The sequence below is a fragment of the Algiphilus sp. genome (assembly GCF_965216485.1).
Taxonomy (GTDB): Bacteria; Pseudomonadota; Gammaproteobacteria; order Nevskiales; family Nevskiaceae; genus Algiphilus.
This window is the reverse complement of the sequence record NZ_OZ244162.1, coordinates 305,001-528,233: the sequence shown is the minus strand read 5'-3', so window position 1 is coordinate 528,233 and position 223,233 is coordinate 305,001. Positions and strand designations below refer to the sequence as shown.

Below are 223,233 nucleotides of genomic sequence, written 5' to 3'. Positions count from 1 at the left end.
GGGTGCCTTCAGTGGTGGTCATCGGCACATAGAACTCGCCGCTGGCGGCCTCGCCGTTGACCAGCACCGGGCCTGCCAGGCCGAGGGGGATCTGGCAGACGCCGGTGAAGTGCTCGATGTTGCCACGCGTGGTGGCGGCATCGAAGCTATAGCTGCCGGTATGCGGCATGGCCACGCCGGTCTGCTCCTCGACAAAGTCGCGTCGGGCGCGGGCCATGTCGTCGGTGTAATCGTCTTCCTTGCTGCGCGGGATGCGGGCCATGCTGTCTCCGGTGTGATGTTGTGCCCCGGATTGTGACCGATCAGGCGGCAGCAGCCCTCAACGCAGCTCGCGGCCTCCGGCTTCGGCTTCTGCCGCGCGAGCAGCGTGTTCGGCCAGCAGGCGCTCCAGCCGTGCATCCTTGGCATGCCAGAAATCGGCCACCCAGCGCTGGAAGCGCGCGCGAAAGGCGCTGTCACCCTGGTAGTCGCCGGCCAGGATGTCTTCCGGAATGGCATGCACCTGCGCCTCGACGATGAGCGTGGCCTGTTCGCCGGTGACGAAGCTCCATACCAGTCGGTGCTTGGTCGGGCGATAGGCGATGGTGACATCCAGCAGACCCGCCACTTCCCGGCCCATGGCGTTGATGGCAAAGGCCAGCCCACCCGATTTCGGCGGCAGCAGGTGCTTGTAGCTGGATTGCCTGGCCATGTGCTTGGCCGGCGTGAAGCGCGTGCCTTCGAGGAAATTGACCACCGTGACCGGCACATTCCGGAAGCGTTCGCAGGCGCGGCGGGTTCGCTCCAGATCTTCCTTGGCGAGTTCGGGATTGCGCCGAATGGCCTCGCGTGAATGGCGCGCCATGAACGGGAAATCCAGCGCCCAGCAGACGAAGCCGATGACCGGCACCCAGATCAGCTGCTTCTTGAGGAAGAAGCGCAACCAGGGCACGCGGTCACGAAAGACATCGAACAGCAGCACGATGTCCGCCCAGCTCTGGTGGTTCGAGATCAGCAGGTAGTTGCGCGTGGGGTCGAGCGTGCCGTTGATGCGCACCTCCCAGCGCACCGGCATCAGCGCGCGCATCAGCAGGGCGTTGTTGCGGATGAACTGCTCGGCGATGGCCACCATGACCCGCGTCCAGAACACGCGCGCGGCATGCCACGGCATGCATAGCTTGCACACCGCAAAGGGCAGAAACACCAGAAAGTGCAGCAGCAGGGAGGTACACAGCGCCAGCAGCGTGAGCACCCCGATCAACGCCCGCGGCAGGAACAACGACAGCATCGCTCGGCCATCCTTCGGTCTATGCCGCGCATGATAGGCCTCGCGCCGGGGGCGCGGAAGTCAGCCGCCGTGCGCGCCGCTCAGGTACCGCAGAAGGTCTGGGTGACGCGTTCGTGATCGGCGGGCGGCGTGGCGCAATATTCCGCCTCGCGGCGCTCGGTATAGGGGTCGCAGACCACATCCACCAGCCGATGGAAGGGCGCCAGATCGCCGTCGTCCACCGCAGCGGCAAGGGCCTGCTCCACCCGGTGATTGCGCGGGATATAGCGCGGATTCCGCGCGCGCATGGCGGCCTGCACGCTGGCCTGTGGCTGCGCCTCGGCGTGCAGTCGCCGCTGCCAAGCCTGCAGCCAATCCGTCAACGCCTGCGGATCGGGAAAGCCTTCGAGCAGGGCGGGTACCTGTTCCGGCCCGGCCGCGCCCACGGCATCCGCAAGCCCGCGGAAGGCCAGCGTGTAATCCGCCGCCTGATCCCGCATCAGGGCGAGCAGATCCTGGACGAGGGTCTTGTCGCCTTCCTCCGCCTGCTGCAAGCCGAGCTTGGCGCGCATCACGCCCATCCACGCCGCATCGAGGATATCGGTATTGGCTTCAAGCACTTCGGTGGCGCGTGTAACGGCCTGCTCTTCGTCGCTGTCGATCAGCGGCAGCAGACACTCGGCGAAGCGCGCCATATTCCATTGCGCGATGCGGGGCTGGTTGCCGAAGGCGTAACGGCCGTGCTGGTCGATGGAACTGAAGACCGTGTCGGGGTGGTAGCTGTCCATGAAGGCGCAGGGACCATAGTCGATGGTTTCCCCCGCCAGCGAGACGTTGTCGGTATTCATCACGCCGTGGATGAAGCCCACGCCCAGCCATTGCGCGACGAGCTCCGCCTGCGCCCGCGCCGCGGCGCGCAGCAGTTCCAGATAGGGGTTTTCGCTCTCGGCGACGCCGGGATAGTGGCGCTGGATCACATGGTCTGCAAGCAGACGCACGCTGTCCTGATCCCGTCGGGCCGCAAAGTACTCGAAGGTACCCACGCGGATATGCGAGCGCGCAACGCGGGTGACGATACCGCCCGGCAGGATGCGGTCCCGCATGACGGACTCGCCGGTGCGCACGGCCGCCAATGCGCGTGTGGTGGGCACACCCAGCGCGTGCATGGCCTCGCTGACGATGTACTCGCGCAGCACCGGCCCGAGCGCGGCGCGGCCGTCTCCACCGCGTGAGAAGGGGGTACGGCCGGAGCCCTTGAGCTGGATGTCGCGGCGCTGGCCGTCACGCCCGATCACCTCGCCCATGAGCAATGCACGGCCGTCTCCAAGCTGCGGCACGAAATTGCCGAACTGGTGACCGGCATAGGCCATCGCCAGCGGCTCCATGCCCGGGAGCAGGCGATTGCCGGCGAAGATCTCGGCCCACTCGGCGTCGCTGTGGGCTTCCGGATCGAGGCCCAGGGTCTGTGCCAGCGGCCGGTTCAGCCGCAGCAGCTCGGGGGCACGGACCGCCTGCGGCGACTGGCGATGGAACAGGGCCTCGGACAGCCGCGCATAGCTGTTGTCGAAGCGAAGCGCCTCGCTGTGCAGAAGCTCGTCTTCCATGCCGCCGATCGTCGCGCGCTACCCGTGAGCGCTCAGCTCTGCGCGCTGCCTTCCTTCTGGGCGAGCAGGGTCTGCAGCTCGCCGGACTCGTACATTTCGCGCACGATGTCGCAGCCACCGACGAACTCGCCGCGGACATAGAGCTGCGGAATGGTCTGCCAGTTGGCATAGGCCTTGACGCCCTCGCGGATGTCCGGGTCTTCCAGCACGTTGATTTCGGTGAAGGGCTGGTCGAGCAGCTTGAGGGCCTTCACGACCACTGCGGAAAAGCCGCATTGCGGGAAATCGCGCGTGCCTTTCATGAAGAGGACGACGTCGTCGGAACGCACCAGGGCGTCGATACGGTCGTGGGTGGATGCATCACTCATGGATCAGGCTCCGAATTCGGTGTACAGGGTCGTGTCCGGACTGGGCCGGACTAATAGCGAAACGACACTATGGGCCGGGGATCGCCTTGTCAATACGGATTCGAGACGCGATCATCCGGGTATGAACGAGACGACCTCCGCCGCAGACGCGCAACGCACCGCCGAAATGCTGGTGCATGTCGGGCGCATTGCCCGCTGCGAAGCGCAGACGCCAAGTCTGACCCCTGCACAATGGTCGGCGCTGCGCTTCTTCGCCCATGCCAATCGGATGTCACGCACCCCTTCCGCCTTCGCGCGCTTTCACGCCACTACCCGGGGCACGGCCTCCCAGACGGTGAAGTCGCTGGAAACGGCGGGCTATCTCGAGCGTCGCCGCGCCGACGTGGACGGCCGTAGCGTGGTCTTCGATCTGACGCCTTCCGGCTGGGCGCAGCTGGCCGCGGATCCGCTCAACACACTGAGTGCAGCCATCGAGGCGCTGCCACCGGAGCAGCAGCACACCCTGTCCGAAGCCCTGCAGCAGCTCGCCGGCGCCTTGGCGCAGGACCGCGACGGCCAGGCCTTTGGCAGCTGCGGTGAATGCGGCTTCCTCGGCGCGGCCGAGCAGGCGGGCTGCCCCTTTCAGTGCCGCTGCACCGGGACGCTGCTCAGCGACGAGGATTTCCAGCGCCTGTGTGCGAACTTCACGCCGCGCGCGACGGTCGAGACTCCAGCCGCGACACGCCCCGGCACCAAGGACGCCTGACGCCCCCGCTGGCCCCGGCTCGGCCGCAGCAGGCGGCCTATGATGCAGACACGCGCGATGGACGCAGGGGGACAACGCCATGCCGGTACCAAAGCAGAACGATGAGGGCCTGCCTTTCTGTGCGGAGCACCGAGCGCTGCCCTGGCACGCGCCACTGCAGTGGCTGCGCCTGGGCTGGCAGGACCTCTGGAGCGCACCGGGCACCAGCATCAGCTTCGGCCTGATCATGGTGCTGCTGAGCTACGCCATCACGGCGGCGGCCTGGTATCTGGGCAATCTGGGGCTGTACCTCGGAGTGCTCAGCGGCTTCGTCTTCCTCGGCCCCATTCTGGCAATGACCCTCTACGCCACCAGTGCGCGGCTGGCGGCGGGCGCGCCGGTCTCGATCCGGCGCAGTCTCAACGACGCCGGCCGCACGCTGGGCGATGCCGCCGTCTTCGCGCTGATTCTGCTGGTGGTCTTTCTGGTCTGGGCGCGGGCCGCGACCATGATCCATGTCTTCTTCCCGGTCGGCGGTGAACCCGACTGGCGCGACTGGCTGACCTTCTTCGGCATCGGCACGAGCGTTGGCGCGCTGTTCTGCGCCTTTGTCTTCATGGCCAGCGCCTTTTCGCTACCGATGATGTTGGACCGCAAGGCCGACACCGTGACCGCGGTGATCACAAGCGTTAACGCCACGCTGCGCAACAAGCCGGCCATGGCGGTCTGGGCGATTTGCATCGGTGTCTTCGTGGTGGTCGGCACGCTCACCGCCTACCTCGGCTTCGCGCTACTGCTGCCCTGGATCGGCCACGCCACCTGGCACGGCTACCGGCAGACCATTGACGCCAGCCCCTGGCCGAGCCGGCGGCCTAGCGGTTGAACAGATTGAGGATCAGCGTCAGCGCCAGACTGATGAGGATCATCGAGGTGATCGGGATGAAGACGCGGCCGTTCTCGCTTTCGATGCGGATATCGCCCGGCAGCCGACCGAACCAGCTCAGCAGCCCCGGCGCGAAGTGCAGCAGCAGGCCAACACCAACCAGCAACAGACCGGCGATGATCAGCCCGCGCCCCATCGCTCAGTCGTCCTGGTGATAGGCCGGTGACAGCGCGTGTACGGCTTCGACCAAGGCCTGCGCGTGCTCCGGGTCCACGCCCGGCGTGATGCCATGCCCCAGATTGAAGATATGTCCGGGGCCCTGCCCGTAGCTGGCCAGCACCTCGGCCACGCCTTCGCGAATGCGCTGCGGGCTGGCGTGCAGCATGGCGGGGTCCAGATTGCCTTGCAGCGCAACGCGGTCGCCGACGCGGCGGCGGGCATCACCCAGTTCGGTGGTCCAGTCCAGTCCGAGGGCGTCGCAGCCGGTGTCCGCCATGATCTCCAGGTGCTGGCCACCGTTCTTGGTGAACAGCGTCACCGGAACGCCCGGATGATCGCGGCGGATGCGCTGCACGATGTGCGCCATCGGTTGCAGCGAGAAGCGGCGGTAGGCCCCCGGCGGCAGGGCGCCGCCCCAGGTATCGAACACCATCACGGCCTGGGCGCCGGCCGCCACCTGCGCGCTCAGATACTGCGCGCTGGCCTCGGCGAGGGTGGATAGCAATTCATCCGCCAGCTCCGGTCGGTCATAGATCAGCGTCTTGATGCGCGCGAAGTCCTTGCTGGAGCCTCCCTCGACCATGTAGGTCGCCAGCGTCCATGGACTACCGCCGAAACCGATCAGCGGCACGCTGCCGGCGAGGGCCTCGCGAATGGTGCGCACCGCCTCCATGACGTAGCCGAGCGTGTCGTTCGGGTCGGGCACGCCCAGAGCGCGGATGGCCTTTTCGTCCTGCACCGGGCGCTCGAAGCGCGGCCCTTCGCCTTCCGAGAAGTACAGGCCCAGACCCATCGCATCCGGCACTGTGAGGATGTCGGAGAACAGGATGGCGGCATCCAGTGCAAAGCGACGCAGCGGCTGCAGGGTGACTTCGCAGGCTAGCTCGGGATTGCGGCACAGGCTCATGAAATCCCCGGCCTGAGCGCGGGTGGCGCGGTACTCGGGGAGATAGCGACCTGCCTGGCGCATGATCCAGACCGGCGTACGGTCCACGGGCTGCCGCGCCAGGGCGCGGAGGAAGCGGTCGTTCTGCAGGGGCGCGCTCAATTCAAACTCCTGGTGGCAATCGGCAGTGCATCGCTGGCTGCGGCGAAGCATGCCTAAGGGTTGGGGCTAGCGTCAGGTATCGCTGGTCGGTTGCAGCGGGCACCAACGCCCATGCCGACATCCTAGTGCGGTGCGACCACCCTGCGCAGGACGGGTGTGCCATCTGTGACGCAGCGTCCCGGAAGATAATGCCCGTGCCGGATGCATGCCGGTGCCTTTTGCGGCGCCCACGGCAGCGCGGCCGCGGCGGGTGGCTGTCAGGAAGCGGCGGCGGCAATGTCGGCGACCATGGCATCGGCGGTGGCGCGGGGATCGTCGGCATCGCGCACCGGACGGCCAACCACGAGATAGTCCGCGCCGGCGCGAATCGCGTCGGCTGGCGTCATGATGCGCTTCTGGTCAGCCTCCAGGCGGTTCTCCACCGGACGGATGCCGGGCGTTACGCAGACCAGCTTGTCGCCGGCCTCGGCCTTCAGCCGGGCGACTTCCAGCCCGGAGGAGACGACGCCGTCGCAGCCCGCTTCCAGGGCGCGGCGCGCGCGTGACAGCACCAGATCCGCAATCGATACCTGGAAGCCGAGATCGTCGATATCGCCCTGGTCCAGGCTGGTCAGCGCGGTCACGGCGAGGACGCGGGTGCCGCCTGTCTTGGCCGCGGCGGCTGCCTCCATGATCGACTGATTGCCGTGCACGGTACACAGGTCGGCGCCGCGCTCGGACAGATTGCGCACCGCGCGCCCCACGGTTTCCGGGATGTCGAAAAACTTCAGGTCGACGAAGACCTGCTTGCCCTCGGCCTTGAGCCAATCCAGGAGATCAAAGAAACCCGGCGCCATCGCCAATTCCATGCCGATCTTGTAGAAGCGCACGCTGTCGCCAAGCTGATGCACCAGCGTGCGCGCCTGCTGCGCGCTGGGGAGATCGAGGGCGACGATGAGTCGGTCGCGGGGGTCGATGCGGGACACGTGCCGCTCCGGAGAAAAGGTCAGAGCGCGGATTATCGCCGGGCTCCACCAATGGCGCTTGCAGCGGCCCAGCTAACTGGTATGATCAGTTGACCACTTAGGGCTCCTGATCATGACATTTTCTCCGCTCGCCCGCGGCTCCCTGTCCGAAGGGGTCTTTGCGCAGCTACGCGACCGCATCCTTGCCGACGAGATGCGACAGGGCGACAGCCTGCCCTCCGAACGCGTGCTGGCCGAGCAACTGGGCGTCAACCGCGGCGCCGTCCGCGAGGGCCTGAAGCGGCTGCAGCAGGCGCAGCTGGTGCGGGTCCGCCACGGTGGCGCCACCGAGGTGCTGGACTGGCGGCGCAGCGCGGGACTGGACCTGCTGCCACACCTGCTGGTGCGCGCCGACGGTCAACTGCGCACGTCGGCCGCGCGCGGCATCATCGCGCTGCGCCAGTCCCTGGCGCCCAGCGTGGCGGCAGCCGCGGCCCGGCGCGCGGACACGGATACCGCCGACCGACTGGATGAAGCATTGCGCGCGCTGCAGGCAGCACCGGATGCCGAACAGCGGCAGGCACAGGCGCTGCGCTACTGGTCCATGCTGGTGGACGGCAGCGACAACCTCGGCTTTCGACTTGCCTTCAACGCCATGGAGCAGACCTACCGCCCGATCTGGGCTCTGCTGCGCCCGGTGCTGGATGCCGAGTTTCGCGATACCGCCACGCTGCAGGCACTGAACGCAGCGGTGCGCGAGGGTCGCAGCGCGGACGCCGAAGGCCTGGCACGCGCCCATATCGAGATCGGCAGCAAGGCCATGGACGCCTTGCTCGACGCACACGACGCGGCCCAAGAAGGGGGGCATTAGACATGCTGGGCATACCCGTGGGACTGGTCACGGCCAACGCGGTGGAATGGGTCGTGCACAAGCACATGCTGCACGGTTGGGGCCGCAAACGAGGCACTTTCTGGGCCTTCCACTTTCATGAGCATCACCGCGCCGTACGCGAGCACGACTTTCACGACCCCAACTACCAGCGCTTTCCGCTGGGCCTGCACGCGCAGGGGAAGGAGGCCTGGGCCCTGATGGCCGGCGCTGCGGCGGTGGCGCCGCTGTTCCCGGTCGCGCCCTTCTTCGTCGGCACCCTGTGGTATTCGGCTGCCAACTACTATCGCGTGCACAAGCGCGCGCATCAGGACCCGCAATGGGGGCGGCAGCATCTGCGCTGGCATTACGACCACCACATGGGCCGCAATCCCAACGCCAACTGGTGCGTGACCCGGCCCTGGTTCGACTACGTGATGGGCACGCGCGAATTCATGACGGCGGATGCCCATGAAGACAACGTGCTCGGGCTGCAGCGGTTGCCGCACTGGCTGGCGCGGCGTCTGCCCTCGCCGACGCGGCGCGGCCGGCTGATGCCGGCTCCCGCGCCGCGCCCGCGACACGCAAAGGCCGCCTGAGCGCCCGCGTCAGCTCTCGGCAGCCGGACGCGCCAGCGCGCGCTGCTGACCCGCGAAATGCAATGCCACAAGCTCCTCATGCGCCTTGCGGCCGCGCCGCGCCAGCCGCGCGCGCCCGCCGGGCAGCAAGCGGTGGCCGAGGTGCCAGCCAAAGGTGACCGGGGCTGACAGCAGCGGATACCAGGGCGGCATCCATGCCGGCAGGCCGAGATGCCGCATGCCTTCCCGCCCCACGAAAAAGCGGGTGACGCTGAGATGGCGCGCCTGCTCGAAGCGCGCGCGCAGACGACGCGGGAAGGGATAGGGCACGCCCAGCGTCTCCTCCATCAAGGAGCGCCCCAGCTTGCGCGAGCTCTCGTCAGGGGGCTTCTGCGACAGCGTGATCTGGTAGAGCAACCGGCGCCCTTCCTGCTCATCGTCGGTGAGCCAGCACTCGTCGGTGCCGATCAGCCAGGCGATGGCCTTCCAGAGGTGCATGACGGCGCGGGCGTCGCGCCGCTGCAGCGGAACACCCATGAATCGCACCGCGAACAGCTGAACCACGCTGAAACCGAGAAAGGTCGCGGCCATATCCGTCTGATTGATGGGCAGCCCCAACTCGGCCATGTCCCAGTCCGCCCGTTGGCTGAGGCGCTGGCGAATGAGGGCGTGCAGCACGCGCACGTGCAGCGTGCTCTTGAAGCCCGGCGCAAAGCGTTCCAGGCCGCCACTGGCGGTGGCATCCACCACCCACTGCATGGTCTCGGCGATGCGCCGTGCGGTGCCGCCATCGAGGGCACCGGTGAGAATCAAGGGCGGATTAATGGCCGCCGCCTGATAGCCGCCCATCAGGGCCACGTCGCGCAGCACGTAGTGCGAGGTCATCCCCAGTTCGTGCACCACCTGCGCGCCCCGCGCCATGGTCTGCGGCTCCACCCAGGCCGGCCATTGCTCGCAGTGACGCAGCAGGGCCGTAAGTGCTTCGGGTGGATCCTCGATGGCATCGAGGCCGTCGTCGAGCGCGCGTTGAAAGACGCGCCAGCCTTCGCGCATGCCCACCGCATGCATCCAGTCGACCACCGCATCAGCCAGCGGGTCGCCGTGCATCAAGGCTTCGCCCAGTGCACGCCAGCGGGCGGGGTCGGGCTCGGGGTTGCCGCGAATCAGCCATCCGATGGGCGCGGCAAGTCGACGCTGCGCGGCCACATCGGCGCCGTGCCGGGCAGGAATGGAGCCTGCCGTGCGGCCATCGGGTCCTGGGGTTGCGCGCGCGGTGCGCGGGGATGCAGGCATGGCGTCTCCTCCAAGCCGGAACCGGAACCCCGATAGTGGCGCGGCTCAGGGGCCACGGCAAGCGCCCTAGGTGCTGCGCGGCGTCGCGTCGATTGCGCGCCGCAAAGCCTCTGCGCTAGGCGCGTTCTGGGCCTTGAGTTCCTGCGCGAACAGGGCGACGCGCCATTCCTCCTCGATCCAGCGCGCGGCGGTGGTCAGCGGCAGGGCCTCCTTGCCGCGCACGGCGTGGATCTGCTGCTGGCACTGCGCGTCGCGCTGCGGCTTGTTGGCCAGTCGCTCCAGCCGGCGCTCCAGCGCCTGCAGATAGACCGTGACCCGCGCCCAGTGCGCGCTCGGAATGCGCTCCACGCAATCCTCGGCGAGCAGGCTGTCGAGCTGCGCGCGCGCATCGGCGATGGCCTCGGGAAAGGCGCGCTGCAGGTCCTTGAGCCGTCCGCGCAACCTCACCGCACGGCCGAACCAGTCGGCCAGATCGTCCATCACCTGCTGCGCGCGCAGACTGAAGTCGGTACGTCTTGCCACGGCTGCCTCGAAGGCCGCGCGGCTGCGGATCGCGGGCGGTTCGAAGATCTCGTCGGCACAGCGCCGCACGACGGCCTGCGCCAGCGTCTCCGGGCGGTGCGCGGTGGTGGCCAGTTGCAGGCCGAAGCGCTTGCTCACCGTCTTGGCGACATTGCGCGCGCGGCTGCCGACGGCGTTGAGCAGCAACTGGCGGCAGCCCGCCGCGTGCGCCTGGTCGGCAGCCTGGCGTGACTCGAAGGGTCGAAGGTGCACGTGGTTGCCCTCCGCCACCAGCGCCGGATAGGCGGGGAGGCCGTTGGGCAGCGTGACCTGTTCGGGCAGTGCGTCGAAATCCCAGTCGCGCAAGTGATCGCGCACCCATTCCGATCCAGAGGCGGCCTCGGCCACCGCCGATCGCGCCAAGGCACCAAAGCGGGCGCGCAAGGCCTCCAGGCTGTCGGCCTCCCCCAGCTGGGCGCCCTGGGCGTCGAGCAGCCGGAGGCGCGGGCACAGATGCGGCGGCAGGCGCTCGCGGTCGAAGTCCTCCGGCGTCACTTGCACGCCGCACATCGCCTGCAAGGCATGGCCGATGGCGGGCAGCAGAGGGCCATCGCCCGGCCCGAGGCGTTCGGTCAGCGCGTCCGCGTAATGCGCCGCCGGCGTGACCCGGCCGCGTAGCTTCTTGGGCAGGCTGCGCAGCAGTGCCTCGAACAGCGCCGGGCGCAGCCCGCGCACCAGCCAGTCGAAACGCGAGGCCGGCAGCGCGAACAGTGCCGGCAGATCGAGGATGAAGGTGACGCCGTCCGCCTCGGCACCGGGGTCGTGGCGATACTCCAGCGCGATGGTGTGGCCATCGACGTCGATCACTTCGGGAAAGAGTGCCTCGACATCGGCATCGGCGCCGGGCCGCAGCACGTCCGGCTCGCGCATATGCAGCGGACCGCGCGTGGACAGCTGCTGCTTGAGCGCCGCCAACGGCGAGTCGCCGCCCGCGCGCCGCTCGCTCTGGCCGGTGCGCTTCAGCCAGCGCTCAAGCGCGGCCTGCGTGCAGACATCGGCCGGCAGACGGGCGTCATAGAAGGCGAACAGCTGATCCTCGTCGGCGAGCAGGTCCGGACGGCGCATGCGCGCCTCCTTCTCGCGCACGGCCTCCACCAGCGCGAGGTTGTCGCGCAGGAAGGCCGGCGGATTGCGCAGCGCACCGCGCACCAGTGCTTCCCGGATGAAAAGGGCGCGCGCCTCCTCCGGATGCTGACTGCCATAGTGGCGGGCGCGGCTGGACAGCGTCAGACCGTGGAAGCGCACCACCTCGGTGGCCGAGACCTCCCCCCGTTTCGGATTGAATTCCGGGTGCTCCAGACTGCGCCGCACCAGATGCGGGGCCACCTCTTCCAGCCAGGCCGGTTCGATGCCCGCCACGGTGCGCGCAAACAGCTTGCGGGTCTGCGCCAGTTCGGCGCACATCACCCAGGGCGGTGCCTTGCGTGCCACGCCGGAGCCGGGAAAGATCTCGAATTGCCGGCCTCTGGGACCCTGATAGCCGTTCTTTTCCGGCTGGCGCATGCCGATGTGATCCACCAGCCCGGCAAGCAGCGCCTGATGCAGCGGCGCGTAGAGCTGCTTGAGCGCCTGGGCGCGGCCGGCATCGTCCAGCGGCCGGTCCGCCGCCGCCCGCACGCCGAGGGCCTGGCGCAACTGCGTGACCACCAGGCCCCATTCGCGCAGACGATTGAAGCTGACGAAATGCTTTTCGCACCAGCGCCGCAGCGCCGCCGTACCCTCGTCGCGCCGGAGCGCGCGGGTGCGATCCCAGAGATTGAGCAGGGTGAGGAAATCGGAGCGGGGGTGGCGCCACTGGCCGTGGGCGGATTTGGCGACGTCGCGCTGATCGGGCGGCTGCTCGTGCGGGTCGGCCACCGCCAGCGCGGCCGCCAGAATGAGGGCGGCGTCCTCCGCGACATGGCCCTTGGCTGCCAGCGCGATGCGCGCCATGCGCGGGTCCAGCGGCAGGCGCGCAAGCTGCTGCCCGGTGCGGGTCAGGCCCCCGCTCTCGTCGAGGGCGCCCAGTTCGCGCAACAGGCGCTCGCCTTCGCGCAGATGGCGCTGCTCGGGGGCGTCCAGCCAGGGAAAATCGACCACAGCGCCCAGCTTCAGCGCCGCCATCTGCAGGATCACGCCGGCAAGATTGGCGCGCCGGATTTCCGGATCGGTGAAGGCGGGACGCCGCTGAAAGTCGTCCTCGCTATACAGGCGGATGCAGATGCCGGGGCCGACCCGGCCGCAGCGGCCGGCGCGCTGCGCGGCGGCGGCCTGGCTGATGGGTTCGATCTTGAGCGACTGCACGCCCGAACGCGGCTGGAAGCGGGCCACGCGCGCGGTGCCGGTATCCACCACATAGCGGATGCCCGGCACGGTGAGCGAGGTCTCCGCGACATTGGTGGCGAGCACCACGCGCTGTCGGGGCGCCTTGCGGAAGACTGCGTCCTGTGCGCGGCTGCCGAGGCGCGCATAGAGCGGCAGCACTTCCGCGTCCTTGCGCCGGCCGCGCAGCACGCGGGCGGCATCGCGGATCTCGCGCTCGCCGGGCAGGAAGACCAATGCATCGCCATCCGGGCGCGCACCCCAGGCTGCGTCGATGGCGTCGGCGACCGCCTCGGCGGGGTCGGCATTCTCGGCCGGGGGCCGGTAGTGCACGCTGACCGGATAGCTGCGGCCTTCGACGTGGTGCACCGGCGCGCCGTCGAAATGCCGGCTCAGGCTTTCGGGATCGAGGGTGGCCGAGGTGATGATCAGCTTCAGCTCGGGGCGGCGCGGCAGCAGGCGCTTGAGGTAGCCGAGCAGGAAGTCGATGTTGAGACTGCGCTCGTGCGCCTCGTCGATGATGATGGTGTCGTAGGCGGCCAGATCGCGGTCACGCGACAGTTCATTCAGCAAAATGCCGTCCGTCATCAGCTTGATCAGCCCGCCGTCCTCGGCCAGCTGCTTCTCGAAGCGCGTCTCGAAACCGACCAGATCGCCCAGCGGCGTCTGCATTTCGTCGGCGATGCGTCCGGCCAGGGCGCGCGCGGCAACGCGACGGGGCTGGGTGTGCGCAATCATGCCGCGTCGGCCCCGGCCCGCCTCCAGGCACAGCTTGGGCAACTGGGTGGATTTGCCCGAGCCGGTATCGCCGCAGACCACCAGGACCTGATGGCTGCGGATCGCGTCGAGCAGTTCGGTGCGTGCCGCGCTGACCGGCAGCTCGGGCGGGTAGTCGATGCGCAGCGGAATCCGCTGCTGGCGCTGCACCGCGCGCTGCCGGGCCGCGTGCAGCTCCTGCATCAGCGGCCGCGTATCACCGCGCACACGCCGCGCCTTGCCGCGCAGGCGCCGCACATCACGCACCAGCAGTTCTGGCTCCGCCTCGCGGAGCAGTTGCTGGAGATGGCTGCGATGGGAACGCGTCATTGAGCAGGTGCAGGTGGGACAGGAGGTCGGCGCGGACGCAACGTCAGGCCATGCGCGCCGGGCTCGTGATGCCGGGTCGGGGCAGCGCGCCGCCCACCGAATTGTCGCACCAATGGCGCTTGCTTCCCGCCCTTGTTGCCGCCCGACGGCGAGAGCGGGCGTCGGCCCCGCCTCTCAGCGCAGCAGGGCGCCCTGCTGTTCGAGCAGTGCGCGCAGGATGGAGCGGTGGCAGAGCGCTTCCTCGGCGCAGTAGCAGCCGACGGAGAAGTGCGTCTGGTGCGAGAGCGCTGCCAGCAAGGCGATGGCGTGGCGCGCCTCCGGCGTCTTCATTTCCTGGCGATAGCGCCGCTCGAAGCCTTTCCACTCGGCAGGGTCGAGGGGCGCGAAGGCCTTGAGCAAGGCTTCGCTGGGTGCGAGATTGGGGAACCAGCAGTCGTAGAGGTCGCGGCTGGCGACTTCCGCCTTGGGCACGCCGCGCGGCGGGCGGCGCACGGCGCCGATACGCAGACCCTCATCGGCCAGTCGCGGGCTGCCGAGACGGACGATGCGGATGGCCACGGCGGCGCGCCCCTCAGATACCGAGGGCGGCCTTGAGCGCTGCCACTTCTTCCTCCAGCGTGGCGACGCGCGCCTGCAGGGCCTCGATCAGTTCCTGCTGATGGCCGCGGGCGCTGCCGGCGCTGGGGGCCGCGCTGGGCTCCGGAATGACCGGCTCGCCGCAGAGCAGATGCGCCCAGCGGGTGGCCGACTGGCCGGGCGCGCGCGGCAATTCGCGGACCAAGGGATCGGCGCGATCCGCCATGCGATCCAGCGCGGCACGCACGCCGTCGGCGTCATCGGGGCCGCCCAGTGGAGCACCGTGGCTCTTGAGTTCGGCGATTGTCTGCGGACCGCGCAGCATCAAGGCGACCAAGACCGCCAGCACGGGCTTGGGCAGCAAGGTCTCATGCTCGAAGCGGTGGCGCCATTTGGTGGCGCGGCTGCTGGATTCGTCCCGGGCGACCAGTTTCATGGTTTCAAGATCGGTCAGTGCACCGCCCACATCTGTTTCCCGCAGCTGCATCACGGGCGCCCGGTTGCTCTTCTGATTGGCCGCGGTCATGACGCCGTTCACGGTCATCGGGTAATAAGCCGGCGTGGTCACCCCCTTCTCGACAAGGCAGGCAAGGACGCGGGCTTGGGTTTCAGTGAGCAACAGGCTGGAAGACATGAGAGACCGAAAAGGCTGGCCGACAGTGGCGCCGCCGATTGTGCCCTGTTGCGGACCCGACCTGCGTCGCTGTCCTTACCGGGCCTGCGCACGCGCGGCCAGGATGGCGCCGGTGCTGGCCAGTACTACGCCACTGGCAGCCAGCCAGGTCAGCGGTTCGCCCAAAATCGGCACGGCAAGCAGGGAAGCCGCCACCGGCACCAGCGCCATGAGAACGCCCATGCGGGTCGGTCCGATGCCGCTCACCGCGCGGGCGAAAAGCACCATGGCGACGATGACGGCGAGAAAGCCCTGATAAACCCCCTGCAGGGCGATTTCCGACAGCGGGGCCGCAAGCAGCTGGCGCGGCAGCAGCGTCAGGTAGAGCGGCAGATAGAGCACCGCCGATACGCTCGCGGTGATGGCCACCGCATCCCAGGGCTGCACCTGCCAGCGCCGTAGCAGCACGGTGAAGGTGGACCAGCTCAACGAGGCGGCAACGAAGAGGGCGTCGCCGCGCCAGGTCTGTCCCAGGCCAAGACCGGGCGCGACACCCTCGATGGCCACGCAGAGCATGCCGGCGCCAATGACGGCCAGGCCGATGCTGCGCTGGCGCGAAGGCTGCTCGCCAAGCAGTGCCATGGCGACCAGCGCCACCAGGAAGGGCATCATGCCGGGCAGCAGCACGGCCGCATGCGCGGCAGGCGCGTAGGCGAATCCGTGGTAGGCAAAGCCGGCATAGCCCAGGCCGCCGCACAGGGCCAGCACGACCATGCGCGGCAGGCTCGGCATGCGCCATCGATAAGCCCACAGCCAGGGCAGCATGATGAGCCCGGCGGCAAAGAAGCGCAGTGCGGCCAGGTCCGTCGGCAGCAGGGTGCCGCGCTCGGAATAGCGCGTCACCAGAATGAAGCCGGTCCAGATCCCGACCGCGGTGAAGGCGGCCAGCCAGCCGCGAAGGTCGCTGTCTCGCTGGGTATCCAGGCTAGGGCCTGCTCATATTCAGTCGGTCGTGGCGTTGGCCCTCGATCACACGCCGAGGGTTTCGAGAATGCCCTCGGCCGCGCCCCGGCCTTCGTAGACGGCGGTCACCACCAGGTCGGAGCCACGCACCATGTCGCCGCCGGCGAAGATCTTCGGGTTGGTGGTCTGGTAGGCGATGCTGCCGTTCTTGCCGTTGCCGACGAAGATGCGGCCGTCCTCGTGCTGCGCGACGTTGTACTGCGCCAGCCAGTCGCCCGGGCTTGGCCGGAAGCCAAAGGCGATGATGACGTTGTCGCACTCGATCACCGATTCGGAACCCGGCACGGGCTCGGGGCGGCGACGGCCCCGGTTGTCCGGTGCGCCGAGGCGGGTTTCGACCACGCGCACACCCTCGACCCGGCCATCACCGACGATCTCGATGGGCTGGCGGTTGAACAGGAACTGCACGCCCTCTTCCTTGGCGTTGGCCACCTCGCGGCGCGAGCCGGGCATGTTGGCCTCGTCGCGGCGATAGACGCAGTAGACCTCTTCCGCGCCCTGACGGATGGAGCTGCGCGTGCAGTCCATGGCGGTGTCGCCGCCACCGAGCACGGCCACGCGCCGGCCCTCGAGGTTGATCCAGTCCGACGGGCTCTTCTCGTAGCCCATGATGCGGTTGATGTTCGACACCAGGAAGGGCAGCGCGTCGTACACACCCGGCAGATCCTCGCCCGGGAAGCCGCCCTTCATATAGGTGTAGGTGCCGGTGCCCAGAAAGACCGCGTCGTATTCCTTCATCAGGTCTTCGAAGGCCACATCCTTGCCGACATCCACGCCCAGGCGGAACTGCACGCCCATGTACTCGAGGATCTCGCGACGGGTCAGCACGACCTCCTTCTCCAGCTTGAAGGGCGGAATCCCGAAGGTTAGCAGCCCTCCGATCTCGGGATAGCGATCGTAGACCACGGCCTGCACGCCGTTGCGCGCCAGCACGTCGGCACAGCCCAGGCCCGCGGGCCCGGCACCGACCACGGCCACGCGCTTGCCGGTGGCCTTGACCTTGGACATATCCGGCCGCCAGCCCTGCTTGAAGGCCTCGTCGGAGATGTACTTCTCGACCGAACCGATGGTCACCGCGCCGAAGCCGTCATTGAGGGTGCAGGCGCCTTCGCACAGGCGATCCTGCGGGCAGACGCGACCGCAGATTTCGGGCAGCGAGTTGGTGGCATGCGACAGCTCGGCGGCGGCAAAGAGATTGCCCTGCTCGACCAGCTCCAGCCACTGCGGAATGTAGTTGTGCACCGGGCACTTCCATTCGCAGTAGGGGTTGCCGCAATCCAGGCAGCGCGCCGACTGGGACTTGGCGGTTTCCTCGTCGAAGCCGCCGTAGATCTCGTCGTAGTTGTTCGAGCGTACCTCGACCGACAGCTTCTCCGGGTCGGTGCGGGGGACATCGAGGAAATGAAGATTGTTCTTGCTCATGAATTCCTTTGCCTCAGGCGGCGGCCTTCACCGCGCTGAACAGTTCCGCCAACTCGAGCGCCTTGGGCTTGACCAGCCAGAAGCGGCCGAGGTAGTCCCGCCACTCGTCGAGCAGGGTCTGCCCCCAGCTTGAACCGGTGGCCGCGACAAAGTCCTCGATCAGCCCCTTCAGATAGTGCTGATGCGCCTCCATGTGCTCGGCGACGATGCGGTGAATATCGATCAGTTCGTGGTTATAGCGATCCACGAAGGTGCGTTCCTCGTCGAGGATGTAGGCGAAACCGCCGGTCATGCCCGCACCGAAGTTGACGCCCACGTTGCCGAGTACGGCGACGACGCCGCCGGTCATGTACTCGCAGCCGTGATCCCCGAGGGACTCCACCACGGCCGTGGCGCCGGAGTTGCGCACCGCGAAGCGTTCGCCCGCCATGCCCGCGGCATACAGCGTGCCGCCGGTGGCGCCATAGAGGCAGGTGTTGCCGACGATGGCGGTCTTGCGGGTATCAAAGGTCGAGCCCTGCGGCGGCCGGATGACGATACGGCCACCGGTCATGCCCTTGCCAACATAGTCGTTGGCGTCGCCGTCGAGCTCCAGATGCAGGCCACCGGCGTTCCACACGCCGAAGCTCTGGCCGGCGGTGCCGGTCAGACGCAGCGTGATGGGATTCTCGGCCATACCCTGGTTGCCCCAGCGGCGGGCGATCTCACCGGAGATCCGAGCGCCAATGGAACGATTGTTGTTCTTGATGGCGAACTCGAAGGTACCGCCACTCTGCTTCTCGATGGCTGGCAGGGTGGCGCGCACCATCTCCTCGGCCAGTTCGCCGCGGTCAAAGGGCGGGTTCGGGCCGGTGCAGTAGTGCCCGCTGTCCGCCACCATGCCGGCAGCCTCGAGGATGGGCTGCAGCTTGAGGTGCTTCTGCTTCTCGGTTTCGCCGGGCAGGATGTCGAGCAGGTCGGTGCGCCCGATCAGCTCTTCGATGGTGCGCACACCGAGCTTGGCCATCCACTCGCGGGTTTCTTCACCGACGAAGCGGAAGTAGTTCTCGACCATCTCGGGCAGACCGATGAAGTGCTGCAGACGCAGCACCTTGTTCTGCGTGGCCACGCCAGTGGCGCAGTTGTTGAGATGGCAGATGCGCAGGTACTTGCAGCCCAGCGCCACCATCGGTGCGGTCCCGAAGCCGAAGCTCTCGGCACCGAGGATGGCTGCCTTGACCACATCCAGGCCGGTCTTGAGGCCGCCGTCGGTCTGCACGCGCACCTTCTCGCGCAGATTGTTCATGCGCAGGGTCTGGTGCGTTTCGGCCAGGCCCAGTTCCCACGGCGTGCCGGCATACTTGACCGAGGTCAGCGGACTGGCGCCGGTGCCGCCGTCATAGCCGGAAATGGTGATGAAGTCGGCATAGGCCTTGGCCACGCCGGCCGCGATCGTGCCCACGCCGGGGCCCGACACCAGCTTCACCGACACCATGGCCTCTGGATTGACCTGCTTGAGGTCGAAGATCAGCTGGGCGAGGTCTTCGATGGAGTAGATGTCGTGGTGCGGCGGCGGGCTGATCAGCGCCACGCCGGGCATGGAAAAGCGCAGCTTGGCGATGCGCGCGTCCACCTTGTCGCCGGGCAGCTGGCCGCCTTCGCCGGGCTTGGCGCCCTGCGCGATCTTGATCTGGATGACTTCGGCATTGACCAGGTAGTGCGGCGTGACGCCGAAGCGGCCCGAGGCCACCTGCTTGATCTTGGAGGTGCGCTCGGTGCCGTAGCGCTCCGGATCCTCGCCGCCTTCGCCCGAGTTGCTGCGGCCGCCGATGCGGTTCATGGCAATGGCCAGTGCCTCGTGCGCCTCGGGCGACAGCGCGCCCAGGCTCATGCCCGCGGAATCGAAACGCGTGAAGATGCGCTCGAGTGGCTCGACCTCGTCCAACGGCAGTGGCTTGTCGGCCAGCTTGAGCGTAAACAGGTCGCGCACCGTGGCGACCGGGCGGTTGTTCACGAGATCGGCGAATTCGCGGTATTTCTCGACGTCACTGTGCTGCACCGCCTGATGCAGCACGCCGATGACGTCCGGGTTGTAGGCGTGGTACTCGGAATCATGGACGTACTTGTACTGCCCGCCCTGATCGATGCGCTTGCGCGGATTCCAGGCACGCCAGGCCAGTGCCGCCGTGTCGTTCTGGATGTCGACGAAGCGGCTGCCGCCGATGCGGGAAATCGAGCCGGTAAAGCACTGCTCGACCACTTCATCCGACAGGCCCACGATCTCGAACAGCTGGGCACCGCGATAGCTGGCGACCGTCGAGATGCCCATCTTCGACATGATCTTGTACAGACCCTTGTTGATGCCCTTGCGGTAGGCACGTGCCAGATCGACGTCCTCCCGTCCCTGGATCTCGCCGCGCGCGCGCAGGTCGTAAAGCGAGGCGTAGGCCAGATACGGGTAGATGCAGGAGGCGCCGTAGCCGAGCAGGCAGGCGAAGTGATGCGGATCGCGCGCAGTGGCCGTCTCCACGATCAGATTGCAGTCGGTACGCAGCCCTTCCTGGATGAGCCGGTTATGTACCGCACCGGTGGCCAGCAGGGCATGGATCGGCAGCTTTTCGCGACCGACGCCGCGATCGGACAGCACCAGGATCACCTTGCCCTTGCGCACCGCTTCCACCGCGCGCTCGCAGACATCGGCGATGGCGCTGGACAGCTCCGTGGTCTTCGGATCGAAGTTCAGATCGATGATCTGATGGGCGTAATCCGTGTTGTCCGCACCCAGCGCGAGCAGCTGCTTGAACTTGCCTTCGGACAGCACCGGCGAGTCCACCAGCAGGCGCGAGGCGCCTTCGGCAGTCTCGTCGAAGACGCCGCTCTCGACGCCCAGCTGGCACTCGAGCGACATCACGATCTGCTCGCGCAGCGGGTCGATGGGCGGATTGGTGACCTGCGCGAAGACCTGACGGAAGTAGTCGTACAGCGAGCGCTGGCGCTCGGACAACACCGCCATCGGCGTATCGTCGCCCATGGAACCGATCGCCTCGGCGCCGGCTTCGGCCAGCACGCGCACGACCTGCTCGCGCTCCTCGTAGGTCAGGTTGAACAGCTTCTGGTAGATCGCCACCGACTCGGAACTGATGCGATCAAGCAGCTCGGGGCTGTCGGCCAGACGCGCGTGCAGGCGCTGCACGTTGTTGCGCAGCCAATCCTTGTAGGGCGCGCGCTGCGCCAGCTTGGCGTCGATGTCCTCGGGCTGCAGGATGTCGCCGTTGGTGGTGTCGACGGCAATCATCTGACCCGGGCGCAGACGGCCCTTCTCGACCACGTCCTCGGGCTGGTAATCCCAGACGCCGACTTCCGAGGCCAGCGTGATGTGGCGATCACGGGTGATGACGTAGCGCGCCGGGCGCAGACCGTTGCGATCCAGACAGCAGGCCGCATAACGACCATCGGTGAGCACCACGCCGGCAGGGCCGTCCCAGGGCTCGAGATTCATCGAGCTGTACTCGAAGAAGGCGCGGACATTCGGGTCGAGGTGCTCGACGTTCTGCCATGCCGGCGGAATGAGCGCGCGCATGGCGGCGAAGACATCCTTGCCACCGGCCAGCAGCACTTCCAGCATGTTGTCCAGCGATTCGGAGTCCGAACCGGTCTGGCCCACCAGCGGGGTAATGTCGTCAACTTCGCCCAGTGCCTCGCAGGCGAACTTCTTGGCGCGCGCCACCGCCCACTTGCGGTTGCCTTGAATGGTGTTGATCTCGCCGTTGTGGGCGAGGAACCGGAAGGGCTGCGCCAGCTTCCAGCGCGGCATGGTGTTGGTCGAGAAGCGCTGATGGAAGACGCAGATCGCGGTTTCCAGCTTCGGATTCGACAGGTCCTGGTAGAAGGCGGGCAGATGCTCCGGCATGACCAGGCCCTTGTAGACCAGTGCGTGGGCCGACAGATGCGTGATGTAGAAGTCTTCGTCACCGAGCGAGGCCATGTGACGCTCGGCGCTGCGCCGCGCCTTGAACAGGCGCACTTCGAAGCTGCGATCTTCCATCGCCTCGGCGGGCACGACGAACACCTGCTCGATGGCGGGGAGGGTATTCAGCGCCTCTTCACCGCACACACTGGGGTCGGTGGGGACCTCGCGCCAACCCGCGACCTGCAGGCCATAGCGCACGGCCGCCTCCTCGATGACTTGGCGCTGAGTCGCGCGCGTGGTCTCGTCGGTGGCGAGGAAGACGTTGCCGGCGGCGTATTGCGCACCCAGGGTGATGCCGAGCCGCTCGGCTTCGGCGCGCAGGAAGGTGTCCGGTTTACGCATGAGCAGGCCACAGCCGTCGCCGGTCTTGCCGTCGGCGGCAATAGCGCCACGATGGGTCATTCGCGCCAGCGCGGTGATGGCGGTCTCGACCAGCCAATGGCTGGCCTGCCCGTCCATGTTCGCGATCAGGCCGAAACCGCAATTGTCGTGCTCGAAGGCGGGGTTGTAGAGGCCGCGAGCGGGGGTCTGCATCGACATAAGCCAATCCATGTAAAAGACGCATGGAAGCCGCGGCGGCGACACTCACCCGTGACGCGCCATCGGCTCAAGATGGGCGCCCAAATCGGGATCAGACGTCGGTACTCGCCGCAGCGCGACCGGCGACTATCAACCAGTGCGCGGGGCCTGTCAAGGCTTGTGCCACTGTCGACGGTGCACCGGATGTGCCGTTTCAGCCGGCACACAAACCGTATTATCGCTCTTTCTCAGTCCACCTGCCGGAGATTGAACAAAGATCCATGGGCGTGCAGGGCGTAGCGGTCGGTCATGCCGGCAATGTAGTCAGCCACGGCACGGGCACTACCGGCATCGCCCTCGGCCTCGCGCCCCGCCGCCGCCCGCGCCTGGTGCTCGGGTGGTAGCAGCAGAGGATCATCGAGCAGGACCTCGAATAGATCGCGCACGACGCGCTGCGCCTTGCGCGTCATGCGATAGACGCGGTGGTGGCGATAGACGCGTCGGTACAGGAAGCGCTTGAGCTCGGTGGCCTGTGCCCGCATCTCATCGGAGAAGGCCACGATGGGCCTGGATTGGGCGCGCACGGCGTCGGCATCGGTGGGCGTTACCTCAGCCAGACGCGCTTCGGTGGCCGCGCGCAGATCGTCCACCAGCAGCGTGATCAAGCGCCGGATGACTTCATGCTGACGCTGACGGGGCGTGGCGTCGGGGTGGCGGCTGCGTACGGCGTCCAGCGGCTTGGCCACCAGCGGAAGTGCTTCGAGTTCGTCCAGCGTGATCAGGCCGGCGCGGATACCGTCATCGATGTCGTGATTGTTGTAGGCGATCTCGTCGGCGAGGTTGGCCAGCTGCGCCTCCAGGCTGGGCTGGGTGCCGTCGAGAAAACGGCGGCCGAGATCGCCAAGCCCGCGTGCCCGCGCCTTCGAGCAGTGCTTGAGGATGCCTTCGCGGGTCTCGAAGGTGAGATTGAGGCCGCGGAAATCGGCGTACTTGTCCTCCAATTCGTCGACCACGCGCAGCGACTGCAGGTTGTGCTCGAAGCCGCCGTAGTCGCGCATGCACTGGTTGAGGGCATCCTGCCCGGCATGACCGAAGGGCGTATGGCCGAGGTCGTGGGCGAGACAGATGGCCTCCACCAGGTCCTCGTTGAGCGACAGCGATCGGGCCAGACTGCGCGCGATCTGCGCCACTTCCAGGGAGTGCGTCAGTCGGGTACGGAACCAGTCACCCTCATGATTGAGGAAGACCTGCGTCTTGTACTCCAGGCGCCGGAAGGCACCGCTGTGCACAATGCGGTCTCGGTCCCGCTGGTAGTCGCTGCGCCCACTCGGGGCGTCCTCGGGATAGCGACGGCCGCGCGTGTGGGCGGCATCGGAAGCCCAGGGCGCGAGCTGCATCAGGCCGTGTGCGTGGCGCAGTGGGCCTGCAGCAATTCGTCGAGCTGCTCCGGCGCCACTTCGGCGGTGACCAGCGCCTCCCCCAACCGCCGCAGCAGCACGAAACGAATCCGTCCGGCGGCCACTTTCTTGTCGTGCGCCATGTGGCGCAGGAAATCCTCCGGCGTCATGCCCTCGGGCACGTCGGTGGGCAGCTCGGCGGCGCGGATGAGCGCCTGCACGCGCTGCAGGTCCTGCTGTGCCAGCCAACCCAGCCGCTGCGAGAGGTCCGCCGCCATGTACAGGCCGATGGCGACCGCCTCGCCGTGCAGGTAACGCGCGTAGTCGGTGTGCGTCTCGATGGCGTGGGCAAACGTGTGCCCCAGATTGAGTAGCGCGCGGCGACCGGATTCGCGCTCGTCGGCGGCCACGATCTGTGCCTTCATGCCACAGCAGCGCTCCACCACGTCGGTGATGCGCTGGGCATCGAGTGCGAGCAACCGCGCCATGTTGTCCTCGAGCCAGGCAAAGAACTCGGCATCGCCGAGCATGCCGTACTTGATGACCTCGGCGATGCCGGCACGGAATTCACGCGCCGGCAGCGTGGAGAGCGTATCGCTGTCGGCGATCACCAGACGCGGCTGATGGAAGGCGCCGATGAGATTCTTGCCGCGGGCGTGGTTGACCCCAGTCTTGCCGCCCACGCTGGAGTCCACCTGCGCGAGCAACGTGGTGGGTACCTGCACGAAGTCGATACCGCGCAGATAAATGGCCGCCACGAAGCCCGCCAGATCACCGACGACCCCACCGCCGAGGGCGACCAGCGCGCCATCGCGCGGGGTATGCGTCTCCAGCAGCCAGTCCAGACAGGCGCTCACCTGGGCCATTGATTTGCTCGCCTCGCCCGGCGCCACAATGCGCACATGCTCGGGCGCAATCCCGAGCCGCGCCACCAGCGGCTTGAGCCAGTCACGCGCCACGTTCTCGTCGCACAGCAGACGCAGCGGCCGGTCGCGCACTTCGCGCCAGACGGCGGCATCTGCGAACAGATCGTTGCCGATGCGGATCGGATAGGAACGGGCACCCAGCTCGACCTGCAGCTGGCGCGTGCCGTGACGACGCGTGGAAGCAGTCACGATTCAGCAGTCTCCTTGCGCAAATTCCGGAAGATTTCCTGCGCCAGGGCGCGGGTGTTGCGCCCATCGGTCTCCACGATCCGATGCGCGATCTCACGATACAGCGGATCACGTTCCGCCAACAGTCGCTCCAGCGTGGCCCTTCGGTCACCGGAGCGCAGCAGAGGGCGATGGCTGCTGCGCGCAGTGCGGCGCAGTTGCTGATCGACCGACGCGTGCAGATAGATCACCAAGCCCTTTTCGTGCAAGCGTTGACGGGTATCGGCATTGAGCACGGCACCGCCCCCGGTCGCCACCACCACACCCTCGCGCTCGGCAAGCTCCGCCAGGATGTCGTGCTCTCGCTTGCGGAAGCCGGCCTCGCCCTCCTTCTCGAAAATGAAGGGAATATCGACGCCGGTGCGCCGCTCGATCTCATGATCGCTATCGACGAACTCCATGCGCCCCAGGGCGGCAAGTCGACGGCCGAGGGTGGTCTTGCCCGCGCCCATCGGGCCGACGAGGAAGATGCGCCGGTGGAGCGCGGCGCGCGGTGGCCGCTCCTCTCGCGGCTTGCGGCGCTGCAGGAGGCGGAAGGGGGGTCGGACAGACACAATCATGGCGCGGACCAGTCAGGCCCGCAGTATATCGGCTGCCCGCTTTGCGCCGGGTTCGCCTGCGGCTACGGGTTGTCGTCGCCGATGCTGAGGCCCTCGGCCAGGATCTTGGGCGTGACGAAGACGAGCAGTTCGCGCTGACTGCGCATATTCGCTTCGCGGCGGAACAGGCGACCGATGATCGGGATATCGCCGAGCAGTGGCACCTTGAACACGTTTTCCGTCTTTTCCGACTGGTATGCGCCGCCCAGCACCAAGGTCTCGCCGGTACGCACCAGCACCCGGGTCGAGACCTCGCGGGTGGCGATGGCGGGGTTGCCGTCGACGTTGACCTGCGTGAAGTCCGGTTCGTTGCGGGTCACGAAGAGGTTCAGGAAGACGCCATCGTCGGGCGTGATCTCGGGGGTGACGCGCAATTCGAGCAGGGCATCCACGAATTCGGTGGTCGTGGAGTTCGCATCCTGCTGGCTGCGAGTGGTGATTGGCACCTGCAGACCCTGCTTGATGGTGGCCTCGCTGCGATCGGCGGTCACCACGCGCGGTGTCGACACAAGCTCGCCTCGCCCTTCGCTCTGCATGGCGGAGAGTTCGAGGTCGACCAGAAAATCGTTACCCAGCACGGCCAGGCCAAAGCTGCCGGTGGGGCTGGCGACCGGCAGCCGCACGCCCAGGCGGTTGGTCAGCGCCGGAATGCCGCCGTTGATCACGGTATCGGCACCGACATTGGTGCCACTGGCGCCGATGGTGACGTCACCGCTGGTGCCGATACTGGTAAAGCCCGCCTGCACGCCCAGCTCCTTCTGGAAGTCGTCGTTGACGATGGCGATGCGGGATTCGATCAGCACCTGTCGCACCGGCACGTCGAGCCGACTCACCAGCCGGCGGATAGCGTCGAGGTTGGTGCGGGCCTCCTGCACGATCAGGGTATTGGTGCGCTCGTCCACGGTGATCTTGCCGCGTCGGCTGAGCAGCTCGGATTCGGTGCCGACGTTGCCGCCGCTGTTGTTGCCGCCGCCCGACTGTTGGGAGGCCTCGCGAATGATGGCAGCCAGCTCGGTCGCGCGGGAATAATTGACCTGGATGACTTCGGTGCGCAGCGGGGCCAGCTCAGCGCGCGCCTGGCGAGCCTCGCGCGCTTCTTCGGCGCGGTCGGAAATCTCCTCGTTGGGCGCCACCAGCATGACATTGCCCTGCTGCTCCATGCCCAGCCCCTGCTGACGCAGCACGATGTCCAGCGCCTGGTCCCAGGGCACATTGTCGAGCCGCAGCGTCATGCTGCCGTCGACCGAGTCGGACACCACCAGATTCACTTCGGCCACGTCGGCGATGATCTGCAGCAGCGCCCGTACTTCCACGTCCTGGAAGGACAGCGAAACGCGTTCGCCGGTGTAGTTCGGCTGCGTGGCGTCGCGCTCGTCCTCGGTCTCAACCGTAAGCGGCTTCAACTCGATGGTGTACTGCGTGCCAGCCTGGTAGGCGACCTGCTCGAAGCGGGCATCGTCGACCGGAATGACGACCAGTTCGCTGTCGTCGCCCTTGGGCCGAAGGTCGATGAACTTGACCGGCGTGGCGAAATCGAGCACGTCCAGTCGCTGATAGAGGCTTTCCTTGGCGGTGACGTCGCTGAAGCGGGCAACGACCCGTCCGCCCGACTCGCGCGTGGAAATGCGTGCATCGGCCCGGTTGAGATCGATAATGACGCGACCACTGCCGTCCTCGCCGCGACGGAAATCGACGGCACGGATGCGAGTCTGCGCTACCGCCGGCGCGGCGGTCGGCGCCGCGGTAGCCGGGGTCGCGGCGTCGGCCTCGGGGGCACCGCCCGCCGCTTCGGCGTTGATCAGGATGACAAGGTCGTTGCCTTCGCGCTGCAGGCTGTAGGGCAGGGCCTCGGTCAGTTCGACCACCGCGCGGGTACGGCCCTGCGCTTCCGCAAGGGCCAGCGAACGGGTCGCACCGATGTTGATGGGATGCACCCGCTTCGTCGCCGGGGCGATGCCGGTCTGGGGCAGATCGATGGACAGACGCGCCGGCTGCTCGACGAAGAAGCTGCGCGGCTCCGGTACCGGTCCGTCGAGGGCCACCGTGATGCGCACGGCATTGGTGCCGAGCGCGACATGCTCGACCGACTGCACGCTGGGCGTGGTCTGCGCCTGGACGGCGCCTGCCAGCGAGACCATCAGCAGGCCGATGGCCCACTGGGTCCTGTGCTGTGCGAGAGGGCGTCGATACATGGCTACGGTCTCCTGCAAATTCCGTTCACTCGGCCAGCGGAATGGTCGCGGGCCGTTCGGTCCAGCCACCGAAACCGTCAGGGACGATCTCGACCAGCTGCACTTCGGTGGATGTAATGGCCGTGACACGGCCGTAGTTCTGACCGGCGTAGGCGCCAGCGGGAACGCGATGGATGACCCCTTCCGGATCGCGGATCAGTGCATAGCGTACGCCGCCCTTGGTGACCACCCCGACCATGCGCAAGGCATCGAGGGGGAAGGCTTCCAGTGGCTCACGCGGCCGGCTCTGATCCGGGCGCAGGTCGTCGTTGCGGTTCCCCGCACCGAGTTCGGGTTCGATCGGGATGAAGGGATTGCGCCGTCCTGCCTCCCGATAGGTGTAGGGCTGGTAGGTCTTCGGCTCGGGCAGCGGCTCCAGCGGCTGCGCCGGGCGCGCCTTGATGCGCTCGATATAGCTGCGCAGATCGTCGCGTCCGTCGTCGCAGGCACTAAGGCTCAGCGCGAACAGGACGCCCACGGTCAGGCGCAGTGCAGCGGTGACGGAACTGTGCATCATCGCCGCCTCCGATTGCCGCGCGACACTTCCTCGTCGTCGAGGTAACGATAGGTCTTGGCGGTGGCCGACATGCGCAGTTCGCGCCCCTCCGCCTCGCCCACCTTCTTGCCGTCCACCGGCGCCAGCGTGATGTCCTCGACGGTGACAATGCGCGACAGCGAGGCGATGTCGGAGACAAAGCGCGCGATATCGTGGAACGCCCCGACCACGACGATGCGATTGGGCAGTTCGGCGTAGAAGTCGCGGATGATCTCGTTTTGCGGCTCGAAGATTTCTTCTTCGAGGTTGTTGGCGCTGCGCGTCTGCGAGATGTCATTGAGCAGATTGGCCACTTCGGCGCGGCCAGGCAGCTGGCGCAGCATCTGGCCGAACTCGCGTTCCATGGCCTCGAGCCGCGCACGATAGTCGTCGAGAGCAGCAGCGCGGCGCTGCTTCGTCTCGAAGCTGGAACGCAATTCCTGCTCCGTCTGTGCCGCGCGTGCCGCCTGCTCGTACTGCTCCTTGATCAGGAACCAGTAGCTGCCGCCGACGAGGGCGATGACCAGCAGCAGGGCGGTGAAACCGCGCACCCAGTCCGGCCAGGCGCCGGGGTTCTGCACATCGAGCGTCTGCAGTTCCTGAAAGCGCGCACGCAGATCAATTGCCATTGCCGCCTCCCTTGCCGTCTTCTTCCGGCGGCTTGCGCAGGGCGCGCACCTGCAGCGTGAACTCGGACAGCCGCAGGCGACCCTGGTCGCGACTGCGGATCACGATCAGGCGCGGGTTCTCGAACCACTGGGAGGCCTCGAGATTCTTCATGTATTGCGAGACGCGCGCATTGGATTCGGCGACGCCCTCAAGCTGCACCTGCTCCCCGTTCTGATTGGCGCGATTCAGGTGCACGCCCTCTGGGAGCGTTGCCACCAGCTCATCGAAGAGATGCACGCTGGCTGAACGGGAGGCCTGCAGCGATTCGATGACCTCCATGCGCGCGAGCAGATTGTCCTGCACCTTCTCGAGATCCGCGATCTCCTTGATCTTCTGATCCAGCGCCTTGATCTCGGAACGCAGAAGATCGTTGCGCGCCTCCTGGTCCTCGCGCACGCCGCTGGCCTGCATGTACCACAGCAGCGCGATGGCAACGCCGATGGCGGCGGCAGCCACCATCTGGCGTTTGAAGTCCTGGAGCCGGCGTTCACGGCGTGCCGCGCGCCAGTCCAGAAGGTTGATATGCGTTCCCACGGCGAATCCTTAGCGCGGCGCGTCGAAAGTGCGAGAGGCCAGACCCAGTGCCAGCAACAGTGCGCACTCGTTCTGCTCGAGGGTCGTCTTCTTCAGCTGACGCGCCATCTTCATGGTGCTCAGCGGCAGGGCGCGCTCGACGGGAATCTGCAGCCGCAGCGCAAAGCGCTCGATCATGCCATTGAGGTAGGCACTGCCTCCAGCAACCAGCAACTGATCGATCTGGTGGGTGACCTGACCGCCCGAGAAGAACATCTGGAAGCTGCGGTCGATCTGCACCGCGAGCTCATCCAGAAAGGGCTGCAGGATGGTGGTTTCATAATCCTCGGGCAGGCCGCCTTCCTTCTTGGCGCGGGCCGCCTCAGGGATGTCCATTTCGTAGGCGCGCGCGATCTCCTCGGTGAGCATGCGTCCGCCGATGTTGTGCTCTCTCGAAAAAATGCTGTCGCCGTTGTGCAGGACATTGATCTGCATCGTGGTGTTGCCGATATCGGCCACCGCCACCGTGCAGTCCTTGCCGTGATTCGGCATCTGGCCACGCAGGAAGGTGCAGGCGTTTTCCAGCGCAAAAGGCTCGGCGTCGACCACGGCCGGCACCAGTTCCGCCAGTTCGAGTACTCGCGTCAGGTTGTCGACCTGATCACGGCGACAGGCGGCGAGCAGCACGTCCATGGCATCCGGGTCCGACGCGCTGGGGCCGATGACTTCGAAGTCTAGGCTGACCTCCGAGATCGGATAGGGGATGTATTGATCGGCTTCGACGGCGATCTGCTCCTCCATGTCCGACTCATTCATCACCGCAGGCATCGGGATGACCTTGGATATCACCGAGGCGCCGGGGACTGCCATGGCAACGCGCCGCGTCTTCGTGTGCGCGCGCTGGAAGGTACGGCGAAGGGCTGCGGCCAGGGCTTCCGGCTCGTTGATCTGACGATCCACGATCGCGCCCTCGGGCACGGGTTCCACCGCGAAGGCAACAACTTCCGGATTGTCGAAGTCGCCGGACAGCTCGACCAGCTTGATCGCCGACGCACTGACATCCACGCCAACGAGCGGCTGGCTCCTACGCTTGAACAGCGACGATAAAACGCCCATGGTGGCCCCAGATTGCTCCCGCTGCACATGACGGCGTACGCCCTGGACAGCCTGTGTTCGTTAATATAACGCGGGCAAAGCTGGATGCAACACTAGATGTTCATCCCAAATCACTGATATGTAAGCCCGATAACCGGCTCATTCGGCTAGGTCCACCGGTCGGAAGCCGCCAGCGAAGCCCTGACTCCCATGTCTTTTTCTGCCCGCATCGCCCTGCGTCTGGCCATGGTACTGGCCTTTGTACTGATCGCGGGCGTGCTGTTCACGGTCGCGGCGTTCTTCACGGCGCGCGCGGTCTACGAACCGCAATTGCCGCCGGTGGAAGCGGTGCGCGAGTTGCCACTGCAGGTCCCGCTGCGCATCTACTCCCGGGACGGCAAGCTCATCGGCGAATTCGGCACGCAGCGACGTATCCCGCTGGCCTACGACGAGATGCCGGAACAGCTCATCAATGCCTTCATCGCCGCCGAGGATGCGCGCTATTTCTCGCACCCGGGCGTGGACTGGCGCGGCATTCTGCGCGCGGCCGTGAATCTGGCGGTGACCGGTGAACGCTCCCAGGGCGGCAGCACCATCACCATGCAGTTGGCGCGCAACTATTTTCTGACGCGCGAGCGCACCTACGACCGCAAGATCCGCGAGATTTTCCTCGCGCTGCGCATGGAAGAGGTGCTCACCAAGCAGCAGATCATGGAGAGCTATCTCAACAAGATCTATCTCGGTGAGCGCGCCTATGGCGTGGGCGCAGCCGCGCGTGTGTATTTCGGCGTACCGGTGGAGGAACTGAGCCTGTCGCAGATGGCGGTGCTGGCCGGACTGCCCAAGGCCCCATCGCGCGACAACCCGGCGAACAACCCGGATCGCGCCCGCGAGCGGCGCGACTATGTGCTGGGCCGGATGCTCGCCCTCGACTTCATCGATCAGGGGCGCTACGAGGCCGCGCGCGAGGAGGCGATTCTCGTCACGCCTGAGGAATACACCGTCGAGCTCGACGCGCACTATGTCGCCGAAATGGTGCGTCAGGAAATGGTGGCGCGCTACGGCGAAGCGGTCTACGAGGACGGTTATGAAGTCGTCACCACCATCGACAGCAACGAGCAGATTGCGGCGGTGAAGGCCGTGCGCAGCAACCTGCGCCAGCACAGCGCGCGTACCGGCTACAGCGTCGATCGCCCACGATTGCCCGAGGATGTGCGCGCCGAGATGAACGGCGATGCGCTGCCGCAGGCGGCGGTGGCTGCTATCCGAGAGTTCGCGCCGCTCGCCGGCCTGGTCCGCGCCGTCGTGCGTCGCCATGACGGCGAGGGCATGGCGCTGTTTCTCGAAGACGGCCAAAGCGTGCGCCTGACGGCGGACAGCTACAGCTGGGCAGAATTCGGCAGCCAGCGGCTGCAGCCCGGCGCGCTGGTCTATCTGCGTGACGCCGCCGGCAACGAGGGTGCCGCGCCGCTACCCGAGGACCACCGACCCGACTGGCAGCTCGCGGCGGAGCCCAAGGCCGAATCCGCGCTCGTTGCCCTGTCGCCGCAGAGTGGGGCCATCCGCGCGCTGGTCGGCGGCTATGACTTCTTCAACGGGCGCTTCAATCGCGTCACCCAGGCCGAGCGCCAGCCGGGCAGCGCCATGAAGCCCATCATCTATGCAGCAGCCCTCGATCAGGGCTATACCCCGGCGTCCGTCATCATCGATGCGCCCATCGTGATGGAGGACTACGCCCTTGAGGACAAGTGGCGGCCGCGCAACTACTCGGGCAAGTTCTACGGACCGACCCGCCTGCGCGAAGCGCTGGTGCATTCGCGCAACATCGTGTCGATCAAGCTGCTGCGCGCCATCGGCGTGGACACCGGACGCGACTACGCGACCCGTTTCGGCCTGCCCGAGGCACGCATGCCGAACAATCTCTCCCTTGCCCTCGGCAGCCCGGTCTTCACACCGCTGGAAATGGCACGCGCCTTTGCCGTCTTCGCCAATGGCGGGCATCTGGTGACGCCGTACTTCATCGCCGAGATTCGTGAGGCCGCCGGAGAGACGCTGGAGACTGCCGAAGCGCCGCCGCTCTGCGAGAACCCGCAGCCCGCCCATTTCGAGACCCTGGTCGAGGCGCCGCTCCCGGAGATGGGGGCCGATGACGTGCCCGAAACCCCACGTTCGGAAGCCCCGCTGGAGCCTGCCCCCATGCCAGAGCCGATTGCGGCGGAAGGCGATGCGGACGCCGCGTGCAGTCCGCGCACGGTCAATGCTCGCGTCGCCTGGATGCTGTCGGACATGATGCGGGACGTGGCGCGACGCGGCACCGGCGCCCGCGCCGGCAGCGAACTCGGCCGTCGCGACATCGCCGGCAAGACCGGCACCACGAACGAAGAAGCCGATGCCTGGTTTGTCGGCTATCAGCGCGAGGTGGCCACTGCGGTGTGGATGGGCTACGACCAACCCCAGCGGCTGGGTTATGGCGAAGGCGGTTCGCGAGCCGCGCTGCCGGTCTGGATCGACTTCATGCGCACCGCGCTGGCCGGCGTGGAAGAAAGCATTCCCGCGCGGCCACCGGGGCTGACCGATGTGCGTGTCGACCCCGAAAGCGGGCTCCTTGCCCACCCCGAATCCACCGAGGTCGTGTTCGAAACCCTGCCCGAGGAATTGATCCCGCGCATGGAAGCGCAACGCCAGGAAAAACGGGACGACAGTTCGGCACTGGATGCGCTGTACTGAGTCGATACAACACGATTGACGTCAGTGGTGGCAGCTACGTAACTTGCAGTTCTTCACATTGATGGAGCGCGCCGAGCCATGGGGAAGCGATCAGCCGCCCTTGAAGGTCACGACCTGGTACGAGAAGCCGCGCGCATCCTGTGCGAGGAGCGGCTGACCGACTATCGCCTCGCCAAGCAGAAGGCCACGAAGCGGCTGGGGCTGAGTCTGCACACGGCGATGCCCTCCAATGCCGACATCCAGGCGGCGGTGCTGGAATACCAGCAACTGTTCGGTGGCCACGCCTACGCCAAGCACCTGGAACGCCTGCGTCGCACGGCCTTGCAGGCCATGGAGATGCTGGCGCCCTTCACGCCGCGCATGGTGGGTGCGGCCGCCACCGGCGCCGCCCATCCCGGGCATCGCCTGCAGCTGCACTGTTTTACCGACGCCCCCGAGGACCTGGATATCTTCTGCATGGAGCGCGGCATCGATTTCGATACGGGCGAACGTCGCTACCGCTTCGCCGACGGGCGCACGCGCGACATCCCCATGCTCAGCTTCCAGGCCGGCGACGTCGGCGTGGACGTCGCCATCTTTTCGGAACTGGGCCGCCGACAGGTGCCGCTGTCACCCACCGACGGCCAGCCGGTGAAACGGCTGGATCGCGGCGACGTGCAGGCGCTGCTGGCGGCGAACCACGACACCGACGACGAGCCCTCCCCGCCATCGCGTCGCGTCGCCTGAGCGACCTGCCCTAGGTGGCAGGACGCGTCAAAGTGAGCTGCATCAGATCGATGGAGCCGGTTTCGAAGCCGCACTCGCAATAGGACAGGTAGTACCGCCACATGCGCAGGAAGCGCTGGTCAAAGGTCTTGACGATGTCATTGGCGCAGGCCACGACATTGCGGTGCCAGATGGCCAGCGTGCGCGCGTAGTCGGCACCGTAGAAGCGGGCGTCCGAAGTCTGCAGGCCGGCGGATTCGGCGATGGCACGGAAGCGCTCGGGTGGGCACAGCATGCCGCCGGGGAAGATGTACTTCTGGATGAAGTCCCGCTTGCGCCGGTAGCTGTCGAAGATGTCCGGATGAATGGTGATGCCCTGGATAGCCGCGCGCCCGCCAGGCACCAGCAGGTTGTGGATGGCGTCGAGATAGCCCTTCCAGTGATTCTCGCCCACGGCCTCGTACATCTCGATGGAGACCAGACGGTCATAGTGCCCGGTGTGGTCGCGATAGTCCTGCAGCAGGAACTGGACGCGATCTTCCACGCCGGCGTCGCGGGCGCGGGCGCGGGCTTCCTCGAGCTGCTCGGTGGAGAGGGTCAAGCCGGTGACACGGCAGCCATATTGCTGCGCACACCAGATCGCGAAGCCGCCCCAGCCCGAGCCGATCTCGAGCATGTGGTGCTCGGGTTGCAGCTCGAGTCGCTCGGCCAGGTGGCGGAACTTGTTGATCTGCGCATCGCGCAGCGTCTGGTTCTCATCGGCGAAGACGGCGCTGGAGTAGGCCATCGTGTTGTCCAGCCAGAGCCGATAGAAGGCATTGCCGAGGTCGTAGTGGTGCGCAATGTTATCGCGCGCCTTGGACTGCCGCAGGCGCAGACGATGCTGGATGAAGCCCGCCAGCTGCCCGAGCGGGTTCTTGCTGTACGGCCCCTTGTAATGCGGCTCGTTGACGTAGAGCACGCGCAGCAGTGACGTGAGATCCGGCGAATCCCAGCAGCCGGCCATGTAGGCCTCACCGAAGCCCACTTCGCCGCCGCGCAGTACGTGGCGGATGATGTCCGCACGCTTGACGTGCAACACGCCATGGGGGCCGTCCTCGCTACCGGCGAAATGGCGACTTGAGCCGTCGGGTAGCGTCAGGTCCAGACTGCCCACGCGCAGGCCGCCCAGCATGTACACCAGCAGGCGTAGCCCTGGCGTAAGCCGGGTCAGCGGCTGGGTAGCGCTCTGCATGGGTTCGGTGAGGACGCGCATCAGCGGCTCTTCGTGGCGGTCTTGCGATCGCGACTCATGACGGGGCATTAGTGAGACTCCTGTATCGGCGGTTCAGGTTTAGGGTGATAACGGGCGCCGCGCAACCAGATCTTCAAGGCCTGCCAATGGATCGCGGCAACAACCTTCAGGGTGGCCCAAGGCATGCGCGCCGTCGCCAGCGCGATGCTGCGGCTCGTGAAGGGACGACGCTGACCGCTCAGGACCGCGTCGAGTAAGGGGCCATCGGCGTTGTAAACGCCGATGGCAACGCGCACACCCTCGCCGGGCGCCCGCAGTTGAAATCGATAGCCGCCTTCCACCGCAAAAAAGGGTGACACGTGGAAGGTTTTAGCGACGTGCTGCGGTGTCTCCCAGGGCAACGCCTGCCCCTGGGCATCCAGCACATAGCAGTGCCGCTCGCCAAAGGTGTTGCGCACTTCGGCGATGACCGCGCGCAGCACACCGTCGTTGTCTTCGCAATAGAACAGGCTCAGCGGGTTGAAGACATAGCCGAGGATGCGCGGCATGCACAGCACGCGCACCCGGCCGCCGTGCAGGCGCACGCCCCGCTGAGCCAGGGTGGCGTCCACCCAGGCGCGCAGTTCACCCGGGGCAACACCATGATCGCGGTCGTGAAAGCTGAACAGATTGAAGCGGTTGTAGGAGAACAGGCGGTGGCGGCGCGCGGTGTCCGCCAGCCGATCGATGTCCAGCAGCACATAGAAAATGGCGTAGACAAAACGGTAGAAGGGCTCCACGCGCCGGCGATGGATCACGCGCGCGCGGTACAGCACCGCCTCCTCGCGCTGTGTGCGCTGCGCGTTCACAGCCCCTCCGCCCAGTGCGGTGCACACTGGGGATCGATGCCGGCCGCTGCGCGCAGCCCAGCCTTGAGACCATCCTCATGGAAGCCGTAACCCGTCCAGGCACCCGCCCACCAGATGCCGCCACGTCCCTGAATCGTGGGCAGTCGCTGCTGGGCTGCCACCGTTTCCGGACGATACTGAGGGTGGGTGTACTCGGTCTGATAGACCACCGTGGCCGGGTCGGGCTCGCGCGGTGGATTCAGCGTCATGATGTAGGGCTGGTCGCCGCGCAGGTTCTGCAGGCGATTCATCCAGTAGCTGACCGCAATGGGCTGATCGTTGAGTGCGTCTGCATCGAGCAGTGCGTTCCAGCTCGACCAGGCGCGACGTCGGCGCGGCATCAGGCTGGTATCGCTGTGCAGTACAGCGCGATTGCGTGCGAAGGGCACGGCACCCAGGACCTCCCTTTCTTCAGCCGAGGGCTGATCGAGCATGGCCAGCGCCTGATCACTATGGGTGGCGCAGACCACCGCATCGAAGCGCCGCTCACCCTCGGGTGTGCGCACGTGGACGCCATCATCGGCGCGGCGCAGGCGCTGTACCGGTGCATCTGCGTGGAAGCGGGCGGCTGTGCGCTGGCGCAGGCGTTCGACATAGCGCTGCGACCCGCCCGCCACGGTCATCCATTGCGGCCGATCGACCACATTGAGCAGGCCGTGGCTCTGGAAGAAGCGCGCGAAGGTCGGGAAGGGAAAATCCATCACTCCGGCCGTGGACATGCTCCAGATTGGACCGGCCATGGCTGCGACGTAGCGCACACGCAGGGCCATCGGATAACGATGCTGTTCCAGGAAATCACCCAGCGTGATCTCCGGCAGGGCGTTTTCCGCCAGCAGCCGCTTGACGTGGCGATTGAAGCGAATCACCGACAGCAGCATGCCGATATGGGTGGGGGACACGGTCAAGCTCGGCTGGGCGAAGACGCTCAGCAGGCTGTCCGAGCCGGACCATTCCACACGCCCCTGCTCCACCGATACGCCCAGCGACATGTCGCTGTCCTGCAGCGGCACGCGCAGCTCGCCCATCAGATTGTAGAAGTTCGGGTAGTTGACCGGATTACAGACAATGAAGCCGGTATCAACGGCCTGCTCGCCGACGGCGGTATCCACCGTCACCGTGTTGCTGTGACCACCAAAGCGATGACTCGCCTCGAAGACGGTGACTTGATGTTGCTTGCCGAGGCAGTAGGCGGCCGAGAGGCCTGTGATGCCCGAACCTATAACCGCGATGTCCATAAGTGTCCTGTTGCTTTCCGGTCCTAATTACGGACGGCTGCGCGTTTGGATGCGTGCAGCAGCGGCTCGATATAGGGCCAGACAAAGTCGAGGATGCGCGGTTGCGCCTCGGCAGAAGGGTGGATGCCATCGTCCAGGAAGGCGGAGCGGTCTTCGGCGATGGGGGTCAGCAGAAAAGGCACCAACGGAACGTCATGGCTTTCGGCGACGGTTTCGAAGCTCTGGCGAAAGCGCTCGGTATAGGCAGGCCCATAGTTGGATGGAATGCGCATTGCGAACAGCACCGGCTGCGCGTCGCTTTGCTGCACCATGCGCACCATGGCGGACAAATGCTCGCGAAGCGTGCCCGGCGCCAGCCCGCGCAAGCCGTCATTGCCGCCAAGCTCGATCAGGACCAGGCTCGGCTCGTGACGCGCCAGCAGCTCGGGCAACCGCTCGCGTCCGCCGCGCGCGGTCTCGCCACTGACACTGGCGTTGATGACGGTGTGCGGCAGATCATGACTGCGTATACGCTCCTGCAACAGATGCACCCACCCCGACTCCAGCGGGATACCGTACGCCGCCGACAGCGAATCACCGAGCACAAGGAGTTTTGGGGCCGCTGCGCTCACGAGCGGCAACCACAGAACGAAAACGCCGAGCACCCAGAAAGTCTTTGCCATGACGCCAATGATTGTCGCCGAATCCCTTTGCAAGCGCGTAACCAGCGGCAACGCGCCTCTTGACATTCTGCGCGGGGTGAACCTTCGTGTAGATCGTGGCGAATCCTTGTCCATCGTTGGTGCCAGCGGATCGGGCAAAACGACCCTCCTCGCGCTGCTCGCCGGCCTCGACACGCCCACCAGCGGCCGCGTGCTGCTCGATGGGCGCGACATTACCCAGATGGACGAGGAGGCTCGCGCCATGGCGCGCGCGCGCAAGGTCGGTTTCGTCTTCCAGTCCTTTCATCTGCTTCCCGGCTTCACCGCACTGGAGAACGTCATGCTGCCGGCAGAGCTGGCCGGCCAGCAGGACGCGCGCGAACGCGCCCGCCAGAGCCTGGAGCGCGTGGGTCTGGCAGCGCGCTGCAGCCATTACCCGCATCAACTCAGTGGCGGCGAGCAGCAGCGGGTGGCGCTGGCCCGCGCCTGGGTCACCCAGCCAGCGGTGCTCTTCGCCGATGAGCCCACCGGCAGTCTGGACGCCGACACCGGGGCCCGCGTAATCGAACTGCTGTTCGCACTCAACCAGGAGCACGGCACCACGCTGGTGCTGGTGACGCACGATCATCAGCTGGCGGGCCGCTGTCACCGCCGCATGCACCTCGCCGACGGACAGATCAGCGACGCCACGCCCCAGCGCGCGCGCTCATGAGTGCTTTCGCCGCACCGATGCGCTATGCGTTGCGCCGAGTCCGCCACGGCTGGCGCAGCCGAGGTGCCTGGCTGCTGGTAGCTGCGCTGGCGGTGGCCGTGGCCGCCGCTGGCGCAGTTGGCTTGTTCTCGGACCGCGTGCGCGCCGCCTTGGTAGCCGAGAGCGGTGAGGCACTAGGGGCCGATGCCGTGTTGCGTGCGCCGCGCCCCATTCCCGATGCGCTGCGCGAGGCAGCCCAGTCGGCAGGTCTGCGCACTGCCGCCTTCGTGACCATGCCCACAGTCGCCTTCGGGCCTGACGATCGCAGCGCACTGGTCTCGCTCAAGGCAGTGGATGACCACTACCCGCTGCGCAGCGCGCTGCAGACAGCGGATCGTCCCTTCGGCGCGGCCGGTCCCGCCACACCTCCCGAGGCTGGCACAGCCTATGTCGACAATCGGCTGTGGGCGGAACTGGGCCTGTCTCCCGGAGCGCGTATCGAGGTCGGTCGTATCGAGTTGCGCGTGGCCGGGGTACTCGCCTTCGAGCCGGATCGCGGCAGTGGCTTTCGCGATCTCGGGCCCCGCTTGATGATGCATCGCGACGATCTTGCCGCTTCCGGTCTGACTGGCCCCGGCGCGCGCCTGCGCTACAGCCTGCAGCTGGCAGGCCCCCAACCGGCGCTGCAGGCACTGGCCGAGCGCGCGCGGGCAGAGGGCGTCGACATGCAGACGCCCGCCGAGGCACGACGCGAGCTGGCGGCGGCGCTGGACCGCGCTGATGTCTTTCTCGACCTGGCGGTGGTCGCCGCCCTGCTGCTGGCCGCCGCGGCGGCCATGATCGCCGCCGACAACTTCGGGCGCAGCCTGCGCGACGAAGCGGCACTGCTGCGCGTGATGGGCGCCTCGCGCGCCTTCATCGGGCGCGCGCTGTTCAGTCTGCTGCTGTTGCTCGGCGGTATCGGTATCGTCACCGGGCTGGTGCTGGCCTGGCTCGGTCAGGCAGCCATCGCCGCCATTGCCGGCAGCCTGTTCGGTGCCGCGCTCCCTGCCGCGGGTGTGCTACCCGCACTGACCGCTGCCGGTCTGGGCGCGCTGCTGCTGGTCGGCTTTGCGATGCCCTCGGTCCTGGCTGTACGCGATGTCTCGCCAATGCGCGTCTTCCAGCGCGCCGTCGACGACCGGCGCGCAGCGGTCTGGCTGGTACGCGGCCTGGCGGTGGCGGCGCTGGTGGCGCTGATCGCCGTACAGGCCAAGAGCGTCACGCTGACCGCGGTGGTTATCGGTGGTGGAGCGGTAGGGGCCGTGTCCCTGTTCGTGATCGCCCGCCTGATGCTGCGTGCACTGGGCGGACTGCGCCGCAGTGGCGCCGCGGGTGCCGCCTGGCGGCTTGGGCTGGCCAATCTGGCCCGCCGCGGGCGCAGCGCCGGCGGCCTTGCCGCCTCCCTTGGCCTGGTTCTGCTCGCGCTGCTGCTCATGGCCATCGTGCGCCTGGAGCTGCTCGATCAGTGGCGCACCAGCCTGCCAGCGGGCACACCCAATGTATTCCTCATCAACGTGCAGAGCGACCAGCGCGCCGCGCTGACGGACTTTCTCGCGCAACGCGGTTACCCGGACATTCAACTCTGGCCCATGGCGCGTGGGCGCCTGGTGGGCCTCAACGGAGAAGCCGTCAGCGCAGCCGATTTTGATGATCCGGAGACGCGACGCTGGATCAACCGCGACTTCAATCTCTCCTGGAGTGCACAACTGCCCAGCGATAACCGCTTGATCGAGGGGCAGTGGTGGAACGAGGAGCAGTACGACCAGGCGCTGCTATCCGCGGACGACTACGCCGTCGAGCGCCTGGCGCTGGAGATTGGGGACACGCTGACGCTGCGCTTCGCCGACCGCGATGTGACCTTCACCGTACACAACCTGCGCGAAGTGGAGTGGGGCAGCTTCCGCCCCAACTTCTTTCTGCTGGCGCCACCCGAAGTGCTGGCGGGCGACCGTGTCGCCACCAACTGGCTGACCAGCCTGTTCGTGCCGGAGCAGGACAGCGGTCTTCTGCGGGCGTTGGTGGAGCGCTTCCCCAACATCACCGCCATCGATATCGACGCACTGCTGGCACAGGTGCGTCAGGTCATCGATCGCGTGGTCGAAGCGATTGCCTTCCTGCTCGCCTTTGCCCTGGCAGCGGGCCTGCTGGTACTGCTGGCTGCGATCGAGACCTCACGCAGTGAACGCGAACACGAGGTCGCACTGCTGCGCACCCTGGGGGCCCGCCGGCGCTTCATCGCACGTGCCCTGCTGATGGAATACGGCACCCTTGGCGCCACTGCCGGCCTGCTTGCAAGCGGGATTGCCCAGCTGGTGTCGTGGCAGCTGGCGCAGCGCGTCTTCGAGATGCCCTACACCCCCTCGCTGTGGCCGTGGCTTGCCGGACCGCTGTTGGGTGCCTCGCTGGTCGGCGCGCTTGGCTGGCTGGCCCTGCGTGGGGTGACGCAGGTGCCTCCCGATCGCATGCTGCGCCTGCACACGGAGGGCTGATGCCGCTGACACCGCGCAAAATGGGCCATCGGGCACCTTCGGGCATAATTGGCCCGCCAAAACGGCGCACAAAGCCATTCAACGGATCTTGGGAGCATGACAACCATGGCTGACCCCGTACGTGTCGCAATCACCGGCGCCGCCGGCCAGATCGCTTATTCGCTTATCTTCCGCATTGCTGCCGGCGACATGCTCGGCAAGGACCAGCCGGTCATTCTTCAGCTGCTCGACATTCCCGATGCGTTGGAGAAGCTGCAGGGCACGGTCATGGAGATCGATGACTGCGCCTTCCCGCTGGTGCATGGCATTACCGCCTCCGCCGACCCGAACGAAGCCTTCGCCGACATCGATTACGCGCTGCTGGTGGGTGCACGTCCGCGTGGCCCCGGCATGGAGCGCAAGGACCTGCTGCAGGCCAATGCCAAGATCTTCTCGGTGCAGGGCAAGGCGCTCTCCGATGTCGCCAAGCCCAGCGTCAAGGTACTGGTGGTCGGCAACCCGGCCAATACCAATGCGCTGATCACGGCCTCGAATGCGCCCAAGATCGACCCGCGCCAGATCACGGCCATGACCCGGCTGGACCACAACCGTGCCGAGGCGCAGCTGGCCAACAAGACCAGCAGCCATGTCAATCAGGTCAACAACCTGATCGTCTGGGGCAACCACAGCGCCACCCAGTATCCGGACCTGTCGCACTGCACCGTCGACGGCAAGGCTGCCAAGAATCTGGTCGACCAGGCCTGGATCGAGAACGATTTCATTCCCACCGTGCAGCAGCGCGGTGCCGCCATCATCAAGGCGCGCGGCGCGAGTTCGGCCGCTTCCGCCGCGTCCTCGGCCATTGACCACATGCGCGACTGGGCGCTGGGTTCGAAGGGCAAGTGGGTCAGCATGGCGGTGCCTTCCGATGGCTCCTACGGCATTGCCCCGGGCATCGTCTACTCCTATCCGGTGGTCTGCGAGAACGGTGATTACCGCATCGTGCAGGACCTGCCGATCGACGACTTCTCGCGCGGCCGCATGACCGAGACGGAAAACGAGCTTCGTGAAGAACGCGCAGCCATCGAGGATCTGCTCGGTTGATTCTGGTAACGGCGGCGGTGCGCATCCTCCTGCAGTGATGCGTACCGCCGCCGTATCTATTTGATGGACAGACCCTACCGTCTGCTGACGGCAGCACCCGCCGACGCCGATGCGCAGGCACACCTATTGCTGCACGTCGTGCACGACGGAACGATCGACGACCGCCCGCAAGGCGCAATCGTGCGCTCAGGTCTTCCGGTGCTCGATGGCCCCGCAGAGGAGTGGTGGCTGTCACCCGATCCGGTACGGCGCTTCGAGCACGCCGGTGCGGCACTGCGCGGCAACCGCGATATTGCGATGGGCTGCGTCTACCTGGACGAGGACAGGCTGCGGGCCGACCCGGCGGCGGCCGCGCAGGGGGCTTTCGCCGCCCTGCTGGAGGCCATCAAGGCGAACGGCTACCCCTGGCTGTTGCGAACCTGGATCTACCTCGCCGACATTCACCGTGGCGCTGACGATGCCGAGCGCTACCGGCAGTTCTGCGTAGGCCGGGCCCGCGTCCTGGCGGAACATACCAGCGGGCCGATGGAGTTTCCGGCCGCCACTGCCATTGGCCGGCCCAGCGGCGGCGGCGGTTCCATTCATTTTCTTGCCGCGACCACGGCCGGCGAGGCCATCGAGAATCCGCGCCAGACCAGCGCCTTCGACTACCCACGGCGCTACGGGCCGCAGCCGCCCAGCTTCGTGCGCGCCATGCGCACCCCCTGGCGCGATCTGCTGGTATCGGGGACCGCCTCGGTGGTGGGGCACGACAGCCGCTTCCCGGGCGACGCGCAGGCACAGGCGGCCACCACGCGGGATAACGTGCAGGCATTGCTGGCGCAGTCGCCCGCCGACTGGCAGGCCGAGCGCACCATCATCTATGTGCGCGAGCCGAAGGATCTGGCGGCGGTGAAGGCGCTGCGCCCGGCGAGCGGGGCCTGCACGGTGCTGCAGGGCGACATCTGCCGCCCGGACCTGATGCTCGAGTGCGAGGTGCTGCTGCGCGGCTAGTGCCGCGCCATCGCCACTAGGGCCTGTTCACACGCAGTCGGTCGTGGCGTTGGCCCCGGAAATCAGTAGGACGCGGCCCGTATGCGGGCCGCGACCGACTGAGGGTTAGCAGGCCCTAGCCGCTGCGTACGCGTTCGACCGCGCGCTGCCAGCCCTCATAGAGACGATCCGCGTCGGCCTTCGGACGCTCCGGGCTGACCCGCTTGTCCGACTCCCAGAGCTGGGCAATGGTGTCGAGGGAGTCGTACACCCCCGTCTGCAAACCGGCGAGGAAGGCAGCACCCAGGGCGGTGGTTTCGATGACCGAGGGCCGCACCACCGGGATGCCAAGGATATCGGCCAGGAACTGCACCACCCAATCGTTTACCACCATGCCGCCGTCGACACGGAGCTCACTCGGCGCATAGGCATCCTCACGCATGGCGCCGATGAGGTCGCGCGTCTGATAGCAGACCGATTCCAGCGCCGCGCGCACGATATGCGCCATACCCGTATCGCGGGTCAGGCCCAGCACGGCGCCGCGCGCCTCCGGATCCCAGTAGGGCGCGCCCAAGCCGGTGAAGGCGGGTACGAGGTAGACACCGCCCGTGTCCGGAATCGAGCGCGCGATGTCTTCGGTATCCGCGGCGTGACGGATCAGCCGGGCGGCATCGCGCAGCCACTGCACCGCGGCCCCGGCAATGAAGATGCTGCCCTCCAAGCCGTAGGTCACCTCCCCGTTAAGACGATAGGCCGTCGTGGTCAGCAGGCGATTCTTGGAGCGCACGAACTCGCTGCCAAGATTCAGCACCATGAAGCAGCCGGTCCCGTAGGTGGACTTGATCATGCCCGGCTCGAAGCAGGCCTGGCCGACCGTCGCTGCCTGCTGATCGCCGGCCACGCCGGCCACCGGGATAGGGCCGCCGAAGAGGGCGCTGTCGGTACTGCCGAAAGCATGGGCGCTGTCGTGCACGTCGGGCAGCATCGCGCGCGGCACGCGGAAGAATTCCAGCAATTCGTCGTCCCAGCGCTGCAGCCGGATATTGAACAGCAGCGTGCGCGAGGCGTTGGTCGCGTCGGTGGCGTGCACGCGGCCGCCGGTGAGCTTGTAGATCAGCCAGCTGTCGACCGTGCCGAAGGCCAGTTCGCCGGCCTCGGCGCGGGCGCGCGCGCCCTCGACGTGATCGAGAATCCACGCCGCCTTGGTCGCGGAAAAATAGGGGTCCAGAAGCAGGCCCGTCTTCTGCTGCAACCAGCCATCGCGGGCGGCGCTGTGGTGCTGCTTGCAGAAATCGGTGGTGCGGCGATCCTGCCAGACGATGGCGGGGTGGATGGCCTCGCCAGTGGCGCGATCCCAGACGATGACCGTCTCGCGCTGGTTGGTGATACCAAGGCCGGCCACCTGCTTGGCCTCGACGCCCGCCTTGGCCATCGCCTCGCGTACGCAGTCGCGACTGTCACGCCAGAGCTGACCGGGGTCGTGCTCGACCCAGCCGGCACCGGGATAGAACTGCTGCAGCTCGCGGGACGCACTGGCCACGGCTTGGGCCCGCGTGTCATAGAGAATGGCGCGCGTACTGGTCGTGCCCTGATCGACCGCGAGTAGATAGGTCATCGGCTTCCTGAATCCCCTTTTGGCCCCATGCTAGCGCAGTCGACGGCGCTGTCCAGCCAATGGATCAGGATTCCAGCGGGAAGACCTCGACCACCTCGCCCGGCGTGCCCTCCGGCGCGCCACCCTCGGGTTCACGGCTGATCGCGAGTGCGCCCGTATCGAGGCCGGCGGCTTCCGCCGGAACCGTGACGGGACGCGCACCGCTGCGCGGCAGCACGCCGAGGGAGACCGGCGCACCATCGCCGATCCACCACAGTTCGTAGTCGGTATTCGGCGGCGGCGGCTGCAGTCCTTCGGCAGCCGCCACCACCGGCTGTCCGTCGCGCAGACCCACCGTCCAGCGACGGGCGCCGTCGGCGATGGCCAGCTCCTTGAGCGGCTGGATCGGTGAGGGCGTCGGTTCGGCAATGACCGGCGGCTCCGGTTGATGGACGCGCTCCGGCAAAAAGAACGCGATGACAGCAAGCATCACCGCGGCGGCAGCCGCCAGCCCGCCCATGCGGCGCTGTCGGCGACGGCGTCCACCAGCCGACGGTGCGGCGGTGCCTGCGCGTGGCGTGGACATACTGCCACCGCTGGACAAGGCGCCCTGGGCGCCGATACGCGCCATGATGCGTTGGCGTACTGCGTCCGGTGGGGTCACCGGCTGAAGCGACCGCGTCATCACCTGATGCAGATGGGCCTCCCACTGCGCCACGTCGCGCTGCAGCGTCTCCGACGCCTGCAGCCAGCGTTCGAAACGGCGGCGGGCACGGCCCTGCAGGGTACCGAGCACGTACTCGGCCGCGAGCAGGGAACGCGTTTGCGGATCGAGTGATCTCATCGTTCCAGGCACTCACGAAGCCGCTGCAGACCGCGACGCACCCAGCTCTTGACGGTGCCCAGAGGCGCCGCGAAGCGCTCCGACAGCTCGGGGTGGGTGTAGCCCTCGTAATAAGCCAGCATCAGCGCATCCCGCTGGTCGTCAGCGAGTTCGTCCAGACAATCATGCAGCCGTTCCAGGTCGCTCTGGTCCTCGGCCTGCTGTTCGATATTGACCGTTTCGTCGACATGGCTGGGCAACGGCTCGCCTGACTCGCTGCTGTATTCCGAGACTTCCGGACGCCGCGCGCGCAGCATGTCGAGCGCACGGTAGCGTGCAATGCTGGCCAGCCAGACATTGGGCGAACCGCGCTCGGCGTTGTAACTCTTCGCTTTGTTCCAGATACGTACATAGCAATCCTGCAGGGCCTCCTCAGCGAGATCCCTCCTGCGCAAAATACGCAGCAGAAGTGCAAAAAGATGCGCACTGGTTTCCGAATACAACTCGGCGAAGGCGGTACTGCTGCCCTCGGCAGTCGCGAGCAGCAGCGATTCCAGGCGCTGAACGTCGTCTTGGGACAAGGCGGTCGAACTCAACCGGTTACGGGGGTTACATCCTAGCGTTCCGCCGCCAGGGCTGCATCAGAAGAGCGCGCAGTCGCTGCGATTCCGGATCGCGGTCCGCGTCCTGACCGATGCGCATGCCCAGTTGGCCGTCCTTGGGTGCAGCGCGATAACTCCCGAAAAGATGGTCCCAGATCGACAGCACATTGCCAAAGTTGCTGTCGGTCTCGTCGCGCACGGTGCTGTGGTGGACGCGGTGCATGTCGGGTGTCACCAGCCACCGACGGAGCCAGCGATCGACGCCCGGGCGCAAGGCCCAGTTGGCGTGATTGAACAGGGCGGCGAAAGCCAGCAGCGCCTCGAACAGCAACACCGCCAGTGGTGGCGCGCCGAGCAGCACGACCACTGCCATCTTGTAGCCCGCCGACAGCAGCAATTCCCCGGGATGAAAGCGCAGCGCGCTACTGGCGTCGAGTTCGGTGTCGGTGTGGTGCACACGGTGCCAGCGCCAGAGCCAGCCAAAGCGATGCATCAAGCGGTGCTGCCAGTAGATCGCAGCGTCCAGCAACAGCCAGGCCAACGCGACGGCCAGCCACCACGGCAGCGGAAACTGCTGCAGCAGGCCAATGCCCTCCGCCTGGGCCCACAGGGCGGCGCCGGCCACGCCGAGCGGCACCAGGGCGGTGGCGGCGGCACCCACCAGGGCCATGCCCGCGTGCACGGGCCAGCGATGGGCCGTCGCCGTACGCGGCCGGCGGGGATAGGCCCGCTCCAGCCAGCCGAAGGCAGCGATGCCACCCACGAAAAGGGCTAGGCGGATGGTGGTCTCAAACTCCATGGCAGGGTCGCTTCAAGCTCTGTGCATGGGACCGCATTGCGCGCATTCGGTTGCCTTGCGCACAACGGGGAACAGGCCCCGACCCCCCTATAATGACGGCATGGTCGAAGAACGCTTTCCCGCCACACGCATGCGTCGAAGCCGCATGCAGGAATTTGCCCGCCAGCTCACCTGCGAGCATCGTCTGTCACCCGCGGATCTGATCCAGCCGCTGTTCGTGGCAGAAGGCGCCCAGGTGGGGCCGGTGGCCAGCATGCCCGGTATTCAACGGCATGCGCTGGATCAGTTGGGCGCAGAGTGTCGCCGGGTGCAGGCCCTCGGCATTCCCGCAGTGGCGCTGTTCCCGGTGCTGCCGCCGGAAGCCAAGGATGACACCGGCAGTGCGGCGCTGGACCCGAATGGTCTGGTGCCGCGTGCCATTGCAGCCGCCAGGGAGGCGGCTCCCGGCCTGGGCATCATCGTCGACATCGCCCTCGATCCCTTCACCGACCACGGTCACGATGGCGTGCTGCGTACCGACGGCTCGGTCGACAACGACGCGACGGTGGAGTTGCTGACCAAACAGGCCATCGTCTATGCCCGCGCGGGGGCCGACGTGCTGGCACCCTCCGACATGATGGACGGCCGCGTGGGCGCCCTGCGCACCGCGCTCGAACGCGACCGGCGCTTCGATGTGCTGATCCTGTCCTACGCAGCTAAGTACGCCTCCGCCTTCTATGGCCCCTTTCGCGATGCGGTGGGTAGTCGCACGGCACTCATCGGCGACAAGCGCAGCTATCAGATGGATCCGGCGGGAAGCGACGAGGCCATGCGAGAAATCGCCCTGGACCTGCGCGAGGGCGCGGACTGGGTCATGGTCAAGCCAGGCATGCCCTACCTGGATATCGTACGCCGGGCGAAGGCCGAATTTGGTGTACCGGTAGCGGCCTATCAGGTCTCCGGCGAGTACGCCATGCTGGAAGCGGCCGCAGCGCAGGGGGCTTTCGACCGGCGCCGCATCATTCTCGAGACACTGACCTGCTTCCGCAGGGCCGGCGCGGACATGATCCTCAGTTATCACGCCGCCGAGGCCGCCGCCTGGCTGCGCGAGGAGCGCGGGGCATGAAGCGCTTCGCCGTCATTGGACAGCCTGTGGCCCACTCGCTGTCGCCCCGTATCCATCGTCACTTTGCCGAGCAGTGCGACATCGCGCTGTCCTACGAGGCCATTGAAGTGACACCAGACGCCCTCGTCGAGCAGCTGGCCGCGTGGCATCGTGACCAATGGTCCGGCTTCAACGTGACGCTGCCGCACAAGACCGAGGTGCCATCCGCCTGCGTCGCCCGCAGCCCACGCGCGGAGGTCGCCCAGGCGGTCAACACCCTGTGCTGGCGAGAGGACGGCTGGTATGGCGAAAACACCGACGGCGAAGGCCTGCTACGCGATCTGGTCGACAACCTCGACGTGGCCATCGCCGATCAGCGCATCCTGGTGCTGGGCGCCGGTGGGGCAGCGCGCGGCATCCTGCTGCCACTGCTGCAGCGCCGCCCGGCCGAACTGGTGCTGTCCAGCCGCACTCCCTGGAAACCGGAAGCCATTGCCGAGGCCATGGCAGAACACGGGCGAATCCGGCCAAGCACCCATCTTGCGCTCAAGGGCGACTGTTTCGATCTGGTCATCAATGCCATGTCGGTGGGCCACAGCGGCAGCTTCCCGCGCTTGCCGGAAGGACTGTTCGACGCGGCGGCCGTGGCCTACGACCTCAGCTATGGCGCTGCTCACGCCCCCTTTGCCGCCTGGGCGCAAGCGCAGGACGCAGCTGTGGTCCACGACGGGCTCGGCATGCTGGTCGAGCAGGCGGCGGTCAGCTTCCAGTGCTGGAACGACCTGCTGCCGCGCACCGACGCCCTGATTGCGACCCTGCGCGCGGAATCCCGCCAGGCATCCGCCTAGGCAGGCACGCGCTCAGCGGGCCTGGGCGGCCTCAACCGTGCCCGCCTGCTGCAGGCGCCAGGCAAGCGGATTTCCGGCGTGGAAGGGGCGGATGCGCACCGATCCCGCCTCCATGGTCTCGGGTACCGTCCAGGACGTGCGCTGCAGCGTGACCGTGCCCGCGTTCAGCGGCAGGCCATAGAAGCGCGGTCCGTATTCGGAGGCGAATCCCTCCAGCTTTTCCAGCGCGCCTTCCTCCTCGAAGGTCTTGGCATAGCTTTCCAGCGCCACAGGCGCACTGAAAATGCCCGCGCAACCACAGGCGCTTTCCTTTTCGGCGATGCCGTGCGGCGCAGTGTCGGTACCGAGAAAGAACTTGGGATTGCCGGAGGTGGCCGCTGCGCGCAGCGCCTGTCGATGATGCTCGCGCTTGGCCACCGGCAGGCAGTAGTGGTGCGGGCGGATGCCGCCGACCAGCAGCGCGTTGCGGTTGAACTCGAGGTGGTGGGCGGTGATGGTTGCCGCTACCCGCTCGTTGGAGGCACGCACGAAGTCCACGGCCTCGCGCGTGGTGATGTGCTCGAACACAACCTTCAGGGCCGGAAAGCGCTCCAGCGTCGGAGCCAGGATGCGCTCGATGAAGACGGCTTCCCGGTCGAAGATGTCGATGTCGTGGTCGACCACTTCACCGTGCACCAGCAGTGGCATGCCGATGCATTGCATGCGCTCAAGGACGCGGTCCAGACGCCGGATATCGGTCACCCCGGAGGCAGAATTGGTGGTTGCGCCGGCCGGGTACAGCTTGCAGGCGGTGAACACGCCTTCGGCATGGCCGCGTGCGATCTCGTCCGGATCGATTTCATCGGTGAGATAGGCCGTCATCAACGGCTCGAAATCGCAATCACCGGGGAGCGCAGCCAGGATGCGCTCGCGGTAGCGCCGCGCGGCCTCGACCGTGGTGATCGGCGGCACCAGATTGGGCATGACGATGGCGCGGGCGAAGGGCCAGGCGGTATGCCGTGCCACGGCCGCCAGCATGTCGCCGTCGCGCAGATGCACGTGCCAGTCGTCGGGTCGGCGCAGGACGAGACGGTCGGTCGACGCTTCGGCGGACATGGCGGCTGCTCAGGGCGGGTTGGTCGGGGATTCTAGCAGGGGGGCATTGCGTGCCGATCGCCAAGGCAATCCGCCCGCGTGGGTGGAGCGATCCACGATGTCCTCCACGGTCATGCGATAGCCACTCGCGCCCCAACGCAGACCACCGCGGCGCTTGCCGGCCACCGGTCCCTGATACACATAGAGCCACGCCCAGCCTGGACCCGCCCGACAGGGCCAGGGCCGGCGCACATACTCCGACCGCAGCGGGCGGGCCGGATCAAAGCCTTCGTAGGCGTCCAGCGCTGCCAACAGCCCTGGCCGAGTCAGCGCGTAGAGCTCTGCGCAGACCCATCCCCAGCCGGGGCGGAAGCCTGGATAGGCTCCCAGGTCGTAGAGCCATCCACGCAGACAGACCTGGCCGATCCAGCGCGCGTGACGGTGCAGGCCGAAGTGCCGATGCGCGGGCTGGTCGTGCATCAGGCTGCCGTACACCAGGACGTGATCGCGAATCATGGCGGGCGAGCCAGCCACCCTGAGCGGTCTGGCTCGCTCAGGGCTCGTCGGACTGACGCTGCGCGTCGACGTCGGCGCTGCCCGGCACGAACCAACGCGCGGCCAGGATGCCCAGTTCGAACAGGGCATAGGCCGGCAGCGCGAGCATGGTCTGCGACACGATATCGGGCGGCGTCAGGAAGGCGCCGAGCACGAACAGTCCGACCAGCACATACGGCCGCTTCGCGGCCAGCTGCCCCGGCGTGGTGAAGCCGCTCCACACCATGAGCACGATGGCGATCGGCATTTCAAAGGCAATGCCAAAGGCCAGGAACATGCCGAGGGCGAAATTCAGATAGCGCGAGATGTCGGTCATCACCGCCACGCCTTCGGGGGCGACAGAGATGAAGAAGCCGAAGACCACCGGGAATACGACGAAATAGGCGAACAGCATGCCGGCGTAGAACAGCAGGGTGCTGCTCGCCAGCAGCGGCAGCACCAGACGCTGCTCCTGCAGGTAGAGGCCGGGCGCGACGAAGGCCCAGATCTGATAGAGCACCCAGGGCAGTGCGACCACCAGCGCGGCCAGTGCAGCCAGCTTGAAGGGGGCGAAGAAGGGCGATGCCACGTCGGTGGCAATCATGCTGGCACCTTCCGGCAGCAGGGCCATCAGCGGTGCGGCCGCAAAGCTGTATAGCTCCTGCGCGAAGAAGGCGAGGGGAACGAAGGCGATCAGGATCCCAATGAGTGCGCGCAGTACACGATCGCGCAGCTCGATCAGATGCGCGATCAGCGGCTGTTCGCTATCGGGTTGCGAGGCGTCCTTGCGCCCAGTGCCACTGCCTTTCTGGCTCATCGGTGTCAGTGGCGATCCGCCGGTGGCTCGGCCTTGGGCGGTGTGTCATCCGCGGCCTCCGGCGTCCGGTCCTCTACTGCGGGTGCGGCTTCCGCAGCGGGGCTTGCAGTACCGGTAGCGGGTGGGGTCTCATCGCTCTGCGCCAGTGCGCGCACTTCCCGGTCAGCAGACTGGAACCCGGATCGGATTTCGCTCTCGGTGCTGCGCACCTGCTGGCGGATTTCCTTGATGTGCACCTCGCGGTCCAGTTCGTTGGACAGGCTGCGGGCGTAGGAGCGCGCCTGACCGACCCAGCGTCCCACCGTGCGCGCTGCCACCGGCAGGCGCTCCGGGCCGAGCACGACCAGCGCGATGACACCGACGAAGAGCAGTTCCCAGAAGCCGAGATCGAACATGGACGGTGTCCGTGCAGGGGGTTAGCTACGCGTCCGGTCTTCCGACTTGTGCGTCTCGCTGCTGGTGCTGCTGTCCTGGTTCTCGCTGTCTTCGGTGGTGAGATGCTGGACATGATCCTGGGCATCCTTCTCACCGGTCTTCATCGAATCCTTGAAGCCGCGAATGGCGGAACCGAGATCACTGCCCATGCCACGCAGCCGCTTGGTGCCGAAAACCACGATGACGATGCCCAATACGATCAACAACTGCCACAAACTCGGTGCCATAGCTACGCTCCATTAGAAGATTGCCCCCGGGCCGCTTTCTCGGCCAAACCGGAGGTGCCTGCACGCCGTGCGAGTTCGCCGTAGAGCTGTTCGGGCTCGATGCCGGCATGCGCCATCAGAACTGCACAATGAAACCACAGGTCGGCCAATTCGTGAACGAGATTCACTGAATCTTCATTCTTCGCCGCGAGCAGCACTTCGGCTGCTTCCTCGCCGACCTTCTTGAGAATGGCATCCATGCCCTTGTGATGCAGCCGCGCCACATAGGACTGCTCCGGGTCCGCGTCCAGGCGGGCGCGGATGGTGGCCTGCAGCGCCTCAAGGGCGGTCACGTCGGCGGGGGGATGCATCGCGATGGCCGGTGATGGCGCCTAGGCGGCGCGCGGTGGCAGACGGACGTTGATGCCGCGACCGGCAAGAAATTCCTTGGCCTCGCCTACGGTGTGCGTGCCCTGGTGGAAGATGCTCGCTGCCAATACCGCGTCCGCCTCGCCTTCGGCCAGGCCCTCGTAGAGATGGTCGAGGGAGCCGACACCGCCCGAGGCAATGAGCGGAACCGGGATATTGGCCGAGATCGCGCGCAGCAATTCGGTGTCGTAACCGGACTTGGTGCCATCGCGGTCCATGCTGGTAAGCAGCAGCTCGCCAGCGCCCTTCTCCACCATGGTCGCACACCACTCGACCGCATCCAGACCGGTGCTCTTGCGGCCGCCGTGGGTGAAGACTTCCCAGCGCGGCGGTTCCTTGCGCTTGTTGACGCGCTTGGCGTCGACGGCAACGACGATGCATTGCACACCGTAGCGACCCGCGGCCTCGGTGACGAAATCGGGATCGATCACTGCCGCGGTGTTGATTGACACCTTGTCGGCACCCGCCGAAAGCAAGGCGCGCACGTCGGCGCAGGTGCGAACGCCGCCGCCGACCGTAAACGGGATATAGATCTGGCGCGCCACCTGCTCGACGGTGGCAAACAGGGTGGGGCGGTCCTCGTGGCTGGCGGTGATGTCGAGAAAGACGAGTTCGTCCGCGCCCTGCGCGTCATAGCGACCCGCGACCTCGACCGGATCGCCGGCGTCGATGATGTCGCGGAACTTCACTCCCTTGACGACGCGACCGCGATCGATGTCGAGACAGGGAATGATGCGTTTGGCCAACATGGCTCAGGTCCCGGCCACTTCCAGGGTGGCCTGCTTGAAATCAATGCCGCCCTCGTAGAGGGCACGCCCGATGATGGCACCGATGACCCCGTCACTTTCAATCTCGTGCAGGGCGCGAATATCGTCCATGGAAGACACGCCACCGGAGGCAATCACCGGGGTACGGATCTGCGAGGCGAGTTCGCGGGTTGCTTCGGTGTTGACGCCCTTCATCATGCCGTCGCGACCGATATCGGTGTAGACGATGGCTTCCACGCCGTCTTCCTCGAACTGCTGTGCCAGCTCGAGCACGGTGTGCTGCGACAGCTTGCTCCAGCCATCGACGGCGACGCGGCCATCGCGCGCGTCCAGACCGACGACGATGCGACGCGGGTATTCGACGCAGAGATCGCGCAGGAAGTGCGGTGCGGTAACGGCGCGCGTGCCGATGATGATCCACTCGGCGCCGGCATCCAGATAGCGCTGCACCGTGTCCTCGTCGCGAATGCCACCGCCGACCTGGACCGTGAGATCCGGGCAGCTCTCGCAGATGCGATGAATGATGTCGGCATGCGCGGGACGACCCGTGGCAGCACCGTCGAGATCGACGATGTGCAGGCGCTTCGCGCCGGCTTCGCTCCAGCGACGGGCGACGGCGACGGGGTCATCCGAAAACACCGTCACATCGTCCATCTTGCCCTGACGGAGGCGGACACACTGCCCGTTCTTGAGATCGATTGCGGGAATAAGAAACATGATGACGTGACGGGGATTGGCGAGGCGTGGGAAATGCTCGAGGGGCGCGAGAGCGGGGCGCGGGCGAGAAAGGGTAGCGCGGCGCCATTAGGCGCTCATGGCTCCCACTGGATGAAGTTGTTGAGCAGCATCATACCGGCTTGCTGCGATTTTTCGGGATGGAACTGGAAGGCTGCCACATTGTCGCGTCCGATGGCAGCGGCAAAGCGATGCGTGTAGGTGGCCTCGCCCAGGACATGCTCCGGCGAAACCGGCTCGGCGTAGTAGCTGTGCACGAAGTAGAACCAGGACGCGTCAGGGATGCCCTGCCACAAGGCGTGCGGCTGACGCTGATGCACCTTGTTCCAGCCCATGTGCGGCACCTTGAGCCGCTGTTCGCCCGGCTTGGGCGCGGGCGGATCCGGGAAGCGCACCACCCGACCGGGGATCAGGCCGAGGGCATCGACGCCGTCGTTCTCCTCGGAGTGGTCGAGCAGTACCTGCATACCCAGGCAGATGCCGAGCAGCGGTTTCGTCTTGGACTGCTCGCGTACGAAGGCGTCCAATTCCAGCCGCTGCAGCTCCGCCATGCAGGCGCGCACGCCGCCCACACCGGGCAGCACCAGACGCTCGCACTTGGCGAGCTTGTCGGGGTCGTAGGTAACTTCCACCCGCTGCGAACCGGCCGAACGCTCGAGCGCCTTGGCCAGCGAATGCAGGTTCCCCATTCCGTAATCAATGACACCAATGGCCGACATCGAGGGCTCCGGCTAGAGCGTTCCCTTGGTGGATGGAATGGCGTCCGAGCGCGGATCGCGTTCCACCGCCGCGCGCAACGCCCGGCCGAAGGCCTTGAAGATGGTCTCGGCAATGTGATGGGCGTTGCGGCCACGCAGCGCATCCACGTGCAGGGTCAGCAGGCTGTGATTGACCATGCCCTGGAAGAACTCACGCAGCAGGTCGACATCGAAATCGCCGATGCGCGCCCGTGGGAAGTCGACAAACCACTCCAGGCCCGGTCGGCCGGAAAGATCCAGCACCACGCGGGACAGCGCTTCGTCGAGCGGAACGTAGGCGTGGCCATAGCGGCGGATACCCTTCTTGTCGCCCACGGCCTTCATCAAGGCCTGACCCAGCGTGATGCCGATGTCCTCCACGGTGTGGTGAAGGTCGATGTCGGTATCGCCCACGGCGGTGATGCTCAGATCGATCAGTCCATGGCGGGCAATCTGATCGATCATGTGGTTGAGGAAGGGGGCCGGGGTTTCAAGCCGGGCCTGCCCACTACCGTCCAGGTTGATGTCGACGGTGATCTGGGTCTCTTGTGTGTCCCGCTGCACGCGGGCAGTGCGCGCGTTCATGGCGGCCAGCCGGTTAGTAAGGCCGCGTAGGATACTCCGCTTGGTGCACGACGCAACTCCCCGGCGGATCAGCGGCGAGAGCGCATGGTTGCGCGCTCTGCCTGCTGTGTGACGGCAAGCCGTGCAGAAACATGCCGACGCAGGCGACCGGGAGGCGCGTCAAAGGATCCCGATCAGACCTCGATCCAGAAGCTGACCGGTCCATCGTTGGTTAGCGTCACTTGCATATTGGCACCAAAGCGGCCACTCGCCACTGCACCGGTGTGCACCGCATGGGCGTGGGCGCAGGCGGCATCGAACAGCGGTTGCGCCTGCGCCGGCTTGGCCGCGCCTTCAAATCCGGGGCGCAGACCGCGGCGTGTATCGGCGCACAGGGTGAACTGCGGTACCAGCAGCAGACCGCCGGCGATGTCGCGCAGGCTGCGATTCATGCGTCCCTGGGCATCCGGGAAGACGCGGTAGGCAAGCAGGCGCTCGATCAGGGCCTTGGCCTGGCTCACCCCATCCTCGGGCCGGATGCCCACCAACACCATGAGCCCGGTATCAATCCGCCCAACGCAGTCGCCATCGATGATCACCTCGGCCCGCGTCACCCGTTGCAGAAATCCGATCATGTCTGCCCTGTCCACATTTTCCTACAAGCCGCGCCGACATCCGACCGATACCCCCCGCCCGCCGTCTTGCGCACTCTAACGTCAGTGACCGCCACGGAAGCCCCCACGCACGGACGCGCAGGCAGGTAGTCACGCCATGGACGGCACGGCGCCCATGCGGATCGTATGATGCGGCCCCATGAAAGCGTCGCTGTCGCATGCCGCGCTGCAGTGCGTCGGCTCTCTTCCTCAACCGTTGATACGGCTGCTCGGTACGGTAGCAGGCTGGTTTCTGTGGTGGAGCGGCGGCCGACCTCGACGTGATGCGCTGACGCATATCGCGCGTTGTTTTCCCGACCTTCCTGAAGCGAGCCGCCGGCGCCTCGTGCGGCAGTCCCTGCGCGCCTTCTGCACGGCCGTGATCGAATCCCCCGCCATCTGGTTCGGCCCGGAGCGGCGACTTCGGCGCTGGTTGCATGCGCCGGCAGCCGCGGCACGACTGCGCGCGCTGGCCGATCAGCATCCCGGCGGCGCCATTGTGCTGTGTCCGCACATCGGCTCCTGGGAGCTGGCCGGCATGTTCTGTGCGCTGCATGGCGGCATCACGTCGCTGTACAAGCCGCAGCCCGGCGCGGTGGATGCCCTGATCCTGCGCGGTCGCCAGCGACTGGGGGCGCGGCTGGTATCCAGCGACGGCGGCGCTGGCGTACGCGCACTGCTGATGGCACTGCGTCGCGGTGAACGCGTTGGCATCCTGCCGGATCAAGACCCGCCGGAAGGTGCGGGCGCCTTCGCACCGTTGTTCGGCATCCCGGCCCATACCCCGACACTGGTGCACGGCCTGGCCCGACGCACGCAGGCACGGGTGCTGTTCTGCTATGCCGAACGCGTCGGCTGGCGGCGCTTCCGCTTTCACATTGTGCCGGCGCCCTCGGCCGGAAACAGTGTCGAAGCGCTGAACCGTGCGGTGGAGAAGGTGGTGTTGCACTTGCCCGGACAGTACTGGTGGTCGTACCGTCGCTTCCGCCGTCGGCCCGAGGGCCAGCCGCGTTTCTACCCGCGCTAGCACCCGAATCAGGAGACCCAAGCATGCAAAGACGCGACCTCATCGTCGCCGGCCTCGCCGCAGGAGCCGGCCTCGCCGGCTGCAGCCCCGCCTCGCAGGAGGGCGCAACCGCTACCAGCAAGCAGCGTGCCTCCTTCCGCTGGACCATGTACACCACCTGGCCGCGCAATTTCCCCGGCCTGGGCAGCGGCGCGGCACGTCTGGCGGAAACCATCAACACCATGTCCGAGGGCCGCCTGCAGGTGGAAGTCTTCGGCGCTGGCGAGCGCGTGCCGGCCATGGAGGTCTTCGATGCCGTGTCGCGCGGCAGCGCGCAAATGGGCCATGGCGCCGCCTACTACTGGAAAGGCAAATCGCCAGCCATGCCCTTCTTCACGGCCCTGCCCTTCGGCATGACGGCCGACGAAATGACCGCCTGGCTGCACTGGGGCGGGGGCATGGAGCTGTGGCGAGAGCTGTACAGCGACTTCAATCTGGTGCCTTTCGATGCCGGCAACACCAGTGCGCAGATGGGAGGCTGGTTCAACAAGCGCATCAACTCGGTCGAGGACCTCGACGGTCTGCGCATGCGCATTCCCGGACTGGGCGGTGATGTCATGGCGCGGCTGGGCGTCGCCACGGTGAACATCCCGGGCGGAGAGCTTTATCAGGCGCTATCCACCGGTGCCATCGACGCGGCTGAATGGGTCGGCCCCTACAACGATCTCGCCTTCGGCTTCCAGAAGATCGCGCAGTACTACTACTACCCCGGCTGGCAGGAACCCGGCGCAACGCTGGAAGCCATCGTCAACAAGGACGCCTGGGATGCGCTGCCCAAGGACCTGCAGGCGATCGTCGACACCGCCTGCAAGGCCGCCTCGCACACGATGCGGGCGGAGATCAATGCGCGCAACGCCGAGGCCCTGCGTGAGCTGCGCGAGGAACACGATGTAGAGATCCTGCGCTTCCCGGATACGGTGCTCGACGCCCTCCACGCCAAGGCAGGCGAGGTGGTCGAGGCCCTGGCCGAGCGCGATCCCTTTGCACGCAAGGTCTGGGATGCGTACCGTCCCTTCCTGCAATCGATTGCCGAAAGCACGAGGCTCAATGACAGCGCGCAGCTGGGCCGACGCCGACTGGGCACTTGAGGGCCGATGCGCGCGACCCCATAAGCCTTTTTGCCTCCGACCGCCGACGCGGCGGTCGATCGAAGCGGATCACAAGAGCGACGCATGGACCAACAGAACCTCATACAGGCGGAGGGGCTGAGCCGACGCTATGGCCCGACCCTGGCGGTGGACGGCATTGACCTTCGCCTGCGCAAGGGAGAAATCCTAGGCCTGCTCGGCCCGAATGGCGCCGGCAAGTCCACCACCATGAAGATGCTGACCGGTTGCCTGGCGCCGAGCACGGGCCGGGTGCGCATCTGTGGCTACGACATGCAGACGCAACCGGAGGCCGCCAAGCGCCATCTCGGCTACATGCCCGAGATTCCGCCGCTCTACCCCGAGCTCAGCGTCGAGGAAATGCTGGGCTTTGCTGCCCGCCTGCACGGCGTAACCAGAGCGCAGCGTCGCGCCGCGGTGGAACGCGCCATCGCCAGCTGCGGCCTGCAGGACATGCGTCGCCGCCTGGTCAGCAATCTCTCCAAGGGCTATCAGCAGCGCGTCGGCCTGGCCCAGGCCATCATTCACAACCCGGACGTCATCGTGCTCGACGAGCCAACCATCGGCCTCGATCCGATCCAGATCCGCGAGATCCGCGCCCTGATCGCCGAGCTCGGGCGAGATCACTCGGTGTTGCTGTCGAGCCACATTCTTCCCGAAATCCAGGCGGTCTGTGACCGCGTCATGATTGTGGCGGGCGGGCGCGTGGTCTATGCCGACACCGTGGCCGAAGCGGCCCGCGCCCGTTTCGACAGCGTGGTGATCGGACTGCAGCGCCCGCCTTCGCTGGACATGCTGGCAGCGCTGGCCGACGTGCGGCAGGTCGAGCCGCTCGATGCGCATCGCTTCCGATTGCACTGTCGCACCGACAGCAGCGCGCGCGAAGCCTGGGCCGCCGCCGCGGTCCGGCACGACTGGGGCCTGTTCGAACTGCATCCGGAGCGCAGGACGCTGGAGGATGTCTTTGTCGAACTCACCGCCGGCGACCGCCCAGCCGCGAGCGAAACCAACACGACGGAGCAGACCGCATGATCTCGGGCACGATGAGTATCGCGGGCAACGAAGCCCGCCGCATCTTCACCTCGCCGCTGGCCTGGACCGTGCTGGCCATCGTCGGCGGCATCAGCGGCTTCATTTTCATCACCCTGCTGGTGAGCCTGCAGCAGGACCCGCGCGCACTCTCCGATTACATGGGCGTATCGGATTACGTCAGCGCCGGCGTCTTCGGCTTTGCCACGCTGCTGTTCCTTCTGGTGATGCCCTTGATGACCATGCGCCTGTTCGCCGAAGAGCGCAAAAGCGGGGCCATCACGCTGCTCTTTTCGGCGCCGGTATCGCTGACTCAGATCGTCCTGGGCAAATTCTTCGGGCTGATGAGCTTCATGCTGGCCATGCTGGTACTGCTGGCATTGATGCCGGTTTCGCTCGCCTTCAGTACCGATCTGGACTACGGCCGCCTGGCCGCGGGCTTGCTCGGTCTGCTCCTCATGCTGATGGCCTTCGGCGCGGCCGGCCTGTTCGTTTCCACCTTGACGCGCGAGCCCACCATTGCGGCGGTCGGTGGCTTCGGGCTGCTGCTGCTGCTCTGGCTGGTGGATGTCCTGGCCTATCAGGACATGCCCTTCGCCGATCTGTTCCGGCAGCTGTCGCTGATCGGCCACTACCAGAACCTGCGGCGGGGTGTCTTCGATACCGCCGATCTCGCCTACTACCTGCTGTTCACCGGCACCTTCCTGTGGGCCGCGGTGCAGCGCCTGGAAATGGAACGGAACTAGGACGCGCCTCATGACGACTGCTCGCCTTTTCGCGCGTTGGCAGCATCTGCTGCGCATTGTGCTGGTGCTGGCGCTGGTCGCCCTGATCGGGACCGCCAGCCAGCTCTACAAGCACACCTTCGACTGGACCTACGGCAACCGCAACAGCCTGTCCGAGGCCAGCGTAGCCTTGCTGCAACGCATGCCGGGGCCGATCACCTTCACCGCCTTTACTTCCAGCGATGCCGAGGTCAAACGCAGCGTCATGGCCGACCTCGCGCGCTATCGTCGGGTGAAGGACGATATCGAGATCCGCTTCGTCGACCCGTCCCGCCAGCCCCAGGTGGCGCGCAGCGCCGGCATCCGCCGCTTCAACGAAGTGCAGGTGCAGTACCAGGGCAACGCCGAGGTGATCAGCGATCTGGGAGAGCCTTCGGTGACCAGTGCGCTGCAGCGACTGGCGGAGCCCGAGAAGAAGGTGCTCTATGTCCTGCAGGGGCACGGCGAGCGGCGGCTGGATGACGGCGGCGACCTCGGTATCCAGCGCCTCGTCGGGGCGCTACGCGACACCGGTCTGCGCGTGCAGGCATTGAACCTGGCCGAGGCGGGCGCCATCCCCGAGAACGCCACCGCCCTCGTTCTGCTCAGCCCGCAGCGCGCCCTGCTGCAGGGCGAACAACAGCAGGTGGCCCAATGGATCGACGATGGCGGCAATCTACTCTGGTTCGCTGACCCGGACAGCGCCGCCGACCTGGGACCTGTCAACGACGCCCTCGGTGTGCAGTGGCAACCCGGCGTGGCGGTGTTTCCGGACTACGAGGCCACCTCGGGGCATCCCGGTATCCTGCTGGTGACCGACTACCCACCCAACCCGATCACCCAGCGGCTGGAAGACATCACCGTGTTCCCGCTGGTGCGTGGCCTGGATTGGGACATGGACAGCGAGTGGCGCGGCATGCCGCTGGTCGTCACGCGCGACAGCGCCTGGCTGGAAACGGGTCCGATCGAGGGAGACCTGGCCTTCGAGCAGGCGGCGGGGGATATTCGCGGCCCGATCACCGTCGGTGCCACGCTAACGCGGGAACACGCCCATCCCTCGGGCGAGGGCAGCATCCAGCAACGCGTGGTGCTGTTCGGCGATGCTGATTTTCTTGCCGATGTCTATTTCGAGGAAGTCGGCAACCGCCAGCTGGCGCAAAATATTTTTCAATGGGCAGCGACGCGGGACCGTCAGCTCAGCATCGATGTACCTACCGTGCCGGATGCCTCGCTGCATATGTCCGGCTTCTGGCTGACCGTCATCGCCGCGACCTTCGTCATCGGCCTTCCACTGCTGCTCTTGCTCTTCGGCGTTGCCCGCTGGGTTGTGCGTCGCCGTCGCTGATCTCGGGGAACCTCATGCGCCGTCACATCATCAATCTTGTTCTGCTCTTTCTGATTGGCGCCGTGGCCGCGCTGGTGTGGATGCGCCAGGAGCCGCCGGCACCACCGCCCGAGCCGCTGCTGGCCGAGAGCACCGAAAGCATCCAGCGCGTCGGCTTCCGCATTCCCGGCGGTGAGACCGTCATGGCCGCGCGCAGCGGGGACGGCTGGCGGCTGACCGAGCCGGTGTCCGCGCCGGCGGACAACGGTGTCATCAACAGTTTGCTGGCGGCGGTGCGTGCACCGATCGCCGACCGCATTCCGGCGCAGGAAGTCGATCTGACGCAGATGGGTTTTGATCAACCCGAACGCTACATGCAGTTCGATGACGTCGAGATCGCCTTCGGCGCCATCAATCCGGTGACCAAGAAGCGCTATGTTTTGATGGATGACAGCGTGCTGCTGATCCGCGATCCGGCCGGTGCGTCGAGTTATCACAGCCACGTCAAGCTGGTGCACAAGGCGATCGTGCCGCCGGGCCGGCGGCTGGTGCGCGTCGAGCGCCCCGGATGGACGCTGCACCGCGATGAGGAAGGCTGGCGCGTGGAGCGTCGCGATGGCGTTGCAGAGCCTGTGTCCACCGAACGTGCGGAAGCGGCGGGCGAGGCCTGGACGGAAGCGCGCGCCATGTGGACCGCCGAACCCAGCCGCGATCCCGAAGTGGGAGAGGAAAAGGTGGTGCTGCACTTTGCGGATGGAGAGGCCGTGGAACTGGTGGCACTGCGCGGCCAGCAGTTGCTGCTGCAGCGTACTGACTTTGCGGTCCAGTACCACGTTGCGCGCAACCTGACGGGGCTGCTGCTTGATCTGGAGGCCCCACCCGAAGCCGGCGCCGAAGGCGCCCAGGCGACACCACCGGGCGAGGGGATCATGGCCCCGGCAGGCAACTGATGCCGGAGTTGCCAGAGGTCGAGACCATACGACGCGGCGTGAGTCCGCACGTCATCGGACAGCGGGTAAGCCACTGCGTGGTGCGCGAGCCCCGTCTGCGTTTCCCGGTCGAGGCCGAAGGCATGGCGTCCCTCCATGGGCAGCGCATTGAGGCCGTGCGTCGGCGCAGCAAGTACCTGCTGCTCGATGGCGAGCGCGACACGCTGCTGGTGCACCTCGGCATGTCGGGTCGACTGCACGTGTTGCCGGAAGCGGTAGCGCTGCGCAAGCACGATCATGTCGACATCGTGCTCGACAGCGGCGTCATCCTGCGCTACCACGATCCGCGCCGCTTTGGGTTCATGCAGGTGCACGGCCGCGATGCGGGCGACATCCCACTGCTGACGCATCTGGGACCCGAGCCGCTGGAGGCCGCCTTCGACGGCGATTATCTGTATGGGCGGCTGCGCGGCCGCAGCGCCTGCATCAAGAGCCTGCTGATGGATGCCCGCCTGGTTGTGGGCGTGGGCAATATCTACGCACAGGAAGCCCTGTTCACCGCGGGCATAAGACCAGGCCGTGCTGCCGGCCGGCTGAGCCGGCCTGATTGCCATCGGCTGGTGGCTTCAGTCAAGGCAGTGCTCGAACAGGCGGTGGAGGCGGGAGGTACCACCCTGCGCGACTTCACCGGTGCCGATGGCGCGCCGGGCTATTTTCAGCAGGATCTGCACGTCTACGGCCGCGCCGGTCGGCCCTGCCGTCGCTGCGGGGCAGCGCTGCGTCTGACCCGGATCACTGGTCGCAGCACCACCTGGTGCGCGCACTGTCAGCCGCGCTGAGGCTGTCACGCGACAGCCGCTACCGGCTGCGGTAGCCTACCGAGCGTTTAATGTGCCAATGAGGAGCATCCCATGAGAATGGCCGAGCCGCTCACCCTGCCGTGCGGACAACAATTACCCAACCGCCTGTGCAAGGCCGCAATGACCGAGGGCGTAGCCGATGATCGGCTGAACGCCACGCCGCGGCACGCCGAGCTTTACGGGCAGTGGTCCGACGGTGGCGCCGGCTTGCTGCTGACCGGCAACGTGATGATCGACCGCCGTGTGCTGGAACGCCCGGGCAATGTCGCCATCGACCGGAGCGCACCGCCCGATGCGGAAGGCATGGCCGCGCTTCGGCGCTGGGCCGAAGCCGGCACGAGAGGCGGCAATCACCTGTGGATGCAGATCAGCCATGCGGGACGCCAGTCGCCGCGCTACGTGACCAGCGAACCGCTGGCGCCGAGCGAGGTTGGCCTGCAGATTCTGGGCAACTATGCGCGGCCGCGCGCCTTGCGCGACGACGAGATCCGCGATTTCATCGAGCGTTTCGGCTATGTCGCGGGCATCGCCAAGGAAACCGGCTTCACCGGGGTGCAGATTCACGCGGCACACGGCTATCTGCTTTCAAGCTTTCTGTCGCCGGCCACCAATCAGCGCACCGACCAGTGGGGTGGGTCACTGGAAAACCGGGCGCGCATGCTGATCGAAAGCATCCGCGCGGTGCGCCGGACGGTGGGTCCGGGCTTTCCGGTATCGGTCAAGCTGAACTCCGATGATTTCCGCAAGGGCGGCTTCTCGCACGAGGACTGCCTGCAGGTGGTGCAGATGCTCAACGATGAGGGCATTGATCTGCTGGAGGTGTCCGGAGGCACCTATGAGCAACCGCGCCTGCTCGGTTTCGACGGCCGCGAGGATAGTCGGGACGAGACACCGATGCGCGAGAGTACGCGCAAGCGCGAGGCCTATTTCATCGACTACGCCCAGTCGATCCGCAAGGTCGCCACCATGCCGATGATGGTCACCGGCGGTTTCCGCTCCCCCGATTTCGTCGAGGAAGTGCTGGCCGCTGGTCATTGCGACGTGATTGGCATCGGGCGGCCGATGACCACGGATATGCAGTTGCCGGCGCGGTGGCTGGCCGGCGACACGGCCGAAGCCATCCGTCACGAGGGCCGACTCAAGCTGTCCGACAAGCGCTGGCTATCCGGCGCCAGCCCGATCTATTTCATCAAGATCGTCAACGTCTTCGGCGCGCAGGCCTGGTACTACCAGCAGCTGCAGCGCATCGCCGGCGGCCGTGGCGTGAATATGCGGCTGGGCCTGCTCGGCGCCTTCATGCGCTATTTCGTTGACGAGATCAGTACCGCGTGGCGTGTCCATCGCAGCCGCCGCAAGGCCGAGAAAGTGGCCTAGCAAAGCGGAGCTGCAACGCCGTCGGTCTCGTCTAGAACAGGCCGACGGCGAGCTGCGCGGTCTCGGACATCATGTCCTGGCGCCAGGGCGGGTCGAAGACGAGGTTGACGTTGACCGCTTCGACCACGGGCAGGTTGGCCACCTTGCTGCGCACGTCGTTGACCAGAAAGTCGCCCATGCCGCAGCCGGGCGCCGTCAGCGTCATGTCGATGTCGACACGGAAACCGCCCTGTTCGCTTGGCTCGATATCGCAGCGGTAGATCAGACCCAGTTCGACGATGTCGACCGGAATTTCCGGGTCATAGACCGTCGACAGCTGTTCGTAGACGGCCTTCTCGACATCCTCGGCGCTGGCGTTGTCCGGCACGCTTGGCAGCGCGGGCGGTTCCTTGCCCAGACAATCGGCATCGCTGCCTTCGATGCGAAACATGTGGCCCTGCACGATCACCGTAAAGCTGCCGCCCAACGCCTGCGTGATGCGGGCCTCGGTCCCTTCGGGCAGTTCCACGCGTTGCCCAGAGGGCACCAGCGCGGCAATCACGTCGCGTTGCAGGGAGACAACTTCCTCTTCGGCGGGCATTCAGTATCGGTCCATCAGGATCAGGGCTGGCAGTGTAATAAGACTGCGCGCTGCGGTGCAGTGTTCCCGTCGCGCGCGGACCCCTCAAAGGTCGAAAGGAGCGAGATGATGCATCGATTCGTTTGGCAGGCGGTATGGGCAGCCTGTGTCATGACCCTGGGCGCTGGGATGGCGCACGCCGCTTCCGCGGAAGCCGCAAGCGGCATCGCCGTGCAGGGTGAGGCGGAGGTCCGGGTGCTGCCGGACCGGGCAGAGTTGTCGGTGGCCGTAGAGGCACAGAAGGCGGAAGCGGATGCTGCCAGCAAGGCCGCCGAAGCCGCCGCCGCCCGCTTTCTTGCGGCCGCGCGCGCGCTGGGTGCCGAGGATCGCGCCATCCAGAGCACTTCGCTGCGCTTGTCGCCCGAGTACCGCTGGGATGAAGAGCGCCGGCAGCAGGTGCAGATCGGCTACCGCGCGCGGCGCGACATCAGTGTGCAGATCGAACAGCTCGAGCGCTTGCCCGAATTTCTCAAGGCAGCCACGGAAGCAGGGATGACGCATATTGCGCCACCGCGCTTGTATGCGCATGAGGCCAAGCTGCATCAGCGCGAAGCCTTGCGCCTCGCCATGGGCGATGCGCGGGCCAATGCGGAAGCCATTGCGGCGGCATCGGGCAAGGAGTTGGGAGGCGTGATCAGCGTCGATGCGCGCGACGAGCAGCATTACCCCGTCGAGCCGCGCGCGATGATGCGTGCCTCTGCCGATCAGATGGAATCGCAGGAGGCTTCGGCTTTCTCGGCGGGTGAAATCGTCTACCGCGCACGCCTGCGCGCGCGCTTCGCCTTCATGCCTTGAGCCCGAGGCATTGCCAAGCGCGCTGCGCGCCGGAATAATGCGCGATTTTTCCGCGGCGATGCGCGGCGCAAAGCAGGCAAAATCATGGCAGAGACAGCACCGGTCGTAGGCGTAGTGATGGGCTCCGTGTCCGACTGGGAAACGATGCAGCATGCGGCGCAGCAGCTGGAGACGCTGCACATCCCCTACGAAGCGCGGGTGGTATCGGCGCATCGCACACCGGATCGGCTCTTCGCCTACGCCGAATCCGCCGTCGATCGCGGTCTGCAGGCGATCATTGCCGGCGCGGGCGGGGCCGCCCATCTGCCCGGCATGCTGGCGGCGAAGACACGCGTTCCCATCCTCGGCGTACCGGTGCAATCCAAGGCCCTGTCGGGGATGGATTCGCTGCTCTCCATCGTGCAGATGCCCGCGGGCATCCCGGTGGGCACACTGGCCATCGGCAAGGCAGGCGCCATCAACGCCGCCCTGTTGGCGGCCGCTATCGTAGGGCTCCGCGATGCTGAAGTGGCCGCGGCGCTTGATCGCTATCGCCAGTCGCTGCGCGAGGCGGTGGAAGCCAACGACCAGCTGCCCCCAGCACAATGACCGCATCCTCGATCTTTGGCGGCAGTGAGGCAGCGCGCCTGGGCGTGCTGGGCGCAGGCCAGCTCGGCCGCATGCTGGCCTTGGCCGCCCATCCGCTGGACATCGAGTGCATCTTTCTGGACCCGGCGGAATCGGCCTGTGCAGTGGACGTCGGCAAGCGCCTGCGCGCCGAGTTCGACGACACCAAGGTGCTTCAGAGTCTGGCGGCGGCCTGCCCGGTCGTCACCCTGGAATTCGAGAATGTACCCGCGGCTACCCTGGATGCGCTGAGTGCCCACACCACGGTGTGGCCACCTCAGCAGGCTCTGGCCGTGGCACAGGATCGCTTGCTGGAGAAGCAACTGTTCCAGCGCCTGGGCATTCCGGTCGGCCCCTTTGCCACCATTGACGGTCCGCAGGACTTTAGTGCTGCGGTGGACGCTGTGGGCCTGCCTGCCATCCTGAAATCACGACGCATGGGCTACGACGGCAAAGGGCAGGCAATGGTGGAGCGCGCCGAGGAACTGCCGCAGGCCTGGCAGACCATTGGAGAGGCGCCTGCCGTGTTGGAGGGTCGAATCTCACTGCAGCGGGAGATCTCCATGATTGCGGTGCGCGCCCAGGACGGCGAGATGCGTTTCTACGATGCCAGCGAGAACCTGCATCGCAACGGGATGCTGGTCCGCGCTCAGCCTCGGCCCGACGAAGCCCTTGCCGCTGCCGCGCGGTCGCACACCGGCGCGGTCATGGAGGCACTGGGCTATGTCGGCGTCATGGCCTTTGAGTTCTTCGTCGGACCCGATGAGCAGCTTTTGGCAAACGAGATTGCGCCGAGGGTACACAACAGTGGCCACTGGACCATCGAAGGGGCGCATTGCTCGCAGTTCGAAAACCATATCCGTGCCGTGACTGGCCTCCCCCTTGGCGACACCGGCACGCGCGGAGCCTGCGTGATGATCAATCTGATTGGTCGCGTCCCGGAGCGTCGCGCGGTGATGGGCGTGCCGGGCGCCCATCTTCACCACTACGGCAAGGCACCTCGGCCGGGGCGGAAAGTGGGCCACATCACGCTGACAGCTGCCGACATGGCTGCCCTCAAGGAGAACGAGGCGGCAGTGCTGGCGCTGCTGCGAGGTTCCACGGGGAACCACGCAGACTGAATCCGGATCAGGCCTTGCCCTTGCGGGCCGGTTTTTCCAGAACCTTGCGGGTATCCTGCCAAAGCGCTTCAAAAGCCTGAACGGCGGGATGGTTCGCGCCGGCATAGGCGTACAGCGGCGCACATTCCAGCCCCATGCGTTCCACCACAGCCGAAGCGGGCACCGTCACCGGGCTGGCAAAGGGAAGAAACTGGGAGGGATTCTCCGCGATCTCTCGGTGCAGGCGGCGTCGCCGGTCCACCTGGTTGAAAAAGGTGCGTAACGGCGGCTTCTTGACACCCAGTTCCTCCAGATGCTCGCGCACTTGATCCACCGCACGTCGCGCCAGGGGTCCCGGCTCGGTTGGAAGCAACAGCAAATCGGCGGTACGCAGAATGCTTTCGGCAAGGCCCCCGAGGGCAGGCGGGCAATCGATCACCACCAGCCGGTAGTTTTCCGAAAATCGCTTCAGCCAGGTCTGCACCCAGCGTCCATCCGTGTGGCCACTGCCGAGGTGGGCATCCACGTTGCGCAGCTTGCGATTGGAGGGGAGTACATCAAGATGGCGCCAGGGTGTGGACTCGACCAGGCGCCCCGCGGCTTGCTCTCCGCGCAGCAGTTTCTTGACCTTGATACCGGCCGGATCGGCGCCGAGTACATGGCCGGCGGCACCCTGTGGATCGAGATCCCAGATGAGCGTGGGCCATCCGTCGCGGGCGGCGAGGGCAGCAAGATTCACCGCCGTCGTGGTCTTTCCGACGCCACCCTTCAGCTGATAGACGGCCAGACAATGCATGCGCGCAGCCTAGCCGCTCTGTACCTAGACGTCGAGATTGCCGACCTGGAGGGCATGCTGCTCGATGAACTCGCGTCGTGGCTCGACGTGTTCGCCCATCAGCGTGGTGAAGATCTGATCAGATGCCACGGCATCGTCGATCTTGACCTGGACCAGGCGCCGCTTGCTGGGGTCCAGCGTGGTTTCCCAGAGCTGGGAGGGATTCATTTCTCCAAGACCCTTGTAGCGCTGGATATTGAGGCCGCGCTTGGCCTCCTGGACCAGCCACTCATACGCCGTTTCGAAGCGATCCGTCTGCTGACTACGCTCTCCGCGGGTGACGGTACCCGGCATGGAGAGTTCCGCGACCTTGGCGTGCAGTCGGGCAAGGCGCGAATAGTCGGGTCCATCAAAAAAGCCGGGGGCAATGGTATGGGTGTGTACCAGCCCATGGGCGCGCCGATGCACCAGCATGCCACCATCGGCCGTCTCTTCGATGCGGTACTGCCCCTTGTAGGCACCACGTTCGTTGACGCGAGCGCTCAATTGCTCGATCCACTGCGCGCGCTCTCCGGCCGGCGGCGGCACTGGCATGTCGCGCAGACCGCGCAGCAGCTCGTTGTCATAGCGCCGCGCCAGGCGATCGATATGAACATCGCTGGCATGCCATTCGCGCACGATCTCGGCAAAGGCCTCCGGGCTTATCGGATCGGCGCTGCTGGCTTCCGACTGCCAATGGGCATCCTGCAAGGCGTGGCGCAGCAGGTACTCCTGCATTTCCGCCTCATCCTTGACGTAGGTCTCTGATTTTCCTGCTTTTACCTTGTATAGCGGCGGCTGCGCGATGTAGATGTAACCGTTCTCGATCAGGCTGAGCATGTGCCGATAGAAGAAGGTCAGCAGCAAGGTGCGGATGTGTGAACCGTCGACGTCGGCATCGGTCATGATGATGATGCGGTGGTAGCGCAGCTTCTCCGGCCGCATTTCTTCGCTGCCGATGCCGCAGCCCAGTGCCGTGATGAGGGTGGCGACTTCGGTCGAAGACAGCATCTTCTCGACGCGCGCGCGCTCGACATTCAGGATCTTACCCTTGAGCGGGAGAATCGCCTGGAAGTGTCGATCGCGTCCCTGCTTGGCGGATCCACCGGCGGAATCACCCTCGACCAGGAACAACTCGGATTTCTGCGGATCCTTTTCCTGACAGTCGGCCAGCTTGCCCGGCAAGCCAGCGACATCGAGCACGCTCTTGCGGCGATTCAGCTCCTTGGCCTTGCGCGCGGCATCACGGGCACGAGCGGCCTCCACGATCTTGGCGGCAATCAGCTTGCCTTCGCGCGGGTTCTCGAGCAGGAAGTCGCGCAGACGCTCGGTCACAATGGACTGCACCACCGGCGTCACTTCGCTGGATACGAGCTTTTCCTTGGTCTGCGAGGAGAAGCGGGGCTCGCGCAGCTTGACCGAAAGAATCGCCGTCAGCCCCTCGCGGATATCCTCGCCCTGGACCGTGACCTTCTCCTTCTTGGCCACACCTTCGCTTTCCAGATACTCGCTCAACGTACGCGTCAGCGCGTTGCGCAAGCCCGTCATGTGCGTGCCGCCATCCTTCTGCGGGATGGTGTTGGTGAAGCAGAAGACGTTTTCCTGGTAGGTATCGCTCCATTGCAGCGAGCAATCCACAGCCGTATCGCCATCTTCGCCGGACATCTGGATGACGGTGGGGTGCAGTGCGTCGCGGCTGCGATTCAGATAGCTGACGAAGGCAGCGGTACCACCTTCGTACTCGAATACATCTTCGCGCTCGTCGCGTTCATCGCGCAGTACGATGCGGACGCCCGCGTTGAGAAAGGACAGTTCGCGCAGCTTCTTTGCGAGTACGTCGTAATGGAATTCGCAGCTCGAGAAGACGTCGCTGCTCGGCCAGAAACGGACCAAGGTGCCGCGCAGATCTGTCGGGCCCACCTCGTACAACGGCGCTTCGGGGATGCCATCGTGGAAGCGAATGCAGTACTGCTTGTTATCGCGGTAGATATCCAGTTTCAGCGTGCGCGACAGGGCATTGACCACCGATACACCCACGCCATGCAGTCCGCCCGAAACCTTGTATCCGTCGCCGCCAAATTTTCCGCCTGCGTGCAGGACGGTCATGATGACTTCAGCAGCCGAGCAACCCTCTTCCGGATGCTCGTCCACGGGAATGCCGCGGCCGTTGTCGCTCACAGAGACGCTATCGTCTGCGTGCAGTGTCACCACGATTTCGGTGCAGTAGCCGGCAAGGGCTTCGTCGATGGCATTGTCGACCACTTCGAAGACCATGTGATGCAGACCGGTGCCATCGTCGGTGTCGCCGATGTACATACCCGGACGCTCGCGTACGGCTTCTAGTCCCCGGAGGACGCGGATGCTGCTGGCGTTGTAGGCGGTTTCGGTCAAGGCAAATCATCCCTAGGCGATCGCATAGTATAGCCCGCCCAGCCGCGGTACCGCCGCAGCATTTGGTACCGCCGCATGGCAGGAAAGAACCAGCACCCTCGATAACTTGGCGCAGGATTGCTTTAGTCGCTGCGCCGAATCCGGCCCTGTTCCACGTGGAACCATCGCGCGCCGCCGGGCCCGAGCATGGCGGGGCTATGCTCCAGACTGGTCACGATGCTCTGACCAGGATATTCATGCAGTGCCCACGCCACACGCGACTGGAAGTCGGCACCCAGTTCGGCTGTGAAATCATCCATGAGCAGAACCGGTACGATTCCTGCCGCCTCGCGCAGCACATCGGCCTGCGCCAGGCTGAGGGCAACCAGGAGTACTTTTTGCTGTCCACGGCTAATGCGATCGCGTGCCGACTCCCCGGCGACACTGATGCGCAGTTCGCTGCGGTGCGGCCCCACGGTCGTGATGCGCTGGCGCTGGTCCTGCTCCGCCCGCGCAGCAAGAGCCTCCGCAAGCGATTGCTCTGCATCCCAACCTGGCAGCAAGCTCAGTGTTGCGGCCTCCAGACCGAGAGCGGCACAGCGTTGCTGGAAAGGTTCCTGCAAGGCGTCTACACCTCGCCGTCGAAGCTGCGCCAGCCGACTCCCGCTTTGCGCAAGTTCATTGGTCCACGCCTGAAGGTGTGCCGAGGCCTGCCCTGATCGCAGCGCGGCATTGCGCTGCTTGAGGGCGCGCGCATAGGCGCGCCAGGCGTCGAGGTAGGAATGTTCCACGTGAAACATTCCCCAATCCAAAAAACGGCGACGGTAGGCAGGTCCATCTTCGACCACCCGGTGCAGCCCTGGCTCGATCATTTGCAGCGGGAGTTGTCGTGCCTGCTCAACAAGCGTCGTCACCCCGTCGTTGCACCGTGCCTGTAGCCCTCCCTGCTCAAATTGCAAGGACAGCCGATCGGCAGGCGCTTCTCCGTGCCGTACGCGAGCGGTCACATTCCATGCCGAGGTCCCGGATCGCGCGCAGCGCCCGGCGGGCGCACCGCGAAAGGATTTTCCCCGCGCCAGCCAATACAGCGATTCCAGTACGCTGGTCTTTCCGGCACCGTTGTCACCAACGAACCAGTTCAGCGATGGATCGAGGTCAATGCGGCTATCCGACAGGCATCGGAACTGGCGGATCGTGCAATCCGCGAGATAGGTCACGACGAATCACCTGGCAAGAAAGCAGCACACAACGCCTGATGACCGTGCACGACGGTTGCGCTGCTGCTGTGCGGCCTGATGACGAGCTAGAGCCGCATCGGCATGACCACGTAGCGTGTGTGGTCATCGCTCGGGTCGGTCAGCAATCCGCTGGCATCGGCTGCCTTCAGATTCAGGCGGAAAGCGTCGCCATCCATCGCCCCAAGGGCATCCAGTAGGTAGGTGACATTGAAGCCAATTTCCAGGGGCGTGCCGTTGTAGTACACTTCAACGACTTCTTCAGCCTCTTCGTGTTCCGGATTATGCGTCTGCAGGCGCAGTTCATTCTCTGCGAGTTGCAGTCGAACGCCGCGAAACTTTTCATTGGCCAGGATGGCCGCACGCGCCAAGGCCTGGCGAACGCGCTCCCGGTCACCGCTGAGCTGCATGCCATCCGCATCGGGGATCACCCGCTGATACTCCGGGAAACGTCCATCGATGAGCTTGCACACAAAGGCAATGGACCCTACTTCGAGCGCGACCTGGTGGGCCGATAACCTCAGCTCTACCGTCGCTTCGCTGTCATCCAACAGCCGCTGCAGTTCCTGCACACCCTTGCGTGGTACCAGCACCTGCCGGTCTTCGAAGCGTTCACTGAGCTCGCATTCGCTCAAAGCAAGCCGGTGTCCATCGGTGGCGACAGCGCGCAACATCCGGTCCGAAAGATGGAGGCAGAGGCCATTGAGGTAGTAACGCACATCCTGCGCCGCCATCGCGAAATGGGTCTTGTCGAGGAGACGCAGCAAATCCTGTTGCTTCAGCGTTAAGGGGTCACCGTCACTCTCGACATCCAGACGAGGAAATTCCTCCGCCGGCAGTGTCGACAGGGTAAAGCGTGAACCCGAGGAACTGAGAACCGCCCGACCTTCGGCAATTTCCAGCGTGATCTGGGCGCCCTCGGGAAGGCCGCGGCAAATATCGAAGATCTTGCGGGCGGGCAAGGTAATGCTGCCGGGTTGCAGCACCGTCACCGGAACGGCACTGGATAGCTGCAGTTCCAGATCGGTTGCCAACAGCGACAGCGTGTTTTCGTCGGCCGTCACCAGCACATTGCCAAGAATCGGCAGCGTCTGTCGCCGTTCCACGACGCCGATGATGGCGCTGAGTGCTTCGAAGAGCGTATCGCGGGGAATCTCGATCTTCATGCCGACCTATCTCACTCTTTACTTATCTATTGATTTACAGCGATGGTAGCTGGGTCGGACAAAAACTGCGCATAAGTCCGCATGCCTTTTTCAAATCAGGGTCTTAGCTGACGTCAAAGCCTGCTGATAATGGACGCATCATCCGTGGGATGAGATGTGCATAACTTCGGACCCTGAAAATGTCACCACTTTATCCACAGGATGGTACGCCCTGTTGTGCAGAGATTTATGCGCAGATCATCCGCCCAGCTGGCGGAGGAGGTTTTCCCAGTCTTCGCGCACCCGCGTATCGTTCGCGCGCAGGTCACGGACCTTGCGACAGGCATGCATGACGGTGGTGTGGTCCTTCCCGAAAGCGGCGCCAATCTCGGGCAGGCTGTGCTGGGTGAGTTCCTTGCACAGGGCCATGGCGATCTGGCGGGGGCGTGCCACAGTCCGGGTACGGCGGACCGAGTTGAGATCGCTGACGCGAATCTTGAAGTAGGTCGCCACCACGCGCTTGATATTGTCGATCGTTACCAGCCGCTCATAGCTGGAAAAGATGTCGTAGAGCGTTTCCCGGGCGAAATCCTCGGTGATCTCCCTTCCCAGAAAGCGAGAACTGGCGACGAGGCGGTTGAGCGTGCCCTCCAGCTCGCGGACATTGGATCGCACGCGTTGCGCAACGAAGAAGGCGACCTTTTCCTGCAGCACAATGCCGCGTTCCTCGGCCTTGTTGAGCAGGATGGCTACGCGGGTTTCGAGCTCCGGCGCTTCGACCGGCACGGTCAGACCCCACGTAAAGCGCGACTTGAGACGGGAGTCGAGGCCATCGAGCTCGGCCGGGTACCGGTCGCAGGTCATCACCATCTGTTGTCGCCCGTCGAGCAACTCGTTGAAGGTATGGAAGAACTCTTCCTGGGAGCCTGATTTGCCCACGAAGAAATGGATATCGTCAATCAGCAGAGCGTCGACCGAGCGGTAGTGCGCCTTGAACTGCTCCGTGGTGTTGCCGCGGATGGACGTGATCAAATCGCGCACGAACTTCTCGGCGCCCACATAGAGCACGTGGGCGCGTTCCTTGTTGCTGGCAATGTGATTGCCGATGGCATGCATCAGATGGGTCTTGCCGAGGCCCGATTCGCCGTAGATCAATAGCGGGTTGAAGCGCTCACCCGGCGCTTCGGCAACCTGCAGAGCCGCCGCACGTGCCTGTGCATTGGATTTGCCTTCGATGAAGTTCTCGAAGGTGTAGCGATCATCGACCCGGCGGCTCTTGATGTCCCCGCTGGAGATGACGATTTCACCGCTGTCCTCGCTCTGGGGCTCGAAGTGGGAGGTACCGCCTCCCACGGAGATCTCGAAGGACCAGGTCTGGGCGCTATCGCTGGCAGCGAGTGCGCGTTCGATGAGCGCTGAGAAATCGCGTTGTACGCGTGCCTGTACGGCGGCGTTGGGCGCATCCAGCCTGAGATGCTGACCGTCCGCAACTGGCCGCAGCGGCTGCAGCCATGCCATGACGTCACGCTCGTCGAGCTCGCGTTCCATGAATCGAAGACAACGGTTCCAGAGCTCGTTGGTCACGGCGTCTCGGCGGCAAAAGGGGGACGGGAGTCTAGCGATCTATCCTGAGCTTATCCACAGCCATCTTCAACTTGCCCCCAGGCTAGGGCCGCGAGTACACTTGCGCGCCTTTTTTCCATGTATTCCGGAATAGACCCATGAAACGCACCTATCAGCCGAAGCGCCTTCGCCGGAGCCGCACCCACGGTTTTCGCGCTCGCATGGCGACCACCGGTGGTCGTCGCGTGATCGCCCGTCGCCGCGCCAAGGGCCGCAAGCGCCTGGCGCCGTAATTGTCGAATCCGCCGCGCACGATGCGCCTGCGTCTTCCTAGGGAATTCGCGCAGGTCCTCGGGCGCGGCCGCCGGCATCGCGGCCGCATCTGTACTATCGTTGCGTTGCCGCGCGCCGATGTACCACCGCGGCTTGGTCTTGCCATCAGCAAAAAAGCCGCTCCCAATGCCGTTCGACGCAATCGCATCAAGCGTCTCACCCGCGCCAGCTTTCTGCGCGCCCTGCCCGCTTCGGGCTGGTACGTCGTCATGGCGAGACCGGGCGCTGGCCTGCGCGACGACGGAGACATCGTTGCCGATCTCGATCAGCTATGGCGTACGTTGAGTTCGTCCTAAGCCGACTGATCCTGGGTGTCATCGCTGCCTATCGGCGGCTCATCAGCCCTCTGATTCCGCCGCGCTGTCGCTTCCACCCAAGCTGTTCCCAATATGCGGACACGGCGATTCGCCGATTCGGCCTGCGTCGCGGCGGCTGGCTCGCCATGCGCCGCATCCTGCGCTGCCATCCTCTGCACCCGGGTGGGCATGATCCGGTCCCGGATCGCGAATTACACGCTCCCGCTCACCGTTCCTCTTCTCACTGATCGCTCATGGAAAACCGGCGTTTCATCCTGATTTGCGCCTTTGGCGTGCTCCTCTTCCTCATTTTTCAGGCGTGGCAGAGTGATCAAGCACGACAGGCGGCTGCGCCGGTTGCCCAGACGGACCGTATCCCGCCTGATGCCGACATGCCCGAGGCAGCCCAGCCAGCGCCGGACGACGCGGTAGCAATGGACGATACGCCGCAGCCGGCGCGGCCTGCCCAAACGGGGCCGAGTGAAGCTCCAGATGCCGAGAATGCGTCCGGCTTCGTGCGGGTTGAGACGGATGTCGTGCGCGCCAAGATCGCCCTCAAAGGCGGTGACCTCCGCCAATTGTTGCTGCTCGACTATCCGGAATCCGAAGCCAACCCGCGTCCGCTGCCCATTCTCGATGACCGTCGTGACACCTGGTCCATCGTGCAGAGCGGCGTTCTGGCGCCGCAGGGCAACCCGGCGACGCAACGCAGCGTGTACACCAGTGACATCGAGAAGGGGGTGCTGGCCGACGGCGAGGACAGCCTGACCGTCCAACTGCGCACCATTTCCGAGACCGGCATCACTGTCATCAAGCGCTATACCTTCCATCGTGGGCGCTATGTGGTTGATCTGTCGCATGAAGTCATCAACGACAGCGATAGTGCCATCGACGCTTCGGCCTTCACGCAGCTCTGGCGGAACGACCATACACTCGGCGATCAGCCCCCCTTTGCACCTACCTTCACCGGCTACGGCTTCTACGAGGCGCGCGAAGGTGGGGAGAAGTACGGCTTCGAGAAGATTGACTTCAAGGATGTCCGCGACAGCCCGGTGCGCGTCGATCAGCGCGGAGGCTGGCTGGCAATGATGCAGCACTATTTCATCGTTGCCGCCCTCCCGCCACAGGAGAGCCAGCTCAACTTCACCGCCAAGCCGAGCAGCCGCTTTGGCTACCTTGGCCAAGTGGTGGGTGACGCCCGCACCATTGCCCCCGGCAGCAGCGAAGTGTTCCACATGGAACTTTTTGCCGGTCCGAAGCTGCAGAAGCGGCTGGACGATGTTGCCCCCGGTTTCGATCTGACGATTGACTACGGCATCCTCACCCCGCTGTCTGCGCCCCTTTTCTGGGTCCTCGACCTGCTGCACAGCCTGCTTGGCAACTGGGGCTGGGCGATCGTCGTGCTCACCCTCCTGGTCAAGACGGCCATGTACAAGCTGTCCGAGGCGCAGTTCCGCTCCTTCGGCAAGATGCGTCATTTCGGCCCGCGCATCCAGGAACTGCGCGAACGCTACGGAGACGATCGCCAGAAGCTGAACCAGGCGATGATGGATCTCTACAAGAAGGAAGGGTTCAATCCACTCGGCGGCTGTTTGCCCATGCTGGTCCAGTTTCCGGTTTTCATTGCGCTGTACTGGGTCTTGCTCGAGTCGGTGGAGCTGCGGCAGGCGCCCTTCATCGGGTGGATCACCAACCTATCCACCCCCGATCCGTACTACGTGCTGCCGATCCTGTTCGGCATCAGCATGTTCCTGCAGCAGAAGCTCTCCGGCCAGATGGCGACCATGGAGCCGATGCAGCAGCGCATCATGATGGCCATGCCCATCATGCTGACCGCCTTCTTCACGCTCTTCCCGGCCGGTCTGGTGCTGTACTGGTTCGTGAGCAACCTGGTCAGCATTGCCCAGCAGTGGTACATCAATCGCAAGCTCGACCGGGAAGGCATCGGCCGCGCCGTCAAGCGCTGATGGCGCCATGATCCGCGCCGACACCATTGCCGCCGTCGCCACCGCCGGCGGTCGCGGTGCGGTGGGCATTGTTCGTCTATCCGGCGGTGAGGCTGCCGCCATTGCCGCGCGCCTGTGCGGTGGCCTCCCACCTCCACGTACGGCGGGACTTCGTCGCATCGTGGATGCCCAGGGACGTGACCTTGACGAAGCGGTGGTCCTGCTTTTTCCCGCACCGCACTCCTTCACCGGCGAAGAGGTGGTCGAGATCCAGGGTCACGGCGCACCGGTGGTGCTCGAAGCCATCGTGGACGCCGCCTGTTGCCTGGGCGCACGTCGCGCGCGCCCCGGCGAATTCAGCGAGCGGGCCTTTCTCAATGACCGCATCGATCTGGCCCAGGCCGAGGCCATCGCCGATTTGGTCGATGCCGCCAGCCTTTCAGCCGCGCGTGCCGCGCGGGCAAGTCTCAGTGGCCGCTTTTCGCAGCAGGTGGTGGCCTTCAGCGATACCTTGATGGATCTCCGCGTCCAGGTCGAAGGTGCACTCGACTTCAGCGACGAAGACATTGACTGGATGGCGAGAGGCCGGGTGCACGAGCGCCTGCAGGAGGTCCGGCAGGCGCTCCAGCAGGTGCGCGCGCAGGCGGTCAATGGCGCCCGTCTCGCCCAGGGGCTGGAGGTGGTCTTGGCGGGCGCACCCAATAGCGGGAAATCCACGCTTCTGAATGCAATGTGCGGTGATGATGTCGCGATTGTTACCGAAGTTGCCGGTACGACCCGCGATATGCTGCAGTTCGATCTGGTGATCGATGGCTTGCCGATCCGCCTCGTCGATACAGCGGGTCTGCGTCTGACGGAGGATGTGGTCGAACGTGAAGGCGTCCGGCGCAGTCGTGCCCGCATGGCCTCTGCCGATCTGGTCCTTCTGCTGGGTGATGACTGTTGGGAGGCTCCCTTCGCCGCCGCCGAATCCGCGTCCGAATTGGAAGCACCCTACCTCCACGTGTACACCAAGTGCGATCTCAGCGGGCGTGCACCGGGTCGCATGGACAGCGATGCCGTACGCATCAGTGCCGCCACAGGAGCCGGGATGGACGCCTTGCGCGCGATGATTCTCGAACGGGCCGGGTTCAGCGCTGAGGAGGCGCCGTTCAGCGCGCGCGCGCGCCACGTTGAAGCGATCGATCGCGCGTTGAGCGCGCTGCAACGCGCCGATGGCGCCCTCGACGGCGATCTTGCCCTCGATATGGTTGCAGCGGAACTGGCCGAAGCGCAGCAGGCCCTTGCTGGCATTACGGGCGCCGTCGACAGCGAAGACCTGCTGGGCGCCATCTTTAGTCGCTTCTGTATCGGCAAATGACCGCCGGCGGTGGAGCCCGCCGCCGCGGTGCGCTAGCGTGTTGACCATGCAGCTCGAAGCCGCCACGCAATTGCTCTACCGCCAGGTGCCGCTGCTACGGCATACGGACGTCCGGGTGACGGCCCTCCAACGGGATGCGGTGCAGCTCAGTGCGCCGCTGGCGGCCAATGGCAATCATCACGGGACGGCTTTCGGTGGCAGTCTTTCGATGCTCGGCATCGTCGCCGGCTGGTTGCTCGCCTATGTCGGTCAGGACGTTGACGAGCCGACCACCAACATCGTGATCGCCGATTCGCACACCCGTTATCTGCGACCACTGCGTGGCGACCTGTTGATCGAGGCGCACTGGCGCGCCGACGACGGCAAACGCTATCGAGCGCAGTTGGCGGCGGGCCGCAAGGCCGACATCACCATCCAATGCCGCGCGGGTGACGCCGACGCCGCAGCCATCCGCCAAGACAGCCGCTTTGTCGCGATTCCCCTATGAAGACACAATTTCGATTCTGTCCCCGCTGTGCCCAACCGCTGGTCGACGAGCACCGAGGCGACGCGTGGCGCCGGGTCTGCACGCAAGACGCCTGTGGCTACATCCACTGGAACAACCCGACGCCGGTGGTGGCGGCGATTGTCGAACACGAAGGGGAAGTCATCCTCGCCCACAACCGCAGTTGGCCGGCGCACTGGTATGGCCTGATCACGGGTTTCCTCGAACGCGACGAATCCCCTGAGAGTGGTGTGCTGCGCGAGGTGGAGGAAGAACTCGCCCTGCGCGGCGAGATCCGTGATTTTGTCGGGCATTACACCTTCCCGGCGATGAACCAGCTGATCATCGCGTATCACGTGATCGCCGAAGGCGTGATTCATCTTAATGAGGAGTTGGACGACTACAAACGCATCCCGCCGGCCAGGCTAAAACCGTGGCCTGCGGCCACTGGTGAGGCGGTGGCTGACTGGCTGCGTCGACAGGGCATCACTCCTGCCGGCTGGAGCTCGACCGGCCGGGCGGCCTTGTAGACAGGTTGTTGCGTCCCGACACTGGGCGCGGCCCCTTGTTAGCTATTCGCTTATCCGGATAACAGGATATATAATCAACGGTTCACTCTGTACCGACCGAATTCATGGACGACCCACGCCAGACCCAGCGCACCCGCCATTCCGAAGAGACCATTCGCAAGGCGATTGAGGAGCGCATCCTCATCCTCGATGGGGGCATGGGTACGCGCATCCAGTCCTACAAGCTGAGCGAAGCCGACTATCGCGGCGAGCGCTTCAAGGACTGGGAATCCGACCTGTCCGGCAATAACGATCTGCTGGTCCTGACCCAACCCGAGCTGATCAAGGAAGTGCACTGCGCCTATCTGGATGCCGGTGCCGACATCATCGGGACCAACACCTTCAACTGTCAGGTCATCTCGATGGCCGACTACCACATGGAATCGCTGGCCTACGAGTTGAACGTGGCCGCAGCACGACTGGCCTGCGAAGCCGCCGATTCGCGCGCGACCGCTGATCGGCCGCGCTTTGTGTCGGGCAACATCGGGCCGACCAACCGCACGGCTTCCATCAGCCCCGACGTCAACGACCCCGGCAAGCGCAACACCAGCTTCATGGAGCTGGTGGAGGCCTATGCCGAGCAGACCCGTGGGCTTATCGACGGCGGCGTGGACCTGCTGCTGATCGAAACCATCTTCGACACCCTCAATGCCAAGGCGGCCATCTTCGCTGCCTACCGCGTCTTCCAGGAATACGGCTTCAAGCTGCCCATCATCATTTCGGGCACGATCACCGACGCCTCGGGTCGCACCCTGTCCGGCCAGGTGGCCGAGGCCTTCTGGAACTCGATCCGGCACGCCGAACCGCTGGCGGTGGGTCTGAACTGCGCCCTCGGCGGCAAGGATATGCGCCCGTATATCGAGGAGCTGTCCAGCCTGGCGGATTGCTACATCTCCTGCTATCCCAACGCTGGACTGCCGAATGCCTTCGGCGAATACGACGAGCAGCCGGATGAAACCGCTGAGATCGTCGCCGAGTTCGCCGAGGCTGGATTCATCAATCTGGTGGGTGGCTGCTGCGGTACCCAGCCCGAACACATTGCCGCCATCGCCGAGAAGGCCGGCAAGCATTCGCCGCGCACCCCCCCGAAGCACGTGCCGATCACCCGCCTGTCGGGCCTTGAGCCGCTGAACATCACCCCGGAGAAGGGCTTCATCAACGTCGGCGAGCGCACCAACGTGACCGGCAGTGCGAAGTTCCGCAATCTCATCAAGGACGGCGACTACACCACCGCCCTCGATGTCGCACGCTCGCAGGTCGAAAACGGCGCCGCGATCATGGACATCAACATGGACGAGGGCATGCTCGACGGGGTCGAGGCCATGCGCACCTTCTGCAACCTCGTCGCCTCCGAGCCGGACATCTCGCGCGTGCCGATGATGGTCGACTCCTCCAAGTGGGAGGTGATCGAAACCGGACTGCAGTGTCTGCAGGGCAAGTGCATCGTCAACTCCATCTCGCTGAAGGAAGGTGAAGAGAAGTTCCTGCACGAAGCCAATATGTGCCGGCACTATGGTGCGGCTGTCGTGGTCATGGCCTTCGATGAGGACGGCCAGGCCGACAATCTGGAGCGCCGCAAGGAAATCTGCGGCCGTGCCTACAAGCTGCTCACCGAGAAGCTGAACTTCCCGCCGGAAGACATCATCTTCGACCCGAACATCTTCGCGGTCGCCACCGGTATCGAAGAGCACGCCCGCTACGGTCTGGATTTCATCGAGGCCTGTGCGTGGATCAAGGAAAACTGCCCGCACGCCCACATCTCGGGCGGCGTGTCGAATATCTCCTTCTCCTTCCGTGGCAATAACAAGGTGCGCGAAGCCATCCACTCGGTGTTCCTCTACCACGCCACCAAGGCGGGCATGGACATGGGCATCGTCAATGCCGGTCAGCTCACGGTCTACGAGGACATCGAGGAAGAGCTGCGCGACGCCATCGAGGACGTCATCCTCAACCGCAAGGAGGATCCGCAGGAGTCCACTGAAAAGCTGCTCGAGCTCGCCGAGAAGTACAAGGGCGACGCCTCCGAGGCCGACCAGGGCGACCGTCTCGCCTGGCGCGACAACGATGCGCGCGAGCGCATCAAGCACGCCCTCATCAAGGGCATCGATCAATTCGTCGAGGAAGATACCGAAGAGCTGCGTAAGGAGATTTCCGACCGTGGCGGCAAACCGCTTGAGGTGATCGAAGGCCCGCTGATGGACGGCATGAACGTCGTCGGCGATCTCTTCGGTGCCGGCAAGATGTTCCTGCCGCAGGTGGTGAAATCCGCGCGCGTCATGAAGAAGGCGGTGGCCTATCTCATCCCGTATATCGAGGCCGAAAAGGAGGAAGGGGAGGATCCTTCCGACAACGGCACGGTGATCATGGCCACCGTCAAGGGTGACGTCCACGATATCGGAAAGAACATCGTCGGCGTCGTGCTCCAGTGCAACAATTTCGAGGTCATCGACCTCGGCGTGATGTGCCCGGCGCAGAAAATCCTCGATGCGGCCAAGGAACACGACGCCGACATCATCGGCCTCTCGGGCCTGATTACCCCCAGCCTCGACGAGATGGTGCACTTCGCCAAGGAGATGGAACGTCAGGGCCTCGACATCCCGCTGCTTGTCGGTGGCGCGACTACTTCGCGTGCGCACACCGCGGTCAAGATCGAACCGAACTACCACGGACCCGTTGTCTGGGTGAAGGACGCGTCGCGTTCCGTGCCAACGGTCGCCAAGCTGCTGGACAAGGACGCGCGCAAGACGCTGATGGAGGAGCTGAAGGACGAGTACGCCAAGCTGCGCGAGCGCCACGCTGGGCAGGGCAAGCAGGAAAAACTGCTGCCCATCGACAAGGCACGCGCCAATCGCAGTGTTCCGGACTGGAGCGACTACGAGCCGCCGCAGCCGAAGCTTCTTGCAGAGCAGTCCAAGAGCGAAGGCAAGGCGAAGTTCGTGAAGGTCTTCGAGGACTACCCTCTTGAGGAACTCCGTGACTGCATCGACTGGGGTCCCTTCTTCTCGGCCTGGGAGATCAAGGGCCGCTTCCCGGACGTGCTCAACAATCCCTCCACTGGCGAGACGGCGCGCAAGCTCTACGAAGAAGCCAACGAGATGCTCGACAAGATGATCGAGGAGAAGTGGATTCAGGCCAACGGCGTCATTGGCCTGTTTCCTGCCAATCAGGTCGATGAAGACGATATTGCCGTCTATGCCGACGAGTCGCGCGAGACGGAACTGGCACGCCTGCATTGTCTGCGGCAGCAGTCACAGCATCGCGAGGGTGTGCCCAATCGCTCGCTGGCTGATTACGTCGCCCCTGTGGACACTGGCCTTAAGGACTACGTGGGCGCCTTTGCTGTCACCGCCGGTCTGGGCAGTGCCGAGAAGGCTGAGGAATTCAAGAAGGCCAACGACGACTACAGCGCGATCCTGCTGGAGTCGCTGGCGGACCGACTGGCCGAAGCCTTTGCCGAACGCATGCACGAGCGCGTGCGCAAGGAGTTCTGGGGCTACGCACCGGAGGAAGCACTCGACAACGATGCGCTCATCAAGGAGAAATATCAGGGCATCCGTCCTGCCCCCGGCTACCCGGCCTGCCCGGAGCACACCGAAAAGCAGGGCATCTGGGAGCTGCTCGATGTGGAGAACAACACGGGCATGAAGCTGACCGAGTCCATGGCCATGTGGCCGGGTGCGGCGGTGTCCGGCCTGTACTTTGCCCACCCCGAGTCGCGCTACTTCGTCGTGGGTCGCATCAACCGCGACCAGGTGGCGGACTACGCTAAGCGCAAGGGCTGGGAGCAGAGTGAGGCCGAGCGCTGGTTGGCCCCGAATCTGGCCTACGAGCCGGAAGACTGAGCCACCCGTCTCTCATCAAGCCGAACGGCATCGGGCCGGCATGTCATACATGCCGGCCTTTTTTTTGTCTAGCTTTGACCTGATCGGCCCGCCACTGCAGGGACGAGCGGTGGCTCCAGACCGACCGGTGGAACCTCGGACGCGAGCGATACCAGTGTTCTTGGCGGAGGCAGACGAACGGCATAGACAACCCGTACCAGTGGTACCCCCTTGCGAACAAGACGGGCGCAGTCTTGATCGCGAGCCCGTCAGGGATTCGTCGTTTGCTGGTGTTTCGCGCTAAGCGCGTTGCCAAGGCTGGCATGGCAATCAAGGCGTGAGACCCCGGCAGAAGGGGAAGGCACCGAAGGGTGCTGACACTACCACCGATCCGGAGCAACGCCGCCATGTTCAATTTCGCATCCAACCGTGCGCTTCGTCAGCAGCAGCAAGCTGCCGCGCAGTGGCTGCAACACGCACTCGACCCTACTCTCGAAGATCAGGAAGCCCCCAAGATGGACCTGATTCCCGAGGCCATGCGTACTGCCATGCAGAGTGCGGTCGCGCGCATCCGCTCGCTCGAGCACGAGAAGCACGCCATGAAGGAGAAGGCCTCCCAGACCGAGCGCATCGAGCAGGCGGTGAATGCAATGTCGGTCAACGTCATGGTGGCCGACAAAGATCGTCAGATCGTGTACACGAATCCCGCGGTCGTGAAGATGCTCACCGACGCCGAGAGCGAGCTGCAGAAGTCGCTCCCCGGCTTCAAGGCGGCCGACCTGCTTCAGGGCAGCATCGACCGCTATCACCGCGATCCTGAACATCAGCGCGGCATCCTCGACAATCTGGACGGCACCCACGAGGCCAATCTGAAGCTGGGCGACCGCCACTTCCTCCTGCGCGTCAACCCGGTCAAAAGCCCAAGCGGCGAACGGCTTGGCTCGGTGGTGGAGTGGGTGGATCGCACGGTGGAGGAAAAGGCCATCAACGAAGTCGATTCCATCGTGCAGTCGGTGAAGGATGGCGATCTGACGCGGCGCGTCGACACCAGCGCGACCGACGGTCTGATTCAGGCCTTGGGCATGCAGGTCAACCAGATTCTCGATCTGATCCTGGCACCGCTGACGGTGGCTTCCACCTATGTGAAGCGTATCGCCGCGGGCGACATTCCAGAGAAGATCACCGACGACTATCGCGGTGACTTCAACGAGATCAAGAACAACCTCAACACCTGCATCGACGCCGTCAACAAGATGATCGACGACGCCAACATGCTGTCCAAGGCGGCGGTGGAGGGTGCCCTCGATACCCGCGCGGATGCCAGCAAGCACGAGGGCAAGTTCAGGACGATTGTCCAGGGCGTCAATGACACGCTGGATGCCGTCATCGGCCCGCTCAATGTGGCGGCAAACTACGTCGACCGCATCTCGCGCGGCGATATTCCGGAGAAGATCACCGATACCTACAACGGTGACTTCAACACCATCAAGAACAACCTCAACACCTGTATTGACGCCGTCAACAAGATGATCGACGACGCCAATATGCTGTCCAAGGCGGCGGTGGAGGGTGCACTCGATACCCGCGCCGACGCCAGCAAGCACGAGGGCAAGTTCAAGACCATCGTGCAGGGCGTCAACGACACGCTGGATGCGGTCATCGGGCCGTTGAACGTGGCAGCGCGTTACGTCGACCAGATCTCGCGCGGCGACATTCCGGAGAAGATCACCGATACCTACAACGGTGACTTCAACACCATCAAGAACAACCTCAACACCTGTATTGACGCCGTCAACAAGATGATCGACGACGCCAACATGCTGTCCAAAGCGGCGGTGGAGGGTGCACTCGATACCCGCGCGGATGCGAGCAAGCACGAGGGCAAATTCCAGGCCATTGTGCAGGGCGTCAACGACACGCTGGATGCCGTCATCGGACCGCTGAACGTTGCGGCCAACTACGTCGACCGCATCTCCCGCGGGGATATCCCCGAGCCGATCACCGACGACTACAACGGCGATTTCAACACCATCAAGAACAACCTCAACCGGGCCATTGCCGCCGTCAACAAAATGATTGACGACGCCAACATGCTGTCCAATGCCGCGGTCGAGGGTGCGCTCAGCACCCGCGCCGATGCCAGCAAGCACGAGGGCAAGTTCCAGGCCATTGTGCAGGGCGTCAATGACACCCTGGACGCGGTCATCGGCCCGCTGAATGTGGCCGCCGAATACGTGGATCGCATCTCCAATGGCGATATTCCGGAGCCGATCACCGATCAGTACAACGGCGACTTCAATACCATCAAGAACAACCTCAACACCTGCATCGACGCCGTCAACAAGATGATCGACGACGCCAACATGCTGGCCAAGGCCGCCGTCGAAGGTGCCCTCGACACCCGCGCCGACGCCAGCAAGCACGAAGGCCAGTTCCGCGCCATTGTGCAGGGCGTCAACGATACGCTGGACGCGGTCATCGGGCCGTTGAACGTGGCAGCGCGTTACGTCGATCAGATCTCGCGCGGCGACATTCCGGAGAAGATCACCGATACCTACAACGGTGACTTCAACACCATCAAGAACAACCTCAACACCTGTATTGACGCCGTCAACAAGATGATCGACGACGCCAACATGCTGTCGAAGGCAGCCGTCGAGGGTGCGCTTGATACCCGAGCGGATGCGACCAAGCACGAGGGCAAGTTCCGCGCCATTGTGCAGGGCGTCAACGACACGCTGGACGCGGTCATCGGCCCGCTGAATGTGGCGGCCGACTACGTCGACCGGATTTCGCGCGGCGATATCCCCGAACCGATCACCGACACCTACAACGGGGATTTCAACACCATCAAGAACAACCTCAACCGGGCCATCGACAACGTCAACAAGATGATCGATGACGCCAACATGCTGTCTCAGGCCGCGGTGGAGGGCCAGCTCGACACCCGCGCCGACGCTGACAAGCACGAAGGCAAGTTCCAGGCCATCGTGCAGGGCGTCAACGACACCCTGGACGCGGTTATCGGGCCGCTGAACGTGGCAGCGCGTTACGTCGATCAGATCTCGCGCGGCGATATTCCGGAGAAGATCACCGATACCTACAACGGTGACTTCAACACCATCAAGAACAACCTCAACACCTGTATTGACGCCGTCAACAAGATGATCGACGACGCCAACATGCTGTCGAAGGCAGCCGTCGAGGGTGCGCTTGATACCCGAGCGGATGCGACCAAGCACGAGGGCAAGTTCCGCGCCATTGTGCAGGGCGTCAACGACACGCTGGACGCGGTCATCGGCCCGCTGAATGTGGCGGCCGACTACGTCGACAGGATCTCGAAGGGTGATATCCCCGAGCCGATCACCGACACCTACAACGGGGATTTCAACACCATCAAGAACAACCTCAACCGCGCCATCGACAACGTCAACAAGATGATTGACGACGCCAACATGCTGTCCAAGGCCGCGGTGGAGGGCGCGCTTGATACCCGTGCCAATGCTGACCGCCACGAGGGCAAGTTCCGCGCCATTGTGCAGGGTGTCAACGACACGCTGGATGCGGTCATCGGGCCATTGAACGTGGCCGCCAACTACGTCGACCGCATCTCGCGCGGCGATATCCCCGAACCAATCACCGACACCTACAACGGCGACTTCAACACCATCAAGAACAACCTCAACCGAGCCATCGACAACGTCAACAAGATGATTGCCGATGCCAACAAGCTGTCGCAGGCAGCCGTCGAGGGTGCACTTGATACCCGTGCCGACGCCACCAAGCATGAAGGCAAGTTCCGCGCCATTGTGCAGGGCGTCAACGACACCCTGGATGCGGTCATCGAGCCGATCAACGAGATCATGAGCGTCATGACCGTGATCGAGACCGGTGATCTCAGCCGGCGTATTACTGCGGAATTCCAGGGCGACCTGCAGACACTGCGCAACGCCATCAACAACACGCTCGACGCGGTGGTGCAGCCCATCAACGACGTCATGCGGGTGATGAGTGCGGTGGAAAGCGGTGACCTGACACAGGAAGTCACCGCCGAGTGCCGTGGCGACATGGTGCAGCTGCGCGATGCGGTGATGAATACGGTGGGACGACTGGCGCATACGGTGGCAGAGATTCGCGACACCGCGAGCGCGCTGGCCGCGGCCACCGAGCAGGTCAACCAGACCGCACAGGGGCTGTCGCAGGCGGCCAACGAGCAGTCCACCAGTGTGGATCACACCAGGACCTCGGTCGAGCAGATGTCGGCGTCGATCAATCAGAACGCCGAGAATGCGAAGGTCACGGACGAGATCGCCCGCAAGGCGGCCAACGAGGCGGTCGAGGGTGGCGAGGCCGTGGGTCAGACGGTGTCCGCGATGAAGGAGATCGCCAGCAAGATCTCGATCATCGACGACATCGCCTATCAGACCAACCTTCTCGCTCTGAACGCCGCGATCGAAGCGGCCCGTGCCGGTGAACACGGCAAGGGCTTCGCGGTGGTGGCTGCCGAGGTCCGCAAGCTCGCCGAGCGTAGCCAAGTCGCCGCGCAGGAGATCGGCCAGCTCGCCGGTTCCAGCGTGAATCTGGCCGAAAAGGCGGGCACGCTGCTCGACGAGATCGTGCCATCCATCAAGCGCACCTCCGACCTGGTGCAGGACATCACCCGCGCTTCGGAAGAACAGGCATCCGGTGTGGCTCAGGCCAGCGAGGCGATGACCCACCTCAACACCCTCACCCAGAAGAACTCGCATGCCGCGGTCGGCCTGGCCGAAACCTCGAACTCCATGAGTGCGCATGCCAGTCAGCTGCAGACCTTGATGGCCTTCTTCAAGAGTGGCGACGGTGCCGGTGGCGACGTCATCCGCTTCGACAAGAAGGCACAGGAAAAGGCGGCCGCTGCGAAAGCCGACCTCAGCAAGGCCAACTTCTCGCAATCCGGCGCAGCCGCCTCTGGCAAGAGCAAAGGAAAGGGGAACGGGGCCGCAGCCCAGTACCCGGTCGCCAATGGAGAAAACCACCCCGACGACGTGTGGGCCAGCTTCTAAGGAGGTGCTGTCATGACCGATTCCACCAGAGAGGATCAAGGGCGTAACGAGGACGATATGCGCCAATACCTGACGTTCCGTCTGCACGACGAGCTGTACGGCATCGATATCCTGCGGGTCCGCGAGATCATCGAATACGGGAAAGTGACGCCAGTGCCCCGTATGCCTGACTGCGTTCGCGGCATCATCAACCTGCGCGGATCCGTGGTTCCGGTGCTTGACCTTGGCAAGCGCTTTACCAAGGTCGCCACTGAGGTCACGCCCAAGACCTGCATTGTCATCGCTGAAATCGAAGAGGACGGCGGCATTGTCGAGATCGGTGTGATCGTCGACGCCGTCAATGAAGTTTCCGACATCGATGATGACGACACCGAAGCACCGCCCTCCTTTGGGGGGCGGATTCGCCAGGACTTCATCCAGAAGATCGGCAAGCTCGAAGATCACTTCGTCATCGTTCTGAATGTCGACAAGGTGCTCGATATCGACGAGCTCTCGGCATTGCAAAGTGGGCTGATGCGCAACGAGGCGGCGGCCGCTTAGCCATGGTCCACGCAATCGACAGCATGGTCTCTACACGTGCCCGGCAGGGACGCCGTGTCCTGCTGGTGCACGAGTCCGCGCAGGTGCGGACTTCCATTCGCCGCATTCTCGCGGAAGAAGGTGCCATCGCGGTCTTTGACGAAGCACCGGACGCCTACACCGCCTGGGAGCGCATGCGTCTGTGCTGGCCGGATCTGGTGATTCTGGACGTGGCCATGGAGCATATGGATGGCATGTCCTTTCTTCGCCAGATCATGCGCAAGCGCCCGACGCCGGTGGTGATCTGCTCTGCCTTCACAGAACGCAACAAGCAACTCGCGCTGGAAGCGCTGAACAACGGGGCCATCGCCATGATCTATCGCCCCGCTGCGCTGGACGCCGGTCTGGGCGATCCTCAGGCGGAAGATCTGCGACGCACGGTGCGTGAGTGTCTGGACGTGGACGCGGACCGCGCACGTGAGGTTCAGCGCCGACCCGCCAGCCGCAGCGGTCGACCGTTGCCCATGCGGAACCGCCACAGCGCCGCGGTCATAGGCATCGGCATCTCCACCGGTGGTCCTCGTACACTGGCCAAGCTGCTGCGCGATATTCAGCTTCCGGTGCCACCCATCGTCATCGTGCAGCACATGCCAAACGGCTTCACCGCGCCATTGGCGGAACGCCTGGATCGCGTGTCGGCCTTGACCGTGCAGGAAGCCGCGCACGGCATGGTGCTGCAAGCCAATCACGCCTATATTGCCCCCGCCGGCTTACATACCCGACTGCGCCGTCGCGCCGGAGATCGCGTGACCTTCGAGGTTGAATCGGGCGTGCGGGTGCGCCATCACATGCCTTCGGTGGATGTGCTGTTCGATTCAATGGCGGACCAGCTCCGTGCAAGGGCGGTGGGCGTGCTGATGACAGGTATGGGCGATGACGGCGCGCGCGGCATCGAGCGCCTGCATGCGCGCGGTGCCACCACCCTGGTGCAGGACGAAGCCAGCTGCGTGGTCTTTGGCATGCCGAAGGCGGCGCTGGCACGTCATCCGCGTTGCCCGGCTCTCAGCGTGGGCGAGATCGCCACCTACCTATCCAACCTGCGTCGCTACGAGCGGGAAGCACTGCGAGAAGCGGGGTAAGGCGCGTGATGGCCACCGACACCTACAGTGGTACAGGCAGTGATGCAGCAGGTGCCGGTGGCCTGCCCCCTCTTGCGGAAGCGGGAGATCTGGCGGCACTGATCATCGATGACGCCGAAGCGGTAAGGGTGTCCCTGGCCGAAATGCTCAAGCGGCAGGGCATTCATGATGTCTATACCGCCAGCGACGGTGCCACTGGGCTGTCCGTAATCGAATGCATGCGTGGTCGGGAGTGCGTCGTGTTCTGCGATCTCGCCATGCCCGGCATGGATGGCGTCGAGGTCGTGCGCGAAATTCAACGTCTCGGTTATCCGGCCGCCATTGTGCTGGTCAGCGGCAAGGACCGGCGTGTCCTCGACATCGTTTCCAAGGTCGCGCGCGACGCCGGCCACTCCGTGGTTGGTTCGATGGCCAAGCCCTTTGCAGAAGACCAGTTGGTCGAGCTCCTGCGTGTTGCCCGCCTTGGCCGGCCCGCCGCCCGACCCCGCGCAAAGGGCGCGGCACAGCTCAGCGTCGATGCACTGCGCGCGGCCATTGATGAGGACCGCGTGGCGGTCGTCGTCGAGCCGCAGGTCCGGTTACGGGATGGTGCCCTCGTCGCTATGGAGGCCTTGGCGCGAATCGAATCCGAGGATGGTCTGATCGCGCCTTTTCGTTTCATACCGGTCGCGGAAGCCAGCGGCCTCATCGCACCCTTGACCCAGCAGTTGATGCGCAAGCTGTTCCGTGCGGTACAGACCTGGCATCAGCGAGGGCGCATGATCGACGTCTCGGTCAACCTGTCGACCTCGCTGCTGGTCGAGCCCGCCATGCCCAGCATCATTCTCGATGCAGCAGCGGCCGCTGGCGTCATGCCGCAGCACATCATGATCGAGTTGACGGAATCGACGGCGGCCCAACATCGCATCGAGGACGTCATCGAAAGTGTGGCCCGTTTCCGCCTCAAGGATTTTCGTGTGGCCATCGATGACTTCGGGACGGGTCAGTCGACCCTAGAACGCTTTCAGCGCATTCCGTTCACGGATCTCAAGGTGGATCGCTCCTTCGTGACTGGTGCCGCCAGCGATGACGACAAGCGCGGCATCATCGAATACAGCGTGCAGCTCGCACACCGGCTGGGCCTCAATGTCATCGCCGAAGGCGTCGAAACTGCAGCCGATCAGGAAGAGGTTCGCCGACTCGGGTGCGAGATGGCCCAAGGCTACTACTACACACGGCCGCTACCACTGGCGCAGGTGGATAGTTGGCTCCAGCAATGGATTCCGCGTGTGCCGCTCAAGGCGTCGCGCAACTGATCGAGAAATGGCATGACCACCACCACCACCACCGATGCACCTCCGCCCGCTAACGCCCTCGCGAGTGCTGGCAGTCAGTGGGTCGCCGCGCACATGCCGGAAATGCAGCAACACTTCACCCGTGAAGGCTGGAAGCTGGACAAGGCGCCCAGACTGGGAAGCATTCAGGCCGTCGATCTGTGCGGTCTTCAGCTGCTCGTGCTGCTGCGCCGTCGCACGCAGCGGGCATTGGGTCAATGCGACTTTCAGGACGTCCCGGAGTGTGTGCGGGACGCGGCCCACATGGCGGGCCTCAATGAATGGCTCGGAATCGAAGAGGAGTGCGGCGCATGAGCATGGAAGAGATCTTCGCAACCTTCATCGCGGAAAGCCGCGACCAGATCGAGGAAATGGAGCGCAGTCTCTTCGCCCTCGAGCAGGCGCCCGACGATGCCGAGCTGCTCAATACCGTCTTCCGCGCGGCGCATACCATCAAGGGGTCGGCGGGACTGTTTGCGCTGGAAACCGTCATCGAATTCACGCACACGGCCGAGAACCTCCTGGATGCGCTCCGCCACGGCCAGCTGCATGTCGACGCCGAGTTGATCAGCGAACTGCTGCGCGTGGTCGACGTGCTGCGCGTGCTTATCGACTGCGCCTCACGACACGAGGATCCTCCCTCGCCCCATACCGAGAAGGATGACCTGATCGCGGCCATGGCACGCCGACTGGCGGCCATCGGAAAGTCAGCGCCAGGCGCCGCCAGCAAAGCCGCGACCGCCAACGGGGACGATGCCGGACAGCAGGGGCGCTGGCTGCTGTCGATCCGGTTCGATCCGGATATCGCCAAATCCGGGAACAACCCGCTGGGTCTGCTGCGCTATCTGCGGGAACTGGGCACCGTGATGCATGTCGTCCCGGTGGAGACGCAAGCCCTCGACGCCGACGCCTTTGACGCAAGTCGCCTGTATCTTGGTTTCGAGATCGCAATGTTGAGCGATGCCACGAAGCAGGAACTGGAGGCGGTCTTCGAATGGGTAGCTGATGACTCCAACATCGCCGTGCTCGGCCCGCAGCCCACCACCGAGGCCCTCGCCAAGCGCCTGCTGGAGCTCCCCGGGGACCCAGCGGAAGTCATCGCAGCCTGGGAGCAGTGCGCAGTGATCGATGCCAAAGCCGCCGCCATACTGCGCGGTGCGCCCAAGGATGACACCCCGGCCGTCGAAGCGCACCCCAAGGAGACACAGGCCACCTCACAGGAAGTGGCAAGCAAAGCCAAAGCGGCCAAGGCCAGCCGCAGTGACGGTGAAACACGCTTCATCCGCATCGATTCCCGCCGCCTGGATCATCTGATCAATCTCGTCGGCGAACTGGTCATCGCCGGATCCGGGGCGCGCATGCTGGCCGATGAAACCGGTAACGAAGCGCTGATCGAGGCCAATGAGCAATTTCAGCAGCTGGTCGAGGATGTGCGGGACTCTTCCCTGTCCCTGCGTACCGTCCCGCTGGAAACCATTTTCAGCCGGTTTACCCGCGTGGTACGCGAGATCTCCCATGATCTCGGCAAGAACATCACGATCGACTTTGAAGGCGGCGAGACCGAAATCGACCGCAGCTTGATCGAGCGTATCAGCGATCCCTTGATTCATCTGGTGCGCAATGCGGCCGATCATGGCATCGAGCCCCCAGTAGATCGCGAAGCCGCGGGCAAGGATCCGATGGGCCGTATCAAGATGAAGGCCTACTATGATTCCGGCAGCGTCGTCATTGAAATTTCGGATGATGGTCGTGGCGTCAATCCCGAAAAGATCCGCAAGAAGGCCCTCAGCCTTGGTCTCATCGATGAGGATCAGGCCGTGCCGGATGAACAGCTGCAGGACATGCTTTTTGAACCGGGCTTTTCGACGGCCAGTGCCGTAACCAATATCTCCGGTCGCGGCGTTGGCCTCGACGTGGTGCGCAAGAACCTCAAGCAGGTTCGTGGCACGGTCGGGCTGAATTCGGCCGTAGGCAAGGGCAGCACCTTCACCCTGCGCCTGCCACTCACGCTGGCCATCATCGATGGCTTCCTGGTGACCGTCGGCACCGAGAAGTATGTGATTCCGGTCGAACTGATCCGGGAATGCATCGAGGTACCCACGTTGCAGAGCGACTCCGGTGGCTTCGGCATCTGCAATGTGCGCGGTGCCGTTCTGCCCTTTGTGCGCCTCTCGCGTTGGTTCAATCGTCCCGACAGTGACAACAAGCGACCCAACATGGTGGTGGCACAGGTGGGCGACCGCTATGTCGGGTTGGTGGTGGATCGGTTGCTCGGTGAATCACAGACCGTCATCAAGCCGCTCGGGCGTCTTTTCGCCGGCGTTCCAGGCATCGGTGGTGCCACCATTCTCGGTACCGGGGAAGTCGCACTGATTCTGGATGTGCCCGCCATGGTGCGCAGCATTGATGCCGATACCCGCGCCAGCCTGGAGCAGGCCGCCGCCTGACGGTTGGCGGCCTGCTGCCGGCGGTTGCCGCAACGACGCTCGGGACACTACAAGAGTGCTGCGCTCGACGGGCGTGGCGCCGCGACCGTGCTGACCAGCTGCACGCTGGCGAAGGCACAGCCCTTACAATCCAGCGATGGCAGAATCGCAATCGCCGCCGTATCGCCTGCTGACCTACAACATCCAGGTTGGCCTGCACACCCGCGATTATGGACACATGGTCAGTGGTGCCTGGCGCCACCTATGGCCATCGAAGGATCAGCACAGCAACCTTGAGCGCATTGCGGAAATGCTGTCCGGCTTCGACTTCGTCGCCATTCAGGAAGCCGATGCCGGCAGCCTGCGTACCCGTAGTCGCAACCAGATCGAGTTTCTGGCCCGCGCGGCTGGCTTCGACCATTGCGGATTCATCGTCACCCGTGATCTGCATCCGGTGGCCCGCCATTGCCATGGCTGGATGTCCCGTGCCGCACCGATCGAGCAGCAGGCGCACAGCCTGCCCTCGCGCATTCCGGGCCGCGCCGCCATGCGCCTGCGCTACGGCGAAGAGCTGGGTGGTCTCACCATTCTGGCGGCACATCTCTCCCTCGGCGGAGAGGACCGGCGCAAGCAGTTGCGCTACATTGCGGGCATGGCCGGGGCAGGAGAGCGCGTCGTCATGCTGGGCGATCTGAACAGCGGCAACGAATTTCTGCGGCATCATCCCGATCTGCACGAGAAGGGGCTGCGCCCCGTGCCGGATGCGCCGAAAACCTATCCAAGCTGGCGGCCCCGGCGCGCGCTGGATCAGGTGTTGCTTGGACCGGGCTTGCAGGCGCGGCGCGTGGCCGCGCTGCCGATCCACCTCTCCGATCACATGCCATTGGCTGTTGACGTGGAAGTCCTTGATCGCCCCCATCGATAGCGCGCAACTGCTTTCGGCTTTGACCTACGTCGCCGCCGCGGGCTATCCGCTGGCGGCCTTCTGGGCCGGCGGACACGCCCTGCTCAATGCGCGCGACCCTCGGGCCGCCTGGGGCTGGATCGCCGTCTGCCTGTTGTTCCCACTCGCAGGCGCCTTGCTGTACTACCTGTTCGGCATCAACCGTGTCCGGCGCCGCGCGCGTTCGCTGCTGGATGTGCCGGCTGTTCCCGGTGCGCGGGGCCACCCGCGATCCCTGCCGCCCATACCCGATAGCTTTCAGGCGTTGTCGGCAACTGGTGACGTACTGACCGGCCGCCCTGCACTCTCGGGGAACCGGATCGAGGCGCTGTTCAACGGCGAGCAGGCCTACCCGGCGATGCTGGAAGCCATTGCCAATGCCAAGCACTCCGTCTGGCTGGCGAGCTACATTTTCCGCAATGACGCCACCGGCAAGCGCTTCATGCGCGCGCTGGCCGAGGCGGTTCAGCGAGGCGTGACCGTGCGCGTGCTGGTGGACGGCATCGGCGCGGTCTATGGGCTGAGCTTTCCGGTGTTCTGGCTCCGTCGGCATGGCGTCCGCGCGGTGCGCTTTCTGCCACCGCGATTGATCCCGCCCATGCTGCACATCAATCTGCGCAACCACCGCAAGCTGCTGATGGTCGATGGAGAAATGGCCTTCACCGGCGGCCTCAACATCGCCGAGTACCATATCGTCAGCGAAGCCACCGTGCGCAAGCCGGTCGTCGACGTGCATTTCCGCATCCGCGGCCCGGTGGTGGATCAGTTGGCACGGGCTTTTGCCGAGGACTGGCGCATGGCAGCCGGCGAAGCGCTGGTGCTGCACAACGTTCCCGCCGCCGAGCCCAATGGCGCCATCGCCCGTCTGATCACCGACGGGCCCGACGACGACCTCGACAAGCTGGCCTTCATGATTCTGGCCGCCGTGGGGGTGGCCCAGCGCTCGGTGCGGATCATGACGCCCTATTTCCTGCCCTCGCCCGAACTTACCGCGGCCTTGCAGGCGGCCGCGCTGCGTGGCGTCGAGGTGACGATCGTTCTGCCCGCACGCAGCAACCTCCGCTTCGTCGATTGGGCCACCCAGAACATGTTGCAGCCCCTGCTTTCTTCCGGGGTTCGTGTCATACAACAGCCGCCCCCCTTTGCGCACAGCAAGCTGTTTGTGGTGGACGAGCACTATGTCCAGCTCGGTACCGCGAATATCGATCCGCGCAGCCTGCGCCTCAATTTCGAACTCGCTGTGGAAGCCTATGATCCGGCCCTGGCCGCGCAACTGGTGGAGCGCTTTCACGCGGTCGAGCGTAGGGGGCATGAAATTCAGGCTTCCGCGCTGAGGGCGCGGCCATTGCCGGTGCGGTTGAGGGATGCCTTTTTCTGGTTGTTTTCGTCGTATCTCTGAGGTTGCTCGCAGCGATGCTGCGTAGCGGCAAGCCAGTCTCCGTGCATTTGGCGATCGGGTTTCAGCATTGGCCGCTCCAATGGCCGTCTTCGCTCAAAGTTCCGCACCTGTTATGGATAGCGCTCCGGACTGATCACTCTGCCCGGTGCGGGTTCCTTTCTCTGCTTGCCCAGAGAAAGGAACCAAAGAGAGGGCACCCCACACCCGCGCCGGCCCTGTCGGGCCGGGCCCCTGCGTAGCACCTGTGCTCGGGGTCGGCCTGACACGACGTCCCTGTCGTGACAGGCCTTGGCGGGCCGTCCCTGGCCAGCCATCCCCTGCGCGCAGGCGCTACTCCGGCGCGGGTGCAGGGGACTCCATACGGCTCGTCGCTTCGCGACATCGCAGCGATGCCGCGCAGCGGCGAGCCAGTAGGAAATGTGCCCTTGGCGGGTGGCCGGATCGGGTGGCGCGCGGAGGGGGTGCGAGACAGGACGTCGAGCAAGCGCCGTCACGACAGGGACGTCGTGTCGGCGCGTACCCCGAGCACGACGTCCGATCCGGGCACCTGGTGCGGCGTAGCCGCGCCAGGCCACCCGTGGGCACCCTGGCTTTGGTTCCTTTGGCCGTAACCAAAGGGACCCGCGCGTTCTGTGTGAATCACTCGTGAGTGGATTGCTTCAGAGCGCGGAATCCTTGGCGGAAAGGAGTCATCAGAGGGCGCTTCAATCAGCACCTTTGCTCGTGGTTCCGCACCTGTGATGCTCAAAGCTCCGGACTGATCAATCTGCTCGGTGTGGGTTACTTTTCTATTGTGCGATAGAAAAGTAACCAAAAGACCGCACCCCACACCCGCGCCGGCCCTGTCGGGCCGGGCCCCTACCGGCGCGGGTGAAGGGGACTCCAAACGGCTCGTCGTTGCGCAACATCGCGACGATGCCGTTGGCACGCCTCAGCAGTGACGCCTATCCCCCCGCCAACTGCTCAAACCCCTGCCCAAGACTGGTCGCCCCCCCGAGCGCCCAACCACCATCGACGGGGATGACCGCGCCGGTGACGTAGGCCGCCATGTCGCTGCCTAGCCACAGGCAGCAGTCGGCAATTTCGCTGGCCTGGCCATAGCGCTTCATCGGCACGCTGTCGATGACCGCTTTACGCGCAGCCTCGGTGGGGGCGAGGCGCTCCATGCCTTCGGTGCCTTCGATGGGGCCGGGGACAACGGAGTTGACGCGCAGGCCTTCGGGGCCCCATTCGAGTGCACCGACACGGGTCACCATGTCGACGCCGGCCTTTGCCGAACAGACGTGCATCTGCATGTTCATGGGCAGAAAGGCTTGCGGGGCCGAAATGTTGATGATCGAGCCGCCGGGCTTCTTCATCAGCGGATGGGCGGCGCGCAGCACGTGGTAGGTCCCGAGCAGGTCGATGTCGACCACGCTCTTGAAGGCGTTGGCCGACATGCCGGTGGCCTTTGCCGGGAAGTTGCCCGCGGCGCCGGACACGAGCACGTCAAAGGCGCCGAATTGCCCGTGCGCGGCCTGCAGTGCTGCCTCAACGGCGGGATAGTCGCGGACGTCGGCGGCATAGCCGTTGGCTTCTGCGCCCAGGGCCTTGAGCGCTTCGACCGTGGCGTCGACCTTCTCCTGGCGTCGGGACAGCACGCTGACGCGTGCGCCTGCCTTGGCAAAGGCCTTGGCAACGCCAAGATTGATGCCACTGGTGCCACCGGCAACGAATACGGTCTTCCCGGAATAATCAAAGGACATGCGTGTCTCCTAGTGTGCGTCGTGAGATTTTGACAGGGCCGCGCGCCATGCGTGGTCGGCCCAGGCGCAAAGGTCGTCGGCGTCATCGATGGCCGCCTCCGGTGCCTGGCGATAGGACAGGGCGATGGTGCGTCCCTGTCGTTGATAACGGAAGGCGGGCGCCTGCACGGCATCGAAGGCGGGTGCATTCTGCGCATCGCATTTCAGGTACAGCGCGCCGTCGTACACCAGCGCGAACATGCGGCCCTCGCGGAACAGGCCGACCCCACCGAACATGCGCCGCGGCCGTACCGGAGCCCATTCACTGAGCTGGTCGGCGACGAGTTGGGCGAGCTGCAGATCGCTGTTCACACTGGGAGGAAGGGAAGCAGCAGACAGCCGACACCACCGATGAGCAGCACCAGGAAAGTGAGCAGCGTACCCACCATGCGCCCGGGGGGAAAGTGCTCGGCAAAGGCCAGGGCGTAGCCGTGCCCGATGCGGCCGACAACCAGCCCGGCGCCCAGAGTGTGCAGCAGCCAGGCCGGGGCACCACCTACCTCAAGCAGTGCGATCAACCCCAGGCACAGCGGCACATACTCGGCGAAATTGGCGTGCGCACGGATGCGCCGGTTCAGCCGCCCGTCTCCCCCGTCGCCCAGGCTGACGCCTGCGGTGCTCCGCCCCTGGATGACGCGGATCGAAAGCACGAGAAATACCAGTGCGAGTAGGCCGGCGTAGATCGAAGTCAGCATCGTGTGTGTCTCCTGCAGGGTGTCCAAGGATGATGGTGAGAGTCGCATTGTGGCGGCGTGCCGGGCATGTCTAGAGCCAGCGAAGTCGTCGCGAAGGTACCCGCTCGGCGCCGTGCAGCAGTGCCTGCAGTGCCCGGCGCGCCAATCGCGTGGTGGCAGCATCCGACTGTGCGGAAGGCGTGGCCGCCTGCTGCCGGGGCGCCCCGGCATCCTGCCCCGATCGCGGGGCGGCGCTCGTCATCAGCGTGCAGGCCAGCCCACTGCCGCGCCAGCGGCGATGCAGCGAGCGAGCATACTGCTGGACGAAGGCCTCGGATGCGGCGGTGACGGCGTCGGTGTGCGCGGCGTCCCGATGGTGGCTGGGCGTGCTGATAAACAGCACCCGGCCCCAACCCTGATCATCGATGCCTGCGGCGAAGCGCTGTGTAAGCTCGCAAAGGGCAACGACGCGGCGTTGCACGATGGCGTGGCTCCGGGCTTCCTCGGTGGATGAGGCATCGTTGTCGGCCGGCACGTCATCGGGATGCTGAATCAGCATGTCCACGGGGCGCTGTGGTTGCACGGTGTCGAACAGCATCCGTGGCGTTCCAGGCTGACTCAGCTCGGCCGCCAGCACCATCACGGAGGTGTCGTAGCGCTGCTGCAGCGATTCCGCCAGCATGGCCAGCCGCTCGTGTTCCCGGGCGACCAGCACCAGATCGGCGCCGCTGGCGGCAAGCTGATCGGCCAATGCGGCGGCCAGTGGATGGACCGCGCCCGTCACCATGGCGGTACGACCACGAAGATCGGGTGCTTGCTTGGCGATGCTCGTCTCTCCCTAGTGCGCGCCGGCTGCGGCCGCGCTCATTCAACACGCTCAGGAGGCCGGCGGCAAGCCGCGCTATCCTGCAGCGATAACGTCAGGGAGACACACCATGTCCACCATCAATGCCTGGGCCGCACCCTCTGCCGCGGCGCCACTGGAACCCTTCAGCTATGACGCCGGGCCTCTGCCCGACGATGCGGTCGAGATCGCCGTGGAAGCCTGCGGCCTGTGCCATTCCGATCTCTCCATGCTGGACAACGAATGGGGGCGGAGCGTCTATCCCCTGGTCCCGGGACATGAAGTGGTGGGTCGCATCAGCGCTCTCGGCCGCAATGCTCGGGGCTTGCGCGAAGGCCAGCGCGTCGGACTCGGCTGGCTGTCCGGCAGCTGTCTGCACTGCGCGCCCTGCACGCATGGCGACCATCATCTCTGCTCGACGGTGGAAGAGACCATCGTCGGTCGGCACGGCGGATTTGCAGAAGCCGTGCGTGCGCATTGGCGCTGGGTCACGCCGCTGCCCGAAGGTCTCGATGCGGCCAGCGCGGGGCCGCTGTTCTGCGGCGGCATCACGGTTTTTTCGCCACTGGTGGAATTCGGTATCCGGCCAACAGATCGCGTCGGTGTGGTTGGGATCGGCGGTCTCGGCCATCTCGCCGTGCAGTTCGCGCGCGCCTGGGGTTGCGAAGTCACCGCCTTCACCTCCAGTGCGGCCAAGGCCGACGAGGCCAAGGCCCTGGGCGCTCATCAGGTTGTGACCTCCACCGATGAATCGGCGCTCAAGCGCCTCACGGGCACCTTCGACCTGCTCCTGGTCACCGTCAACGTGACGCTGCCGTGGCATCGCTATATCGCGGCATTGGCGCCGCGCGGCCGGCTGCATTTCGTGGGTGCCGTGCTGGAGCCTGTCGCATTCCGTGCCTTTTCGCTGATCGGCGGCCAGCGCAGCATTTCCGGCTCACCGACCGGCTCGCCGGCCACCATGGCCACCATGCTGGATTTCTGTGCACGCCACGGCATCGCCCCGCGTACCGAGCATTACCCCATCGCGGACGTCAATCAGGCGGTGGATCGCCTGCGTAACGGATCCCCGCATTACCGCGTCGTCGTGGACGTGGCCGCGCGCGCATGACGGAGCGTGAGGCGGTGCTTCGCTGGGACGGCGAGTGGGCCCATCCGTCCGTGCACGCCACCGGCCCGTGGGACGACGCCGCTCAGCACGGCGGGGTGCCAGCGGCACTGAGCGTGGCGGTGGCCGAAGCGGCAGCGGAAGGCTGGGAAGGGGATTGGTCTTTGCGCCGCCTCAGTCTGGAGCTGCCCAAGCCAGTGCCGATGCAGCCGCTGCGCGTGACCCAGGCGATTAGTGGCGGGCGATCGGTGAAACGGGTGCGCGTGACCCTGCACGACGCGGCAGGGAGCGAAGTCGCCAGTGCCCTGCTGCTGATGCAACGGCGCGCCGACAGCGGGATGCCCGCTTTCGGTCAGGTGCCTGCTGCGCCGCCGGTGCCATCGGCCGAGGCCTGCACCACCCGGGTGCGCTTTGGCGGCATGCCGGATCGTCCCGCTTTCCACACCACCGGTATGCATATCCGCCTGGCCGATGGCGATTCGGAGCAGCCGGGTCCGGCTACCGCCTGGTTTCGTGCAGAAAGGCCGCTGGTGTCGGGTCGTGCGCCTTCAGCAACGATGCTGGCATGTGCCGCGTCGGACTTCGGCAACGGGCTGAGCTGGGAGACGCCCTTTGCGGACACCATTTTCGTCAACAGCGATCTGACCGTCTTCCTGGAACGGCCACCGGAAGGCGACTGGCTGGGCGTGGCCGCGCGTACCCGCGTTGCGCGCGACGGCAGCGGCATGGCGCAATCCCAGCTCTTTGACCACCGCGGGCACTGCGGCGAAGCCTTCCAGAACCTTCTGGTCTTCGCGCGCCCCAAGCGCTGAACGGACCGCCCGGGGCTGGGGCCGCAAGCGTGGTCGTTCAGCGGACGGGCGCGTGCTCGTTCAGAAAGGCGGCAAGGTCGCGCACGCCATCGCGGGCGCGCGGCAAGGTGCGCGCATGCATGTGGAAGTCATGCCAAAGCCCGTCGAAGACGCGCAGCGACGCTGCGACGCCAGCCTTCTGCATGGCAGCCTCCAGCGCCACCGCGTCGTCGTAGAGGATTTCTTCGCTGCCGACGTGGATGCGTGTCGGCGGCAGGCCCGCCATATCGGCGAACAAGGGGGACCAGCGCGGATCCTCCGGCGCACCCTGGCCGTTGACGAAGGCCTTCATCGAGAACCGTGACCAGTCGCCGCGCAGCATGGGTTCGCGCTGGGCGCGTTCGACGTGGCTGGGCTGACTGTTGCTCATGTCCGCCCATGGGGAAATCAACAGCAGCGCCTCGGGCAGCGCAGCGGCCTCGTCGCGCAGTTTCTGTGCGCAGGACAGCGCCAGCCCGCCGCCGGCCGAGTCACCGCTCAAGGTAGCGCTCCCGAAACGTTTGCAGACCTCCGTGAAGGTGGCCACCGCATCTTCAAGGGCGGCGGGCCACGGGTGCTCGGGCGCCAGGCGGTAGTCGGGCACGATCACGCGCGCCTGCCCGTCAGCGGCGAGGTGCGTGGTTATGGCGCGATGCGTGGACGGGGAGCCGAGCACATAGGCGCCGCCGTGCAGAAAAACGATGGTGCGACGCGGTGCCTGCTTGGGAAGCAGGATCTCGCAAGGCACTCCGCCGAAGAGGGCGTACTCGCTGTCGATGCTGGGCGCGGGCAGATTGATCAGGGTCAGCGCCTGCACCCATGCGCGCTGGAAGCCGATCGGTACTTCCGGTCGCATGACCGGCTTGAACAGCAGCCGCAGGGCATTCTTGGTGAGGGCTTCGCGCATCGGCTTTCGGGCTCCCGTGGGCAGGGGCGCATTATGCAGCAGTTGACCGTTCGGCCAATTCGCTAGGGCGCGGCGGCTTCCTTGCTGGAACCCTCGCCGGTATTGGCGGCGTCCTCCTGCCGTGCCCGCGGCCAGGCCTTCAGAATCGACGCCACCAGGGTGGCCAGCGGGATGGCAAAAAACACGCCCCAGAAGCCGTAGAGCGTGCCGAAGAACATCACCGCCACGATGATGGCTACCGGATGCAGGTCATTGGTCTCGGAGAAGATCACTGGTACCAGCACGTTGCCGTCCAGCGCCTGGATGACGCCATAGGCCACCACCACCCAGGCGAATTCCGGGCCGATACCGAATTGGGAGTAGGCCACCGCGGCCACCGGGAAGGTCACCAGGATGGCGCCCACATAGGGAATCAGGACCGAGAAACCCGTGATGGCGCCCAGCAAGGCGGCATAGTTGAGGCCCAGGATGGCGAAGACCACATAGGTCACCGCCCAGACGATGGCGATTTCCATGGCCTTGCCGCGCACGTAGTTCGCAATCTGCTGATCGACCTCACTCCAGACGCTCTGAATGAGGGAGATGTCGCGCGGGAGGAAGCCGCGCATCCAGCGCAGGATGCGCGTCTTGTCCTTGAGCAGGAAGAACACCATCAATGGCACCAGCACGCCATAGATCATCGCCAGCGTGATACCGGTGCCCACCATGTAACTGCGTGCCAGCACTTCGTCGCTCAGCCGCGAGAAGTTGATGTTCAGCCCGTCCGCGAATTCCTGCAGCTGCTGGGCCGAGAAGATGTTCGGATACTCCTCGGGCAGCGTCATCATCCAGTTCTGCAGCGCACGGATCACCGCCGGAATTTCCGTAATGAGCTGTGTGATCTGGCGGGTGAGCAGCGGCAGGATGGTGAACAAGCCGGCCATGGCGACCGTGACGAACAGGGTCCAGATGATCATGGACGCGGCCCAGCGCGGCAGGATGCGTTCCAGCGCGCCGGTGGGGCCTTCCAGCAGGTAGGCAATCACCACGGCTGCGAACACCGGCATGAAGGTGCCCGGCAGGAAGGTCACCAAGGCCCAGAACAGCAGCAGCACCAGCAACAGGCTGATGACCTGCGGGTTGGAGAGTTGTTGCTGGAACCAGTCGGTGATCGGTTTCATGGTGCGTCAGGAACGAAAAAGGCCGGACGACGATGTCGACCGGCCTCCAGATTGCCACGTCCAGGTGAATCCATCCTGACACGCCTGATCGTTGCCGATCAAAGGCGCAGCCGCGGTGGATCTATTGCTTGCGGAACAGGAAGATGCCCCAGGCCAGATAGCCGTTGTTGCCGCCGTTGACCCAATTGGTCAGGCCGGTCTTCATGCGCTCGATGTACGCGTCGCTGACCTTGCCCTTGAGTTCGGGTGCCATGCGGGTGAGTTCAGCGCGCACCCGGGCGTAGTGCCGCGGCAGCTGGTCGCTGTGGTTCTCGAAGCCGCAGTCCTTCATGCCGAGCTTTTCGGCCGTGCGGATGTAGAAATCCGGCGTGCCGAGGCTGGAAAGATGAATGCGTTCGAGAATGGGATCGAGCACGCCCTCCGGGCAGCTGTCTGCCGCCATCGGGTCGGTCATCACGAACTCGCCGCCGGGCTTGAGCACACGCGCCACTTCGGTGAGTACCTTCTCGCGCTCAGCGCTGTGCAGGATGGCGTCCTGCGACCACACCACGTCGAAGCTGTTGTCCGGGAAGTCGAGGTGCTCGAAAGCCCCATCGACCACATCCATCAGCGCATCCAGTCCCTGCTCGCGATTCATCGCCCGGTCGCGTTCGTTCTCGACCTCGCTCAGATTGAGCACGGTGCAGTGGCAGCCCACGGTTCGGGCCAGGTGGCGCATCGAACCGCCGTAGCCGCCGCCGATGTCGAGCACCTTGCTGTCCTTGGACAGCGTCTGCAGGCGCTCAGCCATGCGCTCGACGGTGCGGCGGCTGGCGTCAAAGATCGACTCGTTGTCGTCCTTGTAGATACCGACGTGAAGGTCTTCGCCACCCCAGACGTGGAAATAGAAATTATCCGCGTCCTCGCTGTTGTAGTAATCGCGAGCGGTGTTGATGGCTTCGTCGTCGTACTTCGACATTACGCCGGATCCCCGGTGTGGTAGTCCTTGTAGGCGACGTGGATGTAGAAGTCCGGCTCTTCTTCCTTGTGGGTTTCCTTGAAGTCACCGAAGGTTTCGATCTTCTGGAAGCCGACATCCTTCATGAGCCCGCGCGTGTATTCCTTGCGCAGCGGGAACATGTTGAGGTGGTACTGCGAGCCGTCGGGGAAGCTGTAGCAAAAGCGCGCCAGCCCGTCGTCGACGTGCTCGGGCTCGGCCGACACCTGGTCGCCGCAGTAGTAGTACTTATGTTTGGACGAGAAGCCCTTGTCCAGAATGCGGTCGTAGTTGCGCTGATCGAGGATCAGGATGCCGTCGTGCTTGAGCGCGGCGTAGAACTCGGCCAGTGCCTTGCGGCGATCGCGTTCGTCGAACAGGTGCGTGAAGCTGTTGCCCAGCACGATGACAGCGTCGTACTTGCCGTGTACATCGCGGTTGAGCCAACGCCAGTCGGCCTGCACCGTACGCAGGATCAGGCCGTACTTGCGCCCGTTGTCGAAGGCCATCGACAGCATCTCGGGGGCGCCGTCGGAGGTGACCACGTCAAAGCCCTCGCGCATGAGGCGCACCGAATGGAAGCCCGTGCCAGCCGCCGCGTCCAGGATCTTGTGCTTACCCTTCTCCTTCAGAAGATCGATGAAGAAGCGGCCTTCGGATTCGGCGCGGCTCTCCCAGTCGATGAGTTCGTCCCACTTTTCGGCGAAGGACTTGGTGTATTCCTCGGTGAAATGATCCGAGTCGCGGACGGCAATTGGATCCGCCCCAAAATCTTGCTTGTGTTCTGCTTTCATCGTTAATTCCCGTGGCGGTGCATGATCAACAACGAAACGCGGCCAGGGCGCTACCCAGCAAGCACATTTCGCCATCAGGGACGGCGGCCGCAGTGCGGCCGCGGCGCCTCGTCGGGCCAGAAAAATGGCCACAAACTCCCGTTACCATACCGCGGCTGGGTACGAAAGGAAACTTTCTCACGGCTCCGGCGCGCGCCTTCACCGCTGGGTTGTTGGCGCAAAGCCCCATGTGGCGGGCGTTGCCGATGGATGTGACGGTTTGCTGAAAAAATGTGTTGTCCACCAGTGGGATGGCATTCAGCGAGCCATGATGCGCAGACAAAAGCCTGCGCCGAAGCTGCTACATTGGGAATGCATGCTGCGGACAAGCGGAGTGATCGACGACCGTCCTGGGCGGCGCCTCAAAGGCGCCGCCGCCAGCTTGCGTGGCATGCACTCGGGGGTCGCACGGTGCGACGGACTATCATTCAGGAAAGGACACTATGAGCCGTCTTGCAAAGCGGTATCAGGGCCGGGTGGCGGCCATCACGGGCGCGGGTAGCGGTATCGGTCGCGCGCTCGCGCACCAGTTGGCGGGACTCGGCTGTCACCTGGCGCTTTCGGACGTGAACAAGGCGAGCGTCGACGCCGTTGCCGCTGAATTGGCCGATCGCGGTGTACGCGTGACCTCCACCGCTGTGGATGTTGCGGACAAGGCGCAGGTGCAGCAATGGGCCGAATCCACCGCGTCTGAGTTGGGCGCAGTCCACTTCATCTTCAACAATGCCGGGGTCGCGATGGGCAGCCCCATCGATGGCATGTCGGACGACGATCTACGCTGGTTGATGGACATCGACTTCTGGGGCGTCGTCTACGGCACGCAGGCCTTCCTGCCCTATCTCAAGCAGACCGGCGAAGGCCACGTGGTCAACGTGTCGAGCATCTTCGGCCTGATCGCTGTGCCCTCACAGGGGGCCTACAACGCGGCCAAATTCGCGGTCCGCGGCTATACCGAGGCGCTGCGTCAGGAGCTGGATATTGCCCACAGCGGCGCCAGCGCGACCTCGGTGCATCCAGGCGGCATCAAGACCAATATTGCGCAGGCGGCCCGCTTCACGGACAACATGGCATCCATGGGTGCCAGTGATGTCACAGAAAGCAAGGCGCGCTTCAGCAAGTTATTCATCACCACGCCGGAGAAGGCGGCCGACGTCATCCTGCGCGGCGTGGCACGCAACGCGCGTCGCGTGCTGATCGGACCAGATGCCTATGCCGTCGATGCCATGCAGCGGCTGATGCCGACGACCTATCAGCGTCTGGTCAGTGCCGGGGCGCGTCGATTGATGCAGGGCGGGGAGTAGGTTCTAGGCGCGGCTCTTGCGCCGGCCGCCAGCCTTCCTGGCAGCGCCGGCCGCGGTGCCCTTCTTCGCGGATGCTTTCCGGCTGGTGCTCTTCTTCGCGGTGGCGCGCTTGCGGCCCGATGCCTTGTCCGATACGGGGGCGGTGGCGCTTTCCGTCTCGCTGTGGTCGTGCAGATGGTCGAGCACGTAGGCCAGCCGGTCGCCCAGGTGGCGCGTGGCGGCGCGCTCCATGGCGCGCGCCACCTCGGCGTGCACCGCGACTTCCACCAGCGGGCGCAGCCGCCAGATCGCGTCACCCAGCGCGGGAATTTCGTCGGAGGGTGGCAGCCCCGGACCGAAGCGGTCGAAGATATGGTGCTCGACCAGCCGCACCATGTCATTGGCGGCACGTTCGACGTTGTCGCGCAGCTTGGCCACCACATCCAGCATCTCATCGAGCGGGATGCCGGTCTTCACCAGTTCAGCGCCGGCGCGGAGCATGCGCGGGCTGGGCGCGTAGAAGCGCGCGCCCTCGGAGCGCAGAATGCCCAGCTCGCTGGCCTTGACCAGCCAGCGCGGTTCGAATCTGCCGCCAAACATCTTCACCAGTTGCGGCAGCGTGAAATAGCCGCCCGTCTCATCGGTCCATGGACTGGTGACGGCGGCTTCCAGGCCCATCACCTGAGCGATGTCACGACCGTGTTCCCAGCTTCGAGCAGCTCGCCGATCGAGGTGAGCGTATAGCCGCGGTTGATCATCTGCCCGATGATGCGCAGGCGCGACAGATGCTCTGATCCGTAATAGCCGGTACGTCCGCGGCGCTCCGGTGGGGGGATCAGACCCCGGTCCTGATAGGCACGCACATTGCGTACCGTGGTGTCGGCAGCGCGTGCAAGCTGGTCAATGGTGTATTCCCGCTCCACCTTATGCGCGCTGATGGTGTCCGTTTCGGCATCGGCCGCGTTGTGACTGCTCATCGGTTCCACGGTCTCCAGACTCTGTTTCGTTGGCGCAAGCGATGCGATTGCTTGTCGCAACGCAGTCTACGGCACCGCGTATCGGAAACGACAACTGGACGGTGACTTTGACAGCGATGAACGGCATTGCCGGCCATGGCCCCGTGCAATATTGTCATTAATCAATGACACCATTGCAGGAGATTTGTGATGCAGCCCGTTCGGCGTGATCTGAGCTTTCCGATTGACAAGCAGAACATCCTCGACTGGCACCCGGCCGGCCGTCAGGTCGGTCTGTTCATGAACTGCATGTCCATCCTGTTCCCGGTGGGAGAGCGCTTCTTCATCAGCAGTGTGCGCAACTACCAGGAAGACATCACCGACCCCAGACTGCGCGAAGCCGTGCGCGCCTTCATTGGCCAGGAAGCCATGCATGGGCGCGAGCATGAGATCTATAACGCCGCGCTGCAGGAAGCTGGAATCCCGGCGGAGAAAATGGAGGCAGAGGTCAAGAGCCTGCTCGACTTCTTCCGCAGGCACACCCCGCGTGCGGTACAGCTCTCCGGTACCGTAGCGCTGGAACACTTCACCGCCATCCTGGCGCATCAAGCCCTGGACGATGCGCGCGTCGTGGGCGGCTCGAAAGACCCGGCCATGTCCGCAATGTGGCGTTGGCACGCCCTGGAGGAAACCGAGCACAAGGCGGTGGCCTTCGATGTCTACCGCGCGGTCGAAGGCAGTGGCCTGCGCGCCGAGGCCATCCGCTACGCGGGGCAGGTGCTGGCCACGGTGGTTCTGTTCAGCAAGCTGGGAGAGATGTATCTGCGTGCGCTGCGCGCCGATCCCGAAACCAAGCCCCTTGGTAGCCTGCGCGGCTGGCGTCAGCTGGGCGGTTTCCTTCTGGGGCGCTCGCCCGGAGTCTTCCGGCGCGCCTTCTTCGACTACCTCGACTATTTCCGCCCCGGCTTCCATCCGTGGGACCACGACAACCGCGCTTTCCTGAAGGAAATGGACGACTTCGTGGCGCAGGTGGATCAGCTCGCACGCGCAGCCTGATCACGCCGGACACGGTTTGAGCGACGCATGGCCCGTCGTGCGCAGGCACGGCGGGCCATTTCTTTGTATCGCGCTGCCGCCTCAGGCAGTGGCGAACTGGCGCTCGGTGCGCTTCCAGCCGCCGTTGAGTGCGTTGCCCAGCTGCAGTGCGAGCAGCTTGCCCAGCCCCGGAAGGACGGTGTCGAACCAGATGCGGTAGTCGATGTGGGTGCCACCATCGGCGTTGTCGCTGAATTCGATGCGCCCGAGATGATTGCGAATGGGACCGCGCGTCGCGGTGTACTCAATGCAGACACCCGGCTCGAAGGTCACGATCACTTCTTCAAGCAGGGTGAAAGGGCCGAGCTTGGCGCTGCGCACGGAACCGACACCGTTCGGGTCCTGGCCTTCGGTGGCGGTACCGGTGCGCTTGATCAGCGCGCCCGGCTTGGCCGCAAAGGACGGCGCGAACAGGGTTCCGAAGCGCTCGTGGTCGGCAAAGAATGCGAACACCGCGTCGCGGTCAAGGGCGGTGTCGGTGGTGAAATGCACCCGCTGCGGGCCCAGCTTCTGGGGTCGCGTCATGGTTAAGTCTCCGTTGATGGCAAGAGATCAGGAGAGGCGCGTCACCGCGCGCAGCGGCAGGTGACGCATCGCAGCCCCGATCGGGATCCACGGCCAGGGCGGAACCGAAGCTTCGGCCCGCTCCTGCTCGATGGCGCGCACCATAGCGCGGCATCCGGTTTCGGTGTCGACCATGAAGGGAGTGTTCTTCACCTTCTCGTTGATTTCCGAACGGATATAGCCGGGGAAGATCGTACTCACCGTAATCGGTGAATCCAGCAGCTCGGCGCGCAGGCCTTCGGCCAGCGCCGCCACGCCGGCCTTGCTGGCGGCATAGGTGGTCAGGTTCTTGGGCATGCCGCGGAAGGCGCTGATCGACGAAATGACCACCAGGTGGCCGGCGTTGGCCTCGCGGAACAGTTCCATGGCCGCTTCCATCTGCGCCAGCGCAGACACGAAGTTGGTTTCCGCCGTCTGCTTGTTGGCATAGAAATAGCCGGTGCCCAGGGGCTGCCCCTTGCCCATGCCGGCATTGACGATGATGCGGTCCAGGCCGCCGAGATCGCTGGCGAAGGCGCGGAAGGTTTCAAAGACGGCGTCGTGGTCGTTGACATCCAGGGGGCGGATGACGACGCGGCACTCGGGATGGTCGCGTGTCAGTTCGTCGCGCAGCGCCTCCAGGCGTTCGGTGCGGCGGGCGCAGAGCGCCAGGTCGCGTCCCTTGGCGGCGAATTCGCGCGCCATGCCGGCACCGAGGCCGGAGGATGCGCCGGTAATGAGGATGGATTTGCGCATGGTGTGTGTCCTGACGGTTAGCGGTAAGTGATCAGGTCGCGGTGCATGCCCTCGAAATGGGCGTGCTCGTTGAGCGTACTCAGATAGACACCGCGATCGGAATAGATCAGCTTGGTCACGCTGGCGTTGGCGATGGTCCAGTTCAGGCGCAGCGTTTCGCGCGTACCAAGCCGCATGAGTTCGGCGGCGATGCTGGTGATGACGCCGCCGGAGGTGAAGACCAGGGCGCTGCGACCCCGACCGAGGCGCTCGCGCAGATCGTCGCGCGCCGTGCGTGCGCGAGCGCAGAAATCGGGCCAGGTTTCGTTGTAGTCGTCGTCGTGGGCGCCGTCGACCCATCGGCCCACGGCCTTGCTGAACATGTCCTGGAAGGCGCGCCGTGGCTTCAGCGTACGCGCCATGTCCGCGGTCAGTGCAGCGTGGCTGGCATAGCGCGGCTCGAAGACGCGGATGATCTCGTCGTGATCGAACTCGTTCCAGCGCGCGTCGGTCTCCCATTCGGGCGGCAGGCCCATGGCCGTGAGCGCCTTGGCCGCAGTCTGCTGGTGACGCAGCATGGCGCCGGCCACTACCACATCCGGGTGCGGTAGCCGCATCGACAGCGCTTCGCCCAGGCGGCTGGCCTGCTGCATGCCGGTGCTGGAGAGCTGGTCATAGTCCGCCTTTCCGAAGCTCGCCTGGCCGTGCCGGATCAGATAGATCGCGCCCATCAGGTGGCCCTCCGGATCACGCCGCGGCAGCGCCAGTACAGGTAATGCACCAGGATCCAGATGTTGCGGAAGGCGGGATTGCGCGTCTGGCGATGGTGGTAGCGGTAATAGATCTGCTGCCCGATCACGGCCAGCCGGAACAGCCCATAGACCTCGTAGAAGGGCCAGTTGTCGGGCTTCCAGCCGGTACGCTCGCAGTAATAGGCGACGATCTCCTCGCGCGTCATCATGCCGGGCAGGTGTGTCGGCTGCCGTCGCGTGGCGCGCGCGATGCGGTCGTCGTCGGCCTGAATCCAGTAGGCCAGCGTATTGCCCAGATCCATCAGCGGATCGCCCAGCGTCGCCATTTCCCAGTCGAGGATACCGATGACGCGCGTCGGGTCCTCGGCGTTGAGTACGCAGTTGTCCAGCCGGAAGTCGTTGTGGATGACGCAGGTGGCCACATCCATCGGCCGGTTCGCTTCCAGCCAACGCGACACATACTGGAAACGCGGCACGTTCCAGGTGCGGGCGCTGGCGTAGCGCTCGGTCCAGCCTTCGATCTGACGCTGTACGTAGCCGGCTCCCTTGCCCAGGTCGCGCAAGCCGGCCTGATCCACATCCACGCTGTGCAGCGCAATGAGTTTGTCGATGGCCGAGTGGCACAGGGCCCGCGCCTGCTCGGCCGAGAAGGGGAGGCCGCGCGGCATGCCAGCGCGCGGAATGATGCCCTCAATGCGGCGCATGACGTAGAACGGGCAACCGATGACCGCCTCGTCCTCGCACAGCGCCATCATTTTCGGAACATAGGGATAGACCGGGTGCAGACCAGCCTGCACCCGGTATTCCCGCGACATGTCGTGCGCGGAGGCCGCCTTGGTTCCGGCCGGTGGCCGGCGCAGGATCAGGTCATGGCTGGGATAGGCCAGGCGATAGGTCCAGTTCGAGGCGCCGCCGCTGTACTGGGTGACTTCGGGGCGCCCGTTCAGGCCCTCGATGCGTGGCTTGAGCCAAGCATCCACGGCGTCGATGTCGAGGGCTTCCCCGTCGCGGACATCGCCCGCGACGTCAATGCGTTCGTTGGTCATGGATCAGTGTGCGAGTGCGACCGCCGGAGCGGGGGTCGAAATGATGGCGGCGAAGGCGTCAGGTGCTTCCAGATCCGGAAAATGGCCGGCCTGGTCAAAGGTCACCAGATCGGCCTGCGGGCAATGCTGGCGCACCGAGGTTGGTTTGGTATGACGGTGGGTGCGGTCGCGCCCACCCCAGATGACCGTGACCGGCAAGCGCGGCGGCGCATGCAGTAGGGCGTCATCGGCCCGCGTCTTGCGCATGCCCTGCACGAAGCTGGCAAAGCAGTAGCAGGCGCCCTGGTCAAGGGCGCGCAAGGCCATGTCGCTGAAGGACGCATGCAGGTTCCGGTCGGCCAGCGTGACGCGAAACCAGGCGGGCGGAAAGCGTCGCCGGCTGACGAAATTGAGGTACTGCCCCACCATCGGCGTGCGAATCGAGGTCTGCGTCGTGCGCGCAAACCAGGCCAGCATGTTGGCGTGATCCGGCGTCTGCAGCAGCACCAGACGCGCCAGGCGCGGGCCGAGCTGGCGGCTGGCGGCCAGGGCATAGAGGCCATTGATGGAGGAGCAGACCAGCGTCACCTGCTGCAGGTCCAGCGTTTCGATCAGGCCGCGGATTGCACTGGCGCCATCCTGCAGATCATGCCGATAGGCCATGCGCGGCGGCGAGAAGCCGAAGCCGGGCATATCGAAGACGATGACCCGGTAGCGGCCGCGCAGCCGTTCATAGATCGCGTCGTAGTGCGCGATGCCGCAGGGGCTGGCGGTGGCGATGATCAGCGGAGGCAAGTCACCACCGCTGTCGCGCAGGCACAGCCGGTCGCCACTCGGGAGATCCAGCCAGCGGGTGTCATCCGGCAGGACGGCGACCGCGCGTTGCTTGCGCAGCCCGTAATACATCACGGCATCGAAGGCTTGTCCCAGCATCGTCGTGTCATCTGCACCGGCAGGTGCGGCGTCTCCCCAGTGGGCATGATGCCGCCGCCTGTCGGCAAAGGCCAAGCGTGCCGCCGGGAGCGCCGGCGGCAAGAGCGTCTGCGCCCTCACTTGCGCGATCGGCTGCCGCTATGGCCGTACTTGCCCAGCTCCATGCGCGCCATCATGCCGCGGTGCACGGCATCCGGACCGTCGACGATGCGCAATACGCGGGCCTGCGCATACATGGCCGCCAGCGGAACGTCGTTGGAAACGCCGCAGCCACCATGCATCTGGATCGCTTCGTCGATCACCTGCTGCAGCACATTGGGTGCGACCACCTTGATCGCGGAGATCTCGGTAAGCGCGGCCAGTGCGCCGACCTGATCGATCTTCCATGCCGCGTACAGCGTGAGCAGACGCGCCTGGTCGATGGCGGCACGCAGATCGGCAATGCGCTCCCGGTTACCGCCCAGATGGATGATCGACTTGCCGAAGGCCTCGCGCGACAGCCCGCGCTCGATCATCAGCTGCAGGGCGCGTTCGGCTGCGCCCAGGGCACGCATGCAGTGGTGGATGCGGCCCGGTCCGAGACGCCCCTGCGCAATCTCGAAGCCCTTGCCCGGCCCCTGGATGAAGGCGCTCTTGGGCAGGCGCACATTGTCGAACAGCACCTCGCCATGGCCGAAGGGTTCGTCGTATTCATTGAACACCGGCAGCATGCGCTCGATCTTCACGCCCGGCGTATCCAGCGGCACCAGCACCATGCTGTGGCGGTGGTGGCGATCCGCTTCCGGGTCCGTCAGCCCCATGAAGATGGCGACGCGGCAGTGCGGGTGGCCGATGCCGGAAGACCACCACTTGCGGCCGTTGAGCACGACTTCGTCGCCCTCGACCGTAGCGGTGGCCTGCATATTGGTGGCGTCACTCGAGGCCACTGCCGGCTCGGTCATGCAGAAGGCGGAACGGATTTCCCCGCGCAGCAGCGGCTCCAGCCAGGTGGCCTTCTGCTCCTCGCTGCCGTACTTCCACAGCACTTCCATGTTGCCGGTGTCCGGCGCATTGCAGTTGAAGATTTCCGGTGCGATCAGGCTGCGCCCCATGGCCTCGCACAGCGGCGCATAGTCGACGTTGCTAAGCCCCGCGCCAACGCCCTCCTCGGGCAGGAAAAGGTTCCACAGACCTTCGGCCTGGGCTTCCTTCTTGAGCCGCTCGATCTCGGGATTGATCTTCCAGCGTGTCCAGTCGCCGCCGCGCTGGGCGTTCATCATCTCGCTGAAATGCGCCGCTTCCACCGGCGCAACACGCTCACGCATGAAGGTCTCGATGCGCTTCAAGTAATCCTTGGTCTTGGGGCTATGGCTGAAGTCCACGGTCGTCTCCTCTGACGGCAAAGCGGTACCGTACCGCGCAGCCAATCATGCATCCAATGATGGTTTTTCATGCTGACCCATGCACAAAGTGCATACTTGTCGTGTGCGCATGGATCTCAACCTGTTCCGCGTCTTCGACGCCATCTACCGCAGCGGCAGTCTGACGCGTGCCGCCGAGACGCTGAATCTGAGTCAGCCGGCCGTGAGCCATGCCCTGTCCCGGTTGCGCGATGGCCTGGGCGATCCCCTGTTTCGGCGCGAGGGTCGTGGCATGGTGGCCACGCCGCGGGCGCACGCCCTTGCCGCGGACGTACGCCAGGCACTCGCCCTGCTCGACGGCAGCCGTCAGGGCAGCGCCCCGTTCGAGCCGGCGCGCAGCACACGCCGCTTCATCATCGGCGTACGCGAAGCCATCGAGTCAGCGGCCTTGCCGGAGCTGGCGCAGCGCCTGCGTCAGCAGGCCCCCGGCGTGATCCTCGAAGCCGTCTCCTTCGCCCGCGAGACGGTGGCGCCTGCCCTGGCGCGTGGCCAACTCGATGTCGTCATCGATGTACCGCTGCCCTTGGGGAGCGAGATTCTGCGCACCCCGCTGTATGACGACCCGCTCTGCATCGTCATGCGGCGCGATCATCCGCTGGCGGCCGCGCCGCTGCGGCGGGACGACTGGCTGGCGGCCGATCACGTCGTTGTCTCGGGACGTCCAAGCGGACTGTCGCTGGAGGATGATGCGTTGCGTCGGGCCGGGCTGCATCGGCGTATTGCCCTGCGCTGCCAGAACTACCAGACCGCCTGCCGCGCGGTAGCCGCCAGCGACCTGTTGCTGGCGCTGCCGCGTCGAGTGGCCAGCACCCAGGCCGAACTCGCGCCGATCGTGCGATCCGAACCGCCGGTACCGCTGCCATCCCTGCGTGGTCAGCTTTACTGGCATCATGCCGCAGACGAGGACGCCGCCAACCGCTGGCTACGCGCACAGGTCTGCGCGGTCATGCAAGAACAACAGGCGCCCGCAGATTAGGAGGCAGCGCATGAATCCGAGCCGTCGCAACCGCGTCCACATCCGGCGCAATCTGGATCTGGTGACGGACCGCAACCCCCACGAAGTGCCGGCCGAGCATCTCGGCCTGGAGCCTTCGGTGCCGCAGGCCATTCACCAGGCCTTCGTCGATCTCTATCGCACCGGCCTGCACCCGGGTATTCAGCTCTGCATCCGGCGCCGCGGCGACATCCTGTTCGACCGCGCCATCGGCTATGCCGCCGGTGTGGCCAGTGACGACCCGCTGCAGGGGGCGCTGCGCGAAATGCGCCGCGACACACCGGTCTGCCTGTTTTCGTCGTCCAAGGCGGTGACCGCCATGCTGGTGCACAAATGTGCCGAGGATGGCTTGGTTGACCTCGACGCGCTCGTCACCGACACCATTCCCGAATACGGCCAGTGCGGCAAGCACACCACCACGGTCAAGCATCTGCTGGCGCACCAGGCCGGCATTCCGCGCATCCCGATGAAGCGTCCCGACCCCAGCCTGCTGTGGGACTGGGACCGTGCCGTCGCCACCTTGTGCGCGGCCAAGCCCATCCATGGTTCTGGCGAGCAGCAGGCCTATCACGCCATCACCGCCGGCTTCATCCTCGGTGAGATTGTGCAGCGGGTTTCGGGCCTGTCGCTCAATGACTATCTCGCCCGCCATATCGCCGAGCCCATGGGCATGCACAATTTTCACTACGGCCTCCCGGCCGCGCGCCATGCCGAGGTGGCGCGCAACGCCTTCACCGGCGGGCCGCTGCCGGCACCGCTGCGGCCGATCGCGCGCCGCGTGCTGGGCGTGGATTTCGATCGCGTACCGCCGATCTCGAACAGTCCCGAGTTCATGAATGCGGTCATCCCGGCGGGCAATCTCTACGCTACGGCGGAAGAGGCCTCGCGCTTCTTCGAGATGCTGCGCGCGGGGGGCCGGTACCAGGGCAAGCAGATCTTCGCGCCGGAGACCATCGCGCGGGCAGTGACGCCGGTGGGACGCATCCGCCTCGACCGCACACTGCTGATGCCCGTGCGCTTCTCGATGGGCATGATCCTGGGTGAAAAGCCTTTCGGCCTCTACGGGCCGGACTGCCGGGGCGCCTATGGCCACCTCGGTTTCATGAACATCGTCTGCTGGGCGGATCCGGCGCGCGAGATCTCCGCAGCGCTGCTTACCACCGGCAAGACGCTGGCCCCGAGTGCGCTCTACCGACTCATGCAGCTGATGGCCACCATTGGCGGCAGCATTCCGCGCCAGTCGCCGGACGCGCCGCATCTGGCGCGCGCCGCCTGAATCTCACGCCGGCTGCGTCTGCCGGTGCCACCAGGCCCCTGGCGACAGGGCGAACAGCGCCTCCGCCTGACGCAGCGCGCGCTTGGCAAGCCATTCCTGTTCCCGCGCGAGCTGATCGAGACGGTGCGCGTGCTCCGCATCGGCGTGCGTACCCAGTGCCTTGATGCGCTGCTCCAGCATGTAGCGGTCGTGGTGATCGCCGAGGCCGTCGGCGAGGCGGCTGAGTGCCTTGCGCCTCGCCTTCAAGCTGGGCCAGAGCGGAGTCAGTAGCTGGCAGTGATGCATGTGGTACTTCACTTCTTTGCGCCACTCGTGCAGAGGCGGGGCGTCTTTCGGGTTCGGCAGCGCGCGACGCCAGCGCTTGCGCGCGCGGCGATATCCGTTGCGCAGCCCGTTGGCGAGGTCCTCCGGCGTGATGGGCGGAAGCCCCTCGGCGGCAAGCTGGTCATCGACTGCCTGCAGCAACGCGTGTGCTTCTTCGAAACCCGCCGAGCCGGGGCGCGCTGCCGGCAGGGCGTCGGGGAGATGGCCCCAGGCCAGCTCGGGCGCGTCCTTGTCCAGCTGGGTGCAGAGCGCGGCCACGACATCGTCGTCGCGTTGTCCGGAAAGGGCACGGGCGGCGTCGCGAATTGCGCGATTAAGGGGGCCGTAGCGTTCGCCTAGGGGTCCGCGCAGCAGGCGGAGCGTGGCGCGCAGTTTCTTGCAGCGCTTGCGCGCGCCATGCACGTCGGCCGGAATCGCAGCCATCGCTTCGCCGAGCTCGGCGCGCATCACATCCAGCACTTGCGTATGCAGGGGTTGTAGCGCTGCCATGACGACGTTGGTGTCCGTGTCGCGCCAGTCTAGGTGGCGAGTGCCTTTGCAGGCAAAGATGCTAGATGCGCAGGGCCGGCGTGCGGCCGCTGTGCTCCAGCTCCCAGGCGGCGCTCCACGCGTCGCGCTGGCGTTCCAGCACGAGGTAGTTGCGCTCGGCGGTGTAGACGTCGCGCAGACCGGGCAACGGCAGCAGACGCAGTCGGTGGTTGGGCAGCGGCGACTCGCCGAAGCGCGCCAGCCAGCCCAGCGCCCGGGCGTAGGCCTCAGGCGGAGGCGGGTGGGCTACGCCGGAAGACACCAACTGGTGCAGCGGACCCGCAGCGCTGTCCAGTGTTCCGCGTGTGGCGAGATGGATCTCGCCGGACAGTGCGGTGACGGCAGCCGGCTTGGGTCCGTGGCTTTCGATGAGGTCGCGCAGGAAGGATTGCCATTCCACGCGATGGGCACGGCTCTGCCATTGATCGCGCAGATCGTCCTCGTACTTCTGTAGCTTGGGGATCCACATCAGGAGCTTTTCGATCCAGGACAGGCGCGGACCGAGGGCGGGAACGCTGGACAGCAGCAGGATGCGATCGCCTCGTGCCGCGTGCAGGGCCTGGCGCAGTGCGCGATGACCGTGCGGCCCCATCACGCGGTCCGGCCGGCGCTCCGAGCGCAGATCCGGGGCGATGATGGACAGCCCGGGCGTGCGTACGGACCAGCTCAGGCTCGTCCCGCTGCGGTCGAGGAAGTGTTGTGGCAGGGCCTCGGCTGTGCTGGCCTGCTGGAACAGCAGGAAGCATTCGCGCGCGACCCGGAACACGCTCTGCCCCACCGGATGGTCCAGCTGTTCGGGGGTGAGCGAACCCCAGCCGTCGCAGATGTCGTGGTCGTCCCAGATGCACAGCGAAGGAACGCGGGCCATCAGCCAGGAGGGATCGTTCTGCGCATAGAGCTGGGCGTAGCGCTGGAAAAGGTCGGCACGCAGGCGCTGTTCCATGATGGCCAGCGTGCCGGAATCCGGAGGCGAAAGATCGCGTTGACGAATCCAGTCCTGTGCAACCGCATGGGCGTCCAGCATTTCATCGGCGTAGAGCTGGTCTCCACCGTGCAGCAACAGCTGGAAGGGGGCGCGCGCATGCTCCGAGCCGAGCCGCCGCCAGAGCGCATTGCGTGTGACCGGGTCGCGCTCCTGGTCTCCGCGCTCCTTGCCATTGCAGGCCACGAAAGCGATGCGCAGATCATTCTGGAAGTCGGCATTGAGCGCATAGCGCGCCCCGTTGTAGCGGTAGGCTGCACCACTACGCGCCGGCAGCGACAAGCAGTAGCGCAGCACCTGGATGTCTCGGCACTGCGCCAGCGATTCGGCGGCGACGGGCCCGGTGTCGTCGCTCACGCTGGGCACGGGACAGTGACCGCACTGGATCACCAGAGCCGCTAGCTGCAAACGCCCTGCGGCGAAGCCGCGGAAGAACAGGATGGGCCCGATATTGCGCTCGTTGAGGGTCGTCACACGCGGTCTCGTTCGGCGGTGCCGTGCCGGAAGGTCAGACAGGATCGTTCAAGCATGCTGCCACGCGCTGAGGGTAGGCGCGCCGTGATCTCCGAGCGGTAGGCATCCGGCTACGGTCGGCACGCGGAATCGGGTTGTTTCGGTCTAGTATCTTGCTTCTCGCACACCCTCGCCAGCCCCATGCGCTCTCAGCTGCCGGTGATCCGTCCGATGCACCCTGGGGATGTGGAGGCGCTGTGGCGGCTCTTCCATCGCGCGGTGCATGCGCGCGCCATCCGCGACTACTCGGCGGCGCAATGTGCCGTCTGGGCGCCGCACCACCCGACCGCGCAGCAACGGGCGGCATGGCGCAATCGCCTGTTGGCGAATCAGCCGTGGGTTATCGAATGGCAAGGCGATGCGGCCGGCTTTGCCGATCTGCAGCCGGATGGATGGATCGATCAGTTCTTTGTCGATCCGGGCGTGCGCGGTCAACGCCTGGCCGATCATTTGATGCAGGCCCTCCTCCACCGTGCGGAGCAACGCCGCCTGCCCTATGTGCAGGCCGATGTCAGCCTGAGCGCGGAGGCTTTCTTCCGGCGCCACGGCTTTGCGCTGTGCTTCCGTCAGGTGGTACGGCGCGAGGGCATCGCCTTTCGCAATGCGCGGATGCGACGGGCCTTCGACATCGGCGATGGTTTGCGCTGAGGAGCGGCCTGCGACAAGGTAGTGCCCATCACGCCGCAGTACATTCTGGAGACCGTAAGCGGCGGGCACGACAAGAAGGGGAGCACGACCACCATGGCGATCTACAACAAGATTCTGTTTGCGACCGATCTGACACCAAAGGCGCAGCACGCGCAGGAAGCGGCGTTCCGCCTGGCGCGCGAGCATGGCGCCACGCTGCACCTGCTGCATGTGAACGTGCTGTCGGCCCTTCACATGGAATATCGAGGCCTGCAGAAGGCGGACGACTACGTGCAATCGGTACTGGCCGCCTGTCGCGCTTCTCTGCAGGAAGTGCCCGACCAGCCCGACCTCACCATCGAACGCAGTGTCATCACCGACGAATCGCCCGGGCGCGCCATCCTCCATTACGCCGATCAGCACGGCATCGATCTGATCGTCCTGGGGACCGACCACGTCACCAGCCCGGAGCGCTATCTCACCGGCAGCGCCGTGCTCAAGGTGTTGCATGGCAGCCGTGCGCCGGTCCTGGTCAATGGCAACGAGGCCGCAGCACTGACCGGGGTGCAGCGCATCGTGGTAGGCACCGACCTGTCGGACACATCAGCCGATGCGCTGCGGCACGCCGCTGAACTCGCCAGCGAATACAAGGCCGAACTCATCGTCAGCTACGTGCTGGTTCCGCCCATGGCTACCCCCTACGATGTGCAGCAGGTGCTGGAGTCGCCGGATCACGCCGCGGCGGAGACAGCGCTTGAGCGCTTTCTCGACGGTTTGGGGCTGGCGGTGAACCCGCGGCGTGAAGTGCGCAGCGGGCGCGCGCATCTCGAACTGCTCGAGTCGGTCAAGGCACACGGCGCCGACCTGCTGGTGGTCGGGGCGAGCGGACACGGCGCGCTGGGACGCATCTTCCTCGGCAGTACCGCGGATCGCGTCGTCCAGCACGCCCGCTGCCCGGTTCTCGTGCATCGGACACCGGGCAGCTGAACCGGCGAGCCGCTAGAAGCCTTCGGCGACGATGTCCTGCGCCGACAGCAGCGGCAGCTGAACGCGGCCACTGAGGGTCAGTGCCGGCACCAGGATGTCGCGCGAGAAGGTGCCGAGATACTGCGGATGAAAGCCGTAGACCAGCAGACCCAAGGTATCACCGGGCTGGAGCCGCTCGGCAACCGCGACCAGACGCTCCGGTGCCTGGGGCGTGCCGTGGGCGCCGTAGCCGCGCAGGGGCTTGAGTTGATCATCGATCAGTTGCCACTGGCCGTCGCGCTGATAGCCCACACCGACATAGATGATCGGATCGCAGGCGAGCGGGAGAAAGGCGCTCAGGCATTCCGCCTGGGCGAGCGCCTCGTTGACCGGAGATAGGGTCAATTGCATGGTCGGCTGCCCGGCAAGCACGGCACCATCCTCGCCGATGGTTTGCAGCGGTATGGCCTGGATGCCGCCGGGCAAGTCCGGACCCAGTGCGCTGGTCGCCACGCCGATGAGCCCGCTGACGGCAGGCGTGCTCGCCTCGACCGGGAAGTCGCTGCCGCCTTCGGGGATGTCCGAGACGGCCACGGCGTCGCCCTCGGCCAGCGACAGGCAGATGGCGTCGCCGGTGGGTAGGGCTTCTTCCAGTGCGGCGTCGCGCCCCTTGAGCTTGGCCTCAAACCAGGCGAGGGTGGCGGTGTCGCGGTCGATGCTGCCGCAGGCGTTTTGCCCGCCCGGGCCCTGAAATTCAGGCACGACCACGGCGCCGGAAAGGGCGGCGAGCGCGCTATCCAGATCGGCGCTCAGCGTCTCGACACTCAGCGGAAGAATATGCCCCGACTGGTGCGTCAGCAGTCGCACGTCACCGCCGCGTGCCCGCAGACAGCGCAGGTTGTCGAAGGCTTCGGTGACGTTGAACAGGGTGTCGGGGAAGCCCTGCCAGAGCAGGATGTCGGCCGCCGGGGGCGTGCTCGGCGGCGTCATCGGGACTTCGGTGCCCTGGGCGAAGGCGATTTCGGGAATGGCTTCCCCATCGCAGAAATAGCGCGGGCTGTGGTAGCGGAAGAAGTCGAGGCCGGGTTCCGGGAAGCGGTTGGTGGTCAGGCCGCGCAACAGGGTTTCGCGGATGACGTTGTCGAGATCCCCCTGCGAACCCGATTCACCTCCGGCCACCAGCACCAGCGCCCATCCCGACTTGATGGCATCGCCTGGATTGAGCGACTCGGTCAGGTCATGCCAGGTGATGTCCGGTACCAGCGCGCGCAGGCGTGCCTTCGGGTCGACGGCCTGCAGCAGCAACTGGTATCCGCCGCCGTAGCTGGAGCCGTAGGCGCCCACCATCATCGTGCCGCTGGCATCGCGCTGCAGCTGCGGCAGGGCCGTCTCCGCCCAGTCCAGAATGGCCACTAGGTCGCGTCCCTCGGCGTCCGGGTCCATGACGCGTACCGGTCCGGTGGACTCGCCGAAGCCGCGCTGATCAATGCTGATCACGTAGTAGCCGTTGTTCACCAAACTTCCAATCAATCCGGTCGACTCGGTCTGGCGGCTGCCGCCGAAACCGTGGCTGTGCAGCACCAGCGGGTAGCGCATCCCCGGTTCCATGCGTTCCGGCGTGAACAGTTGGAAGACGATGCTGCCTTCGACCGGCGAGGGAATCTCGACGCGCCGGTTTTCGGCCGCGCTCACATCGCTGGGATTGTCGCTGCCGTTGTCCGGTGCGGAAGGGTTGTTGTTGCTGCCACCGCAGGCCGGCAGCAGCAGGGCGGTCATCAGCACAGCGGCAAGGGAGAGAAGGCGCATCGGTGCGGGGTCCGTCAGAACACAATGGAACCGTTTATTACGCGCGCATGACGGCTGCGTCTCAATCGTTGTTTTTGCTTAGGTCTCGCACGCGGCGCGTAGCTGATCCGCCGGTGTAGTCTGTAAGCCGGTCGATGCCGTCATCGACTCCGGCACAGAAGAATGAGAGGACGCCCGTGTTTCATCGTCGCTTCGAACGCGATGCCAGAGCGCGACGCCGTACGGCGCACGATCTCGGTCAGGCGCTGACCAACGGTTTTGATCGGCTGTTCCGTACGGATGCCCTGGTCAAGGCCGACCGCACGCCTTATGAGGTGATCCATCAGAACGGGCTGCTCAAGCTGCGCTATTACCCCCCGCTGGATGTCAGCCATATCCAGGTCGGCGACGACACCGTGGCGGTCTCGAAAAAGCCCCATCGCACGCCTATCGTGCTCGTGCCGCCGCTGGCCGCCAGCACGCTCATCTTCGACCTGCTGCCGGAACGCAGCCTGGTGCGCTTCCTGTTGGCGCAGGGCTACCCGGTCTATCTGGTGGATTTCGGGGAGCCGCACCGCGCCCACGCCCATTACGGGGTACGCGAGTACACCACGCAGCTGCTGCCCTCCGCGCTGGAGGCGGCGCGCGCCCATTCCGGCGAACAGGACATCACCCTATTCGGCTATTGCATGGGCGGCCTGTTCGCGCTGATCTACGCCGGCGTGACCGGGGATCCGCACATCCGCAATCTGGTCACCGTTGCCAGCCCGATCGACATGCACGACTCCACCCTGGCCGCCAAGGTGCTGGAGTTGCTCAACTACCCCACCTATCTGGTGCGGCGCTACACCCCGTTTCGCGTGCACGACGTCAATCCGCGCTACCTGCAGATGCCCGGGTGGGCCAATTCCCTGATGTTCAAGATGACCAACCCGGTGGGCAGTCTGATGACCTACTGGGACCTGCTGATCCATCTTGCGGACCGTGAATACGTTGAGGTGCACACCACCACCAGCCGCTGGTTCGATCGCATGCTCGATTACCCCGGCGGGATCGTGCAGGACTTCATCATCAAGGTCGGCCTGGACAACGCGCTGGCCACGGGGCGCATCCAGTTCGGCGACAGCGAGGCCGACTTCCAGCGGATCTCCTGTGCCTTGCTGGCCATCGCGGGGCGCGGCGATACCCTCGTCGGCGAAGGCAGCGCGCGCCGTGTCATGGATGTCGTGAATTCCAACGACAAGACCTTCCAGATGGCCGATGGCGGTCATGCCGGCGTCTTCGCCGGGGGTAAGGCGCCGCGGGGTACCTGGCGCATCGTGGCCGATTGGCTGGAAAGCCGCTCTGACTAGCCGCATCGATCGACGGAGATCCCATGCCTTCCCTGCTGCTTCCCATCGTGCTGATTGCCCTCGCCGGTGCCGCGGTGGCGGCCCAGCCGGCCTTCAACGGTCAGCTCGCCAGCCATCTCGGATCTCCCTTGCGTGCGGCGCTGGTGAACTTCCTCGCGGGTGCCAGCGTGCTTGGCGTGCTGGTGATGCTGCTCATGCCGCGCCAGGGCGTGCCGGACATGCGCATGCTGACGCAGGTGCCCACGCATCTCTGGCTTGCCGGAGGCACGCTGGGAGCCAGCTTTGTGGCCACCGCCACCTGGGCCGCGCCCAAGGTCGGGGTGGCGGCCTTCTTTGCCACGCTGGTTGCGGCGCAGCTCATCGCCGCCCTGGTGATGGATCATTTCGGCCTGTTGGGCTTGGCGCAGCGCCCCGCCAATCTGGTGCGCGTGGCGGGTGCGCTTCTGCTGGTGCTGGGCGCGCTGCTGGTGGTGCGCGGTTAGCCGCGCCTGCGCCTAGCGCGCACGCAGCTTGCGCGCCCAGGCCACGTGCCGCTGAATCTGCGGATCCTCGCGCAGGGCCTCCAGCGTGTTCAACTGTCGGCCCAGGGTCTGTTCATCGTGAAAGCGATGCACGGCGCGGTGGCATTCCCTGCACAGCCAGATCCCACGGCGACGCATGTCCTCTTTGCTGAAATGCCGTTGGAACCACGGCTTGCGGTGGTTCTTGCGAGGCACGAGATGGTGAAAGCTCAGCGGCACCGTGCGGTCGCAGAGTGCACAGCGGTCGGAGGATGCGGATCGAAGCATGGGCGGCAACGGGTGAGCAGTGCGACGCCAGCGCACCCGCGCCAGCGGCTGAGAGATAATGCAATGCGTGCCCCTCAGCGGCACCTTTGCTTCGACAATGCGCGAATGGCCGGCGCAGGCAGGCATGCTTTTTCCGATGTTTCTTGATGACGAACTCTCCATCGCCGAGCGCTGGATTCCACTGGAAGGCAGCCGGAATTTCCGTGACATCGGCGGCTATCGCACCCGTGACGGCGCGCGCCTGCGCTGGCGGCAGCTTTATCGCAGCGACGCCCTGGGCGGACTGACGTCAGCGGACAGCACGCTGCTGCGCGACGGACTGGGCATCTGCAGCGTGGTCGACCTGCGCCATGCCCGCGAATGCGAGCGCAAGGGCGTGGCCCCCATCGCCGATGGCGTGGATGTGCGCCTGTTTCACCTGCCGCTCAATCGCGAAGATGTACCGGACGACGATCCGCTGCCCGACCTGGACGACCTGGGCATCGTCTATCTCTGGATCTCGCGCGGCGTCGGCCCGGTACTGGCGCGCGTGCTGCAATGCATCGCTGCCGATGACGCCACGCCGATGGTGTTCCACTGTGCCGCCGGCAAGGACCGCACCGGCATCGTGGCGGCCACCTTGATGACCCTGCTGGGCGTGCCGGACGAAACCATCGCCGCCGATTATGCCCTCACCGAGCTGGTCGGTCAGGCCATTCCGGAAGCGGATCGTGCCGCGGCCTTTGCGCAGTATCGTCAGCACGGTGCGCCGCCCGATGCCCTCAACGCGCGCCCGGAACACATGGTGGCCTTCCTGCAGGGCCTGCGCGCGGCGCACGGCAGCGTGGCGCAGTATCTGGCGCCCTTCGGTGTGGGCAGTGGCCTGGTGGAGCGCCTGCGCGACCGTTTTCTGGAATAGGGGCGCAGTCCCCGGCGTGCGCCTGCTAAGGTGACCCTACGACAACAAAAAGAGGAGCACGCCATGGCCGGGAAGCGGTTGAACGCGCTGGACTGGACCTTTCTCGCCAACGAGACGCGCGAGTCCATGATGCACGTCGGGTCGATGATGACCTGCTCCGCTGCCCCCGGCGAGGATCCGGAAGATCTCAGCACCTTGATGGAGGAGATCCGCAATGAGGTCCGGGTCTACCCGCCGTGGAATCTGAAACTGCGCTTCCCGAATGTGCCGGCCCATCCCCTGCAGCGCTGGATCGAGGACGAGGATTTCGACATCGACTACCACGTGCGCCACTCCGCCTTGCCGGCGCCGGGTGACGAGCGCAAGCTGGGGGTGCTGGTTTCGCGCCTGCACAGCCACAGCATCGACTTCCATCGTCCGCCGTGGGAGGTGCATTTCATCGAAGGCCTGGAAGGCGGCCGCTTCGCGATGTACTTCAAGGTGCACCACAGCCTTATCGACGGCTATACCGGCATTCAGTTGCTGTCGCGCAGCCTGAGCCGATCGCCCGAGGATCGTGATTCGCCGATGTTCTTCGCGCGTGCACCGGACAAGCGCCCACGCAGCGAAGGCAGCGAAGCGCCGCCGGTGCTGGAAAGTCTGATGCGGGTCGCACGCGAGCAGCTGGGCACCACGCGCAGCATCAGCAAGTCGCTGTTCCGCTCCTATCAGCGCGATCACAATGAACTCGCGGCGCCCATGCGCGCGCCGAAGTCGATCGTCAATCAGCGCGTCAGTCGCAACCGCCGCTTTGCGACGCAGGAATTCGCGCTGGAACGCTTCAAGCGGGTCGGGGAGCACTTCGGCGGCACCATCAACGACGTCGTGCTCGCGGTCAGCAGTGCCTCCCTGCGCCGTCTGCTGCAGGAGCAAAATGCGCTGCCGCGCGAGGCGATGACGGCCATGCTGCCGGTCAATATCCGCCCCAAGGACGATCCGGGTGGCGGCAACGCCGTGGGCACCATTCTGGCGTCGCTTGCGACCGATATCGAGGATCCGGTGGCGCGCTTTGAGGCGATCATCGCCTCCACCACGAGCGCCAAGGCGCAACTCAAGGGCATGACGCGCGCCGGCATCATGCAATACAGCGCGCTGTTGATGGCGCCGCTGCTGCTGGCGCAGGTGCCCGGCGCGGTCGGTCGGGTGCGCCCGGCCTTCAATCTGGTGGTATCCAACGTCCCCGGTCCGCGGGAGCCGCTGTATTTCCGTGGCTGGAAGCTGGACGCCTACTATCCGATGTCGATTCCCTTCCACGGCTACGGACTCAATGTCACCGTGGTGAGCTACGTCGACAAACTGGACTTTGGCTTCACCGGCTGCCGCGACAGCGTGCCCCATCTGCAGCGCATGGCGGTCTACAGCGCCGAGGCACTGGAAGAACTGGAAGCCGCGCTCTAGCGATGCCTCCGCCTGCCTGGCGGCGATCACCCCAGGCAGGCGGGCGAACCGCTTCAGTGGGCGCGGAAATACTCCGCGACGTAATCCAGCAGAGGCCTGCGATGCTGGCTCGGGAAGGGCCGTAGCGCCATGCGGTCGAGCCAGATGCCACCGCAGCGGGCGCACTCGTGGACCTCAAGGGCGCGAATCTGCGCCGGCACGAGACGGATACCGCAGCGTGGGCAGGCGCCTTCCTCCGGGGCCTGCGCCATGGCATGCCCGGTCATCGCGGCTGCCGGCGCGCCGCCTTCGCGGCGCAGGCGTTCCAGGTTGGCAAAGTAGCGGTCTTCCTCGACCTTTTCCCGCAGACGCAGGCGTTCACCCAGGTGATCCTTGTGATGCATGGGCACACTCCTCGTGGAAACCCAACATCGAGACTACGCCGACGGCGGCCAAGTGCAAGTGGGTGCAACAAGAAGGCCGCGCCGGGGCTGCCCGACGCGGCCTTTCAACAGACAAACGGCCGAAAACGGCCCGATCGACTCAGTCGTCCGGATGACTGCCGTCGTCGTTGTGCGGATGACCGTGTTCGATCTCTTCCGGCGTGGCTTCGCGCACGGACACGACTTCGACGTCGAAATTCAGATTCTCGCCGGCGAGCGGATGGTTGCCATCGACGGTCACTTCCTCGTCGCCCACTTCCGTGACCATGACGGTCACCGGGCCCTGCTGGGTCTCCGCACGGAAGCGCATGCCGGGCGCCACTTCATCGACGCCTTCGAAGGCCGAGCGCGGCACGGTCTGCACCAGTTGCTCGACGCGTTCGCCGTAGCCATTTTCCGGTGTCACGGCCACCTGGAACTTGTCGCCCGCCTGCTTGCCTTCCATCTCTTCCTCGAGACCGGCAACGATGGTGCTGGCGCCGTGGAGATAGCGCATCGGCTCGCGCTCGCGCGAGGAATCGATGACTTCCTTGTTGTCGTTGGTGAGCGTGTAATGGAACTCGGCGACGGTCTTGTCGGTGATTTGCACGGTTGGTACCACATAAACAGATGTTCGGCGCATCCTACGCGAGATAGGCGCCAAGTGCTGGCACGCCGTGTTGTGCGGGCGCCCCGTCTGGACTAGCGGTACCGCTCAGGTCGCGTTTCGGCCAGACGCGCTCCGGCGGCTAAGAGCGATCAGCCGCTGCCGCCGCGCGAGTGCTCTGCGCCGCCCGAAGCCGGATGCCAGTGGCCGCCGCGTCTGCGTCGCTCGATGGATGCCGGCCACGCTTGCCGCGATCGCTCGCCCGCGCCCGAGGGCCGCATCGGCGCGCACGGCGCATCGGCGCATACCACCCGATTGCGACCGTCGGACTTGCCCTGGTAGAGCGCATCGTCGGCACGTTGCAGCAGGCTGTCAGCGGTATCGCCCTCGCGCCATTGCGCCACCCCGAAGGTGGCAGTGACGCGCGGTGCCTGCTCCACTCCCGGCAACTGTGCGATGCGGGTGCGCATCGCTTCGCTGCAGGCGCCGGCGGCATCGAGATCACAGTCCGGCATGACAATGGCGAATTCCTCGCCTCCAAAGCGGCAGACGGTATCCGTGTTGCGCAGCCCTTCCTGCAGGGTCCGTGCGAGATGCTGCAGCAGACGATCGCCGATGGCGTGCCCGAAGACATCATTGACCGCCTTGAAGTGATCGATGTCGATCATGACCAGGCTGAAGGGGATGTGTTCCGTTCGCGCAGTCATGACCGCCGCTTCCAGGCATTGGTCCAGTTGACGCCGGTTGCCGACGCCGGTGAGCTGGTCAGTGACCGAGAGGCTGTGGATCTCCGCCTCTCGCTCGGACAATCGACGGTTCATGACGATCAGCTCGCGCTGACTCTGGGCCAGATCGGCGCTGAGTCGCATGGCCGCATCCGACACGCGCATGATGTCCTCGATATCGTGCTCCGCCATCAGCAGCCATCCATCGCTCTGAAATCGCACATGGCCGCGCAGGCTCCGAGCCTGGCCTTCCGGGTCGCCGATGGTGAGCAAACCGCGATAGCAGGGCGCGGCCGCCGTCCCCGCCAGACGCTGCAAGGCATCCAGCCGGGGGGACAGCAAGTAGGGCGCTACGTGGAGATGCGATGCATTGCGTACGGCGTCTGGCAGCAATCGGCGAAAGCCTTCGTTGGCCCATTGCAGCGCACCGTCGTCGGCGATGCGGGCGAACGCGATGCTGCGCATCGGCGCCAGCCACTCCATCGGGAGCGCGTCCTGCGTCATGCCACCTTGGCGAGCGTGCGCAAGGTTTGGCCGAGGTCGCGGACGTCGGGCACCAGAATAATGTCTTCCATGCTGCGCGCGATATCGGGGTACTCGGCAACGGCCAGGCCGCCGAGCAGAAGCTGCGGCGCAGCCGGCCCCAGGCGGCTGCGAACGCGCGTGAACAGGGCGCGCGTCGTGAGCAGGTGATGCGCCAGCGACACCGACACGGCCAGTACCTGCGGCCGCTCCCGCGCGACCGCTTCGAGGATGGCGTGCACATCCCCGCCCGCGGGCAGCGTGTGCGTGTTCCATCCGGCTTCGGCGAGGGCATCGGCGACAATACGCAGTCCCACGCTGTGCCGGTTCCCCGGTGCCAGCGCGAGCATCGATGACGAGTCTTCCGGGCCACCGCGCCCGTGTGCATGGGCCGTCTCTGCAAGCAGAGCTTCGACGATCGCCGTCGCCAGATGCTCCTGGGCCACGGAAATCTGATTGTCTTGCCATTTGCGGCCGATGCTGTAGAGCGCGGGCTGGACGAGCTCGACAGCGGCGGCCACCGGGTCGCGCTGCCGTTCCAGTGCGGCCCGGAACAGCTGCTGCGCCAGAACGTGATCGCCGGCGACGAGGGCCGCCTCGAACTCGGCATAGCCGCGGCTGTCCGGCGGAGAATGAATGCGCCAGTCGGTGGCGTGGCGGTGCCAGCGCAGGGCGTATTGCACTTCGCGCAGGACGCCGTACAGTGCGGCACGCGCACTGGCTGAGGCGGTGTCGCCGAAGACCGCATCGAGGCGGTCCAGACAGAGCGGCACGGCATCCGGGGCTGCCTGTCGCGCCGTCAGCACGTCGCGCAACCACAGCAGATAGCGCACCAGCGGGCTGCTGGTGTACCCGGCGATGGATGCCTCAAAGTGATCCAGCAGCCGATGGGCCTCGTCGCGCATCTCGCGCACGGCGTCCTCGCCGAACTCGCGCCATGCCTGGGCTGCACGGTTGCGGAATACCTCGACCAGCGCCGCGACGGCTGCATCCCGCTGATTCTGGATCACGGCGTGGGCTTCCGCCGCTTCAATGACAAGAGCGCGTTCGATCATGCGATTCCTGCTGCGATAAGCTATCGCCCTCCGGGACCCGACCACTGCTGGCCGTGCGGGGGACGTCATTGCCAGTATGTCGACGGCGCTTCAACAGACCATCCGATCGGCTGATCGCCGGTAGCACTTGCCCGCTGAGTCGGCGGCCACAACCGCCGCGGTCCCCGGCGTGGCAGCATGCAGGCAATGACACACACCGAACTGCTTTCCTTGTTATTGCCCTGGCTGGCCGGTGGCCTTGCCGCCCTGGCGGTGGGGCTTCTGTTGCTCGCGCTAGGGCGCGGTCGCCGCATCGCCGGGTTGGTGCAGGACGTGCAGACGCTGCGCAGCGAGCGCGTCGGCTATGAGGCCCAGGCCGAATCCATGCAACAGCGGTTGGCGGAGCGTGAGCAGCGGATCGCCGAGCTGCATCAGATGCAGGAAACGCTGCGCGAACAATTACAGCGTGAGCGCACGGCCGCTGCGGAGCTGCGTACACGCCTTGAAGCAGAGCAGAAAGCGGCACAGGAAAAGCAGAAGTTGCTCGAGAGCACGCGTGAGCAGCTCGAGGAGCGCTTCAAGATCCTTTCCGCGGAAGCGCTGGAGGCCAACAAGAAGTCCCTGCTGCAATTGGCCGAACAGCGCTTTCAGCAGCAGGAGCAGCTGGCCCGCAACGACCTCGACAAGCGCCGGCAGGCGGTGGATGAGCTGGTCAAGCCGCTGCGCGAATCATTGGCCAAGCTGGAAGGGCAGAACCAGAAGCTGGAGGCAGCACGCAGCGAGGCCTACGGCGCGCTCAACCAGCAGATGAAGGCCCTGATCGATACCCACCTGCCTGCTCTGAAGGGGGAAACCGACCGACTCGTCAAGGCGCTGCGCCAGCCGCATACCCGCGGTCGCTGGGGAGAAGTCCAGCTCAAGCGCGTTGCCGAGATGGCCGGCATGACCGAGCACATCGACTTTTCCGAGCAGGAGAGCGTGAGTACGGATCAGGGTGGGCGTTTGCGCCCCGACATGACCGTGCACCTGCCTGGCGGACGGCGCATCGTGGTCGATTCCAAGGCGCCGGTCGCCGCCTACCTGGAGGCCATCGAAGCCCCCGACGAAGACAGCCGCAACGCACGCCTGAAACAGCATGCCCAGCAGCTGCGCAGTCATATCCAGCAGCTGGGCGGCAAGCAGTATTTCGAACAGTTTGACCGCACGCCGGAGTTCGTCGTCCTTTTCGTACCGGGCGAGGTCTTCTTCTCTGAGGCGTTGAAGGCCGACCCCAGCCTCATTGAGTACGGCGCCGAGCGCAAGGTCATCGTCGCCTCGCCGACCAGCTTCATCGCCCTGCTCAAGGCGGTGTCCTACGGCTGGCGCCAGGAGGACCTTGCCGAGAATGCCGAAAAGGTGGCCAAGCTGGGCCGGGAGATCTACGACCGCATCGGTACCCTGGCGGGCCATTGGCAGAAAGTCGGCAAGAGCCTTGACAACGCCGTGGACGCCTACAACAAGGCCGTGGGATCGCTGGAAACCCGCGTGCTGAGTTCGGCGCGCAAGTTCCGCGACCTGCAGGTGGGGGGCGAGGCCCTGTCCGAAGTGGAACCCATCGACCATGCCGCGCGCCCGCTGCTTGCTCCGGAGATGCAGCCGCTTCCTACGGCGGAGGATCGGGCGCTGCCATCGTCGACAGGCGACGCGTCGCCGACCACTGACGCCGCTGACGGTGCCGATCCGGAGCCAGGTCGGTGAATATCCTCATCATCGGCAACAGTGGGTCGGGCAAGACCACGCTGGCGCGGCGTCTCGCCGCCGAACTGGGGGTGGCGCCTTTGTCCATGGACCGTGTCGCCTTCGCCGAAGGCACGCAGCGCCACCCCGTTCAGGCCAGCGTGGCAGCACTGCAGGCGCTGGTCCAAGGGCAGGTGCATCGCGTGATCGAAGGCTGCTATGCCGACATCGCCGAGGCGCTGCTGCCGGATTGCGATCATCTGCTGTTCCTCAATCCGGGCGTGGAGGTCTGTGTTGCCCATTGCCGCCGACGGCCCTGGGAGCCGGACAAATTCGCCAGCGCGGCTGAACAGGACGCCCATCTGGACGCCCTCATCGCCTGGGTGCGGGCCTATCCCGAGCGCCGGGACGAGTATGGCCTGATCCGCCATCGTGCGCTCTTCGAGGTCTTCAGCGGGGACAAGCGCGAGCTCCGCAGGATTGAGGACTACGCCGCGCTTTGAGCGCGGGGTGCCAAGAGCACCGGCGCGCGGATGGAACACGCCCAATGCCGCAATGTCTACATGGCAACCGTCATTGAGGAATCGAACAAGGAGGCAGCCCATGCCCCATGCTTTGCGTATCAGCTGCACATTGTTGGCCGCCACGCTGTTGGCAGCCTGCGCCACGACCCCCGACGCGCAGGATCAAGCGAATGCCACGGACAGCGAACAGGCAGAGCGTCGCGCGATGACGGAGGAGGCGCTGCGCGCTGATCGGAGCAGGCGCTGCCCGGAGAATGCACGCGACCCCGCAGCGCAGCCGCGGCAGGCCTGCCCCTCTGAGCGCAGCGCCGGGCCGCTTAGCGCGCCGACCTCCACGCTGGAGGGTGCGATCAATCAGCCCCTCGGCGGACTCGGCAACGCGACCGGCTTGTAATCCGCCCGCGCGTGGGCGCGGGCAGGCGTGATTGTGGTCGCCGGCAGGTGCGTTTGGGGACATCGCCCGGATCAGGCGCATCGCCTGTGTGGCCGCTCTCATCGGCCCTTTCACGTGACCCGCCCATCACGCTCGCTTCTGTGTCGCCCCCGCGGTAGCGCATAACGGCGCCTGCGTGGCGTCCGTACGGATAGTGCCGGAATGCTGCTAGGCTGCCTGTCATTCAGGGAGCGGAAGGAGCGAAACGATGCTGCTCAGTCTAGGTATCGTGCTGTGGGCGGTGACGCATCTGTTCGTGGCGGTTGCGCCGTCGGCACGGCAGCACCTTGTCGACACGCTGGGGCTGGGGCCCTACAAGGGGCTGTTCTCGCTCGTGATCGTGCTGTCGCTGGTCATCATCGTGCTTGGCTGGCAGGCCATGCCGCCTACCTCGGCCTATGTGCCTCCCATCGGTCTGCGTCACGCCACTCTGCTGCTTGTGCCCATCGCTGTGGTGCTCTTCATCAGCGCGCGTGCGCCCACCGACATCAAGCGGATCATCCGGCACCCGCAGCTCACCGGCGTCAAGCTGTGGGCAGTGGCGCATCTGCTCGCCAATGGCGAGTGGCGTTCGCTGATCCTCTTCGGCGGCTTTCTGGCCTGGGCGGTGCTGGAGGTGATCTTCATCAAGCGCCGCGACGGTGCCTGGGTCAAGCCGGAACCGGTGGGCGCGGTGCGCACCACGGTCAGCGCCATCATCGGCCTGGTCCTGGCTGCCTTGCTCATCGTCGTGCATCCCTGGATCGCCGGACGTCCCGTGATCGCCATGGGTTGAGCCGCTCCGTCATGGAGTGCGGGGCGCAGCCCCCCTCGTGGGCCGTACCACGGGGGCACGCGGACTTATTGCGCCGTGTTTGACCGATGATTGCTGCAGTGCAGCGATCTGAGCAATGATGGGCAACCCCCAAGTTCGGAGCCTTGTCTAGATGCCAACGCCTGTCGCTGCCGATACGCGCGAACTGGGGCTTGAACTGGGCTTGCTCGCGCTACGTTATTTTGCGGGGACCGATGCCCTGCACTATGGGCTGTGGGATGAAGACCTGCCGCCCTGTCTCGGCAACATTGCGGAGGCGCAGCGACGCTATACCGAGTTTCTCCTCACCCATATTCCGACCGAAGCGACCTCGGTACTGGATGTGGGTTGCGGTGCAGGTGTGGTGGCACAGCGGCTCGTCGAGCGCGGACATACGGTGACCTGCGTTTCTCCTTCCGCGGTGCTCGCCGCGCGCACGCGCGAACGCCTGGGTGATGCGGTGGAGGTCCACGAATGTCGCTTCGAGGCACTGGAAACGCAGGCGCAGTTCGACGTGGTGCTGTTCAGCGAGAGCTTCCAGTACATTCCTATGGACATTGCATTGCCGCGTGCCCGCGCCCTGCTGCGACCGGGCGGCAAAATTGTGATCTGCGATTTCTTCAAGACCGAAGCCGCGGGCAAGGGGCCCATGGGCGGCGGCCATCGTTACACGCGATTTGCGCCTGCTGTGCGGGATGCGGGTCTGGAAGCCGCCGTGGGTATGGATATCACCGCGCGTGTAGCGCCTACGATGGCGGTCTACGATCAGCTGCGCGCCGAGCTGGTGGGCCCTGGCTCCGCCATCATCGGCCAGTATGCGCGTGCGCACTATCCCAGGATCAGCCGCCTTGCTGCCTGGTTCATGCGCCGACGTCTGGAGCGCTTTCGGCGCAAGTACCTGAGTGGTGAGCGCAATCCGCAAGCATTTTCGCATTGGAAGAGCTACCGCTTGATCGTCTTGCGCGCGCGGGCAGCCGCCTCCGAGCCGGTGGCGGGACGCAGCGACACACGGCTGTCGATGTGGTGGCCCTTGGCGGTTGGTCTGGTCGGACTGGCTGAGGTGTAACGCTGGCCGACTAGGATGTGGTGGCGGTGGACGCGTCCTCGGAAGGCCGCATGATGCTGGGGCCGAGGGTTTCGAGGACCTCACGGGCATCGAAGGCGTCGATGGCGTGCTGTGCGGGGGCTTCCTGCAGCAGCTTGAAGATGGCCGAGGCCCGATAACTCTCTCCGCCCTGCGCGGGGACCCGGTCGACGATGATCAGGCTGGTGCCAAAGGGGTCGCCATGCCACCCGAAGCCGGTGGTGATGCCAGTCACCACGGTCTGATGGGGGCGATCCTCTTCTACCTTGTGCAGACTCGGTACGAAGTAGCGGTAACCCCGCTCCACAGTGATCTCCGCAGCACGGTAGAGCAGATAGTTTTCCACGGTCTCCTGTGGCGTCAGAAAGTTGCCTCGGAAGACCACGCGCACGCGGTCTGGCTCCAGTGCCTGCTCACTGTAGCCGTGCAGGCCATCCTCCGGTCGCGGCTGATACGGTGTGGGGCCGGTGGCGCAGGCGGTGACGAACAGCAGGGCAAGGCATAGAACGGCGCTTCTCATGTCCTTCTCGTCGCAAGGGGTTCTGCTTAGAGCGCGCCCCTGCCGCAGTGTTCCATGATGCCCTGCAAGGTCCTCTCGGTCGCGCGCTATCCGTTGGCCCCCGATCGCGCTTTTGCCCCGAGCAGGAACAGGAGGGCGGCGAACAGGGTGACCGCGCCAATAATGGCGGGCACGAAGGCCAGTGCGCCGGCCAGGCTGGCCTCGCCCAGCGGGGAGTCATGCAGGCTGAGGCCATGATTCTCGGCGAACATGCCGAACAGATAGAACATCGCGTTGCCCCAGACTGCGATGACCACGCCCCAGCTCACCATCGCCGCGCGCCCGCTGGGTAGCACCACGGCCTTGAGCGCGGCAGCCAGGGCGATGGCCATGATGCCGTTCATCAGCATGCCGATATGCAGGATGCGCCAGCCGCGCGCCGTGCCGGGGATCTCCATGTCCATGAAGACCGGAACCGGCGAAAAGGAGATGCCGCCGAGCATCTCGAAGGTGAGAAAGAATCCACCGATCATGGCAAGCAGCATCGAAGCGATGCCGTTCTTCATCATGCGGTGTGCGTGCTCGTGGTTCATGGCGTCCCCTTTGTGTGTTGTGTTCCGATGCACCGAAGCAGGCTTCATTCCTGCGGCAAGAAGGATTATGCTGCATGTATTGCGTATGCGTAGTCCGCATTACGCGCCTTGAAAGCACCCTGAAGTGGTGCAGGAGGAGACCATGGCGAGCGTTGCCACCCATCCCATGCAGGGTTTTCCGGTCCGGCCGCTGAAGTTCACGATCGACGAACTGACGCAGGCGGATTTCGTCTGGAGTCCGCGCGTACCCGAATTCGCGGTCTTCCTGAACGCCCTTGGCGTGCATGTGCCCTACTTCGAGCGCTATCTGGTGCACAGCATGCGCAAGGCGCGGGAGCACATCACCGACCCCGAACTCAAGCGCGACGCCACCGCCATCATCGGTCAGGAAGCGCACCACGCCAATAACTTCCTGAAGCTCAACGCCCGCCTGGCAGAGCGCTATCCGCGCATGCCCGAATTCGAGGCGGCGAACAAGAAATACTTTGAAGGTGCCGCCAACCGGGACAGCCTCAAGCGGCTGACCGGTTTCACCGCCGGTTATGAGACTTTCACCTTTCTCGCGGGTGGGATCATTCTGCAAAACCATCCGCGCTGGCTGGCCGATGCGCAGCCGCTCATGAACGCGCTCTGGGTCTGGCATCAGGTGGAAGAGGTGGAGCACGGCGCGGTGGCCATTGACGTCTACCGCCATCTCTACGGCGAACACGAGTGGTACCGCAAGTGGATGGTGCTGGTCGCGCTCACTCACATCTTTCGCGAGACCTTCACGGCCTACTTCCACATGGCGCGCGTCGAGGGCTGGCTGCGGCGTCCACGCCGCGCTCTGCGCTGTGTGGGCTTCTTCCTGCGTCTTGGTGGCATCTTTCTCAAGAACGCGTTGCCCGCCTTCCGGCGCGGTTATGACCCCCGGCGTCATCCGCTGGTCACGGACGGGCAGAGTCCGATCCAGATTGCCTGGCGGAGATATGAGGCCGAGGGTGGCAATGTGCTCGAAATCGACCGCGACAAGATGGCCGAGATTCTCCGTGTGACGCGCTACGGCGACACGGCTGGCTGAATCGCATTTCGCGCCCCCTTGCAAGCCGGATATCGACAATGATTCGGCAAAGTAGGGCAAATTACTAAGGAATTGCGATGCGCAGCACGCGCAGCCGCTGGCATGCTGCACGACTTGTTCATGACAACGTGCTGATCAACTTGGCGGCACAAGCCAGGAGGAAAGCGATGCAGACCCTCATTCGCTCGCTCGCGGTGCCCTTTTTCGTAGCCATTCTTGCCGCTGGATGTGGCGGTAGCGGCTCGTCCGATAACGCCGGCTCGGGTGGTAGCGGCGGCGGTGGCGGCAATGGCGGCGGAAACGGCGGCGGTTCTGCACCGGGACGAACGCTGGATGTGCCCATCGGGGCCAACGCCACGGACCAGGCCATCGAAGCCTTCATTCGCGCGCGACCGGGTGACACGATCCGCTTCGACTGCGGCTTCTATGATCTGACGTCGACCTTGCTGCTGACCCAGACCGAGGCAGTCACCATCAAGGGCTGCGGCATGGACGAGACGGTGCTGTCCTTCCGCAACAGCGATGGCGTGGAAGGCATTCTGGTCGACGAGGTGCGCGGCGTGGTCATCGAGGATCTGACGGTCGCCGATTCGGCCGGCAATGGCATCGAGATGCGCAATGTCGATCACGGCACCGTGCGTCGGGTGCGCACCTTCTGGTCCTCGGGCGGCGGTCGCGAATCGCCCAATCCTGTGACGGCAGACAACTATCGCGGCGAAGACAGTCCGCTGCAGGTGGCCTGCACCGACCCCGCGACACTCGACCCGAGCGCGCCGGAGAACCAGTTCCCCGGCGCCGATACCACGTCTCCGGACTACACGGTGAGCGACAAGGCCGGCCGCTACGGCATCTATCCGGTCAAATCCAAGAACATTCTGGTCGATGGCGCGGAATCCATCGGGGCCTCCGACGCGGGCATCTATGTCGGTCAGACCTCCAACGCCATCATCCGCAACTCGCGCGCGGCCTATAACGTCTTCGGTCTGGAGATCGAGAACGTCCGTCATGGCGAGTATTCGAACAATCTGGCCGAGTGCAATACCGGCGGCTTCCTGATCTACGATCTGGACAACCTCACCCAATATGGTGAGCGCACGATCATGCGCAACAACATCTCGCGCATGAACAACACCTACAACTTCACCGAGGGCGGCTTCGTCGCCAATGTGCCGCCGGGCAGCGGCATGATCACGCTGGCCTACGACCGGATCGATGTCTACGACAACGAGTTCATCGACAACAATACCGGCGGCATCATCCACGTCAGTTACGAGTTGTTCCCGGAAGGCGCCGGCCGGCCCACGGACAAGAAGATCGACTTCTATACCGAGGGCATGCGCATCTTCCGCAACACCTTCCGCAACAATGGCAACGGCATTCCGCTGCCCACGACCAATGATCTCGCAAATCAGGATGTGGCGCGGCTGCTGCCCGCCATCCTTGGCGTCAAGACGGCGGCCGGCTGTCTGACCAGCCCGGGCAGCTGCCCGCCGGGCGCCAACCCGATCCGTGGTGCGCATATCATCTGGGATGGTTTGCTGCCGGAATACGACCCGGACTGCCCCTATCCCACCGATGCCAACGGCCAGCCGCTCCCCGAAGAGGAGAATTTCCCGGGCAAGCCGCGCCATACCAACGAGGAACCGCAGCCGGCGTGTCACTACAACGCCTACAAGTTCCGCACCGATCAGCCGGACAATCCCCGCAAGGTGCCGCAGTTCTTTTCTTCCTGCATCGACAGCAGCAACGACTTCGGTGCCGACAGCATCACCTACAGCAACTTCCACGGCACGCGGGGTCTGGAAGCGGTACTCGCCCTGCTTGGTGACGATCCGGTCGGTGACCTGCTCAGCCCCGAGGGTCTGCAGAGTGTGGTGACGGGGGTCGCCGAATTCCCCGCCGATCTGGACATGTCACCGCATGACTGCGAGACCCAGTACGGCGCGAATCTGCCGCAGATTGAACCGGTGGTGATCCCGCCCTTCGTGCCCAGTGGCGAACTCGACCCGGCGCCCAGCGACGAGGAAGTGGCGGCCCTCTGCAATGCCGATGTCGCCCCCGGCGAGGTCAATTTCGCCGCCGCCGCGGTGAACTGCCCGACGCTGTCGCAGTACCACCTGTTCCAGGATGACGAGGATCCGACCAGCGAGCCGAATGGCCGTGGCTTCCCCTTCGTGCTGAACACCAAGCTCTTCTCGGATTACTCCGTGAAGTACCGCGTGGCATACCTGCCGCCCGGCGAGACGATGACCTATACGGCGCCGGAGGCCACCCAGCCCTCCGGTACGCTGGTCTTCCCCACCGGCACGATCATCGCCAAGACCTTCTCCTTCGCCAGCGACGGCTCTGAAGACCACATCGAAACGCGGCTTCTGATCAAGCGCGACACGAGCAGCGGCGGCACGCGCTGGGTGGGCCTGCCCTATATCTGGCGCACCAAGGCCAACGGCGAGCGCGTTGCCGAACTGCAGATGCGCGGCCAGAACGGGATTCAGGCAAGCTGGAACTTCGAGGACGTCAATACCGGCGAACGCCTGCAGGGCGCCACGGACAGCTATAGCGTGCCCACCGCCAACCAGTGCCTGAGCTGCCACGCCAACCAGGACCTGGAAGCGGGCTCGGCGCCAATCGGGCCCAAGGTGCGCAACTTCAATCGCCCCTATGCCTCGGAGTCGATGGTGGTCACGGATCAGAGCCGCCATCCCATCGCGGGCAACAACCAGATTGCCTGGCTGTGTGAGAACGGCTATATGTCGGGATGCCCCTCGGACCTGGGTGTGGATGCCACTTCGCAGATCGCCACCAATCTGGGGCGTTTGCCCAAGTTCAACGTGCCCGGGGATGCTGGCTTCCCGGCGGGTTCCGACGAGGACATTGAGGCGCGCACCCGTGCCTGGCTGGAGGTGAATTGCCAGCACTGTCACAACCCGCGCGGCTTCGCCGCCAATACGGGTTACTACCTGGACGTCTTCCGCCCCGTCGATACCAGCTACGGCATCTGCAAGGGGCCGACGGCCACAGGTGCCGAGGGCAGCGGCGGCCGCACCGTCGATATCAAACCGATGGATGCGGATGGCTCCATCCTGCCCTACCGGCTGGGGCCGGAAGCCGATACGCCAGCGGCGCAGATGCCACCCATCGCGCGCAGCGTGGTGCATACCCAGGCCTACGATTTGATCCGCAACTGGATCAATAACGTGGTGGTGGCCGACGACAGTCGCTATCCGGGCTCCGAGAGCTGCGCCGGAAACTGAGGCAGGCCCCCGCGGCGACGGTCATGCCGTCGCCGTGGGGGCTGGCCTAGCGGTTGACGCGCGCCCGCAAGGCTTCGAGCAACGCATAGGTCGGGAAGGCGTCGGGCGTCTCACCAATCTGGCGTTGGAAGGCGCGCAGCCCGCTGCGCGTATTGGGGCCGACGATGCCGTCGGGCGTGCCCACCTCGAAGCCGAGCCGGTTGAGCAGGGTCTGCATTTCCTTGACCTGCTGGCGCGACAAGGCCGACAGGCTGCGCGGCCACGAAGCCTGCAGGCCCGGCCGGCCCGCGATGCGGTCGGCGAGCAGGCCGACCCCCAACGCATAGCTGGTGGCGTTGTTGTAGCGCAGGATGGCGTCGAAATTGCGCCCGATGAGGAAGGCCGGCCCTTCCGCACCGGCGGGTAGCAGAATCGCCGCGCGGCTGAGCTCCGGCAGCGCGTCACCTTGCACGGGGCGTACCCCCATGCGCACCCATGCCGCCACCGGGCGGCGTTGGTCACGGCCACTCAGTGTGTAGTCAAACCCCTCAGGCAAGTGCACCTCCACGCCCCAGGGCTCGCCTTCGATCCAGCCCGCGCGCTCAAGATAATGCGCCGTCGAGGCCATTACGTCCGGAATGCTGCCCCAGATATCGCGCCGGCCATCGCCATCGGCATCCACCGCATAGGCGCGGAAACTGCTGGGGAGGAACTGGGTGTGGCCCATCGCGCCTGCCCATGAGCCGCGCATGCGCTCCCGGTCGATGTCGCCGCTGTCGATGATCTTCAACGCCGCCAGCAGTTCCCGACGCGCGAATGCCGTTCGCCGGCCCTCGTATCCCAGCGTGGCCAGGGCGTCGATGGTGCGGAAACTGCCGAAGTGGCTGCCGTAGTTGCTTTCCATGCCCCAAATCGCCACAAGAATTTCGGGAGCAACGCCGTAGCGCGCGCCGGCCGAAGCGGCGGCTTCTCGGTGCTCGGCGAGCTGGCTGCGCCCGTTGCGAATGCGTGCGTCGGAGACCGCGGTATCGAGGTATTCCCAGATCTGGCGGGTGAACTCGGGCTGAGAGCGGTCGCGCTCGATGACTTCGGGCAGATATTCCGCCGGATCAAGCGCCTTCGACAAGGTGTCCGCGCCGACGCCCTCGGCGCGCGCCTGCTCCCGCATCTGCTGCAGCCAGTTGCGGAAATCCGTGTCACCGCGCGTCGATGACGGCGCCTCCGCAGAAGAGGCGCCCATCGGAGTGGCCGTCGCAGGCGCTTCGGCGGCGATGGATGCGGGCTGGTGGGCCAGACAGCCGCTGATGGCGGCGCTACACAGGAGAACGGCAAAGGGGCGCATGGCATAGCGGCATGGAATGGACCAGCCGCTAGCCTAACCCGAGCCCGACGGTTGGAGGGCCAGCGCCTCCGAGCCTTCTACTGCCTGGCTTCGGCCCCTGTAGGGCGGCCTCAGCCGCCCCGATTCGCGATCAAGCGATAGGCAAAGAGCAGGATCAGGGCGCCGACGATGGCCGTCACGATGCTGCCCAGGCTGAGCCCGCCCACCGTGCCCAGGCCGACCAACGAGCCGACGAAACCGCCGACGAAGGCGCCGGCAATGCCGATCAGAATGGTCACGATGAAACCGCCCGGATCCTTGCCCGGCATGATCCATTTGGCCAGTGCGCCGGCGATCAGGCCGAGCACGATCCACGAAATGATGCCCATGTCCACTCCCCCAAGGTTGACCGCCGTGCGCGGCTGCCCCTCCTTTGTACGTGTCGAAGCGGCCGTACGCAAGGCGGGGCCCTGGCAGAGGCAAGCACCCGCGTGCTGTCACTCCGGCGTCATCGAGCAGCCCTAGGATTGCCGGCTTTCCGTGGATGTGGCCATGCCTCCGACCCGTAGAGCGCTGCTTCTGAGAACCTCCGCTGTACTGGGCACTGCTGTCCTGCTTCCCGCTTGCGGCGGCAGCGACAACGGGGTCGAGACAGAGGGTCCCGATGCGAGCCGTTTCCGTCATGGGGTGGCCAGCGGTGATCCGTTGAGCGACCGCGTCATTCTGTGGACGCGCGTCACGGGCGTGGCCGAGGGTGCCCTGGTGCATTGGCGCGTCGCCCGCGATCCCGAGATGCAACAGGTCGTACGCACGGCGGGCGACGGCTTCGACTTCGGCGGACCGCGTCGCCTTTCGGCCGCGACTGACTACTGCTTCAAGATCGATGTCGCGGGGCTGGAGCCGGGCACTACCTACTACTACGACTTCGCCGTGGCCGGCAGCCGCTCGCCCATCGGCCGGACCAAGACCCTGCCCATTGGCGCGGTCGACCGCGTCCGCCTCGCGCTTTGTGCCTGCTCCAACTACAGCGTCGGCTGGTTCAATGCCTATCGCGTACTGGCCACGCGCGATGTGGATGCGGTCCTTCATGTCGGCGACTGGTTCTACGAAGGCGCCGGCAGCAGCAGTGCCATCGGAAGACCACACGATCCGCCGCGTGAAACTGTCACATTGGACGATTATCGCCGCCGGCATGCCCAGTACCGCACCGACCCGGATCTCGCCGAGGCCATGCGCCAGCATCCCTTCATTACGGTGTGGGACGACCACGAGTCGGCCAACAACGCCTGGATTGGCGGCGCCCAGGCGCACGATCCCGAAACGGAAGGCGACTGGCAGCTGCGCAAGCGCGCCGCAGCCCGCGCCTACGCGGAATGGATGCCGCTGCGCCTTCCCGATGCACAGGATCCATTGACGATCTGGCGCCAGTTTGCCTTCGGCGATTTGGTCGATCTGTTCATGCTCGATACCCGCCTGCAGCGCAACGCCCCCGAGATCGCCGATATCTACGACGCCGCGGCGGATGATCCAACGCGCAGCATGCTGGGCGCGGACCAATTGCAGTGGGTGCGGCAGCAGATGCAGGCGTCGCAGCGCCGCGGGACCGCCTGGCGTGTGCTTGGCCAGCAAACCATGATGGCGCCGCATCGCGGCTTTACGCAGGGGGAGGTGCCCTTCCCCTATCTGCCGGAAGACGTCGCGCGCCCGATGGGCATCCGCCAAGGCGGGGGGAGCGAAGGCACCGACAACTGGTCTGCTTATGCCGCGGAGCGCAACGCGTTGATGGCCTTCTGGCGCGATGAAGGAATTACCAACAACGTGGTGCTCACCGGCGATATCCACACCGCCTGGGCGGCCGACGTGGTGGAGGATCCGTACACCCCGTTCAATCCGCTGACCTCCGGTCTGACCGGAGTCCCGGGCTACAACGCACTCACTGGCGCTGGCGCCACCGCTGTGGAGTTCGTCGCGATGAGCGTGACGTCCAGTAACGCCATCGATTTCTCACCGGATAACGCCGACACCGTGGCCTCGGTGGTCGAAGCCTACAATCGGCTGGTCGTGGAGACGCTGAATCCCAATGTCGTGCATCACAACGCGGCGATTCATGGCTTCGTGCTGATCGATTTCACTCCCGAGCGGGTTCGCGGCGAGTTCTGGCAGACGGGGCCCAACAATCAACGATTCGGCCCTGACGACGATGCCCGCTTCGACGCGGCGGCCGAGGCATGGCACGGTGCGGCTGGCCAGCCCGGCACCAACCATCTCCGATTGGTGGACAGCGCCACGACGGCGCGCGCCGGCCAGCCGCCCGTGGCGCCGAGTATGCCCGGACGCTGGGTGCTGTAGCCCCCCCAATTAGGCAGCGCGCGACTGCGACGCGTGCATCACGGCCTCGGCGGCGGCGACGGCGTCGCCGTTGGTTTCTTCAAAGCATTCCGTCCAGCGCTGATAGACGTGCATGTCGCCATGCTGCCAGGGGTGGAATCCGGGCTTGAAGTAGCGCAGATAGTGCGGCAGCAGCCGCGGGAACAGGCCGCCCGGACCGTACAGCCACCACAGCCCCTTCAGCCAAAGCCGGCCGCGCTGCTCGATCCCGTCTTGCTCGAACATGTGGCGCATGAGCAGGAAGACATGCATCGGAAAGCTGAAGGAGGTCAGCAGCATGGCGCCGACGCGCGTGAAGTAGCCGCCCTTGGCCGCCGTGCGATAGACGTCGAAGGCCACCGCCTTGTGCTCGATTTCCTCCACTGCATGCCAGGCGTACATCGCGCGGATACGCGCGTCGGCCTTGTCGAACAGGCCGTGCCTGCCGAAGAAGCCGTGCGCCATCATGGCCGTGAGATGCTCGGAAGCCACCGTCTGGGCCAGCGTGAAACGGCGCGAAAAACGCGTGCGGAAGGTGCCGAACATGATCTCGCGCTGGCGCTGCAGGGCGTGATCGACGGCAATGCCCTGCGCCTTCAGGCGGTTGTTGAACTGGGTGTGGACCGCGCCATGTTGTCCTTCCTGGTAGATGAAGTCCTTGACCTGCGCCAGCAACTGCGGGTCCTGGATGTCATCGCGGAAATCGCGCACGCAGGCGATGAAGAACTTCTCACCCTCCGGGAACAGCAGCGACATGGCGTCGAAAAAGCGGCTCTTGAAGGGATCACCATCGAACCAGTGGCGCGGAATATCGCCGTCCAGCCCGAAATCCGGGCCTTGACGCGGGACGATCCTGTGCGAGTGCGTTGCCATAGGGCGTCTCCTTTGATCGCCATGCCACGCTACGCCTTGCGTCTGGCACTGCCTATGACGCGCAGCGACCGCAGGGAACCATCGGCGACAGATGCGCTATCGCTGCCGGCGGTAGGCCGAAGGCGTCATGCCCGTCCAGCGCGAGAAGGCGCGCGTGAAACTGCGCCGGTCCGAGAAGCCAAGCCATTCGCTGACCTGATCGATATGCGTATTTGGGTCTTCGAGGTAGCGCCGTGCCAGGCGCTGGCGAACCTGTGTCTGCAAATCCGCGAAGTGGGTGTTCTCCTCGGCCAGCCGTCGCTGCAGGGTGCGCGGGTGCAGCCCGATCTCTTCCGCCATGGCGTGTATCCCAAGCCCAAGCAGAGCGGGGTGGCGTGCGAAGCTGCGTTCCACCAGCGCGACCAGACGCTGTTGGCGAGGCAGGGCGCGCAGGCGGCGCTCGATGCGCTCGCGCGCCTGGGCATGTAATGCGTCGTAGGCGCCGGGCAGCGGCGCATCCAGCACTGCACGGTCAATATCCAGCGCGTACTCGGTGGCGGAAAACTGCACCGGCAGGCGAAAGAAATCCGGGTAGGCCGCCGCGTGTTCGGGCGCCGGATGCCGGAATCGCAGCCCCCGCATGGGCGCTTCTTCACCCAGCAGACGTCGCCCGAACTTCACCACGGTCGCAAAGGCGGTCTCGCTGAACCAGGGCTTGGGCGGACTCTCCATGACGCTGAAGTGCAAGACGATGCTGGCCGCGTCCTTGTGTTCGCGCAGACGCAGGTCCAGGAACGGATTGACCAACTCACGCACCCAGTCGAACACGCGCAACGCCGCGCGCAGATTCGGGCTGGTGGAAAGAAAGGTTTCGAGATCCGGCAGGTAATCGAAATCGAAGGTATCGCCCAGCACAAAGGGAAAATGCGCGTCCTCGGCCAAGGCCACGCAGCGTTCCATGGCCCGTTCCAGCTTGGGGCGTTCGATGGTGGCGGTTTCCAGATTGAGCAGATCCGTCGTGATACCGAGTTCTTCGAACACCGGTTCGATATTGAAACCGCAGCGTGCCGCCGCCTTGACCCAGTTGGGCAGGGTGATGAAGGGGATGGGCTCGTCGTCGAGCGGTGCGGCGCGTTCCATGATCTGCAGTATGCCGACCCCGCCCCCGCGACGATACGGCAGCGCCGGTCATCCGCCGACATCATTCAGGCGGCACAATGCAGGCCATTGGGGCGTTCATCGGAAGGGAAGGTGCGCGAGCAAGGCAGCATTGAACAGGGGGCGGATCGGCCCGAGGATTGGTGGACCGGTGAAAGCCAATGGCTGGGCCCCCCGCTGACCGCCGTGCATCTGCAGCAGTGCTGCGCTCTGGCGCGCGCGCATCTGCTCGCCAATCAACGGCCCGCCGGCAATTTCGTCTATGCCTACGACTGGCAGCGCCGGGACGTGATCGATGAAGACAATGCCGTCCGCCAGGCCGGCGCCTACTGGGGATTGGCGCAGCTGCAGCGGGCGCAGCCCGATGCCCCCACGGCGGCGGCCCTGGACGCAGCGCGGGCCTTCTGGTCCGATGCGGCGCGCTATGCCGATGGGGGGCGCTGCTGGTTTGTGTACCCCGGTGCTGGCGAAGGGCGGACCGGGGCGCTGGCCTTGGTGCTGTTGAGCTGCATCGCGCAGTTGCGCACGCGTGGAGTGGCGACAGACCAGCGGCAAGCGCTCGAAGGTTGGCTGGACGCGGGCCTGGCGCAGTGCCTGCATCTGCAGACCGAAACAGGCCACTTCTTTGATGCCATCGATTCGGACAGCGGTGATGGATTCGGCCCGATTTCACCCTATGCGGACGGCGAGGTGTTGCTGGCCATGGCGCAGAGCGCCCGTTACTGCGGCCATCATCAACTTTGGCCCGCCATCGAACTACTGGCCGAAGCAGGCTATCGCGATCACGTGCGCATTGCGCGACAGCAGGATGCCGACTCGCCGGTGACCAAGGGCTACTACCAGTGGGCGTCGATGAGCTGGTTCGAGATGATTGGCAGCGGGCGATGTGACGCGGAACTCTGGTCAGAACGTCTCATTGAGCTGGCGTGCTGGATGATCGACACGCATCGCGTCCTCCGCCGCCGTCGCAATACCGCCTACGCCTTCGAAGGCATTGTCTGCGCCTACGCCACCGCCCGCTTCCGTGATGATCCGCGGGCGCGCAAGTTGAGCAATGTCGTTCGCATCGGGCTGCGCCAGTTGTTGCGCTGGCAGGTGGGGCATCCACTGGCCAATGCCTTCGTGCGGGGTGCGGCGCCCGACGATCACCAGGCGCGGGGTGGGGTGCAGAATGCACGCAACGAGGCGCTACTGCGCGTCGATGTGGCCCAGCATCAGGCCCACGCCGCCTTGCTGGCATTGTCCTGGTGGTGGCCAATGCTGGCGGAGGGCGCGCCCGCCCCGTCAAGCTTTGCTGTTGCGGTTCCCACGCTGTTGGAGCGCACCAGGTAGCGCGTTGCGCGCGTAGTGCCAGTGGTCGGTTGGCGCGCGCCGCACGGCGCCATCCGTCATCCGGTCGCCACGCTCGTGCGCCAGCATGCTTCGGCTTGCCCATGACGCATTGCTACCGGAAGATGTCCCCTGGGAATGCGAGGGAATGGGACGACCGGCGCAGCGCATGCGCGCCCGCTGACATGGGGAACCACATGGCACAGACACCGCAGGATGCCGAGCCGCGTCGCGGGCCGCAGGGCACGCAGATCTTCTCGCGCGACGATCTGGACCGCATGATTGCCGAAGCGGCCACCCGCTCGGGCTTGCCTGCGCCCGTAGCGCTGCGCGGGGCCTCCGAAACCGTGGCGGGCCGGGTGTTCGGGCTGGACAAGGCGCGCATGCTGATCGGGCGCGCATCGCATTGCGACCTGAGCCTGGATGAACCCAGCGTCTCGCGCGAGCACGCGCGGCTTACACGCGAGGATGACGGCGCCTGGTATGTCGCCAATCTGCTCTCCAGCAACGGCACCTTCGTCAACGGCAAGCGGGTCAGCCGCTCCGCCTTGCAGCCCGGCGATCACCTGCGTATCGGACGCATCGATTTCGTCTTTGAAATGTCGGCGGAATCGGCCGAGCGTCCCCCAGCCAAGCGCAGCGGCGCTTGGAGGTGGGGTGTGCTGGTGAGCGTCCTGGTGCTGGCGGGCGGCATTCTCGCCTGGTGGCTGATGCCTTAAGCCAGCGCCACGTCGGGGCCGACCTTGCGCGCTGCCCTGGTTCCTACCCGTTGGCTACGGGGGCCATGGCCGTGCCGAGCAGCATGAAGATGGCAAGGTTGATCAGCCAGCCGATGAGCACGACCACCACGGCCCGCCAGGTCTGGGTGTAGTCGAGCGCCTGACGGATGGCAACCACCACCGCAACCAGCTGCCAGATGCTCGCCACAAGGACGATCAACGGGCCAACAGCGGGAATGAATCCGAACAGGCGCAGCAGGCCCGGGCTCTGCGCGAAACCCGTGGTACGTGCCACCTGCCCCCAATCGGCTTCGGTGCTTTTCTCTGGCAACAGCTTGGTGCCGATCAGCCAGATCAGGCCTGCCCAGATGGCCCAGCCGACGACCGCGGCGATGACGCCCACGATCAGCCCGGTGAAGCCGGCTGCTGCCATGCTGCCGAGTCCGGTCGCAATGGCTACCAGCACGACCACGGCAAGGGCGTGCATTGTGGCGTTCTGGTCGTGCTCGACGGCCTCGAAGGTGGCGACATCCAGCTTGGCGGCGCCGATCATGCGCTGTACGAATTGATCCATGCTGCGCTCCCTAAGTTGTGGTTGTGCCCATCCTGCACGATTTGCACTGCGAAAGTGCGACAGCGGGCGCGATCGCGCCTAGTCGATCAGGGCGCCGAGCAGAAACATTCCGAGCAGAAGCCGAATCAATCCACCGACCCAGCGACGGCGGACCATGCCGCGCGCGCCGCTGTAGAGCAGCCATAGGCCCAGCGCCAGTACCAGGAAGGAGACGACAGACACGTCGATGCCCAGGGCCGAAGCCAGCCCCTGCAGGAATTGGTCAAGCCAGCCAAACAGGGTAGCGAAGAAGTCCTGCAGCGCTTCCACCAATACCCTGATGGCCTCGCCGAAAAAGCGGCCCAGCCAGTGCAGCAGATCATCCATGGCGCGCACCTTCGATCAACGGGAGGGTGCGCGCCATGCTTCAGTCGACGTGATGGACCGGCGGCATGCGCCCGGCGAATTCGCCGCGCTTCTTGGTCGCCGCGCCGGTGAGGGCAAAGCCGGTCTCGCGACCATCCTCCGACGTGAACACGGCTTCCAGATCCGGCGCTTCGCCCGCGACCTGCCAGTGCCCCGTGTTGTCCAGCGGCGGGCAGACCAGCGTCGGGCAGGCGGGCGTCTTGACGATGACGGGCATGGCCGGCAGTGGCGCCTCGGTGTGCTCGCCCGCGAGCGTCTTGGCCAGTGCCCGCGCGGCATGCGCGATGGGGAGGATGTACGGCATGGGCTGTGCCCCCGCATCGGCAGGCACGTCGACGCAATCGCCCAGTGCATAGATATCGCTGGCCGATGTCTGGAAGGCGGCATCGACGCTGATGCCCCGACCACAGTTCAGGCCGGCAGCCTTGGCGAGCGTGGTATTCGGCGCCAGGCCGATGGCCGATAGCAGCACATCGAAGGCGACGGTGGTGCCATCCTCCAGTTCGGCGACGCCATCCGCCACCTGCTTCACGCCCGCACCCAGGTGAAAGCGGACCCCCAGTGCCTCCAGGCCGGCCTGCAGTGCCTGACCCTGGGCTTCCGGCAACAGTCGGGGCAACGGCCAGGTGCAAAGGTCGACGACATCGACCTGGTACCCGGCCGCGGCCAGATCATTGGCGAATTCACAGCCGATCAGCCCGGCGCCGGCAATCAGAACGCGGGCCTTTTCCGGAAGGGCCGCGCGAAAGCGTCGGTAGTCGTCGATGGTGTTCACCGAAATCGCGTCCGGCCCGAGAGCGGACAGGCGGATCGGGGTGGCACCCGTGGCGAGTACCAGCTTGCCGTAGTCGAGGGCGACGCCATTGTCCAGTTCGATGCGATGGGCGTCGGCATCAATGGCAGTGACGGTGGCATGGGCGTGCAGTTGCGCCCCGACACCGGCCGCGGCCTGGTCGGGCGGCTGCTGGACGAGCCCGTCGGCATCCTTGTCCATGGCCAAAGCCTTGGACAGATTCGGCTTGTAGTAGGCGCAGCCATCGTCGCGGGTGACGAGGTGGATCGGCGTCTCGGTGTCGAGCTTGCGGAATTCGCGCGCCAGGGTATAGCCGGCATGACCGCTACCGACGATGACGATGGAGGCGGAGCTGGCGGCCATTTAGTCGATCGGCACCATTTCGAAGTCGTCCTTCGAGGCACCACAGTCCGGGCAGGTCCAGGTGTCCGGAATGTCCTCCCACTTGGTGCCGGGTTCGATGCCTTCTTCCGGCAGGCCCTTGGCCTCGTCGTAGATGAAATCGCAGATCATGCAACGCCACTTGCGCATGGGTGTACTACCTTTTCATTGACCAAAAAAAGACGGCGCGCTTGCGCGCGCCGCCGGATATTGTGCCCTCTTTCGCCTAGGCTTGGTGGTAGCGCGCCATCAGGGCTGCTTCCTTGCCGGGCTGCAGGGAGGCCTTCGTCAGGTCACCACCGTGATGGGCGACAACCTTCGGATCCATGACCCGGAACCAGAGCTGCGGGATATAGGCCAGCACGATCATCGAAGCGTAGCCGCTGGGCAGCTGGGGTGCTTCGTCGAAATGGCGTAGGGCCTGGTAGGACCGTGTCGGATTGGCGTGGTGGTCGGAGTGCCGCTGCAACTGATAGAGCAGCAGGTTGGTCACGGTGTGGTTGCTGTTCCACGAGTGGCGCGGCTGACAGCGCTCGTAGCGCCCGCTCTCGAGCTTCTCTCGGCGCAGACCATAGTGCTCCAGATAGTTCACCACCTCGAGCAGCGAGAAGCCATAGACCGCCTGGATGATCAGGAAGGGCAGCGCGATCCAGCCGAAATAGGCGGTCAGGCCAACAAAAAGCACCAGACTCATCGACCACGCCTGCAGGTTGTTGTTATGGATCGACCACACCGAGTGGCCGTTGCGCTGCAAGCGCTTGGCCTCGATCTCCCAGGCCGAGCGCAGGCTACCGATGACCGTGCGTGGCAGGAATGCATAGAAGCTTTCGCCCATGCGCGAGGAGGCCGGATCCTCCGGCGTCGCTACGCGCACATGGTGACCGCGGTTGTGCTCTACGAAGAAGTGCCCGTACCAGGAGCTTGCCAGCGCGATCTTGGCGAGCCACTGCTCGAAGCCGTCGGTCTTGTGGCCGAGCTCGTGGCCGGTATTGATTGCCAGCCCGGACACCATGCCAACCGAGATGGCGGCGCCCAGATAGGCCCACCACGCGAGGTCGAGCGTGGCAACGGCCCAGCAGCCCCACACCAGCGAGACATACTGCAGCGGCACGGCCAGGTAGGTGGCATAGCGGTAGTAGCGCTCCTTTTCCAGGCGCGGCACCACCGATTCCGGCGGATTGCTCGTGTCTTCCCCGATGAGGTAGTCGGCAAGGGGCACGATGCCGTAGACGAATAGCGGGGAGAACCACCAGAACAGTCCGAGCCCAGTGAGCTCGAACAGGGCGTAACCGATGATTGGCAGCAGCATCACCGGCGCACCCAGCAGCCACAGGAATTTCTTCTGGTCGACCCAGTTGCCCGCATTCAGCGTCGCGGTGCTCATAACGCATCCTCACTAAACAATCGTTTAGTTGAACGATAATTTAGTGCACCGCGGCTGTCAATCCCTGATTTTGGTTATGGCTGTTATCTTGACAGTCGTTGCTGTCGAAGTCGCCGTGATCGGCGCACCAGCATGGCAATCAGCCGGCGCTGCGCGCGTTGCTGCGGGAGATATTCCGGGTGCCATTGCACGCCGATGATGAGCGCCGCGCCGCGGCTCTCAATGCCCTGCGTGATGCCGTCGGCGTCGCGCGCCACGGTGCGCAGGCCGTGTCCGAGACGATGCACCGCCTGGTGGTGCAGGCTGTTGATCGGCACGGGGTTGCGCCCGAGAATGCGGGCCAATCGGCTGCCGCGTCGCAGGACGGCCTTCTTGCTCGGCAGGACGCTGCGGCGATTGCTGGTATGTCGTCGGCGCTGCCGAATGTCCGGATATAGCGAGCCGCCCAGCGCCACATTCAACAGTTGTGCACCGCGGCAGATGCCGATGATGGGAATACCGGTATCCAATGCCTGCTGCAGCAAGGCCAGTTCCAGACGGTCGCGTGCCGGATCCGCAGCGGGCGCGCCACTGTCGTCGCCGCTGTACAGCGCCGGGTCGATATCGTCGCCGCCGCCGACGATGAGGCCATCGAGGTGCCTCGCAGGCTGGGGACGCTTGGGCGTGATGCGTACCGGCTCGCCGCCATGCGCACGCACCGCCGCGCGGGCAAACCACCAGCCCCAGGGCAATCGGCTGTCACCGCCGGTGATGCCGATCAGCGGCCGGCCAGTGCGTCGTCGTCCAGTAGCCATGCGCGTGATTGCCGGGCCCAGTCGCTGACCAGACGCCCCACCATGCCGTCGTGGGCGTCAAGATAAGCGGCCGCCATCGACTGTAGTCGCTCCGGATCGTTGGCCAGGTGCTCCACCTGCAGCCAGTCTCGCCAGAGGTCGCGCCAGCGCCAATCTGGCTCGTCGATCTGGCAATTGGGCAGTCGATAGTGCAGTGCCGGCCGCGCCTTGACGCGCGGATCCTTCACCGTGTTGCGCACCCTTTCCTCGTCGAGGTGGGCAAAGGTCGGCAGCATGTCCAGTGCCCGATTGCGGGTGGGATTGTGTGCCAGGTAATCGTCGATCAGCTGATCCACGGACGGGGCGTAGTCGGGCTGCAGAATGTGGCGCAGATAGTCGCTGGGAAACGGCTCGATGTAGGGCGACAGCCGGCGCGAGAAATCCGGGTGGCAACGCTCGCGCAACCAGTCGAAGAGCAGGCCGAAGGCCTGTACGTAGCGTGTAATGGTCTGGGCGTCGAGGGCGGGCAACTCGATGTTCAGGTGCAGGCCGAAGGCGTACAGCGGCGAGTGGCCCGTGCCGCGGGCACCCGCGCGGCGCAGCTGCGCAACCAACCGGTCGACAACTGCCAGTTCCTCGAAGGGAATGGGGGGTGTCACGATTTCAAACGGGACGACCTGCTTGGCGAGTGCGGCGAGGAGGCTCTCCGACAGCTCTTCCAGACTGTTGCGCTCCACGGTCGGGTCCGACTGCGCGCGGCCGAGCTCCTTCAGAAAGGCGAAGTCGAGCTCGATGACGAAGCTGCCCCACGGCGTATCGCGCACCTCTGCTTCGTAATCGGAAACCACATGGAGATGGCCACCGGTGCACTGCGGTACGAGTTCCGATAGCCTGGCCAGCGACAATCCGGAAAACTCGAACTCGACGCCCAGCCGCCGCGGGTTACCGTCATCGGTCTGCAGCAGCGGGGGCTGTGCCTCATCCGATGCAGGACGCTGCCGCCGCCGCCACCAGCGCCGGAACTGGGAGGCCACCGTGGAGAGCTCGGGCGCGATCCGCTTGCGTGCTGGCTTGGGGCCATTCACTGCGCAGCCCCTGGCCGCCTAGGAAGACGTTGCCGCATCGAGCAGTAGCTGCTGCGCACCAGGATGTTCCTCATCGGGATAGCCGATGCGTGTGTAGCTGCCATCCGCGTTGAGCTGCCAGGCGCGGGCACGGTCGTCGATGTAGCTCTGCAGTTCATTGATGACACGGTTACGAAGGCGTGCGTCCAGCACCGGGAACGCGGTTTCGACGCGCTTGTAGAGATTGCGTTCCATCCAGTCGGCGGAAGACAGCCACACCTCCGGCTCACCGCCGTTCTCGAAGCAGAACACCCGGGTGTGTTCGAGGAAGCGACCCACCACTGAAATGACACGGATGTTCTCCGATATGCCGGGAATGCCCGGACGCAGACAACACATGCCGCGGACCACCAGTTCGATGGGCACGCCGGCACAGGACGCGCGATACAGGGCCTGGATCATCTGCGCATCCACCAGCGCATTCATTTTGGCGCGAATGCGTGCCGGCCGGCCGGCACGGTGATTCTCGGCCTCCCGGTCAATGCGCTCGACCTGGCATTTCTGCAGGGTGAAAGGCGAATGCAGCAGTCGGTGCATCTGGGTCACTTTGCCCAGCGAGGTCAGCTGCAGGAAGAGGTTGTGGACGTCGTGCCCGATCTTGGTGTCGGCGGTGAACAGACCATAGTCGGTATAGAGCCGGGCGGTCTTGGGGTGGTAATTCCCCGTGCCAAGATGCACGTACTGGCGCAGCCCGCTTTCCTCGCGCCGCACCACCATGCTCATTTTGGCGTGGGTCTTGTAGCCGACGACACCGTAGACGACATGGGCGCCGACTTCCTGCAGCGCTTCGGCCAGATCGATGTTCTCGGCTTCGTCGAAGCGGGCACGCAGCTCGACCACCACCGTGACTTCCTTGCCCGCCCGCGCGGCCTCGATGAGGGCGTCCACCACCGGGCTCTTGGCGCCGGTGCGATAGAGCGTCTGCTTGATGGCGAGCACATTCGGGTCGCGCGCCGCCTGGCGCAGGAACTCCAGTACCGGCGCAAAGGAATCGAAGGGGTGGTGCACCAGCACATCGCGCTCGCGCAGCGTGTTGAACACGTCCTGCGCCATGCCCTTGTGTACGCGCGGCGTGAAGGCCGCGTACTTCAGCTCGGGCCGATCGATGAGGTCGGGCAGGGCCATCAGTCGGTTGAGGTTGACCGGGCCGTTGACCTGGTAGACATCCGCGGGCGAGAGCTGGACCGTCTCCATCAGATAGCGCCAGAGGTGCTCCGGGCAGTTCTGCGCTACTTCGAGGCGTACCGCATCGCCCCATTGACGTTGGGCCAGTTCGCCTTCAAGGGCTTCGAGCAGATCCTCGGTCTCCTCCTCGTCCACCAGCAGGTCGGAGTTGCGCGTAATGCGGAACTGATAGCAGCCGGTAGCCTGCATGCCCGGGAAAAGGTCATCGACGTAGGCGTGAATCACCGAACTGAGGAACACGAAGTCGCTCGGCCCCGAGCCGGCAATGTCGCGCGGAATCTGGATCAGACGCGGCAGTGCCCGCGGTGCCTGCACGATGGCAAAGCCGCTGTTGCGGCCAAAGGCGTCCTTGCCCTGCAGCTGCACGATGAAGTTCAGCGACTTGTTGAGAATGCGCGGGAAGGGGTGGGCCGGGTCCAGACCCAACGGCGACAGCACTGGCATCAACTCTTCGTGGAAGTAGGCGGCCAGCCAGCTGTCCTGTTCTGCGGTCCACTCGGATCGACGCAGAAAGCGGATGTCCTTGTCCTGCATCGCCGGCAGCAGGATGTCGTTGAAGATGCGGTATTGCTCGTCCACCAGCTCGTGCGCGCGATCGGCGATCTCGCGCAGCAGCTCCTGCGGGGGCTGGCCGTCGGCGGCGCGCTGATTCGGATTGAGCTCAGCCATTTTCTTGAGGCCGGCGACACGGATCTCGAAGAACTCGTCGAGATTGGAGCTGGCGATACAGACGAATTTGAGCCGTTCCAGCAGCGGAATGCTTTCGTCCAGCGCCTGTTCGAGCACGCGACGATTGAAGGCGAGCAGGCTCAGCTCGCGGTTGATGTACAGCTCCGGCGCGGTGAGGTCGGGAGTGTCCGTCACCTCGGCGGGCAGCGTCTCCACCTTGGAAGAACTCGTGCTTTGGGTATTCATGGTCGCTATTCCAGCGCGTTGGCATGACGCCGATGTGACTGCTCAGTCTCGAAGGATAAAGCGCTGCGGGTAATCGGTAAAAATGCCGGACACTCCACGTTCGCGCAGCCGATCCGCCAATGCCGGCTGGTTGATGGTGTAGACATGAATCGGCAAGCCCGCTTCGTCCAGTGCCGACAGCACGATGGGGGTGGCCACGGCCAGGCCGATGTGGATGGCCGCGGCGTCAAGCGATCGCGCGACCTCCACCATGCGCGGGCTCGGACGGTCGAACAGCGGGGCCACCGGGATCTGCGGTGCGGCCAGACAGAAGCGCTGCAGGGCCGTGTGATCGAAGGCCGACACCAGGAGCTGCGCCGGGTCCCATCCCTCTTCCACCGCCCTGCACAGCGCTTCTCCCGTGCGTTCCGCCACGGCGTCCCCCGCCTTGAGCTCGATGTTGAGGGCGACCCTGCCCTGCAGCGCGGCCAAGGCCTCCTGCAGCGTCGGGATCGTGCTGCCGCCTCCCGCATCCAGGGTTTTCAGTGTGGCCAGCGGTGTGTCCAGCAGGCGGCCGCGCGCCCCAGTGGTGCGGCGCAGGCGATCGTCATGGAACAGCAGCAGGGCTTCTGGATGCGCCTGTACGTCGCACTCGATCCACGCCACGCCCTGCGCGATGGCGGTATGGAAACCGAGCAGGGTGTTCTCCGGTGCGCAGCCGGCCGCCCCGCGGTGCCCGAAGATGGTGAATTGCGGATCGAAGGCGGGGCGCGGTTTCATTCGCCGACGGGGATGATCTTCATCGTGTTGGTGCCGCCCGGTCCGTTGTAGTCGCCCTTGGTCAGCAGGACGCGATCGCCTTTCTGCAGCCAGCCAACGTTGAGCAGCAGCTCGATGGCTTCCTGCGCCGGCCGGCCGCTGTCCAGGTCGGTGGGCACGAAGGCGCAGGGAAAGACGCCACGGCACAGCCGCATGCGTCGCCGGGTGCGCTCGTGCTGGGTGAGCGCGTAGATCGGGATCTGGGTATCGCTGCGCGACATCATCAAGGCGGTGGCGCCCGACTCGGTGAGGGCGACGATGGCGTTGGCGTGCATGTGCTGCGCCGTCCAGATCGTGGCCATGGCCACGGCCTCGTCGGTCCGCACGAAGTGGCTGTCCATGCGGTCGCGCGTGCGAGGTTCCGGCATGGCGGCCTCGGCCCCCGCGCAGACCCGGGCCATGGCCTCCACCACCCGTGCGGGATGCTGGCCGGCCGCCGTTTCCGCCGAGAGCATGACGGCGTCGGTGCCATCCATGACGGCATTGGCCACGTCGAGCACCTCGGCGCGGGTCGGAATGGGGCTGCTGATCATCGACTCCATCATCTGCGTGGCCGTGATCACCAGGCGATTGCCCTCGCGCGCCACGTGCGTGATGCGCTTCTGCCACGCGGGCAGCTCGGCGTCGCCGATCTCCACCCCAAGATCACCACGCGCGATCATCAGCCCGTCCGATGCCTCTGCGATCTCTTCGAGCGCATGCAGCGCCTCGGCGCGCTCGATCTTGGCGATGAGCGCGGCATGGCTGTTGTGCTCGCGCAGCAGATTGCGCGCGTGCTTCATGTCATCGGCGTTGCGCGGGAAGGAGACGGCCACAAAATCGACATCCAGGCTGGCGGCGTGCCGCAGGTCGTCGAGATCCTTGTCGGTGAGCGCCGCCGCAGACAGACCACCGCCTGCCTTATTGATGCCCTTGCGGTCCGCCAGCACCCCGCCGATGATGACCTGCGTCTCGATGCGCGTCCCTTCGACGGCCATGACTTCGACCCGGATGGCGCCGTCGTTGAGCAGCAGGGCATCCCCCGGCACCACATCCTTGGGCAGGTCGCGATAGGCGCAACCGACCACCGTGTCATTGCCGGCATCGGCCGGGTGCGCGGTGTCCAGGCAAAAATGGGCGCCTGCGCGCAGAGTGACGGGACCCTCGGCGAAGCGCTCGATTCGAATCTTCGGGCCTTGCAGATCGGCGAGGATGGCGATGTCGCGGTCGATCTCCGCTGCCGCACTGCGAACCTGCTGGACGCGGCGCGCCTGGTCGTCCTGTGAACCGTGCGAATAATTGATGCGTACAGCATCGGTGCCCGCGCTCAGCAGCGCCATCAAGGCCTCGGGCGCATCGGTGGCGGGGCCGAGGGTGGCGAGAATGCGGGTACGGCGTCGATGGTGTTCTGGCATGGCAATACTCTACGCGCAGCGTGCGGCCCATGATGTTCAGGCGATTTTCATCCGCAACGTGAAAGCGTACGTAGTGTTTTCTGAACGGAAATGAAGAGCATCGCAATGACCGAGCATCAAGCATTCCAACCCAGCCGACGGGTGTCGGTCCTCGTTGCACCGCTGCTGTTTGCGTTAGCGACTGCGGCTCTGGCGCAGGACAGCGATACCGGCCAGCCGGAAATCCAGGATGGCGGCGGCGGCTTGTTCAGTACCTTCGGGGTGCAACGCGCAGAAAGCGACTTCGACAATCTAGGCGAGGCCATCAATATCGGCGGCACCTTCGGCGTGCAGTTCGGTCGCCTGCCCGGCATCGGCATCAAGGGTCTCGGCATTGGCCTGAGCTTCGTGCAGACCATTCGGCCCGGCGAGAATGAAGGCACCGGTGGCTTGGGCGGTGGAGGCGGCGGCCTTCTGCCCGGTGACGGCGACAGCGGTGGTGGCGGGAATAACACCCGCAGCAATGAAGAATTCATCATGCAGTCGCTGGGCGCTTTTGTGTCCTATCGCACGCCCACTACGCTGTACGGCATTGCCAAGGCCGGCTATGCCTACACCGACACCAATATCCCCGAGCTGGATGACGATCGCGAAGGCTTTGCCTGGCAGGTGGGCGCCGGCTATCGCTACGGCTCAAGCCCCATCGGCGTCGAATTACTGTACGCACGCTACACCGGCGATGTCGATGCCTTCGTGCTAGAGATCGGAACCGACTTCAACTTCCAGTAGTGGGACAATGACGCGATGGATACCACCATCGCTACACCACTGAGTCCCGCCGCCAAGCGCGTCCTGCTGCTTGGCAGCGGGGAATTGGGCAAGGAAGTCGCCATCGAACTGCAACGGCTGGGCGTCGAAGTGATCGCCTGTGATCGCTATGCGAATGCCCCTGCCATGCAGGTCGCGCATCGTTCCCATGTCTTTCCGATGCTCGATGGTGCACGTCTTCGCGCGGTGGTGGAGCAGGAGCGACCCGCGCTCATCGTCCCGGAAATCGAGGCGATTGCCACCGATACCCTGGAAGCCTTGGAGGCGGAAGGCTGGCCCGTGGTGCCTACCGCCCGTGCCGCCCGACTGACAATGAACCGGGAGGGCATTCGCCGTCTGGCGGCGGAGGAGCTGGCGCTGCCTACCTCGCCCTATCGCTTTGTCGATAGCCTTGATGACTGCCGCGAGGCGGTGCAGGCGGTGGGGCTGCCGTGCGTGCTGAAGCCGATCATGAGCAGCTCCGGCAAGGGACAGTCCACCATCCGAAGCGTAGCGGACATCGACACGGCCTGGTCCTACGCGCAGGCGGGCGGTCGCGCCGGCGCGGGCCGCTGCATTGTTGAAGGCTTCGTCCCTTTCGATTACGAGATCACCCTGCTGACCGTGCGCTCGGTCTCGGGCACCAACTTCTGCCCGCCCATTGGCCATCTGCAGATCGATGGCGATTACCGCGAGTCATGGCAACCGCAGCCGATGTCGGACGCAGCGCTGGCGCATGCTCAGGAAATCGCGGCTAGCGTGACCGCCAATCTCGGCGGCTATGGCGTCTTCGGCGTTGAGCTCTTTGTGCGCGGCGATGAGGTGCTGTTCTCCGAAGTGTCGCCGCGGCCCCATGACACCGGTCTGGTGACGCTGATCAGTCAGGATTTATCAGAGTTCGCTTTGCACGCCCGCGCTATCCTTGGGCTGCCTGTGCCGGCCATCCGCAGCTACGGTGCGGCGGCATCGCGTGCGCTGGTGTTCGAAGGAGACACCGTCGCACCGCGATTCGGCGGTCTGGATGAGGCCCTCGCGGTGCCCGATGTGCACCTGCGTCTGTTCGGAAAGCCCGAACTCGGGGGCGGCCGTCGGCGCATGGGCGTGACGTTGGCGTTAGGGGACGACATCGAGATCGCCCGCGCCCGCGCCCGCCGCGCGGGCGACAGTATTCACCTGGTAGCGCCGAACTGATTGCGGCGACTGCCGCGCCTACCCCAAGGGAGCTTCACCCATGATTTTTCGCCGTCCCGCCCTGCATTTTCTGATCGCTTTCGGCATGGTCTTGCCGGTCGCGGCGCACGCCCAAAGCACCAATCACGTGCTGGGCTGGGTTGAGAAGATTCAATTCGACGAATGGGGCGTGGAAGTCAAGGCCAAGGTCGATACCGGTGCGTTGACCTCTTCGATGCATGCCACCCATATCGAGCGCTTCGAGCAGGACGGCGAGAAGTGGGTGCGCTTCATGGTCGATGTCGAAGACGAGCGCAACGAGGAATCCGTACAGAAGCTGTTCGAGCGTCCGCTCTATCGCAACGTCATCCTGCGCGGCGCGGGCGGCGAGGACCGCCGTCCGGTTGTGCTGATGGCCGTCTGCATTGGAAGCGCGATCTATGAAGAACAGTTCAGTCTGGAAGACCGCAGCGACATGCTGTACCCCGTGCTGCTCGGGCGGCGCACCATCCAGCATCTGGGCGTCGTCGACGTGACGCGTACCTTCGTCACCGAAGCGCGCTGCGACGAGGACAGCCCGCGCTACACCTTCGACGAAGAAGGCGAATAGTTCGTCTGCGGCTGGAACAGGTTGTGCAACGCTGGCCGGCGCTCAGTCCGGCCGCGTTTCGGTATCTCCCCCCACGGCCGGTGTGGGAACCTCGATCGCTGGCGAAGCCGGTTCGCGCGGTTCCGGCTCCACGGGATCTCCCGCTTCGGTGGCGGCCTCCGGCGCTTGCGCTTCGGGGTCGCGGGCGGCGCGTTCCTCGCGCTGCACCCCGATATGGTAGGCGGCGAAGCCGGGAATGACCGCCTGATTGAGTGCCATGCCGATGACCCGGCCGTGGTAGGGCGAGGTCAGATGCACGCGCCGATTGGTAATCGGGTCCGTGATGCTGCCCAGGATGTCGCCCTCGCCCACCATGTCACCCAGGGCCACTTCACTGGTGAGAATGCCGCCATCGTCGGCGCGTACCCAGTGTGACTCGTAGTACACCGGCTGCGGCGCGCTCCACAGCCGGTTGGTATCCAGCATGCCCATATGGCTCATCAGGCTGCGCAGCGCGCGCACGCCATGGCGCACTTCCTCGGGCTGAAAGCGCATCGGCTCCCCGGCTTCCACGGTGATGGTCGGCACGCCGGCGACCGTGGCCGCCTGGCGCAGCGTGCCCTCCGGTGGCTCGCTGTTGAGGACGACCGTGGCGCCAAAGCCGCGGGTCAGGTCGGCGATCTGCGGGTTGTTCAGATCCGCCCGGAGTTGCGGCAGATTGGTGCGGTGGAAGGAGCCTGTGTGCAGGTCCACCAGCGCACTGCAGCGGCGAATGACATTGTTGAAAAGCGAATAGGCGATACGCGAGGCGGCACTGCCCTGTGGATGGCCCGGGAAGTGGCGGTTGAGGTCGCGGCGGTCCGGCAGATAGCGCGAACCCTGGCGAAAGCCGAAGAGATTGACGATGGGCACACCGATCAAGGTGCCGCGCAACTCGGAGGCGTCCACTTCATAGAGCAGGCGACGCACCATCTCGATGCCGTTCAGCTCGTCGCCATGCACCGCTGCCGTGACGCAGAGCACAGGCCCGGGCTGTGTGCCATGCGCCACCAGGACCGGGGTGGGTTCTGCCAGGCCAGTGAAGGAATCGCTGGCGTACCACGGCACCTGCAGGGTTTCACCGGGAGGAATGCTGCCGTCCAGAATGCGGAAGCTGTGCATGCCCTCCGCGGCCGCCTCCTGCGGCGGGTCCATGCCGTGCAAGGACTCATCCAGTGTGCGCGGCGCAATGGGAGTGGCGGTGCCCGTATCCGAAGACGCCACCCCGTCTGCGCCTTCGCGCGGCGGCTGCGCGGTGTATTCATCGTTGGTTTCCACCGCCTGGGCCGCGGCTGGATGCAGCGCCCAGACCCATGCGGACAGCACGAGTGCAGAAGCCCGCAGGACCCCGGGGAGGGGGTTGGCCGAGCGGAAGAAGCGTGCTGACAAGGGGGACTCCTGATGGTGGTAACAGCCTAGGGTTGCATGATGCGGTCGACAAAGGCCAGCGGGCAGAAAGCTCTACGGAAGCTGCACAAAAACGGGGCGACGTCGCTGTCGTCTCTGGCGCTTTGCGTTAGGGTGGCGTGCTTCGTGAGTTCGAACAGGCGGCGTAATGGTCGCCGCACCGAGGGGGGAGTACGTGACATCGATCGCCCGAAGCATCCGCCACTGGCTCTGGCTGGGTCTGCTGTGTATGCCGCTGACCATCGCCCAGGCACAGCAGAACGCGGACATCGAATCTGGAGAGCCGCTGAGCGCGGAGACGGCGCAGCAGCTTGCGGATCTGCTTGAAAACGAGACCACCCGGACGGAGCTGATCCAGGCGCTGCGTCGCCAGGCGGCGCCCGCTGAAGACGCTGCTCCGGCAACCGCCGATGCGGCCGAAGGCGAAGCCATCAGTCTCTCGCGGCGCATTGCGCTCGCCACGGAATCCATCGCCGAGGATCTCGCGGCGGAATTCTCCAGCGCCTTTGGCGCTTTCACGCAGGCGGGTGAAGCGGCCGCCGGCGTTGACTGGCAGGCGCTAGGAGCGGCCAGCGTGGATCTCGTCGTGGTCGTCATTGCGGTCATCGCGGCCTTCATGTTGCTGCGCCGGCTATGCATTCCCGTCTACCGAAAACTGGATGCATGGTCGCAGGAGCCGGCCCAGACCAGCGCGCTGCTGCGCAAGGCCGTCGCGGTCTTGCTGGCTGCCGGCGTTGATGCCGTGTTGATTGTAGTGTCGTGGGTGATCGGCTTCCTGCTGGCGATCTATGCGCTCAGCGAGCCTGGCGCGATGGATACCCGGCAGACGATGTTCCTCAACGCCTTCCTGATGATCGAGATCTTCAAGGCACTCATCCGAACGCTCTTTGCCACGCGTTACGAGGGACTGCGTCTGCTGCCGATGTCGGCCGAGAATGCGGCCTACTGGAATACCTGGTTTGCGCGCATCTCGGGCTTCATCGGCTATGGCTTGCTGGTCGCCGTGCCCATTGCCAACATCAATATCTCGACGGACGCCGGGCGTGCGCTGACCTTTATCGTCATGGGCCTGGCCTTCCTCTACGCGCTGATCGTGATCAGCCAGAACAAGACGCAGGTGCGGGCGCGTCTGGAAGGGCAGGCCAAGCAGGCGCATTCGACCTTCGCCCGCGTCGGTGTCTTTGTGCTGGCACGCGTCTGGCACGCGTTGGCCATCGCCTATTTCGCCGGCCTGGCCGTCGTTGCCATCCTGCAGCCCGAAGAGACGCTGCCCTTCATGCTGAAGGCAACCGTACAGACCCTGCTGGCTGTCGGCGGGGGCATCTTCCTCGCGGTGGTGCTGACGCAGGTGATCAGCAAGCGCATCCGCCTGCCCGAAGACACGCGCCGCCGTTTCCCGCAACTGGAAGACCGGCTCAATGGCGCGATCCCGGGGGTGCTTCAGGTGCTCAGAGCCATCATTCTCGTGGTGGTGGTGTTGCTGGTACTCGACGCCTGGCAGTTATTCAATCTTCCGGAATGGATCGGCTCGGAAGCAGGGACCACAGCCCTCGCTGCGGCCATTTCCATCGCGTTGATCCTGCTGGTGGCAAAGGGCATCTGGATCGCCTTTGCCAGCTGGATTGAATTGCGTCTCAACCCCGACAATGACCGCGGCGGCGCCAGTGCCCGCGAGCAGACCCTGCTCGCGCTGTTCCGCAGTGCCTTCCTGATCGTGCTGGTCGTGATGACCGCGATGATTGTGCTATCCGAACTCGGCATCAATATCGGGCCGTTGATCGCCGGCGCCGGCGTGCTGGGACTGGCCATCGGCTTCGGCGCGCAGAAGCTGGTGCAGGACGTCATCACCGGCGTCTTCATTCAGCTGGAGAACGCGATCAACACTGGCGAAGTCGTCACTGCCGGTGCCATTACCGGCACGGCCGAGAAGATCACGGTGCGGTCGGTTGGCATTCGCGATCTGTCGGGCACCTACCACGTAGTGCCCTTCTCGAGCGTGGATACGGTGTCCAACTTCATGCGCGATTTCGCCTACCACGTGGGTGTCTACGGGGTGGCCTATCGCGAGGACATCAGCGCGGTCATCGAGCAACTCCAGGCCGCCTACAGTGCACTCATTGCCGACCCGAACTTCGCGGAGAAAGTGCTGGAGCCGCTGGAGGTGCACGGCGTCACGGAACTCGCCGACAGCGCGGTCAATGTGCGCATCCGCATCAAGACGCTGCCCGGGTCGCAGTGGGGTGTTGGCCGCGAGTACAACCGCCTGGTCAAGCAGCATTTCGATGCCGCCGGCATCGAGATTCCCTTTCCGCACACCACGCTCTACTTTGGCGAGGATCGCGCCGGCTACGCTCCGCCCGCCAATGTGCGGGTGCTCGAGGGTCGCGACCGTCGCGCGCCGCACCCGGCTCAAGCCCCCGCCGCGGATGCGCCGCTGCCGGACGAAGCGAGCCGGCCCAGCGAGCGCAGCGACTTCGACGAGTCGCAGAGCTAGGCAGCGCGGAAAGCAGCCTGAATGGACGCGGGCAGGGTGACCTCGTAGGTCACCCCGCTCCCGTTCTTGCCCAGCGGCAGGTTCGGCCCGCGCTGCGAACTGAAGTAGAGGCGGCTGCCGTCCGGCGAAAAGGCCGGGCCCGTCAGCTCGGAATCGCTGCCCAGACGCACCTGTAGCAGGGTCTTGGCGGGTGCATTCGGCACCACCACCATGAGGCGCATGGCGTCGCCATCCTCCGCCACCACCACGTCTCCGGCGGGGCTGACCACCACATTGTCGACGTCATCGAAGACGGGATCGATCAGCCGGTTGTCGAAGATGGTTTCGATCAGGCCATTGTCGACATCAAGGGCATGTACCCGGTTGTCGCCCTTGGTCGCGAAGAAGAGCACTGCACGCGTCGGGACCGTGCCGCCGGGCGGCACGCTGCGTAGCGCCTGTGGCAGCGTATAGATCCACATGCCTTCGCCGCCTCGGAAGATGGTGCCCGGCACGCGCTTGCGCGCCTCGCGGCGTTCCGCACGCAAGGCGGCCTGCGGCTGGTCGGTGCCGATGGCATCCACCCATTGCGTGGCGTGCAACTGGCGCAGGCGGAGGTCGTCGCTGACGTAGTCATCATCGGCAAAGCCTTCAATATTGAGTACCTGCAGGCGACCGGAGCGCATGCGCAGACGCGGCCCCTCGGTGCTGTCGGTGACATCGTCGGTATCCGCCACAAAGCGGTAGAGGCGGCCGTCGGGGGTGTCCTCGGTGAGGAAGACGCTGCGCGTTGGCAGGTCCACCGCGGCGGCCTCATGCGCGAAGCGGCCGAGTGCGGGCAAGACGCGCGCGCTCTCGGGGCTGCCACTTGGCTCGCACTCATAGACCTGGCCGTCGGCGACCTCCTCGCAGGACAGCCAGGTCTGCCACGGCGTGGCCCCTCCAGCGCAGTTGCGGCGGGTGTGGTCGAGGATGCGGTAGGCGTCCGTGATTCGGCCATCCGGCGCGAAACGCAGCGCACCCACGCCGCCGCGCTGGCGATGTTCGCTGTTCGACACGTAGATCCAGCCACCGTCATTGGCGGCGAAGCAGGCCCCGCCGTCCGGTGCCTCATGCCAGTTGTAGCCTGCCAGTCCGAGCGGATCGAAGGCGCCGGTGACGGGGTTGCTCAGGTGGCGGGCCACCGCGCGTACGGTGAAGCCTTCTGGCAGGAAAATTCCGTCGACACCGCTGTCGTAGAGTGCGCCGACGTCGGCCAGCGGTCCGCGCGGCAGTCGCAGCTCTCCCGTGGGTGCCGGCATAGCGGAAGCATCGTCGCGCAGCGAGAGGCTCTTGCAGGCGTTCAGCAGCGGGGCCGTCGACAGCATGCCGCCCGACAGAAACAGCAGGCGCAGGATGTCTCGGCGTTGCGGGTCGGGGGAGTCGGAGCGCATGGCGGTCTGAACTGCGGGGCGAGCCGTCCAGAATAGCGCGCGCAGATGACGCTGCAATGTGCGTCCAGCGCTCAGGACAATGCGCGTGCTTCCTTGATGCGGTCGTAGGCAGTGGTGATGTCGCGCGTCTTTTCCTCGGCCATGGCGCGCATGCTTTCCGGCAGGCCCTTGGAGGCCAGCTTGTCCGGGTGGTTTTCGCTCATCAGCTTGCGGTAGGCCTTCTTCACCGTATCGTCGCTGGCGTCCGGCGAGACGCCCAGGACCTGGTAGGCCCAATCCAGGTCGGGTTGGCTCCGTCCACGCTGGGTGCCGCCGGCCGCGCCGCGCAGCATGGCCTCCATGCGCTCGACTTCGATCTCCGGCAGGCCGAGCCCGCGGGCAATGCGCAGCAGCATCTCGTGTTCGGCGGGATGCACCTGCCCATCCGCGCCCACGGCGGCGAGCTGTACCTGCATGAACATCATCAACAACGGCCGCTGGCCGCGCGCGGCCTGTGCGAAGTTCGCAACCTCGGCGTCAAGATCGAAGTCTGCCTGCTTGCCGCGATGAAAGGCCTGGCGCGCCTGTGCACGCGCCTGCTCGTTCAAGCGCAGGCGGTCAAACAGCGCTTCGGCGACTTGAATCTCGTCCCGAGTGACTTGCCCGTCTGCCTTGCACAGCGCGCCCATGACGGCAAAGACAGCATCCAGGAAGCGCGTCTGCACCTGGGTGATGCGCTTGCGGATGAGCCCGCCGATCAGTGGGCGCGCCAGGAAATAGCCAAGCAGGCCACCCACCGCGAAGCCGGTGAATCCACCGAAGAGGGCGCCGAGGATGCCGCCGATGAGGAAACCGATCAACATGACAGGCATTGTAGAGAGCCAGGCGCCGGACCGCTGCATTCGGGGCTACCATCGCGGCGCAGTCAACAGCAAACACGATGGAGGAGCAAGAAAATGATTGGATACGTCACCCTGGGCAGTAACGACCTTCAGCGCGCCGGCGCTTTCTACGATGCGCTGCTCGGCGAGCTGGGCGCACAGCGTTTCATGAATGACGAACGCATCATCGTCTGGGCGACCGGCCCAGGGGCGCCGATGTTGAGCGTCATTCGTCCAAACGATGGCAAGGCGGCAACGGTGGGCAACGGGGTCATGGTCGCCCTGGCACCAGGTTCCCGTGAGAAGGTGGATGCTCTCTACGCCAAGGCCTTGTCATTGGGTGCCACCGACGAAGGCGCACCCGGTGAGCGCATGAGTGGTTTCTACGCGGGCTATTTCCGCGATCTCGACGGCCACAAGCTGAACTTCTTCCACATGGGTTGAGCCGCCGACCAGCGGACAAAAAAAGCCGCGACCCGAAGGTCGCGGCTCTTTTCAGAATTCGGAGGTCTTAGACCGCGCGAATCTGTGTCGCCTGCATGCCCTTCGGGCCACGCTGCGCCACGTACTCTACGCGCTGACCTTCCGCCAGGCTGCGGAAGCCGCTGCCCTGGATTTCCTTGAAATGGGCGAAGAGATCGTCGCCGCCGTCGGCCGGGGTGATGAACCCGAAGCCCTTGGCGTCATTGAACCACTTCACGGTACCGGTGGAAACATCGCTCATGAAACATTCCTCAAACTAAAGTGTAGAAAACGGGCCCTGGAGCCCATTGGGTGCAAGCCATCAAGGAACGCATCATTGCCGACCGGTCGTTCGGTAGCAGCCGTGAAGGCTGAGGTACGACAGTTCACGCTGATAACACTCTTCTTGAAGCAACTGCAGCACCGAATATACGCCATTTCTGCGTCAATTTCTTGAATTCCGACGAGCGGTCGATCAACGGTGCCCTGCGCCAGGGTTGCTCCCGCCACCTCCCACAGATGTTCGCTGCCCTGCATCCAACGTCGCGCGCGCTGCGTAAGAGCTTCCGTAGTCACACAAAACCATCGGGAGAAGGGAATGCAAGCTCGGCATTTTGCCGTTGCAGCGGTTGCTGCGGCGGCCGTTGGCACATCGTTTCAGGCGGGGGCATCGAGCCACCGCGAGGCCCCGTTCATTGCCGGCACGCCGCGCGTGGACGGCACCGACTTCTACATGTTCCGCAGTTACGAGACCGGCCGCGAAGGTTTCGTCACCCTGATCGCGAACTACAACCCGTTGCAGGACGCCTACGGCGGTCCAAACTATTTCGCGCTGGATCCGGAGGCGCTGTACGAGATCCATATCGATAACGATGGCGACGCGATGGAAGACCTCACCTTCCAGTTCCAGTTCGACCAGGAATTCCGCAACGTCTCCCTGCCCATCGGCAGTGGGGACAATGCCGCCAATGTGTCGATCCCGCTGATTCAGGCGGGGCCGATCGGTCCTGGCGTGACCGACGACGGCAATCAGAATCGCGTCGAGACCTATACCGTCGACGTCGTGCGTGATGGCGCGCGCTCGGGCAATGCCCAGCCGCTGCAGATCACCAGTGGACCGCTGGCTGGGCAGACGACCTTCCGCAAGCCGGTCGACAATATCGGCGAGAAAACCATTGCGGACTATCCCACCTACGCGAACAACCACATCTACAGCGTGGCCATCCCTGGCTGTGGCACGGGCCGCGTCTTTGTGGGTCAGCGCAAGGAAGGTTTTGCGATCAACCTGGGCGAAGTCTTTGACCTGATCGCCCTCAATCCTCTGGGCAATCGCGACGACAAGCCCAGCATCGTGGACGACAAGAACATCACCTCGCTGGCGCTGGAAGTGCCGACGAGCTGTTTGACCGAGGGCGACAGCACCGTGATCGGTGGCTGGACGACGGCCAGCAAGCGGCAGATGCGCGTGCTGAACCCGGAGCCACAGGGACCGAATACGGATCTGCCTGATACCAAGGGCCCCGCCGTTGAGGGGGGTGCATGGACGCAGGTCTCCCGCCTGGGCATGCCACTGGTCAACGAGGTGGTCATTGGCATCAATGACAAGGACCGCTTCAACGCCAGCCATCCCAGCAACGACGGTCAGTTCCTCACTTACGTCACCAACCCGACTCTGCCGGCACTGATCGACACCCTGTTCCGTGATGCCGTCGGCGCCGAAAGCAGCATCGCGCCCTCCAACATCCCGCGTACGGATTTGGTTCTGACCTTCCTGACCGGCATTCCGGGCCTCAATCAACCGGAAAATCCAACGCCGTCGGAGATGCTGCGACTCAACACCGCCGTTGATGTCACGGCGCCGGCTGAGCAGAGCCCGCTGGGCGTGCTGGCGCTGGATCTGGCCGGATTCCCGAATGGCCGCCGACCGGTCGATGACGTCACCGACGTCGCGCTGCGCGCCTCCATGGGCGTCCTCTGCGTCGTGACCGAGGAGACCTCCCCGGCCTTCGGGCCCTTGATCGAAGCGCGCGATTGCGACGCCTCAGACGCGCCGGTCGGCGATGCGCCTCTCACCGATCAGACCACCGAGTCGATTGACGACTTCCTGGCCGGCTTCCCCTACCTCGCGCACCCGTTGCCGGGTGCCGTGCAGGACGGCCAGTAGGAGGACCTGTCCATGATGCGAAAACTCTATGCAGCAAGCGTGGCGGGCGCCCTCCTGGCGCTCGCCGCCTGCGACGGAACGTCGTCGCGGCTGGCGCCAGCCGACGAGGCACCCGATGCCGGCAACGGCGGTGGCAATGGCGGCGGCGTGCAGCAGCCGGTGCTACTGCGCAACCTGGTGGTCGACAACATCAACAACAACACGTCGCCGACCGCTCAGCCCATCAACATCAATGATCTGAACATCGAGATTGACACGACCCCCGTCAATCTCGATCTCGTGACCGGTTAAGGTCTGCACCGTTCACGAGCTTGGAACCCCGTGACGAAGGTCACGGGGTTCTTTTTTTTGCTCCGATCAGGGCGGATATCAGTCCGGCATTGGCCAGCAGGCTGCCTAGCAGCGCCCACATGAGGATCTGGCGCGGCACTACAACGCGTTCCGGCTCGTCCTCGGCAGCCGCGGCCGAGGCGCCCACCGTGACGGTGGCCTCCAACTTGTGGCCGCGTTCGTCATCGGCTTCCACGATCCAGTTGCCCGGGCGATCCGGCACAAAGGCGAATTGGCCTTGCGCGTCCGTGCGGCCGACCTGAAAGACCTGCTGCGTTTCCGGCATGCGCACCCGGATGCGCGCTCCATCCATGGCCTGGCCTGCGGTGTAGCTGAAGCGCACCACCTCGGCAGGAGCCTCCGTCACGCGCTCGGAATGCGCGCCGTGGGCGAAAGCGGCAGTGCTTGCAAGGCTGCTCCAGAGCACAATCGCGGAACAGCGAAAAAGCGGCGAGCGAATCACAGAAAGCCCTCCAATCGAATATGGAACAGCCGTTGCGCCAGCCACCAGCTGCCAAGAAGAATGGCAAGCACCGAGCCGGGGACAACCACCATGTGGCGATACAGCGCCAGGTGCCTTGCCCACCAGGCAAGGGGCAGGCAACAGGCGGCAAGCAGGATCTGTCCACCTTCCACACCCAGATTGAAGGCCAGCAAGGTCAACGCCAGGGTCGCGGGTTCGAAACCCAGCCCGGCCAGAACACCGGCATAGCCGGCGCCATGGATCAGGCCAAAGAAGAAGGCCACCATCCACAAGCGCTGTTGCACCAGCGGGAACAGGTTGTTGAGCGCCGCGAAGATAATGGTGGCGGCGACCGCCGACTCCACCCATCGGGTGGGTAGCTGCAGCCAATCAAGCGCTGCCGCCGACAGCGACAGCGCATGCGCCACGGTGAATGCAGTGATGACCGCGATCAGATCCAGGGTGGCGCGCCGCGCGTCGGTGGCCGCAATCCAGCCCTCGCGCCGTCGTTGCAATACCGCCGGCAGCAAGAGGCAGAGCAGAAAGAGCAGGTGGTCGAAGCCGGACCAGATATGCCAGGCGCCCTGCTGCAAGTAGGTCCAGAACAGCGGCCCCAGGGCGGGCTGCTCCAGGCGTACCGCGAACTGGCGCGCGCTCGGTTGCAGCACCGTGCTGTAGGTCCGGCCGCCCAGCTCCAGCCGCAGCAGGCCGCGATGCGAAGGGTCGATGTCGAACAGCAGCGCGTAGTGCACGCCGAGTTGCTCCACCGGCGCCGGGCAGCGTCCGTCGAAGGCCAGAGCGGCATAGGGCCCGTCGCTGTGCTCGGCGATGCGAAGCGTGCCCGCGGTCAACGGGCAGTCCTCGCCCGCGCTGCTGAGCGTCAGCTGTGGCAGCACGGACGCCACGATCGCACTGTGGCTGTCGCGCACCTCGCCCCAGGTCACCTGGCCATCGCCATCCGGGTCCAGCCCAACGAGTTCATGCAGGTCGCGCAGGGCGACATCCCAGCGCCCCTGAATGCGATCATCTGCCACGGTCAGTTGCAGATAGCTGTCGCTGGGCTTGTGTGCCCACACAGGGGGCGCAGTAGCGGACAGCAGCGTGGTGAGCAGCGCCAGACGGATCAAAGGCCTCATGCGCCGTCTGCCCGCCGCGTTGCCGTCTGCCCGAGCTGCGCCAGCAGCGCCTCGAGACGCTGATCCTGGACGCCGTTCTCGCGCATCCATTGTCGTACCGGTGCGGTCGCCTCGGCCTGACGGCTCGCGACGGCGGCGCGCAACAGCAGGCGGGCATCGGCCGGCGTCTTTTGCGTGGCCCAGTTGCGCTGCGCCAGCCAGAGTGCGCGCTCCGGCTCTCGCCAGACGTGCAGCGCGGCTGCGGCCTCGGTGCCAAAGTGGCGTGCCCCACCACGTGCCCGCTCCGCCTCAAGGCGTGCCTCAAGACGGCGGCGGTCCTGCTCGATGCGCGCGTCCTCGGCACCACCGTGCAGGCGCGCGCGCAGGCTCAGAATGAGCCCGTCGTTGCTGCCTTCCCACGGACGTGCGATTTCGGCGGCTTCGGCCTCCCGTCCCTGACTCAGCAGAAAGTCGGCGAACTGCAGATGCAGCGCCATGTCGTGGCTGGCACCCGGGCTTGCCAATGCCTCTCGGAACCACTCTTCCGTCTCCGCCTTGCCAAGACGCCAGCCGATGTCGGCGCGCACGCTGTGTGCCCAGAGCCGGGCCTCGGCATCGCCTTCGGAAAGCATGAGATGGGTCTGCAGCGAGCGCAATGCCGGCTCGGCCTCACCGCTCAGGCTGCGTGGGGTCGCCAGGCAGGCGGTGCCCATCAGCACCCGATAGCGCCGTACCACCTGGCAGTCGGTGATCGCCTGCGCATAGCGACCCTGGACGCTGTGAATCACCGCGCGGGTCAGGCGCGCCTGCAGGTGCTGCGGCTGTTCCCGGAGTACATGATCGAGGTCCTGAAGTGCCGCCGCGAAGCGGTGGTCATGCTGCGCCAGCGTCGCACGCAGTACGCGCAGCTCTGCCGGGACCGCCTCGGCGCCTTGCCAATGCTGCAACGCCCCTTCGGCATAGCCGTACCAACGTGGGTCCTGCGTGCGCCGGGCGTAGGTAATGGCGGCCTGAGCGAAGGCGGTTGCGGCTTCGGCGTCTTCCGGCGCATCGGCAAGTGCCGCACGCATCTGACGCAGACGCTGCACGGCAGACGCTTCCGACGGCGCCACGCGCAGCAGGACTGTGTCGTCGCTCTCAGGGAGATACGTGGCCGCATGACCGGCCGGCAGCAGCAGTAAGGATACGAGGAGAAATGCCAGGCGCATGCCACGCTGTACGCTGGGCATCCCGCCATGGACGCGTGCATGCGCCGCGGCGGCGCTCGATCGCGCACCGGGCAAGGTCGTACACTGGGGTATGCGCATGGACACCACGGCATGGCCCGCAGCGTGGGTGGAGCGATTCACCACACGAGGTTCTTCTGCATGACAAGGTCGAACCATACCCAAGAATGCCTCCGCGCGGCCCTCGCGGCGGCGCACTGGCACGCCATGCGAGCACAGGGGCCTGGCGGGCAGCACGTGAATACCAGTGCCACGGCCGTGCACCTGCGCCTGGATCTTGACGAATCCGGTCTGCCGGAGGCCTGGCGCCAGCGCTTGCTGCAGCTGCAGGACGGGCGCATCACACCGGACGGGCGCATCGTGATCAAGGCACAACGGCATCGCAGCCAGGCCATGAACCGCGAAGACGCCTTTGTCGCGCTGCGCCAATTGCTGCTCCGGGGAGCCCATGCCCCGCGCGCGCGCCGCGCCACCCAGCCGACGCGCGCGGCCAAGCGTCGCCGTTTGCAGGAGAAGCGCCATCGGGGTGCCCTCAAGGCCGGTCGCGCCAGCGTCACCCGCGATGACGGCTAGTACCGCGGTGCCCGGCGCGATCGGCATTTTCGGCGCTGGGAGCATCGGCTGCTATATCGGCGGTCGTCTGATCGCTGCGGGTGAGAATGTCCGCCTGATTGGGCGGGCGCGCATGGGGGAGGTGATCGCCACGCATGGACTGCACATCAGCGACTGGCAGGGCTTCGACCATCAGCTCAGCGCGGCGCAGGTTGCCTTCTTCAGCGAGGCGGATGCCCTGAACGCCTCAGCACTGGTGCTGGTAGCGGTCAAGTCCGCCGATACCGAGGCGGCCGGCCGGGCGCTGGCACCCGTTCTGGCCCCCGGCACCGTCGTCCTCAGTCTGCAGAACGGCGTCAACAACGCCGCTCGTTTGCAGGAATGGCTTCCCCAGCAGCGCGTGCTGGCTGGCATGGTGCCTTTCAATGTGGTGCAGCACGGTCCCGGCCATTTTCATCACGGCTCCGAAGGCGCGCTCGAGGCCGAGGCCGACGAGGTCCTTAGGCCATGGCTGCGGACCTTCGCTGCGGCCGGCCTTCCCATCCAGCTGCGCGAGGATATGGCCTCGGTGCTTTGGGCCAAGCTCCTGCTCAACCTCAACAACCCGATCAACGCCCTGGCCGGGGTGCCGCTCAAGGAAGAACTCAGTCAGCGTGCCTTCCGCCGTTGCATTGCACTGGCGCAGCGCGAGGCCTTGGCGCTCTACGCCGCCGCCGACATCCGACCAGCCCGGCTGACGCCGGTGCCGCCGCGCTGGCTGCCCCGGTTGCTCGATGTTCCCGATGCCATCTTTCAACGCCTTGGGCAACGCATGTTGCGCATTGACCCCTTGGCGCGCTCCTCCATGTGGGAGGATCTCGAGCGCGGGCGGCGTACCGAAATCGACTGGATCAACGGCGAATTGCTGCGACTGGCAGAGGGCCTTGGCCGCACGGCGCCGGTCAACGCCCGGCTGGTCGCCCTGGTACGGGAAGCCGAGGGCGGGGGGCGACGCGACTGGAACGGTCCCGACCTGCTGGCCGCACTTGAGAGCGCCACTCAGGACTGACGTTGCGCCCGCGCCAGCCGCCTGGCGCGAAGGACCGCGGACAGGCGGTGGGAGACGACATACCCGGTCATGGCCGCAGGCAGCGCGATCAGCAGGCTGCCGAGTACAGCAAAGAGCCACTCGTCGATGAAGCCATTGAGATACCAGGCGCCGCTGGCGAAGAAGGGCAGGCTCCCGAAGACCACTTGACCAATGGCGTGGAACCCCCAATACAGCGGTGCCATCGTGAAGGGGTTGCTCACCCAGGACACCGCGAAGGCGGCTGGGAAATTGCCGCGGACGATGATGCAGCCGCTGATCATGAAGATGGTCTGCGCGCCCACCGTCGGCGTCAGACCGACGAAGAGGCCGATGAAGACACCGCGCGCCACCGCTTCTGCGCCGCCGCGCAGGCAGCCACTGGCCTCCAGCACCGCCCGCACGCGCGGGTGGCGGACCATCCAAGCATGGCCGCGTGCCCGCAGATAGCGATAGCGCTGCTTCAGTCGCATGCCCGACAGTGTACGGGGCATGCCCTGTCTGAGCCGCGCTTGCGCGACCGGCGTCAGCACTTCATTGTGATCAAAGAATGGAGACCAGGAGTCACTGATGAACAAGGCGATTTTCGCCAGCGCCACGCTGAGCATGCTGCTCACAGCCTGCGGCGGCAGCGAGGCCCCCCAAGCCTTGAATGACGGCAGCGCCGAGACCGAGAAGACCGCGACGGCATCAGCTGCGCCGGAAGCCCTTGCCGAAGCCAACACGCGCTGTCGCGAACTCATCGACCGCGCCCAGCGTGACCTGGCGCAGACGGCCTGCCTGGAGGCGCTGGAGCGGGCCGCCGAGACGGGCAAGGACAGCGTTGCCTACGGGCGGGCGATCAACAATGCGGCCTACCTGTTTCAGATGAATGGTGACTACGAACAGGCCGTGGCCTTCTATGAGCGCGCCCTTGAGGTGCAGAGGCCGCGCGCTGATGCCGAACCCGGGCCGCTGGCACGCACGCTTTCGGACTATGGCCTGATGGCCGTGCAGCGTGGCGATGCCGAAGCCGCCTTGCCGCGCCTCGAACGTGCGGCCGAGCTGTTGGCGGAGGCGGGAGAGGCCGACAGCGAAGCCATGGCCGCCCTCATGGGCGATACCGCAGAGGCCCATGAAATCGCAGGCGACCTGGACGCCGCGGTGGCCTGGTACGAACGCTCGCTGGCGGCCTATCGCAAGGCGCAGGGCGAGCGCCACGCCAATGTCGGCATCGCGATGAACAACCTCGGCATGGCCTTCCATCAAAAGAAGGAATACGCCAAGGCGGACCCGCTGCTGCGTGATGCCTATGCCCTGCTCGAAGAGCAGCTCGGCGCTAAACATCCCGTCAGCGATGTCGCCCGGCGCAATATCAGCGACAACGCGGCGATGATGGAATCACCGCCACAGGCGCCCGCGCTGGACGCGGATACGACCGCTGCCGATAGCACCTAGGGCGCACCCGACGCCTGACCGAAAACCTCCTGCAGCACTGCGCTGCCACGGGCAGCCGCGGACTGGCGAATGCGCGTTTCCTCTTCGGCAATGCGCAGGAAGAGCGCATCGAGCGCCTGGCTGGTGACGTAGCCGTCGAGGTCCTTCGGCGCGCCCAGCATGGCGGCATAGGGTCCGGCTGCGTTGACCATGGCGCGATAGGCGCTGCCGACGCCGGCTTGCGTGATGCGCTCGGCCACAATGGGCCGGAAGGCTTCTGTCAGTTCGCCTTCGGTGCGCGCGCGAAAATACTGTGTCGCCGCGTGTTCGCCGCCGGCCAGAATGCCGCGTACATCCTCCAGTTTCATCTGTTGCAGGGCGGTGCTGAAGATGCCGGCTGCAGCCGGAACGGCAGCCTCTGCAGCGCGGTTCAGACTGCGGTGGAAGGCTTCCACGGCGTTGCCCATGCCGGCCTCGCGTAGCAGCGCCACCGGACCGCGCAGTGATTGCGGAATCGGCACCCGGACCGCCTCGCTCTGCCAGAAGCCGTCTTCTCGCCCCAGCCCGGCGATGGCGCTGTCCACACCCTGGGAAAGCGCGGCGCGCAGGGCGCGTGCAATGGTGTCGCCCTGTAGTGCGGTATCGGTGGCGCTACCGTCCTCGACCTGCACGGGCGCGGATTCGGGCGTTGCATCAGGCCGCTCGGGGCTGCCAAAGAAGCGGTCCCACCAGGCGGCCTGGGCCGGCGCGGCGATACTCAGGCAGCAGGCGGTGAAAAGGGCAATGCCAGGGCGTTTCATGGGGGATGCTCGCTGGAGGATCGCACACCATGCCATGTTGGCCTGATGCTGCAATGAATGCTCGCGCTTTTCGCGGCTTGGGCGTACCATGCATCGCCTTTTTGTGCAACGCACCATCTCTATGACGTCCACGCTCCGCAATATCGCCATCATCGCCCACGTTGACCACGGCAAGACCACCCTGGTCGACAAGCTGCTCCGCGAGTCCAACACGCTGGAGGCGCGCACCGATTACGGCGAACGCATCATGGACTCGAACAGCCTGGAGAAGGAGCGTGGGATCACCATCCTTTCCAAGAACACGGCGATCAACTGGCGCGATACGCGCAGCGATACCGAGTACCGCATCAATATCGTCGACACGCCGGGCCACGCCGACTTTGGTGGCGAAGTGGAGCGCGTGCTGTCGATGGTCGATTCGGTGCTGCTGCTGGTGGATGCGGTCGACGGGCCAATGCCGCAGACCCGCTTCGTGACCTCCAAGGCCTTCGCGCTCGGTCTCAAGCCCATCGTCGTGGTCAACAAGATCGACCGTCCCGGCGCCCGCCCGGATTGGGTGATCAACCAGGTCTTCGACCTGTTCGACAATCTTGGCGCCACCGACGAGCAGCTCGATTTCCCCATCGTCTATGCCTCGGCCCTGCAGGGCTACGCCAGCCTGGACGATGGCGTGCGCGACGGCGACATGCGGCCGCTGTTCGAGACCATCGTCGACCGGGTCAATGCCCCGGATGTCGACCCGGATGGCCCATTCCAGATGCAGATCATCTCGCTGAGCTGGTCGACCTATGTCGGCGTCATCGGCACCGGGCGCATCAAGCGCGGACGCATAGCGACCAATACCCCGGTCAGCGTGATCGACCGCGAAGGCGCCCGCCGCTCGGCGCGTGTGCTGCAGGTGCTCGGCTTCCTCGGCCTCGAACGGCGCGAGGTGAGCGAGGCCTCGGCCGGAGACATCGTCGCGGTGACCGGCGTGGAGAATCTGGGCATCTCCGAGACGCTATGCGACCCGGCGCACCCTGAAGCCCTACCGCTGCTCGAGGTCGACGAGCCGACCATGAGCATGACCTTCGAAGTCAACAAGTCGCCCTTCGCCGGCACCGAGGGCAAGTTCGTCACCAGCCGTCAGATCGGCGAGCGCCTGCAGCGTGAACTCAAGACCAATGTCGCGATGCGCGTGCAGCCGATGGCCTCGGGCGATCAGTTCCAGGTCTCCGGCCGCGGCCTGCTGCATCTGTCCGTGCTGCTGGAGAACATGCGCCGCGAGGGCTATGAGATGTCGGTATCACGGCCGCAGGTCATCACCCGCGAGGTCGACGGCGTGGTGCAGGAGCCGTGGGAAAACCTCACCGCGGACATCGAGGATCAGTATCAGGGGGCGGTCATCCAGCGCCTCAATGAGCGCGGTGGCCAGATGCTGAACATGGTCACGGACGACACCGGCCGCGTGCGCCTGGAATACACCATCCCCTCGCGTGGCCTGATCGGTTTCCAGACGGAGTTCCTGTCGCTGACCTCCGGCACCGGGCTGCTGGCCCACAACTTCGACCGCTTCGACGGCCGCGCCGCCATGGCCGTGGGCAATCGCCACAACGGTGTGCTGGTTGCCAACGAGCAGGGCAAGGTGCTGGCCTATGCCATCTTCAACCTGCAGGACCGCGGCAAGATGATGGTCGACCCCGGTGATCAGGTCTATGAAGGCCAGGTGGTCGGCATCCATTCGCGTGACAACGACCTCGTCGTGAATGTGCTCAAGGGCAAGAAGCTCACCAATGTGCGCGCCTCCGGCTCCGACGAGAACGTGCTGCTGACGCCGCCGGTGCGCATGTCCCTGGAGCAGGCCCTCGAGTTCATCAACGACGACGAACTGGTCGAGATCACGCCCAAGGCGATTCGTATCCGCAAGCGCTGGCTGAAGGAGCACGAGCGCAAGCGCGCCGCCAAGGGCTGATGGCCGGGCGCGTCGGGCCTGACGTACCATGCGGGTCACACTCACATGGTGAGGTCGCTGTGCACGACAAGGGCAAGGCGCGCATGGCCGTCGCGGTCGCTTTATTCGGGGGGCTCTGCGCCAGCGCACTGAGTGTTGCGCAGGCGGGTGAGCCGCATCGACCACCGACGCGCGGCACCATCTTCATTCCGATTGGCAAAGCCAAGGAAGCGGACAAGCCGGTTGCCGCCGAGGCGGAAGCGCCAACGCCGATTCCGGTCTTCGCAAGGGCCGCACCGGCCGAAGCGGCCTGGGCGGCCATCCCGGATGCTGCCGAGCTGGCGCAGGCGCTGCGCGCGCTGGTCGCCCTCGATGCCGACAAGGTGCGGCGCGCGCCCGACATGGCCGCCACGGTGGGCGCGCATCTGCCGCGCTACCGTCTCGCCGAGCCCACCGCCTTGCGTGCCGGTCCGTCGATACAGTCGCAACCGCTCATGCGCCTCACCGCTGGCGACCTGGTCATTCTGCTGACCGTGGAAGGCGACTGGCAGCAGGTCTATGTACCGGCCCTGCATGCCCTCGGCTGGCGTCAACGCGGCTCTGGCGCACATTAAAAAGCCCGCAGCCTGTGAGGCCGCGGGCAGAGAATGCCAGCGCTGAAGGACGGCGAGCGCTTCAGTTGCCGAAGAGCTTGTCGAAGGCCTTGTCCATCAGGCTGTCGGCGGCCTTGTCGGTCTGCTCATCGATTTCCTGTTCGGTCCGGTCGGCGGCACGATCCTGCTGCCGCTCCGCCTTCTCGCCGAAGAAACCACTGATGGCTGCACCGATGCCGCCTTCCCCTTCACTGCCTCCCCCACCGAGTTGTTGCGGCTCCGACGGGAGCTCGAAGCGCGCGGCCGGCGGCGTGCTGCCGCTGATGGCAGTCACGCGCATCTCATTGCCCATGCGCAGGATGCCGCGACCGTCGAGCGCCGCATCCATTTCCGCGGCGCCCGAGGTGTTGGTATTGGTGGCTTCGGCCATCACCTGCGTCATGTGCATGAAGGCCTGCTGCATCTCGCGGGCGCGTTTGTCGCGCGACAGAACCGCCTCCTTCTGCTGCCGGCGCCCTTCGCTGTCGGTAAAGTCGATCACATAGACCTCGCCGGGAATACCCGCCACGGTCTCGCTGCGACCGGTGGCCTTGAGGCCGTGGAAGTCGCCGACATCGTCGCCGGGCGCGGGGGCCTGGCCGGCAAAGCTGCGCATCAGGCTGGAGGCGTCGAAGACCATGCCGCCGGCGACCGAATACATGCGCCCGTCGCGGATCACCATGTAGGTATCGGCTTCTCCCTGCACATTCATGCGCACCCGATCACCGTCGTACTCCAACGACATGGACTGGTCCTGGGAAGCGATGGTGGCGCTACCGCCCGCCAGCGCGGGCGCGGTGAAGCTGACGCTGGCAGCGGTGAGCAGCGCGGTCAGAAAACGGTACGGCATGGAAAACCCCCGGGTGGAACAAGCAATCCGGGGGTTGTAGCACAGGCCGCCATGCCGGCGTGTCCCGCTTTCATGGGGGAGAGGATTCGCGCTTGGGTAGCGACACCTCGCGCTTCTCTGCCTCGGCTTGCAGCAGTAGCGAGCGCAGCGCCGCGAATTCCTGCTCGAGCCGCGCCAGCTGTGCGTTCACTGGCGGTACGCCGTCCAATTCGGAATCCTTCGATACATCCACGTCCATGGCGCTTGCTTCGCGCTGCGTGGTCTGCATGGCGTCCACAATGATGCCAATGAAGAGATTCAGGACGGCAAAGCTGGTGATGACGATAAAGGGAACGAAGAACACCCAGGCCAGCGGATAGAGTTCCATGGTGGGGCGCACGATACCCATCGACCAGCTTTCCAGGGTCATGACCTGGAACAGGGTGTAGGCGGACGCCCCGATGGAGCCAAACCACTCCTGCATCTGGGGGTCCGGATGCATGCCGAAAAGCTTGGTGGCCAGCACCGAGGACACGTAGAAGAACACGGCCAGCACCCCGATGACCGAGGTCATCCCGGGAATGGAGTGGCCGATGGCGGTGATGACGCGCCGCATCTGCGGAACCACCGACAGCAGGCGCAGCACCCGCAGGATGCGCAAGGCGCGAAGGATGGCAAGCGGACCGGTGGCGGGCAGCCAGGCGATGCCGACGATCAGCAGATCGAAGATGTTCCAGCCGGAGCGGAAGAAGGCAAGACGGTGCGCGTAGCCCTTCAGGAGGAGTTCCAGCGTGAAGACCATGAGAATGGCGCGGTCGACGATATGGAGCAGTGCGCCATAGCGCGCCATGATCTCGGAATCGGTTTCCAGACCAAGCGTGACGGCATTGATCAGGATCAGCGTGATGATGACTGTCGTTGCACGGCGGCCTTCGATGAAATCCCGGACGCGCGCCCGCCATGATCTACCGGTGTCCACAACCTGCTCACGCATTGCCGCTCCATGCCTTGCAGAAGGCTTCACGCGGGGCACCATGCCGTCCGCCCGCCTTCGCACCGCTATATAGGGGTGTCAGATTGGCAAAGCAAGAAGAGGGCCAGGGCCGGCAAGGGGCCTGTCAAGACGAATCGAGTGCGGCTCCGCCTCTACGGATGGGCGCCCGGCCGGAGCAACCATGCTTCCGGGTAGTCCGTCCGCAATGCCTCGCGGCGCGCTTCGGCGGCCGCGCGATCCGGAAAGGGCCCAACTGCCGAGCGGAACAGGCCGCCGCGGGCAATGCGCAACACATGGCCTTCATCCGGGGCAATGCCCTGATTCCTGCGCAATACCGCGCGAGCGCTTGCTTCGTCGGTAAAGGCGCCAATCACGACAAACCAGGCCTGTTCGTACTGGTCTGGGGGCGCCGCGCGCTCCACCGGCTTGACACTGCGTGCCGGTGTTTGGAGTACAGGATTCGTATCCGGTGCGGCGGGCGCGGCGGCGGCTGCCGCTGACCCGGCGTCGGCGGAACGGATCGAACTTTCTTCAGGGGGCGTGGAGGAGGGCGCGGGGCTCGATGCCGTGCGCGCGCCTTCCGGAATGGGCGCGGGCCTAAAGGTCACCGGCACGGGGTCGCTGCCGCCATCGGCGCGCGCCAGGCGTGCATTGAGTTCGCTTCGGGTCGGGCGCTCGTGCAACAAGGTGCCATCCTGCAGACGGCGAAGACAGGCGCCGGTGCGTTCCAGCATCAGCGTCTGATTGCTGTCCGGTACCTGCACCTGCGTGGTGCCTCTGAGGGCGCATACACGGTCGCCGTCACCGGCTGCCGCCATCCAGGCTTCGGCATTGACCAGGCGCAGACGCAGGGCGCCGGCGTTGACGCGCAGATCGCGTCCTGCGGGGGCGTCGGCGCGCAGTGCGCCATCGCGCAATTGCACGCGCGCGACCTCAGGTTGATCGGCGGGGAACAGGGCAAGCTCGGCGGGACCGCGCAGGCGCAGCCGGGTGCCGGCGCGCCAGAGGGTCAGGGCGCCACCTTCCTGCAGCTGCAGGCGGGCATCCGCTGCCAGCGGTGCGCCATCGGCGAGTGCTTCACCGGACGTGCTCTCCACCGGGCCAGTCACGCGCTCGGCGCGCCAACCCTGGGCCACCACCGTCGTGCTGACCACGAGCAGGAAGGGAAGAGCCAGCGCGCGCGCCAGTGTTCGCGGTGTTGTCGTCATGGCGGTCATATTCCAATAGGGCAACGCGCCCCTGCAAGCCAGGTGCAAGGATGGGGCCTAGTCGGGATTGGTGGGGCTGGTATTGCGGACGGGGCTGACCGTCGGGGCCAATCCGGTGAACTGCGCAGTAAAGGCCAGCACGTCGCGGGCTTCGGCGATGCGCTGCTGGGTCCCCTTGCCGGCCCCGTGTCCCGCCTTGCGTTCGACGCGCAACAGGATGGGCGCTTCCCCCGACTGCGCCCATTGCAGGCGGGCGGCATATTTGTAGCTGTGTGCGGGGGAGACGCGATCGTCGTGGTCGGCGGTGGTGATCAGCGTTGCCGGATAGTCGGTATTCGGCGCGATGTTGTGATACGGCGAATAGCTGCGCAGTACCGCGAAATCCTCGGCCTTCTCCGGGTCGCCATAGTCCGGCTTCCACGCCCAGCCGATGCTGAAACGATGGAAACGCAGCATGTCCATGACACCCACCGCGGGCACGGCCGCTGCAAACAGGTCGGGGCGCCGGTTGACCACCGCGCCCACCACCATGCCGCCGTTGGAGGCGCCGTGCAGCGCCAACTGCTCGCTGCGCGTGTAGCCGTTGTGGATCAGCCAGCCCGCCGCGGCGATGACGTCGTCGAAGGTCTGCGGCTTGTTGTCGCGGATGCCGGCCTCGTGCCAGGGTGTGCCGTATTCGCCGCCGCCGCGCAGGTTGGCCACCGCCCAGATGCCGCCGGCGTCCACCCACGCCGCGGCGCGGGTCGAAAAGCGCGGCGTCAGCGCAATGTTGAAACCGCCATAACCGTAGAGGATCGTGGGATGGGTGCGGTCAAGATCGAGATCGCGCCGGTGGGTAAGCAGGACCGGGATGCGGGTGCCGTCGCGCGATGTGGCAAAGGCGCGGGTGGTGACGACCGAAGCCGCATCAAAGCGTGGCGGCGGCGCATGTACCAGTGCGGGTGCCAGCGGCGTCTGCGATAGATCGACCCGATAGCTTCGGGTGGGAACCGTGGTCGTGCTGAATCCGTAGTGCAAGGCAGCCTGATTTTGGCGTCCACTCAGGCCGGTCACCGTGCCCAGTCCCGCCAACGGAATACTGTGCACAGTCTCGCCCTGCAGCGAGACCACGCGCAGCACGGAGGCGGCATCGCGCAGGGCGTGCACCACCAGTCGACCGCCGACCATGCGGGCATCACGCAGGACCTCCGTACTTTCCGGCACGAGGGTGCGCCAGTGGCGTCGTTGCGGGGCATTCAGGTCGATGGCGACGATGCGTCCGCGTGCTGCGCCGTCATCGGTCAGCACAAAGACCGTCTCCTGGTGATGACCAACCACCGCGTAGTCGTGTTGCAAGCGGGTCACCAGCGGGATGGCATCCGCGGTGGCGCGGCCGGTCGCATCCACCGGCTGGGCGAAGAGCAGGTTGTGGCGTGTGCCCTCCCAGGCCGCAATCCACAGCCACTGGCCATCCTCGGAGGTCTGCGCGCTGAAGCCCCGCCGCGGATGCTCGGGCGCCTCCCGAATGAGGTGGTCACCCGCGCTGTCCGCGCCATCCTCGTTCAAGCGGTGCAGGCGCAGGCGCTGGTGGGCCAGCGGATCGAACAAGGGGTCGGCGTTTGCCGGCGCTTCCGGATAGCGGGCGTAGAAGATGCCGCGGCTGTCGGCCGTCCAGGCCAGCGAGGAAAACTTGACGCGCTCGATGCGCGTGGGCAGATCCTCGCCGGTGTCGGTGCGCCGGATGCGCAGCGTCCGCCAGTCCGACCCAGACTGCGACAGCGTATAGGCCAACAGCCCACCATCTGGAGACAGGGCGTATTCACCCACCGACACGGGCGGGTCCGTGGCCATGGCGTTCGGGTCAAGCAGCGCCCGGGCCTCGGCCTTGGCGCTGGCCTGCCAGTAGAGCACGGGCTGCTCCTGGAGGCCGCTGTTGGCCTCGAAGACGCGGGCGCCACTGGCCGCGATCTGCGGCAGGCTGCGTCGCGGAGTGTCCCAGATGGCTTCGAGACGTCGGGCGAAGGCGTCGCGCAAGGGCAGGCCGTCGAGATGGTGGGCGCTATAGGCATTCTGTGCCGTCACCCACGCCTGGACCTCAGCAGCATCCGTATCTTCCAGCCAGCGGTAGGGGTCGGCGACGCACTCGCCGTGCAGTTGTTCCACCAGTGCCTGGCGGGGGCGGCCTCGACCCCCGCCTGCGTCGGCGGGACCGGGATCAGCAGGCCGGCGAGCAACCCCAGCGCACACAACAAGGCCCCGCCATGGGCAGGGCCTGTTGAAGGAAAGACTGCGTGGCTGTGGCTAGATGCTGCGCGGCAGAATCTTGATGATGGCATTGCTCAGCTTGGTATACGGCGGGAAGAAGAGCCGGGCCATCATGAAGCGGGTGCGCACCACGGCGCGCTCGTGCGAGAAGGCCTTGAAGCCGAATTCGCCGTGGCCGCTGCCGATGCCGGAGTTGTTGACGCCGCCAAAGGGCAGATTGCCGTGCAGGAAGTGGACCACGGCGTGGTTGATGCAGGCGCCGCCGGAACTGGTGCGCTGCATGACCTCGCGGATGTTGTCGTCCTTCTTGCTCCAGATGTAGAGCGCCAGCGGCTTGGGCGCATCGTTGATCTTGCCGATCACTTCGTCGATGTCGTCATAGCCGATGATGGGCAGCAGCGGGCCGAAGATCTCCTCTTCCATGATCTTGGCGTCGGCCGGAAGGTCGGTCAGCAGCGTGGGCGCGATGTAGCGGTCGTCGTGGTCGACATCGTCGCCATAGAGCACGCGCGCGCCGCGCGTCTTGGCATCGTCGAGCAGGCCGGAGATGCGATGCGTGTGGTTGTGATTGACGATGCGCGCGAGGAAGGGCGATTCCTTGTGCTTTTCGACCGAATCGCCGTAGTACTTCTTGAGTGTCTCGACCGCGGCGTGCACGAACTTCTCGCGGATGCTGTTGTGCACATAGATGTGATCCGGCGCGATACAGGTCTGGCCGTTGTTGGTGTACTTGCCCCACATGATGGTGCGCGCGGCGAGATCGACGTCGGCGCTCTCATCGATGATGGTGGGCGACTTGCCGCCCAGTTCCAGCGTGACGCTGGTGAGATGCTTGGCAGCGGCCGCCATCACGATCTTGCCGACCTGCGGGCTGCCGGTGAAGAAGATGTGATCGAAGGGCAGATCGAGCAGCGTCTGGCTGACGTCGACTTCGCCTTCGAACAGGGCGACTTCGCTCGGGTCGAAGGTCTCGCGCACGATCTTCGCCATCAGCGCGCTCATGTTCGGCGTCATCTCGGAGGGCTTGAGGATCGTCGGACAGCCTGCGGCGAGAGCGGACACCAGCGGCCCGAAGCTGAGATTGAGCGGGTAGTTCCACGGCGAGATGATCAGCGCGCGTCCCTTCGGCTCGTACTGCATGTAGGCCTTGGTGCCGAGCATCATGCGGGTGGGCGGCACGCTCTTGGACTTCATCCACTTCTTGAGGTGGCGCTTGGCGTCCTTGGCCTCCATGTAGATCGGGAGGATTTCGGTGATGTGCACCTCTTCCGCCGGCTTGCGGAAGTCGGCGGCGCCGGCCGCGACGATCTCATCGGTATGTGCTTCGACCGCATCGACCAGCCGCTGGATACGCGCCAGGCGTTCCTCGGCGGTGGACTGACGCCAGGCCAGCATGGTGTCGCGCTGCTGCGCGAAGATGCGGCGGATTTCGTCGTGGTCCGCCGAGGCGACGGGGGTGGTTTCGAGGGCTTGGGCAGCCTTGTTCATGCGGGTCTCCTGCAATGCGGCCTTAACGCTTGTTCAATGAGTATGCCACTGCCTGGTGTCAAGGAGAAAGCACCTGCACTTTTTTCTCCAAGCTGCATACACTGCACGCACTAGTAAATAGGCATCGCTTCAAGCACAGGGAGAAGACATGAAACGCCTCAAGCCCATGGATGCGGCGTGGCTCTACGTCGATACCGCCAATACGCCCATGCATGTGGCCGGGTTGCAGATTTTCTCCCTGCCGGAGGACGCACCTGAGGATTTCCTGCGCAATCTTTCAGAGGAAGCGCGCGCCTCACGCAGTTTCGCGCCGCCGTGGAATCTGCGCCTCAAGCCTTCGCCGCTGCGCGGTGTGTTGCCGGCGTGGGAGCGGGACGACGATCTTGATATCGACTATCACTTCCGCCACTCCGCGCTGCCGGCGCCGGGCGGTGAGCGCGAACTCGGCGTGCTCATCTCGCGCCTGCATAGCCATCCGATGGATGTCTCGCGGCCGCTCTGGGAGTGCCACCTGATCGAAGGCCTGGAAGGCGGGCGCTTCGCGCTCTACACCAAGATGCATCATGCGCTGGTCGATGGCGTCGGCGGCATGCGCATGGTGCAGCGGGCAATGAGCACCGACCCCTCGGCATCCTTTCGTCCGCCATGGAGCGTTGGCGCCGACTACGCCAAGAAGCGCGACACGGGCACGGCCTCCAGCGCCGCGCTGGCGACGCCGAGTCTGCGCGGATTCGCCAGCGGCATTCCTTCGGCCGCGCGCGCGCTGATCGCCTCCTATCGCGCCGGCTCCAGCGACGGTGACGCCCAGGTCGCGCCCTTCGATGCGCCGCGCTCGGTGCTCAACAAGCGCATCTCGGCGCAGCGCCGCTTTGCCACCCAGCAATACGACATGCGCCGGCTCAAGAAAGTGGCGGAGGGCTGCGGCGGCACCATCAATGACGTCGTCCTCGCCATCTGTGCCGGCTCGCTGCGGCGCTATCTGAAGGAAGCCAATCAGCTGCCGCGGCGCTCGCTGACCGCGGGCATCCCGGTGTCGGTCCGCCCCAAGGACGATGTGGCGGTGGGCACTGCCATCAGTTTCATCATCGCCTCGCTGGCCACCGATATCGCCGACCCGCGCAAGCGCCTGGAAGCCATCGTGGCCTCCACCGATCGCGCCAAGAAGCATCTGCAGGCACTGCCCAAGGAAGCCCTCGATCAGTACACCATGCTGTTGATGGGGCCCTATATCTGGCAGTTGCTGATGCATCTGGGCGGTCGCACGCCGCCCATGTTCAACCTGGCCATTTCCAATGTGCCGGGGCCGAAGGAAACGCTCTATCTCGGTGGTGCACGGCTGGAGGCGATGTACCCGGTCTCCCTGGTTTCGCATGGGCAGGGTCTGAACATCACCTGCGTCAGCTACGTCGACACGCTCAACTTCGGCTTTACCGGCTGTCGCGACACGCTGCCCAGCATGCAGCGGCTGGCGGTCTATACCAGCGAGGCGCTCGACGAACTCGAGCGCCTGTGTAGCTAGCCGCCCTGTTGCGCCGGCGTATTCGGCCAGAGATGCCGGCCGTAGCGGTAATAGCCCTGGACGTTGAGCAGGCGGCTGTCGGCATCGGCGTCGACCGGGATCAGTTCGTGCTCGATCAAAGGCTGCAGATAGGGCAGTAGGGCCGCGCCGCCGCCGCCAGCGATGATGACGGCGTCGAGGTCCCAGTCGTCGGCCCACAGGCGGTTGAGCTCGGTCGCTACGCGCGTTGCCAGTGCGCTGAAGGCGCGCTCGGTGAGCTTGTTGAGGTCGTAGCGTTTGCCCTTGATCTTGATGCTGCCGCGATCGATGGCCTCGTACAGGCGATAGAGCTCCACCTGAACCCCCGACTGTTCGGTGAGGTTGTTGGCGATGGCGGTGTAGGCCAGCGAAATGCCGGCGTCCGAGGACTGCGAGCCGCGCTCGGAATAGCGCGTACGGTCCGAGATGGCGTAGTCCGCAGTGCGGAAGCCAATATCGATGATGCCGATCTTGTCGGTCACGAAGCGCTGCACCGCACCCTTGCCCTGGTCGTTGAGCATGTGGCGGAACAGCGCGCCGAAGGGCTGCGGAATCACGCGCACCTTTTCGACATGAATCTGCTTGCTTTCCTTGCTGCCGTCGGCATTCGTCAGCGTGACCTGATGACGCTGCTGAAGTAAGGCGGCCAGGCCGTCACGATGCCGGCGCAGGAAGCTGATCGGCAGACCCGTGACCACCCGCAGCGGCTCGCCGGAGGGCACCATCGGTGCGAGGGCAGCAGCAGCCAGGACGCGGGCATAGCGGGTCAGAAGCTGTTGCTGGTCGAGAGTGAAGCCACGACCCCGCGAGCCGGCTTCGGCGGTTTCGCCAATGAAATAGGCCTCATCGCCGATGGTGATCTGCCGATGGGCGCGCGCGCTCTCGGTGGCCAGCGAGATGGGATTGGTGAAGGCGGCTTCGGCCGCTTCCCCGACCACCGACTTGAAGATCTGCTGATTGCGGCCATCGGTGGCCTTGGTGAAGCCGAAACCGATGTCGAGTCCGACCACTTGCATGTCTGCGCCCCTTGCGATTGGATGACGCCTTCTATCACGCTCGTTGCGCATGCGCCAACGCGCCCGGTCTTCCATGCATCGTCGACGAGAACGCCCATGAAACTGCTCCGTACCCCCGAGGAGCGCTTCGCCCGGTTGCCGGACTTCCCCTACGCGCCGCACTACACCGATCTGGACGGCGTGCGCATGGCCCACGTCGAGGACGGCCCGAAGGATGGCCCGGTGGTGCTCCTGCTGCACGGCGAGCCCACCTGGAGCTTTCTCTACCGGCATATGATTCCGCCGCTCGCTCAGGCCGGCATGCGCGCCATGGCGCCGGATCTGATCGGTTTCGGGCGCAGCGACAAGCCCACCCGGGTGTCGGATTATTCCTATCAACGCCATGTCGACTGGGTGTGGCAATGGGTCGAGGCACAGGGCCTGCGGGAGATCACCCTGTTCTGCCAGGACTGGGGCTCGCTGATCGGGCTGCGCCTGGCCGGAAGCTATCCGGAGCGCTTCGCGCGCGTCGTGGTCGGCAACGGCATGCTGCCCACGGCTGAGCATGGCGTACCGCTGGCCTTTCATCTGTGGCGCGCCTTTGCCCTCTACGCGCCCATCTTCCCCGCCGGCCGTATTGTCGACATCGGCTCGGCGCGCAGGCTGAGCAAGGCAGAGCGCCAGGCCTATGACGCCCCCTTTCCGTCGTCGCGCTATCAAGCCGGCGCGCGTGCCTTCCCGGCGCTGGTGCCGACCCATGCCAATGACCCCGCAGTGCCGGCCAACCGGGCTGCCTGGCAGGTGCTGGGCAATTTCCACAAGCCCTTCCTGACGGTTTTCGGCACGGGTGATCCGATTCTCGGCCGCGCCGACCGCGCGCTGCAGCGCCATGTGCCGGGCGCGGCCGGGCAGCCGCACGACCGGCTTCCGGGCGGGCACTTCATCCAGGAGGACCAGGGTCCGGCGCTGGCGCAGCGTATTCTTGCGCTCATTCGTGCCACCACCCTGCACACAGCCGAACTCCCGTCATGAGCGCCAGCGGCAACCTTCACTTCTCCAAGATGCATGGGCTGGGCAACGACTTCGTCGTTGTCGACGCCACCGCCCAGGCCTTCACCCCGGATGCCGGGCAACTGCAATGGCTGTGCGACCGCCATCGCGGCGTCGGTGCGGATCAGGTGCTGGTGCTGGATCCGCCGAGCCAGCCCGACGTGGATTTCGACTACCGCATCTACAACGCCGACGGCAGCCCCTCCGGCCAGTGCGGCAATGGGGCGCGCTGCCTGATGCGCTTCATCGAGCATCGCGGGCTGTCCGACGCGCATCAGGTGCAGGTACGTACCAGCGATACCACCATGCGGCTGCGTCGCTGCGATGATGGCCCGATCTGCGTTGAACTCGCGCCGCCGGCGCTTGATCCCGCCGCATTGCCCAGCCAGCTGCGCGAGACGGCGGCCGCCGAATACACCGTCGAGGTTCCCGGCCATGGCGTACAGCGCCTCGGCCTGGTGCAGGTGGGAAATCCTCACGCCGTACTCCTGGTCGACGATGTGGACCAGGCACCGGTGGAGGCGCTGGGGCGTGCCCTGCAGGCCATGCCGCTGTTCCCGGCGTCGGTGAATGTGGGCTTCCTGCAGGTGCTCGATCGTCGTCATGCTCGCCTGCGCGTCTACGAGCGCGGGGCCGGCGAGACCCTGGCCTGTGGCAGCGGCGCCTGCGCCGCCGCCGTGTCGGGCATGCTTCGCGGCGTGCTGGATGCGGAGGCCACCCTACATCTGCGCGGTGGTGATCTGCGCATCGGCTGGGAGGGTTCGCTATCCTCCCTGGATGCGCCGATCGCGATGACCGGTGCCGCCACTCATGTATTTGATGGTTGTCTGACATGGCCGAATCCGTAGCACCGCGCACCGACGCCGATACGCCCGAACTCGACGCGGACGCCGTGCACGCCTGGTTGCTGGCCCATCCCGAGTTCTTCTCGCACCGTCCGGATGTGCTCGAGGCCGCCGATCTGCACCACGCCAGCGGCAGCGCCAGCTCCCTGATCGAGCGTCAGGTGGAATGGCTGCGCGCCAAGAACGCGCGGCTCGACGCCCGGCTGCATCAGCTCATGGACACCGCGCGCGACAACGAGACCCGCGCCCGCAAGATCCTGCGCGTGGCACAGATGCTGCTGCGCGCGCCGACTCTGGCGGTGATGGTGGTGCAGTTGCGCAAGCTGCTGCGCGAGGAATTCGATATCGACGATATCTTTCTGGGTGTGCTCGCTCCCAAGCTGCGCCGCAACGACATCGACGGCCTGACGCGCATCGACGCCAAGGGCAGTGTCGCGCGCGCCTTCGACAACAGCTTCCGGACGCGGCTGATTGAGACCGGTCCGCTCGACGACGCCCGCGCACGCCTGGTTTTCCCGCGCGCCAAGGTGCTGCCGGCCTCGGCGGCCGTGGTGCCGCTCGACAAGCAGGAGATCATCGGCCTGCTGGTGCTGGGAACCCAGGACGCCAAGCGCTTCACCGAGGAGCAGGGCAAGCTTTTCCTGGAAATGCTGGCCGAACTGGTGACCGCCAGCCTGCGTGCGCGCCTGGGCTAGGCCATGAATCTGGCGGCGGGTGGCGCGGAGTATCTGCACGCCCTGCGCCATCTGCGGCGCGCCTCACCGCACAGCGTCGCAGCCGCGGAGCGCGACCTGGCGCGCTTCCAGGCCTTTGCCGAAGGCCAGGGGGTTAACACGGTCGACCAGGTCGATGTCCACCTCGTGCGCCGCTTTGTGGCCGATTGCGCCTGGGCCGGCCACAAGCCGACCAGCATCGCCCGCTACCTGTCGACGGTGCGCAGCTTCTACCAGTGGCTGATCGAAGGGGGCGCCGCCGAGCGCAACCCGGCGCAGGGCGTGCGCGCGCCCAAGGCGCAGAAGCGGCTGCCACGCACCCTGTCGCGCGAGCAGGCGGGCGCGCTGGCCGAGGCAGAGCCGGACGACCACAGCCCCATCGCCTGTCGCGATCGCGCCATCGTCGAACTGTTCTACTCCAGCGGTCTGCGCTTGAGTGAACTGGCCGCCATCGATTTGCACGATCTCGATCCGGGCGGTGAACTGCGTGTCACCGGCAAGGGGGACAAGACGCGCATTGTCCCGGTCGGAAGGCTGGCGCGCGAGGCGCTGCGGGCGTGGTGCCGGCAGCGTGCCAGACTGGCGCGGCCGGGCGAGGCGGCGCTCTTCGTGTCCAGCCGTGGCACGCGTCTGTCGCGCCGAAGCATCCAGCAACGCCTGGCGCAGCGCGCCAAACGCGCCGGCCTGGGCGTGCGCGTGCATCCGCATCGGCTGCGCCATGCCTTCGCCACGCACATGCTCGAAGGCAGTGGCGATCTGCGCGCGGTACAGGAACTGCTGGGCCACGCCAGCCTGTCCAGTACGCAGATCTATACCCAGCTCGACTTCGATCATTTGTCTCGTGTCTACCGCGATGCGCACCCGCGTGCGCGGCGGAAACCGGATTCGGACGACGATCGCGCTTGATTTGCAGGCATCCGCCCCAAGGTAGACGGGTCGGACATGAAGGAGCGCGCGCGAGCATGCAGCAATTCGATGGCACCACCATTCTCTGCGTACGTCGCGGCAACGAAGTTGCCATCGGCGGCGACGGCCAGGTCAGCATGGGCAATACCACCGTCAAGGGCAATGCGCGCAAGGTGCGCCGGCTCTATAACGAACAGGTCATTGCCGGCTTTGCCGGCGGCACGGCCGATGCCTTCACCCTGTTCGAGCGTTTCGAGGGCAAGCTGGAACAGCACGGCGGCAATCTGTTGCGCTCGGCGGTGGAACTGGCCAAGGACTGGCGCACCGATCGCATGCTGCGCCGACTGGAGGCCATGCTGCTGGTAGCCGACGCCCAGACCTCGCTGATGATCACCGGCAACGGCGATGTCATGGAGCCCGAGGGTGGCGTCATGGCCATCGGTTCCGGCGGCCCCTTCGCCCAGGCCGCCGCGCGTGCCCTGTTCGACAACACCGAGCTTTCCGCCGCCGACATCGTCGACAAGGCGATGCACATCGCGGCCGACATTTGCATCTACACCAACCATTCCCTGACGGTGGAGCGTATTCCCACCGCGGACCAGGCCTAGGACCGCCATGAATGACATGACGCCCACCGCAGCGGGCACCCAACCCGGCACCGTAATGACGCCGCGCCAGATCGTCGACGAGCTGGATCGCCACATCGTCGGCCAGGCCGAAGCCAAGCGCGCCGTTGCCATTGCCTTGCGCAACCGCTGGCGCCGGCAGCAGATCGCCGAGGATATCCGCGCGGAAATCACGCCCAAGAACATCCTCATGATCGGGCCGACCGGTGTTGGCAAGACCGAGATCGCGCGCCGGCTCGCAAAGCTCGCCAAGGCGCCCTTCATCAAGGTGGAAGCGACCAAGTTCACCGAAGTCGGCTACGTCGGCAAGGATGTGGAGTCGATCATCCGTGATCTGGTCGATGCCTCGGTGAAGCAGGCGCGCGAGATCGCCATGGAAGGCGTGCGCGCCCAGGCGGAGCAGGCGGCCGAGGAACGCATCCTGGATGCCCTGGTGCCGCCCGCCAAACAGTACGGCGAGTCCGGCAGCAATCAGAGCAGCAGCGAAGGCAGCGCGGCGCGCCAGGTCTTCCGCAAGCAGCTGCGCGAGGGCAAGCTCAACGACAAGGAGGTCGAGCTCAGCCTGCAGGGCAACAACCCGCGCATGGAGATCATGGGACCGCCCGGCATGGAGGAAATGACGCAGCAGCTGCAATCCATGTTCCAGAGCATGCAGTCCAAGCATCAGCAGTCGCGCAAGATCACCATCGGCAAGGCGTGGAAGCCGCTGGTCGACGAGGAGGCGGCCCGCCTCATCGACGAAGACGCGATCAAGAGCGAGGGCCTCAAGAATGCCGAGGAGAACGGTATCGTCTTCCTCGACGAGATCGACAAGGTCTGCAAGCGCGGCGACTACAGCGGCGGCGGCGATGTCTCGCGCGAAGGCGTCCAGCGCGATCTGCTGCCGCTGGTGGAAGGCTCCACGGTCTCCACCAAGTATGGTTCGGTGCACACCGATCACATTCTGTTCATCGCCAGCGGTGCCTTCCACGTCGCCAAGCCTTCCGATCTGATCCCGGAGCTGCAGGGCCGTCTGCCCATCCGTGTCGAACTGAAGCCGCTCAAGGTGGACGACTTCAAGCGCATTCTGACCGAGCCGCGGCACGCCCTCACCCAGCAGTACCGTGCGTTGATGTCCACCGAGGGCGTCGAGGTTGCCTTCACCGATGACGGCATTCAGCGTCTGGCCGAGACGGCCTGGCGGGTCAACGAATCGACCGAGAACATCGGCGCGCGCCGGCTGCATACCGTACTGGAGCGACTGATGGAGCAGTTGGCCTTCGATGCGCCGGACCACGCCAGCGGGACGGTCACCATCGACGCGGCCTACGTCGACGAGCGCCTGGCCGACGTTGCGGCCGACGAAGATCTCTCGCGCTACGTGCTCTGATGCAGCCGCCGGTCCGCATCGCCCGCCGCAAGTCGGCACGCACGCTCAAGGTTACCTGGGCCGATGGGCGGGAGGACGAGCTGTCCTGGGAGTTCCTGCGCGTGCACAGCCCCTCGGCCGAAGTGCAGGGCCATGGTCGGCCCGTGGTGGTGCCGGGCAAGAAGCAGGTCGGGCTCGACCGCATCGAGCCCGTTGGCCAGTACGCGGTCAAGCTCGTCTTCGACGACGGCCACGATACCGGGCTCTACACCTGGGAACTGCTCGAGCGATTCGGGCGTGAGGGCGACGATCTCTGGCAGCACTATCTGCAGGCTCTGAAGGAGCTCGGCATGTCGCGCGAATCCGAAGTGGCCAGCCTCAAATCCCTGCACCATCGGGCCAGGGAGTAGCGCGCAGCGCCGTGCAGACGGCGTGCTGCAGGTGCGGCCACTCCGGGTGGTCCACCCAGCGCTGATTGATCTCGATTTCGAGCCCGGCATAAACCGTTCCCGGCAGCTGCCGGCGCAGCGCGGTGGTATGCCCGTCGGCGCAGCCGCGATAGGGCTGATTGCGGTGCACGGTCCAGGCGCCTGCAGCGCGCAGTGTCTGCACGAGGGCGCTGGCCAGCGCCCGCTCGAGTGGGCGGCGCGGGTCATAGAGCAGGCCGATATCGGTGTGCCGCGTGACGCCATCGAGGCAGGGCGTGAAACTGTGCACGGACAGGTGCAGGCAGGGCAGGCGTGCCTCCACGGCCTCCCGAACCGCGCGGCGGAAGGGCTGGTAATAGCGCGCCACGATGGCGGCCCGCTCGGTAGCCCCCAGCGCTTGGCTCGCAGTGGAAAATAGCTGACGGTGGTGCGTGGAGCGGTTCAGGTCCACCAGCAGGCGGCTGTACTGGCCCGCGTGCAGGGGCGCGTCGAGGGCGACGGCCAGGGCTTTGGCAAGGTCGAGGGCGCCCGCATCCCAGCCGCGGTGACTGTTGCGCACCGCTTCCGGAACCAGATCGCGATAGGCCGGTGGCAGGTCGTGCGCGGCGTGCTCGCAGCTCACCACCACTCCGGCCGGCATCAGTCGAAGGCCGTGTTCTGCTGCAGGCAATCCGCCATGCGCCGGTAGACCGGCCGCAGCGTTTCGCGCGATACCGACGGTCCCACGGCCTGCACGAGGCGGCTGGCCAGCGTGCCGTGGCGCAGCCAGTGCTCGCAGTGCCGGCCCGCCGCGGCAGACAGGCCGCCGGCGGCGGCCGCCTCTTCGATCAGCCGTTCCCAGAGCTGCCAGCCCGAAGCCGCGTCGCCGCCATAGCCGAACAAGGCCAGATAGGCGCGGTCCTCGATCCGTACCCCTTCGGCGTGGCGCACCGATTGCTGATACCAGTGCACCAGCCGGTCCTGCGCCATGCGCGCCTGCGCAGTGCCGCTGGACCAGCGTTCCTCCACCAGCCCGCGTGCCACCGCCACCACCAGCTCGGCGAGGGCGAGGTCGGCTGCCGGGGATTCCTGGGTATCCATGACCCGGATCTCGATGCAATTGCGCGAAAAGCGCACGATGGCGCCGCGGGCATTGGTCCACTCGGCCTCCAGCAATCCCTCGGGATCGTGCGCGGCCATGTCGCGCAGGATCGGCGCCAGCACGCGTTCGTGATAGGCATCGATGGTGAAGACGGGTTCAGGGATGACCTGCGCGGTGATCGAAGGTACCCGTGCGCAGTTGCCGGCATAGACCGTGAGCCGATGGTTGGGCGTGTGGGCGGCAGCGGCTTCCACAAAGGGCGAGGCGGCTGTCAGCGCCGGCAGCAAGGGCATCAGCACGCGCACCGCCGCCATCAAGTGACCAAAGGCCGCGTCGCCGTGAAAGGGCAGATTGATCTGCTGGCTCTGCAGATTGGACCAGCCATGACCGCGGCAGTCGAAGACCTGGTCAAAGAGGCGGTAAATGGCGTCCTGCCCGTGCGGGAACTGCTGGAACTCGCGTTCCGGTTGCATCCAGGGATGCATGGGCCCGGGGAGTAGGCAGAGCCCCTCCGGTGCCAGGCGGGCATTGATCTTGCGCGCGGCCTCGCCGAAGAGGCTGTCCGCACCGTCAAGGGCGGATAGCGGTCCGGTGGATTTGGCTTCGATGAGGTGGCGTGCGAGTTCGTTGGTCCAGGTGACCGCGCCGTCTTCGAATTCGGTGGCGCCGTGGCCTGCGACACCGGCCAGCAGGTGGTCCGCCACCGGGCGGACATCCAGGCTGTGCGCATCCACGATCATCCACTCGATCTCGATGCCATAGCCTTCCCACAGGTCAAGATCGTCGCGCTCAGCCACGGTCGCTGCCCTCGCCATTGCCGCTGGCTGCCTTGCGCGCCGCCACCCGGCGCGCGAACTCCGCCATGATGCGGTCGTAGAGGGCGTCGCCGAGCACTTCGTCCTCGATGCCGCCATCGATGCTGGGGTTGTCGTTGACTTCGATGACCATGAATCGGTTGCCCACCTGCTTGATATCCACCCCGTAGAGTCCGTCGCCAATCACGCGCGCCGCCGCCACCGCGGTGCGCAGCAGCGCCGGCGGCGCCGCCTCGACCGGTAGCGTGTCGGTATTGCCCTCGTCCTTCTTGCCTTCCGGCCCGTGGCGCACGATCTGCCAGTGCGCCTCCGCCATGTGATAGCGGCAGACGTAGAGCGGCACGCCGGCAAGGATGCCCACCCGCCAGTCGAAGGCGGTGGGCACGAAACCTTGGGCGACGATGAGGTCGGAGCCGGAAAGCAGACGCTCCAGCGCGCTGTGCAATTCCTGCCGCGTCTCGGCCTTGACCACGCCGCGGGAGAAAGCGCTGTCGGGCTGCTTCAGCACGCAGGGCAGACCCAGACGGGCTTCGACCTGATCCATATTGCCGCGATGCACGATCAGCGTGGGCGGCGTGGCGACGCCGGCCCGCGCCAGGCGTTCGGCCAGAAAGACCTTGTTGGTGCAGCGCAGGATGGATACCGGATCGTCCATGACCACAAGGCCTTCTGCAGCGGCGCGGCTGGCGAAGCGGTAGGTATGGTGGTTAACCCGCGTGGTTTCGCGAATGAAGAGGGCGTCGTAGGCAGGAATCTCGGCGAAGTCGTTGCGGTCGATGCGTTCGATCTGAAAGCCGTTGCGGCGTGCTGCTTTCTCGAAGGCCGCCAACGCCTGCGCATTGGAGGGCGCGTCGTGTTCCGCCTCTGCCACCAGCATGGCCATGTCGTAGCCGCCTTCTCGCTTTGGCGCGGTGGTGCGTCGGCGCTTGCCCAGCCAGGCGCGGGCGGCATCGCCAAGAAAGGCGCGGTGCGAATCGGGCACTTCATCGAGGCCCAGGGCGCGCAGGCTGGTCAGCCGCCAGGCTTTGCCGCGTCGGAACTGGGCGCGCAGCATGGGTGAGGGGAACAGATTGTACAACGCCCGCGCCAGGCGCTGATGGCGCGCCGCCAGGTTCTGTCCGAAGTAGATGGACAGCTCGAACTGCTCCGAGGCGATGGGCCGCAGGCTGCGCTCGATGGCCTCTTCCAGCTCGTCGCCGGCCAGCCGCGCCAGCGTGGTGGTCTTCAGGTTCTGGATGGTGGCGACATCGGGCAGCGGGCGGTGGCCGCGTGCCGCCGCCAGAAGGGAGACGTAGTAGCCGCTGCGCTGATAGCGATAGGAACGGCACAGGTTGTAGACGCGCAGGCCAGGGGGGTAGCTGCGGTCCTCGGCGGCCAGATAGTCGCGCGCGGCCACCACCGTGACGCCGGGGATCTCGGTGGTCCAGTCCGACAGCATGTCGACGACAAGGATGGTCTTCAGGGTTGGGGCTCCAGGATCAGGAGATTGGCATCATGGGTGAGAGCACCCAGAAATATGGCACCGATCAGGCGCGACAGCTTGACGGTGTAGCGTTGTCCGTCAGCCAGCGGATTGGCGGCGTAGGGGTCGGCGACCAGCACCTGACGGTGCTTCGGGTCGTAGCCGCAGAGCACCACGAAGTGCCCGCTGGGCCAGCCAGCCACGTCGTCGTCTTCCGAGGTGTCCGGTCGCTCGCGCATGGCGCGATACAGGTAGGTGGCGGACAACCCGGTGAGGATGGGTTTGCCGCTCGACAGGATGCGGCCGATCAGAGCACCGGTGAGATCTTCGAAGCGCAGGCGGCCCCCCAGCTTCAGAAATTCGCGGTAACCGGCGGTGGCGGCGGCAATGCGTGGGTCGCCCTGCTTGACCGCAAGCTGGGCATCCAGCTTGGCGGCAAAGTCCGTCTCCGGCTGCGCGAACCAGCTAGGGTCGAACACCGTCAGGTTGTAGGTGTACATGGTGGCGCCGTAGCCTCGCTTGAGGGCGTGGTTGGCCAGAAAGACCGCCAGCGTGCCGCCGTCGGGAAGGGTGCGGATCTCCTCGGTCAGCCGCGCGATATCGCGGGCATCCATCTCCGGGCGGGGCGGGTGCGCCGCCGGCACGGCATCCCCCTCCTCGTAGTAGCGGTAGAGCGCCTTGAGGCAGGTGGGGCCGCAGGTGACGTCGTCCGGTTGCGGCGGGATGTCGAGGGCGAGACGGGTGTCCAAGGGCGGGCTGCGGGATCGGGTGGCGGATTATGCGGTGCCTTCGTGCAAAGCAGAATAGGTACTTGCCGCGAGCGATGGCAACGCCGCGTGCCAATGCTTTCCGCTCGCCATCAGCAAAGGCAGCTGGCTGTGCTGCACTTCGTTCAGCGCGCGTGCGAAGCCAGAAGGAAGCGGCGGGGCCGCCTCGGCTACACTGCGCACATGAGTGAAAGCAAGCCCGCCGGCACGACCCATTTCGGCTATCAGGAGGTGCCCGTCGCCGAGAAGGCGCGGCGCGTCGGTGCCGTCTTTTCCTCGGTGGCACGCAACTACGACATCATGAATGACCTGATGTCGATGGGCGTGCACCGCATCTGGAAGCGCTTCACCATCGACCTGGCGGATGTCCGCTCCGGCGAAACGGTGCTGGATCTTGCAGGCGGGACGGGCGATCTGGCGCGCGACTTCGCGGGCAAGGTCGGGCCGGATGGCCTGGTGCTGCTGTCGGACATCAATGCCGAGATGCTGCAGGAAGGCCGCCGGCGCCTCGACGACGAAGGCATTGTCCAGCATCTGGATTACGTACAGGCCAACGCCGAGTGCCTGCCCTTCGAGGATGCCAGCCTGGACTGCGTGACCATGGCCTTCGGCCTGCGTAACGTTACCGACAAGGACGCCGCACTGCGCTCCATCTACCGCTGCCTCAAGCCGGGTGGACGCCTGCTGGTGCTGGAATTCTCCAAACCGCTGAATCCCACCTTCTCGCGCGTGTATGACGCCTATTCCTTCAGCGTGCTGCCCCTGCTCGGGCGCGTGGTCGCGCGCGACGAGGCGTCCTACCGCTACCTCGCGGAGTCGATCCGCAAGCATCCCGACCAGTCCACCCTGAAGGGCATGATGGAAAACGCGGGCTTCGCGCGTACCCAGGTCTACAACCTCACCGGCGGCGTGGTCGCCGTCCATCGCGGCTACCGCTTGTGAGCACACCCGCGGCTTTGTGCGGGGCCATCGAGGTCGCGCTGAATCGCTATATCGCGCTGGACGAGACCGCCCTCGATGCGCTGAGAGAGCTGCATGGCCGTGCGCTGGCCGTGCATGTGGAACCGCCCGGCTGGTGGATCGTCTTCGATTTCATCGGCGAGCGCGTGCGCGTGGCTGCCGAGGTGGAGTCCCGTCCGGATGCCACGGTGCAGGGTACGCCCGGGGTTTTCGCCGCCTTGTTCCGCGAACAGCTGAGCCGCGGCAACGCCCTGCCGCGCGGTCTGCGCGTGGAGGGGGACCCGGAGTTGCTGCAGCGATTCCAGGCACTGTTGCTGCAGGTGGGCTTCGATCTCGCCGAGATCCTCGAGCCCTACCTCGGAGATATTGCGGCCCAGCGTGTTGCCGATGCCGCCGGCGGTCTGTTCCAGTGGGCGCGCCAGGCCTTCGACAGCGTCACGCGTCAGGCGGTCGACTATCTGCAGTACGAGACAGAGGATCTCGCCGACCGCCAGAGCGTGGAGCAGTTCATCCGCGACGTCGACGCCTTGCGTGATCGGGCCGCTCGCGTCAGTGCCCGCGTCGAGCGCCTGGAACGCCGCCGCGGTGGCCAACCGCGACGGGGCCACGCATGAATCTGCGTCGGCTCTGGCACATCCTGCGCGTGGTGCGGCGTTACCGGCTGCGCGAACTGCTGCGCGGCGACATCCGCGACAACGCTCAGGACAAGGGAGAGCGGCTGCGCTTGGCGCTGGAGGCGCTGGGGCCGGTCTTCGTCAAATTCGGGCAGGCGCTGTCGACGCGTCCCGATCTGCTGCCACCCGAAATCGCCACCGAGCTGGCTAAACTGCAGGACCGCGTCCCGCCCTTCGATTCGGCCACCGCCCGTGCCGCCATCGAGCAGGCGCTCGGCCAGCCCATCGATGCGCTCTACGCCGAATTCGAGACCGAGCCGCTGGCCTCGGCCTCGGTGGCGCAGGTGCACGCTGCCCGCCTGCGCGAAGCCGACGGCAGCGCGGGGATGCCGGTCATCGTCAAGATTCTTCGCCCCGGCATGCGCGAAGCCATCGCCCGCGATGTCGGTCTGATGTACACCCTGGCGCGCTGGGTACAACGCGTGCACCCCGAAGGTGCGCGGCTGCGTCCGGTGGCAGTGGTCGCGGAATTCGAAGGCATTCTCTTCGACGAGCTCGACATGATGCGCGAAGGCGCCAACTGCGCCCAATTGCGCCGCAACTGGCTGGGCTCCGAGCTGATCTATCACCCCCAGGTGATCTGGGAGGCCACGCGCCCCGAAGTGCTTACGCAGGAGCGCGTGTTTGGAACCTCGATCCGCGATCTGGACGCGCTGCGCGCCAAGGGCGTGGACTTCAAGGTGCTGTCCGAGCGGGGCGTGGAAATCTTCTTCAAGCAGGTCTTCCGCGACAACTTCTTCCATGCCGACATGCACCCCGGCAACATCATCGTCGACACCTCCGATCCTGCATCGCCGAGCTACCTGGCGATTGATTTCGGCATCGTCGGCAGCCTGACGCCGGAGGATCAGCGCTACCTCGCCGAGAATTTCCTGGCCTTCTTCAATCAGGACTACCGGCGCGTCGCGGAACTGCATGTCAACAGCGGCTGGATTCCACCGGATACGCGGGTGGAGGACTTCGAGTCAGCTATCCGCACCGTTTGCGAACCCATCTTCGGCAAGCCGATCAAGGACATTTCCTTCGGCTTCTTCCTGCTCCGGCTGTTCCAGATTGCGCGCCGTTTCCGCTACGAGGTACAGCCGCAACTGGTGCTGCTGCAGAAGACCCTGCTTCAGGTCGAAGGGTTGGGGCGCCAGCTCGATCCGGATCTCGACCTGTGGAAGACGGCCAAGCCAATCATGGAGGACTGGATGCGCGACCGCCTTTCGCCAGCCAAGCTGTCCTCGGCGCTGCGCGCGCAATTGCCACTGGTCATCGAAGCCCTGCCGCGGCTCGCCGAGCAATCCCTGCTGCGTGCCGAGCGAGCGGACGAGATCGGCACTGCCGCGCGGCTGGCACAGCTGGAACGCCAGCTCGCTGAAGGGCAGCGGCGCACGCGGCGCACCGTGGTCGCTGCTACCTTCACCCTGCTCACCGCGGCGCTCGGCTGGATGCTGTCGCAGGATGTTGCCCTGCCCGGGGGCAGCGGTGCCGTCTGGCTCAGTGCAGGGCTGGCAGCGTGGAGCTGGTGGCGCGCGCGCTGAGCGCGTCTGGCTGCTGCAGCAGACGGGAAGGCGGCACCAGCTGAATGCCCTGCGCCGCGAGGCGAGGCAATTCACGCTCCAGCAGCTCCAGACTTTCAGGATAGGGGTGCACGATGGCAATGGCACTGCCCTGGCGGCGCACGGTGCGCAGCAGGCGCTGCCAACCAGCGGCCACAGCATCCGCACCGCGCTCATGATCAATGAAGACATCGCGCTTGCCGGCGGCAATGCCGTGCGCCAGTGCCCCGTCGAAGGCACGGGATGCAGCCGTGGTGCGGCTGTCCAGGAAATACAGCCCTGACTGCGCGCGCAGTGCCGTCATGAAGGCGTTCACTGAGGCGGCATCCGCGGTAAAGCGACTGCCCTGGTGGTTGTTGATGCCGCTGGCGTGAGGTAGATCCGCGAGGGCCTGATGCAGACGCCGAGCGATCAGCTGTACATCACTGCCCATACGCAGCGCCTGCGGATGGGCGCGCGCATGGGGCTGGGGTTCCATCGGCATGTGCAGCAGAATTTCATGCCCCTGCGCTGCGGCGCGTGCCGACTGCGTGGCGGCGTGGCGGGCGCCGGGAAGAAAGGCAAGGGCGACGGCGTCGTCCAGCTGCAGCGCGCGTTCGCCCGCACTGTATTGCTCGCCGAGATCGTCGAGGATCACCGCCACGCGCAGGCCGTTGGCCGAGGCGGTGGCGGCGGCGAGCGTCAGGAGCAGACCCAGGGCGAGCCCGTGGTGCCGCCGCGCGCGCATGCCGGGCACCGGCAGGCGCTCAGTCTCGGCCGCGATTGGCGACGATCAGGCCGCGCAGCACCACGATGGCTTCGTAGAGGGCGAAGTCTTCCTTGGCGATATCACCCAGCTTCTTCGGCTTGCGCTTGCTGTCGCTCTCGTCCTTGGCATCCTTGCCCTCGGCGCGCTCGACCGCCTTGCGCTGCTCTTCGCTGTCCGCATCTTCCTGACCGTTGGACAGGCGGTTGCCGAGGTCGGCCTCGCGCATGGAAAGACCGGTCTCGACGCGCTCCAGCTTGTAGGACTGCAGTTCGATATCCGGCGTGATGCCTTCTGCCTGGATGCTGCGTCCGTCCGGGGTGTAGTAGCGCGCGGTGGTCAGCTTGACGGCACCGTTGTTGGATAGAGGCAGGATGGTCTGTACCGAGCCCTTGCCGAAGGTCTTGCTGCCGACCACGACGGCGCGGCGATGGTCCTGCAGGGCACCGGCAACGATCTCCGAGGCCGAGGCCGAGCCGCCGTTAACCAGCACCACGATGGGCATGCCGGCAACCAGGTCGCCCTTCTGCGCGTTGAAATCGCGTACCTGGCCTTCCTTTCGGCCGCGAATGGAAACCACCTTGCCGCCGTCCAGGAAGGCGTCCGAGACCTCGACCGCCGCGTTGAGTACGCCACCCGGATTGTTGCGCAGGTCGATGACGATGCCGCGCAGCGTGTCGCCCAAATCCTCGCGCATGGAGGCGATTTCCTCGCGCAGGTTGTCGCTGGTGTTGTTGGTGAAGGTGCTGATGCGGATATAGCCGATGTCGTCGGTCAGAATCCGGGTACGCACGCTGGACACCTTGATGATGTCGCGGGTGATGCTGATGATGACTGGCTGCGCCTCGCCTTCGCGGGCGATGGTCAGTTCGATATCCGTGCCCGGCTCGCCGCGCATCTTGCGCACGGCCTCGGTGAGGGTCATGCCCTTGACCGTGGTGTCGTCGATCTTGACGATAAGGTCGCCAGCTTCGACGCCAGCGCGTGCCGCCGGGGTGTCGTCGATGGGCGCGACCACGCGCACCAGGCCATCCTGCATCTGCACTTCGATGCCGAGCCCGCCAAACTGGCCCTGGGTGGAGGCGGTGATGTCCTCGAATTCCTGCGCGTCCAAATAGGCCGAGTGCGGGTCGAGACCGCTGAGCATGCCGCGGATGGCATTCTCTAGCAGTTCGCTGTCGGTGACGTCCTCGACGTATCCGTCCTGCACGCGCGACAGGATCTCGACGAAGGTCTGCAGGTCTTCGACTGGAAGACCCGCTGCCTTGACGTTGGCGGCCTCTTCGCTGCTGCGGTCGGCGAGCACGCCGTGCGTCAGGGCGATGGACAGGCCGAAGACCGTACCGAAAGCGATGGCTGCGACGGTGCGCAGCGAGTGCGTTGATGCCATGGGACTCGTCGGGGAATCGTAATAATCGAGTGGGCCGAGCCTAGCACAGCCCGTGCGTGCGATTGCCCTGCGCCGGACAGAGGGTGGATGGCTCTCGCACGAGTGTTCAGCCGCGTGCGCGTAGCCAGGCGATGGGGTCGACCGGGTCCGCCCCCTTGCGCAGTTCCAGATAGATGCCGCTGCGCGCCTGACCGCCGGAATCCCCGGCTGTCACCAGCACTGTGCCGGTGTCCACCCATTCGCCCACCGTGCGCAGGCTGCGCTGGGCGTGCCCGTACAGACTGTAGAAACCGCCCTGGTGTTCAACGATGACCACCAGTCCGTAGCGATGCATCCAGCCGGCCCAGGCGACGCGGCCCGGGGCGATGGCACGCGCGGGCGCGCCGGTTTCCGCGCCCACCCAGATGCCTTTCCACGGCATGCCGCTGGGGCGCGTGGACCCGAAGGCTGCAAGTACCGGGCCCTGAAGCGGCCAGGGCAGTTGTCCGCGCAGTGTTGTGAGCGGCTTGGCCTTGCCAACATCCGCCGGAATGTCCGCCAGTGCGTTGCGCAGGCCCTGGACCAGACGTTCCAGCGCTTCGCGATCCGCGCGGGCATCGGCCAACGCGGATCGATCGTCCGCCATGCGCCGCTTCAACGCGTCGAGCGTGGCGGCTCGCTGTTCTCGTCGCCGCTTCTGTGCGGCGAGCAGGGCCTGCTGTTCGGACTCGGCGGCCTGCAGGCGTTGCTGGGTGTCGGCCAGTCGCGCGACCGCGGCTTCGTGCTCGGCCTGCAGCGTCCGGGTGCGGGCAATATCCTCCATGGTGGCCTCGCCGATGCGCGCAAAGTAGGCATGCATGCGGCTGAGCCGTTCCGGGCCGTCCTGCTGCAGCAGCAACTTCAGTTGCGGTTGCCGGCCCAGGCGCCAGGCCGCGCGCAACTGCTGGGCGAGGGCCTCCTCGCGCCGGCGCAGTTCGGCCTCGGCCTCGCGCACTGCAGTGGAGGCCTGGCGCTGTCGGGCCTGCAGGTCGCGCAAGGCCTCGCGCGTCTTGGCCAGCTTGTCGGCGGCCGCCGATGCGGCGCGTTCGACATCCGCCAACGCCTCGCGCAGTGCGCTTTGCCGTTCGGATTGTTCCGCCAGTTGGGCGTCAAGGGCCTGAATGCGCTCCTGCACCTTGCGCAGTTCCTGCTGACGCTGCGCGTAGTCATCCGCCGCCACTGCCTGGGTCAGCGCGCACAGGGTGGCCAGCAGAAAGGGGCGGAGCAGCATCGCGCGCAAGTGCATGCGGGTTCGGCAGTCAGAAGGTGGGGCCAAGAGGTGCGATAATGCCATTGTGCGTCGGCCCGGCCGACGCGTTCCGACCCCTTGTGATCGCTCCCCATGGATGAGTTTCTTTCCTTCGTCGCGCGCAACCCCGTGCTGTTCACGCTGTTCGGCGTGGTGACCTTGTTGCTGATTGCCAATGAATTGCACGGCATTCTGCGCGGCGGCAAGCGGTTGACCCCTACCGAGGCGGTGCGTCTGTCCAACGACCGCGACGCACAGTTCATCGACGTACGGTCTCCGGCCGATTTCAAGCGCGGTCATGTCATCGGCGCGGTCAATGTGCCGTCTGCCAAGCTCGATGAGCACAAGAAGGTGCTCGACAAGGTGAAGACCAAGCCGGTCATCGTCTACTGCGCACTCGGTGGCACGGCACCCGCGGTGGTGGAAAAACTCCGTCAGCGCGGCTTCGAGGAAGCCTATGCCATGCGTGGAGGCATCAACGCCTGGCAAGGTGCCGGTTTACCTATTCGTACCCCATCGTCATGAGCATTGCCGTCTATAGCACCCGCGTCTGCCCCTATTGCGTGATGGCCAAGCGCCTTCTCGACAGCAAGGGCGTGCAGTACCAGGACCTGCGCATCGATGAGAACGCGCAGGCGCGCGACGAGATGCGCCGCCGCGCCCCGGCCGCGCGCACGGTTCCCCAGATCTTCATCGGCAAGCGTCATGTCGGTGGTTTTGACGATCTGGCCGCACTGGACCGCGCCGGTGAACTGGACGCGCTGCTTGCGCCTTACCGCAATTCGGAGAACGACCGTGGCTGAAGAACAGAAACAACGCCAACTGAGTCTGCAGAAAATCTTTCTCAAGGACGCCTCGCTGGAAATCCCCAAGGCGCCTGCCATCTTCCAGCGCACCTGGAACCCGACAGTGGACGTCAACCTGGCGACCTCCACGCATGCCCTGGAGCAGGCGGGCTATTTCCAGGTGGCCTTGCGCATCACTGTGACCGCCAAGTTGGAGGAGGATGTCGCGTTCATCATCGAGATCGAACAGGCGGGCCTCTTCCTGCTGGAAGGCTTCAACGAGAAGGACGTCGCTTCGGTGTTGAACACCCATTGCCCGCAGGTGCTGTTCCCCTATGCACGCGAGGCGATTTCGAATCTGGCCGAGCGCGGCGGCTTCCAGCAGTTGTTGCTGCAGCCGGTCAACTTCGAGGCGCTGTATCGGCAGCATCTTGAGCGTCAGCAGCAGGGCGCCAGCAACGAGGCCCCTTCCGCCACGGTTCAATAGGGGTGGCCGTTCAACAGGCCATGACCGTACTCGGCGCGGGCTCCTTTGGCACCGCGTTGGCGGTGCATCTGGCCCAGCATCTGCCGGAGGTCCGCCTGTGGGGACGCGATGCGGAGTCGCTGCGCGCCATGGATGCGGCGCGAGAGAACAGCGAGTACCTTCCCGGCTGCCACTTTCCCAAGGCGCTGCGCGCAGAGCCGGACCTTGCCACAGCATTGGCAACCGATGGTCCGGTGCTAATTGCCGTGCCCAGTCATGCGCTGGCCGCCATGCTGGCGCAGATCGCCCCGCATCTGGATGCACAGCGCGGCCTGGTGCTGGCCTGCAAGGGCCTCGAACCGGAGACCGGTCGTCTGCCGCACGAGGTGGTGCACGCGGTGCTGGGCGATGGCCATCCGCTGGCGGTGCTGTCCGGCCCCACCTTCGCGCGGGAACTCGGTTTGGGGCTGCCCACCGCGGTGGCCATCGCCTCGACCGACGAAGCCTTCGCCGAGCACGTGGTCAATGCCTTTCACTATGGGGCCTTCCGCGCCTACTGGAACGACGATGTGGTGGGTGTGGAGATCGGGGGTGCGGTCAAGAACGTCATCGCCATCGCCACAGGCCTGACTGATGGCCTCGGCCTGGGTGCGAATACCCGCACCGCGGTCATTACGCGCGGGCTGGCCGAGATCATGCGCCTGTCCGAAGCGTTGGGCGGCAAACGCGACACCTTGATGGGCCTCGCCGGCATGGGCGATCTGGTGCTTACCTGTACCGATGATCAGTCGCGCAACCGCCGCATGGGCAAGGCGCTGGCGGCCGGCAAGTCTCTGGACGCGGCAAAGAAGGAAATCCGACAGGTGGTCGAAGGCGTGCGTGTGGCACCGGAAGTGTTGCGCCTTGCCGAGCGCCTGGGCGTGGACATGCCGATCACCGCGCAGATTGTCGCCATCCTGCGAGGCGACACGACGCCGCACGATGCGCTGCGCACCCTGGTTACGCGCCCGCCGCGCGCCGAGCAGGAGTAGCGCAAGCGGGACCTCTGGCCTTGCAGAGCCCTGCGGTGGATTTCCTATGCGGTCGCCCGCTGTGAAGATCGCAGGCAGATCGGGCCATCGCGGTCAGGCGTCGCACCAGTGCGCATCAAAACCTCGCTGCCGCCAGGCTTCGTAGACCGCGATGGCTACCGCATTGGATAGATTCAGGCTGCGAACGCCTTCGCGCATCGGAATGCGCAGGCAGGCATCGGCGGCATTGCGCTGCTCCGCGGTGAGGCCGCGGGTTTCGGGCCCAAAGACGAGTACATCGCCGTCGGCGAATTGCCAGTCGGTGTGGCGGCCCGTGCCGTGGGCGGAGTAGGCCACCCAGCGTGTGCCCGACGGCAGGGCGGCACGCAGTGCATCGAAGTCGCGGTGGACGTGCATGCGCGTGTATTCGTGATAGTCGAGGCCCGCGCGCCGTAGCAGGCGGTCCTCCAGCGAGAAGCCCAGCGGCTCGACAAGGTGCAGCTGGGCGCCGGTGTTGGCGCAGAGGCGAATGATGTTGCCAGTGTTGCCAGGGATTTCCGGTTCGATGAGGGCGACGTGGATGCCGCGCGGTGCGCTCATGGCCCGGAGCCCGGCGGTTGCGCGCCGCAGTTCCAGCACAGCCCCATGCTGCCGGCCACCGTCTCGCCACAGTGCTGGCAGCGCCACTCCGGTCGCTGGGCACGGCTCTCATACTCCGCGATGAGTTCGCGCGCACGTTGGACCTCCTGTTTCCAGCGCACCGCCACGCGTGGAAACAGATTGACCGGTAGATCGCCGCGCCCGCCCCAGGCGTGTTCGTCCAGGCAGATCGCGGAGAGACCCGCTTCGCGCAGGTAATCCCGCACGATGGCGGCTTCCATGGGGTCGGCGGCCTCGTAGATGGTGTGCACGCGGGGGCTAGCCATCCACCGCTTCGCCGTCGCGGTTCAGAAAGCGCAGGGTGTCGCCGAACAGCGCGCGCAGCGGTGCCTCGATCTTTGCGCGATCGCCGACGAAGAGCCAGGTCATGGCCTGGGGTTGGATCAGCCGGCGCGCAGCCTCGATGGTTTCCTGCGGCGTGGTGGCATTCACCTGCGGCACGTAGTGCTGGTAGTAGTCATCGGGCAGTTGGAGGCGCAGCAGGTGGGCGATGCTGCCGGTGACCTGGGTCAGGGTCTGGTTGTTGCCGGGCAGCGTGAGCGTCAGGCTGCGCGCGGCACGGTCGAGCTCCTCTTCGGTGGGGGGCTTGCTGTCGCGGATGCTGGTGAGTTCGTCAAGGATGACCGCGGCGGCTTCGGCGGTGCGGTCGGTCTGGATGGCGCCATAGACGTAGAATGGCCGCGGCCCCAGTGCGTCGCTGAGGGCGGAGCCGACACCGTAGGACCAACCGCGCTTGACGCGCAGTTCCTGGTTCAGGCGCGCCGTAAAAGTGCCGCCGAGGACTTCGTTGAGCAGTTCGAAGGCAATGTCGTCACGGTCTCCCGTCGGCGGTGCGGTGCGTGCGGCCACGACATAGGACTGCGCCGCCCCCGGGCGGTCAATGACGAAAACGCGTTCGTCCTCCCGCTCCGGTACGTCCAGGCTGCGCTTGCGCGGTGCGGCGGTCTGCGACGCGGCCTGCCAGTCACCCAGATGGCGCTCCAGCAGGGGCGTGAGCTCGGCGCGGTCGATGTCCCCGGTGACCAGCAGGGTGGCGTTGTCCGGACGGATCCATTGCTGCTGGTAGGCGTGGAAATCCTCCGCGGTCATGGCCTCCAGACTGGCCACCGTGCCCGTGCCGCTGGGCGGCTGGGCGTAGGGGTGTGTCTCGCCGTAGAGCAGCCCCGGAAGGGTACGGGTGACAAGTCCGGAGGGTTGTGCCTTCTCCTGGGCAATGGCAGCTTCCCGGCGCTTGCGCAGACGAGCGAATTGCTCACTGGGGAAGGTGGGATTGCGCAAAACATCCGCGAACAGCGCCAGGCTGTCATCCAGGAAGGGCCGTACAGCGCCAAGACTGATCGTGGAATGATCGCGCGAGACCCCCGAAGACAGGCTGGCGCCAAGGGACTCGGCGTCCTCGCTGATGGCGATGGCGTCACGGGTCGGGGTGCCGCGCGTGCGCAGCGATTCGGCCATGCTGGCGAGCCCCGAGCGACCGGGGGCGTCGGTGGCATAACCGGCATCGGCAATGAAGCGGAATTCCACCTGCGGTACGCTGCGGCGGGTGGCGAGTACCACCTCCAGACCGTTGGACAGCGTGAAGCGCTCGCGCTCGGGCAGGGTGAGCGCCGGTGGTGGGCCGACCGGTTCAGGCATGGTGCTGCGATCTTCAGCCACTGCCGTGGTGCTGCGTGGGCCTCGAGGATGGACTTCCAGCACATAGCGGTTGTCCTGCAGCCAGCGTGCCGTCATGTCACGGACCTGTTCCGGCGTGGCGGCGCGGTATTGCTTGAGCTGCTCCCGCCAAGCATCCGGGCTGCCGCCCAGCGCATAGGAGCGTGCCAGCAGATCGGCCTTGCCGCCGCCGCCGACATCCTGCAGGCCGCGAATGGCGGCGGCGTAGAGGCGCACGCGGCTGCGCTGCACGGCGTCAGGGTCGGGGCCTTCCGTGCGGAACGCCTCCAGGATCTCGTCAATGGCGGATTCCAGCTCCTCCAGCGACACGCCCTCGGCGGCGGTGGCGTCGATGATGAATTGCGAGCCCAGCAGCTTGGGCCACACGCCGGCCGATACCTGTGTGGCGATCTCGCGCTCCTCGACCAGCACCTGGTGCAGCGGGCTGGAGCGGCCGCTGCTCAGCAGGTTGCCGGCCAGTTCCAGCAGATTGGTGTCCGCGCTGTAGGCGGGCGGGATATTCCACGCCATGAGCAGCCGTGCCTGCGGCACCTTGTCCACCAGAATCTCGCGCCGTTCCCCGGCCAGTGGGGCGATATCGCGTGTCGGGCGGTGCAGCGTGGGGCCAGCGGGAATGGCGCCAAAGTAGTGCTCGACCCGCGCCACGACGTCGTCGGTCTGGACGTCACCGGCGACCACGAGAACGGCGTTGTCCGGCCCGTAGTGCGTCTTGAACCAGTCGCGGACGTCGTCGAGGGTTGCGGCCTCGATATCTTCGATTTCGCCAATGGTCGGCCAGGAATACGGGTGCCCTTCGGGATAGCTGCCCTGCACCAGGTGGTCCCACATGGTGCCGTAGGGGCGGTCCCGGCGTTGCTTGAACTCGTTCTTGACGACGCCCTTCTCGCGCTCGAGTTTTTCCTCGGTGACGGCATCGATGAAGTAGCCCATGCGTTCCGACTCCAGCCACAGGGCGCGATCCAGCGCCCGGGTCGGCACGGTCTGGTAGTAGTTCGTGCGGTCGGTACTGGTGGTGCCATTCATGGCGGTAGCCCCCACCTCGGTCAGCGGCTCGAAATACTCGCCGTCGTAGTGCTCACTCCCGGTGAACATCAAATGCTCGAACAAATGTGCGAAGCCGGTGCGGTCTTCGGGCTCGTCCTTCGAGCCGACGCGGTACCAGACGTAGACGCCCGCGACCGGGGCCTTGGCGTCCTCGTGGACCAGCAGCGTGAGCCCGTTGTCGAGGGTATGCTTCGACCAGGTGACCTCTGGCAGCGGCAGCTCGGTGGCCGCCTGCGCCTGGTTGGCCATGGTTGTTTCGCTCTGGCCGGAGCCCAGCGGCAGGCTGGCGCAGGCAGAAAGGCTGAGGGCAAGCAGCGAGCAAACGATAGCGGGCAATCGCGACATGGCGTTTTCGATAAGGACAAATGCATGCCTTCGAGTGTAGCGCGCACATCGGGGGCGTCATGAGCGCGCGCAGCCTTTTGCCGAAGGGGCTGGTCCCCGAAGCCTGGCAGGTTGATCCGGTCCACCACCGCCTGGATGCGGCCACCGTGGTGGAAAGTCCGCATCAGGATGCGCGTCCCGGTGGCGTCGGGGATATCGATACCATCGTTGTGCACGCTATTTCGCTGCCGCCTGGCGAGTACGGCGGCGGTTGGATCGACCGCCTGTTCCAGGGGGATCTGCCTGCCTCCGCCCATCCGTATTTCGCGTCGTTGCAGGGGCTGCGGGTGTCTGCCCATCTCTGCATTTTTCGCGATGGCGGGCTGCATCAGTACGTTGGCTTCGACGCCCGTGCCTGGCACGCGGGTGCGTCAGACTTCGATGGCCGTCCCCGGGTCAACGATTTCTCGATCGGCATCGAGCTGGAGGGCTGTGATGACGATGGCTTCACCGATGCCCAGTACACCGCACTGGCGCGCGCGATCCGGGCGCTGATGAACGCCTACCCCGCCATCACGCCCGCGCGCCTGGTCGGACATGCTGATATCGCGCCGGGGCGCAAGACCGATCCGGGGCCTGGCTTCGAGTGGACGCGTCTGCTGGCGGAGCTTCGCTACCGCAGCTGAAGCGGGATGTGGCTAGCGTTCACCCTGACGTTTCCAGGTGATTTCGTCATTGGTGCCGGTCCGGGCAGCAATGCGCGCAGCGTTGAAGAAGAGGTCGCTGAGCCGGTTCATGTACGCCAGAGCCGCCTGCCCAACCGTTTCCTCCGCGGCCAGTTTCCACAGTGCCCGTTCGCAGCGTCGCGCGACGGCGCGCGCCAGATGGAGGTGCGCGGCCTCGGCGTTGCCGCCCGGCAGAATGAATTCCTGTAGCGGCGGCAGGGTGTCGTTGAGCTGGGCGCTGGCTTCTTCGATGCGGGTTACTGCGGCTTCGCCGAGCAGCTCGTAGCCGGGCATGGCCAGCTCACCGCCCAGATCGAAGAGTTCATGCTGGATGGGACTGAGCAGCGCCGGCAGAGGCTCGGGCAGTGCATAGCTCAGCGCGACGCCGAGCAGGCTGTTGAGCTCGTCGATCTCTCCCATGGCGACGACACGCGCCGCGGTCTTGGGCACGCGTGCGCCGGTGCCGAGGCCGGTTTCACCGCCGTCACCGGTACGTGTCGTGATCTTGCTCAGTCGGTGTCCCATGATGTGTTGCGTCTTTGGTCAGCTTCGGGAGGCTGCATCATAACGGCGCTGGCCCTCCGGGCGACGGCGAGTCCAAGCAAATCCGGCTAGCATGCGCAGCCTCATTCATGCAGTGGGCATCCCCATGCAGCAGTATCTCGATGCGGCTCTGGACGCCGCCGCCGCGGTCGCCGCGGTCATTCAGGACGGCTATGCCGGCAATTTCCGGGTGCGGACCAAGGCGGACGCCAGCCCTGTCACCGAGGTCGATGAAGCCGCCGAACGCGCAATCAAGGCCCATCTTTCCGCGCGCTTTCCGGACCACGGCTTCTACGGCGAGGAATACGGGCTGGATCGTGCCGATGCCGACTATGTCTGGCTGATCGATCCTATCGATGGCACCAAGGCCTTCGTGCGCGGCTATCCGATGTTTTCAGCGCAGATCGCACTGATGCACAAGGGGCGACTGGTGGTCGGCGTGTCCTGCGCGCCCTGCTTCGGCAACGGCCAACTGTTCTACGCCGCCGAGGGGATGGGCGCGTGGGCGGTTGATGGTGTGGACGCCCGTCGCGCGCCGGCACGGCGATTGCGCGTCGGTCGTGCGGAATCCTTTGCGGATACGGCACTGTCCATGGGCAATATTGCGACGCTGGCCCAACAACCACGCTTCGCGCGCTTCGCGGCCTCCGTCATCCCGCGGCTGCAGCGTATCCGTGGCTATGGCGACTTCCTGCACTATCACCTGCTGGCCGATGCCAAGATAGATGCAGTGGTCGAGTCCGACATCAATATCCTCGACGTGGCCGCACTGGCAGTCATCGTGCGCGAGGCGGGCGGCGTGTTCACCGATCTCGACGGTGCGGAACTGACGCTGGACACGCGCGGCGTGCTGGCCGCGGCGACTCCGGAGTTGTACCGCGCGTTGACGAAGGCGCTGCGCTAGGCCAGCGAAATGCGCTGCCAGCCGCGTTCCTTGGCGACGGCTTCCAGCGCCTCGTCCGGGTCGACGGCGACTGCGGTATCCGCCATCTCCAGCAGCGGGATATCGTTGCGCGAATCGCTGTAGCAGGTCATCGGGTCGCCGTCGTGGCCGTGCGCCAGGCGCCAGGCGCGAAGTCGTTCGGGCTTGCCTTCGCGGAAATTGGGAATGCCGGCCACCCGCCCGGTGAAGCCATGCGCGGCTTCCTCGGGGTCGGTGGCGATGAGATCCGCGATGCCGAGCAACTCGGCAATCGGTTCGGTCACGAAGCGGTTGGTGGCGGTGGTGATGACGATGCGATCCCCCTGGTCGCGATGCTGGGCGATGAGCGGCCGCGCGCCGGGCGCGACCAGCGGCGCGATGCGCTCCGCCACGAAACGCTCGCGCAGCGGTTCCAGACGCGCGCGGCCGTGCGCGACCAGCGGTTCGAACGAGAAGGCACAGAAGTCGTAAATATCCAGCGTGCCGGCCTGGTAGGCCGCGTAGAAACGCTGGTTACGGGCGCGGTAGCTGTCGGCATCCACCAGCCCCTGCTCGGCGAGGTATTCCCCCCAGAGGTAGTCGCTGTCGCCACGGAGCAGGGTGTGGTCGAGATCGAAGACTGCAAGTGCCATAAAAATTCCGTTATCCCCAGGCAGCGGTGGTAGGCTGTCAAAAGGTTAATGGGTTTGCGGAGCGGAGGCGTGATAGACGCAGACGGGTATCGCCTCAACGTGGGCATCGTGGTGGCCAACGCGCACCGCGAACTGCTCATGGGGAAGCGTGTTCGTCGCAACGCCTGGCAATTTCCGCAAGGTGGGATCGACCCGGGCGAAGGGCCGCAGGATGCACTCTGGCGGGAGCTTTATGAGGAGCTCGGCTTTGAGCGCGATCAGCTGGAAGTGATTGGCTGTACGCGCGGTTGGTTGCACTACCGCCTCCCGCAGCGCTTCTTGCGCGCCGGAACGCCGCAATGCATTGGCCAGAAGCAGAAATGGTTCCTGCTGCGGCTGCTCGACCCCGAAGCCGTGCCGCGCTTCGATCGTGGGCCGCGCCCGGAGTTTGACGCCTTTCGCTGGGTAGGACTCAGCCAGGCCGTGCGCGATGTCGTGGGCTTCAAGCGCGAAGTCTATCGCTGCGCCTTGAATGAATTCGCCCCTATGCTGGGTTTGGACGAGCGTCCGCCACGGCGCCTGAGCGGGGCGCGCGGGCGGCGCGCAAGGAAGATGGTGGGATGATCAAGCCGCGATGGTTCCGAAGGATGGCTGCAGTCGGCCTTGGTCTGCTGCTGACGGCCTGCACGCTGCCCTGGGGTGGCACCCGGCCGGCGGTGAGTAGTGAGTTGTCTGCACGTCTGGATTGCCGTATTGACGACTGGCGACTGCGCGGTGAGACCGCCGGTGCGCGCGGTGAACGCAGTGGTGTGGTGGAGTCGCATCTGGCCGCCTGCCAAGCCGCTGATCCAGAGGCCGCACGCTCGGCCTTCCTGGAGGGGCATGCCGAAGGACGCGCCTATTTCTGTACGCGGGCAGGCCATTATGTGCATGCGCGTGCCGGTGGCCGCTGGCGAGATGGCTGTACCGATGCGGATACCGATGCGCTGAGGGCCGCTTTCGATGCGGGCCACGAGGTGCATCTGCATCGCGAGGCGCTGGCGGCCAGCGAGCGCCGTCTGGCCGACATCGAGCAGTACCTGCGCGTCGGGCAGTTGAAGCCACGCGATCAGGAACGCTTCGGAGATACGCCCAGAGCCGAGCGCGATGCGCACGAGGCGGCCAAGCGAGCGCTGTATGAGCGCGATGCGCGCTATGCCCAGCGTTTCGGTGCGCCGGCCTTGACCGCTCTGCCTGCGCCCTGAGGTACAAAAAATGGCGCGGCCGAATCGACCGCGCCAGAAGAGGCGTTCGCTGTAGCAGCGGACCGGAAGGGCCCCATGAGCGGAACACTTCGAGCCCCTTGCCGCCACGCTTGCATTGTAAACACAAATAGGAATAATTCTCAAAACAAATTGTGTTATAGTGCACGCACCAGGCAGGACAGGGCCGAGTCAATGATCGTATGCAGTTGCAAAGGCATTCGGGACGCGCAGCTTGAAGCGCTGAAGGCAGAGCGCGCCGAAAAGGGCACCATTCGGTTGGGCGATGCCGTGCGCGCCCTGGGTATCGGCACGGGCTGTGGGCGCTGCCTGCGCCATGCGCACCGCCTCATCGGCGAGCGGTGCACCGAAGCGCCGGCTGAGGCCAGCATGGAACCGGCGCTGTGGGCTTCCGCACCCGCTGGGATGGCGCGGCAGACCGCTTGAACCTCCACGGCGCATATACGCCGTCGCCCGGCGCCAAACAGTGACTCCGGACTCTGCGTGATTGCGGTTGTGAATCACATGCAGAAGCATTAAAAATAATAAGAAAAACAGTGGGTTACGGCTTTACCTGGGCAACGTTGGGGCGTATTCTTTCGCGCTGTTCCCAATGGAGTGGTCCCCATGAAAGGCGATCCGAAGGTCATCGAGGTATTGAATCAGGCTCTGCGCATGGAGCTGACCGCCATCAACCAGTATTTCCTGCACTACCGGATGCTGCAGAGCTGGGGCTATGAGAAGCTGGCGAAGAAGGAATACGACGAATCCATCGACGAGATGAAGCACGCCGATGCGCTCATCGAGCGGATTCTCTTTCTGGAAGGTCTGCCCAATCTGCAGGACCTGGACCCGCTCTATATCGGTGAGGACGTGGTCGAAATCCTGCGCTGTGATCTCAAGCGCGAGCACGAGGCGCATCCGATGTACAAGGAATCGATCGGCATCTGCGAAAAGGCGGAAGACTACGTGTCACGTCGCCTGCTGGTGGAAATCCAGCACAGCGAGGAAGAGCACATCGACTACCTTGAAGCCCAGCTCGCGTTGGTCGACCAGCTTGGCGTGGCGAACTTCCTGCAGTCACAGGTGGGGTAATCGGCGCGTCTTGTCGAGCGCGCCGCTGAATGCAAAGGCCCCGGCATGAATGCCGGGGCCTTTTTCGTTGTGCGCCTGGCGGAGCCGGACCTAGAAGGGGCGGAGAACCGCGAGCAGGATGATGCCAACCAGGAACAGGGCGGGCACCTCGTTGGCAATGCGCCAGAACTTGCCACTCTTGGTGGAAGTGCCGTTAAGGAACTGGCGCAACTGCACCTTGAGCCAGCCGTGGTAGCCGGAGAGCAGCACGAGAAGGGTCAGCTTGGCATGGATCCAGCCCTGGCTGAGGTAGCCGGGATTCCACACCAGCAAGGCAAGGCCGAACAGCCAGGTGGCGACCATGCCGATGGTCATGATGGCGTACAGGCGGCGTGCCATGGTGTGCAGCGTCGGGCGGACCGCCGGCTCCTGTGTCTCTGCGAGGTAGACGTAGATGCGCGGCAGGTAGAACAGGCCGGCGAACCAGGTCACCATGAAAATCAGGTGAAGGGCTTTGAGCCAGAGCATCGGTGCACTCGAAATCAATGGGATACGGGCCTATTATGACGCGCCCCAAGTAAGCGGAGTGCAGCACCATGAACAAGGCCCGGGTGGGCATCGTCGGCGGAACCGGTTACACCGGCGCAGAGCTGATGCGACTTCTGGTCGCGCATCCGCAGGTCGAGCTGGTCTGCATCACCAGCCGCAAGCTGGCCGGCCAGCGTGTGACCGACAGCTTCCCGAGTCTGCGCGGCCACGTCGATCTCGCCTTCGAAACGCCGGATGCCGGTCAGCTGTCCCGCTGTGATGTGGTGTTTTTCGCCACGCCCCACGGGACCGCCATGCAGGAAGCCCCCGCGCTGCTGGATGCAGGCATCAAGGTGGTGGATCTCTCCGCGGACTTCCGGCTGCGTGATGCCGCCGTGTTCGCGCAGTGGTACGGCATGGAGCACACGGCCACGGACTGGCTGGAGCGTGCTGCCTACGGTCTTCCCGAGACGCATCGCGACCACATCCGCGCGGCGGCGTTGACCGCCAATCCGGGTTGCTACCCCACGGCGGTCCAGCTGGGCCTAGCGCCGGTGCTGAAAGCGGGGGTGGTGGACCCCGCCAGCCTGGTTGCCGACGTGAAGTCGGGGGTGACGGGCGCAGGGCGTGAAGCCAAGACGGGGAGCCTGTTCTGCGAGAACAATGACTCCTTCCGTGCCTATGGCGTGGCCGGCCACCGCCATGGACCGGAGGTGAATCAAGAACTCAGCGGGCTGGCAGGGGGCGAGATCGATTGCGTGTTCACGCCGCACCTGCTGCCGATCCAGCGTGGCATTCTCGCGACACTGCACATGCGTACCAGCGAGGCCTGCGATCTTCAGGCCTTGTACGAGGAATACTACGCCGAGGAAGCTTTCGTGGATGTGCTGCCCGCCGGGCAGCTGCCGGAAACCCGCAATGTGCGGGGGACGAATCGCTGCCAGATCGGCATCGTGCCCGTTTCCGGCCAACGCGTGGTCGTGCTTTCGGTGATCGACAATCTGGTCAAGGGGGCCTCTGGCCAGGCGATCCAGAACATGAACCTCATGATGGGATTCGACGAAGGCACCGCGCTCATCCAGCCGGGGCTGTGGCCCTAGATGGTGCATCGTCCGCGCATCGTCACCGAGGGTGACGAGCGACCGCGCTGGCTGCATTGGCTGGTGGTGGTGGGGGCGGTCGTGCTGGCCATCGGCGGCGGCTATGGCGTGTTCACCTTGCTCAGCACCGAGTTGTCGGAGCGGTATTCCGCCATGACCGGCGACCGCACCCGCTTGCTGGAGTTGCGGCGGGAGCTTTCCCAGCGCTTGCAGGAGGAGAAGGCGGAAACCGAAGCGCTACGCGAGCGACTCGCCTATCTGGAGAAGTCTCAGCAGATCGACCGCGAGGCCTGTCAGCAATTGCGGTCGTCGCTCCGTGACATGCAGGCCAAGCTGGTCGATGCGCAGGAGCAGTTGGCCTTCTATCGGGGCATCGTCTCGCCCGCCGGGGGCGGCAAGGCGGTGCGGGTACACGAATTCGTGGTCTATCCCACCAGCGCGGGCATGCGCTATGAACTGGTACTGGTGCGCAGTGGGCAGCACGACCGGCGCGCGCGTGGACGCTTCCAGGTGCGCATCGAGGGACTGGGAGCGCCCCAGGAGGACGGCAAGCGCAAGCCTGAGACCTTGGAAGTGCGTGGCGCCGAAGGCGAGAAGGACATGCTATTTTCTTTCCGTCATTTTCAGGAGTTCGCGGGCGTCTTTGCGATTCCGGAAGGCTTTACGCCACGACGGGTCCTGATCACCGTTCAGCGGGACGGTGCTGAGGAACCGAACGAAACCAGCTATGAATGGCAGCGTGTGGTTGCCGACAAGGGAGCGTGATGCATGCTCAGCAAGCAGAAAGGAAAACCCGTGCAGGGCGGTAGCCAGGGTGGCTCCGGCGGCGCGGTCGACACACTGGTCGGCCGGCAGACTGAACTGCTGGGGGATGTCAATTTCAAGGGCGGGCTTCATGTCGACGGCGTCGTCAAGGGCAAGGTCAGTGCCGGTTCGGACAAGGAAGCCGTGCTGTCGGTGAGCGAGTCGGGCAGTATCGAAGGCGATGTCTACGTCGCCAACGTCATCATCAACGGATCGGTGCACGGCGATGTGCACGCGATGGGACGCCTCACCCTGAACAGCTGTGCCCGCGTGGTGGGCAACGTGCATTACAAGACCATGGAAATGGCCAGCGGTGCTACGGTGAATGGCCAGATGGTGCACGAAGTCGAATCAGCAGAATCAACCGGCACCGTCACCAGCTTCTCGCGTACCGAAGCATCGCGCTCCGATAGTCACGACATCGGCGACACGGACGGCAGCGCGAAGAACGCATCGGCTTCGTCCACGGTCTAATTTCCCTATCTGTGGAGCGCACTATGGCTGAAATCCAAGAAACCCAACACCCGCTTGTCTTCACCGAGCCCGCGGCCCTGAAAGTCAAGGGGCTGATCGAGGAAGAGAACAACGACGCCCTCAAGTTGCGGGTCTTCGTGACCGGAGGCGGCTGCTCAGGGTTCCAGTACGGCTTCACCTTCGACGAATCGCAGGAAGATGACGATACGGTCGTCGAGCGATGCGGGGTGACCTTGCTGGTGGATCCGATGAGCGTGCAATACCTGAGTGGCGCGGAAATCGACTACCGCGAGGATGTCGAAGGCGCCCAGTTCGTGATTCGCAACCCCAACGCGAAGACCAGTTGCGGCTGCGGCAACTCCTTCTCGGTCTAGACCGGAGGGGCGTACAGCGCGCCGCACACGGCATCGCACCTTGCGCCGGTGACGGAAGCCGCCGCTCCTGGAAGTCCGTCCAGTCGACGCAAGGCCAGCCACGCCATCGCTGCGGCTTCAACGTGCTCTACTGCGATACCCGCCTCGCCGGTGGGTAGTACCGGTATTGGTGCGAGGTGCGCGCTGAGCCGCTCTACCAGAAAGGTGTTGTAGGCGCCGCCCCCGCACAGCAAAACGCGGTCCGGGGTGGTGTCCGTGTCGTTCACGGCTTTCACCACGCTGCGCACGGTCAGCTCCAGCAGCGTGCGTTGCACGTCCTCGGGCGCGCTAGTCTCATCCGGTGCGCCCAGTGCGAAAACGCGATCCAGGTGGAAAGTACCGCGCCCGGTGCTTTTGGGCGGTGCTTGCTGGAAGAAGGGGTCGCCCAACCATTGTTCCAGTAGCGGCGCCAGGATGGTGCCAGAGCGTGCCCAGGCGCCGTTGCGGTCGAATCCCGGCGCTGTGTGATGCTGGCTGAACCAAGCGTCCATGAGCCCGTTGGCGGGCCCGGTGTCGTAGCCCTGTAATTCGCCGCTGCTCCGTGGCGGGAGCCAGCTGATGTTGGCGATGCCGCCCAGGTTGATCACTGCGCGCCAGTGCGTGGGCGAGGCAAAGGCTGCCTGGTGAAAGAGTGGCGCCAGCGGCGCTCCCTGTCCGCCAAAGGCCATATCGGCGCGGCGGAAGTCAGCCACCACCGGACGCCCGAGCGCTGCCAGCAGCCGGGCGGGGTTGCCGATCTGCGTGGAGTTATCGGGGGGTGTGTGGCACACCGTCTGGCCGTGCATGCCGATGACTTCGGCCTGCTCAGCTTCAGCACAGCGCGCGCACAACGCTTGTGCGGCCTCGGCGTAGAGGTCGCCAACGCGCCCGTCCAGCGCAGCCATGTCTCGGGCCGAAATGCGGTGCTCTTCGCTCCCGAAGTCCAGCAGCGCATTGCGCAGGCTGTCAGGGTAAGGCAGGAAATGGTGTCCGACGATGCGCATCGCGCCTTCCGGGGCGATGCGCAGCACGACGGCGTCGATGCCGTCGGCGCTTGTCCCCGACATCAGGCCCATTGCCAGCCGGGGCGACGCCATAGCTGCTAACGAATGGCCGTACTGTCCGAGGCGTCTGCGGTGAAGGTCTCCCGCAGGCTTTCCAGACGCGCGATATAGGCTTCGGTCTGCGCCTTGAACGCCGCCATCTGCGCCTTGGGAACCGGTTCGCTTCGGGGCAACGGCACCTTCAGCGGGTCGCGGTGGACGCCGTTGACCAGGAATTCGAAATGCAGGTGGGGGCCGGTGGCCAGCCCACTGCTGCCAACATAGCCAATCACCTGTCCCTGGCGCACGTGGGCCCCGGTGCGGATACCCGAACGGAAGCGGGACATGTGCGCGTACTTGGTCTGATAGGTGCCGCCGTGTCGAATGATGACGACGCGGCCGAAGCCGCCCTGGTGACCGGCAAAGACCACCTTGCCATCGCCCGTGCTCCGGATGGGCGTGCCGTGCGGCGCGGCGTAATCCGTGCCGCGGTGGGCGCGAATGGTGTTAAGTACTGGATGGCGGCGATTCAGATTGAAGTGCGAGCTGATGCGGAAAACATTCAGTGGGTTGCGCAGGAAGGCAGTCTTGACCGCCTCGCCGTCCGGGCGGTAGTAGCTGGCGCGCCCCTTGTCATCCTCGAAGCGGAAGGCCTGCACCGTGCGGTCCCGGTTGATGAACTCCACCGCGAGGATGTCGCCATCGCGCAGTTTCTCCCCGTCGCGATACAGCTCCTCGTAGAGCACGGAGAAGCGGTCGCCCTCCCGCAGGTCGTAGGCGAAGTCAACGTCATAGGCGAGGACCTGCACCATCGACATGATCAGCCGGTCCGACATGCCAGCGGCCTTGCCCGACAGGAAGAGCGAGGAGTCGATGGTGCCGTAGGCAAAGGCTTGCCGCCGTTCGATGTCTGCGGTGAGGGTGGTGGCTTCAAGGCCGTCGGGCCCCTGCTCGATCTGCAGGGTCTTGAATTCGTCGATCTTCAGCCGGAGCTCGGCAAGCCGTTCGCCATCGCGCCGCACCTTGAGCACATCGCCTTCACGCAGGCGCTCCAGGCGGCCGATCTCGTCGTTGTCCAGTTGCAGCAGCGGCAGCCACTGGCTGGGTCCCAGACCCAGCTGATCGAAGGCGCCGGACAGGGTCTGGCCTCTTTCGACCTCGATGACATCCCACTGCTCTGCGGGAGGCGAGGCGTCCGCCACATCCGCGGGGGTCACACTGGCCGCGCGCAGGCCGTAGGCGCCAACCGGGTCGGTCATGACAATGGGGGTGTCCGGCGCGTCATCACCGCCGGAAGCGGGTGTGTCCCAACGCAGTGCAAAGTCCGCAGCATCCGCTGGCAGGATTCCGATGTCAGCACGAAGGGGAGTAAGTTCAACGGGTTCGTGCCGATAGGCGTCGCCCGGACGTGTGACCAAGGCGATCAATGCAGCCCCGGCAATCACCACGGCGACTGGAATATGAACACCCACGCTGCGCCGGCGAGGCCGACTTGGAACACTATAATCGCGGAACATAACCCTTGTTCGTTGAGAGGCGGGTGCCTCGTGGTCTCCCCAACGCCGCAGCATCTTGCGGTCAATGGCCCCTGACTTGATGCTTAACGGAATCACAAAACCGCTGGGTTTGCAAGCACTTTGCGGCCATTCTTACTCTGTTACTTCAGCGTTGAACCATGACTGACGAAAAAACAAGAACCCTCAGCCGTCCGGAATTGCTTCGGGGAACCGAAGAGGTCATTCCGGAAGAGGACATCGAAAAGCGTCTGTTGTCCGGTGTGGGTGGCCTGCGCATCAAGGCCGGATTCGATCCAACGGCCGCCGACCTGCACCTCGGACACACCCTGCTACTGAACAAGCTCAGGACCTTGCAAGATGCAGGCCATCATGTGCTTTTTCTGATCGGCGACTTCACCGCCATGATCGGTGATCCGACCGGAAAAAGCGAAACCCGTTCCCCGCTGACCCGGGATGAGGTCATCGCCAACGCACAAAGCTACCAGGAGCAGGCCTTCAAGATCCTCGATCCTGACCGGACCGAGGTGGTCTACAACGCCTCCTGGCTCGACGAACTCGGGACCGAGGGCCTGATTCGCTTGGCGGCTCAGCACACCGTGGCCCGCATGCTTGAGCGGGACGACTTCCATAAGCGATACCAGTCCCAGCGACCCATCGCGATCCACGAGTTCCTCTATCCCTTGCTGCAGGGCTACGACTCGGTTGCACTCAAGGCTGATGTGGAACTCGGCGGCACCGACCAGAAGTTCAACCTTCTCGTCGGTCGCCACCTGCAGTCGGTCATGGGTCAGAAACCGCAGACCTGCATGACGCTGCCCATCCTCGAGGGGCTGGACGGGGTGCAGAAGATGAGCAAGTCGCTCGGCAACTATATTGGTGTCACCGAATCCGCCGACGACATGTTCGGAAAGATCATGTCGATCAGCGACTCGTTGATGTGGCGCTACTTCGATCTGCTGTCCTTCCGGTCGCTGGAGGAGGTGGCCCGCTTGCATCGTCAGGTTGAGGAGGGGCTCAACCCGCGCGACGCCAAGATGATGCTCGGCGTGGAAATCGCGGACCGTTTTCATGGTGCGGGGGCCGGCGAGCGTGCGCGCGAGGCGTTCATTGCCCGGTTCCGAGACAAGGGGCTCCCCGAACAGATTCCTGAAGTGACCATTGCCGTCGACGCCGGCGGGGCGCCCTTGCCCTGGGTTCTTCGCGAAGCGGGGCTGGTCGCTTCCAATAGTGAAGGGCAGCGCCAGATCAAGCAGAAGGCCGTGCGGCTGGACCAACAACGCGTGGAAGATGCGGCGCTGCGCCTGGAGGCGGGCCAGCGGCTCCTGATGCAGGTCGGCAAGCGAAAAATTGCCCTCGTGGAACTGGTCAAGGTGGCGGGTTAGCGCGCCGAGTTGCAGCAATCAAGCCGTTGCAAGCGTCATCTCACTGTAATGATCTATTTAAAAACAGGCACATAGAAAAAAGAGGGGGTGATAGGGTTGACGGTTCGGTGCGAGCCCCTAGAATACGCCCTCCCAGCTGACGCGAAGCACCCCAACGGGGTAACGCAACAGCCTGATCTTTAAGAAAAAAAGCAAGTGATTTGTGTGGGTGCTCCCGGTTCGTGGCAAAGCCACGAAGTAAACTGGAGTATCAAACACGGCCCAAGCAGTAATTGGAGCTTGTGTGCGAACTCTCGCGAGGTTTGTCCTCGCAAAACCGTTTTAGGTTTAATTGGAGAGTTTGATCCTGGCTCAGATTGAACGCTGGCGGAATGCTTAACACATGCAAGTCGAGCGGCAGCATGCCCTTCGGGGTGATGGCGAGCGGCGGACGGGTGAGTAATACATAGGAATCTGCCCTAGAGTGGGGGATAGCCCGGGGAAACTCGGATTAATACCGCATAATCTCTTTGGAGCAAAGTGGGGGATCTTCGGACCTCACGCTCTGGGATGAGCCTATGGCCGATTAGCTTGTTGGTGAGGTAACGGCTCACCAAGGCGACGATCGGTAGCTGGTTTGAGAGGATGATCAGCCACACTGGGACTGAGACACGGCCCAGACTCCTACGGGAGGCAGCAGTGGGGAATATTGGACAATGGGCGAAAGCCTGATCCAGCAATTCCGCGTGTGTGAAGAAGGCCTTAGGGTTGTAAAGCACTTTAATTCGGGAAGAACAAGCTCAAGCTAATATCTTGAGCCCTGACGGTACCGAAAGAATAAGCACCGGCAAACTCTGTGCCAGCAGCCGCGGTAATACAGAGGGTGCGAGCGTTAATCGGATTTACTGGGCGTAAAGCGTGCGTAGGAGGCTTGTTAAGTCGGTTGTGAAATCCCCGGGCTCAACCTGGGAACTGCAGTCGATACTGGCAAGCTAGAGTTCGGTAGAGGGTGGTGGAATTTCCGGTGTAGCGGTGAAATGCGTAGAGATCGGAAGGAACACCAATGGCGAAGGCAACCACCTGGGCCTGAACTGACTCTGAGGCACGAAAGCGTGGGGAGCAAACAGGATTAGATACCCTGGTAGTCCACGCCGTAAACGATGAGAACTTGGTGTCGGTCTGCTTAGCAGATCGGTACCGTAGCTAACGCGATAAGTTCTCCGCCTGGGGAGTACGGCCGCAAGGTTGAAACTCAAAGGAATTGACGGGGGCCCGCACAAGCGGTGGAGTATGTGGTTTAATTCGATGCAACGCGAAGAACCTTACCTGGCCTTGACATCTGTGGAACTTGGTAGAGATACCTTGGTGCCTTCGGGAACCGCAAGACAGGT

Annotated in this window: 216 protein-coding genes and 1 rRNA gene (2 of these 217 running past the window's edge); 100 read left to right on the top strand and 117 right to left on the bottom strand. The window is 65.4% G+C overall.

Features of this window, described 5'->3' with window-relative positions:
- The 4 genes from ACOOFO_RS02450 to grxD all read right to left on the bottom strand — a co-directional run.
- Nucleotides 1-262 carry the 5' portion of a hydroxymethylglutaryl-CoA reductase gene (locus tag ACOOFO_RS02450; protein WP_420428077.1) on the bottom strand. It extends 905 nt beyond the left edge of the window, so the window shows 262 of its 1,167 coding nt (coding positions 1-262); it begins with the start codon at nt 260-262; its stop codon lies off the left edge, out of view.
- A gap of 57 nt (nt 263-319) precedes the next feature.
- Nucleotides 320-1,267 carry an acyltransferase gene (locus ACOOFO_RS02445; RefSeq protein ID WP_420428076.1) on the bottom strand — a complete coding sequence of 316 codons (948 nt, stop codon included), beginning with the start codon at nt 1,265-1,267 and terminating at the stop codon, nt 320-322.
- An 80-nt stretch (nt 1,268-1,347) separates the two neighbouring features.
- On the bottom strand, nt 1,348-2,850 hold the full coding sequence (locus tag ACOOFO_RS02440) for a protein adenylyltransferase SelO (protein ID WP_420428075.1): 1,503 nt from the start codon (nt 2,848-2,850) through the stop codon (nt 1,348-1,350).
- 32 nt (nt 2,851-2,882) lie between these two features.
- The gene (gene grxD, locus ACOOFO_RS02435; protein ID WP_420428074.1) at nt 2,883-3,218 is read right to left on the bottom strand and encodes a Grx4 family monothiol glutaredoxin; all 336 of its coding nucleotides are present in this window, start codon (nt 3,216-3,218) and stop codon (nt 2,883-2,885) included.
- Between the two features lie 121 nt (nt 3,219-3,339).
- On the opposite strand from grxD, the gene ACOOFO_RS02430 reads away from it, so the two are divergent.
- Both ACOOFO_RS02430 and ACOOFO_RS02425 read left to right on the top strand, forming a co-directional pair.
- Complete coding sequence (locus ACOOFO_RS02430; protein ID WP_420428073.1) at nt 3,340-3,963, top strand: MarR family winged helix-turn-helix transcriptional regulator; 624 nt, start codon at nt 3,340-3,342, stop codon at nt 3,961-3,963.
- 79 nt (nt 3,964-4,042) lie between these two features.
- Nucleotides 4,043-4,825, top strand: coding sequence for a DUF2189 domain-containing protein (locus tag ACOOFO_RS02425; protein ID WP_420428072.1), 783 nt, complete (start codon nt 4,043-4,045; stop codon nt 4,823-4,825).
- On the opposite strand, the gene ACOOFO_RS02420 is transcribed toward ACOOFO_RS02425, so the two are convergent.
- The 3 genes from ACOOFO_RS02420 to pyrF all read right to left on the bottom strand — a co-directional run bounded on the left by ACOOFO_RS02420 (nt 4,815) and on the right by pyrF (nt 7,057).
- A complete protein-coding gene (locus ACOOFO_RS02420) occupies nt 4,815-5,021 on the bottom strand; it encodes a DUF2905 domain-containing protein (RefSeq protein WP_420428071.1) in 207 nt (68 codons plus the stop codon). The genes ACOOFO_RS02425 and ACOOFO_RS02420 overlap by 11 nt on opposite strands.
- A 3-nt stretch (nt 5,022-5,024) precedes the next feature.
- Nucleotides 5,025-6,092: a uroporphyrinogen decarboxylase gene (gene hemE, locus ACOOFO_RS02415; RefSeq protein WP_420428070.1), complete on the bottom strand. Its 1,068-nt coding sequence runs from the start codon at nt 6,090-6,092 to the stop codon at nt 5,025-5,027.
- 257 nt (nt 6,093-6,349) lie between these two features.
- Entirely contained in the window at nt 6,350-7,057 is a 708-nt protein-coding gene (gene pyrF / locus ACOOFO_RS02410; protein WP_420428069.1) for an orotidine-5'-phosphate decarboxylase, read from the bottom strand.
- A gap of 112 nt (nt 7,058-7,169) precedes the next feature.
- Here pyrF and ACOOFO_RS02405 point away from each other — a divergent pair, with 112 nt between their 5' ends.
- On the top strand, nt 7,170-7,907 hold the full coding sequence (locus tag ACOOFO_RS02405) for a FadR/GntR family transcriptional regulator (protein WP_420428068.1): 738 nt from the start codon (nt 7,170-7,172) through the stop codon (nt 7,905-7,907).
- 2 nt (nt 7,908-7,909) lie between these two features.
- Nucleotides 7,910-8,503, top strand: coding sequence for a hypothetical protein (locus ACOOFO_RS02400; protein ID WP_420428067.1), 594 nt, complete (start codon nt 7,910-7,912; stop codon nt 8,501-8,503).
- A gap of 9 nt (nt 8,504-8,512) precedes the next feature.
- On the opposite strand, the gene ACOOFO_RS02395 is transcribed toward ACOOFO_RS02400, so the two are convergent.
- The 15 genes from ACOOFO_RS02395 to pilM form a co-directional block, all read right to left on the bottom strand.
- Nucleotides 8,513-9,775 carry an oxygenase MpaB family protein gene (locus ACOOFO_RS02395; protein WP_420428066.1) on the bottom strand — a complete coding sequence of 421 codons (1,263 nt, stop codon included), beginning with the start codon at nt 9,773-9,775 and terminating at the stop codon, nt 8,513-8,515.
- A 66-nt stretch (nt 9,776-9,841) separates the two neighbouring features.
- Nucleotides 9,842-13,723: an ATP-dependent RNA helicase HrpA gene (gene hrpA, locus ACOOFO_RS02390; RefSeq protein WP_420428065.1), complete on the bottom strand. Its 3,882-nt coding sequence runs from the start codon at nt 13,721-13,723 to the stop codon at nt 9,842-9,844.
- Between the two features lie 174 nt (nt 13,724-13,897).
- The gene (locus ACOOFO_RS02385) at nt 13,898-14,281 is read right to left on the bottom strand and encodes a DUF488 domain-containing protein (RefSeq protein WP_420428064.1); all 384 of its coding nucleotides are present in this window, start codon (nt 14,279-14,281) and stop codon (nt 13,898-13,900) included.
- Nucleotides 14,282-14,294: 13 nt separating this feature from the next.
- Nucleotides 14,295-14,933 (bottom strand): YceH family protein, encoded by a 639-nt coding sequence (locus ACOOFO_RS02380; RefSeq protein ID WP_420428063.1) that lies wholly within the window; start codon nt 14,931-14,933, stop codon nt 14,295-14,297.
- A 75-nt stretch (nt 14,934-15,008) separates the two neighbouring features.
- Nucleotides 15,009-15,860 (bottom strand): DMT family transporter, encoded by an 852-nt coding sequence (locus ACOOFO_RS02375; protein WP_420429611.1) that lies wholly within the window; start codon nt 15,858-15,860, stop codon nt 15,009-15,011.
- A gap of 81 nt (nt 15,861-15,941) precedes the next feature.
- Nucleotides 15,942-17,357 (bottom strand): FAD-dependent oxidoreductase, encoded by a 1,416-nt coding sequence (locus tag ACOOFO_RS02370; protein WP_420428062.1) that lies wholly within the window; start codon nt 17,355-17,357, stop codon nt 15,942-15,944.
- 13 nt (nt 17,358-17,370) lie between these two features.
- Nucleotides 17,371-21,846, bottom strand: coding sequence for a glutamate synthase large subunit (gene gltB, locus ACOOFO_RS02365; RefSeq protein WP_420428061.1), 4,476 nt, complete (start codon nt 21,844-21,846; stop codon nt 17,371-17,373).
- A 227-nt stretch (nt 21,847-22,073) separates the two neighbouring features.
- Nucleotides 22,074-23,222, bottom strand: coding sequence for a deoxyguanosinetriphosphate triphosphohydrolase (locus ACOOFO_RS02360; protein ID WP_420428060.1), 1,149 nt, complete (start codon nt 23,220-23,222; stop codon nt 22,074-22,076).
- On the bottom strand, nt 23,222-24,337 hold the full coding sequence (gene aroB / locus ACOOFO_RS02355) for a 3-dehydroquinate synthase (RefSeq protein ID WP_420428059.1): 1,116 nt from the start codon (nt 24,335-24,337) through the stop codon (nt 23,222-23,224). The genes ACOOFO_RS02360 and aroB overlap by 1 nt, the downstream gene beginning before the upstream one ends.
- A complete protein-coding gene (gene aroK / locus ACOOFO_RS02350; RefSeq protein WP_420428058.1) occupies nt 24,334-24,936 on the bottom strand; it encodes a shikimate kinase AroK in 603 nt (200 codons plus the stop codon). The genes aroB and aroK overlap by 4 nt, the downstream gene beginning before the upstream one ends.
- A gap of 62 nt (nt 24,937-24,998) precedes the next feature.
- Complete coding sequence (pilQ, locus tag ACOOFO_RS02345) at nt 24,999-27,167, bottom strand: type IV pilus secretin PilQ (protein ID WP_420428057.1); 2,169 nt, start codon at nt 27,165-27,167, stop codon at nt 24,999-25,001.
- Nucleotides 27,168-27,192: 25 nt separating this feature from the next.
- Nucleotides 27,193-27,723 carry a pilus assembly protein PilP gene (locus ACOOFO_RS02340; protein WP_420428056.1) on the bottom strand — a complete coding sequence of 177 codons (531 nt, stop codon included), beginning with the start codon at nt 27,721-27,723 and terminating at the stop codon, nt 27,193-27,195.
- Complete coding sequence (locus ACOOFO_RS02335; RefSeq protein ID WP_420428055.1) at nt 27,720-28,370, bottom strand: type 4a pilus biogenesis protein PilO; 651 nt, start codon at nt 28,368-28,370, stop codon at nt 27,720-27,722. The genes ACOOFO_RS02340 and ACOOFO_RS02335 overlap by 4 nt, the downstream gene beginning before the upstream one ends.
- Complete coding sequence (locus ACOOFO_RS02330) at nt 28,360-28,944, bottom strand: PilN domain-containing protein (protein WP_420428054.1); 585 nt, start codon at nt 28,942-28,944, stop codon at nt 28,360-28,362. Before ACOOFO_RS02330 ends, ACOOFO_RS02335 begins: the two co-directional genes overlap by 11 nt.
- A 9-nt stretch (nt 28,945-28,953) precedes the next feature.
- Nucleotides 28,954-30,039, bottom strand: a complete 1,086-nt coding sequence (pilM, locus tag ACOOFO_RS02325) for a type IV pilus assembly protein PilM (RefSeq protein WP_420428053.1) — start codon at nt 30,037-30,039, stop codon at nt 28,954-28,956.
- Between the two features lie 189 nt (nt 30,040-30,228).
- Here pilM and ACOOFO_RS02320 point away from each other — a divergent pair, with 189 nt between their 5' ends.
- Nucleotides 30,229-32,745 carry a penicillin-binding protein 1A gene (locus ACOOFO_RS02320; protein WP_420428052.1) on the top strand — a complete coding sequence of 839 codons (2,517 nt, stop codon included), beginning with the start codon at nt 30,229-30,231 and terminating at the stop codon, nt 32,743-32,745.
- 78 nt (nt 32,746-32,823) lie between these two features.
- Entirely contained in the window at nt 32,824-33,471 is a 648-nt protein-coding gene (locus ACOOFO_RS02315; protein WP_420428051.1) for a hypothetical protein, read from the top strand.
- Nucleotides 33,472-33,481: 10 nt separating this feature from the next.
- On the opposite strand, the gene ACOOFO_RS02310 is transcribed toward ACOOFO_RS02315, so the two are convergent.
- Genes ACOOFO_RS02310 through ACOOFO_RS02295 form a run of 4 tightly spaced genes read right to left on the bottom strand, consistent with a single transcriptional unit; the run spans nt 33,482 to nt 37,468 of the window.
- Complete coding sequence (locus ACOOFO_RS02310; protein WP_420428050.1) at nt 33,482-34,705, bottom strand: class I SAM-dependent methyltransferase; 1,224 nt, start codon at nt 34,703-34,705, stop codon at nt 33,482-33,484.
- A 47-nt stretch (nt 34,706-34,752) separates the two neighbouring features.
- Nucleotides 34,753-35,532, bottom strand: coding sequence for a DUF1365 domain-containing protein (locus ACOOFO_RS02305; protein WP_420428049.1), 780 nt, complete (start codon nt 35,530-35,532; stop codon nt 34,753-34,755).
- A complete protein-coding gene (locus ACOOFO_RS02300) occupies nt 35,529-36,806 on the bottom strand; it encodes an NAD(P)/FAD-dependent oxidoreductase (protein ID WP_420428048.1) in 1,278 nt (425 codons plus the stop codon). The genes ACOOFO_RS02305 and ACOOFO_RS02300 overlap by 4 nt, the downstream gene beginning before the upstream one ends.
- A gap of 23 nt (nt 36,807-36,829) precedes the next feature.
- Complete coding sequence (locus ACOOFO_RS02295) at nt 36,830-37,468, bottom strand: arylesterase (protein ID WP_420428047.1); 639 nt, start codon at nt 37,466-37,468, stop codon at nt 36,830-36,832.
- Here ACOOFO_RS02295 and ACOOFO_RS02290 point away from each other — a divergent pair.
- From ACOOFO_RS02290 to ACOOFO_RS02275, 4 genes are all read left to right on the top strand, one after another.
- Nucleotides 37,467-38,159 carry an ABC transporter ATP-binding protein gene (locus ACOOFO_RS02290; protein ID WP_420428046.1) on the top strand — a complete coding sequence of 231 codons (693 nt, stop codon included), beginning with the start codon at nt 37,467-37,469 and terminating at the stop codon, nt 38,157-38,159. The genes ACOOFO_RS02295 and ACOOFO_RS02290 overlap by 2 nt on opposite strands.
- Nucleotides 38,156-40,669 (top strand): ABC transporter permease, encoded by a 2,514-nt coding sequence (locus ACOOFO_RS02285; RefSeq protein ID WP_420428045.1) that lies wholly within the window; start codon nt 38,156-38,158, stop codon nt 40,667-40,669. Before ACOOFO_RS02290 ends, ACOOFO_RS02285 begins: the two co-directional genes overlap by 4 nt.
- A 105-nt stretch (nt 40,670-40,774) precedes the next feature.
- On the top strand, nt 40,775-41,752 hold the full coding sequence (locus tag ACOOFO_RS02280) for a malate dehydrogenase (protein WP_420428044.1): 978 nt from the start codon (nt 40,775-40,777) through the stop codon (nt 41,750-41,752).
- A gap of 63 nt (nt 41,753-41,815) precedes the next feature.
- Entirely contained in the window at nt 41,816-42,745 is a 930-nt protein-coding gene (locus ACOOFO_RS02275) for a pteridine-dependent deoxygenase (protein ID WP_420428043.1), read from the top strand.
- A 115-nt stretch (nt 42,746-42,860) separates the two neighbouring features.
- On the opposite strand, the gene glpK is transcribed toward ACOOFO_RS02275, so the two are convergent.
- From glpK to ACOOFO_RS02255, 4 genes are all read right to left on the bottom strand, one after another.
- Nucleotides 42,861-44,339 (bottom strand): glycerol kinase GlpK, encoded by a 1,479-nt coding sequence (gene glpK / locus ACOOFO_RS02270; RefSeq protein WP_420428042.1) that lies wholly within the window; start codon nt 44,337-44,339, stop codon nt 42,861-42,863.
- A gap of 64 nt (nt 44,340-44,403) precedes the next feature.
- Nucleotides 44,404-45,162 carry an anti-sigma factor gene (locus tag ACOOFO_RS02265; RefSeq protein ID WP_420428041.1) on the bottom strand — a complete coding sequence of 253 codons (759 nt, stop codon included), beginning with the start codon at nt 45,160-45,162 and terminating at the stop codon, nt 44,404-44,406.
- The gene (locus tag ACOOFO_RS02260; RefSeq protein WP_420428040.1) at nt 45,159-45,722 is read right to left on the bottom strand and encodes a sigma-70 family RNA polymerase sigma factor; all 564 of its coding nucleotides are present in this window, start codon (nt 45,720-45,722) and stop codon (nt 45,159-45,161) included. The genes ACOOFO_RS02265 and ACOOFO_RS02260 overlap by 4 nt, the downstream gene beginning before the upstream one ends.
- 28 nt (nt 45,723-45,750) lie before the next feature.
- On the bottom strand, nt 45,751-46,542 hold the full coding sequence (locus tag ACOOFO_RS02255) for a sterol desaturase family protein (protein WP_420428039.1): 792 nt from the start codon (nt 46,540-46,542) through the stop codon (nt 45,751-45,753).
- Between the two features lie 100 nt (nt 46,543-46,642).
- Here ACOOFO_RS02255 and hemB point away from each other — a divergent pair, with 100 nt between their 5' ends.
- Both hemB and aroE read left to right on the top strand, forming a co-directional pair.
- The gene (gene hemB, locus ACOOFO_RS02250; RefSeq protein ID WP_420428038.1) at nt 46,643-47,647 is read left to right on the top strand and encodes a porphobilinogen synthase; all 1,005 of its coding nucleotides are present in this window, start codon (nt 46,643-46,645) and stop codon (nt 47,645-47,647) included.
- Complete coding sequence (gene aroE, locus ACOOFO_RS02245; RefSeq protein WP_420428037.1) at nt 47,644-48,474, top strand: shikimate dehydrogenase; 831 nt, start codon at nt 47,644-47,646, stop codon at nt 48,472-48,474. Before hemB ends, aroE begins: the two co-directional genes overlap by 4 nt.
- 12 nt (nt 48,475-48,486) lie before the next feature.
- On the opposite strand, the gene pyrC is transcribed toward aroE, so the two are convergent.
- The 11 genes from pyrC to dtd form a co-directional block, all read right to left on the bottom strand.
- A complete protein-coding gene (pyrC, locus tag ACOOFO_RS02240) occupies nt 48,487-49,569 on the bottom strand; it encodes a dihydroorotase (protein WP_420428036.1) in 1,083 nt (360 codons plus the stop codon).
- A gap of 9 nt (nt 49,570-49,578) precedes the next feature.
- Nucleotides 49,579-50,064: a gamma-glutamylcyclotransferase family protein gene (locus ACOOFO_RS02235; RefSeq protein WP_420428035.1), complete on the bottom strand. Its 486-nt coding sequence runs from the start codon at nt 50,062-50,064 to the stop codon at nt 49,579-49,581.
- A 37-nt stretch (nt 50,065-50,101) separates the two neighbouring features.
- Nucleotides 50,102-50,899 (bottom strand): twin-arginine translocase subunit TatC, encoded by a 798-nt coding sequence (gene tatC, locus ACOOFO_RS02230; RefSeq protein WP_420428034.1) that lies wholly within the window; start codon nt 50,897-50,899, stop codon nt 50,102-50,104.
- A gap of 5 nt (nt 50,900-50,904) precedes the next feature.
- A complete protein-coding gene (gene tatB, locus ACOOFO_RS02225) occupies nt 50,905-51,294 on the bottom strand; it encodes a Sec-independent protein translocase protein TatB (protein ID WP_420428033.1) in 390 nt (129 codons plus the stop codon).
- A gap of 21 nt (nt 51,295-51,315) precedes the next feature.
- Nucleotides 51,316-51,561, bottom strand: a complete 246-nt coding sequence (locus ACOOFO_RS02220) for a Sec-independent protein translocase subunit TatA (protein WP_420428032.1) — start codon at nt 51,559-51,561, stop codon at nt 51,316-51,318.
- 2 nt (nt 51,562-51,563) lie between these two features.
- Complete coding sequence (locus ACOOFO_RS02215; protein WP_420428031.1) at nt 51,564-51,911, bottom strand: phosphoribosyl-ATP diphosphatase; 348 nt, start codon at nt 51,909-51,911, stop codon at nt 51,564-51,566.
- 21 nt (nt 51,912-51,932) lie between these two features.
- Entirely contained in the window at nt 51,933-52,718 is a 786-nt protein-coding gene (gene hisF / locus ACOOFO_RS02210; RefSeq protein ID WP_420428030.1) for an imidazole glycerol phosphate synthase subunit HisF, read from the bottom strand.
- 3 nt (nt 52,719-52,721) lie between these two features.
- The gene (hisA, locus tag ACOOFO_RS02205) at nt 52,722-53,453 is read right to left on the bottom strand and encodes a 1-(5-phosphoribosyl)-5-[(5-phosphoribosylamino)methylideneamino]imidazole-4-carboxamide isomerase (RefSeq protein WP_223054758.1); all 732 of its coding nucleotides are present in this window, start codon (nt 53,451-53,453) and stop codon (nt 52,722-52,724) included.
- A 95-nt stretch (nt 53,454-53,548) separates the two neighbouring features.
- Nucleotides 53,549-54,190 (bottom strand): imidazole glycerol phosphate synthase subunit HisH, encoded by a 642-nt coding sequence (hisH, locus tag ACOOFO_RS02200; protein WP_420428029.1) that lies wholly within the window; start codon nt 54,188-54,190, stop codon nt 53,549-53,551.
- A 12-nt stretch (nt 54,191-54,202) separates the two neighbouring features.
- Nucleotides 54,203-54,793 (bottom strand): imidazoleglycerol-phosphate dehydratase HisB, encoded by a 591-nt coding sequence (hisB, locus tag ACOOFO_RS02195; protein ID WP_420428028.1) that lies wholly within the window; start codon nt 54,791-54,793, stop codon nt 54,203-54,205.
- A gap of 173 nt (nt 54,794-54,966) precedes the next feature.
- A complete protein-coding gene (gene dtd, locus ACOOFO_RS02190; RefSeq protein ID WP_420428027.1) occupies nt 54,967-55,407 on the bottom strand; it encodes a D-aminoacyl-tRNA deacylase in 441 nt (146 codons plus the stop codon).
- A 178-nt stretch (nt 55,408-55,585) separates the two neighbouring features.
- Between dtd and ACOOFO_RS02185 the strand changes: the two genes are divergently transcribed.
- From ACOOFO_RS02185 to ACOOFO_RS02150, 8 genes are all read left to right on the top strand, one after another.
- Complete coding sequence (locus tag ACOOFO_RS02185; RefSeq protein ID WP_420428026.1) at nt 55,586-56,452, top strand: lysophospholipid acyltransferase family protein; 867 nt, start codon at nt 55,586-55,588, stop codon at nt 56,450-56,452.
- A 23-nt stretch (nt 56,453-56,475) separates the two neighbouring features.
- Nucleotides 56,476-57,579, top strand: a complete 1,104-nt coding sequence (locus ACOOFO_RS02180; protein WP_420428025.1) for a TRAP transporter substrate-binding protein — start codon at nt 56,476-56,478, stop codon at nt 57,577-57,579.
- An 84-nt stretch (nt 57,580-57,663) separates the two neighbouring features.
- The gene (locus tag ACOOFO_RS02175) at nt 57,664-58,629 is read left to right on the top strand and encodes an ABC transporter ATP-binding protein (RefSeq protein ID WP_420428024.1); all 966 of its coding nucleotides are present in this window, start codon (nt 57,664-57,666) and stop codon (nt 58,627-58,629) included.
- Nucleotides 58,626-59,372, top strand: coding sequence for an ABC transporter permease (locus ACOOFO_RS02170; RefSeq protein WP_420428023.1), 747 nt, complete (start codon nt 58,626-58,628; stop codon nt 59,370-59,372). The genes ACOOFO_RS02175 and ACOOFO_RS02170 overlap by 4 nt, the downstream gene beginning before the upstream one ends.
- A 10-nt stretch (nt 59,373-59,382) precedes the next feature.
- Nucleotides 59,383-60,735, top strand: a complete 1,353-nt coding sequence (locus tag ACOOFO_RS02165; protein WP_420428022.1) for a GldG family protein — start codon at nt 59,383-59,385, stop codon at nt 60,733-60,735.
- Between the two features lie 14 nt (nt 60,736-60,749).
- On the top strand, nt 60,750-61,664 hold the full coding sequence (locus ACOOFO_RS02160) for a DUF4340 domain-containing protein (RefSeq protein ID WP_420428021.1): 915 nt from the start codon (nt 60,750-60,752) through the stop codon (nt 61,662-61,664).
- On the top strand, nt 61,664-62,482 hold the full coding sequence (mutM, locus tag ACOOFO_RS02155; RefSeq protein WP_420428020.1) for a bifunctional DNA-formamidopyrimidine glycosylase/DNA-(apurinic or apyrimidinic site) lyase: 819 nt from the start codon (nt 61,664-61,666) through the stop codon (nt 62,480-62,482). The genes ACOOFO_RS02160 and mutM overlap by 1 nt, the downstream gene beginning before the upstream one ends.
- Nucleotides 62,483-62,554: 72 nt before the next feature.
- Nucleotides 62,555-63,877, top strand: coding sequence for an NADH:flavin oxidoreductase/NADH oxidase family protein (locus ACOOFO_RS02150; RefSeq protein ID WP_420428019.1), 1,323 nt, complete (start codon nt 62,555-62,557; stop codon nt 63,875-63,877).
- Between the two features lie 31 nt (nt 63,878-63,908).
- Here ACOOFO_RS02150 and sufT read toward each other — a convergent pair whose 3' ends face one another.
- Nucleotides 63,909-64,457, bottom strand: a complete 549-nt coding sequence (gene sufT, locus ACOOFO_RS02145) for a putative Fe-S cluster assembly protein SufT (RefSeq protein WP_420428018.1) — start codon at nt 64,455-64,457, stop codon at nt 63,909-63,911.
- A 108-nt stretch (nt 64,458-64,565) separates the two neighbouring features.
- Here sufT and ACOOFO_RS02140 point away from each other — a divergent pair, with 108 nt between their 5' ends.
- The 3 genes from ACOOFO_RS02140 (at nt 64,566) to ACOOFO_RS02130 (ending at nt 67,018) form a co-directional block, all read left to right on the top strand.
- Nucleotides 64,566-65,291, top strand: a complete 726-nt coding sequence (locus ACOOFO_RS02140) for an SIMPL domain-containing protein (RefSeq protein WP_420428017.1) — start codon at nt 64,566-64,568, stop codon at nt 65,289-65,291.
- A gap of 84 nt (nt 65,292-65,375) precedes the next feature.
- Nucleotides 65,376-65,879: a 5-(carboxyamino)imidazole ribonucleotide mutase gene (gene purE / locus ACOOFO_RS02135; RefSeq protein WP_420428016.1), complete on the top strand. Its 504-nt coding sequence runs from the start codon at nt 65,376-65,378 to the stop codon at nt 65,877-65,879.
- Nucleotides 65,876-67,018 carry a 5-(carboxyamino)imidazole ribonucleotide synthase gene (locus ACOOFO_RS02130; protein ID WP_420428015.1) on the top strand — a complete coding sequence of 381 codons (1,143 nt, stop codon included), beginning with the start codon at nt 65,876-65,878 and terminating at the stop codon, nt 67,016-67,018. The genes purE and ACOOFO_RS02130 overlap by 4 nt, the downstream gene beginning before the upstream one ends.
- A 7-nt stretch (nt 67,019-67,025) precedes the next feature.
- Here ACOOFO_RS02130 and ACOOFO_RS02125 read toward each other — a convergent pair whose 3' ends face one another.
- The 5 genes from ACOOFO_RS02125 to dnaA all read right to left on the bottom strand — a co-directional run bounded on the left by ACOOFO_RS02125 (nt 67,026) and on the right by dnaA (nt 74,145).
- Entirely contained in the window at nt 67,026-67,793 is a 768-nt protein-coding gene (locus ACOOFO_RS02125; protein ID WP_420428014.1) for a ParA family protein, read from the bottom strand.
- A 24-nt stretch (nt 67,794-67,817) separates the two neighbouring features.
- Nucleotides 67,818-70,202, bottom strand: a complete 2,385-nt coding sequence (gene gyrB / locus ACOOFO_RS02120) for a DNA topoisomerase (ATP-hydrolyzing) subunit B (RefSeq protein WP_420428013.1) — start codon at nt 70,200-70,202, stop codon at nt 67,818-67,820.
- Between the two features lie 122 nt (nt 70,203-70,324).
- Nucleotides 70,325-71,398 carry a DNA replication/repair protein RecF gene (gene recF, locus ACOOFO_RS02115; protein ID WP_420428012.1) on the bottom strand — a complete coding sequence of 358 codons (1,074 nt, stop codon included), beginning with the start codon at nt 71,396-71,398 and terminating at the stop codon, nt 70,325-70,327.
- An 86-nt stretch (nt 71,399-71,484) separates the two neighbouring features.
- A complete protein-coding gene (gene dnaN / locus ACOOFO_RS02110; RefSeq protein WP_420428011.1) occupies nt 71,485-72,582 on the bottom strand; it encodes a DNA polymerase III subunit beta in 1,098 nt (365 codons plus the stop codon).
- A gap of 237 nt (nt 72,583-72,819) precedes the next feature.
- On the bottom strand, nt 72,820-74,145 hold the full coding sequence (gene dnaA / locus ACOOFO_RS02105) for a chromosomal replication initiator protein DnaA (protein WP_420428010.1): 1,326 nt from the start codon (nt 74,143-74,145) through the stop codon (nt 72,820-72,822).
- A gap of 137 nt (nt 74,146-74,282) precedes the next feature.
- Between dnaA and rpmH the strand changes: the two genes are divergently transcribed.
- The 16 genes from rpmH to ACOOFO_RS02025 all read left to right on the top strand — a co-directional run bounded on the left by rpmH (nt 74,283) and on the right by ACOOFO_RS02025 (nt 95,714).
- Nucleotides 74,283-74,417, top strand: coding sequence for a 50S ribosomal protein L34 (gene rpmH, locus ACOOFO_RS02100; RefSeq protein WP_420428009.1), 135 nt, complete (start codon nt 74,283-74,285; stop codon nt 74,415-74,417).
- A gap of 21 nt (nt 74,418-74,438) precedes the next feature.
- Nucleotides 74,439-74,753, top strand: coding sequence for a ribonuclease P protein component (gene rnpA, locus ACOOFO_RS02095; RefSeq protein ID WP_420428008.1), 315 nt, complete (start codon nt 74,439-74,441; stop codon nt 74,751-74,753).
- Nucleotides 74,729-75,001, top strand: coding sequence for a membrane protein insertion efficiency factor YidD (gene yidD / locus ACOOFO_RS02090; RefSeq protein WP_420428007.1), 273 nt, complete (start codon nt 74,729-74,731; stop codon nt 74,999-75,001). Before rnpA ends, yidD begins: the two co-directional genes overlap by 25 nt.
- Nucleotides 75,002-75,007: 6 nt before the next feature.
- A complete protein-coding gene (yidC, locus tag ACOOFO_RS02085) occupies nt 75,008-76,720 on the top strand; it encodes a membrane protein insertase YidC (RefSeq protein ID WP_420428006.1) in 1,713 nt (570 codons plus the stop codon).
- Nucleotides 76,721-76,727: 7 nt separating this feature from the next.
- Nucleotides 76,728-78,059, top strand: coding sequence for a tRNA uridine-5-carboxymethylaminomethyl(34) synthesis GTPase MnmE (gene mnmE, locus ACOOFO_RS02080; protein WP_420428005.1), 1,332 nt, complete (start codon nt 76,728-76,730; stop codon nt 78,057-78,059).
- A 46-nt stretch (nt 78,060-78,105) separates the two neighbouring features.
- Entirely contained in the window at nt 78,106-78,546 is a 441-nt protein-coding gene (locus tag ACOOFO_RS02075) for a YiiD C-terminal domain-containing protein (RefSeq protein ID WP_420428004.1), read from the top strand.
- Complete coding sequence (locus ACOOFO_RS02070; protein WP_420428003.1) at nt 78,543-79,073, top strand: NUDIX domain-containing protein; 531 nt, start codon at nt 78,543-78,545, stop codon at nt 79,071-79,073. The genes ACOOFO_RS02075 and ACOOFO_RS02070 overlap by 4 nt, the downstream gene beginning before the upstream one ends.
- A gap of 104 nt (nt 79,074-79,177) precedes the next feature.
- A complete protein-coding gene (gene metH / locus ACOOFO_RS02065; protein WP_420428002.1) occupies nt 79,178-82,954 on the top strand; it encodes a methionine synthase in 3,777 nt (1,258 codons plus the stop codon).
- 386 nt (nt 82,955-83,340) lie between these two features.
- On the top strand, nt 83,341-87,975 hold the full coding sequence (locus tag ACOOFO_RS02060) for a HAMP domain-containing protein (protein WP_420428001.1): 4,635 nt from the start codon (nt 83,341-83,343) through the stop codon (nt 87,973-87,975).
- 12 nt (nt 87,976-87,987) lie between these two features.
- Nucleotides 87,988-88,515, top strand: coding sequence for a chemotaxis protein CheW (locus ACOOFO_RS02055; protein ID WP_420428000.1), 528 nt, complete (start codon nt 87,988-87,990; stop codon nt 88,513-88,515).
- A gap of 23 nt (nt 88,516-88,538) precedes the next feature.
- A complete protein-coding gene (gene cheB / locus ACOOFO_RS02050; protein WP_420427999.1) occupies nt 88,539-89,633 on the top strand; it encodes a chemotaxis-specific protein-glutamate methyltransferase CheB in 1,095 nt (364 codons plus the stop codon).
- 8 nt (nt 89,634-89,641) lie between these two features.
- Nucleotides 89,642-90,928, top strand: a complete 1,287-nt coding sequence (locus ACOOFO_RS02045; protein WP_420427998.1) for an EAL domain-containing protein — start codon at nt 89,642-89,644, stop codon at nt 90,926-90,928.
- A gap of 12 nt (nt 90,929-90,940) precedes the next feature.
- A complete protein-coding gene (locus tag ACOOFO_RS02040) occupies nt 90,941-91,261 on the top strand; it encodes a hypothetical protein (RefSeq protein WP_420427997.1) in 321 nt (106 codons plus the stop codon).
- Entirely contained in the window at nt 91,258-93,393 is a 2,136-nt protein-coding gene (locus ACOOFO_RS02035; protein ID WP_420427996.1) for a chemotaxis protein CheA, read from the top strand. Before ACOOFO_RS02040 ends, ACOOFO_RS02035 begins: the two co-directional genes overlap by 4 nt.
- A gap of 136 nt (nt 93,394-93,529) precedes the next feature.
- Nucleotides 93,530-94,297 carry an endonuclease/exonuclease/phosphatase family protein gene (locus tag ACOOFO_RS02030; protein WP_420427995.1) on the top strand — a complete coding sequence of 256 codons (768 nt, stop codon included), beginning with the start codon at nt 93,530-93,532 and terminating at the stop codon, nt 94,295-94,297.
- The gene (locus tag ACOOFO_RS02025; protein WP_420427994.1) at nt 94,263-95,714 is read left to right on the top strand and encodes a phospholipase D-like domain-containing protein; all 1,452 of its coding nucleotides are present in this window, start codon (nt 94,263-94,265) and stop codon (nt 95,712-95,714) included. Before ACOOFO_RS02030 ends, ACOOFO_RS02025 begins: the two co-directional genes overlap by 35 nt.
- 944 nt (nt 95,715-96,658) lie before the next feature.
- Here ACOOFO_RS02025 and ACOOFO_RS02020 read toward each other — a convergent pair.
- The 4 genes from ACOOFO_RS02020 to ACOOFO_RS02005 all read right to left on the bottom strand — a co-directional run bounded on the left by ACOOFO_RS02020 (nt 96,659) and on the right by ACOOFO_RS02005 (nt 98,959).
- Entirely contained in the window at nt 96,659-97,459 is an 801-nt protein-coding gene (locus tag ACOOFO_RS02020; RefSeq protein ID WP_420427993.1) for an SDR family oxidoreductase, read from the bottom strand.
- A gap of 9 nt (nt 97,460-97,468) precedes the next feature.
- Nucleotides 97,469-97,810 (bottom strand): TfoX/Sxy family protein, encoded by a 342-nt coding sequence (locus ACOOFO_RS02015; RefSeq protein ID WP_420427992.1) that lies wholly within the window; start codon nt 97,808-97,810, stop codon nt 97,469-97,471.
- On the bottom strand, nt 97,807-98,193 hold the full coding sequence (locus ACOOFO_RS02010) for an MAPEG family protein (RefSeq protein ID WP_420427991.1): 387 nt from the start codon (nt 98,191-98,193) through the stop codon (nt 97,807-97,809). Before ACOOFO_RS02010 ends, ACOOFO_RS02015 begins: the two co-directional genes overlap by 4 nt.
- 70 nt (nt 98,194-98,263) lie before the next feature.
- Nucleotides 98,264-98,959: an SDR family NAD(P)-dependent oxidoreductase gene (locus ACOOFO_RS02005; RefSeq protein ID WP_420427990.1), complete on the bottom strand. Its 696-nt coding sequence runs from the start codon at nt 98,957-98,959 to the stop codon at nt 98,264-98,266.
- A 148-nt stretch (nt 98,960-99,107) separates the two neighbouring features.
- Here ACOOFO_RS02005 and ahr point away from each other — a divergent pair, with 148 nt between their 5' ends.
- Complete coding sequence (gene ahr, locus ACOOFO_RS02000; protein WP_420427989.1) at nt 99,108-100,127, top strand: NADPH-dependent aldehyde reductase Ahr; 1,020 nt, start codon at nt 99,108-99,110, stop codon at nt 100,125-100,127.
- A complete protein-coding gene (locus ACOOFO_RS01995) occupies nt 100,124-100,936 on the top strand; it encodes an acyl-CoA thioesterase domain-containing protein (RefSeq protein ID WP_420427988.1) in 813 nt (270 codons plus the stop codon). The genes ahr and ACOOFO_RS01995 overlap by 4 nt, the downstream gene beginning before the upstream one ends.
- 37 nt (nt 100,937-100,973) lie before the next feature.
- Here ACOOFO_RS01995 and ACOOFO_RS01990 read toward each other — a convergent pair whose 3' ends face one another.
- The 4 genes from ACOOFO_RS01990 to ACOOFO_RS01975 form a co-directional block, all read right to left on the bottom strand.
- Nucleotides 100,974-101,861 carry an alpha/beta hydrolase gene (locus tag ACOOFO_RS01990; protein ID WP_420427987.1) on the bottom strand — a complete coding sequence of 296 codons (888 nt, stop codon included), beginning with the start codon at nt 101,859-101,861 and terminating at the stop codon, nt 100,974-100,976.
- A 62-nt stretch (nt 101,862-101,923) separates the two neighbouring features.
- The gene (locus ACOOFO_RS01985; RefSeq protein WP_420427986.1) at nt 101,924-103,021 is read right to left on the bottom strand and encodes an AI-2E family transporter; all 1,098 of its coding nucleotides are present in this window, start codon (nt 103,019-103,021) and stop codon (nt 101,924-101,926) included.
- Nucleotides 103,022-103,142: 121 nt separating this feature from the next.
- A complete protein-coding gene (locus ACOOFO_RS01980; RefSeq protein WP_420427985.1) occupies nt 103,143-103,979 on the bottom strand; it encodes a methyltransferase domain-containing protein in 837 nt (278 codons plus the stop codon).
- Nucleotides 103,979-104,791: a class I SAM-dependent methyltransferase gene (locus ACOOFO_RS01975; RefSeq protein ID WP_223054803.1), complete on the bottom strand. Its 813-nt coding sequence runs from the start codon at nt 104,789-104,791 to the stop codon at nt 103,979-103,981. Before ACOOFO_RS01975 ends, ACOOFO_RS01980 begins: the two co-directional genes overlap by 1 nt.
- 482 nt (nt 104,792-105,273) lie before the next feature.
- Here ACOOFO_RS01975 and ACOOFO_RS01970 point away from each other — a divergent pair, with 482 nt between their 5' ends.
- Nucleotides 105,274-106,131, top strand: a complete 858-nt coding sequence (locus tag ACOOFO_RS01970; protein ID WP_420427984.1) for an SDR family NAD(P)-dependent oxidoreductase — start codon at nt 105,274-105,276, stop codon at nt 106,129-106,131.
- Nucleotides 106,132-106,134: 3 nt separating this feature from the next.
- On the opposite strand, the gene ACOOFO_RS01965 is transcribed toward ACOOFO_RS01970, so the two are convergent.
- Both ACOOFO_RS01965 and ACOOFO_RS01960 read right to left on the bottom strand, forming a co-directional pair.
- The gene (locus tag ACOOFO_RS01965; protein ID WP_420427983.1) at nt 106,135-106,788 is read right to left on the bottom strand and encodes a hypothetical protein; all 654 of its coding nucleotides are present in this window, start codon (nt 106,786-106,788) and stop codon (nt 106,135-106,137) included.
- Nucleotides 106,788-107,087: a MerR family transcriptional regulator gene (locus ACOOFO_RS01960; RefSeq protein WP_420427982.1), complete on the bottom strand. Its 300-nt coding sequence runs from the start codon at nt 107,085-107,087 to the stop codon at nt 106,788-106,790. The genes ACOOFO_RS01965 and ACOOFO_RS01960 overlap by 1 nt, the downstream gene beginning before the upstream one ends.
- Nucleotides 107,088-107,276: 189 nt before the next feature.
- On the opposite strand from ACOOFO_RS01960, the gene ACOOFO_RS01955 reads away from it, so the two are divergent.
- Nucleotides 107,277-108,122 carry a metal-dependent hydrolase gene (locus ACOOFO_RS01955; RefSeq protein WP_420427981.1) on the top strand — a complete coding sequence of 282 codons (846 nt, stop codon included), beginning with the start codon at nt 107,277-107,279 and terminating at the stop codon, nt 108,120-108,122.
- Nucleotides 108,123-108,203: 81 nt separating this feature from the next.
- Here the strand turns inward: ACOOFO_RS01955 and ACOOFO_RS01950 are convergent, their stop codons facing one another.
- From ACOOFO_RS01950 to ACOOFO_RS01925, 6 genes are all read right to left on the bottom strand, one after another.
- Nucleotides 108,204-108,686 (bottom strand): SRPBCC family protein, encoded by a 483-nt coding sequence (locus tag ACOOFO_RS01950; protein WP_420427980.1) that lies wholly within the window; start codon nt 108,684-108,686, stop codon nt 108,204-108,206.
- A 27-nt stretch (nt 108,687-108,713) separates the two neighbouring features.
- A complete protein-coding gene (locus ACOOFO_RS01945; RefSeq protein WP_420427979.1) occupies nt 108,714-109,460 on the bottom strand; it encodes an SDR family oxidoreductase in 747 nt (248 codons plus the stop codon).
- A gap of 17 nt (nt 109,461-109,477) precedes the next feature.
- Nucleotides 109,478-110,170 carry a histidine phosphatase family protein gene (locus ACOOFO_RS01940; RefSeq protein WP_420427978.1) on the bottom strand — a complete coding sequence of 231 codons (693 nt, stop codon included), beginning with the start codon at nt 110,168-110,170 and terminating at the stop codon, nt 109,478-109,480.
- Entirely contained in the window at nt 110,170-111,237 is a 1,068-nt protein-coding gene (locus tag ACOOFO_RS01935) for a phosphotransferase family protein (protein ID WP_420427977.1), read from the bottom strand. Before ACOOFO_RS01935 ends, ACOOFO_RS01940 begins: the two co-directional genes overlap by 1 nt.
- A 3-nt stretch (nt 111,238-111,240) precedes the next feature.
- Nucleotides 111,241-112,149 (bottom strand): alpha/beta fold hydrolase, encoded by a 909-nt coding sequence (locus ACOOFO_RS01930; RefSeq protein ID WP_420427976.1) that lies wholly within the window; start codon nt 112,147-112,149, stop codon nt 111,241-111,243.
- Nucleotides 112,150-112,265: 116 nt separating this feature from the next.
- A complete protein-coding gene (locus ACOOFO_RS01925) occupies nt 112,266-113,510 on the bottom strand; it encodes an acyl-CoA dehydrogenase family protein (RefSeq protein ID WP_420427975.1) in 1,245 nt (414 codons plus the stop codon).
- Between the two features lie 109 nt (nt 113,511-113,619).
- On the opposite strand from ACOOFO_RS01925, the gene ACOOFO_RS01920 reads away from it, so the two are divergent.
- Together ACOOFO_RS01920 and ACOOFO_RS01915 are read left to right on the top strand one after the other, a co-directional pair.
- Complete coding sequence (locus ACOOFO_RS01920; protein WP_420427974.1) at nt 113,620-114,525, top strand: LysR family transcriptional regulator; 906 nt, start codon at nt 113,620-113,622, stop codon at nt 114,523-114,525.
- A gap of 10 nt (nt 114,526-114,535) precedes the next feature.
- A complete protein-coding gene (locus ACOOFO_RS01915; protein WP_420427973.1) occupies nt 114,536-115,819 on the top strand; it encodes a serine hydrolase domain-containing protein in 1,284 nt (427 codons plus the stop codon).
- Between the two features lie 3 nt (nt 115,820-115,822).
- Here the strand turns inward: ACOOFO_RS01915 and ACOOFO_RS01910 are convergent, their stop codons facing one another.
- Both ACOOFO_RS01910 and ACOOFO_RS01905 read right to left on the bottom strand, forming a co-directional pair.
- Nucleotides 115,823-116,632: a CHAD domain-containing protein gene (locus tag ACOOFO_RS01910; RefSeq protein WP_420427972.1), complete on the bottom strand. Its 810-nt coding sequence runs from the start codon at nt 116,630-116,632 to the stop codon at nt 115,823-115,825.
- A 61-nt stretch (nt 116,633-116,693) separates the two neighbouring features.
- The gene (locus tag ACOOFO_RS01905) at nt 116,694-118,127 is read right to left on the bottom strand and encodes an alkaline phosphatase D family protein (RefSeq protein WP_420427971.1); all 1,434 of its coding nucleotides are present in this window, start codon (nt 118,125-118,127) and stop codon (nt 116,694-116,696) included.
- 180 nt (nt 118,128-118,307) lie between these two features.
- On the opposite strand from ACOOFO_RS01905, the gene ACOOFO_RS01900 reads away from it, so the two are divergent.
- Nucleotides 118,308-118,814: a GNAT family N-acetyltransferase gene (locus ACOOFO_RS01900; RefSeq protein ID WP_420427970.1), complete on the top strand. Its 507-nt coding sequence runs from the start codon at nt 118,308-118,310 to the stop codon at nt 118,812-118,814.
- Nucleotides 118,815-118,835: 21 nt separating this feature from the next.
- Nucleotides 118,836-119,780, top strand: a complete 945-nt coding sequence (locus ACOOFO_RS01895; RefSeq protein WP_420427969.1) for a universal stress protein — start codon at nt 118,836-118,838, stop codon at nt 119,778-119,780.
- Nucleotides 119,781-119,792: 12 nt separating this feature from the next.
- Here the strand turns inward: ACOOFO_RS01895 and ACOOFO_RS01890 are convergent, their stop codons facing one another.
- Nucleotides 119,793-121,565: an alpha/beta fold hydrolase gene (locus ACOOFO_RS01890; RefSeq protein WP_420427968.1), complete on the bottom strand. Its 1,773-nt coding sequence runs from the start codon at nt 121,563-121,565 to the stop codon at nt 119,793-119,795.
- 176 nt (nt 121,566-121,741) lie between these two features.
- On the opposite strand from ACOOFO_RS01890, the gene ACOOFO_RS01885 reads away from it, so the two are divergent.
- Nucleotides 121,742-122,896 (top strand): alpha/beta fold hydrolase, encoded by a 1,155-nt coding sequence (locus ACOOFO_RS01885; protein ID WP_420427967.1) that lies wholly within the window; start codon nt 121,742-121,744, stop codon nt 122,894-122,896.
- A gap of 23 nt (nt 122,897-122,919) precedes the next feature.
- Nucleotides 122,920-123,378: a DMT family transporter gene (locus ACOOFO_RS01880; protein WP_420427966.1), complete on the top strand. Its 459-nt coding sequence runs from the start codon at nt 122,920-122,922 to the stop codon at nt 123,376-123,378.
- Between the two features lie 12 nt (nt 123,379-123,390).
- Here the strand turns inward: ACOOFO_RS01880 and ACOOFO_RS01875 are convergent, their stop codons facing one another.
- Nucleotides 123,391-123,684, bottom strand: a complete 294-nt coding sequence (locus ACOOFO_RS01875; protein ID WP_420427965.1) for a hypothetical protein — start codon at nt 123,682-123,684, stop codon at nt 123,391-123,393.
- A 124-nt stretch (nt 123,685-123,808) separates the two neighbouring features.
- On the opposite strand from ACOOFO_RS01875, the gene ACOOFO_RS01870 reads away from it, so the two are divergent.
- Both ACOOFO_RS01870 and ACOOFO_RS01865 read left to right on the top strand, forming a co-directional pair.
- A complete protein-coding gene (locus tag ACOOFO_RS01870) occupies nt 123,809-124,582 on the top strand; it encodes a tyrosine-protein phosphatase (RefSeq protein WP_420427964.1) in 774 nt (257 codons plus the stop codon).
- A 63-nt stretch (nt 124,583-124,645) separates the two neighbouring features.
- Nucleotides 124,646-126,019: a WS/DGAT/MGAT family O-acyltransferase gene (locus ACOOFO_RS01865; RefSeq protein WP_420427963.1), complete on the top strand. Its 1,374-nt coding sequence runs from the start codon at nt 124,646-124,648 to the stop codon at nt 126,017-126,019.
- 53 nt (nt 126,020-126,072) lie between these two features.
- Here the strand turns inward: ACOOFO_RS01865 and ACOOFO_RS01860 are convergent, their stop codons facing one another.
- The 4 genes from ACOOFO_RS01860 to ACOOFO_RS01845 form a co-directional block, all read right to left on the bottom strand.
- Entirely contained in the window at nt 126,073-126,402 is a 330-nt protein-coding gene (locus ACOOFO_RS01860) for a zf-TFIIB domain-containing protein (protein WP_420427962.1), read from the bottom strand.
- Between the two features lie 139 nt (nt 126,403-126,541).
- Nucleotides 126,542-127,030: an FKBP-type peptidyl-prolyl cis-trans isomerase gene (locus ACOOFO_RS01855; protein ID WP_420427961.1), complete on the bottom strand. Its 489-nt coding sequence runs from the start codon at nt 127,028-127,030 to the stop codon at nt 126,542-126,544.
- A 149-nt stretch (nt 127,031-127,179) separates the two neighbouring features.
- On the bottom strand, nt 127,180-128,256 hold the full coding sequence (locus tag ACOOFO_RS01850; RefSeq protein ID WP_420427960.1) for a GGDEF domain-containing protein: 1,077 nt from the start codon (nt 128,254-128,256) through the stop codon (nt 127,180-127,182).
- Nucleotides 128,253-129,329, bottom strand: a complete 1,077-nt coding sequence (locus tag ACOOFO_RS01845; protein ID WP_420427959.1) for a cobalamin B12-binding domain-containing protein — start codon at nt 129,327-129,329, stop codon at nt 128,253-128,255. Before ACOOFO_RS01845 ends, ACOOFO_RS01850 begins: the two co-directional genes overlap by 4 nt.
- A 186-nt stretch (nt 129,330-129,515) precedes the next feature.
- On the opposite strand from ACOOFO_RS01845, the gene rmuC reads away from it, so the two are divergent.
- From rmuC to ACOOFO_RS01820, 5 genes are all read left to right on the top strand, one after another.
- The gene (gene rmuC / locus ACOOFO_RS01840; RefSeq protein WP_420427958.1) at nt 129,516-131,045 is read left to right on the top strand and encodes a DNA recombination protein RmuC; all 1,530 of its coding nucleotides are present in this window, start codon (nt 129,516-129,518) and stop codon (nt 131,043-131,045) included.
- Nucleotides 131,042-131,527: an AAA family ATPase gene (locus ACOOFO_RS01835; protein WP_420427957.1), complete on the top strand. Its 486-nt coding sequence runs from the start codon at nt 131,042-131,044 to the stop codon at nt 131,525-131,527. Before rmuC ends, ACOOFO_RS01835 begins: the two co-directional genes overlap by 4 nt.
- 100 nt (nt 131,528-131,627) lie before the next feature.
- On the top strand, nt 131,628-131,942 hold the full coding sequence (locus ACOOFO_RS01830; RefSeq protein WP_420427956.1) for a hypothetical protein: 315 nt from the start codon (nt 131,628-131,630) through the stop codon (nt 131,940-131,942).
- Between the two features lie 247 nt (nt 131,943-132,189).
- A complete protein-coding gene (locus ACOOFO_RS01825; protein ID WP_420427955.1) occupies nt 132,190-132,756 on the top strand; it encodes an NnrU family protein in 567 nt (188 codons plus the stop codon).
- A gap of 151 nt (nt 132,757-132,907) precedes the next feature.
- The gene (locus tag ACOOFO_RS01820; protein ID WP_420427954.1) at nt 132,908-133,840 is read left to right on the top strand and encodes a class I SAM-dependent methyltransferase; all 933 of its coding nucleotides are present in this window, start codon (nt 132,908-132,910) and stop codon (nt 133,838-133,840) included.
- Between the two features lie 10 nt (nt 133,841-133,850).
- Here ACOOFO_RS01820 and ACOOFO_RS01815 read toward each other — a convergent pair whose 3' ends face one another.
- Nucleotides 133,851-134,378, bottom strand: coding sequence for a CC0125/CC1285 family lipoprotein (locus ACOOFO_RS01815; protein ID WP_420427953.1), 528 nt, complete (start codon nt 134,376-134,378; stop codon nt 133,851-133,853).
- An 86-nt stretch (nt 134,379-134,464) separates the two neighbouring features.
- On the bottom strand, nt 134,465-134,950 hold the full coding sequence (locus ACOOFO_RS01810) for a hypothetical protein (RefSeq protein ID WP_420427952.1): 486 nt from the start codon (nt 134,948-134,950) through the stop codon (nt 134,465-134,467).
- A 142-nt stretch (nt 134,951-135,092) separates the two neighbouring features.
- Here ACOOFO_RS01810 and ACOOFO_RS01805 point away from each other — a divergent pair, with 142 nt between their 5' ends.
- Together ACOOFO_RS01805 and ACOOFO_RS01800 are read left to right on the top strand one after the other, a co-directional pair.
- Nucleotides 135,093-136,010: a metal-dependent hydrolase gene (locus ACOOFO_RS01805; protein ID WP_420427951.1), complete on the top strand. Its 918-nt coding sequence runs from the start codon at nt 135,093-135,095 to the stop codon at nt 136,008-136,010.
- Nucleotides 136,011-136,177: 167 nt separating this feature from the next.
- Complete coding sequence (locus ACOOFO_RS01800; RefSeq protein WP_420427950.1) at nt 136,178-139,264, top strand: parallel beta-helix domain-containing protein; 3,087 nt, start codon at nt 136,178-136,180, stop codon at nt 139,262-139,264.
- A gap of 46 nt (nt 139,265-139,310) precedes the next feature.
- Here ACOOFO_RS01800 and ACOOFO_RS01795 read toward each other — a convergent pair whose 3' ends face one another.
- Both ACOOFO_RS01795 and ACOOFO_RS01790 read right to left on the bottom strand, forming a co-directional pair.
- A complete protein-coding gene (locus ACOOFO_RS01795; protein ID WP_420427949.1) occupies nt 139,311-140,585 on the bottom strand; it encodes a lytic murein transglycosylase in 1,275 nt (424 codons plus the stop codon).
- A gap of 110 nt (nt 140,586-140,695) precedes the next feature.
- A complete protein-coding gene (locus ACOOFO_RS01790) occupies nt 140,696-140,953 on the bottom strand; it encodes a GlsB/YeaQ/YmgE family stress response membrane protein (RefSeq protein ID WP_420427948.1) in 258 nt (85 codons plus the stop codon).
- 163 nt (nt 140,954-141,116) lie between these two features.
- On the opposite strand from ACOOFO_RS01790, the gene ACOOFO_RS01785 reads away from it, so the two are divergent.
- Nucleotides 141,117-142,913 carry an alkaline phosphatase D family protein gene (locus tag ACOOFO_RS01785; RefSeq protein WP_420427947.1) on the top strand — a complete coding sequence of 599 codons (1,797 nt, stop codon included), beginning with the start codon at nt 141,117-141,119 and terminating at the stop codon, nt 142,911-142,913.
- Nucleotides 142,914-142,922: 9 nt separating this feature from the next.
- Here ACOOFO_RS01785 and ACOOFO_RS01780 read toward each other — a convergent pair whose 3' ends face one another.
- Together ACOOFO_RS01780 and ACOOFO_RS01775 are read right to left on the bottom strand one after the other, a co-directional pair.
- Nucleotides 142,923-143,804, bottom strand: coding sequence for a metal-dependent hydrolase (locus tag ACOOFO_RS01780; RefSeq protein WP_420427946.1), 882 nt, complete (start codon nt 143,802-143,804; stop codon nt 142,923-142,925).
- 96 nt (nt 143,805-143,900) lie between these two features.
- Nucleotides 143,901-144,923 (bottom strand): AraC family transcriptional regulator ligand-binding domain-containing protein, encoded by a 1,023-nt coding sequence (locus ACOOFO_RS01775; protein ID WP_420427945.1) that lies wholly within the window; start codon nt 144,921-144,923, stop codon nt 143,901-143,903.
- Between the two features lie 111 nt (nt 144,924-145,034).
- On the opposite strand from ACOOFO_RS01775, the gene ACOOFO_RS01770 reads away from it, so the two are divergent.
- Nucleotides 145,035-146,273: a hypothetical protein gene (locus ACOOFO_RS01770; protein ID WP_420427944.1), complete on the top strand. Its 1,239-nt coding sequence runs from the start codon at nt 145,035-145,037 to the stop codon at nt 146,271-146,273.
- 194 nt (nt 146,274-146,467) lie between these two features.
- Nucleotides 146,468-146,989, top strand: a complete 522-nt coding sequence (locus ACOOFO_RS01765) for an FHA domain-containing protein (RefSeq protein ID WP_420427943.1) — start codon at nt 146,468-146,470, stop codon at nt 146,987-146,989.
- Nucleotides 146,990-147,032: 43 nt separating this feature from the next.
- Here ACOOFO_RS01765 and ACOOFO_RS01760 read toward each other — a convergent pair whose 3' ends face one another.
- From ACOOFO_RS01760 to pyk, 10 genes are all read right to left on the bottom strand, one after another.
- A complete protein-coding gene (locus ACOOFO_RS01760; RefSeq protein ID WP_420427942.1) occupies nt 147,033-147,563 on the bottom strand; it encodes a YIP1 family protein in 531 nt (176 codons plus the stop codon).
- A gap of 78 nt (nt 147,564-147,641) precedes the next feature.
- Nucleotides 147,642-147,929: a hypothetical protein gene (locus ACOOFO_RS01755; RefSeq protein WP_420427941.1), complete on the bottom strand. Its 288-nt coding sequence runs from the start codon at nt 147,927-147,929 to the stop codon at nt 147,642-147,644.
- Nucleotides 147,930-147,969: 40 nt separating this feature from the next.
- Entirely contained in the window at nt 147,970-149,124 is a 1,155-nt protein-coding gene (locus tag ACOOFO_RS01750; protein WP_420427940.1) for an NAD(P)/FAD-dependent oxidoreductase, read from the bottom strand.
- Complete coding sequence (locus ACOOFO_RS01745; protein ID WP_420427939.1) at nt 149,125-149,292, bottom strand: rubredoxin; 168 nt, start codon at nt 149,290-149,292, stop codon at nt 149,125-149,127.
- Between the two features lie 76 nt (nt 149,293-149,368).
- Nucleotides 149,369-150,526 (bottom strand): alkane 1-monooxygenase, encoded by a 1,158-nt coding sequence (locus ACOOFO_RS01740; RefSeq protein WP_420427938.1) that lies wholly within the window; start codon nt 150,524-150,526, stop codon nt 149,369-149,371.
- 83 nt (nt 150,527-150,609) lie between these two features.
- Nucleotides 150,610-151,320, bottom strand: a complete 711-nt coding sequence (locus tag ACOOFO_RS01735; protein WP_420427937.1) for a gamma-glutamyl-gamma-aminobutyrate hydrolase family protein — start codon at nt 151,318-151,320, stop codon at nt 150,610-150,612.
- On the bottom strand, nt 151,284-152,384 hold the full coding sequence (locus ACOOFO_RS01730) for an amidoligase family protein (RefSeq protein ID WP_420427936.1): 1,101 nt from the start codon (nt 152,382-152,384) through the stop codon (nt 151,284-151,286). Before ACOOFO_RS01730 ends, ACOOFO_RS01735 begins: the two co-directional genes overlap by 37 nt.
- Before the next feature lie 18 nt (nt 152,385-152,402).
- On the bottom strand, nt 152,403-154,523 hold the full coding sequence (gene ppk1, locus ACOOFO_RS01725; protein WP_420427935.1) for a polyphosphate kinase 1: 2,121 nt from the start codon (nt 154,521-154,523) through the stop codon (nt 152,403-152,405).
- Between the two features lie 42 nt (nt 154,524-154,565).
- Nucleotides 154,566-155,282, bottom strand: a complete 717-nt coding sequence (locus ACOOFO_RS01720; protein ID WP_420427934.1) for a glycerophosphodiester phosphodiesterase — start codon at nt 155,280-155,282, stop codon at nt 154,566-154,568.
- Nucleotides 155,279-156,715 carry a pyruvate kinase gene (gene pyk / locus ACOOFO_RS01715; RefSeq protein WP_420427933.1) on the bottom strand — a complete coding sequence of 479 codons (1,437 nt, stop codon included), beginning with the start codon at nt 156,713-156,715 and terminating at the stop codon, nt 155,279-155,281. The genes ACOOFO_RS01720 and pyk overlap by 4 nt, the downstream gene beginning before the upstream one ends.
- A 105-nt stretch (nt 156,716-156,820) precedes the next feature.
- Here pyk and ACOOFO_RS01710 point away from each other — a divergent pair, with 105 nt between their 5' ends.
- Genes ACOOFO_RS01710 through ACOOFO_RS01700 form a run of 3 tightly spaced genes read left to right on the top strand, consistent with a single transcriptional unit; the run spans nt 156,821 to nt 159,281 of the window.
- Nucleotides 156,821-157,483, top strand: coding sequence for a hypothetical protein (locus ACOOFO_RS01710; protein WP_420427932.1), 663 nt, complete (start codon nt 156,821-156,823; stop codon nt 157,481-157,483).
- Between the two features lie 15 nt (nt 157,484-157,498).
- Nucleotides 157,499-158,692 carry a formate-dependent phosphoribosylglycinamide formyltransferase gene (gene purT, locus ACOOFO_RS01705; protein WP_420427931.1) on the top strand — a complete coding sequence of 398 codons (1,194 nt, stop codon included), beginning with the start codon at nt 157,499-157,501 and terminating at the stop codon, nt 158,690-158,692.
- 40 nt (nt 158,693-158,732) lie between these two features.
- Nucleotides 158,733-159,281 (top strand): ATP-dependent zinc protease, encoded by a 549-nt coding sequence (locus tag ACOOFO_RS01700; RefSeq protein WP_420427930.1) that lies wholly within the window; start codon nt 158,733-158,735, stop codon nt 159,279-159,281.
- 42 nt (nt 159,282-159,323) lie between these two features.
- Here the strand turns inward: ACOOFO_RS01700 and ACOOFO_RS01695 are convergent, their stop codons facing one another.
- On the bottom strand, nt 159,324-160,688 hold the full coding sequence (locus ACOOFO_RS01695) for a succinylglutamate desuccinylase/aspartoacylase family protein (RefSeq protein ID WP_420427929.1): 1,365 nt from the start codon (nt 160,686-160,688) through the stop codon (nt 159,324-159,326).
- A gap of 247 nt (nt 160,689-160,935) precedes the next feature.
- Between ACOOFO_RS01695 and ACOOFO_RS01690 the strand changes: the two genes are divergently transcribed.
- Nucleotides 160,936-163,200: a mechanosensitive ion channel domain-containing protein gene (locus tag ACOOFO_RS01690; protein ID WP_420429609.1), complete on the top strand. Its 2,265-nt coding sequence runs from the start codon at nt 160,936-160,938 to the stop codon at nt 163,198-163,200.
- Here the strand turns inward: ACOOFO_RS01690 and ACOOFO_RS01685 are convergent.
- Together ACOOFO_RS01685 and djlA are read right to left on the bottom strand one after the other, a co-directional pair.
- Nucleotides 163,197-164,612: an alkaline phosphatase PhoX gene (locus ACOOFO_RS01685; protein WP_420427928.1), complete on the bottom strand. Its 1,416-nt coding sequence runs from the start codon at nt 164,610-164,612 to the stop codon at nt 163,197-163,199. The two genes, ACOOFO_RS01690 and ACOOFO_RS01685, sit on opposite strands and share 4 nt — an antisense overlap.
- A gap of 71 nt (nt 164,613-164,683) precedes the next feature.
- Nucleotides 164,684-165,454: a co-chaperone DjlA gene (gene djlA / locus ACOOFO_RS01680; RefSeq protein ID WP_420429607.1), complete on the bottom strand. Its 771-nt coding sequence runs from the start codon at nt 165,452-165,454 to the stop codon at nt 164,684-164,686.
- Between the two features lie 93 nt (nt 165,455-165,547).
- On the opposite strand from djlA, the gene ACOOFO_RS01675 reads away from it, so the two are divergent.
- On the top strand, nt 165,548-165,916 hold the full coding sequence (locus ACOOFO_RS01675) for a VOC family protein (RefSeq protein WP_420427927.1): 369 nt from the start codon (nt 165,548-165,550) through the stop codon (nt 165,914-165,916).
- 67 nt (nt 165,917-165,983) lie between these two features.
- Here ACOOFO_RS01675 and ACOOFO_RS01670 read toward each other — a convergent pair whose 3' ends face one another.
- A complete protein-coding gene (locus ACOOFO_RS01670) occupies nt 165,984-166,196 on the bottom strand; it encodes a cold-shock protein (protein WP_223054862.1) in 213 nt (70 codons plus the stop codon).
- A 336-nt stretch (nt 166,197-166,532) separates the two neighbouring features.
- Between ACOOFO_RS01670 and ACOOFO_RS01665 the strand changes: the two genes are divergently transcribed.
- Together ACOOFO_RS01665 and ACOOFO_RS01660 are read left to right on the top strand one after the other, a co-directional pair.
- A complete protein-coding gene (locus tag ACOOFO_RS01665; RefSeq protein WP_420427926.1) occupies nt 166,533-168,098 on the top strand; it encodes a DUF4331 domain-containing protein in 1,566 nt (521 codons plus the stop codon).
- A 12-nt stretch (nt 168,099-168,110) separates the two neighbouring features.
- Nucleotides 168,111-168,389, top strand: coding sequence for a hypothetical protein (locus ACOOFO_RS01660; protein ID WP_420427925.1), 279 nt, complete (start codon nt 168,111-168,113; stop codon nt 168,387-168,389).
- 40 nt (nt 168,390-168,429) lie between these two features.
- Here the strand turns inward: ACOOFO_RS01660 and ACOOFO_RS01655 are convergent, their stop codons facing one another.
- The 3 genes from ACOOFO_RS01655 to ACOOFO_RS01645 form a co-directional block, all read right to left on the bottom strand.
- On the bottom strand, nt 168,430-168,795 hold the full coding sequence (locus tag ACOOFO_RS01655) for a hypothetical protein (protein ID WP_420427924.1): 366 nt from the start codon (nt 168,793-168,795) through the stop codon (nt 168,430-168,432).
- A gap of 92 nt (nt 168,796-168,887) precedes the next feature.
- Nucleotides 168,888-170,027 carry a HupE/UreJ family protein gene (locus ACOOFO_RS01650; protein ID WP_420427923.1) on the bottom strand — a complete coding sequence of 380 codons (1,140 nt, stop codon included), beginning with the start codon at nt 170,025-170,027 and terminating at the stop codon, nt 168,888-168,890.
- A complete protein-coding gene (locus ACOOFO_RS01645; protein WP_420427922.1) occupies nt 170,024-171,214 on the bottom strand; it encodes a hypothetical protein in 1,191 nt (396 codons plus the stop codon). The genes ACOOFO_RS01650 and ACOOFO_RS01645 overlap by 4 nt, the downstream gene beginning before the upstream one ends.
- A 225-nt stretch (nt 171,215-171,439) precedes the next feature.
- Here ACOOFO_RS01645 and arfB point away from each other — a divergent pair, with 225 nt between their 5' ends.
- Together arfB and ACOOFO_RS01635 are read left to right on the top strand one after the other, a co-directional pair.
- Nucleotides 171,440-171,805, top strand: coding sequence for an alternative ribosome rescue aminoacyl-tRNA hydrolase ArfB (arfB, locus tag ACOOFO_RS01640; RefSeq protein ID WP_420427921.1), 366 nt, complete (start codon nt 171,440-171,442; stop codon nt 171,803-171,805).
- Nucleotides 171,795-172,832 carry a 2-dehydropantoate 2-reductase gene (locus ACOOFO_RS01635; protein ID WP_420427920.1) on the top strand — a complete coding sequence of 346 codons (1,038 nt, stop codon included), beginning with the start codon at nt 171,795-171,797 and terminating at the stop codon, nt 172,830-172,832. The genes arfB and ACOOFO_RS01635 overlap by 11 nt, the downstream gene beginning before the upstream one ends.
- Here the strand turns inward: ACOOFO_RS01635 and ACOOFO_RS01630 are convergent.
- Nucleotides 172,823-173,344, bottom strand: coding sequence for a DUF2062 domain-containing protein (locus ACOOFO_RS01630; protein ID WP_420427919.1), 522 nt, complete (start codon nt 173,342-173,344; stop codon nt 172,823-172,825). The two genes, ACOOFO_RS01635 and ACOOFO_RS01630, sit on opposite strands and share 10 nt — an antisense overlap.
- A gap of 76 nt (nt 173,345-173,420) precedes the next feature.
- On the opposite strand from ACOOFO_RS01630, the gene ACOOFO_RS01625 reads away from it, so the two are divergent.
- Entirely contained in the window at nt 173,421-174,287 is an 867-nt protein-coding gene (locus ACOOFO_RS01625) for a tetratricopeptide repeat protein (protein WP_420427918.1), read from the top strand.
- On the opposite strand, the gene ACOOFO_RS01620 is transcribed toward ACOOFO_RS01625, so the two are convergent.
- Nucleotides 174,284-175,066 carry a DUF4197 domain-containing protein gene (locus ACOOFO_RS01620; protein ID WP_420427917.1) on the bottom strand — a complete coding sequence of 261 codons (783 nt, stop codon included), beginning with the start codon at nt 175,064-175,066 and terminating at the stop codon, nt 174,284-174,286. The two genes, ACOOFO_RS01625 and ACOOFO_RS01620, sit on opposite strands and share 4 nt — an antisense overlap.
- Nucleotides 175,067-175,187: 121 nt before the next feature.
- Between ACOOFO_RS01620 and typA the strand changes: the two genes are divergently transcribed.
- Nucleotides 175,188-177,017, top strand: coding sequence for a translational GTPase TypA (gene typA, locus ACOOFO_RS01615; RefSeq protein WP_420427916.1), 1,830 nt, complete (start codon nt 175,188-175,190; stop codon nt 177,015-177,017).
- Between the two features lie 59 nt (nt 177,018-177,076).
- Nucleotides 177,077-177,610, top strand: coding sequence for a hypothetical protein (locus ACOOFO_RS01610; protein WP_420427915.1), 534 nt, complete (start codon nt 177,077-177,079; stop codon nt 177,608-177,610).
- 61 nt (nt 177,611-177,671) lie between these two features.
- Here the strand turns inward: ACOOFO_RS01610 and ACOOFO_RS01605 are convergent, their stop codons facing one another.
- From ACOOFO_RS01605 to ACOOFO_RS01585, 5 genes are all read right to left on the bottom strand, one after another.
- The gene (locus ACOOFO_RS01605) at nt 177,672-178,478 is read right to left on the bottom strand and encodes a hypothetical protein (RefSeq protein ID WP_420427914.1); all 807 of its coding nucleotides are present in this window, start codon (nt 178,476-178,478) and stop codon (nt 177,672-177,674) included.
- 70 nt (nt 178,479-178,548) lie between these two features.
- Complete coding sequence (locus ACOOFO_RS01600) at nt 178,549-179,451, bottom strand: ion transporter (RefSeq protein ID WP_420427913.1); 903 nt, start codon at nt 179,449-179,451, stop codon at nt 178,549-178,551.
- A gap of 152 nt (nt 179,452-179,603) precedes the next feature.
- On the bottom strand, nt 179,604-180,659 hold the full coding sequence (locus ACOOFO_RS01595) for an SPOR domain-containing protein (protein WP_420427912.1): 1,056 nt from the start codon (nt 180,657-180,659) through the stop codon (nt 179,604-179,606).
- Between the two features lie 57 nt (nt 180,660-180,716).
- Nucleotides 180,717-182,801, bottom strand: coding sequence for a prolyl oligopeptidase family serine peptidase (locus tag ACOOFO_RS01590; RefSeq protein WP_420427911.1), 2,085 nt, complete (start codon nt 182,799-182,801; stop codon nt 180,717-180,719).
- Nucleotides 182,802-182,939: 138 nt separating this feature from the next.
- Entirely contained in the window at nt 182,940-184,391 is a 1,452-nt protein-coding gene (locus tag ACOOFO_RS01585) for an aldehyde dehydrogenase family protein (protein WP_420427910.1), read from the bottom strand.
- A 148-nt stretch (nt 184,392-184,539) separates the two neighbouring features.
- On the opposite strand from ACOOFO_RS01585, the gene ACOOFO_RS01580 reads away from it, so the two are divergent.
- A complete protein-coding gene (locus ACOOFO_RS01580; RefSeq protein ID WP_420427909.1) occupies nt 184,540-185,910 on the top strand; it encodes a WS/DGAT/MGAT family O-acyltransferase in 1,371 nt (456 codons plus the stop codon).
- Here ACOOFO_RS01580 and ACOOFO_RS01575 read toward each other — a convergent pair.
- Nucleotides 185,907-186,944 carry a hypothetical protein gene (locus tag ACOOFO_RS01575; protein WP_420427908.1) on the bottom strand — a complete coding sequence of 346 codons (1,038 nt, stop codon included), beginning with the start codon at nt 186,942-186,944 and terminating at the stop codon, nt 185,907-185,909. The genes ACOOFO_RS01580 and ACOOFO_RS01575 overlap by 4 nt on opposite strands.
- Nucleotides 186,945-187,040: 96 nt before the next feature.
- Between ACOOFO_RS01575 and ACOOFO_RS01570 the strand changes: the two genes are divergently transcribed.
- The 7 genes from ACOOFO_RS01570 to ACOOFO_RS01540 are packed head-to-tail and all read left to right on the top strand — an operon-like array spanning nt 187,041 to nt 192,821.
- The gene (locus ACOOFO_RS01570) at nt 187,041-187,955 is read left to right on the top strand and encodes a haloalkane dehalogenase (protein ID WP_420427907.1); all 915 of its coding nucleotides are present in this window, start codon (nt 187,041-187,043) and stop codon (nt 187,953-187,955) included.
- Complete coding sequence (gene dapF / locus ACOOFO_RS01565) at nt 187,952-188,821, top strand: diaminopimelate epimerase (protein ID WP_420427906.1); 870 nt, start codon at nt 187,952-187,954, stop codon at nt 188,819-188,821. The genes ACOOFO_RS01570 and dapF overlap by 4 nt, the downstream gene beginning before the upstream one ends.
- A complete protein-coding gene (locus ACOOFO_RS01560) occupies nt 188,806-189,513 on the top strand; it encodes a DUF484 family protein (RefSeq protein WP_420427905.1) in 708 nt (235 codons plus the stop codon). Before dapF ends, ACOOFO_RS01560 begins: the two co-directional genes overlap by 16 nt.
- 3 nt (nt 189,514-189,516) lie before the next feature.
- Complete coding sequence (gene xerC, locus ACOOFO_RS01555) at nt 189,517-190,437, top strand: tyrosine recombinase XerC (RefSeq protein ID WP_420427904.1); 921 nt, start codon at nt 189,517-189,519, stop codon at nt 190,435-190,437.
- A gap of 56 nt (nt 190,438-190,493) precedes the next feature.
- On the top strand, nt 190,494-191,045 hold the full coding sequence (hslV, locus tag ACOOFO_RS01550; RefSeq protein WP_420427903.1) for an ATP-dependent protease subunit HslV: 552 nt from the start codon (nt 190,494-190,496) through the stop codon (nt 191,043-191,045).
- Between the two features lie 7 nt (nt 191,046-191,052).
- Nucleotides 191,053-192,432 (top strand): ATP-dependent protease ATPase subunit HslU, encoded by a 1,380-nt coding sequence (gene hslU / locus ACOOFO_RS01545; RefSeq protein WP_420427902.1) that lies wholly within the window; start codon nt 191,053-191,055, stop codon nt 192,430-192,432.
- On the top strand, nt 192,432-192,821 hold the full coding sequence (locus tag ACOOFO_RS01540; protein WP_420427901.1) for a gamma-butyrobetaine hydroxylase-like domain-containing protein: 390 nt from the start codon (nt 192,432-192,434) through the stop codon (nt 192,819-192,821). The genes hslU and ACOOFO_RS01540 overlap by 1 nt, the downstream gene beginning before the upstream one ends.
- Here the strand turns inward: ACOOFO_RS01540 and ACOOFO_RS01535 are convergent.
- Genes ACOOFO_RS01535 through ACOOFO_RS01520 form a run of 4 tightly spaced genes read right to left on the bottom strand, consistent with a single transcriptional unit; the run spans nt 192,790 to nt 196,946 of the window.
- On the bottom strand, nt 192,790-193,461 hold the full coding sequence (locus ACOOFO_RS01535) for an N-formylglutamate amidohydrolase (protein WP_420427900.1): 672 nt from the start codon (nt 193,459-193,461) through the stop codon (nt 192,790-192,792). The genes ACOOFO_RS01540 and ACOOFO_RS01535 overlap by 32 nt on opposite strands.
- Nucleotides 193,462-193,478: 17 nt before the next feature.
- Complete coding sequence (locus ACOOFO_RS01530) at nt 193,479-194,717, bottom strand: glutamate-cysteine ligase family protein (RefSeq protein ID WP_420427899.1); 1,239 nt, start codon at nt 194,715-194,717, stop codon at nt 193,479-193,481.
- Complete coding sequence (locus tag ACOOFO_RS01525; protein WP_420427898.1) at nt 194,710-196,173, bottom strand: RimK family protein; 1,464 nt, start codon at nt 196,171-196,173, stop codon at nt 194,710-194,712. Before ACOOFO_RS01525 ends, ACOOFO_RS01530 begins: the two co-directional genes overlap by 8 nt.
- 20 nt (nt 196,174-196,193) lie before the next feature.
- Entirely contained in the window at nt 196,194-196,946 is a 753-nt protein-coding gene (locus ACOOFO_RS01520) for a C39 family peptidase (RefSeq protein ID WP_420427897.1), read from the bottom strand.
- Nucleotides 196,947-197,147: 201 nt separating this feature from the next.
- On the opposite strand from ACOOFO_RS01520, the gene ubiE reads away from it, so the two are divergent.
- The 3 genes from ubiE to ubiB are packed head-to-tail and all read left to right on the top strand — an operon-like array spanning nt 197,148 to nt 200,124.
- Nucleotides 197,148-197,906: a bifunctional demethylmenaquinone methyltransferase/2-methoxy-6-polyprenyl-1,4-benzoquinol methylase UbiE gene (gene ubiE, locus ACOOFO_RS01515; protein WP_420427896.1), complete on the top strand. Its 759-nt coding sequence runs from the start codon at nt 197,148-197,150 to the stop codon at nt 197,904-197,906.
- Nucleotides 197,903-198,538: a ubiquinone biosynthesis accessory factor UbiJ gene (locus ACOOFO_RS01510; RefSeq protein WP_420427895.1), complete on the top strand. Its 636-nt coding sequence runs from the start codon at nt 197,903-197,905 to the stop codon at nt 198,536-198,538. Before ubiE ends, ACOOFO_RS01510 begins: the two co-directional genes overlap by 4 nt.
- The gene (gene ubiB, locus ACOOFO_RS01505; RefSeq protein WP_420427894.1) at nt 198,535-200,124 is read left to right on the top strand and encodes a ubiquinone biosynthesis regulatory protein kinase UbiB; all 1,590 of its coding nucleotides are present in this window, start codon (nt 198,535-198,537) and stop codon (nt 200,122-200,124) included. The genes ACOOFO_RS01510 and ubiB overlap by 4 nt, the downstream gene beginning before the upstream one ends.
- On the opposite strand, the gene ACOOFO_RS01500 is transcribed toward ubiB, so the two are convergent.
- The 3 genes from ACOOFO_RS01500 to ACOOFO_RS01490 form a co-directional block, all read right to left on the bottom strand.
- On the bottom strand, nt 200,081-200,869 hold the full coding sequence (locus ACOOFO_RS01500; RefSeq protein WP_420427893.1) for a divergent polysaccharide deacetylase family protein: 789 nt from the start codon (nt 200,867-200,869) through the stop codon (nt 200,081-200,083). The genes ubiB and ACOOFO_RS01500 overlap by 44 nt on opposite strands.
- 19 nt (nt 200,870-200,888) lie before the next feature.
- Complete coding sequence (locus tag ACOOFO_RS01495) at nt 200,889-202,277, bottom strand: S41 family peptidase (RefSeq protein ID WP_420427892.1); 1,389 nt, start codon at nt 202,275-202,277, stop codon at nt 200,889-200,891.
- Between the two features lie 106 nt (nt 202,278-202,383).
- On the bottom strand, nt 202,384-203,541 hold the full coding sequence (locus ACOOFO_RS01490) for a murein hydrolase activator EnvC family protein (protein WP_420427891.1): 1,158 nt from the start codon (nt 203,539-203,541) through the stop codon (nt 202,384-202,386).
- 96 nt (nt 203,542-203,637) lie between these two features.
- Here ACOOFO_RS01490 and ACOOFO_RS01485 point away from each other — a divergent pair, with 96 nt between their 5' ends.
- The 4 genes from ACOOFO_RS01485 to ACOOFO_RS01470 are packed head-to-tail and all read left to right on the top strand — an operon-like array spanning nt 203,638 to nt 205,826.
- Nucleotides 203,638-204,069 (top strand): rhodanese-like domain-containing protein, encoded by a 432-nt coding sequence (locus tag ACOOFO_RS01485; RefSeq protein WP_420427890.1) that lies wholly within the window; start codon nt 203,638-203,640, stop codon nt 204,067-204,069.
- Nucleotides 204,066-204,347, top strand: a complete 282-nt coding sequence (gene grxC / locus ACOOFO_RS01480; protein WP_420427889.1) for a glutaredoxin 3 — start codon at nt 204,066-204,068, stop codon at nt 204,345-204,347. The genes ACOOFO_RS01485 and grxC overlap by 4 nt, the downstream gene beginning before the upstream one ends.
- Nucleotides 204,340-204,816 (top strand): protein-export chaperone SecB, encoded by a 477-nt coding sequence (secB, locus tag ACOOFO_RS01475; RefSeq protein ID WP_420427888.1) that lies wholly within the window; start codon nt 204,340-204,342, stop codon nt 204,814-204,816. The genes grxC and secB overlap by 8 nt, the downstream gene beginning before the upstream one ends.
- A 2-nt stretch (nt 204,817-204,818) precedes the next feature.
- Nucleotides 204,819-205,826 carry an NAD(P)H-dependent glycerol-3-phosphate dehydrogenase gene (locus ACOOFO_RS01470; protein ID WP_420427887.1) on the top strand — a complete coding sequence of 336 codons (1,008 nt, stop codon included), beginning with the start codon at nt 204,819-204,821 and terminating at the stop codon, nt 205,824-205,826.
- A gap of 93 nt (nt 205,827-205,919) precedes the next feature.
- Here ACOOFO_RS01470 and ACOOFO_RS01465 read toward each other — a convergent pair whose 3' ends face one another.
- Genes ACOOFO_RS01465 through ACOOFO_RS01455 form a run of 3 tightly spaced genes read right to left on the bottom strand, consistent with a single transcriptional unit; the run spans nt 205,920 to nt 209,528 of the window.
- Nucleotides 205,920-206,405, bottom strand: a complete 486-nt coding sequence (locus ACOOFO_RS01465; protein WP_420427886.1) for a tRNA (cytidine(34)-2'-O)-methyltransferase — start codon at nt 206,403-206,405, stop codon at nt 205,920-205,922.
- Nucleotides 206,402-206,731 (bottom strand): DUF2007 domain-containing protein, encoded by a 330-nt coding sequence (locus ACOOFO_RS01460; protein WP_420427885.1) that lies wholly within the window; start codon nt 206,729-206,731, stop codon nt 206,402-206,404. The genes ACOOFO_RS01465 and ACOOFO_RS01460 overlap by 4 nt, the downstream gene beginning before the upstream one ends.
- Complete coding sequence (locus ACOOFO_RS01455; protein ID WP_420427884.1) at nt 206,724-209,528, bottom strand: M16 family metallopeptidase; 2,805 nt, start codon at nt 209,526-209,528, stop codon at nt 206,724-206,726. Before ACOOFO_RS01455 ends, ACOOFO_RS01460 begins: the two co-directional genes overlap by 8 nt.
- 59 nt (nt 209,529-209,587) lie before the next feature.
- Here ACOOFO_RS01455 and ampD point away from each other — a divergent pair, with 59 nt between their 5' ends.
- Nucleotides 209,588-210,193, top strand: a complete 606-nt coding sequence (ampD, locus tag ACOOFO_RS01450; RefSeq protein WP_420427883.1) for a 1,6-anhydro-N-acetylmuramyl-L-alanine amidase AmpD — start codon at nt 209,588-209,590, stop codon at nt 210,191-210,193.
- Nucleotides 210,194-210,205: 12 nt separating this feature from the next.
- Here ampD and ACOOFO_RS01445 read toward each other — a convergent pair whose 3' ends face one another.
- Nucleotides 210,206-210,757 (bottom strand): cob(I)yrinic acid a,c-diamide adenosyltransferase, encoded by a 552-nt coding sequence (locus tag ACOOFO_RS01445; RefSeq protein WP_420427882.1) that lies wholly within the window; start codon nt 210,755-210,757, stop codon nt 210,206-210,208.
- A gap of 91 nt (nt 210,758-210,848) precedes the next feature.
- Between ACOOFO_RS01445 and ACOOFO_RS01440 the strand changes: the two genes are divergently transcribed.
- The gene (locus ACOOFO_RS01440; RefSeq protein ID WP_420427881.1) at nt 210,849-211,679 is read left to right on the top strand and encodes an inositol monophosphatase family protein; all 831 of its coding nucleotides are present in this window, start codon (nt 210,849-210,851) and stop codon (nt 211,677-211,679) included.
- On the opposite strand, the gene ACOOFO_RS01435 is transcribed toward ACOOFO_RS01440, so the two are convergent.
- Nucleotides 211,676-212,329: an HAD family hydrolase gene (locus tag ACOOFO_RS01435; RefSeq protein WP_420427880.1), complete on the bottom strand. Its 654-nt coding sequence runs from the start codon at nt 212,327-212,329 to the stop codon at nt 211,676-211,678. The two genes, ACOOFO_RS01440 and ACOOFO_RS01435, sit on opposite strands and share 4 nt — an antisense overlap.
- 69 nt (nt 212,330-212,398) lie before the next feature.
- Here ACOOFO_RS01435 and ACOOFO_RS01430 point away from each other — a divergent pair, with 69 nt between their 5' ends.
- The 4 genes from ACOOFO_RS01430 to bfr all read left to right on the top strand — a co-directional run bounded on the left by ACOOFO_RS01430 (nt 212,399) and on the right by bfr (nt 214,644).
- On the top strand, nt 212,399-212,932 hold the full coding sequence (locus ACOOFO_RS01430) for an RNA pyrophosphohydrolase (protein ID WP_420427879.1): 534 nt from the start codon (nt 212,399-212,401) through the stop codon (nt 212,930-212,932).
- Nucleotides 212,929-213,552 (top strand): DUF2799 domain-containing protein, encoded by a 624-nt coding sequence (locus tag ACOOFO_RS01425; RefSeq protein WP_420427878.1) that lies wholly within the window; start codon nt 212,929-212,931, stop codon nt 213,550-213,552. The genes ACOOFO_RS01430 and ACOOFO_RS01425 overlap by 4 nt, the downstream gene beginning before the upstream one ends.
- 192 nt (nt 213,553-213,744) lie before the next feature.
- On the top strand, nt 213,745-213,996 hold the full coding sequence (locus tag ACOOFO_RS01420) for a (2Fe-2S)-binding protein (protein ID WP_420427877.1): 252 nt from the start codon (nt 213,745-213,747) through the stop codon (nt 213,994-213,996).
- Nucleotides 213,997-214,176: 180 nt separating this feature from the next.
- Complete coding sequence (gene bfr / locus ACOOFO_RS01415) at nt 214,177-214,644, top strand: bacterioferritin (protein WP_420427876.1); 468 nt, start codon at nt 214,177-214,179, stop codon at nt 214,642-214,644.
- A gap of 90 nt (nt 214,645-214,734) precedes the next feature.
- Here bfr and ACOOFO_RS01410 read toward each other — a convergent pair whose 3' ends face one another.
- On the bottom strand, nt 214,735-215,151 hold the full coding sequence (locus ACOOFO_RS01410; protein WP_420427875.1) for a CopD family protein: 417 nt from the start codon (nt 215,149-215,151) through the stop codon (nt 214,735-214,737).
- 68 nt (nt 215,152-215,219) lie between these two features.
- Here ACOOFO_RS01410 and argC point away from each other — a divergent pair, with 68 nt between their 5' ends.
- From argC to erpA, 4 genes are read left to right on the top strand one after another with little or no spacing between them, the layout of a single operon-like run.
- Complete coding sequence (argC, locus tag ACOOFO_RS01405) at nt 215,220-216,251, top strand: N-acetyl-gamma-glutamyl-phosphate reductase (protein ID WP_420427874.1); 1,032 nt, start codon at nt 215,220-215,222, stop codon at nt 216,249-216,251.
- Nucleotides 216,252-217,016, top strand: a complete 765-nt coding sequence (locus ACOOFO_RS01400) for a DUF6776 family protein (protein ID WP_420427873.1) — start codon at nt 216,252-216,254, stop codon at nt 217,014-217,016. It begins immediately after the preceding gene.
- A gap of 3 nt (nt 217,017-217,019) precedes the next feature.
- Nucleotides 217,020-217,529 (top strand): bactofilin family protein, encoded by a 510-nt coding sequence (locus ACOOFO_RS01395; protein WP_420427872.1) that lies wholly within the window; start codon nt 217,020-217,022, stop codon nt 217,527-217,529.
- A 23-nt stretch (nt 217,530-217,552) separates the two neighbouring features.
- A complete protein-coding gene (gene erpA, locus ACOOFO_RS01390; RefSeq protein ID WP_420427871.1) occupies nt 217,553-217,903 on the top strand; it encodes an iron-sulfur cluster insertion protein ErpA in 351 nt (116 codons plus the stop codon).
- Here erpA and ACOOFO_RS01385 read toward each other — a convergent pair.
- The gene (locus ACOOFO_RS01385) at nt 217,900-219,018 is read right to left on the bottom strand and encodes an anhydro-N-acetylmuramic acid kinase (protein WP_420427870.1); all 1,119 of its coding nucleotides are present in this window, start codon (nt 219,016-219,018) and stop codon (nt 217,900-217,902) included. The genes erpA and ACOOFO_RS01385 overlap by 4 nt on opposite strands.
- A 5-nt stretch (nt 219,019-219,023) precedes the next feature.
- Entirely contained in the window at nt 219,024-220,436 is a 1,413-nt protein-coding gene (locus ACOOFO_RS01380) for a peptidoglycan DD-metalloendopeptidase family protein (protein ID WP_420427869.1), read from the bottom strand.
- Nucleotides 220,437-220,639: 203 nt separating this feature from the next.
- Here ACOOFO_RS01380 and tyrS point away from each other — a divergent pair, with 203 nt between their 5' ends.
- Entirely contained in the window at nt 220,640-221,863 is a 1,224-nt protein-coding gene (gene tyrS, locus ACOOFO_RS01375; RefSeq protein ID WP_420427868.1) for a tyrosine--tRNA ligase, read from the top strand.
- A 328-nt stretch (nt 221,864-222,191) separates the two neighbouring features.
- Nucleotides 222,192-223,233 (top strand): 16S ribosomal RNA (locus ACOOFO_RS01370) (it continues 495 nt past the right edge of the window).

Excerpts from the sequence above, each read along its gene's own strand:
- ACOOFO_RS01440 (WP_420427881.1), top strand. The coding sequence starts at position 210,849 with ATGCGCAGCCTCATTCATGCAGTGGGCATCCCCATGCAGCAGTATCTC.
- ACOOFO_RS01830 (WP_420427956.1), top strand. The coding sequence starts at position 131,628 with ATGCCCCATGCTTTGCGTATCAGCTGCACATTGTTGGCCGCCACGCTG.
- ACOOFO_RS02300 (WP_420428048.1), bottom strand. The coding sequence starts at position 36,806 with ATGGACATCGCGGTTATAGGTTCGGGCATCACAGGCCTCTCGGCCGCC.
- ACOOFO_RS02290 (WP_420428046.1), top strand. The coding sequence starts at position 37,467 with ATGACGCCAATGATTGTCGCCGAATCCCTTTGCAAGCGCGTAACCAGC.
- ACOOFO_RS01980 (WP_420427985.1), bottom strand. The coding sequence starts at position 103,979 with ATGTCGAAGTACGACGACGAAGCCATCAACACCGCTCGCGATTACTAC.
- cheB (WP_420427999.1), top strand. The coding sequence starts at position 88,539 with ATGGTCTCTACACGTGCCCGGCAGGGACGCCGTGTCCTGCTGGTGCAC.
- ACOOFO_RS01735 (WP_420427937.1), bottom strand. The coding sequence starts at position 151,320 with ATGGCTACTGGACGACGACGCACTGGCCGGCCGCTGATCGGCATCACC.
- mnmE (WP_420428005.1), top strand. The coding sequence starts at position 76,728 with ATGATCCGCGCCGACACCATTGCCGCCGTCGCCACCGCCGGCGGTCGC.
- ACOOFO_RS01410 (WP_420427875.1), bottom strand. The coding sequence starts at position 215,151 with ATGCTCTGGCTCAAAGCCCTTCACCTGATTTTCATGGTGACCTGGTTC.
- pilQ (WP_420428057.1), bottom strand. The coding sequence starts at position 27,167 with ATGTATCGACGCCCTCTCGCACAGCACAGGACCCAGTGGGCCATCGGC.
- tyrS (WP_420427868.1), top strand. The coding sequence starts at position 220,640 with ATGACTGACGAAAAAACAAGAACCCTCAGCCGTCCGGAATTGCTTCGG.
- ACOOFO_RS01995 (WP_420427988.1), top strand. The coding sequence starts at position 100,124 with ATGACGGAGCGTGAGGCGGTGCTTCGCTGGGACGGCGAGTGGGCCCAT.
- rpmH (WP_420428009.1), top strand. The coding sequence starts at position 74,283 with ATGAAACGCACCTATCAGCCGAAGCGCCTTCGCCGGAGCCGCACCCAC.
- purE (WP_420428016.1), top strand. The coding sequence starts at position 65,376 with ATGGCAGAGACAGCACCGGTCGTAGGCGTAGTGATGGGCTCCGTGTCC.
- pilM (WP_420428053.1), bottom strand. The coding sequence starts at position 30,039 with ATGGGCGTTTTATCGTCGCTGTTCAAGCGTAGGAGCCAGCCGCTCGTT.
- ACOOFO_RS01870 (WP_420427964.1), top strand. The coding sequence starts at position 123,809 with ATGCTTTTTCCGATGTTTCTTGATGACGAACTCTCCATCGCCGAGCGC.
- hrpA (WP_420428065.1), bottom strand. The coding sequence starts at position 13,723 with ATGACGCGTTCCCATCGCAGCCATCTCCAGCAACTGCTCCGCGAGGCG.
- ACOOFO_RS01700 (WP_420427930.1), top strand. The coding sequence starts at position 158,733 with ATGATTTTTCGCCGTCCCGCCCTGCATTTTCTGATCGCTTTCGGCATG.
- ACOOFO_RS01495 (WP_420427892.1), bottom strand. The coding sequence starts at position 202,277 with ATGGCATCAACGCACTCGCTGCGCACCGTCGCAGCCATCGCTTTCGGT.
- aroE (WP_420428037.1), top strand. The coding sequence starts at position 47,644 with ATGAAGCGCTTCGCCGTCATTGGACAGCCTGTGGCCCACTCGCTGTCG.
- ACOOFO_RS01965 (WP_420427983.1), bottom strand. The coding sequence starts at position 106,788 with ATGGGCCTGGAAGCCGCCGTCACCAGTCCATGGACCGATGAGACGGGC.
- pyk (WP_420427933.1), bottom strand. The coding sequence starts at position 156,715 with ATGCCAGAACACCATCGACGCCGTACCCGCATTCTCGCCACCCTCGGC.
- ACOOFO_RS01540 (WP_420427901.1), top strand. The coding sequence starts at position 192,432 with ATGCAGCCGCCGGTCCGCATCGCCCGCCGCAAGTCGGCACGCACGCTC.
- ACOOFO_RS01500 (WP_420427893.1), bottom strand. The coding sequence starts at position 200,869 with ATGCGCGCGCGGCGGCACCACGGGCTCGCCCTGGGTCTGCTCCTGACG.
- hslU (WP_420427902.1), top strand. The coding sequence starts at position 191,053 with ATGAATGACATGACGCCCACCGCAGCGGGCACCCAACCCGGCACCGTA.
- hslV (WP_420427903.1), top strand. The coding sequence starts at position 190,494 with ATGCAGCAATTCGATGGCACCACCATTCTCTGCGTACGTCGCGGCAAC.
- ACOOFO_RS02180 (WP_420428025.1), top strand. The coding sequence starts at position 56,476 with ATGCAAAGACGCGACCTCATCGTCGCCGGCCTCGCCGCAGGAGCCGGC.
- ACOOFO_RS01940 (WP_420427978.1), bottom strand. The coding sequence starts at position 110,170 with ATGGGCGCGATCTATCTGATCCGGCACGGCCAGGCGAGCTTCGGAAAG.
- ACOOFO_RS02370 (WP_420428062.1), bottom strand. The coding sequence starts at position 17,357 with ATGAGCAAGAACAATCTTCATTTCCTCGATGTCCCCCGCACCGACCCG.
- ACOOFO_RS02140 (WP_420428017.1), top strand. The coding sequence starts at position 64,566 with ATGCATCGATTCGTTTGGCAGGCGGTATGGGCAGCCTGTGTCATGACC.
- ACOOFO_RS01780 (WP_420427946.1), bottom strand. The coding sequence starts at position 143,804 with ATGGCAACGCACTCGCACAGGATCGTCCCGCGTCAAGGCCCGGATTTC.
- ACOOFO_RS02285 (WP_420428045.1), top strand. The coding sequence starts at position 38,156 with ATGAGTGCTTTCGCCGCACCGATGCGCTATGCGTTGCGCCGAGTCCGC.
- dapF (WP_420427906.1), top strand. The coding sequence starts at position 187,952 with ATGAGCGCCAGCGGCAACCTTCACTTCTCCAAGATGCATGGGCTGGGC.
- ACOOFO_RS02070 (WP_420428003.1), top strand. The coding sequence starts at position 78,543 with ATGAAGACACAATTTCGATTCTGTCCCCGCTGTGCCCAACCGCTGGTC.
- ACOOFO_RS01635 (WP_420427920.1), top strand. The coding sequence starts at position 171,795 with ATGACGGCTAGTACCGCGGTGCCCGGCGCGATCGGCATTTTCGGCGCT.
- xerC (WP_420427904.1), top strand. The coding sequence starts at position 189,517 with ATGAATCTGGCGGCGGGTGGCGCGGAGTATCTGCACGCCCTGCGCCAT.
- ACOOFO_RS02395 (WP_420428066.1), bottom strand. The coding sequence starts at position 9,775 with ATGCCTGCATCCCCGCGCACCGCGCGCGCAACCCCAGGACCCGATGGC.
- ACOOFO_RS01820 (WP_420427954.1), top strand. The coding sequence starts at position 132,908 with ATGCCAACGCCTGTCGCTGCCGATACGCGCGAACTGGGGCTTGAACTG.
- metH (WP_420428002.1), top strand. The coding sequence starts at position 79,178 with ATGGACGACCCACGCCAGACCCAGCGCACCCGCCATTCCGAAGAGACC.
- ACOOFO_RS01875 (WP_420427965.1), bottom strand. The coding sequence starts at position 123,684 with ATGCTTCGATCCGCATCCTCCGACCGCTGTGCACTCTGCGACCGCACG.
- ACOOFO_RS02445 (WP_420428076.1), bottom strand. The coding sequence starts at position 1,267 with ATGCTGTCGTTGTTCCTGCCGCGGGCGTTGATCGGGGTGCTCACGCTG.
- ACOOFO_RS01985 (WP_420427986.1), bottom strand. The coding sequence starts at position 103,021 with ATGAAACCGATCACCGACTGGTTCCAGCAACAACTCTCCAACCCGCAG.
- ACOOFO_RS01880 (WP_420427966.1), top strand. The coding sequence starts at position 122,920 with ATGCCTTCCCTGCTGCTTCCCATCGTGCTGATTGCCCTCGCCGGTGCC.
- ACOOFO_RS01950 (WP_420427980.1), bottom strand. The coding sequence starts at position 108,686 with ATGACGCGACCCCAGAAGCTGGGCCCGCAGCGGGTGCATTTCACCACC.
- ACOOFO_RS01525 (WP_420427898.1), bottom strand. The coding sequence starts at position 196,173 with ATGCTGTCGGACTGGACCACCGAGATCCCCGGCGTCACGGTGGTGGCC.
- ACOOFO_RS01850 (WP_420427960.1), bottom strand. The coding sequence starts at position 128,256 with ATGACGCAGGACGCGCTCCCGATGGAGTGGCTGGCGCCGATGCGCAGC.
- ACOOFO_RS01935 (WP_420427977.1), bottom strand. The coding sequence starts at position 111,237 with ATGACCAACGAACGCATTGACGTCGCGGGCGATGTCCGCGACGGGGAA.
- grxD (WP_420428074.1), bottom strand. The coding sequence starts at position 3,218 with ATGAGTGATGCATCCACCCACGACCGTATCGACGCCCTGGTGCGTTCC.
- ACOOFO_RS01645 (WP_420427922.1), bottom strand. The coding sequence starts at position 171,214 with ATGCGCCTGGCATTTCTCCTCGTATCCTTACTGCTGCTGCCGGCCGGT.
- hemB (WP_420428038.1), top strand. The coding sequence starts at position 46,643 with ATGGTCGAAGAACGCTTTCCCGCCACACGCATGCGTCGAAGCCGCATG.
- ACOOFO_RS01785 (WP_420427947.1), top strand. The coding sequence starts at position 141,117 with ATGCCTCCGACCCGTAGAGCGCTGCTTCTGAGAACCTCCGCTGTACTG.
- ACOOFO_RS01775 (WP_420427945.1), bottom strand. The coding sequence starts at position 144,923 with ATGGAACGCGCCGCACCGCTCGACGACGAGCCCATCCCCTTCATCACC.
- ACOOFO_RS01665 (WP_420427926.1), top strand. The coding sequence starts at position 166,533 with ATGCAAGCTCGGCATTTTGCCGTTGCAGCGGTTGCTGCGGCGGCCGTT.
- ACOOFO_RS02405 (WP_420428068.1), top strand. The coding sequence starts at position 7,170 with ATGACATTTTCTCCGCTCGCCCGCGGCTCCCTGTCCGAAGGGGTCTTT.
- ACOOFO_RS01920 (WP_420427974.1), top strand. The coding sequence starts at position 113,620 with ATGGATCTCAACCTGTTCCGCGTCTTCGACGCCATCTACCGCAGCGGC.
- ACOOFO_RS01465 (WP_420427886.1), bottom strand. The coding sequence starts at position 206,405 with ATGAGCGCACCGCGCGGCATCCACGTCGCCCTCATCGAACCGGAAATC.
- gltB (WP_420428061.1), bottom strand. The coding sequence starts at position 21,846 with ATGTCGATGCAGACCCCCGCTCGCGGCCTCTACAACCCCGCCTTCGAG.
- ACOOFO_RS02400 (WP_420428067.1), top strand. The coding sequence starts at position 7,910 with ATGCTGGGCATACCCGTGGGACTGGTCACGGCCAACGCGGTGGAATGG.
- ACOOFO_RS01800 (WP_420427950.1), top strand. The coding sequence starts at position 136,178 with ATGCAGACCCTCATTCGCTCGCTCGCGGTGCCCTTTTTCGTAGCCATT.
- ACOOFO_RS01620 (WP_420427917.1), bottom strand. The coding sequence starts at position 175,066 with ATGAAACGCCCTGGCATTGCCCTTTTCACCGCCTGCTGCCTGAGTATC.
- ACOOFO_RS02125 (WP_420428014.1), bottom strand. The coding sequence starts at position 67,793 with ATGCATTGTCTGGCCGTCTATCAGCTGAAGGGTGGCGTCGGAAAGACC.
- hisF (WP_420428030.1), bottom strand. The coding sequence starts at position 52,718 with ATGTTGGCCAAACGCATCATTCCCTGTCTCGACATCGATCGCGGTCGC.
- djlA (WP_420429607.1), bottom strand. The coding sequence starts at position 165,454 with ATGTTGATCGGTTTCCTCATCGGCGGCATCCTCGGCGCCCTCTTCGGT.
- ACOOFO_RS02075 (WP_420428004.1), top strand. The coding sequence starts at position 78,106 with ATGCAGCTCGAAGCCGCCACGCAATTGCTCTACCGCCAGGTGCCGCTG.
- typA (WP_420427916.1), top strand. The coding sequence starts at position 175,188 with ATGACGTCCACGCTCCGCAATATCGCCATCATCGCCCACGTTGACCAC.
- ubiE (WP_420427896.1), top strand. The coding sequence starts at position 197,148 with ATGAGTGAAAGCAAGCCCGCCGGCACGACCCATTTCGGCTATCAGGAG.
- ACOOFO_RS01630 (WP_420427919.1), bottom strand. The coding sequence starts at position 173,344 with ATGCCCCGTACACTGTCGGGCATGCGACTGAAGCAGCGCTATCGCTAT.
- ACOOFO_RS01660 (WP_420427925.1), top strand. The coding sequence starts at position 168,111 with ATGATGCGAAAACTCTATGCAGCAAGCGTGGCGGGCGCCCTCCTGGCG.
- ahr (WP_420427989.1), top strand. The coding sequence starts at position 99,108 with ATGTCCACCATCAATGCCTGGGCCGCACCCTCTGCCGCGGCGCCACTG.
- tatC (WP_420428034.1), bottom strand. The coding sequence starts at position 50,899 with ATGAGCCAGAAAGGCAGTGGCACTGGGCGCAAGGACGCCTCGCAACCC.
- ACOOFO_RS01910 (WP_420427972.1), bottom strand. The coding sequence starts at position 116,632 with ATGGCAGCGCTACAACCCCTGCATACGCAAGTGCTGGATGTGATGCGC.
- ACOOFO_RS01955 (WP_420427981.1), top strand. The coding sequence starts at position 107,277 with ATGCAGCCCGTTCGGCGTGATCTGAGCTTTCCGATTGACAAGCAGAAC.
- glpK (WP_420428042.1), bottom strand. The coding sequence starts at position 44,339 with ATGACCTATCTACTCGCGGTCGATCAGGGCACGACCAGTACGCGCGCC.
- ACOOFO_RS02055 (WP_420428000.1), top strand. The coding sequence starts at position 87,988 with ATGACCGATTCCACCAGAGAGGATCAAGGGCGTAACGAGGACGATATG.
- ACOOFO_RS01425 (WP_420427878.1), top strand. The coding sequence starts at position 212,929 with ATGATCAAGCCGCGATGGTTCCGAAGGATGGCTGCAGTCGGCCTTGGT.
- ACOOFO_RS01845 (WP_420427959.1), bottom strand. The coding sequence starts at position 129,329 with ATGATCGAACGCGCTCTTGTCATTGAAGCGGCGGAAGCCCACGCCGTG.
- ACOOFO_RS01745 (WP_420427939.1), bottom strand. The coding sequence starts at position 149,292 with ATGCGCAAGTGGCGTTGCATGATCTGCGATTTCATCTACGACGAGGCC.
- ACOOFO_RS01600 (WP_420427913.1), bottom strand. The coding sequence starts at position 179,451 with ATGCGTGAGCAGGTTGTGGACACCGGTAGATCATGGCGGGCGCGCGTC.
- ACOOFO_RS01720 (WP_420427934.1), bottom strand. The coding sequence starts at position 155,282 with ATGAAACCGCGCCCCGCCTTCGATCCGCAATTCACCATCTTCGGGCAC.
- ACOOFO_RS02020 (WP_420427993.1), bottom strand. The coding sequence starts at position 97,459 with ATGTCCTTTGATTATTCCGGGAAGACCGTATTCGTTGCCGGTGGCACC.
- ACOOFO_RS02215 (WP_420428031.1), bottom strand. The coding sequence starts at position 51,911 with ATGCATCCCCCCGCCGACGTGACCGCCCTTGAGGCGCTGCAGGCCACC.
- ACOOFO_RS01560 (WP_420427905.1), top strand. The coding sequence starts at position 188,806 with ATGGCCGAATCCGTAGCACCGCGCACCGACGCCGATACGCCCGAACTC.
- ACOOFO_RS01710 (WP_420427932.1), top strand. The coding sequence starts at position 156,821 with ATGACCGAGCATCAAGCATTCCAACCCAGCCGACGGGTGTCGGTCCTC.
- pyrC (WP_420428036.1), bottom strand. The coding sequence starts at position 49,569 with ATGTCCGCCGAAGCGTCGACCGACCGTCTCGTCCTGCGCCGACCCGAC.
- ubiB (WP_420427894.1), top strand. The coding sequence starts at position 198,535 with ATGAATCTGCGTCGGCTCTGGCACATCCTGCGCGTGGTGCGGCGTTAC.
- ACOOFO_RS02430 (WP_420428073.1), top strand. The coding sequence starts at position 3,340 with ATGAACGAGACGACCTCCGCCGCAGACGCGCAACGCACCGCCGAAATG.
- ACOOFO_RS02440 (WP_420428075.1), bottom strand. The coding sequence starts at position 2,850 with ATGGAAGACGAGCTTCTGCACAGCGAGGCGCTTCGCTTCGACAACAGC.
- ACOOFO_RS01685 (WP_420427928.1), bottom strand. The coding sequence starts at position 164,612 with ATGCGCTCCGACTCCCCCGACCCGCAACGCCGAGACATCCTGCGCCTG.
- hisH (WP_420428029.1), bottom strand. The coding sequence starts at position 54,190 with ATGTCGGCCATTGGTGTCATTGATTACGGAATGGGGAACCTGCATTCG.
- dtd (WP_420428027.1), bottom strand. The coding sequence starts at position 55,407 with ATGATCGGATTTCTGCAACGGGTGACGCGGGCCGAGGTGATCATCGAT.
- ACOOFO_RS01740 (WP_420427938.1), bottom strand. The coding sequence starts at position 150,526 with ATGAGCACCGCGACGCTGAATGCGGGCAACTGGGTCGACCAGAAGAAA.
- ACOOFO_RS01650 (WP_420427923.1), bottom strand. The coding sequence starts at position 170,027 with ATGAGGCCTTTGATCCGTCTGGCGCTGCTCACCACGCTGCTGTCCGCT.
- yidC (WP_420428006.1), top strand. The coding sequence starts at position 75,008 with ATGGAAAACCGGCGTTTCATCCTGATTTGCGCCTTTGGCGTGCTCCTC.
- ACOOFO_RS01445 (WP_420427882.1), bottom strand. The coding sequence starts at position 210,757 with ATGGGACACCGACTGAGCAAGATCACGACACGTACCGGTGACGGCGGT.
- ACOOFO_RS01605 (WP_420427914.1), bottom strand. The coding sequence starts at position 178,478 with ATGCCGTACCGTTTTCTGACCGCGCTGCTCACCGCTGCCAGCGTCAGC.
- tatB (WP_420428033.1), bottom strand. The coding sequence starts at position 51,294 with ATGTTCGATCTCGGCTTCTGGGAACTGCTCTTCGTCGGTGTCATCGCG.
- purT (WP_420427931.1), top strand. The coding sequence starts at position 157,499 with ATGGATACCACCATCGCTACACCACTGAGTCCCGCCGCCAAGCGCGTC.
- ACOOFO_RS01385 (WP_420427870.1), bottom strand. The coding sequence starts at position 219,018 with ATGGCGTCGCCCCGGCTGGCAATGGGCCTGATGTCGGGGACAAGCGCC.
- ACOOFO_RS01755 (WP_420427941.1), bottom strand. The coding sequence starts at position 147,929 with ATGGATGATCTGCTGCACTGGCTGGGCCGCTTTTTCGGCGAGGCCATC.
- ACOOFO_RS01960 (WP_420427982.1), bottom strand. The coding sequence starts at position 107,087 with ATGAGCAGTCACAACGCGGCCGATGCCGAAACGGACACCATCAGCGCG.
- ACOOFO_RS01435 (WP_420427880.1), bottom strand. The coding sequence starts at position 212,329 with ATGGCACTTGCAGTCTTCGATCTCGACCACACCCTGCTCCGTGGCGAC.
- ACOOFO_RS02175 (WP_420428024.1), top strand. The coding sequence starts at position 57,664 with ATGGACCAACAGAACCTCATACAGGCGGAGGGGCTGAGCCGACGCTAT.
- ACOOFO_RS02380 (WP_420428063.1), bottom strand. The coding sequence starts at position 14,933 with ATGTCTTCCAGCCTGTTGCTCACTGAAACCCAAGCCCGCGTCCTTGCC.
- ACOOFO_RS01595 (WP_420427912.1), bottom strand. The coding sequence starts at position 180,659 with ATGACGACAACACCGCGAACACTGGCGCGCGCGCTGGCTCTTCCCTTC.
- hisA (WP_223054758.1), bottom strand. The coding sequence starts at position 53,453 with ATGTTTCTTATTCCCGCAATCGATCTCAAGAACGGGCAGTGTGTCCGC.
- ACOOFO_RS01585 (WP_420427910.1), bottom strand. The coding sequence starts at position 184,391 with ATGAACAAGGCTGCCCAAGCCCTCGAAACCACCCCCGTCGCCTCGGCG.
- ACOOFO_RS02005 (WP_420427990.1), bottom strand. The coding sequence starts at position 98,959 with ATGGTGACGGGCGCGGTCCATCCACTGGCCGCCGCATTGGCCGATCAG.
- ACOOFO_RS01420 (WP_420427877.1), top strand. The coding sequence starts at position 213,745 with ATGATCGTATGCAGTTGCAAAGGCATTCGGGACGCGCAGCTTGAAGCG.
- ACOOFO_RS01395 (WP_420427872.1), top strand. The coding sequence starts at position 217,020 with ATGCTCAGCAAGCAGAAAGGAAAACCCGTGCAGGGCGGTAGCCAGGGT.
- ACOOFO_RS02425 (WP_420428072.1), top strand. The coding sequence starts at position 4,043 with ATGCCGGTACCAAAGCAGAACGATGAGGGCCTGCCTTTCTGTGCGGAG.
- ACOOFO_RS01690 (WP_420429609.1), top strand. The coding sequence starts at position 160,936 with ATGCCGCTGACCATCGCCCAGGCACAGCAGAACGCGGACATCGAATCT.
- mutM (WP_420428020.1), top strand. The coding sequence starts at position 61,664 with ATGCCGGAGTTGCCAGAGGTCGAGACCATACGACGCGGCGTGAGTCCG.
- ACOOFO_RS01790 (WP_420427948.1), bottom strand. The coding sequence starts at position 140,953 with ATGGGCATCATTTCGTGGATCGTGCTCGGCCTGATCGCCGGCGCACTG.
- ACOOFO_RS02235 (WP_420428035.1), bottom strand. The coding sequence starts at position 50,064 with ATGATTCGCGATCACGTCCTGGTGTACGGCAGCCTGATGCACGACCAG.
- yidD (WP_420428007.1), top strand. The coding sequence starts at position 74,729 with ATGGCGTACGTTGAGTTCGTCCTAAGCCGACTGATCCTGGGTGTCATC.
- ACOOFO_RS01900 (WP_420427970.1), top strand. The coding sequence starts at position 118,308 with ATGCGCTCTCAGCTGCCGGTGATCCGTCCGATGCACCCTGGGGATGTG.
- sufT (WP_420428018.1), bottom strand. The coding sequence starts at position 64,457 with ATGCCCGCCGAAGAGGAAGTTGTCTCCCTGCAACGCGACGTGATTGCC.
- bfr (WP_420427876.1), top strand. The coding sequence starts at position 214,177 with ATGAAAGGCGATCCGAAGGTCATCGAGGTATTGAATCAGGCTCTGCGC.
- ACOOFO_RS01815 (WP_420427953.1), bottom strand. The coding sequence starts at position 134,378 with ATGAGAAGCGCCGTTCTATGCCTTGCCCTGCTGTTCGTCACCGCCTGC.
- ACOOFO_RS02280 (WP_420428044.1), top strand. The coding sequence starts at position 40,775 with ATGGCTGACCCCGTACGTGTCGCAATCACCGGCGCCGCCGGCCAGATC.
- rnpA (WP_420428008.1), top strand. The coding sequence starts at position 74,439 with ATGCGCCTGCGTCTTCCTAGGGAATTCGCGCAGGTCCTCGGGCGCGGC.
- ACOOFO_RS01810 (WP_420427952.1), bottom strand. The coding sequence starts at position 134,950 with ATGAACCACGAGCACGCACACCGCATGATGAAGAACGGCATCGCTTCG.
- ACOOFO_RS01625 (WP_420427918.1), top strand. The coding sequence starts at position 173,421 with ATGAACAAGGCGATTTTCGCCAGCGCCACGCTGAGCATGCTGCTCACA.
- ACOOFO_RS01460 (WP_420427885.1), bottom strand. The coding sequence starts at position 206,731 with ATGGCTAGCCCCCGCGTGCACACCATCTACGAGGCCGCCGACCCCATG.
- ACOOFO_RS02295 (WP_420428047.1), bottom strand. The coding sequence starts at position 37,468 with ATGGCAAAGACTTTCTGGGTGCTCGGCGTTTTCGTTCTGTGGTTGCCG.
- hisB (WP_420428028.1), bottom strand. The coding sequence starts at position 54,793 with ATGAACGCGCGCACTGCCCGCGTGCAGCGGGACACACAAGAGACCCAG.
- ACOOFO_RS02150 (WP_420428019.1), top strand. The coding sequence starts at position 62,555 with ATGAGAATGGCCGAGCCGCTCACCCTGCCGTGCGGACAACAATTACCC.
- ACOOFO_RS01975 (WP_223054803.1), bottom strand. The coding sequence starts at position 104,791 with ATGAAAGCAGAACACAAGCAAGATTTTGGGGCGGATCCAATTGCCGTC.
- ACOOFO_RS01945 (WP_420427979.1), bottom strand. The coding sequence starts at position 109,460 with ATGCGCAAATCCATCCTCATTACCGGCGCATCCTCCGGCCTCGGTGCC.
- ACOOFO_RS02170 (WP_420428023.1), top strand. The coding sequence starts at position 58,626 with ATGATCTCGGGCACGATGAGTATCGCGGGCAACGAAGCCCGCCGCATC.
- aroK (WP_420428058.1), bottom strand. The coding sequence starts at position 24,936 with ATGATTGTGTCTGTCCGACCCCCCTTCCGCCTCCTGCAGCGCCGCAAG.
- ACOOFO_RS01805 (WP_420427951.1), top strand. The coding sequence starts at position 135,093 with ATGGCGAGCGTTGCCACCCATCCCATGCAGGGTTTTCCGGTCCGGCCG.
- ACOOFO_RS01970 (WP_420427984.1), top strand. The coding sequence starts at position 105,274 with ATGAGCCGTCTTGCAAAGCGGTATCAGGGCCGGGTGGCGGCCATCACG.
- ACOOFO_RS02315 (WP_420428051.1), top strand. The coding sequence starts at position 32,824 with ATGGGGAAGCGATCAGCCGCCCTTGAAGGTCACGACCTGGTACGAGAA.
- ACOOFO_RS02220 (WP_420428032.1), bottom strand. The coding sequence starts at position 51,561 with ATGGCACCGAGTTTGTGGCAGTTGTTGATCGTATTGGGCATCGTCATC.
- ACOOFO_RS01580 (WP_420427909.1), top strand. The coding sequence starts at position 184,540 with ATGAAACGCCTCAAGCCCATGGATGCGGCGTGGCTCTACGTCGATACC.
- ACOOFO_RS01570 (WP_420427907.1), top strand. The coding sequence starts at position 187,041 with ATGAAACTGCTCCGTACCCCCGAGGAGCGCTTCGCCCGGTTGCCGGAC.
- grxC (WP_420427889.1), top strand. The coding sequence starts at position 204,066 with ATGAGCATTGCCGTCTATAGCACCCGCGTCTGCCCCTATTGCGTGATG.
- ACOOFO_RS01400 (WP_420427873.1), top strand. The coding sequence starts at position 216,252 with ATGGTGCATCGTCCGCGCATCGTCACCGAGGGTGACGAGCGACCGCGC.
- ACOOFO_RS01795 (WP_420427949.1), bottom strand. The coding sequence starts at position 140,585 with ATGCGCCCCTTTGCCGTTCTCCTGTGTAGCGCCGCCATCAGCGGCTGT.
- ACOOFO_RS02340 (WP_420428056.1), bottom strand. The coding sequence starts at position 27,723 with ATGATGCACAGTTCCGTCACCGCTGCACTGCGCCTGACCGTGGGCGTC.
- ACOOFO_RS02045 (WP_420427998.1), top strand. The coding sequence starts at position 89,642 with ATGGCCACCGACACCTACAGTGGTACAGGCAGTGATGCAGCAGGTGCC.
- dnaN (WP_420428011.1), bottom strand. The coding sequence starts at position 72,582 with ATGAAGATCGAGATTCCCCGCGATACGCTCTTCGAAGCACTCAGCGCC.
- ppk1 (WP_420427935.1), bottom strand. The coding sequence starts at position 154,523 with ATGAATACCCAAAGCACGAGTTCTTCCAAGGTGGAGACGCTGCCCGCC.
- ACOOFO_RS01930 (WP_420427976.1), bottom strand. The coding sequence starts at position 112,149 with ATGCTGGGACAAGCCTTCGATGCCGTGATGTATTACGGGCTGCGCAAG.
- ACOOFO_RS01865 (WP_420427963.1), top strand. The coding sequence starts at position 124,646 with ATGGCCGGGAAGCGGTTGAACGCGCTGGACTGGACCTTTCTCGCCAAC.
- ACOOFO_RS02160 (WP_420428021.1), top strand. The coding sequence starts at position 60,750 with ATGCGCCGTCACATCATCAATCTTGTTCTGCTCTTTCTGATTGGCGCC.
- ACOOFO_RS02185 (WP_420428026.1), top strand. The coding sequence starts at position 55,586 with ATGAAAGCGTCGCTGTCGCATGCCGCGCTGCAGTGCGTCGGCTCTCTT.
- ACOOFO_RS01760 (WP_420427942.1), bottom strand. The coding sequence starts at position 147,563 with ATGGATCAATTCGTACAGCGCATGATCGGCGCCGCCAAGCTGGATGTC.
- ACOOFO_RS01675 (WP_420427927.1), top strand. The coding sequence starts at position 165,548 with ATGATTGGATACGTCACCCTGGGCAGTAACGACCTTCAGCGCGCCGGC.
- ACOOFO_RS02320 (WP_420428052.1), top strand. The coding sequence starts at position 30,229 with ATGTCTTTTTCTGCCCGCATCGCCCTGCGTCTGGCCATGGTACTGGCC.
- ACOOFO_RS02310 (WP_420428050.1), bottom strand. The coding sequence starts at position 34,705 with ATGCGCGTCCTCACCGAACCCATGCAGAGCGCTACCCAGCCGCTGACC.
- ACOOFO_RS01670 (WP_223054862.1), bottom strand. The coding sequence starts at position 166,196 with ATGAGCGATGTTTCCACCGGTACCGTGAAGTGGTTCAATGACGCCAAG.
- rmuC (WP_420427958.1), top strand. The coding sequence starts at position 129,516 with ATGACACACACCGAACTGCTTTCCTTGTTATTGCCCTGGCTGGCCGGT.
- ACOOFO_RS01750 (WP_420427940.1), bottom strand. The coding sequence starts at position 149,124 with ATGGCCGCCAGCTCCGCCTCCATCGTCATCGTCGGTAGCGGTCATGCC.
- ACOOFO_RS01490 (WP_420427891.1), bottom strand. The coding sequence starts at position 203,541 with ATGCACTTGCGCGCGATGCTGCTCCGCCCCTTTCTGCTGGCCACCCTG.
- arfB (WP_420427921.1), top strand. The coding sequence starts at position 171,440 with ATGCGAGCACAGGGGCCTGGCGGGCAGCACGTGAATACCAGTGCCACG.
- ACOOFO_RS01915 (WP_420427973.1), top strand. The coding sequence starts at position 114,536 with ATGAATCCGAGCCGTCGCAACCGCGTCCACATCCGGCGCAATCTGGAT.
- ACOOFO_RS02030 (WP_420427995.1), top strand. The coding sequence starts at position 93,530 with ATGGCAGAATCGCAATCGCCGCCGTATCGCCTGCTGACCTACAACATC.
- ACOOFO_RS01765 (WP_420427943.1), top strand. The coding sequence starts at position 146,468 with ATGGCACAGACACCGCAGGATGCCGAGCCGCGTCGCGGGCCGCAGGGC.
- ACOOFO_RS01990 (WP_420427987.1), bottom strand. The coding sequence starts at position 101,861 with ATGCGCGAAGCCCTCACCAAGAATGCCCTGCGGCTGCTGTTCAAGCCG.
- ACOOFO_RS02130 (WP_420428015.1), top strand. The coding sequence starts at position 65,876 with ATGACCGCATCCTCGATCTTTGGCGGCAGTGAGGCAGCGCGCCTGGGC.
- ACOOFO_RS02335 (WP_420428055.1), bottom strand. The coding sequence starts at position 28,370 with ATGGCAATTGATCTGCGTGCGCGCTTTCAGGAACTGCAGACGCTCGAT.
- ACOOFO_RS02060 (WP_420428001.1), top strand. The coding sequence starts at position 83,341 with ATGTTCAATTTCGCATCCAACCGTGCGCTTCGTCAGCAGCAGCAAGCT.
- ACOOFO_RS01890 (WP_420427968.1), bottom strand. The coding sequence starts at position 121,565 with ATGCGCCTTCTCTCCCTTGCCGCTGTGCTGATGACCGCCCTGCTGCTG.
- ACOOFO_RS01825 (WP_420427955.1), top strand. The coding sequence starts at position 132,190 with ATGCTGCTCAGTCTAGGTATCGTGCTGTGGGCGGTGACGCATCTGTTC.
- ACOOFO_RS02040 (WP_420427997.1), top strand. The coding sequence starts at position 90,941 with ATGACCACCACCACCACCACCGATGCACCTCCGCCCGCTAACGCCCTC.
- ACOOFO_RS02265 (WP_420428041.1), bottom strand. The coding sequence starts at position 45,162 with ATGAGATCACTCGATCCGCAAACGCGTTCCCTGCTCGCGGCCGAGTAC.
- ACOOFO_RS01455 (WP_420427884.1), bottom strand. The coding sequence starts at position 209,528 with ATGTCGCGATTGCCCGCTATCGTTTGCTCGCTGCTTGCCCTCAGCCTT.
- ACOOFO_RS02255 (WP_420428039.1), bottom strand. The coding sequence starts at position 46,542 with ATGGAGTTTGAGACCACCATCCGCCTAGCCCTTTTCGTGGGTGGCATC.
- erpA (WP_420427871.1), top strand. The coding sequence starts at position 217,553 with ATGGCTGAAATCCAAGAAACCCAACACCCGCTTGTCTTCACCGAGCCC.
- ACOOFO_RS02165 (WP_420428022.1), top strand. The coding sequence starts at position 59,383 with ATGACGACTGCTCGCCTTTTCGCGCGTTGGCAGCATCTGCTGCGCATT.
- ACOOFO_RS01485 (WP_420427890.1), top strand. The coding sequence starts at position 203,638 with ATGGATGAGTTTCTTTCCTTCGTCGCGCGCAACCCCGTGCTGTTCACG.
- ampD (WP_420427883.1), top strand. The coding sequence starts at position 209,588 with ATGAGCGCGCGCAGCCTTTTGCCGAAGGGGCTGGTCCCCGAAGCCTGG.
- ACOOFO_RS01575 (WP_420427908.1), bottom strand. The coding sequence starts at position 186,944 with ATGCAAGTGGTCGGACTCGACATCGGTTTCGGCTTCACCAAGGCCACC.
- ACOOFO_RS02010 (WP_420427991.1), bottom strand. The coding sequence starts at position 98,193 with ATGCTGACTTCGATCTACGCCGGCCTACTCGCACTGGTATTTCTCGTG.
- ACOOFO_RS02360 (WP_420428060.1), bottom strand. The coding sequence starts at position 23,222 with ATGCAGCTCGCGCCCTGGGCTTCCGATGCCGCCCACACGCGCGGCCGT.
- argC (WP_420427874.1), top strand. The coding sequence starts at position 215,220 with ATGAACAAGGCCCGGGTGGGCATCGTCGGCGGAACCGGTTACACCGGC.
- ACOOFO_RS01860 (WP_420427962.1), bottom strand. The coding sequence starts at position 126,402 with ATGCATCACAAGGATCACCTGGGTGAACGCCTGCGTCTGCGGGAAAAG.
- ACOOFO_RS02275 (WP_420428043.1), top strand. The coding sequence starts at position 41,816 with ATGGACAGACCCTACCGTCTGCTGACGGCAGCACCCGCCGACGCCGAT.
- ACOOFO_RS02420 (WP_420428071.1), bottom strand. The coding sequence starts at position 5,021 with ATGGGGCGCGGGCTGATCATCGCCGGTCTGTTGCTGGTTGGTGTTGGC.
- ACOOFO_RS02035 (WP_420427996.1), top strand. The coding sequence starts at position 91,258 with ATGAGCATGGAAGAGATCTTCGCAACCTTCATCGCGGAAAGCCGCGAC.